We start from the raw sequence: 230,686 nt of genomic DNA, 5'->3' as shown, positions 1-230,686 counted from the left end.
TTCGTCGTGCACCTGGGCGCGCCGTCCTCGCCGATCGCCTACTACCAGCAGGTCGGCCGTGCCGGGCGCGCCACGGAGCGCGCCGAGGTCATCCTGCTGCCGGGACGCGAGGACGCCGATGTCTGGCGCTACTTCGCGTCGGTGGCGTTCCCGGCTGAATCGTTGGTGCGCAAGGTGATTCGTGAGCTCGACACCGATCGCCCGCTGTCGACGGCCGCGCTGGAACCGCTGGTCGACCTGAATCGGTCGCGGCTGGAGATGGTGCTCAAGGTGCTCGACGTGGACGGTGCCGTTCGCCGCGTGAAGGGCGGCTGGGTCGGCACCGGGGCCCCGTGGGAATACGACGAAGCGCGCTACCGCACGCTCGACGAGGCCCGCAGACGGGAACAGCAGGCGATGCTCGACTACCAGGCGACGCAGGGCTGCCGGATGGCTTTTCTGCGCGCTCAGCTCGACGATCCCGACCTCGGCGCGGACGAGCGGTGCGGCCGGTGCGACAACTGCACGGGGGAGCGGTACAGCGCCGACGTCGACGCGGCGGCCGCCGAGGACACCCGGCGGACCCTGATGCGACCCGGGGTCGAACTGTCGCCGCGCAAACAGTGGCCGACCGGCCTGGCCAAACTCGGCATCGACCTGTCCGGCCGGATCACCGACGGGCCGCAGCCGGGCCGCGTCATCGGCAGGCTGACCGATCTCGGCTGGGGTGCGCGGCTGCGCGCACTGCTCGACGGGCCGGACGGCGAGGTGCCCGACGACGTGGTGACCGCCGCGGTCAAGGTGCTCGCCGCGTGGGACTGGGCGGTCCGGCCGACCGCGGTGATGTCGCTCGATTCCGCGACGCACCCGGTGCTGATCACCTCGCTACGGTCCCGGCTGGCCGAGCTGGGCCGGCTGACCGATCTCGGTACGATGCGCTACGCCCCGGGGCGCCGTCCGGCGACGGCGGCGAACTCGGCGTACCGCGTCGCGGCGCTCAGCGGGGCGTGGTCACCACCCGAGCCGGTGCCTGCCGACGCCGGTCCGGTCCTTCTCGTCGACGACCTGGCCGACACCGGCTGGACGCTGACGATGGCCGCCCGGGTCCTGCGTGCGGCCGGCGCCGCCGAGGTGCTGCCGTTCGCACTGGCCGGCACCAGCTGACGTCAGCCCCACCGCGGCTTGCTGCCGCCGAGCTGCGCGGTGACCTCGTCGGCGGTCGTCACCACCGCGCGGGCCCGTTCGATGATCTCGCGCTCACTCAACGAGGTCCCGATGTGCATGGAGACGACCATCGCCTGCCGCCGGTAGTGGTCGTACACGGGCGCGGAGATCACGCTGATGTCATGGCGTTTCCGTGCCGACCTGTCCTCCCGCAGGGACACCCGCTCGCCGATGTCGGACACCAATTCGCCCAGCAGCGCCCGTAATTCGTCGGGCAGCGTGGCCGACATGCCGGCCATCAGGCTGTACAGCCGGCGGCCACCGGGCGTCAGCCGCTCCACCAGATAGCCATCGGCGCGACACCCGGCAATCACCCGGTCGAGTCGGTCGGAGTCGGTGCGCAGCGGGATCGTCGGTTCCCTGGCCAGCCATTCCCGCACGGCGTCGTCGTCCCACAGCACGAACATCAGCCCCACCGGCGGCGCGAACGGATAGCTCTGCCCGACCTCCACCCCGGGGCGGGCCCCCGGCGGCGCCACGATGTCCAGCAGGGTGATGCGGTCGTCGATCACGCCCGACAGCGCGGCGGTGATCCCGAACTGCGCCGACAGCCGGCGCAGTGCCTCCCGGGCGGTCGGACTGACCCGCATCGACTCCTGTGCCCGGTGGCCCAGCGTGATCAGCGAGGGCCCCAGCCGATAGGTCTTGTCGACGCCGTCACGGACGAGGTATCCGGCGTCGGCCAGCGAGGTGACGATGCCCAGGCAGGTCGGCTTGCTCAGGCCGAGTCGGCGGGCAAGCTCTGAGACCCCGAAGCGTTCGGCCGGCCGCGCGGCGAGGAAGTCCAGCACGGCGACGACGCGGTCGGTCGGGGGCGACATGCGGCGGGAGGTCTCGGCCACGGAAGCAGCATACGGTCCGGTACACATATGGAACAGTGCGGTCGAAATATTGACTAGTGCTAGAACGCGTTCTAGTTTCAGGGGCGTGTACTCCCAACCGCTGATCGATGCGATCGCCGAGGCGGAGGCCCTCGTCGCCGCCGCCCCGTTCATCGAGACCGAAGCCGACCTCCTCGAGGGTCTCCAGTATTTCGCCGGGTGCGTCGCAGCCTGCACGCACGTCGCGTTCGACTACGACCGCGACCATCCGTTCCTGCACAGCGGCACCGGCCCGTTCACCAAGATGGGTCTCGACAACCCCGACACGCTGTACTTCGGTACCCGCGTCGTGCCGGGGCACGAGTACGTCGTCACCGGACGCCGCGGCACCACCACCGATCTGAGCTTCCAGATGCTCGGCGGCGAGTACACCGACGACAACGTCCCCGACAGCGAGACAGCCTTCGACGACCGTGAACTCGACATCGCCGCCGACGGCTCGTTCGAGTGGCGGGTGGTGCCGAAGTCGCCCGCGCAGTTGGTGATTCGCGAGGTGTACAACGACTGGTCGGCGCAGCGCGGCACGCTGGCGATCGCCCGCACCGACACCGCGGGCACGGCGCCGCCACCGCTGACGACGGAGCTGATCGAGAAGCGCTACGCCGTCGCCGGAAAGCAACTGGTGCAGCGGGTCAAGACCTGGCTGCAGTTCCCGCAGTGGTTCTACAACACACTGCCGGTGAACACGATGGTCGCACCGCGGCTCACCCCGGGCGGGCTGGCCACGCAGTACTCGTCGGTCGGGCACTTCGACCTGGCGCCCGATCAGGCGATGGTCATCACGGTGCCCGTGTCGGACGCACCGTACATGGGCTTCCAGCTGGGCAGCCTCTGGTACATCTCGCTGGACTACATCAACCACCAGACGTCGTTGAACGGGACTCAGGCGCAGGCCGATCCGGACGGCAAGATCCGCATCGTCGTCTCCGATGCCAACCCCGGCGTGACCAACTGGGTGGAGACCCTCGGGCACCGCAAGGGCTATCTGCAGTTCCGCTGGCAGCGGGTGTCCCGGCAGCTGACGGAGGCCGACGGGCCGGAGGTGGCCGTGATGGGCGTTGACGAGGTCGCCGGCGCGCTGCCGTACTACCAGGACAACAAGATCTCCGATGAGGACTGGCGGGCGCGGATCGCGTTGCGCCAGCGGCTGATCGGCTACAGGATGGTGGGCTGAGATGGGCATGCTCGAGAACAAGGTCGTCGTGATCAGCGGTGTCGGACCGGCGCTCGGGACGACGCTGGCGCGCCGCTGCGCCCTGGAGGGGGCGGACCTGGTGCTGGCCGCGCGCACCGTCGAGCGGCTCGAGGGCGTCGCCACTGAGATCGACCGCATCGGCCGGCGAGCGGTGTCGGTGGGCACCGACATCACCGACGAGGCGCAGGTGACCAATCTCGTCGAGAAAAGCCTCGAGGCGTACGGCAAGGTCGACGTCCTGATCAACAACGCGTTCAAGGTGCCGTCGATGAAGCCGCTGGCCAAGACCAGCTTCGAGCACATCCGCGAGACGTTCGAGCTCACGGTGCTCGGTGCGCTGCGACTGATCCAGGGGCTGACGCCGGCGCTGGCCGAGGCCAAAGGCTCGGTGGTCAACGTGAACTCGATGGTGGTGCGGCACTCGGATCCCAAGCAAGGCGCCTACAAGATGGCCAAGTCGGCGCTGCTGGCGATGTCGCAGTCGCTGGCCAGCGAGCTGGGCACGCAGGGGATCCGAGTGAATTCTGTTCTGCCGGGCTATATCTGGGGCGGCACATTGCAGGGCTACTTCGAGCATCAGGCCGGTAAGTACGGCACCACGGTCGAGGAGATCTACAAGGCGGCTGCGGTCAACAGCGACCTCAAGCGGCTGCCCACCGAGGACGAGGTGGCCTCGGCGATCCTGTTCATGGCCAGCGACCTGTCCAGTGGGATCACCGGTCAGGCGCTCGACGTCAACTGCGGGGAGTACAAGGCGTGAGCTCCTCCCGGACCGATGTCGGCACCGTCGAGGATCTGCACGCGTCGGCGGTGAAGGCCTGCGGCCTCGACGATTTCGGCAGCGACGACGACAACTACCGGGAGGCTCTGGGCGTCCTGCTCGACTCCTACCAGCGCGACGCCGACCTCACCGAGTTCGGCAGCAAGATGCAGCGCTTCTTCGTGCGCAACGCGCTGGTGGCCCGGCTGGTGTCGGAGGCGGCGTTCAAGCAATACCCGCAGCATGTCGACGTGCCGATCGAGCGGCCGATCTTCGTCACCGGCCTGCCGCGCACCGGCACCACGGCCGTGCACCGGTTGCTCGCCGCCGATCCGCGCCACCAGGGGTTGGAGTTGTGGCTCGCGGAGTTCCCCCAGCCCCGGCCGCCGCGTGAAACCTGGTCGCAGAACCCGGTTTTCCAGCAGCTCGATGCGCAGTTCAGCAAGGCGCACGCGGAGAATCCGGACTACACGGGGCTGCACTACATGACGGCCGACGAGGTCGAGGAGTGCTGGCAGCTGCTGCGGCAGTCGCTGCACTCGGTGAGCTACGAGACGTTGGCGCATCTGCCCACGTACTCGCAATGGCTGTCCCGACAGGACTGGACGAAGCCCTATCGGCGGCACCGCAAGAACCTGCAGTTGATCGGGCTCAACGATGTCGGCAAGCGCTGGGTGCTGAAGAACCCGAGCCACCTGTTCGCCCTCGACGCGTTGTTCGCCACCTATCCGGACGCTCTGGTGATCCAGTGTCATCGACCGGCGGAGACGATCATGGCCTCGATGTGCTCGCTGGCTCAGCACACCACCGAGGGGTGGTCGAACTCGTTCGCGGGCAGCGTGATCGGCGAGGACTCGCTGGAGACCTGGTCGCGTGGGCTGCGGTTGTTCAACGCCGAACGCGCCGAGCATGATCCCGCGCAGTTCTACGACCTGGACTACTTCGCGTTGATCAAGGACCCGATCGGCGCGGTCGAGGACATCTACCGGGCGTTCGGGATCGACGTCACGCCGGATGCGCGGGCGGCCATGGCCCGCACCCACGAGGAGAGCAAGCAGGGGCCCCGGGCGCCGAAGCACACCTACTCGCTCGCGGACTACGGGCTGACCGAGGAGCAGGTCAAGGAGCAATTCGACGGACTCTGACATGTAATATACGAACTATATTACGTGTTTCAAAATACGTGCTAATCTCTTCGTGGGTGTGACGGCCTAAGCGAAGGGATCTGCAGATGACGGTGACCGACATTCCGACCGCGGTGCACGTGGGTGTCGACAAACTACCGTTCGTCGACCTGCCCGACGGCTCGAAACTCAAGGTGATCCAGGTCAAGCACGGCGAAGGCCTCTGGATCGTGGAGAACGTCTTCCGCGCCGGCTACGAGGTGCAACGCCACAAACACACCGGCCCCGTGTACGCCTACACGACGTCCGGGGCGTGGCGGTACAAGGAGTACGACGACGTCAACCGTGCCGGGTCGTTCCTCTACGAACCGGCCAATTCCGTGCACACGCTGCAGGTACTCGAGGACGACACCCACGTGTGGTTCCAGATCTACGGAGCCAACCTCAACCTCGACGAGGACGGCAACGTCGAGAGCGTCACCGACGGGACGAGCGCGCTCGCGGTCTACCTGTCGCTGTGCGAGGCAGCCGGTCATCCGCGCCCTCACGTGCTGATCGGCTGAGCCGTGACCGGCACGGACATCGCCGTGTTCGATCTCGCCGACCCGGACACGTTCCGCAACGGCGCCCCCCACGAGGCGTTGGCGGCGCTGCGGCGCACCGATCCGGTGCTCTGGCAGCCGATGCGCGGCGAGCAGGGGTTCTGGGCGGTGCTGCGGCACGCCGATGTGGTCGAGGTGGCCCGCCGCCACGACGTCTACTCGTCCAGCGAAGGCGGCGTCGTCATCGAGACGCTTCCGCCCGAGACGCTCGCCCGGATGCGCACCATGCTGCTGGCGATGGACCCGCCCCGCCACGGCCACTACCGCTCGCCGGTGTCGGTGCATTTCCGGCCGCGGATGATCGCGCTGCTCGAGCAAGGGGTCCGCGACCTGTGCCGCGCCGTCATGGCCGAGGCGCGCGAACGCGTGGACGTGGAATTCGTCCACGAGGTCGTCGCCCCGTTGCCGACGCAGGTGATCGGCGAGCTATTCGGCCTGCCGCGCAGCGACTGGGGCTACATCCAGGAACTGGCCGAGCGCATCACGTCCGCCCAGGATCCCGACCTGGCCGGTCCGGACGCGAAGGACGGTACCGGTGGCCTCGAGATGGCCTGCTATGCAGTGGAATTCGCTGCGGAGCGACGCAGGCGCGGACTCGACGACGATATGACGAGTGTGATCCTGTCGGCCGACTTCGGGGGTCAGCCCATGAGCGACGCCGACTTCGGCGGGTTCTTCGTGCAGCTGGTCACCGCCGGTAACGACACCACCAAGAGCCTTCTGTCCTCAGGACTCGTGACGCTGCTACGGCACCCGGGGCAACTCGCGGAGCTGCGCGCGGACCCGACACTGATGGCCGGCGCCGTGGAGGAGATCCTGCGCTACGACAATCCGCTGCACTACTTCCGGCGTACCGCGCTGGTCGACACGGAACTCGGCGGCACGCACATCGCCGCCGGCGACAAGGTGGCGATGTACTACACCTCGGCGAACCGGGACGAGGACGTCTACCCCGATGCGCAGACGTTCGACATTCGGCGGCGTCCCAACCCGCATGTGTCGTTCGGGATGGGAGCGCACTTCTGCCTCGGTGCCCATCTGGCCAGACTGGAGGCGCGGCTCTTCCTCCACGAGCTCCTCGAGACGTTCCCGGGCATCGAGCTCACCGACAAGCCGGTGCGGGTGCGGTCGAATCTGGTCAACTCCTACAAGCGCATCCCGGTCCGGTTGACCGCCTGAGCGGCGGGAAGGTCAGCCGTCGCCGGGGGAGGGGGCGCTGGAGTACTCCTCCAGGCAGCCCTCCGCGACGGCGTGCCGGATGCTGTCCGCCAGGCGCGGGCACGACCGCTCCCGCGCGGGATCGCCTCCGGCCGCGCGGATCTCGGCGAAGTGCGCGCACCGTGTGGTCGCCTCGGAGGTCCACTGCACCGACGTGTGCGTCGGCCCGAGCTTCTTGACGCGGACCGCGACATGGCAGAAGCGGCAGTCCACCGACGCCAGGCCCGAGGTCAGGTACCGTTCGCGATCGCGCTGCGTGCTCTCCCGCACGGCCGCGGCGCGGTCCGGATCGGCCGCGAAATCCGGTGCCTTGCGCCATGATCCGGGCGTTGCGCCGTCGGGGGCCGGATGGTGGCCGTGCTCGTGCTCCTCGTCGTCGTGCCCATGAAGCAGCAGCATCGACCGTGCGAGCCGGTCCACATCCGGGGTGTCGTTCACGTGGCCTGCTTCTCGGCTTCCCGGGCCTTGAGGTTCTCCTCGACCTCGACGTGCCACTTCTGGTTGGCCACCGTCGTGTCGACCTCCATCTCGAAGCGGTCGATCATGTCCGGCGTCACGTCGGCGACGTCGACATAGAACTGCTGGTACCAGCGGCGCATCTGGTAGACGGCACCGTCCTCCTCGACCAGGAGCGGATTGTCGATGCGGGTCTTGTGCTTCCAGATCTCGACGTCCTGCAGGAAGCCCTTGCTCACCCCGTCGGTGAACGCGTCGGCGAGCTTCTCGGTGGTCTTGTCGTCGAGGCCCTTGGGCTTTTCGACGATGACGCCCCACTGCAGGACGAACGAATCCTGGGTCACCGGGTAGTGGCAGTTGATCAGGATCGACTCGGCCTTGAAGTCGCCGTAGGTGTTGTGCAGCCAGTTGATCATGAACGACGGCCCGAAGTAGCTGGCCTCGGAATCGAGCTTGGCCTCACCGTAGGCGGTGCCCATGTCGTTGATGTCGGGCCGGCCCACGTTGTGCAGGTACTGCGAGGCGATGTGTCCCTCGAAGACGTTCTTGAAGTACGTCGGCAGCCCGAAGTGGATGTAGAAGAAGTGCGCCATGTCGGTGACGTTGTCGATGATCTCGCGGCAGTTGCTGCCCTCGATGAGCATCGTGTTCCATTTCCAGTCGGTCCACTCGCCGCTGGCCCACTCGGGGATCTCCGGGATGCGGACCTCTTCTTGCGGGGGGTTGCCCTCGTGGTCGTGCCACACGAACAGCAGCCCGCCGCGCACGTCGGTGTGCCAGGCGCGTGTGCGCGCCAACCGGGGAGTGCGCTTGGCGTAGGGGACGAGCTTGCACTTGCCGTCCCCGCCCCACCGCCAGTCGTGGAACGGGCAGGCGACCTCGTCGCCCTTGATGGTGCCCTGCGCCAGATTTCCGCCCATGTGTCGGCAGTAACCGTCCAGCACCTTGAGCTCGCCCGCCGAGTCGGCGAAGACGACGAGCATGGTGCCGAAGATCTCGATGCCGTGTGGCTGGCCGTCGAGGTAGTCCTTGACCGGCCCCAGGCAGTGCCAGCCGCGCGCGAAGCGGTCGGGCAGCGTGCCCGTGTCGATCTCACGAATGCTCGCGGTCCCCGCAGTATCGGTGCTCACCTCGGGCCTCCCCATTTCATCTCTCGAATTAGAACACGTTACAGTTTTCGGCCTCTGTCGCGCAATCCAATGGACGTTCACCTGCGGAAAATGTTGCGTATCCCACCCCGAACCACTGTCAGGCAGCGGGTACCCGCGTCGTCGCGGACCTACCGACGCAGATATAGTGCACAGCGTGTCCACTATTACGGAGATCCCGAACCGCGCGGTGGTGGCGTCGCGACGCTGGCTCGCCGTCGCCGCGGCGACGTTCGCGGTCGCATGGGGCGGCAACGAGTTCACCCCGCTGCTGGTCATGTACCGCGAGGGCGAGCGCTTCTCCGCGCTGACGGTCGACCTGCTCCTGTTCGCCTACGTGCTGGGCATCGTGCCCGCACTGCTCATCGGGGGACCGCTGTCGGACCGCTTCGGCCGCCGCCCCCTGATGCTGCCGGCTCCACTGCTGGCCGCGGCAGGCTCGCTGATCCTGGCGGCGGGCGCCCAGTCCGCGCCGGTGCTCGCCGCGGGCCGCGTGTTCAGTGGGATGGCGCTCGGCCTGGCGATGGCCGTGGGCGGGAGCTGGCTCAAGGAGCTGTCGGCACCGCCGTGGGGCGACCTAAGCTCGGGCGCCCGGCGCGCCGCCATGAGCCTGACGGCGGGCTTCGGCCTCGGCGCGGGTGCGGCGGGCGTGCTCGCCCAGTGGGGTCCGGCACCCGCGGTGCTGTCCTACGCCTGCAACGCCGCCATGGCGCTGGCGGCCGCCGCGGTGCTCACCGTCGCCCCCGAGACGCGGCAGCGCCACGCGTCCGGCCGCCCGTGGTGGACGGATCTGGCCGTCCCGGCGCCGGTGCGGCGCCGCTTCCTGCTCGTCGTGCTGCCGGTCGCGCCCTGGGTGTTCGGGGCGGCGGGCTCGGCCTACGCGGTGCTGCCCGCGCTGATGACCGACCGCGCAGGCGGCACCCCGATCGCGTTCTCGGCGTTGCTGTGCGTCGTGGCGCTGGGCGTGGGTTTCGCGGTGCAGCAGGCCGGACGGGCGATGGGCGCCGACGGACCCCGCGGGGTGGCGATCGCGCTGCTGCTGCTCGTCGCCGGGATGGGCTGCGCGGCGTGGGCGGCCGCGGCGTTGACGGTGCCCGCGGCGCTCGTCGCGGCCGCGGTGCTCGGCGCGGGATACGGGATGGCGCTGCTGGCCGGGCTGCAGGAGATCCAGCGCCTCGCCGGTCCCGACGACCTGGCCGGGATGACCGCGTTGTTCTACAGCCTCAGCTATCTGGGCTTCGGAGTGCCGGCTGCGCTGGCGTATGGCTTCGCGGCGGGGGTGGGCTACCCGGTGATGTTCGGCGTGGGCGCGGTCGTCGCGCTCGGCTGCCTGGTTGTCACGCTGACCGGGGCCCGTCGGCCCTAGGGTTGGCGGATGGCCACCCGCCGCGGACGTCCCCGCAGCGAGGCCGTGCGCAGTGCCGTACTCGCCGCCGCGGCGGACCTGGCGCGCCACGGCGGCCCGGGCGCCGCGACCATCGACGCGATCGCACGGCGCGCGGAAGTCAGCCGCACGACCATCTACAAGTGGTGGCCGTCGGCGGCAGCGATCGTGCTCGAGGGTCTGCTCGACTCGGTGCGCGAGTCGATCGTGCGCCCACCGGGAAGCACGACCGTGCAGGCGCTGATCCATCACGTCGGGGCGCTCAACGCCATCCTGGCCGACGCGACCGTCGGGCCGCTGCTGCGCAACGTGATGTCCGCCGCGGCAGGGGATCCGGCGATCCAGGCGGCGCTGCTCGAGAGGTGGATCGAGCCGCGGCGCGCGGCGGTGGTCACAGCGCTGCGCGACGCCGTCGCCGCCGGGGAACTCGACGCCGGCACCGACATCGAGGTGGTGGTCGACGCGCTGGTGTCGCCGCCCTACTACCGGCTCGTGTTCGGCATGCCGCCGCTGTCCGACGAAGCGGTCACCGCCCTGGTCGACACGGTGTGGCGCGGCTGTGTCTAGCGGTCCTGCCAGCCGGAGTGGATGTAGGTGTCGGCGAAGCGCTTCAGCGAGTCCTTCTTCTGCTCGATCGGCGCGTCGAAGCCGAGTCCGTCGAACACCCAGGGGATCACGATGTTGTCGGTGACGCCCGCTTCGGCGAGCTCACGATGGCCGTCGACGCCGAACTTGTCGATGCAGACGGCCTGGAACTCGAACGGCTGGTCGACCCGACCGTATTCGGCGCGCAGCGCGTTGATCGTGCCGATGGTCTCGGCGAGCTGCTCGCCGGTCATCATCGCGCTGGTCCATCCGTCGCCGACGCGGGCGGCGCGCTTGAGCGCGACGTCGGTGTGGCCGCCGACGTAGAACGGCACCGGTGCACTCGGAGCGGGGCTCATCTGCAGTCGATCGAAATCGTAGAACTCGCCGTGGAATTCGACCATGCCGCCGCCGAGCACCAGCTTGATCACCTCGATCATCTCGTCGACGCGCTTGCCCCGCTTGGCGTAGGGCACCCCGCACCACTCGAATTCCTCCGGCGCCCAGCCGATCCCGACACCGAAACCGAACCGGTCACCCGTCAGGTTCGCCACCGAGCCGACCTGCCGGGCCAGCAGCAGCGGATTGCGGGAGCCCAGCTTCATCACGTTGGTGTAGAAGCGCAGCGTCGAGGTCACCGCCCCCATCGCGCCCGCGGCGATCAGCGGGTCGACCCACGGGGTGTCCTCGTTCCACATCCGCGAGCCGTCGGGGGTGTACGGGTAGTCCGCCGACTGCTTCTCCATGTAGAACAGCGAGTCGGGCAGCGCGATCGAGTCGAAGCCCACCTCCTCGGCGGTGCGGGCGATCTCGAGCAGCTGGTCGATGGGTCCCATCGCCACGCTGCAGGTGTACTGCATCACGCGCCGGGCTTGTCGCTGGAGACCACCCACATCGAGTAGTACTGCGCGCCACCGCCGTACGCGTGGCCCAGGGCCTTGCGCGCACCCGGCACCTGGTGTTCGCCGCCCTTGCCCATCACCTGGATGGCCGATTCGGCGAATCGGATCATGCCTGAGGCGCCGATCGGGTTGGACGACAGCACCCCGCCCGACGGGTTGAACGGGATACGGCCGTCCATCGCCGTCTCGCCGGCCTCGGTCAGCTTCCAGCCTTCACCCTCGGGGGCGAAACCCAAGCTCTCCAGCCACATCGGCTCGTACCACGAGAACGGCACGTACACCTCTGCGACGTCGATCTCATCGATCGGACTGGTGATCCCGGCGGCCTTCCACAGCGCCGCCGCGGCGTCCCGGCTGGCCCGCGGATTGACCTGATCGCGGCCCGCGTAGGCCAGCGGTTCGGTGCGCAGCGCGGTGGCGTGGATCCACGCGACCTGGTGTCCGTCGGCGACACGGGCGTCGGCGCTGGCCTCGTCCCCGATCACCAGCGCGGCCGCGCCGTCCGAGGACGGACACGTCTCGTCGTAGCGGATCGGATCCCAGAGCATCGGGGACTCCATCACCTTCTCCAGCGTGATGTCGGGCTGATGCAAGTGCGCCAGGGGATTCCTGGTCCCGTTGAGCCGGTCCTTCACCGCGACCATCGCGCCGATGTGTGTCGGCGCGCCGGAGCGCCGGATGTAGGCGCGGATGTGCGGCGCGAAGTAGCCGCCCGCACCCGCACCGACCGGCTTGGTGAACGGCACCGGAATGCTCAGCGCCCACATGGCGTTCGACTCGGACTGCTTCTCCCACGCCATCGTCAGCACGCGGCGGTACTTGCCCGACTGCACCAGGCTGGCCGCCACGATCGCCGTCGACCCGCCCACCGAACCGGCGGTGTGCACGCGGATCAGCGGCTTGTTGGTCGCGCCGGTCGCGTCGGCCATGAACAGTTCGGGCATCATGACGCCCTCGAAGAAGTCCGGCGCCTTACCGACGACGACCGCGTCGATGTCGGCCATCGTCACGCCCGCATCGACCAGCGCGCGATCGATAGCCTCACGCACCAGGCCGTTCATCGAGACGTCTTTGCGCTTGGCGACGTAGTTGGTCTGGCCGGTCCCGAGGACGGCGGCGAGTTTCTTGGCCATCGCTATTTCCCTTCCAGAACTGCGACCAGATTCTGTTGCAGCGCAGGCCCACTCGTGGCGTGCGCCAGCACGCGCGAGGCGTTGCCCTCGAAGATGTGCCGGGCGGCGAAGCCGATCCGCTCCAGGCCGGCCGAGAACATCGGGTTGGCGGCGAGCGCGCCGCCGGACGGATTGATCCTCGTCGCATCACCCAGGCCGATGGCCTCCTTGAGGATCAGCTGCTGATGGCTGAACGGTGCGTAGAGCTCGGCGACCTCGATGGAGGAGGTGTCCCCGCCGGTGGCCGCCTGCGCCGACGCCGCCGTCGACGGCGAGGTGGTCAGGTCGCGGGCGCCGAGCACCGGCGTCTCGATGCGATGCTCGAAACCGGTGATCCAGGCGGGCCGCTCACGCAGTTCGCGGGCGCGGTCGCCGGCGGCCAGCACGATCGCCGAGGCGCCGTCGGTGATCGGTGCGATGTCGTGGCGGCGCAACGGTTCTGCGAAGTACGGACGCTCCAGCAGCTCCTCGATGCTGCCGCCCTCGATGCGGTCGACGCGAGGGGCCGCGTTCAGCGAGTCGAGTGCCACCTGGGCCATCTGTTCGGCGGTCCATGTGCCCGCGTCCAGCCCGAAGCGGGCCTGCAGCCCGGCCATGCTGACCGAGTCCGGCCACAGCGGCGCGACGGTGTACGGATCGGTCTGCAGCGCGAGCACGCGGCGCAGCGTGCCGGCGCTGGACTTACCGAAGCCGTAGACCAGCGCGGTCTCCACCTCGCCGGTCAGGATCTTGATGTAGGCTCATAGAGCGCCCAGGCGGCGTCCATCTCGACGTGCGACTCGTTGATCGGCGGCACCGCCCCGATCGAGTCGATCGCGGAGATGAACGAGAACGCCCGGCCAGCAAGGTAATCCGAGGATCCCGAGCACCAGAACCCGATGTCGGGAACCCCGATGCCCAACTCCGCGTAGATCTCGGCGAAGCACGGCATCAGCATCTCCACGCCGTTGGTGGTGCCGTCGGTGCGGCGAACGTGCGGTGCGTGCGCGAAGCCGACGACTGCTACGTCAGTCATGGTGTGGTCCCTCCTCAGAGGTGATGCTTGTAGGTGTCGTACTCGGCGTCGGGTTCGCCCGACGGCCGGAAGTACTCGATGTTGTCGATGCCCAGCCCCCACTCCTCGCGGGGCTTCCAGACGGCCTTGACGCGCATGCCCATGCGGACCTCGTTGGCGTCGATGTCGGACACCAGGTGCAGCACCGGGATGTCGGCGCCGTCGAGCAGCACGTAGGCCGCGACGTAAGGCGGCTTGATGCGCTGCCCCGCGAACGGGATGTTGATGATCGCGAACGTCGTGACGGTGCCCGTGTCGGCCAGCTCGACGAACTGGTCGAGCGTTTGACCGGTGGCCGGGTTCGCCTCGCGGGGCGGGAAGTACACCTTGCCGTCGTCGCCGGAACGGGCGCCCAGCAGCGTGCCCTTCTCCAGCGCGCGCAGGAACGCGCTCTCGGGCATCGACGCGGTGTGCAGGACTTCGAGTGAGGTCGGCACGACGAGCATCGTGACGGGGTCGAGCCCCTCGGCCGGCGGCGGCACCTCTTCGGCCTCGTCGCCGAGGGCGAAGTAGGCGATGTCGGTGATCGCGCCGACGGTCTCGTCGATCCAGTGGGCGTGCACCCGCGCGCCGGTGCTCACGGCCTCGGGACCGTCGGCCGCGACCGCGTGCAGCAGAGGGGTGTCGGCGCCGTCGAGGCGGATCAGCGCCCACGCGAACGGCCGGTCCAGCGGCTGCCCCTCCAGGGGCTCGGGCTGCCATGTCCACGACAGCACCGTGCCGACGCTGGCCACCGGTACGATCTCGGTCAATTGTTCGTAGGTGACGGGGTCGTACTCGGCCGGCGGAACGTGCACCCGGCCGTCGGATCCGCGCACCCCGACGATGCGTCGCTCGCGCAGAGCGGTGAAGAACTCGCCGAGGAGTGGTCCGACTGAACGGGTGTAGTCGAAAGCGAGCCTCAACGGCGCTGAGAGCGGCGGCTCATGCGGGTCGATCTGCACCGGACTGCTTTGGCTGGTGGTCACGGCATCGAGTAGAACAGGTTCTAAGAATGGTTTCAAGAACAGGTGCGGAGGCGACGGCATGAAGTTGGGATTGCAGCTCGGATACTGGGGCGCACAGCCGCCGGACAACCACGCCGAACTCGTCGCCGCGGCCGAGGAGGCGGGCTTCGACACGGTGTTCACCGCCGAGGCGTGGGGCTCGGACGCCTACACCCCGCTGGCGTGGTGGGGACGAGAGACCACGCGGATGCGGCTGGGCACGTCGGTCATCCAGCTCTCCGCGCGCACCCCGACCGCGTGTGCGATGGCGGCGCTGACGCTGGACCACCTGTCGGGAGGCCGGCACATCCTGGGTCTGGGCGTCTCCGGCCCGCAGGTGGTCGAGGGGTGGTACGGCGCCAAGTTCCCGAAGCCGCTCGCCCGCACCCGCGAATACGTCGACATCCTGCGCCAGGTGTGGGCCCGGCAGGCGCCGGTACACAGCGACGGACCGCACTATCCGCTGCCGCTGACCGGTGAGGGCACCACGGGTCTGGGCAAGAACCTGAAGCCGATCACGCATCCGCTGCGCGCCGACATCCCGGTCATGCTGGGCGCCGAGGGGCCGAAGAACGTCGCGCTGGCCGCCGAGATCTGCGACGGGTGGCTGCCGATCTTCTATTCGCCGCGGATCGCGGCCATGTACAACGAGTGGCTCGACGAGGGTTTCGCCCGGCCCGGGGCGCGCCGCACGCGGGAGACGTTCGAGATCTGCGCGACCGCACAGGTCGTCGTCACCGACGACCGCCCGGCGATCATGGAGCTGATGAAGCCGCACCTGGCGCTGTACATGGGCGGCATGGGCGCCGAGGACACGAACTTCCACGCCGACGTCTACCGCCGGATGGGGTACGCCGAGGTGGTCGACGACGTGACGAAGCTGTTCCGCAGTGACCGCAAGGACGAGGCGGCCAAGATCATCCCGGACGAGCTGGTGGACGACTCCGCGATCGTCGGGGATCTGGCCTACGTGCAGGAGCAGATCAAGGCGTGGGAAGCCGCCGGGGTCACGATGATGGTGGTCGGCGCCCGGTCCACCGAACAGATCCGGGATCTCGCCGCGCTGGTGTAGACAGTTCTTGCCGTCTGTCTAGAACACGTTCTAGATTGACGGTGTGACTCAACACACCATCGCCGGAACCGTGCTGACCATGCCGGTGCGCGTGCGCACCGCGCACCAGCACACCGCGATGTTCGTCGTCGACGCCGACGCCGCGCAGCGGATGATCGACTACAGCGGACTGCGGGTGTGCCGCTTCGGCCGGGGTCACCGCCGGGCGCTCGTCGTTCTCATGCTGATGCGCTACGAGGACACGGATCTCGGCCAGTACTGGGAGTACGGCACCAACGTGATGGTCAACCCGCCGGGCTCGCAGGCAGCAGGGCTCTCCGCGCTGCAGGCGGCAGGCGCGTTCGTCCACCACCTCCCCGTCGACCAGGCGTTCACCCTCGAGGCGGGCCGCACCATCTGGGGCTACCCGAAGGTGATGGCGGACTTCACCATTCGGGCGGGGCGCACGTTCGGGTTCGACGTGCACATCGACGGGCAGTTGGCGGTCGGCATGGATTTCAAGCCCGGCCTGCCCGTGCCGGCGGCGTTCACGTCGCGCCCGCAGGTGCATTCGACGTACTCGTACGCCGATGGCGTGGTCCGGGAGACGCCGGGGGAGATGCGGATGACGGGCGTGCGGTACCGGCCAGGTGGGGTGGACGTCCGCCTCGGCGACCATCCCTATGCCGCGGAGCTTGCCGCACTCGGGTTGCCGAAACGCGCCCTGGTGTCGAGTTCGGCTGCCAACGTGGACATGACATTCGGCGACGCCAAGGAGATCGTGTGACCGCCATTGCCCCCGCCAAGCCCGACGTCGACCTCGCCGACGGCAACTTCTACGCCGACGGCCGCGCGGCGCGGGAGGCCTACGCGTGGATGCGCGCCAACCAACCGGTGTTCCGGGATCGCAACGGGCTGGCGGCCGCGACGACCTATCAGGCGGTGCTCGACGCCGAGCGCAACCCCGAGTTGTTCTCCAGCACGGGCGGGATCCGACCCGACCAGCCCGGCATGCCGTACATGATCGACATGGACGACCCGTCGCACATCCTGCGCCGCAAGCTGGTGAACTCCGGGTTCACCCGCAAACGGGTGATGGACAAGGTGCCGTCGATCGAGCGGCTGTGCGACGCGCTGATCGACGGGGTGTGTGAGCGCGGAGAGGCCGACTTCGTCCGCGACATCGCGGCGCCGCTGCCGATGGCCGTCATCGGCGACATGCTCGGCGTACTGCCCGAGGAGCGCGACAAGCTGCTCGAGTGGTCCGACGACCTGGTGTGCGGGCTGTCCTCCACGGTCGACGAGCAGACGATCCAGAAGCTGATGGACACCTTCGCCGCGTACACCGCCTTCACGATGGAGGTGATCGCCGACCGTCGCGCCAACCCGACCGACGACCTGTTCTCGGTGCTGGTCAACGCCGAGGTCGAGGGCCAGAAGATGTCCGACGACGAGATCGTGTTCGAGACGCTGCTGATCCTCATCGGCGGCGACGAGACCACCCGGCACACGCTGTCGGGCGGCACCGAGCAGGTGCTGCGGCATCAGGATCAGTGGCAGCGACTGGCGGCCGATGTCGAGTTGCTGCCCGGCGCCATCGAGGAGATGCTGCGCTGGACGTCGCCGGTGAAGAACATGTGCCGCACGCTGACCGCCGACTCCGAATTCCACGGCACGTCGCTGACGGCCGGCGAGAAGATCATGCTGATGTTCGAGGCGGCCAACTTCGACGAGTCGGTGTTCGGTGACCCGCAGAACTTCCGCATCGACCGGAACCCGAACAGCCACTTGGCTTTCGGCTTCGGCACGCACTTCTGCCTGGGCAATCAGCTGGCCCGGCTCGAGCTGAAGATCATGATGACCAAGGTGCTGACCCGGCTTCCCGATCTGCGGCTGGCCGACGAGAACATGCTGCCGCTGCGCCCGGCGAACTTCGTCAGCGGCCTGGAGTCGATGCCGGTGGTGTTCACCCCGACCGCGAAGGTGCTCGGCTGATCTAGTGTGCGCACAGATCGTGCGCAGACCCGATATCGCGATCTGGACGCACACCAGAATCCTCTCTGCCTTTACCGGACCTTGACCGGCCGCTGAATACGCCCCACCAACGTGGTGAGCGTGAGTAGCCTTTCTTCGGTGGAACTGGGGGTTCTGGGCCCTCTGCACGTCCGGCAGTTCGGTCTTCCGGTCGCGATCCCGGGCGCCAAGCCACGGGCCGTCTTGACGATGCTCGGGTTGTACGGCGGTGCTGTCGTTCCCGGGGACACGCTCGTCGAACTGCTGTGGGGGATGGATCCGCCGCGCACCGCCGCGAAAGCTCTGCAAACGCACATCTCTGCGCTGCGTCGCGCGCTGGGTGACGGCTTCGTGCTCACCCAGGGGATGGGATGGACCGTCAACACGCCCGACATCGACGCGGTCCGCTACGGAACGGCCGCTGCACGGGGTCGTGAGGCGATGGCCGCCGGGGATGTCGGTCACGCGGTGGCCTGCTTCGACGAGGCGCTCAGACTGTGGCGTGGCGCGCCGGAGCTGCCCGACAGCCGGCGCGGCAGCGCGGAGCGGACCCGCTGGACCGAAGGGCACGCCGCCCTGGTCGAGGACCGCGCCGACGCGCTGCTGGCGACGGGCCGTGCCGCTGAGCTCATCGGCGAACTCGAAGCCGCGATCGCCGAGGCTCCGCTACGCGAGCGGCGGTGGGGACAGCTGATGCTGGCCCTCTACCGAGCCGGTCGGCAAGGCGAAGCACTTGCTGCGTATCAGCGGGTCCGCGCGCTGCTTGCCGACGAGTTGGGTGTCGATCCCGGACCGGAGCTCCGCCGGCTGGAGTCCAAGATCGTCGTCCAAGACGATTCGCTCGAACTGCCTGTCTACCAGAATGTTTCGTCCGTCATGCGTGCAGTCACCTTTCTGCTCACCGACATCGAGGGCTCAACGGCGGCGTGGGAACAGGATTCCGGTGCCATGGCGGTGGCGCTGGCGCGTCACGACGAGATCGTCGGGCACGTGGTCACCTCGCGCGGCGGGCGGCTCATCAAGACCCGTGGCGAAGGCGACGCGACGTTCTCGGTGTTCGACCGCCCGTCGGGGGCGGCTGCGGCCGCCGTCGAACTGCAGGAAGCCATCCGGCGCGAACCGTGGGCGCTCGCGGATCCGATGCGGATTCGGATTGCTCTGCACACCGGCGAGGTCGAGTTCCGCGACGGTGACTACTTCGGCCGCGCGGTCAACCGCGCGGCGCGGCTGCGTTCACTCGCACTGGGCGGCCAGATCCTGTGCTCGGGCGCGACGGCTGAACTGGTCATCGATTCGCTGGCCGACGACGTCGAGCTGGCCGATCTCGGCACACGGCAGCTGAAGAACCTCCCGCGTCCGGAGCGCGTATTCGAGCTGCGGCTGGACACTTCCGATGAATCCGGTTCGCACACGGTCGATGCGTCCATCGAACGGCCGGCCCTGCCCGTCGTGCTGGCCGGTTCCGGTCCGTTCGTCGGCCGGGCCGGCGAGCTGGAGCTGCTGCTCGCCGGATGGCGCACGACGCTCGATGCCGGAGCGCGGGCGGTACTGATCTCAGGCGAGCCCGGCGTCGGTAAGACGCGGTTGGCAGGGGAGTGGTCGCGGCGGGGATACGAGCAGGGCGCCGTCGTGCTGTACGGCCGGTGCGATGAGGATCTCGGCGCGCCGTATCAGCCGTTCGCCGAGGCGCTGCGATCCCTGCTGCCGCGCATGGGTTCCGAGCGACTGCGCGGGCTGCGTGGAATCGAGGCGCTGCTGCTACTGGTGCCGGATCTACCCGACATCCTGCCCGAGCTGGCGGCGCCGCCGCGCGCTGATCCTGACACCGAACGCTACGCGCTCTTCGACGCGGTGGTCGCCGTGATGGGGGCCGTGTCTGCGAGCACGCCTGTGATTCTCGTTCTCGACGATCTCCACTGGGCGGCCAAACCGACGCTCTTGCTGCTGCGGCATCTGCTCCGTTTCGGCGAGCACGCCCGCGTGCAGATCATCGGGACGTACCGCAGCACCGATCTGGATCGGTCGCACCCGCTGGCGGCGATGCTGGCCGATCTGAACCGCGACGGCATCGCCAGCAGGCTGCAGCTCGGGGGTCTCGAGCGCAACGATGTCACGGCGTACCTGGCGGCAGCCGGCTATGACGACGAGGATCTGGCCCGGGCGCTGGCCTCGGTGACCGGCGGCAATCCCTTCTTCCTCATCGAGGCGCTACGGCACGTGGACGAGAGCGGTGGTCGTTGGGATCCGAGCACTCTGCCGCAGGGCGTCCGAGAAGCCGTGACCCGCAGGCTGTCTCGTTTGACGGCTGAGACCAACAAGGCACTCGGTGCAGCGGCTGTCGTGGGCAGCCGGTTTGCCGTCGACCTGGTCGAGCGGGTGCTCGACCAGGATCTCGTCGATGCGTTCGACGAGGCGTGCAAGGCCGGCATCGTGGTCGAGGAGCCCGGTGGACGATACCGTTTCAATCACGCCCTGGTGCGGCAGTCGCTGCTCGCCGAGCTCGCGTCGGTTCGACGGATGCGGCTGCACCAGCGGATCGCAGCGGCGCTGGAATCCGAGCCGGGCGCCGACGATCTGCTGGCCGAGCTGGCCTATCACTACTTCGAGTGTGCGTGGGCCGGCAACGCCGCCAAGGCTGTCGACTACTGCCGGCGGGCCGCGGACCAGGCGATGGCGCGGCTGGCCTACGAGGGTGCGGCGAACCTCTACGACAGGGCGCTCCACGCACTCGAGGAACTCGACGACGACCTGGAGGACCGCGACCAACTGCAGGGCGAGTTGTTGATTGCGCGCTGCGAAGCGCTGCTCGCAGCGGGTGACGTCACCGCCGCCGTGGGTGCGGTCGCGCACTTGCGCAGGGCAGCAGGCGATTCCGGACGGCTCGCGGCGTGGGGCGTGTGCTTCGATGGTCAACTCTCGGCGCTCACTCATCTCGAGCGACTGGACGAGATCGAGTTGTCGGTCGGTGAGGCCGCCGGGACACTCGCCGCGTTGAACGATGCTGCAGGGGAGGCGAAGGCGCACACTGTGCGCGCCGGATGTCTCGCGCGGCTGGGCCGCATCGGAGACTGCGAGGCGGCGCTGGACCAGGCGCTGACGGCGGCGCGACGGGCACGGGATAACCGCCGCGTGAACGCGGTGCTCGCCAACGCGCCACTCGCGGCACTGTGGGGGCCGAACCCGGTGCCGCGCGCCGGCGGCCGCTGCCTGGACGTCGTCCGCCTGCTGAGGATCACGACTGGCTCTCCGATCGTGGAGGCGACATCGACACGCTGCCAGGCGGTTCTGGACGCGTTCCGCGGCCGCGCTGATGCCGGGCGGCAATTGGTCGACTCGGCGAGGCGGTCGCTGTCCGAGTTGGGCATGCGGCACGCGCTCCTGGAGGTGGAGCAATTCGCGGGGATCATCGAGCTCGTCGCCGACGAACCTGCCGCCGCAGAGCAACATCTGCGGCGGGCTTATCACGGCTTCCGTCGGATGGGCTTGGACGCCGACACGGCGGAGACCGCCGCGCTGCTGGCGCGAGCGTGCCTGGCTCTGGACAAGGATGCCGAGGCCGACGAACTGTGTTCGGAGAGTGAGCGTCTCGCCGGTCACGCGCTGAAGGCGTCGATTTCGTGGCGGACGGTGCGGGCGCAGCTGCTGGCCCGGGGTGGTGCGCACGACGCTGCACGGCAGATGGCCGAGGAGGCGGTGGCGATCGCGGGCTCCACCGACGCGCTCGTCGATCACGGTGATGCCTGCTTGGCGCTCGCCGTCGTGCTCGGAATCGCGGGTGATGCGGTGGGGTCGTGGGCGGCCGCAGACCGCGCAGCAGCGCTGTACGAGTCGAAAGGCGCTGCAGCGCTGGCGGAGAAGGCACGGAGGTTGCAGGGGGGACGAACGACAGCGGATACCCCCGCACCCAGCGAGGCGGCGGATGTCGAGCCCGAGAACGCCTGTGTGCGGGCGGGGCGACGGATCGTCGACGCCGTCGGTCGTCAGGCCTGGCTCGAGGTCGAGGCACTGATGGCCCCCGAGGTCGAGCTCGAGAGTCGCCGGACGATCGTCGGTTTCCCGCCTGTGCGCCTCTCGTTCGAGGGGTGGCAACGTGAGATGAGTCGCTATCTCGACCTGGGGCTCACCCACTTCAGGGGGATCGCCCTCGCGGCCCGAGGTGACCGACTTGCGCTTGTGAAGCTGACGATGGGTGCCGGCGAGGCGGACCCCGGCGCACCACAGGACGCGGCCCTCCAGGTGGTCGGACTCGATGACGAGGGCCGGGTCGCACTGCAGGTGTGGTTCGACGTCGAAGACCTCGAGGCCGCGCTGGTCGAACTCGACAGTCGGCACGCACGGTTCGACGGTTGCCGGCCGAGCCTGCGACTCGACAACGCGGCCAGTCGAGTCGACGCTCGATTCCAGCAATGCTTTGCGGCCCGTGATTGGGTCTCGATGGCCGAGCTCCTTGACGATGATCTGTTCGCCGACGATCGCCGGCGCACCGTGAACGCAGGAGTGCGGCGAGGGCGTGACGCGAAAGTCGCGGACATGCGGGCGACCGCGGAACTCGGTACCCAGACCGCGGCGTCGACCGTGATGGCGGTTCGTGGACAGCGGCTCGCGCTGGTGCGCATCCGCCTGGCGGGGAGAGATCAGCGACCCGAGGCGTTCCGCACCGAGATGCTCGGCGTGGTGGAAATCAATGGCGAGAATCGGATGACGGCCCGCATCCTCTTCGACCTCGATGACCGCGATGCCGCATTCGCCGAGCTCGACGCCCGCTACGCCGCCGGCGAGGCGCGCGGGCATGCAGACGCCTGGATGATCGTCGTCGAGGGCTGCGCCTTTCTGAAGATCCACGGAACCTGGCCTATCACCGCTGATTTCGTAGGCGTCGACCATCGGTCGGGCGTGACGTCCGCGCCGGAGGACATGAAGGCCTACGTGCGGGAATCGGCACGGGATACGCCCGGCATCGAGATGTACGTGGAGGCGGTCCATCGACTCGTCGATTCTGCGGCCGTCATCACCACGGTCACCACGGGGTCATCCACCCAGGGGTTCGACGCGGAGTGGCGATCGATCGGTGTGATCACCTTCGAAGGAAGGTTGATAGCGCGGACCGAGGTCTTCGATGTGGCAGACGTCGACGCGGCACTCGCACGGTTCGACGAACTCACTCGGCCACAGCGGTTGCTCGAGAACGAGGCGACCCGCTGCTACGAGCGCTTCAACGCATGCATCGTCACGGGCGATCGAGAGGGTTTGGCCGCGATCCTGGCGGACGACTTCGTCGCAGACGACGCCCGGCGCGTTGTCGGGTCGGGTCGGGTCGGTCGCGACACAGCGATCGACCACGTCCGAGTTCTCGCCGATCTTGGTGTCACCGAGGCGACTTCGACGATTCTCGCCACTCGGGGTAACCGTCTGGCGTTGATGCGTTCTCGCTTCGGGGGTCGCGACGTGCGGCCGGACGCCTTCTCCATCGAGGTGCTCCATCTCGCGGAGGTCGGTGCGGTCGATCAGATGACGGGTTTCGTGGCTTTCGACGGCGGCGATCTCGGTGCCGCGATCGCCGAACTCGACGCGAGATATCTGGCCGGTGAGGCCGCGCCGTTCGCGCACGCGTGGTCGGTGATCGCAGACGCCTACGCCGCATTCAACCGGCGTGAGGTGGCCCCGACGTCCCCGGGATGGTCGAACGTCGACCACCGTCGAGGTGCAGCGTTCGCCGCGGGCGACATGACTGCATACCTGTCGGCAGCGTGGGCCGACTCACCGGATACCAGGATCTACATCGACGCGGTCCATCGGTTGACCGGAACCGGCGCCGTCGTGACACACGCTGCGCAGGGGATGTCCAACACCGGCTTCGAGGCGCAGTGGCGGGACGTCAACATGTTGACGGTGGACGGTGATCTCATCACCCGCAGCGAGCTGTTCGACGCAGACGACCTCGACACCGCGATCGGGCGATTCGACGAGCTCAACCGAGGTACGCTGCTGCTCCGCAGTGAGACGAGCCGATGGGCGGAGCGCTTTCGGCACAGCTTCTCGGTCCGAGACTGGCAAGCCATAGGGGCGATGCTCGCCGATGGCTTCACTCTCGACGATCGCCGTCGGACGGTGAACGCCGGAATCCAGCACGGTCGCGATGCCGAGATACGTGATCTGCAGATCGCTGCGGACGTGGGGTTTGACGACTTGGCCTGGGTCGAGATAGCAACGCGCGGAAATCATCTCGCCCTGTTGCGGGTCGAATGGTTCGACTCACGACAACCCGGTGAGACATTTCGCGCTGTGTGGCTCGGCATCGCGGAGAGGGACACTGACGGGCGGCTCTCGGCACTCGTCATGTTCGATCCAGATGACTTCGACGCGGCAATCGCCGAGTTGGACATGAGATATCTGTCTGGTGAGGCTGCGCCGTTCGCGCAGACATTCTCGGCCGTCGCGCAGGGGTTCGCTGCACTGTGCAGGCGCGAGGTCCCGCCGACCACAGCACATTTCGTCGACGTCGACCATCGGTCTGGAGCGGGAATCAGATCGGGTGACCTGAAGGCATACCTGGCGGTCGCTCTGCAGGACACGAAGGACAACCGCCTGTACGTGGAGGCCGTTCACCGACTGAGTGAGGTGGGCGCGGTCATCACCCATGTGGCGAAGAGTTTCTCGCCGGAGGGGCTCGGTCTCGAGTGGCGGATCGTCGATGTGCTGACTGTCGAGGACAACCTTCTGGACCGCTGCGAGATGTTCGATGAGGACGACCTCGACACGGCGCTGGCGCGATTCGATGAACTGAGCGGCGCGACGCCGAGGCTGGACAATGCGGCGGTCCGAGGAGCGCAGCGATTCGCACGCTTTGGCGCGGAGGACTGGGATCTCCTTGCGGACACCTTCGCCGGCGATTTCACACAAGACGACCGTCGTCGCGTCGTAGGTGCGGGAATACGACACGGTCGAGCGGCCGAACTCGACGATCTTCGGGCGTTCACCGAAATCGGCCTCACGAATGTGGCCTTCACCTTCCTCGGAACGAGGGGGCAGCGGCTCGCGCTGGCGCGAAGCAGCGTCTGGGGCGGCGACGCACGACCCGTTGGGGTGCACACCGACATGTTGACGGTCACCGAGGTCGATGCCGGCGGCCGGATCTCGGCGCTCGTCATCTTCGACCCTGACGATCTCGATGCCGCCGTGTCCGAGCTCGATGCACGGTACATGGCCGGCGAAGGGGCGCCGTACGCGAACATCTGGTCACTCGTCACCCGGACATATGCCGCGTTCAACCGGCACGAGTTGTCGGAGACGACGCCGGACTGGGTCAATCTGGACCACCGCCTCGGGGTGGGTTCCGCGGCCGGTGACATGAACACCTACGTCAGCGCGATCTGGGCGGTGGCGCCCGACGTCAGCACCCGCATCGAGGCCGTGCATCGGCTCAGCTCGCGGGGAGCGGTGTTCACCCACACCGAGCGTGGAACCTCGCAGGACGGCTTCGCCGCCGAATGGCGTGAGGTCGCCCTGCTCACCTTCGACGGAGATGCGATCAATCGCTGTGAGCTCTTCGACGAGCGCGATCTGGACGCTGCCGTCGCCCTTTTCGACGACCTCGATCGTCAACACGCAGGTGAGGGCAACTCGGCCACGCGGATGAACGCCCATCTCGCTGAGGTGTTCAACCGACGGGATGAGGCGGGATATCTCGACTCGTGCGCCCCTGGCGCCCGCTTCGACGACCGGCGACGAGGCATGACGTACGAGGGGCCGATAGACGCGACGTTCGCGCACGCCCTGCTGTCGGAAGCGGCCTCCAGTTGGCGACTGGAGATCGAGACCGTCGCTATCCGCGGTGACAATCTGGCACTCGGGCGTTATGTCTTCCGCGACACGGCAGAGCCGGACCTCCCTGTGGCCATTGAAACGCTGTGTCTGGTGGAACTCGACACCGACCACCTGATGACGCGCGCCGTGCTGTTCGACGTCGACGACTCAGCCGACGCGCTCGCCGAGCTCGATGCACGGTATCGAGACGGATAGCGCAGTGCCCCTAGTGTGCGCTCAGATCGTGCGCAGACCCGATGTCGCGATCCGGACGCACACCAGCGGCTACTTCATCTGGAAGTTCGGGGCGCGCTTCTCCTTGAACGCCCGCGGGCCCTCCTTGGCGTCCTCGGAGAGGAACACCGGGATGCCGTTGGCGGTGTCGGGCTTGAAGGCCTCTTCCTCGTGCATGCCCTCGGTCTCGCGGATGGTCTTCAGGATCGCCTGCACCGCGAGCGGCCCGTTGTTGTTGATCACCTCGGCGATCTCGAGCGCCTTGTCCAGCGCGCTGCCGTCGGGCACCACGTAGCCGATCAAGCCGTAGGACAGCGCCTCCGCCGCGGTGATGTGCCGGCCGGTCAGCAGCAGATCGCACGCGATCGTGTACGGGATCTGGCGCACCAGCCGCACCGCCGAGCCGCCCATCGGGTACAGGCTCCACTTCGCCTCGGAGATGCCGAACTTCGCGCTCTCCCCGGCCACCCGGATGTCGGTGCCCTGCAGGATCTCGGTGCCGCCCGCGATCGCCGGCCCCTCGACCGCCGCGATCAACGGCTTCTTCAGCCGCCGGCCCTTGAGCAGACCGTCGATGCGCGACGGGTCATAGCTGCCGTCCTTGAAGGAATCGCCCGGCGGCTTCGCCGACGCGGCCTTGAGGTCCATGCCCGCGCAGAAGTAGCCGCCCGCGCCGGTGAGGATGCAGGTGCGGATCTCCGGATCGTTGTCGACGCGGTCCCAGGACTCGACCATGATCGAGAGCATCTCGCCGGAGAGCGCGTTGCGCGCCTCGGGCCGGTTCATCGTCACGATCAGCGTGTGTCCGCGCTGCTCAACGAGGCAATCGGGCTGCTTCTGGGGTTCGCTCACGGGTGTCCGCCTTTCCGCATCGAAGACAGCGACTTGTCTGGAAATGTAACACGTTCTAATTTAGAGCCGTGGCCCTGAACATCGCCGATCTCGCCGAGCACGCCATCGACGCCGTGCCTGACCGCGTCGCCCTGATCTCGGGCGACGAGAAGCTGACGTACGCCGAGCTCGAGGAGAAGTCGAACCGGCTGGCGCACTACCTGCTCGACCACGGCGTCAAGAAGGACGACAAGGTCGGGCTGTACTGCCGCAACCGCATCGAGATCGTCATCGCGATGCTCGGCATCGTCAAGGCCGGCGCGATCCTGGTCAACGTCAACTTCCGCTACGTCGAGGGCGAACTCAAGTACCTCTTCGACAACTCCGACATGGTCGCGCTCGTGCACGAGCGCCGCTACGCCGACCGGGTGGCGAACGTCCTCCCGGAGACTCCGAACGTGAAGACCATCCTCGTCGTCGAGGACGGCACGGACGACGACTACCAGCGGTACGGCGGTGTCGAGTTCTACGCCGCGCTCGAGGAGGGCTCCCCGGAGCGGGACTTCGGCCCGCGCAGCGAGGACGACATCTACCTGCTCTACACCGGCGGCACCACCGGTTTCCCCAAGGGCGTGATGTGGCGCCACGAGGACATCTACCGAGTCCTGTTCGGCGGCACCGACTTCGCGACCGGCGAGCCGATCGCCGACGAGTACGGCCTGGCCAAGCAGGCGGCCGAGAACGGGCCGATGGTCCGCTACCCGATACCGCCGATGATCCACGGCGCCACGCAGTCGGCCACCTGGATGGCGCTGTTCTCCGGCCAGACCACCGTGCTGGTACCGGAATTCGACGCCGACGCGGTGTGGCGCACCATCCACGAGCACAAGGTGAACCTGCTGTTCTTCACCGGCGACGCGATGGCCCGGCCGCTGCTCGACGCGTTGCTCGCCCATCAGGACGCCGGCAACGAGTACGACCTGTCGAGCCTATTCCTGCTCGCCAGCACCGCCGCGCTGTTCTCCACCAGCATCAAGGAGAAGTTCCTCGAGCTGCTGCCCAACCGCATCATCACCGACTCGATCGGCTCCTCGGAGACGGGTTTCGGCGGCACCAGCGTGGTGGCCAAGGGTGAGTCGCACACCGGCGGACCGCGGGTGACCATCGACAAGAACACCGTCGTCCTCGACGAGGACGGCAACGAGGTCGTGCCGGGCTCGGGTAAGCGCGGCATCATCGCCAAGCGCGGCCACATCCCGGTCGGCTACTTCAAAGACGAGAAGAAGACGGCCGAGACGTTCAAGACCATCAACGGCGTGCGCTACGCGATCCCCGGCGACTACGCCGAGGTCGAGGCCGACGGCACCGTGACGATGCTGGGCCGCGGTTCGGTGTCGATCAACAGCGGCGGCGAGAAGATCTACCCCGAAGAGGTGGAGGCCGCGCTCAAGGGTCACCCCGACGTGTTCGACGCGCTGGTGGTCGGCGTCCCGGATCCCCGCTTCGGTCAGCACGTGGCCGCCGTCGTCCACCCGCGCGAGGGCACCCGCCCGACGCTCGCCGACTTGGATGCGTTCGTGCGCAGCGAGATCGCGGGTTACAAGGTGCCCCGCAGCCTGTGGTTGGTCGACGAGGTGAAGCGTTCGCCCGCAGGCAAACCCGACTACCGGTGGGCCAAGGACGTGACCGAACAGCGCCCCGCCGACGAGGTGCACGAGAAGCACGCTGCGGTGAACTCATGACGGGGCGAGCGCAGCGACGGGAGAAAATGTGAGAACCGAACTGTGCGATCGCTTCGGCATCGACTACCCGATCTTCGTCTTCACCCCCTCGGAGAAGGTCGCCGCGGCCGTCACCCGCGCGGGCGGCCTGGGTGTGCTCGGTTGCGTGCGATTCAACGACGCCGACGATCTCGAGAACGTCCTGCAGTGGATGGACGCCAACACCGACGGCAAGCCGTACGGCGTGGACATCGTGATGCCGGCGAAAGTGCCCACCGAGGGCACGTCGGTCGACATCAACAAGCTCATCCCCGCCGAGCACCGTGAGTTCGTCGACAAGACGCTCGCCGACCTCGGGGTGCCGCCCCTGCCCGCCGACGAGGAGCGCTCCGAAGGCGTTCTGGGATGGCTGCATTCGGTGGCGCGCAGCCACGTCGAGGTGGCGCTCAAGCACCCGATCAAGCTCATCGCCAACGCGCTGGGCTCCCCGCCCAAGGACGTCATCGACCAGGTGCACGAGGCCGGGGTGCCCATCGCGGCACTCGCCGGTTCGGCCAAACACGCTCTGCGCCATGCCGAGAACGGCGTCGACATCGTCGTCGCCCAGGGCCACGAGGCCGGCGGACACACCGGTGAGATCGGCTCGATGGTGCTGTGGCCCGAGATCGTCGATGCCCTCGACGGCCGGACCCCGGTGCTCGCCGCGGGCGGCATCGGCACCGGCCGGCAGGTGGCGGCCGCGCTGGCCCTGGGCGCGCAAGGTGTCTGGATGGGCTCGGCGTTCCTCACCTCGGCCGAGTACGACCTCGGCGTGCGGCTCGAGTCGGGCCGCTCGGTGATCCAGGAGGCCATGCTGACGGCCACCTCCGCCGACACGGTGCGCCGGCGCATCTACACCGGCAAGCCCGCCCGACTGCTCAAGAGCCGCTGGACCGACGCCTGGGACGCCGACGGCGCCCCCGAACCGCTGCCGATGCCGCTGCAGAACATCCTCGTCAGCGAGGCCCACCAGCGGATGAGTGAATCCTCCGATCCCACCGCGGTGGCGATGCCGGTCGGGCAGATCGTCGGCCGGATGAACGAGATCCGCCCCGTCGCCGACATCATCGCGGAACTGGTCAGCGGGTTCGACGAGGCGACGAAACGTCTGGACGGCATCCGCGACGCCTGACCGGTCAGGTCGACAGGCGCCTGCGTACGTGCCGCACGTGCAGCAGCACGCTGCCGAACAGCGCCGCGGTACCGATGGCCGTCAACCACAGCCAGGCTCGCCCGGGGAGCGCCCACACCGCGGTCAAGAGGGCGAAGCCGGTGAACTGAAGTGCGGCCGCGGCGATCAGCTCGGGATACAGACGAAGCAGTGAGAACACGTAGCGCCCGGGCGGCGCGCGCAACAGCGGCATGAGCTGTTTGATCAGCAGAGAGCCGACGATACGAAGGCAGAAGACGCCCACCACCAGTCTCGTGGACGCCGACGGGTGAGCGCCGACGGCGATGACGGTCCACTCGATCAGCGCCAGCACGATGCCGAAAACGATGATGATGTCCGAAAACGCGTCGGACACAGTGGATTCAAGGTTCTGCACTGCTTCGCGGCACCGCACATCACTGGCGACGGCCCCGGCGAAATGACCTGCTGCCCCGACCGGGTCGTCGCGCAACAGGTGGAGGCGACCGAGATCGTTACGTGCCGTGGAGTGGGTGGGCTCCAGCGACAGCGCCTTCTCGAGTGCTTTCTGCGCGGTGTCCTGGTCTCTGTTCTCGACGGCGACGTGGCCGAGAACGGCCCACGCATCCGCCTCGTTCGGTGCGAGGTGGATTGCTCGCCGCGCGGCGGCATACGCCTCCTGGGAAGAGTGCCGCGAGGTGGCGCAGACAAAAGCCCGCACGTAGTGCGTGTTCCACGTGTCGGGCGCGAGGGCGACCGCTCTCCTCGCTGCGGTGGCGGCCTCGTCGGGCCGGCCCAACAAGTGCAGGGCCGTTGCGCGCAGCCGCTGCGGATACTCCCACCGAGGAGCAGCCGCCGCCGCGCGGGTGGCCAGTTCGCCGGCCTCTTGATAGCGGCTCGAGTCCAATGAGGCCCTCGCGGCAGCGCACAGAACGTCAGGGTTGTCCGGATCCTCGGCCAACGCGGCGGCGAGCATGCGCAGCGCTTCGTCGGGGCGATTGATCTCGATGAGGTGATGGGCTCGGATCAGCGCGCCTCCCACATCGTCATCGAAACTGCTGGCACTCACAGCTTCTTGACCTTCTTCAGGTACGTCCGCAGGTCGGCATAGGTGCCGTCGTCGTCGGCGAACAGCACCACGTTGCGCGCGGTCTGCAACCACTCCCCGATGGAGGGACGAACCTCGCTGAGAGCGGCGACGAGGTCCCGCATCTCGATCATGCGGACCTTGCCGCTGCGGGCGCTGTCGAGCAGTGCCCGTTCCGACGCGGTCTCGCAGACATGCGCGATATCGGCACCAGAGAAACCGTTGGTGTCCTTGGCCAACCGGGCCAGATCGATGCCCGCGACGGGACGGTGTTGCAAGTGGTAACGGAACACCGATGCCCGTGCTTCGACATCAGGCGGTTGCACCAGCAGCGTCCGGTCCAACCGACCGGGCCGACGCAGTGCGGGATCGACATCCCACGGCTGATTGGTCGCGGCCAACACGAACACACCGTCGTTGCGATGTGCCACACCGTCGAGTTCGGTCAACAGCTGGACCACGGCACCGCGCATCGCAGCGTTGTGTGTTCCGCTGCGCTTCTGGCCGAGCGCATCGATCTCGTCGAGGAAGAGCACGCAGGGCGCTTCCCGGCGCACCAGGTCGAACAGCTCTGCGATGTTGCGTTCGGAGTTGCCGACGTACATGTCGAGGACGTCCGCCAGTCCCACACTGACGAACCGCGCTCCCAACTCTCCGGCCACTGCGCGGGCGAGGAACGTCTTGCCGCAGCCCGGCGGCCCGTACATCAGCAGACCGCCGCGCAGGCTCTTGCCGTAGAGCTTGCGCAGCTCGGGGTTACGCATGGGCGCGAGAAACGCTGCTTCCAAACGGTCCTTGACGGTGTGCATCCCGCCCACATCGGCCAGGGTGACGCCCGCGTTCTCCGCCTCCCAGGCCGACACCGACTGATCCCGTCCGCCCTCATCGGCGACGAACATCGGCGAGACGATCTCGTCGAGTTCGCGGTCAGCGGCCGCCCAGTCGAAACCGCCCGCCGCAGGCTCGGCCGGCGTCACCGACCGGGCCATCAGCTGTCGCGCCTCGCCACACGTCGGATCCTGAGACAGCACCGTCGCGCATTCGGCGATGGCGTCGTCGACCGCGCCGGCAGCCAGCAACTGCTCGGCAAGGTGCAGCCGAAGGAGAGCGTCGTCGGGCGCGCGCTCGACGGCGCGTCGCAGACTCTCGATCAGCGGGTCGGTCATCGGCTCAAATTACGTGACCAGGGGCCCTGATGACATGCGATTTTCGCCGAGCCCGCCCCGTCGGCACGCAATCCTGACACAGTGCCCGAGGGCTCACTATCGCACGGACGATTCCGAGGAGCACACGTGAACGGTGCGCATTCCCTGCTGACCACCCTCGTCGGTGCGGGCGTCGACGTCTGCTTCGCCAACCCCGGCACGTCGGAGATGCACTTCGTCGCCGCGCTGGACACCGTCGGCGGCATGCGCGGGGTGCTCACGCTCTTCGAGGGCGTGGCCACCGGCGCCGCCGACGGGTACGCCCGGATCGCCGGCACGCCGGCCGCGGTCCTGCTGCACCTCGGTCCCGGGCTGGGCAACGGCCTGGCCAACCTGCACAACGCGCGCCGGGCGCACACACCGATGGTCGTCGTGGTCGGCGATCACGCCACCTATCACAAGAAGTACGACGCCCCACTGGAATCCGACATCGACGCGGTCGCGGGCTCCGTGTCGGGGTGGGTGCACCGCACGCTGCGGCCCGCCGACGTCGCGGCCGACACCGTGGCCGCCCTCGAGGCGGCCCGCCGCGGTGTGGTGTCGACGCTGATCCTGCCCGCCGACGTCTCGTGGAGCGACGGGGCCGGGACGGCCGAGCGTGAAGCCACCGGCACGGTCGGCGGCCAGCGTGACGATGGCTGCACACTCGACGGCACACTCGACGACGACGCGGTCCGCGTCGCCGCGTCGGCGCTGCGCTCCGGGGAACGCACGGTGCTGCTCATCGGCGGCGACGCGACCCACGGACCGGGACTCGCGGCCGCGGTCCGCATCGGCGAGGCCACCGGTGCGACGGTGCTCTGCGAGACGTTCCCGGCGCGGCTCGAGCGGGGTGCGGGGGTGCCCGCGGTCGAGCGGCTCGCGTACTTCGCCGAGGCCGCCGCCGAACAGCTGGCCGGGGCGCGACACCTGGTGCTGGCGGGTGCGGTGTCTCCGGTGTCGTTCTTCGCCTATCCCGGCAAGCCGAGCGATCTGGTACCCGAGGGGTGCACGGTGCACACGCTCGCGTCGCATTCCGGTGCGGCCGTGGCGCTGGAACATCTGGCCGACGAAGTGGCGCCGGGCAGCACCGCGACCGTGGCGCCCGCGGCACGGCCGGATCTGCCGACCGGTGAGCTGAACGCGTTCGCCGCGGCCACCGTGATCGGCGCACTGCTGCCCGAGCGGGCCATCGTCGTCGACGAATCCAACACTGCGGGCGTCGGTGTCGCCGCGGCGACCGCCGGCGCCCCGGCCCACGACGTGCTGACCCTGACCGGAGGCGCCATCGGCTACGGCATCCCGGCCGCGGTGGGCGCGGCGATCGCCGCCCCGGACCGCCCAGTGGTGTCGTTGCAGGCCGACGGTTCGGCGCTCTACACCCTCTCGGCGCTGTGGACGCAGGCCCGCGAGAACCTCGACGTGACGACGGTGATCTTCAACAACGGCGCCTACGACATCCTGCGGATCGAGCTGCAGCGCGTGGGTGTCGGCAGCGGTGCCCAGCCCGGCCCGAAGGCGCGCGAACTGCTCGACCTGGGTTCTCCCGCCATCGATTTCGTGCGGATCGCCGAAGGCCTCGGCGTGCCCGGCCGCCGTGTCCGCACCGCCGAGGAGCTGACGGCGGCGCTGGTCGACGCGTTCGCCGAGCCGGGCCCGCACCTGATCGACGCGATCGTGCCGTCGCTGCTGTCCTGACCCGCCTCAGGGCAGGATGATGGCCTGCTGGGTGATGGTGGTCAAACCCGCCGCGGCGATGTCGAATTCGCTCTGCGCGGCGTCGGCGTTGAACTGCACCACATAGACGCCGTCGTCGGCGGGGATCACCACCGTCGTCTGCGCCACGACCTTGGTGACGCCGTCTCGCACCCACGTGCCGTCGAGCCGGTAGCTGGGGTAGTCGTCGCGACCGCCCGGACCCTGGTCCCCGATCGGCGCCCAGCCGGTGAGGGCGGCGAGCTCGCCGGGAGCCGCGTCGATCAGCGCCTGCGGATCGGCGGCGCCGGTCAGCTTCGACATCAGCACCACGATGTTCGGTGTGTAGTCCTCGGGCCGGGGTCCCCGGTAGACGACGGCGGAATAGGCCCACTCCGGGGTGAGGGAACCCGCGTCCTCCCAGCCGTCCATCCACGGCAGGTCGACGGTCGGGGCGCCGGCGTCCCCGCGGTGGATCACGGTCTCCTGCAGGCCGTTGGCCGTGATGTAGTCGCGAATCGTCTGCGCCTTCGGCGCGGGCGCGCTCGGCTGTGCGGTGGCCGCAGGCGGCGCGCTGGAGACGGGACCCGCCGGCGCCGACGCGGACGGATCCCCTCCGGTGGGCGAGCCGCAGGAGGACACGACGAGAGCGGCCGAGGCCACCGCGACGAACCGGACGACGGCGGCTCGGATCATGGCTGGAATCCTGCCGTTCCGACATCGGCCTTGTCCAGGGAACTGGCCTTTGCAACTACTTGTTTGCTGTGTCTGGCGGCGCGGCCGCTTTGTCCGCGGCGATGCGGGCCAGGTTGTGTTCCACCTCCTGTTGCCACAGATCGAAGGCGTGGGTGGTGTCGACCTCCTGCTCGAAGCGGTCGGTCATGTCGGGCGTGACGTCGGCGGCGTCGACGTAGAACTGCTGATACCAGCGCCGGTGCTGGTACACCGGGCCGTCCTCCTCGGTCAGCAACGGATTGTCGATGCGGGTCTTGTTCTTCCAGATCTCGACGTCCTGGAGGAAGCCTTCGCCGAACGTCCGGTTCATCGCCCCCGCGAGCTTGGCGGCCTTGTCGGCGGGCAGTCCGGGCATCTCGGCGACGGCCACGCCCCACTGCAGCACGAAGGAGTGGTGTGTCACCGGGTAGTGGCAGTTGATCAGCGCCACCTCGACGGTGAACCCGGGCGCCAGGTCGTTGTGCAGCCAATTGATCATGTAGGCGGGCCCGAAGTACGTGGCCTCCGACCTCAGATGCGTTCCTTCCCAGAGCTTCTCGGGATCTGCTGTGTAGTCGGGCCGCGGTTTGGACTCCATGTACTGGCTGGCGGTGTGCCCTTCGATCACGTTCTTGAAGTACGTCGGATACGCGTGGTGGATGTAGAAGAAGTGCGCCATGTCGACGTTGTTGTCGACGATCTCGCGGCAGTGCGCGCCCTCGATGAGGATCGAACTCCACTGCCAGGGCGACCATCGGCCCTCGTCGTACCCCTCGATCGTCGGCGGGGTGAGTTCGGCCGGCGGCGTGGAACCCTCGGGGTCGTGCCAGACCAGCAGCTGGCCGTTCACCTCGGTGGTGAGCCACGCCCTGGTCCGCGCCATCCGCGGGGTCCGCTTCGCGTACGGCACCAGTGAGCATCTGCCGTCGCCGCGCCACCGCCAGTCGTGGAACGGGCACGCGATGTCGTCGCCCTTGACGGTGCCCTGGCCGAGGTTGCCACCCATATGGCGGCAGTACCCGTCGAGGACCTTGAGCGCGCCGGTGGAATCGGCGAAGACCACCAGCATGGTGCCGAAAGCGTTAAAGCTGTGCGGCTTTCCTTCCCGAAACGTCTCGGCGAGCCCGAGGCAGTGCCAGCCGCGGGCGTAGCGTGTCATCGCGGTCCCGGTGTCGATCTCACGGATCTGCTCGGTCATGGACGGGTCCTTCCTGTCATGTCCAGCACGGCCAGGTGGCTGAACACCATGCTGGTGCCGATGGGGTTGCCGCCGCCGGGGTAGGCGGTGCCGCTGGGGGCGGCCATCGTGTTGCCCGCCGCGTAGAGACCCGGGATCACCGCACCCGCGGTGTCGAGGACCCGCGCCGCGGCGTCGGTGCGCAGGCCGCCCTTGGTGCCCAGATCGGACACGCCGAACGCGGCCGCGTGGAACGGCGGGCGATCGATCGGAACCAGCGGTGAGGCCCCTCCGGAGAACGCGCGGTCATAGGCTTCGGCGCCGCGGCCGAAGTCCTCGTCGGCGCCGCTGCGCGCGAACTCGTTGAAGCGGGCCACGGTGTCCTCCAGGTTCGACGCGGGCACGCCGATCGCCGCGGCCAGGCCGGCGAGAGTGTCTGCGGTGCGCCACAATCCGGCCGACACGTAGCGCTCGGTCTCGACCATCGACACGTTCGGCGCCTTCACCGGCGGCACCACCCCCTCACGATCGTCGTAGACCATCCAGTAGGGCAGCGTCACCGCACCGTCGGCCATCGCCGCCAGCACACCCCGGCCCAGCCGGTCGTAGGCCGCCGACTCGTTGACGAACCGCCGGCCGTCGTCGTCGACGAAGATGCCGCCGGTGAACCACAGGGCGAAGGCCGACGTGCCGTCGGGATGGGTGAGGCCGGGCGACCACCAGGCCTGGTCCATCAGATCGGTGTCGGCGCCTGCGGCGATCCCGGCCAGATGCGCCAGCCCGCGATTCGACGGCGGCCCCATCGTGTCGGTGGATCGGCCCGGCACGCCGTAGTGGGATCGCATCTGGTCGTTGTGCTCGAATCCGCCCGCGGCGAGCAGCACGCCGCGGCGGGTCCGGATGGCCCGGCTGCCCTCGTCGGTCGTCACCACCGCGCCCACCACCGCGCCGTCCTCGACGACGAGGCGGGTCAGCGCGGTGTTCAGCCGCACAGCGGCGTGCGGGTGGCGGCGCAGCGCGATGAGGAAGCGGGCGATCAGCGCACGGCCGCCGACGAAGTAGTCCTCGGGCTGCGGACGGCCGAGACGATCGGTGTCGAGCGGGCCGCGGATGAGCTCGACGAGATCGGGTGCGGCGGCCGTCCGCAGCGGCTTGGCCGCGATGTGCCGCATACCGTCGGTGCGTGCCTTCGGGGCGGACCCGAAGTAGTCGGGCCAGGGCAGCAGCGAGAACTTCAGTTGCTCATCGGTTTCGAGGTAGGCGATCAGCGGCGCACCGCCGCGCACGTAGGCCTCGCGCAGCGCGGCGGGTGTGCGGTCGCCGACGACGGCGTTGTAGTACTCCAGTGCGTCGTCGAGGGTGTCGTCGACGCCGGCGCGCTGCAGCACGGGGTTGCACGGGAACCACATGCCGCCGCCGCCGGAGTAGGCGGTGGTGCCGCCGAACCTGTCCGACGCCTCGACCAGCAGGACGTCGAGGCCCTCGCGCGCCGCGGTGTACGCGCCGGTGACCCCGCCCGCACCCGACCCGGCGACCAGCACGTCGGTCTCCTCGTCCCAGTCATGGTCTTCGCGCAAGCGCTCATCCGAGTCAGACATGCGATTCCCTTCCGTGCGCCGAGAATTCGTCGTCGAGCGCCTGCCGGTCGGCGGCGCTCATCAACCGATACTCCGGCCGCCCGCGACCGGTCCAGCGGTAGACCGCCTCCGCGGTGTGCCAGCGCTGTGCCTGCAGATCGCGTTTGAGGATCTTGTTCGATCCGGTGGCCGGCAGATTGGCCGACACCCGCAGCAACCGTGGAAACCCCTTGGCGCCGAGGTCTTCCTGCTCAGCGAGGAAGGTGCCGAAGCCGGCGGCGTCGAAGGTGCGCGGATCGGCGACCTCCACGGCGGCCATCACTTGGTCTCCTGACCGCGGGTCGGGCACCCCGTACACCGCGGCGGCGATGACGTCGGGATGGCGTCGGAGTACCCGTTCGACGGTCAATGCCGAGATGTTCTCGCCGTCGACGCGGATCCAGTCACCTCGCCGGCCCGCGAAGTACAGGAATCCTTCGGTGTCGACGTAGCCGAGGTCGCCGGTCCAGTACCAGCCGTTGCGGGTCCGCTCGGCGTCGGCGGCGTCGTTGCGGTAGTAGCCCTCGAAGTCTCGCGCCGCACGCCGGTCGACGATCTCGCCGATGGCCTCGTCCGCGTTGCGGACCCGTCCGGTGGTGTCGAGAGCGGCAGGGGGACAGGGCGTCCCGGTGCCGGGGTCGACGACCACCACGTCGGGGTGGGCGGGACGGCCCAGGGCGCCGGGCGGGGCGGCCGGGTCCGGCACGGCCACCGCCCCGCCCTCGCTGGAGCCGTATCCCTCGAACAACTCGGCGCCGAACCGGCGCCGGAACTCCTTCTGGTCCTCGGGGGAGGCCTCGGTGCCGAATCCGCGTTGCAGGGTGGTGTCGGCGTCGTCGGGGGCCTCGGGGGTGGCCATCAGGTAGGCCAGTGCCTTGCCGACATAGGTGAAGAACGTGGCGCCGAAGAACCGGACGTCGGGCAGGAAGCCGGACGCCGAGAACGTCGGGGTCAGGCACACCGTCGCACCGTTGGCCAGTGCGGGCGCCCAGAGCGCCATCAGCGCGTTGCCGTGGAACAGCGGCATGCAGCAGTAGTCGACGTCGCCGCGGTGGTGCCCGAACTTGTCGGTCGCGGCGTAGGCGATCCGGGCCAGCCTGCCCTGGGTGCAGCGAACGGCCTTCGACGTGCCGGTGGTGCCGGAGGTGAACAACAGCAGCAGCAGGGTGTCCGCATCGACACCCTCCGCGGCGCCTGCTCTTCCGCGCCACTCCTCGACGCGTCGCCGGTAGTCGTCCGTGTCGACCCGCAGGATCAGGTCGTCGGCGACGCCATGATCCAGACGGTCGAGGCGCTCGGAGCCGGCGGTGTCGGTGACGATCATCGCGCAGTCGGCATGCCGGATGTCGGCGGCCAGATCCGAGGCACCGCGGGTGGGGTTCAGGCCGACGACGGTCGCGCCCGCGAGCGCGGCGCCGCCCAGCCAGAACACGAAGTCCGGCACGTTGTCGAGCAGGACGCCGATGTGAAACGGTGCGTCGTCGGATCTTCGGTGATGCAGTGAGGTCGCCAGCGTCGCGCGGGCGGCCGATTCGGCCACCACCTCGTCCCAGGACCACTGCCGCTCCCGGGTGCGCAGACCGGGATGCCGGTCGCCGCGACGGTCGAGCAGCATCGTGGCGACGTCGGTGCGCCGGGATGCGGTCACGGCCGGACGATCTCGTGCACGGGATCATCGCAGTCGGTGGCCTCGGCCGACAGCCGGCGCTTGACCACCTTGAACGTCTCGGTGCGGGGCAGCGCAGTGGCGACACGCACGAACGACGGCCACTGCTTGGGTCCGAGATCGTCCTGCTGACCAAGGAATTCGATGAACGCCGACGGATCGAAGCCCGCCGGATCGGGCAGGACCAGCGCTGCCATCACCCGGTCCCCGACAGCCTCGTCGGGAATCGGGTAGACGACGGCCTCGGTGAGGTCGGGGTAGCGCATGAGGATGCGCTCGATGGGCGCGGTCCCGAGGTTCTCGCCGTCGACCCGCATCCAATCACCGAGGCGGCCGGCGAAGTAGGCGAAACCGTTCTCGTCCCGATAGGCCAGGTCACCGCTGTGGTAGACCCCGCCCCGCATGCGGTCGGCCTCGGCGTCGGGATCCCGGTAGTAGCCGCGGAACTGGCCTGGCCCTTCGGTGTTGACCAGTTCGCCGATCACCCCGGGCGGACACTCCTCGCCGGTGTCGACGTCCAGGATCGTCACGCCGCCGACGAGCGGACCGAGCGCACCCTCGGGTGTGTCGGGCGTGCGCGCGATCGACACCCCGCCCTCGCTCGATCCGAAGCCGTCGACCACCTCGACGGCGAACCGGTGCGCGAAGCGCGTCAGATCCCGCGGCGCGCCCTCGTTGCCGTAGGCGACGCGCAGCGGGTTGTCGGTGTCGTCGGGGCGCTCGGGTGTGGCGAGGATGTAGGACAGCGGCTTGCCGACGTAGTTGGCGTAGGTGGCCCCGACGCGGCGGATGTCGGGGAAGAACTGCGAGGCGGAGAATTTGCGTCGCAGCGCGATCGAGGCGCCCGCGGCCACCGCGGGTGCCCACCCGGCCATGATCGCGTTGGAATGGAACAGCGGCATGGACAGGTAGCAGGTGTCCGAGGCGCCGAGGCCGAACCGCTGGGCCAGCATCTGCCCGGGGACGGCGACCTTCTCGTGGGTGCAGCGCACCGCCTTGGGATCCCCGCTGGTGCCCGAGGTGAAGATCAGCATGAACAGGTCGTCGGGGTCGGCGCGGCGGAACTCGACGTCGGCATCGGCGTGCGCGGCCAGTTCCTCGGCGAAGGAACAGGATTCGACGTCGATCGCCGCGATTCCGTCCACCGCGCTGGCGCGGTCGGCCAGGACCAGCTGGCAGTCCGCGTGGTCGATGTCGCGTTGTAATGCCGCCCCGCGCCGGGTGGGGTTCAGCCCGACCGGCACGACGCCCGAGAGCGCCGCGGCCACCAGCACCGCGGAGAAGAACGGCGTGTTGCCCGCCAGCACCCCGACATGGGGTGGCCGTGTCGGATCCAGGCGCGCGCGCAGCGCCGCCGCCAGCGCGGCGGCCTGCCGAATGTGGCTGCGCCAGTCCACGAACGACGGCTCCCCGGCGCCATCGATACCGTAGACGCCTCGGTCCTCGACGTCAGTCAGCGGCGCGACCAGGGCGGACACGGTCGGTGCGACGGGTGTGCCCACCGCGGCCGACTCAGGCCGGGGTGTCGGCCAGCTCGCGGCCGATGCGGAGCAGTTGCCCCGTCGCCCCGCCGAGCGCGAACTCGGTCTGCTTGGCAGCGAGGAAGTAGCGGTGCACCGGATGGTCGGTGTCGATGCCGACACCGCCGTGCACGTGCACCGTGGTGTGCGCCACCCGGTGGCCCGCCTCGGCCGCCCAGAACGCCGCACTGGCGACGTCGACGTCGGCCGGCAGATCTTCGGAGAGCCGCCACGCCGCCTGCGTGAGGGTCAGCCGCAGCCCCTTGATGTCGATGTAGCCGTCGGCCAGCCGCGAGGACACCGCCTGGAAACTGCCGATCGGCCGGTCGAACTGCTCACGCTCGCGCGCGTAGACCGCGGTGAGCTCGAGCGCCCGCTCCAACACGCCCAGCTGGTAGGCGCTGCGGCCCAGCGCGGCGCGGGTGACCAGCCAGTCCCGCACCTCGGCCCCGCCGACCCGGCGCTTGGCGGCCACCTCGACACCGTGCAGCTCCAGCGCGCCGACGCTGCCGTGTCCTGTGGTGTCCAGCGCCGTCACCGTGACACCGGGGTCCGTCGCGGCGACGACGAAAACGCCGGTACCCGAATCGGTTTCGGCCGGCACCAGGAAGGCGTCGGCGTGCGGCCCGTAGGCGACCAGGGTGCGCGTCCCGGTGAGCGTGAAGCCCGACCCGGTGGCCTGCGCACGGACCGGACCCTCACCCATCTCGCCGTCGAGCGCGATCGTGAGGATCTTCTCGCCCCCGATCGCCGGTGCCGCCCACTCCTGCTGCAGCGCCTCGGAGCCGAACGTGGCGAGCGCACCCGCGCCGAGCACCACCGATTCGAGGTAGGGCACCGCGGCCAGTTGACGGCCCAGCGCCACCAGTACCGCGACCTCCTCCAGCACCCCGAAACCGCCACCGCCCAACGACTCCGGCGACGTGGTGGACAGGATGTCGGCGTCGATCAGCTTGCTCCAGAGATCACGGTCGAACCGCCCGCCCGCGTCGGGGCCGAGGCCGTCGAGTGCGCGCTGATGCTCGGGCGTGCAGATCGACTCGGTGATGGTGCGCACCAGGCCGCCGAGATCCTCGCTGGCCTCTGTGGTCGTGAAGTCCATCCGGGACGTCTCCTTACCGGTTCACTCGGGGCAGGCCGAGCGCGACCATGCCGATGATGTCGCGCTGGATCTCGTTCGTGCCGCCGCCGAAGGTCAGGATCAAGCAGGAGCGGTGCATACGCTCGATGCGGCCGCGCAGCAGCGCACCCGGCGAGTTCGTGCGCAGCGTGGCGGCGGTGCCCAGCACCTCCATCAGCAGGCGGTAGGCCTCGGTCGCCAACTCGGTGCCGTAGACCTTGGCCGCCGACGCGTCGGCCGGTGACGGGGCCGCGTTCTCCGTCGAGGCGAGCTCCCAGTTGATGAGCTTGAGCACCTCGGCCTTGGCGTGCACCCGGGCGAGGTTGAGCTGCGCCCACTCCGAATCGATGAGCCGGTTGCCGTGCACGTCCTTGGTGTTCTGCGCCCACTCGCGAACGGCGTTGAGCGCCAGGAAGATGGGCTGTGCCGAGACCAGGGCCACCCGCTCGTGGTTGAGCTGGTTGGTGACCAGCTTCCAGCCGGCGTTCTCCTCGCCGACGAGGCTGGTCACCGGCACCCGGACGTCCTGGTAGTAGGTCGCGCTCGTGTCGACACCGGCCATGGTGTGCACCGGCGTCCACGAGAAACCCTCCGCCGTCGTCGGCACGATCAGCATTGAGATGCCGCGGTGCTTCTTGGCGTCCGGGTTGGTCCGCGCCGCCAGCCACACGTAGTCGGCGTAGGCGATCAGCGACGTCCACATCTTCTGGCCGTTGATCACGTAGTCGTCGCCGTCGCGCACCGCGGTGGTACGCAGCGAGGCGAGGTCGGTGCCGGCACCCGGCTCGGAGTACCCGATCGAGAAGTGCAGTTCCCCGGCGGCGATCTTGGGCAGGAAGAACGCCTTCTGCTCGTCGCTGCCGAAGTGCATGATCGTCGGCGCGACGCTGTTGATCGTCAGGAACGGCACCGGGACGTTGGCGATCGCCGCCTCGTCGTTGAAGATCAGCCCGTCCATCGGGGGACGCGCCTGCCCGCCGTACTCCTTCGGCCAGGACAGCGTCAGCCAGCCGTCCTTGCCCATCTGGGCGACGGTCTCGCGGTAGACGTTTCCGCGCCCCATCTCACCGTCGTTGCTCGCCAGCGCTTCGGCGCGCTCGGGCGTCATGAGCTTCGAGAAGTAGGCGCGCAGTTCGCGACGCAACTCCTCTTGTTCGGGGGTGTAGCCGATCCGCATCGCGCGTCCTCACTAGTCTGCGAGCCTGTATCCCGGTGCCATCCCGGATGCCCATGTGAACACCTCAGGTCTTCCCCGGTTGTAACACGTTCTAGTCTTGGGGTCCAGGGTGGTGCCACACTGGGTGCTCCGCGCAGCGCCCGTCAGCGAAGGACCGTCAGGAGGTTGTCATGCGAGTGGAAGTGGATCGTGACCGTTGTGAAGGCAACGCCGTCTGCGTCGGAATAGCCCCCGACCTGTTCGAGCTCGACGACGAGGACTACGCGGTGGTGAAGGCCGACCCCGTTCCCGCCGACGAGGAGGCGGTGGCCGAGCAGGCCGTCGCCGAGTGCCCGCGCGCCGCCCTGATCCGACACGACTAGAGGTATTCATAAGTTGACCGACATCGATCTGTCCGGCCGCGTCGCGGTCGTCACCGGCGCCGCCGCCGGCCTGGGCCGTGCCGAAGCCATCGGACTCGCCCGGGCCGGCGCCACCGTCGTCGTCAATGACATCGCCCCGGCACTCGACCGCTCCGACGTTCTCGACGAGATCGCCGGTGCGGGCTCGAAGGGCGTCGCCGTTGCCGGCGACATCAGTGAGCGCTCGACCGCCGACGAGCTCGTCGAGACCGCCGAGGGACTCGGCGGCCTGGGCATCGTCGTCAACAACGCCGGCATCACCCGGGATCGCATCCTGTTCAACATGACCGACGAGGAGTGGGATGCGGTCATCGCCGTGCATCTGCGCGGCCATTTCCTGCTGACCCGCAACGCGGCCACCTATTGGCGGTCCAAGGCCAAGGCCGGCGATGGCCAGGTGTACGGGCGGATCATCAACACGTCGTCGGAGGCGGGTCTGTCCGGCCCGATCGGGCAGCCCAACTACGGTGCGGCCAAGGCCGGGATCACGGCGTTGACGCTGTCGGCGGCCCGCGCGCTCGGCCGCTTCGGCGTGCGCGCCAACGCGATCGCCCCGCGCGCCCGCACCGCCATGACCGCGGGCGTGTTCGGCGACGCGCCCGAACTCGACGACGGCGCGGTGGACCCGCTGTCGCCCGAGCACGTGGTCAACCTGGTCCGATTCCTGGCCTCGCCTGCGGCCGAAGCCGTCAACGGACAGCTGTTCATCGTCTATGGTCCGACGGTGACGCTTCTCGCGGCGCCGACGGCAGAGAAACAGTTCAGTGCAGACGGCGACGAATGGGATCCGTCAGCGCTTTCAGCGACCTTGCAGAATTACTTTGCTGATCGCGATCCGGAGAAGAGTTTCTCGGCGGCGATGGGGCTCGGGGACAGAGACTGACAGTCTTGGTTGTCAGGGCTGTACACCGACTAGAACGTGTTCTAGAATGACGTGGATCACACTGGCTCTGAGCTGGGCAGACATAACAACTTGGGCCTATTTGCCGGACTTTGACACGGCGAACGTGTTCTAGTTAGTATGATCCGGCTCACGAAGAGCATCGTTGAGCACAAGGGTGGGATTCCGTCGCGGACGGCTTCGTTACATGAGTTCGCCAACGCGCACGTCGTCGGTGCCCTGGACCGAGATCGGAGCAGAGGTTGATCGAACAGCTTGCGGCGCCCGCGCGGGCCGTGGGCGGGTTCGTCGAGATGTCCTTGGACACCTTCGTCAAGACCTTCCGCCGCCCGTTCCAGTTTCGTGAGTTCCTCGACCAGACCTGGATGATCGCCCGCGTGTCGCTGGTGCCGACACTGCTGGTGGCGATCCCGTTCACGGTGCTGGTGGCGTTCACGCTCAACATCCTGCTGCGCGAGATCGGCGCGGCCGACCTGTCGGGGGCCGGCACGGCGTTCGGCACCATCACCCAGCTCGGCCCGGTGGTGACGGTGCTGGTGGTCGCCGGGGCGGGGGCCACGGCCATCTGTGCCGACCTCGGTGCGCGCACCATCCGCGAGGAGATCGACGCGATGCGGGTGCTGGGCATCGACCCCATCCAGCGTTTGGTCGTGCCTCGCGTGCTGGCGTCGACGTTCGTGGCGCTGCTGCTCAACGGTCTGGTCTGCCTGATCGGCCTGTCCGGCGGCTACGTCTTCTCGGTCTTCCTGCAGGGGGTCAATCCGGGCGCCTTCATCAACGGGCTGACCGTGCTGACCGGTCTGGGGGAGTTGGTCCTCGCCGAGATCAAGGCGCTGCTGTTCGGTGTGGTCGCCGGGCTGGTGGGCTGCTACCGCGGGCTCACGGTCAAAGGCGGCCCCAAAGGGGTCGGCAACGCGGTCAACGAGACCGTGGTCTACGCGTTCATCTGCCTGTTCGTGATCAACGTGATCATGACGGCTGTCGGGGTGCGGGTGCTGGCACGGTGAGTTACGACGTCACGCTGCGGCTGCGGCGCGCTTTCCGCGGGGTGCCGCGCATGGTGGACACCGTGGGTGAGCAGGCGCTGTTCTACGGCGAATCGGTGCGCTACATCCCCAACGCGGTCACCCGCTACCGGCGCGAGACCGTGCGGCTGATCGCCGAGATGACGATGGGCACCGGCGCGCTCGTGATGATCGGCGGGACGGTCGGTGTCGCGGCGTTCATGACGCTGGCCTCCGGCGGCGTCATCGCCGTGCAGGGCTACTCGTCGCTGGGCAACATCGGCATCGAGGCCCTCACCGGGTTCCTCTCGGCCTTCCTCAACGTGCGCATCGTCGCCCCGGTGATCGCCGGCATCGCGCTCGCGGCGACGATCGGCGCCGGCGCCACCGCCCAACTGGGCGCCATGCGGGTCGCCGAGGAGATCGACGCCGTCGAATCGATGGCCGTGCACTCGGTCTCGTATCTCGTCTCCACCCGGCTGATCGCCGGGCTGATCGCGATCGTCCCGCTCTACGCGCTGTCGGTGCTCGCGGCGTTCTTCGCCGCCCGGTTCACCACCGTCTACATCAACGGCCAGTCCGCGGGCCTCTACGACCACTACTTCAACACGTTCCTGGTGCCCAGCGATCTGCTGTGGTCGTTCCTGCAGGCCATCGTCATGTCGATCGCGGTGATGCTCGTGCACACCTATTACGGCTACAACGCCTCCGGCGGCCCGGTCGGCGTGGGCATCGCCGTGGGTCAGGCCGTGCGCACCTCGCTGATCGTCGTCGTGACGATCGTGCTGTTCATCTCCCTGGCCGTCTACGGCGCCTCGGGCAACTTCAACCTCTCCGGATAAGACAGGACATCGATGGCCAACGGTGACGCCAAGCGCAGCCACGTGAGGATCGCTGCGGCGATCCTCGCTGCGCTGGTGCTTGCCGCGGCGGTGTTCACCTACCTGTCCTATACCGCGGCGTTCACGCCCACCGACAAGGTGACGATCCTGTCGCCGCGCGCGGGCCTGGTGATGGAGACCAAGGCCAAGGTCAAGTACCGCGGCCTGCAGGTCGGCCAGGTCGAGTCGATCGAATACGCCGGGGACGACGCCAAACTGACGCTGGCCATCAACCGCGGCGACCTTCGCTACATCCCGTCCAACGCCACGGTCCGCATCGCGGGCAACACGATCTTCGGCGCCAAGTCCGTGGAGTTCCTGACCCCGTCGGATCCCGACAAGACGTCGCTGCGACCGGGGACCGAGGTGCGCGCCCAGGACGTCCAACTCGAGGTCAACACGCTGTTCCAGACCCTCAGCGACGTGCTCGGCAAGATCGACCCGGTGAACCTGAACGCCACGCTCTCCGCGCTGGCCGAGGGCCTGCGCGGCCACGGCGACGACCTGGGCGCCGGCCTGTCGGGACTGAATTACTATCTCCAGCAACTGAACCCGAAGCTGCCGACGCTGCAGGACGACTTCCGCAAGACCGCCATCGTCACCAACATCTACGGCGACGCCGCACCCGACCTGGTGAAGGTGTTCGACAACGCGCCGGCGATCAGCCGGACCGTGGTCGAGGAACAGGACAACCTCAACGCGACGCTGCTGGCCGCCACCGGCCTGGGCAACAACGCGGCGGACACGCTGGAGCCCGGTGCGAACGACTTCATCGCCGCGATCCAGCGGTTGCGGGCGCCGCTACGGGTGGCCGGCGAATACTCACCGGAGATCGGCTGCGTGCTCCAGGGCACCTCGAACGCCATCGACCGGTTCGCGCCGATCATCGGCGGCATCCGGCCCGGCCTGTTCGTCTCGTCGAACTTCCTCCCCGGCGCGCCGGCGTACACCTATCCGGAGAGCCTGCCCATCGTCAACGCCTCCGGCGGCCCGAATTGCCGTGGCCTGCCGAACGTTCCGAGCAAGCAGTACGGCGGCAGCTGGTATCGCACCCCGTTCCTCGTCACCGACAACGCCTACGTGCCGTTCCAGCCGAACACCGAGCTGCAGTTCGACGCACCGTCGACCCTGCAGTTCCTGTTCAACGGCGCATACGCCGAAAGGGACGATTTCTGATGAGCAGGCTCAACAGGGAGAACCGCATCCTGGTCAACGTCGGGGTGTTCACCGTGGTCATGCTGCTGGTGGGCGCGATGCTGGTGGTGGTGTTCGGGGAGTTCCGCTTCGGATCGGACAAGAACTACCACGCGACGTTCACCGACGCGTCGCGACTGAAGGCGGGTCAGGACGTCCGGATCGCCGGGGTGCCGGTGGGCAGCGTCAAAGACGTCACGCTCAACGACGACAACACCGTCGACGTGGCGTTCAACCTCAGCGAGCGCTATCAGCTCTACACGTCGACCCGGGCGGTGGTCCGCTACGAGAACCTGGTCGGCGACCGCTACCTGGAGATCGTGTCCGGGCCAGGCGATCTGGTGAAGGTGCCGCCCGGCGGCACGCTGACCAACACCGCGCCGGCGCTGGATCTCGACGCGCTCCTCGGCGGCCTGCGTCCGGTGTTCAAGGGTCTCGACGGGAACAAGATCAACGAGGTCAGCAACGCGATCATCGAGCTGTTGCAGGGCCAGGGCGGCGCGCTGTCTGAGATGCTCTCCAGCACCGCCGCTTTCACGCAGAACCTGTCGGCGCGTGACCAGCTGATCGGCGACGTGATCAACGACCTCAACACCGTGCTGGGCACCGTCGACGAGAAGGGCGCTCAGTTCGACGCCACCGTCGACCGCCTGCAGAAACTGCTGACCGGTCTGGCCGAGGGGCGTGACCCCATCGCCGGTGCCATCAGCCCGCTCGCCTCGGCCACCAACGACCTGACCGAGACGCTGCAGAACAGCCGGCGGCCACTGCAGGGCGTGCTCGAGAACGTCCGCCCGCTGGCGCAGCGCCTCGACGAACGCAAGGGCGACGTCAACAAGGTGATCGAGCCGCTCGCAGAGAACTACCTGCGGCTCAACGCTCTCGGCGCGTACGGATCGTTCTTCAACATCTACTACTGCTCCATCCGGATGAAGATCAACGGCCCGGCGGGTAGCGACATCCTGATCCCGTTCGGCGGACCGTCGGACCCGTCCAAGGGGAGGTGTTCCGACAATGGCTAGCCCCGAGGGCGGAAACCCGCTCCGCACAGGCATCTTCGGCATCGTGCTGGTGGCCTGCCTGGTGCTGGTCTCGTTCGGCTACAGCAACCTGCCGTTCATGCCGCAGGGCAAGCCCTATGAGGCGTTCTTCACCGATGCCGGCGGCATCTCGCCGGGCAACGACGTCAACGTCTCGGGCATCAACGTCGGCAAGGTCAAGAGCGTCGAGCTGGCGGGGGACACCGCGAAGGTGGCGTTCACCGTGGACCGCAAGATCCGCGTCGGCGACCAGTCGCTGGTGGCGATCAAGACCGACACCGTGCTCGGCGAGAAGTCGCTGGCGGTCACCCCGAAGGGCGCCGGGTCGGTGACGTCGATCCCGTTGGGCCGCACCACCACTCCGTACACGCTCAACACCGCGCTGCAGGACCTCGGACAGAACGCCAGCGAGTTGGACAAGCCACGCTTCGAGCAGGCGCTGCAGACGCTCACCGATTCACTGCGTGACGCCAAACCGCAGTTGCGCAGCGCTCTCGACGGCGTCACCAGCCTGTCGCGCAGCCTCAACAAGCGCGACGAGGCCCTCGAACAGCTGCTGACCCATGCGAAGCGGGTCTCCGACACGCTGGCCCAGCGGTCGGGTCAGGTCAATCAGCTCATCATCGACGGCAACATGCTGTTCGCCGCCCTGGACCAGCGCCGTCAGGCGCTGAGCAACCTGATCGCGGGCATCGACGACGTCTCGGCGCAACTGTCGGGCTTCGTCGCCGACAACAAGCGCGAATTCGGCCCGGCCCTGGAGAAGCTGAACCTGGTGATGGACAACCTGTTGGAGCGTCGTGACCACATCGGCGAGGCGCTCAAGCGGCTGCCGCCGTACGCCACCGCCCTCGGCGAGGTGGTCGGATCGGGCCCCGGATTCCAGATCAACCTCTACGGCCTGCCGCCCGCAACGCTGTCCGAGGTGCTGCTCGACACCTACTTCCAGCCGGGCAAACTGCCCGACAGCCTGGCCGACTACCTGCGCGGATTCATCTCCGAGCGGCTCATCATCAGGCCGAAGTCGCCATGACCGACCAGAAGTCGAACTCCGGAAAAGGCCGCGTGCTGCGCATCGCACTGGCGGTGGTCCTCGTCGCGGTGCTGGTGTCCGGCGTGTATCTGCTGTGGCCGTCGCGCACCGGGCACAAGGTCGTCGCCTACTTCTCCTCCGCGGTCGGCCTGTACTCGGGTGACGAAGTGCGCGTGATCGGCGTGCCGGTGGGCCGCATCGACTCGATCGAGCCCCGCGCCGACGACGTCAAGATCACCATGTCCATCGACGACGGGATCAAGCTGCCGGCGAACGCGCAGGCACTGATCATCTCGCCGAACCTGGTGGCGGCGCGCTTCATTCAGCTCGCGCCCGCCTACACCGGTGGCCCGGTGATGGCCGACGGCGCCGAGATCGGCCTGGACCGCACCGCCGTGCCGGTCGAGTGGGACGAGGTCAAAGAGCAGCTGACCCAGCTCAGTTCGCAGCTGGGCCCGCAGCAGAACTCGGTGCAGGGACCGCTCAAGGCGTTCGTGGACCAGGCTGCCGACACCCTCGACGGCAACGGCGATTCGTTCCGGCAGGCGATCCGCGAACTGTCCCAGACCGCGGGGCGGCTCGGCGACTCCCGCACCGATCTGTTCGGCACGGTCCGCAATCTGCAGGTGCTGGTGAACGCGCTGTCGAACAGCAACCAGCAGATCGTCCAGTTCACCAACCACGTGGCGTCGGTGTCCCAGGTGCTCGCCGACAGCTCCACCGATCTGGACAACACGCTGGGCACGCTGAACCAGGCGCTCTCCGACGTCAAGGGACTGCTGGGCGAGAACAACAAGGCGCTGATCGACCAGGTCGCCAAGCTGACCGATTTCACCAATCTGCTCACCGAGCACAGCGACGACATCGAGCAGATCCTGCACATCACCCCGAACGGCCTGGCGAACTTCTACAACATCTACAACCCCGCCCAGGGCACCGTCGGCGCCTGCTGACGCTGCCCAACTTCGCCAATCCGGTGCAGTTCATCTGCGGTGGCACCTTCGACATCGGCGCCAACCCGGACAACTACAAGCGCGCGGAGATCTGCCGTCAGCGGATGGGCCCGGTGTTCAAGCGGATCGCGATGAACTTCCCGCCGCTGCTGTTCCATCCGATCAACAGCATCACCGCGTACAAGGGTCAGATCATCTACGACACCCCGGCGACGGAGGCCAAGGCCCAGACCCCGGTGCCGTACCTGCAGTGGCAGAACGCACCCGGCACCACGCCGCCGCAGCTGGCGCCGGGCGCCGACCTCACCTCGCTGTTCCTGCCGACGGCGCCGAGTAGTGCTGCCGCGCCGCAGAGTTCGTCGCACAACGGCGGTCCCGCGGCCGCACCGGCGCCGGGCCCCGCACCCGGGCCCGCACCGGCACCGGCCGGAGGGGGTGGCTGATGCGCAACGTCGTCAAACCGGCCGTGGCTCTCGGCATGTTGACGGTGCTGGTCTCGGGCTGCGAGTTCGGCGGGCTGAACTCGCTGAACATGCCGGGCACCGCCGGTCACGGTGAGGGCGCGTTCTCCATCACCGTCGAACTGCCCGATGTCGCGACGCTGCCGCAGAACTCACCGGTCATGGTCAACGACGTGACGGTCGGCAGCGTCTCGGGCATCGACGCCGTGCAGCGCGCCGACGGCTCGTTCTACGCGGCGGTCAAACTGTCGCTCGACAAGGACGTCACTCTGCCGGCCAACGCCGTGGCCAAGGTGGCCCAGACCTCGCTGCTGGGCTCCCAGCACGTCGAGCTCGCCGCGCCGGAGGGCAAGGCCGTGGGCCGGCTGGCCCAGGGCGACAAGATCCCGCTGGACCGCACCGGCCGCTATCCGACGACCGAGGAAGTGCTGTCGTCGCTGGGCGTCGTCGTCAACAAGGGCAATCTCGGTGCGCTGCAGGACATCACCGAGGAGTTCTACAACGCCGTCGTCGACCGGCAGGGCACCTTCACCGATCTGATCCCGCGCCTGGCGGAACTGACGTCGTCGCTGGACCGCCAGACCAACGACATCATCGCCGCCGCCGAAGGGCTGGACCGGTTCGCAGGCATCCTCGCGCGCAGCAAGGACAGCCTGGGCCGCACCCTGGACACGTTGCCCGCCGCCCTCGAGGTGCTCGACCGCAACAGCGCCACCATCGTGGACACCTTCACCGCGCTGCGGAGGCTCGCCGTCGTCGGCTCGAAGATCCTGTCCGAGACGAAGGTCGACCTCGCCGAGGATCTCAAGGACTTCTTCCCGGTGATCAAGGCGCTCAACGACAACGCCGACGACTTCATCAAGGACCTCGAGTTCCTCCCGACGTTCCCGTTCCACTACCAGTACCTGCGCAAGGCGGTCCGCGGCGACTACCTCAACGTGTTCGTCACGTTCGACCTCACGCTGCGCCGCCTCGGGGAGTCGGTGTTCACCACCTCGCTCGGGCTGGACCCGAACATGAAGCGGATGGGGGAGATCATCAACCCGCCCGACTTCCTGACCGGGGCGATGGCGAACCTGTCCGGCCAGGCGGCCGATCCCTTCAAGATCCCGCCGGGCACGGCGACCCAGCACGAGGGGGCACCGTAGATGCTGGACCGGCTCTCCAGGATTCAACTCTCGATCTTCGCGGTCGTCACGGTGCTGACCGTCGGGGCGATCTCGATCTTCTACCTGCGCGTGCCCGAGGCGATCGGGCTGAACTCCTACCAGGTGACCGCGAACTTCACCGCCGCCGGCGGTCTGTACCAGAACGCCAACGTGACCTACCGCGGAGTGACCGTGGGCCAGGTCGAGTCGGTCGGTCTCAGCGACACCGGGGTCGTCGCGCACATGCGGCTCGACAGCGGAACGCCGGTGCCGGACAACGTGACCGCGACGGTCAAGAGCGTGTCCGCGGTGGGCGAGCAGTACGTCGATCTGGTCCCGCCCGCGAAGGCTGCGACGGCGACGCTGCGCAACGGCTCCGACATCCCGGTGGACCGCACGGCGATCGGCCAGGACATCGCCGGCCTGCTCAACCAGGCAGACGCGTTGGTCAGCAGCGTGGGCAACAGCCGCATCAAGGATCTGCTGCGCGAGACGTTCAAGGCCTTCAACGGATCCGGGCCCGAACTCGCGCGCCTGATCCAGTCCGCCCGGCTCCTGGTCGATGAGGCCAATGCCAACTACGGGCAGACCACCCAGCTGATCGACCAGGCGGGGCCGTTCCTCGATTCGCAGATCGCCAGCGGGGACAGCATCCGCTCGCTGGCCGACGGCCTGGCACGGTTCACCGGCGAGGTGGCCAACGCCGATCCGCAGTTGCGCACGCTGCTGCAGACCGCACCCGGGGCCGCCGGCGTCGCGAGCGACACCTTCGAGGGCATCCGGCCGAACTTCCCGATGCTCGCCGCCAACCTCGCGAACCTGGGCCGGATCGGCGTCATCTACAACAAGTCGATCGAACAGGCGCTGGTGATCTTCCCGGCCCTGCTCGCGGCACTGAACACCGTGGCCGGCGGCGTGCCGGCCGACGAGGGCGGCAAGCTGGACTTCAAGATCCACCTGAACGATCCGCCGAGCTGTTCGGTCGGGTTCATCCCGCCGACGCAGATCCGCTCACCGGCCGACACGACGCTGCGCGAACTGCCCACCGATCTGTACTGCAAGACGCCGCAGAACGATCCGGCCGTCGTGCGCGGCGCGCGTAACTACCCGTGCCAGGAGTTCCCCGGCAAGCGCGCACCGACGATCCAGCTGTGCCGCGACCCCAAGGGTTACGTTCCGGTGGGCACCAATCCCTGGCGGGGACCGCCGGTGCCGCTCGGGACGCCGATCGAGGACGGGCGCAACATCCTGCCGCCCAACAAGTTCCCGTTCATCCCGCCGCAGGTCGATCCGGATCCCGGGCCGCCCGTCGTCCAGCTGCCGCCGGGTGCCGTCCCCGGTCCGGGACCGGCCCCGCACGCCCCGTTCCCGCTGCCGGTGCCGCCCAACGAGCCGGGCCCGCTGCCGGCCCCGTGGCCGTACTTCGCGCCGCCCGACCAGGTGGTGCCGCCGTACGGCCGGACCCCACCCGGTCCGCCGGCGCCCGCGCCGGCCGCACCCGCACCGGCTGCACCCGCGCCGCCTGCGCCGGCCCCGGCACCCGCGGTGCCGACGCCGTCCGGCCCGCTGCTGCCCGCCGAGGCGGTGCCGCAGGCCGCCGCACCGGCGATGGCGAGCTACGACCGCAACGGGAAGTTCGTCGACCCCGCGGGCGGGACTGGCATCTTCGCCCCCGGAGCTGACAAACTGGCGCCCGCAGAGAACTGGGTCGACCTGATGTTGTCCCCGAAGCAGGTATAGGCAGTCCGTTTGTGGTTGAAGAAGTAGTGGGAGAAGCCGTGTCCAGGCCTGCCCGGCGCCGCGCCTCGCGTGCCGCCGGGCCGGCCAGTGCCACCGAACCCGAGAGCGTCACCGCGGTCGTCGTCGACGCCCCCACCGCGAAGGTGCGTCCGTCGATGTCGGCGGCGCCGCCACCGCGACGTCCCGCCCACCGCGGACTGGTGGCCCTGGTGTCACTGCTCACGCTGGTCGTGCTCGCCGGCGCGGTGGCCGGGGGAGTGGCCTGGATGCTCGCCACCCAGCGCACCGAGAAGGCTCAGCTGGCCCGGGACCAGCGCTTCGTCGACACCGCGTCACAGCTGGTGATCAACATGTTCAGCTACAACCAGGACGACATCGACGACAGCGTGAACCGCTTCGTCAACAGCACCAGCGGCCCGCTGCGCGACATGCTCAGCCAGGACAACAACGTCGACAACCTCAAGGCCATCTTCCGGGACACCAACGCCAGCTCGGAGGCCGTCATCAACGGCGCCGCACTGGAGAAGGTCGACAACGTCAGCGGCAACGCGGCGGTGCTGGTGTCGGCGCGGGTGACCGTCACCGACATCGACGGCACCAACAAGCCCTCGCAGCCCTACCGGATGCGGGTGATCGTGCACGAGGACGACAACGGACACATGACCGGCTATGACCTCAAGTACCCCGACGGCGGCAACTGATGGGTGATCGGGTCGCCAAGTTCGTCGCGGCGCTGGGCGTGCTGCTGGCTCTCGGGCTGGTCGCCCTGGGCGCCGTCGGCGGGCGGCTGTACTGGAGCGGCGTCGAGTTGCGGGGCGAGCAGACCGCCCGCGCAGAGCTGGCCCCCCTTGCCCAGCAACAGATTCCGAAGGTCTTCGGGTACGACTACCAGACCGTCGAGCGCAGCCTCAACGAGATCTATCCGCTGCTGACACCGACCTACCGCAGGGAATTCGAGGACCGCGCGACGAAGGACATCATCCCGCAGGCGCGCGACCGCCAGCTCGTCAGCCAGGCGAACGTCGTGGGCGTGGGAGTCCTGGAGGCGCAACGTAATTCGGCGTCAGTGATGGTCTACATGAACCGCACCGTCACCGACAAGTCGCGTCAGCCCGTCTACGACGGGAGCCGGCTGCGCGTCGACTACCAGAAGGTCGACGGCAAATGGCTGATCAACTACATCACACCGATCTAGTCGGACGTCCCGGCCAGCGCGTCCAGGAATGACCGCGCCCAGCGGTCCACGTCGTGGGCGAGCACCTGCCGGCGCAACGCCCGCATCCGCCGCCTGCCCTCTTCGGGGGCCTGCGTGAGCGCCGCCTCGATCGCGTCCTTGACGCCCTCCAGGTGATGCGGGTTGGTCAGGTAGGCCTGGCGCAATTCGGCTGCGGCGCCGGTGAATTCGCTCAGCACCAGGGCGCCGCCGAGATCGCTGCGGCACGCGACGTACTCCTTGGCCACCAGGTTCATCCCGTCCCGCAGCGGGGTCACCAGCATGACGTCGGCGGCGACGTAGAACGCGATCAGATCCTCGCGGGGGACGGGGCGGTGCAGATAGTGCAGGACGGGGTGGCCCACCTCCCCGTACTCACCGTTGATGTGCCCGACCTGGCGCTCGATGTCCTCACGCATCGCGATGTAGCTCTCCACCCGCTCGCGGCTGGGGGTGGCCAGCTGGACCAGCACCGTGTCGTTCGGGTCGACCCGGTGCTCGTCGAGCAGCTCGGAGAACGCGCGCAGCCGCACGTCGATGCCCTTGGTGTAGTCCAGCCGGTCGACACCGAGCAGGATCTTGCGCGGGTTGCCCAGCTCGGCGCGGATCTCGCGGGCCCGCTGGCGGATCTTGCGGGTGCGGGCCTGCTGGTCGAGATCGCCGGCGTCGATCGAGATCGGGAACGCGCCCACCTTGACGGTGCGGAACCCGACGTTGACCTCACCGAAGCGGGATCGCACGCCCACGCTGCCGCGTGAGGTGTTCGCGCCGACCAGGCGGCGGGCCAGGATCAGGAAGTTCTGCGCGCCGCCGGGCAGGTGGAACCCGACCAGATCGGCGCCCAGCAGACCCTCGGTGATCTCGGTGCGCCACGGCATCTGCATGAACAGTTCGACCGGCGGGAACGGGATGTGCAGGAAGAAGCCGATGGTCAGATCGGGTCGCAGCATGCGCAGCATCTTGGGCACGAGCTGCAGCTGGTAGTCCTGCACCCACACGGTGGCGCCTTCGGCGGCGGTCCGCGCGGTCGCCTCGGCGAAGCGGCGGTTGACCTCGACGTAGCGGTCCCACCACTCCCGGTGATAAATCGGCTTGACGATGACGTCGTGGTAGAGAGGCCACAGCGTGGCGTTGGAGAAACCCTCGTAGTACTCGGCGACGTCGTCGGCGGACAGCCGCACCGGCACGAGCGTCATGCCGTCCTGCTCGATCGGATCGTCGAAGCTGTCCGGGTCGTCGGCGTCCTGCGGCACGCCCGGCCAGCCGACCCAGGCGCCGCTGCGCTTACGCAGCAGCGGCTCGAGTGCGGTCACCAACCCGCCCGGGCTGCGCTTGAACTCGGTGGTGCCGTCGGGCAGGAACACCATGTCGATCGGCAGCCGGTTGGCGACGACCACGAAGTCGGCCTTCGCCGACGGTGGAGCGGACTGCGCCGCGCCCGAGCGGTCCTCGGGGCCGCTCGGGTCGGTCATCAGGCGTCGAGCTTCGCCGGTCCGATGCCGAGCATCGACAGGAAGACGCGGCACTCGTCGGCGTCGGTGGCGTAGGCGGCGACGACGCGGCGCGCCTGGCGTTCGGTGCTGTCGGCGATCGGCTCGACGTCGCCGAGCTCGGCGGGATCAGATTTGGCAGGCATGCCACAACTCTAGCCAACGGCCGGCGCAGGGCCGTTACTGTGCTCGATGTGGTCAACGCCGAGCAGGTGACGTACGAAACCCTCGACGACGGGCGGATCGCCCGGATCTGGCTGAATCGCCCCGACGCGCACAACGCGCAGTCCCGCACGCTGCTGGTGGAGCTCGACGAGGCGTTCGGCCGCGCCGAGGCCGACGACGAGGTGCGGGTGGTCATCCTGGCCGCTCGCGGGAAGAACTTCTCGGCCGGCCACGACCTGGGGTCCGAGGCTGCGCTGGCCGAGAGGGCACCCGGCCCCGGCCAGCATCCGACGTTCCGGATCAACGGCGCGACCCGGCCGGCGGTCGCCGAACGGACCTATCTGCAGGAGTGGCACTACTTCTACGAGAACACCTGCCGCTGGCGTGATCTCCGCAAGATCACCATCGCCTCGGTGCAGGGCAATGCGATCTCCGCCGCGCTGATGCTGATCTGGGCATGCGACCTGATCGTGGCCGCCGACGACGCCAGGTTCAGCGACGTCGTCGCGGTCCGGATGGGCATGCCCGGCGTCGAGTACTACGCACATCCGTGGGAGTTCGGGGCCCGCAAGGCCAAGGAACTGCTGCTCACCGGCGATTCGATCGACGCCGACGAGGCACACCGGCTGGGCATGGTGTCGAAGGTGTTTCCCCGCGCCGAGCTCGAAGACAAGACCGTGGAGTTCGCGCGGCGCATCGCCGAGCGCCCCACCATGGCCGCGCTGCTGGTCAAGGACTCGGTGAATGCCGCCAGCGATGCGATGGGCTTCGCCGAGGCGCTGCGCCACGCCTTCCACATCCACGAACTCGGGCACGCCCACTGGGCGGCGCACAACGAGAACCGGTATCCGATCGGCCTGCCGCCGGAGGTTCCGGACTGGCGCACACTGGGACCGCCAAAGCCCGCTCGCCGCGACCAGCCGTGACGTATAACTGGAACCTGTTCTAGTTAGGTCGTCGAAGGAGTCGGGCGTGCAGATCTCGTTGTCGGGTCGGACGGTGCTGGTCACCGGTGGGGGCAGTGGGATCGGCAAAGCGGTGGCCGCGGCCGTGGTGGAGGCCGGCGGCAACGCGATGCTGATGGGACGCAACGCCGACAAACTCGCGGCCGCCGCCGAGGAGATCGGCGGCTCGGTGCGGTACGAGCCCGGGGACGTCACCACCGAGGACGAGGTGGCGCGCACCGTGGCGGCCGCCGCGGCATGGACGGGCCGGCTCGACGGCGTCGTGCACTGCGCCGGCGGCAGCGAGACGATCGGGCCCATCGCCCAGCTGGACTCCGAGGCCTGGCGGCGCTCGGTCGACCTGAACATCAACGGCACCTTCTACGTGCTCAAGCACGCGTCCCGCGAGATGGTCCGCGGCGGCGGCGGATCGTTCGTCGGCATCTCCTCGATCGCGGCGAGCAACACCCACCGGTGGTTCGGCGCCTACGGCGTCTCCAAGGCCGGCCTCGACCACATGATGCAGCTGGCGGCCGACGAGCTCGGGCCGTCGCTGGTGCGGGTGAACTCGCTGCGGCCGGGCCTGATCCGCACCGACCTGGTGGCGGCGATCTTCATGTCACCGGAGGTCAGCGGGGACTACGCGGCGGCCACCCCGCTGCCCAGGCCGGGAGAGGCCGAGGACGTCGCCAACGCGGCGGTGTTCCTGCTCAGCGACGCCGCGAGCTACATCACCGGCCAGCTGATCAACGTCGACGGCGGCATGATGCTGCGCCGCGGGCCCGACTTCTCGGCGATGCTCGAACCCGTTTTCGGCGCCGACGGTCTGCGCGGGGTGGTGCCGGACTAGCTGCCTGCCGCGTCGAGCACCTCCGCGGCGCGCCGGACCGCGTTCACGATGCCCTGGTAGCCGGTGCACCGGCAGAAGTTGCCCGACAGGCCCTCGCGGATCTCGTCGTCGCTGGGGTGCGGGTTGTCGCGCAGTAGTGCGGTGATGCTCGTGACGAAACCCGGCGTGCAAAAACCACATTGGAGCCCGTGGCACTCGCGCAGCGCAGCCTGCACGGGCGAGAGCGTGCCGTCGGCGTCGGCGACGCCTTCGACGGTGGTGACCTCCTGCCCGTCGACCTGGACGGCGAAGATCAGGCAGGAGCGCACCGCCTGCCCGTCGAGCAGCACGGTGCAGGCGCCGCACGCGCCGTGCTCGCAGCCCAGGTGGGTGCCGGTCAGCCCGCACCGCTCCCGCAGATAGTCGGCCAGCGTCACCCGCGGCTCGACGGACGCGCGGTGGCGCCGGCCGTTGACCGACACCTCGACGGGGATCTCATGCACGACGGGCCTCCGTGGTCGCCTCGAGCCAGGCCCGCGCCGCCATCGTGGCGCCGACCTTCCTGCGATAGTCCGCGCTGCCCTGCAGGTCGGCAGGGATGTCCTCGAGAACCGACACCGCGAGCCGACCCACCTCCTCGGCGGTGACGTCGGTGACGGGCCGGCCGATCAGCGCGCGCTCGGCCGGGGTGCCGCGCTGCGGCGTCGAGCCCATGCCGAGCAGCCCGATGCCGCAGCGGGCGACGGTGTCGTCATCGTCGAGTTCGACGGCCACGGTGGCGCCGGCGATCGCGAAATCGCCGTGGCGACGGGCGAATTCGTGCACCGAGAAGCCGACCCGGCCGGACCACACCGGAAAGGTGACCGCGGTGAGGATCTCGTCGGCGGCCAGCGCGGTCTCCCAGAGGCCGGTGAAGAACTCGGCGGCCGGGATCCGGCGGGTGCCCCGCACCGAGGTGGCCTCGATCTCGGCGTCGAGGGTCAGCGCGACAGCGGCGTACTCGGCGGCCGGATCGGCGTGTGCGATCGCGCCGCCGAGGGTGCCCCGCGTGCGGATCTGGAAGTGACCGATGTGCGGCGTGGACAGCGTCAGCAGCGGAACCGCTTCGGCCACTTCGTCGTCCAGTCCGACCAGGGCGTGTGGTGTGCCCGCGGCGATGCGCACGGTGTCGCCGCGCCGCTCGATGTCACACAGTTCCCCGATGCGCGAGATGTCGATCAGGTTGTCGAAGTGGGTGAGTCGCATCGCGAGCATCGGCACCAGGCTCTGCCCGCCGGCGAGGATCTTCGCGTCGTCGCCGAGCTCGGCGAGCAGCGACAGCGCACCGGGGACCGTGTCGGGCCGGTGGTAGGCGAACGGGGCCGCTTTCACGACAGCAGCCGGGCCAGGGCGGCCTGCAGATCCTCGGCCAGCACCGCAGCCGGGCCTCTGCGCCTGCGGTGGCCGAGCAGGAAGCCGGCCGCACCCGAGAGGGCGGCTGCGACGAGCACCGGGGCGTAGCGTTTGGCGATCGGCGCGGCGACCACCCGCAGCAGGTCGACGGAGTCGTCCGCGGGCGCCGCGGATGTGTTTGCGGCCGGTCTGGTTCCGCCCAGCTCGGCCTCCAGGGCGCGGGCGAACTGGGCGATCAGATTCCCCGAGACGTCGGCGAGCACGCCGCGGCCGAACTGGGCGGCCTTGCCCGAGATGGCCAGGTCGGTCGCGATGGCGACGTAGGTCGACTCGCCCTCGTCCTTGAGGTGGGCGGTGACGGTGGCCGCGGCGGTGCCGTTGCCCCGGGTCTCCCGGCCCTCGGCGCGCAGCACGATGCGTCCGGCCGTCGCGTCCTTCTCCTGATAGGACGCAACCCCCTTGTAGGACACCGTGATCGGACCGACCTTGACCTTGACCGCACCGTCGAAGCTGTCACCGTCGACCGACAGCAGGGTGGCGCCGGGCAGGCACGGCGCGACGCGCTCGACGTCGGTGAACACCTCCCACACCTGAGCGGCGGGGACGGCGACCCGGAAGTCGTTGTTCAGCTCCACTGTTCGTGGTCCTTTCCTCTGCCGGCGCGTTCGATGAGGTCGACGATCGTGGCGGGGGTGGCGGGCAGGTGGGTCACCGTGACGCCGAGCGGGGCCAGCGCATCGTTGATCGCGTTGATGACCGCCGGCGGGGAGCCGATGGCCCCGCCCTCGCCGGCGCCCTTGTAGCCGCCGACACCCGGGCCGGGGATCTCGACGTGACCGAACTCGATCGGCGGGACCTCGGTGGCGGTCGGCAGCAGATAGTCGACGAAGGTGGACGCGACGGGGTTGCCCGCGTCGTCGTAGGCCAGGTTCTCCAGCAGTGCACCGCCGATGCCCTGCACGGTTCCTCCGGCCACCTGTCCCTCGACCACGTTGGGGTTGATCATCGGGCCGACGTCCTCGCTGACGATGTAGCGGGTCAGCGTGACCTGCCCGGTGTCGACGTCGACCTCGCAGGTGCACACGTGAGTCGCGTTGGCCCAGTGGATCATCGCCTGGGACGTGAACCGGGCGGTGGCCTCCAGGGTGGCCGGGACACCGCCGAGCTGCGCCGGCTCGTAGTAGGCGCGGTAGGCGATCTCGGCGAACGTCACGCCCCTGCCGGGGTCGGCGCGCAGCATGGCCCGCGAGTCGGCCAGTTCGATGTCGGTCTCGGCCGCCCCGAGCATCTGCGCGGCGATCGCGAGGATCTGGCCGCGCAGGATCGCGCCGGCTTCGTGGACGGCGCCCGCCGTCATGGGTCCGCTGCGGCTGCCCTGGGTGCCTGCGCCGTACGGGGTGACCGCGGTGTCGCCCTGGATGGTGGACACGTCGTCGATGGTGGCGCCCAACGCATCCGCGGTCAGCTGCACCACGGTCGTCTCGATGCTGTTGCCTGCCGAGCCGCCGTTGACGTAGACGTTGACCTTGCCGGTCGGCTCCATGCGCACCGTCGCGCCCTCGGTCGCGAGGTGACCGGTGGCGGCGCCGGTGGGTTCGATGTAGGCCGAGAAACCGAGCCCCAGGTAGCGGCCTTGCGCCAGCGCGTCGGCCTGCTCCTTGCGGAACCCCTCGTGGTCGAGGATCTTCACCGCCTGCTCGAACGTGTCGGCGGGCGCGCAGTTGTCGTACGGCATGCCGTTGGGGTTGACGTACGGCATCTCGTCGCCGCGCAGGATGTTGATGCGGCGCAGCTCGACCGGGTCGATGCCGATCTTGCGGGCCGCGCTGTCGAGAAGCATTTCGCGCGTCAGGGTTTCGTACTGCCACGGGCCGCGGTAGGCGTGCAGGCCGGGGGTGTTCGAGAACACCGTCTTGTAGGCGAAGCTGGCCTTGGGCACCCGGTAGGGACCGGGGAAGAACATGCCGATCGCGGCGGTGGTGAGCACCGGGTAGGGCGTGGGGTAGGCGCCGACGTCCTGGACGAAGTCGATGTCGGCGGCCAGGATCTTGCCGTCGTCGTCGAACGCCATCCGCACGGTGCCGTCGACGTGGCGGGACTGCCCGGCCGACATCAGGTTCTCGCGCCGGTCCTCGATCCACTTCAGCGCGGCCGGCACCTTGCGGGCGGCCAGCAGGATGCACATGTCCTCGCGCATCGGCACCACCTTCTGGCCGAACGCGCCGCCGGTGTCACGCATGATTACGCGCACCCCCTGGGCGGGGATGCCGAGCAGTCGGGCGGCGAACGCGCGCAACTCGTGCGGCGTCTGCGTCGAGGCCCAGACGGTGAGCTCGCCGGTGCTCGACGACCACTCGGCGACCATGCCGCGGGTCTCCATCGGCACCGGCACGTACATCTGCTGGTAGATGTGCTCCTCGACGACATGCGGTGCGGAAGCGAACAGATCCGCGTCGGGCGGCGCGCCGGCCAGGCCGCCCGCGACGTTGTCGGGGTAGGCGGCGTGCACGATCACGTCGCCGCCGACGGCGTTGCGGAAATCGGCGACGGCCGGCAGCGGGGTGTAGTCGACCTCGACGAGGTCGACGGCGTCCTCGGCGACGTAGCGGCTGTCGGCGACGACCAGCGCGACGGGATCGCCGACGAACTTCACCTCGCCCTCGGCCAGCGGCGGGCGCGGGGTGTCCGGGATGTCCTTGCCGGCGACCGCGTGCCACGCCTCCACGACGTCGGGGTTGAGGTCGGCGGCGGTGAACACGGCGTGCACGCCGGGCAGGGCCAGCGCTGCCGAGGCGTCGATGTCGTCGATCGTGGCGTGGGCGAACGGGCTGCGCACGAAGCAGGCGTGCAGCATTCCCGGGCGGGTGATGTCGTCGACGAAAGCGCCGTGACCGGTCAGAAGACGGCCGTCCTCCACCCGCGGGACGCGTCTGCCGGCATAGCGCGTGCTGACGGTGTCGACGGCGGTGTCGGTCACGGGAAATCACCCTCCTGAAGGCTCTGAGAGTGACGTTATCGCAATCGAGAGCGACATTTCCAGCATTGGTGTCTCACGACGGGTGGTGGATCCGCCCGTCGGTCTCGGCCAGCGGTCGACCGCCGCCGCCCCAGCGGCGGGCGATGATCTCCGCGGCGATCGACACCGCGGTCTCCTCCGGCGTGCGGGCGCCGAGGTCGAGTCCGATCGGGCTGGACAGGCGGCTCAGTTCGGCGTCGGTCAGACCGGCCTCCCGCAAGCGGCGCATCCGGTCGTCGTGCGTGCGCCGCGACCCCATCACCCCGACGTAGCCCACCTCGGGCAACCGCAGCGCGACCTCGAGCACCGGCACGTCGAACTTCGCGTCGTGGGTGAGCACGCAGATCGCGGTGCGGGCGTCGATCGCCCCCCGCTCGGACTCGCCGGCGAGGTACCGGTGCGGCCAGTCCACCACCACGTCCTCGGCGGCGGGAAAGCGTGGCGCGGTCGCGAACACCGGGCGGGCGTCGCACACGGTCACCCGGTGCCCGAGCAGAGCCGCCTGCGCGGCCAGCGCCGAGGCGAAGTCGATGGCGCCGAACACCAGCATCCGCGGTCGGGGAGCGTGGCTGGCGACGAAGACCTCCATGCCGGCGTCCTGCCGCTGTCCGTCGGGGCCGTAGGTCAGCACGCCGGTGCGCCCGGCCGCGAGGAACCCCCTGGCGTCGTCGGCGATCGCGTCGTCGGCGCGCGCGGAGCCGACCGACCCCTGGACCGTGTCCGCGCCGATGACGAGGCGCCGCCCCACCCACGCGCGGTCGGGATGGGCGATGACCGTGGCGACGGCCACCGCGCGGTGTGCGGCGATGTCGTCGGCGATGTCCTGCAGGTGCGGAAACGTCTGCTGCGACACGGCTTCGGTGAAGATGTCGATGGTGCCGCCGCACGTCAGGCCGACAGCGAACGCGTCGTCGTCGCTGACCCCGTAGCGCTGCAGGTCGGGGCGCCCGCTCGCCACGACGTCAGTGGCGACCTCGTACACCGCGGACTCGACGCAGCCGCCCGACACCGACCCGGCCACGCTGCCGTCGGGAGAGACCACCATCGCGGCTCCGGGCGGGCGCGGCGCCGAGCGCATTGTGCGCACCACCGTGGCCAGCCCTGCGGTGCCGCCGGTCTGCCAGACCGCCAGCAACTCGTCGAGGACGTCACGCACGAGCGCAGTGTATGCCCGCAGCCGACGTGCTTCGATGGTCACATGCGCACGATCGTCGCCGTCGCGGTGGCGGTGCTGGCCGCGCTGGTGGTGGGCTGCGCACGCGACGACGCGCCGAGTTCGATGTTCGACGATGCCGGCTACCACGTTCGCGGCGGCGCCGTGTACTTCCTGAACCCGTTTCCCGGTAAGGCTTTTCGGATCGTCAGCGCCGATCCGGCCACGTTCGAGCCGATCGACCGCACGTATGCGCGCGACCACGAGCGCGTGTACCTCGACGGTCATCCTCTCCCGGGTGCCCAAGCCGGCACGTTCGAACTCCTGGACCGGCCGGGGCTGGCCCGCGACAGTGCCCGGGTCTACCTGCGCGACCGGATCATCAGCACCGACCCGGACGGCTTCGAGTTGCTCGACGGCGGCCTGGCGCGCGACCGGACCCGCGTGTACCGGTCGGACGGATCGGTGTTGTCCGACGATCCCCGGCACTTCACGATCGTCTCCGACCGGGACGACTACCTCTACGCCAAGGACGGCCGGACGGTGTACGTCAACGGCGCCGCCATCGACGGTGCATCACCGCAGGACTTCCGGATTCTCGACGGCGCCTACTCGACCGACGGCGTCGCCGTCTTCTCCTTCGACCGGCAGATCCCCGGCGCCGACGCGCGCAGCTTCCGGACCATAAGCGGGCCGTATGCGGTTGACACGCAACAGGTTTACTGGATGGGCCGGGTCATCGACGGGGCCGACCCGACCACCTTCACCGTGCTCAACGCCAACTTCGAGTGCTCGGCCGACCGGCACCGTGCGTACTACCGGCAGACCGTCATCGCCGACGCCGACCCTGCCGGGTTCCCACCGGAACGACCGGTCACAGGCTGCTCGGAGTCGACGATCTCGTTCGGCCGCTGAGCTACACCTTGCTCAGGTCGGTGTGCATCAGCATGACGTCGTAGCTCGACCACAGCGACAGGTTCCAGTAGAGATCCGACCCCGTGCCCAGCGTCGACGGCGACCAGGGATGCAGCATCGGGGCGTAGATGCCGCCCGGTTGCTGCGTCATCAGCACCGCCGCATCGGACCACACGCCCTCGGGGGTGTCGGAGGTCCGCATGACGATGCTGTTGTTCTGATCCCCGTAGAGCACCACGTACTTGCCGAGATAGTCGTTGTACTGCACCGACATCTCGCTGACGGTGTAGCCGGGCTTGAAGGAGCCCAGGAACCCGCCGGACTTTCCGATGATCGCCGTCGCCGCCGACGGATTGCCCTTCACCCACGTGGCCGGTGTGGTGCCGAAGAAGCTGGACTTGGCGCCCTTGTAGTACTCGTACTTCGACGCGTCGAGGATGTTCTCCGGCGCGACGCGGGCGAGATACGCCGCTCCCTGGCGCCCGTTCGGAGTGCCGTACATGTAGACGTAGCCGTCATCGCCCTTGACGAACGCCGACTGCTGGAAGTTCTTGTTGCTGCTCAGGAACGAGTTGTAGCGCACGCTCTTCGGGTCGACGGTGAAGTTCTCGCCGTTGTCGTAGGAGTAGGCGATCGCCGAGTAGTTCGTGGTCCACTTGCCCGAGGAACCCCACTTCGACACCGACATGAAGCTGACGTACTGCACTGTGCCGAAGGGTGTCTGCTCGGTCACTTCGGTGGGCAGCGAGACACCCGCGGTCGGGATCAGCGTCACCGAGTTCGGCAGCCAGCCCGGCCGGTTGATGATCGGCCGCGCGTTGACCGGCCCGTCCAGCGGTGCGCCGCCGAACATGTTGCCGGTGAACCACTCTCCGTTGGGGATCGTGATGCCGTCGGACAGATCGGTGTCCGAGCTGCGGAACAGCGTGTTGTAGATGTGCCTGCCGGTCATGTTGGCGGCACTGAAGGTGTCGCCCATCGCGATGAGGACCTGGTGTTCGTTGTACGGCGTCGTGGGGTCGTCGACCATGCCGTTGTCCCACATGGTCCCGACGTCGGTGCCGTAGACGCTGAACCGGTTGAGGGTGTTGGCCAGCGTCTTGTCCCCGTAGACGTAGTTGCCCGTCACCCAGCTGACGAAGTTCGTCGACGGACTGACCTGGGGATTGAGCCACGGCGAGTACGGGGTCAGCGCTGCGGCGGCTGCCTGCTGGTCGGTGGCCGTCAGAGCGGCGGTCTCCACGCGCGGAGTGCGGGCCGCCGACAACGTCTCGAGTTCACGGCGGGCGACCGACATCAGCGCCCACAGGAACGGCGGCGCGGGGGACTGGCCCTGGCCGCCGGAGTCGGCGCGCTGGTGGGCCCAGTCGACCATGCTGCGCACGACATTGACGACAGCCTTCACCAGGGGCCGGTCGACGGGGCCGGCCTGCTGGTCGGTGCTCACCGCCGACGAGGTGACGGTGCGTGACGCGGTGCTCGGCGCGGCGGTTTCGGTGTCGGCTTTGGTATCGGTGCGCAGCGTCAGCGTGGCCGACTGCCGGGGCGGCTCGGCGGGGTCTGTCGGGGTTGCGGTGATCCGCGAAAGGCGCGTGGGGCGGGTCTCGTCCTTGGCCGCGGAGGGCGCGTCTTCGGTCACCGAGGCACCCTTCGTCGTCGTCTCCGACGACACACCGGCGGTCGCCCGCGCCGGCTTCTTCCACGACAGGCCCTGTTTGCGTTTGGTGGTCGGCGCCGGATCCTCGGCGTCGGCGTCCGATGCGTCGGCCTTGTCCGGCTTGCCGGCCTTGCCCGGCTTACCCGGCTTGTCGGTCTTGTCGGTCTTGGCCGGTGTGCTGCCGGCCGCGGCCGGGGTGTCGGTGCGCTCGGAGCCGGTCGTGCTCGCCGAGGCCGCCGGCTTCGACGCCGAGGACGTATCGGTGTCGTCGGCCACCGCATGTCCTGCGAACACCACCGAACCGATACCCAACGCGACGGCCAGGGCGCCGACACGGCCGACGTACGCTGCGGAACTCAAAAGAAACCCTCCAGAAGCGGTAAACGTCCCCCGACGTACACGTCATTCAAGCGCAACACAACAGGGGCGGCCGGCAAAAGGGAAGTTCGGCATCGGTTTCGTTTCCCGACCGTGACCGCGCAGACGGGGCGTGCAGGCGTCGGCGTGCAGTAGCCCACTACTGATTCCGTCCGGGCAGTGACGCGTCATGGTTCATGTCGAAGTGCACTGCGAGAGGACGCACGATGGGCCGGACTCCGCCGACTGTGAGGTCGCCCAGGCTGGTGCAGGGTGTCGAGTTCGCCGTGCTCCGGCACCGCGCGATGCACACCTGGACGAAGCGGCACGGGCGCGTCTTCGCCATCGACATCCCGTTCTTCGGCCGCTCCGTCGTCGTCTCCGATCCCGCGGTGGTCAGGTCGATCTGCGCCGCTGATCCGCAACGCCTGGTCAACGTCCAGCCCAACATGAGCAATCTGTTCGGCTCGGGTTCGATCTTCGCCCTGGACGGCGCCGCCCATCACGAGCGGCGCCGGGTCCTCACCCCCGCCCTGCGCGGGCACCGGCTCGCCGCCTGCGAGCAGATCATCGAGCGGGAGACGCTCCGCGAGTGCGCCACCTGGCCCGACGGTGTCGAGTTCGCGACGCTGAGGCCGATGAGCCGGATCACGCTCAACGTGATCCTGCGGATCGTCTTCGGCGACGCACCGGACGAGATCGCCGCGTTGCGCCGTCTGGTCCCACCCTTCATGCGGCTCGGGCAGCTGCTGGCGTTCGCGCCCGCGCCCCCGCCGTGGATCCGGGGCTGCACACCGTGGCGCAGGCTCGACGCCTTCCGCGCCGACTTCGACCGGATCGTGACCACCCTCGTCGACAAGGCCCGCGCCGATCCGCGGTGCGCGGAGCGCACGGACATCCTGTCTCTGCTGCTGCGAGGCGGCCGGTGCGAGGGTTCCGCGGCGCTGAGCGACGAACTGCTGACCCTCATCGGTGCGGGGTACGAAACCACTGCAGCGGCGCTCGCGTGGACGTTCGAGCGGTTGCGGCGGCACCCGGATGTCCTCGCCGATCTGGTACGGGAGGTCGACGACGGCGGCGCGGCGCTCCGACGGGCCACCGTCTTCGAGGTGCTGCGCTGCCGGACCGTGCTCGACGTGGCCGGTCGTCGCGTCGAGGGGCCGATCATCGACCTCGGTGGCTGGCAGGTTTCCCAGCACCGCACCGTGCTCATCCGCATCGCCGATCTGCACGAGGATCCCGAGAACTTCACCGACCCAGGCGCATTCGATCCGCACCGATTCCTCGGGGTCAAGCCGGCGGCTCCGACATGGCTGGCGTTCGGCGGCGGCACGCGACGGTGTCCCGGCGCGGACTTCGCGATCACCGAGATGGATGTCGCGCTGCGCACCGTCCTGCGGCACGTGCGCATCCACACCGATGACGCCGCCGACGAGAAGTCACGTTTCCACGGCGTCGCGCACGCGCCGGAGCGCGGCGGCCGCATCGTCGTCGACCATCGAACGGAGCTGTCATGGCCACCCACCTGATCCGGCCGCAGTCGGTGCGACCGCTCGACATCCGGTGCAGTGTCGCTGACGTCATCGTGGCGAACCTGGCTGTGCACGTCGTCTTCTTCTTCGAAAAGCGTTTGGAGACATCAGCACTCAGAGATTCGCTGGCCCGCGCTCTCACCGGTGTGCCGATCTTCGCCGGGCGGTTGCGCTGGGCCGGCGGCGGGTTGCGGATCCGGTGCACCGGGCAGGGTGTTCCGTTCTCCGAGGCGTCGACCGGCGTGACGATCGGCGAGGCCGTGCGTTCGGTGGCCGCGGACAGAGGAGTCTGCTTGGTCGACCCGGTGAACGCGGTGGCGGCCCGATGGGGATGGGGTCCGCTGTGCACGGTCCGGGTCACCCATCTGGCCGGAGGTGCCACCGCGATCGGGATGTCCTGGCATCACTCGGTCGGTGACCTACAGACGATGATGTTCCTGATGAACGCGTGGGCGGCTGCCGAGGCCGCCGAACCGATCACCGCGCCGCTCATCGTCGAGGACCGCGCCGCCCATCTCGCCGAGTACCTGCCCGCCGACACGGCGCGTGAGCCGGGCGTGCGCCACCTCAGTCTCGGTGAATTCGCCCGCAGCGCAGTGTATCTGGTCAAGGACGCGCGCAGGCAACGGACGCTCGGCCTCTATTTCGGCGACGAGGAGATGGGCCGCATGCGCGACGCGTACGGATCGCGGATCCGGCTGTCCGACAACGACATCGTGTGCGCTCATGTCGCTGAAGCCCTGATGAGATCGGACCCGACCGTGCTCCGACGCCGCCTCGCGATCGCGGTGAACGTCCGCCGCAGGTGCGGGCTGGATCCCCTGCTCGCCGGCAACATCCTCACCACACTGTCGGTCGAGCTGCGCAGTGGTGAGGCCGCGAGCGAGATCGCCGAGCGCATCCGCCACCACGTCGACCGGTTCGGCCAGGAGCACTGCGACCTGCGCGGCAATCAGCGAATCCTGGACAGCAGCCGCGGCTCACAGGCGGCGCGCTGCGTGTCCACCGCGTTCGAGCCCGCGCACTGGAATCCCCTCCTGTCGAACTGGAGCGGGTTCGGCCTCTACGGCATACGGCTCGGCGACGCCCATCCCTGCTTCTGCACGGCCGTGCTGAGGCCACCGGTCGCGGGGCTGGGCGCCGTGCTGGAGGGGGCAGGCGGCCGCGGCCTGATGGTCCAGATGTCCCTGCCGCCCAACGACTTCGCGGCGTTTCAGCGCGTCACGGCCGACGGGGATCTGCACCGCTTCCGCCGGACCGGCGACCAGATCCCCGCGGTGCACGTCTAGCTGTCGCGTAGCACCTCGGCCGTCTCCAGCCGGCGTGCTCGGATCACCGGATAGGCCGCGGCGGTCAGGACGAGTCCGAACACGGCGACGGTCCCGGTCCGCACGGGCAGGGCCGGCACCCCCCAGTCGATGGCGATGCCGTAGTAGACCGGTGAGCCCAGCGACCACAGATAGGTCAGACCGATACCGCCGAGCACCGCCAGGACGGCGACCAGCGAGGCGAGCAGGACCGCGTTGGCCACGATCACCAGCTGCTCCTGCACGGAGGTCGCCCCGATCGCCCGCAGCACCGCCCGCTCGCGGGTGCGCTGCACCAGCCCCAGCACGAAAACGTTCAGCACGCTCACCCCGGCGGCCGCCATCACCACATAACCGGCGATCGTGAACGGTTGCAGGAAGCGGGTGATGCCGCGGGTGGCTTCCGAGCGCCACTGCTCGTTGTCATACACGCGCAGACCGGCGTCGAGCCCGGTGAAGTCGGCACGGTGTGCGGTGGCCTCGGCGGGGGAGGAGTAGGCCACCGCGACCTGATCGCGCAGCGCGGCCCAGTCGGTGCGGGCCAACGGGGCCGATACCAGCACGATGTCGCCCACTGCGGCGTCGTTGACCATCCGCGGACGGAAGATCCCTGCGACGTCGAACGTCTTCGGACCTGCCACGGTGGGCAGCGTGACCGCGTCGCCCGGACCGACACGCAGCCGGCTCGCGGCGATCGTGCTCAGCCCGACGGCCCCGTGGGCCAGCCCCGTCCAGAAGCGCTCCGGGCCGTCCGGCCCATAGAGCGCGGTGCTGTACCAATCGCCCGGCGTGACCCCGATGACCAGCCGCGTGTCCGCGCCCGACGAGATCGTCGAGCGCCACCGCGACGACACGCTGCGGCCCTCTGCGGTCTCGGCGATCGCCCGGTAGGTGTCCTCGGCGAGCCGGCCGTCCCGCTGATCCAGTACTGACTGGGGGGAGATCAGCAGGGCGGCCGGCAGTCTGGAGGCCTTCTGCGCGGCGATCTGCTCGGTGCCGAGCACCTGCATGCTCTGCGACCCGATGGCCAGGCTGGTGGCTTCGGCGAGCAGGGCGGCCGACAGTGCGAACAACAGGGCATAGCGGCGGAAGTCCGCGCCCAGCAGACGCCCGAGCGCCGGCCGGGCAGTCGTGATCAGGGCGATCAACGGGCCGGCGGCACGCGGCGCGATCCACACCGTCGCGAGCACCACGCCGCACAACCCCACCGTCATCGCGTCGACACCGACGCGCACCGGCCACGGCCCGCGCGCGAACACCGTCGACACCGCGACGGCGCCCACCAGCAGGACGATCCCGGCGAGCAACGGCCACAACGGAATTCGACGTTCCCTCTGCATGCCACCGACACTCGCCATCGACGCCAGCGGGCCGGTGCGCATCAGCCGGGCCGCCGGTCCGGTCATCGCAAGGGTTCCGCAGACGGCACCGGCGATCGCCCCGGTGACGACCAGGGTCGGGGTGAAGTGTGCGGTGATCGTCGCGCCGGATCCGGCCAGCATCGACTGCCCGAAACGATCCACCAGGTAGGTGCCCAGCAGGAAACCGCTCGGCACCCCCAGCAGACCGCCGAGCACGCCGACCACGGCGCCCTCGCCGAGCATTCCGCCGAACAGCCCGACCGGCCCGGCGCCGATCGCGCCGACGGTGCCCATCACCGTGCGCCGGTCCTCGACCGCCAGCAGGATCGTGTTCACCGCGATGAGAATCCCGACGATGATGCCGGCCAGCGCGACCAGGTCGAGACTCTGCTTGCTGTTCTCGAACACGGCCGGCAGCTGCGGGCGGGGTGGCCCGGAGGTCGCCACCCCGGCGACGACCCGGTCGACATCGGCCGCGACGTGCGACGCATCCGCGCCCGGCACGACGAACGCGGCGGTGGCGTAGCCCGGCGCGCCGAGCAGACGCGCCGCGAGTTCGGCGCTGGGCGCGAGCAGCACGTAGCCGTCGTTGATGCCCTTCACGCGCTCGAATTCCGGGAACGTCCAGCCGAGGTGCGCCGCCCCGCGGGGTAGCCCCGGGATGCGGATCTCGTCACCCGTGCGCAGGCCCAGCCGTTCGGCGATCACGGCCGGAATCTGCAGCGGCACGCCGGGACCGGCCGCCGGCGGGTCGGTGCGGGCACGGCGCTCGCAGTCGAACGGGCCCACCAGCAGTTCGATCTGGCACGACCCGCCGAGCAGGAAGAAGCCGTGGCTGCCGGTCGCGTCGCCCGCCGGTGTCAGGTTCCCCACGACCGGGATGACCGCCTCGGCTCCGGTCACCTCCGTGCGCAGCCGCTCGACGACGCCGAACGGCAGCCGGCCTTCGACGTTCGGCGTCACCGCGATGACCTCGGCACCGGCTGCCCGCACGAGGGACGGACCGAACGCGTCGAACGGGCGGACGAGTCCGGCTTTGAGGATGAGGACCCCCAGCACCACCGTCACGCCGAGCGCGACCCCGACGACGCTGAGCAGGGTCCGGCACCAGTCTGCGGCCAGCGCGGCGAGGTGGATGCGCCGGAACGACAACCACTGCGCGCGCAGCCTGCGCGTCACGCCTGCCCCGCGACGGCGGTGACCGTGCCGGCATGCCCGTCGACCAGGTGCAGCTCGCGGGACCCGTAGCTCGCCGCTGTCCGGTCGTGGGTCACCATCACGACCGCGGTGCCGTCCTCGTCGGTCAACGCGCGCAGAAGGTCCAGCACCTCGGCCGAGGAGTGGCTGTCCAGGTTTCCGGTGGGCTCGTCGGCGAGCACCATCGACGGCCTGGCCACCAGCGCGCGCGCCACCGCCACGCGCTGCAGCTGACCACCGGAGAGTTCGGCCGGCCGGTGCCGGGCCCGGTCGGCGAGCCCGACCCGGGCCAGCAGCTCGGCGGCGCGGGCGTCGGCCCGGCGCGCGGGCACACCGTCGAGCACCAGCGGCAGGGACACGTTCTCGACGGCGGTCAGCATCGGCACCAGGTTGAAGAACTGGAACACGAAGCCCAGGTTGCGGCGACGGAAGGCGGCACGGGCCGCGACGCTCATCGACCAGACGTCCCGCCCGGCGACTGCCACCGTGCCACGGTCCGGTTCGTCCAGTCCGCCCGCGACGTGCAGCAGGGTGGACTTGCCGGCCCCCGACGGTCCGGTGACGACGACGAATTCGCCTGCGAACAAGGTGAAGTCGACGCCGACCAGCACGCGGACCTGCTCGTCGCCTCTGCGGTACGTCTTGTCGACGTTCTCGAGTCGCAGTACCGGATCCCCGCTCACGCGGGTAATGGTCACGCCGGGGTACGGCTGCGAGTGCAGTAGCGCGCTACTGCACTTCGCGCGGTGGAGCCCCCTGTCAGGATTGAACTGACGACCTACGCTTTACAAGAGCGTTGCTCTACCGCTGAGCTAAGGAGGCGTGCGGGGGTCAGCTTATCGGGTCCGGGCTCACTCCTCGACGTCAATAACCCTCTGCGTGGTCGCCGGGCGGGACGAGAAGCGGCCGCGGGGGCGCCGCCCCGGCAGCGGGATCCGATCGGCGATGTTGCTCAGCGGGTTCACCACCTGGCTGAGCACGATCACCGCCTCGCGCAGCGCCTCGATCGTCGGCTCCAGAGCCTCCAGCCCCGGCGTCAGGCGGTTCAACGTGTCGGCGACCGTCGCGAGTTGTTCGAGCGGGCCGTTGCGGGCGGTGAGCGTGTCGACGACGCCGCCCTCGGCGAACAGCCGGTCGGCCACTCCGTCCTCGGCGAGCAACCGGTCCACCAGGCCGTCCTCGGCCAGCAGCTGGTCGACCAGCCCGCCGGGCTCGATGGCGCGCATCAGGCCGCCGTCATCCTGGGTGAGCCGGTCGAGCGCGCCGCCGGGAGCGGTCAGCCGGTCCACCACGCCGCCGGGTTTGAGCAGCCGGTCCAGCGCACCGTCCGGCGCGAGGGCACGGCCCAGCGGTTGGTCCTCGTCCATCAGCCGGGCCAGCCGGTTGGCCCGTTCGACCGCGTCCTGGACACCCAGCATCGACGCGAACGACGTCGGCGTCTGACGGACTCCGTCCCGGGTCTCACCCAGCGCCCTGCGGGCGATGCCGAGACCGCCGCCGGCCACCCCGAGGCCCGCCTCGGCGACCGCGAGGCCCACCCGCATCGGGGCCAACGCGACATCGCTGAGTGATCTGCCGAGATTCATGCGCCCAGTCTAGGAACAGCGCAAGATGGAACTCACAGGAAGTGCACAGCGAGCGTGCAGCACCCTGCCAACCGCAGAGTTGAACATTGAGGGCTATGGCCATGCCTGCGCACGAACACGTCCCCGAAGCACGCGTCCTGGTGGTCGACGACGAGACCAACATCGTCGAGCTCCTCTCGGTGAGCCTGAAGTTCCAGGGCTTCGAGGTGTACACCGCATCGAACGGTCCCGCCGCCCTCGACATCGCCCGCGAGACGAGGCCGGACGCGATCATCCTCGACGTGATGATGCCCGGCATGGACGGCTTCGGGCTGCTCCGCCGGCTGCGCGCCGACGGCATCGACGCGCCCGCGCTGTTCCTCACCGCCCGCGACTCCCTGCAGGACAAGATCGCGGGGCTGACCCTCGGCGGTGATGACTACGTGACCAAGCCGTTCAGCCTCGAGGAGGTGGTGGCGAGGTTGCGGGTGATTCTGCGCCGCACCGGCGGCGGCGTGCAGGAGCCCCGCACCTCGCGGCTGACGTTCGCCGACATCGAACTCGACGAGGACACCCACGAGGTGTGGAAGGCCGGCGAGCCCGTCTCGCTGTCGCCGACGGAGTTCACGCTGCTGCGCTACTTCATCATCAACGCGGGCACGGTGCTGTCGAAGCCGAAGATCCTCGACCACGTGTGGCGGTACGACTTCGGCGGCGACGTCAACGTCGTCGAGTCCTACGTGTCGTACCTGCGCCGCAAGATCGACACCGGCGACAAGCGTCTGCTGCACACCCTGCGGGGTGTGGGGTATGTCCTTCGCGAACCGCGCTAGACGTTCGCGCCCACACCGGTGGTCACCGTTGACAATGGAGGCGTGGATCAGATCAGACGCGGCGTCCCGCTCCGAGTAGGACTGGTCGCCGCCACGCTGCTCCTGGTGGCCTGCGGGCTGCTGGCCTCCGGGATCGCGGTCACCACGATCATGCATCACAGCCTGATCAACCGCGTCGACGACACCTTGCTCGATGCGTCGCGGGGCTGGGCACAGGTTCCGCGGCAGACCCCGGCCATCCCGGCCGACCAGGGCCCGAACCCGGCCCGTCCGCCGTCGGACTACTACGTGCGCGGGATCGACCCGGACGGCCATGCGTGGGTCGCGGACAACGACCGCGATGCCGAACCCGCGCTGCCTTCGAACAACGACGTCGGACCGGGGCCGGTCACGGTCGGCAGTCTCGACGACAGCAACGTGGAGTGGCGCGCGATGACGGTGCGCGGCCCCCGCGGGGAGCTGACCACGGTCGCCATCGACCTCTCCGATGTGAAGTCGACGACGCGCGCTCTGGTCTACGCCCAGGTCGGCATCGGTGTCGCGGTGCTGATCGTGCTTGGCATCGTCGGTTACGCGGTGGTGCACCGAAGCCTGAGGCCACTGGCCGAGGTCGAGCAGACGGCCGCCGCCATCGCCTCCGGGCAGTTGGACCGCCGCGTGCCCGAACGCGATCCACGCACCGAGGTCGGCCGGCTGTCGCTGGCGCTCAACGGCATGCTCGCCCAGATCCAGCGGGCCCTCGCCTCGTCGGAGTCGTCGGCGGAGCAGGCTCGCGAGTCCGAGGACCGGATGCGCCGGTTCATCACCGACGCCAGCCACGAGTTGCGCACGCCGTTGACGACGATCCGCGGCTTCGCCGAGCTGTACCGGCAGGGCGCCGCCCGCGACGTCGAGATGCTGATGAGCCGCATCGAGAGCGAGTCCCGCCGCATGGGTCTGCTCGTCGAGGATCTGCTGCTGCTGGCCCGCCTCGACGCGCAACGTCCCCTCGAGCAGCGCCGGGTCGACCTGCTCGCGCTGGCCAGCGACGCCGTGCACGACGCGCAGTCGATCGCGCCGCGGCGTCCGATCCGCATGGAGGTCTTCGACGGGCCCGGCACCCCGGAGGTGCTCGGTGACGAGGCGCGGCTGCGGCAGGTGCTGTCCAACCTGGTCGCCAACGCGCTGCAGCACACGCCGGAAACGGCCGGGGTCACCGTCCGGGTGGGCACCGACGGCGACACCGCGGTGCTCGAGGTGTGCGACGAGGGGCCGGGCATGAGCGACGAGGACGCGCAGCGGGTGTTCGAGCGGTTCTATCGGGCCGACTCGTCACGGGCCCGTGCCAGCGGCGGCACCGGTCTGGGCCTGTCGATCGTCGACTCGCTGGTCTACGCGCACGGCGGCAAGGTCGCGGTGACCACCGCGCCGGGCCGCGGATGCCGGTTCCGGGTCAGCCTGCCCCGCATCGCCGAGGCTGCGGTGCCCGAGGAGCCGTCGGTACCGGTCAGCTGAGTTCGGCGATCGCGGCCTTGATCTTTCGCTGCGCGTCGTCGAGCGATTCCGGCGACGGGTTGTTGTCCACGTTGGCGAATCCGAAGTCCGACAGGTCGCGCGCCGGGAAGACGTGCACGTGCAGGTGCGGCACCTCGAGACCGGCGATGATGACGCCCGAGCGTTCGGTGTCGAAGGCCCTGCACACCGCCTTGCCGATCAGTTGGGCGACCTCCATGACGCGGGCGAAGACCGGGGCGTCGATGTCCTGCCAGTTGTCGATCTCCGCGCGCGGCACCACGAGGGTGTGGCCCGGCGTCATCGGCTGGATGGTCAGGAACGCCACGATGTCGTCGTCTTCGTAGACGAATCGGCCCGGCAGTTCGCCGTTGATGATCTTCGTGAACACGGTCGCCATGATCACGAGCATGCCATCCGAGACGGCTGTGGCTACGAACACATCACATGGAAGCCAATGAACTGAGCCAGCTGCTGCTGGCGTCTCCGCTGTCTGCTGTTCCGGCCGCCGTCATGGTGGTGCTGACTGCGCTGACCATGCGCTCGGTGATCAAGCGCGAGCAGGCCATGCTGCCGCAGCGCCGGCCGTCGGACGTGGCCCGCGCGTCCTACGTCGACCGCTGGCGCACCCGGCCCTGATCGGTCTCGAGACCGAACACCTGGATGGGTGCCGACTTTCCTTTCAGGACATGAAAGCCGCGGTCGGTCAGCCCGGATGGGCTGGTGGCCATGGCGTCGAGGCACTGCTTGGTGAGCAGGATGCCGTCCCCCGTGGTCTTGGTGAGTTGCTCCACGCGGGATGCGACGTTCGTCGTGTCGCCGATGACCGCGAACTCGAGATGGCCGCCTCCGCCGATGGTCCCGGCAATCACCACCCCTGAGTTGATCCCGATACCGATCCGCATCCTGCTGCCGAAGCGGTCGGCGACGAGACGCTGGATCACGAGGGCGGCGGCTACCGCGGCGTCGGCGTGATCGGCGATCTCGTTGGGAGCGCCGAACACAGCCATCAAGCCGTCGCCGAGGAATTTGTTGATGTGCCCGCCGGCATCGACGACGGCGGGCACGACGATCTCGAACAGCGCGTTCAGTCGAGCGACGGTGTCCTCGGCGGTGTTGACCTCGGCGAACGCGGTGAAGTCACGGACGTCGAGGAACATGACGCTGACCTCGCGGCGCTCGCCGGTGAATGCATCGTCGCCCTGCGCGAGGAGTCGCGCGGACAGAGCCGGATCGACGTAGTTTCCGAAAGCCGCGTGAAGTCGTTGTCGCTCAGCCAAACCCGCCTGCATGCGATTGAACGACGCCGCAAGCGCGCCCAGATCGTCGTCCTGCACCACCGGCAGCCGTTGACTGTAATTCCCCGCCGCGACGCGCTCGGTGCCCCTCGCGAGGTCGCGTATCGGTAAGAACGACTGGGAGGATGCCGCCCCGACGGTGATCGGAACCGCGAAGCCGACAGTCATCCCCGCGCCGACCAGGACGGCGAGCGCGGGTTCTGCAGCCGCCCGAAGAATGACCGCCCCCAGTATCGCGCCGGATATCGCGTTCCCGAACACGGCCGCGAGCAGCGCCATGTTCGACCAGGCGGCAAAACTCGGTCGTGAGCGGGGAAGTGAGTCACCGATTCCGCTGTCGCCACCGATGTCGATCCTGACCGGTCGCATCGCGCCCTCCAAGAAGCTGCGTGCCCCGACAAGTTGGGCTCCGGCTCCGACGGCGACACCCAGGATCGCCCACTGCGCGAGCCGTGACGCGCCGGCCCCGGCGCTTGTCCCGACAGCGATCGCGGTAGCCGCCATCGAGACACCGGTGGCCACCACTGTGCGCGTCACAGTCTGCCGAGCCCAGCTGTAGGTGGCTGTCAGTGCACGTCGACGATCGACCTCCTGGCCAGCGGCCCACCGTTCCACGACACGTATTCCGCCCAGGCCGGGCAGGATGTTGACGAACGTCATCACCGGCACGGCGATCGCCACGATCCCGGCCGCCGCGACATAGCGATCGGATTCCTCGAAAGCGACGATCGCGAACGCCGACAGAAGGAAGACCGCCACGCCGATGCCGCACGCGACCGCATAGACCACCCAGGAGTATCTCGTCGCGCAGTGCTTCCACGCCCATTGCCAGATGCGGTCCATTGGGGGAGGTTAGAGGGCTGCGCCCACCCTCATCGGCGTTTCGCGGGCCTCGGTGAGCGGTGGTCGAAGGCATCCCGGCGAATACCGCCGTGCCGCCGACACCTGAGCCGCGGTTGGCTAGCCTGGCCGCATGCTGGGTTTGATGCAGGACCGGCCGCTGCTGATCTCGTCGCTGATCGACTACGCGTCGGCCTTCCACGGCGACACCGAGATCGTGTCGCGCCTTCCGGAGGGTCACGTGCGGCGCTCGAGCTGGCGTCAGGTCGGTGAGGTGTCCAAGCAGGTCGCCAACGCGTTGACCGAATTCGGTGTCCACCAGGGCGACCGGATCGCCACACTGGCCTGGAACAGCGACCGCCACCTCGCGCTGTACTTCGGGGTCTCCGGCTCCGGTGCGGTGATGCACACCGTGAATCCGCGCCTGTTCCCGGAGCAGATCGCCTACATCATCAACCACGCCGAGGATCGAATCCTGTTCTTCGACATCACCTTTGCACCCCTTGTCAGCAGGCTCGCACCCGAGCTGGACTCGGTGGAGGCCTTCGTCGTGATGACCGACCGCGAGCACATGCCGGACGTGCCCGGCATCGCGGCGGACAAGCTGCTGTGCTGGGACGAGTTCATCGGCAGGCAGTCCACGCACTTCGACTGGCCCGAGTTCGACGAGCGCAGCGCCTCGTCGCTGTGCTACACCTCCGGCACCACCGGCAATCCGAAAGGCGTTCTCTACTCCCATCGTTCGACGATGCTGCACACGCTGATGGCGGCGGCCCGGGATGCCAACGACGTGCACAGCGGTTCGGTGATCCTGCTCGTCGTGCCGATGTTCCACGCCAACGCGTGGGGTACGCCCTACACCGCGGCGATGGTGGGCGCCACACTGGTGCTGCCCGGCCCCCACCTCGACGGCGAATCCGTCTACGAGCTGATGAAATCCGAAGGCGTGAACCAGTCGCAGGGCGTGCCGACGGTGTGGATGATGCTGTTCTCCTACCTCGACGAGCATCCCGAGATCGATCCGCACGAGTTGGGGCTGCGCATCGCCGGCACCGGCGGCGCCGCGCTCCCGTTGTCGATGATCGAACGCTTCGAGCGGGACTTCGGCGCCCAGGCCATGCAGGGCTGGGGGATGACCGAGACGTCCCCGCTGTGTGTGATCGGCCGGCTGTTACCCAAGCACGAGCGGCTCAGCGACAGCGAGAAGCACCAGATCATGCTCAAGCAGGGCCGGGGGATCTGCGGTGTGGAGCTCAAGATCGTCGACGACGACGGCAACCGGTTGCCCTGGGACGGCAAGGCATTCGGTGAGGTGTGGGTGCGCGGACCGTGGATCGCCAGCGGCTACTTCAAGGGCGAGGGCGGGGACAAGCTCGACGCCGAGGGGTTCTTCCCGACCGGCGACGTCGCGACCATCGACCCCGACGGCTATCTGCAGCTGGTCGACCGCGCCAAGGACGTCATCAAGTCCGGCGGCGAGTGGGTGAGTTCCATCGACCTGGAGAACGCGGCCACCGGGCACCCGGCGGTCGCCGAGGCCGCGGTGATCGGGGTGCCGCACCCGAAGTGGCAGGAACGGCCGCTGCTGCTGGTGGTCTTGCGCAAGGGGCAGAGCGCGACTCGCGAGGAGATCCTCGACTACCTGGCCGGCGAGGTCGCCAAGTGGTGGCTGCCCGACGACGTCGTGTTCGTCGACGAGTTGCCGCACACGGCGACGGGCAAGATCCTCAAGCTCGAGCTGCGCCGCCAGTACCGCGACCATAAGCTGCCCGGCGTCAGCTCCTGACCTGTGCCGAGACTTTCCGGGAGATCTCGTCGATGGTCCACGGCGGCGCGTCGTGGTGATCCCGGTAGGCGACGATCAACGGGGTGGGACGATCGAAGCGGCCGACGAATCCGCCTGCGGCGATGAAGATTTGGCCGGTGACGTCGGCGGCGAGATCACTGGCCAGGTAGGCGTAGATGGGCGCCGCGTACTCCGGCGGTGCGGCGTCCAGGGCGCCCTGCATGCTGACGTCGTCGAGCAGGCCGCGGCGGTTCAACGCGGCGATGTGCGCTTCGTACTCGGGCCCGGTGGACAGCCGGGTCTTCGCGCCGGGGCACACCACATTGGCGCGCACCCCGTGTTCGGCGAGTTCGGCGGCGATGGCCAGCGTCAGACCGTTGACCGCGCCCTTGCCCGCCGGATACCCGGTGCCGCCATAGTCCCCGAGGAACGCGAACGAGCTGGTGTTGACGATCGCGCCCGATCCCTGTTTCGCCATCAACGGCGCTGCGGCGCGGCAGGTCTGGAACACCGTGCCCAGATGCGCGTCGATCAGGTCCTGGAACTGCGCGGGTGTGATCGTCAGGATCGAGGAGCCGGTGGGCTCGGCGGTGCCGGCGCAGTTGACCAGGATGTCGATGCGCCCGAACTCGCGCACGCACGCGTCGATCAGCGCGTCGGCGACCGCCGGGTCCGACGGCGAACCCGCGTGCCCGACCGCACCGGCGATCCCCTGCGCCGCTTGCGCGACGGCGTCCGGGTCGCGTCCGTTGACCACGACACGGGCGCCCAGGTCGGCCAGCAGCGTGGCCACCGCCAGTCCGACGCCCCGCGTGCCGCCCACCACGACCGCGCCGCGACCGGACAGCGGTGCGCTAATCCGTGGTCCCTGCTTCGGAGAACGTCATCGCGTCCATGTTCCAGTAGCCGCGCAGGTTGGTGATCAGGCCGGCCGCGTCGACGCGGTAGGTGAACACCCCGCGAACCGTCGCGACGAAGCCGTTGGGGAACGTCGTCTCCAACACCAGGATGTAGGCGATCTCCGTCGGACTGCTGGACGGGAACGTCTCCTCGCACGTGACGCGCAGCCGGTTCGGCCCGATGTTGGCGTCGTAGAAGGCGGCGAGCGCCTCCTTGCCGCGCACCCCGGTGCCGTCGGGATTGGTGACGGCCTCACCGATCGGGTCCTCGACGACGATGTCGTCGGCCATCAGGGCGAGCCAGCCCTCCCGGTCGCCGCTCTGGACGCACGTCCACGACGCGCGGGACGCGGCGACGACGGGTGCGAGATCGAGATCTGTCATGCGCACTCCTTCAGCGACGACCTCGGCGCCGAAATTGCATTCCAGCAGGGCTTTACTCGAACTTCCGCTGCCGGAATGCAAGTTCGCGCGAAGGGTGGGGGGTTACCGGTCGGCGTCGGTGTAGCGGATCACGCCGCGGATGTTGCGGCCCTCCAGCATGTCCTTGTAGCCGTCGTTGATCTGCTCGAGCTTGTACTGCCGGGTCACCATGTCATCGAGATTGAGCCGGCCGGCCTTGTACATCGACAGCAGCTGGGGGATGTCGAAGTGCGGGTTGCCGCCGCCGAAGATGGTGCCCTGCAGGTTCTTCTGCAGCAGGGTGAGCATCGACAGGTTCAGCGTCACGTCGGAGCTGGCCATGTTCGCGACCGCGGTCACGACGCAGGTGCCGCCCTTGGCGGTGATGTTGAGGTAGTTGTCGATCTCTTCGCCCTTGAGCTCACCGGTGGTGATGATGGTCTTCGAGGCCATCCGGCCCTGGGTGACCTCGGCGACGCCCATCATCGCGCTGCCGATGTCCGGGTAGGCGTGCGTGGCGCCGAACTTGAGCGCCTGATCGCGCTTCCACTCGACCGGGTCGATGGCGAAGATGTTGCGGGCGCCCGCATTGAGCGCGCCCTGTAGCGCACCCATGCCGACGCCGCCGATGCCGGCGATCACGACGTCGTCGCCCGGGCGGACGTTCGCGCTGCGCACCGCCGAGCCGTAGCCGGTGGTCACACCGCAGCCGACCAGGCAGGCCACCTCGAACGGGATGGACGGGTCGATCTTCACGACCGAGCTCTTGTGGACGACCATGTACGGGCTGAACGTGCCGAGCAGGGTCATCGGGATGACGGGGGTGCCGTCCTTGACCGCGTGGATGCGGTGGGTGTTGTCGGACACCGCGGTGCCCTGCAGCAGCATGGCGCCGAGGTCGCAGAGGTTGCGCAGACCGGCCTGACAGGACGGGCAGGAACCACAGGACGGGATGAACGAGAGCACGACGTGGTCACCCGGCTCGAGACCTTCGACGCCGGGGCCGACCTCGGTGACGATGCCGGCACCCTCGTGGCCGCCCAGGACCGGGAAACCGGCCATCGGGATGTCGCCGGTGACCAGGTGGTGGTCGGAATGGCACATCCCGGACGCTTCCATCTGGATCTTGACCTCGTCCTTGACGGGGTCGCCGATCTCGATCTCCTCGATCGACCAGGGCTGATTGAACTCCCAGATCAGAGCGCCTTTGGTCTTCATATCTCCTGCTTTCCGACGGGTGCCTCTGTCACCACACTAGAGGCTCTAGTTAGCCACATCACACCGCCCCCAAGCAACCGCTTGGTGGTGTGATCACCAGATCGGGACGGGGGCCTCGCCGAGGGGGTAGTAGCCGGGCAGTTTCTCCCCGGCCAGCGAGCGCTCGATGCGCTTCTGCATGGTGGGGGTGAGGTCGCCCGACTCGATCAGCTTCAGGAACGCCTTCTGCACGTGGCCGAAGTCGAAGAAGTCACGCTGCCACTCGATGAGCAGCTGGTCGTTGAGCCGGAACCAGCTGCCCCCGATGCCGTAGATCTCGTCGCGGGACCCGTCGGACTTGTTCGCGATCTGCTTCCAGAACCCGACGATCTCGTTCTGCTTCTCGTCGATGAGCACCTTCTGGTACTCGTAGACCCAGTTCTCCAGGCCCTCCATCTCCAGGCCCAGGGCGACGTCCCGGATCTCGTCTTTGTTGACGCACATGACGTCTTCCTTGGGGCCGATGTTCCAGCCGTAGGTCGCGTCGTCGGTGTAGAACTCCGCCAACGGTTTCCAGTCGCCCGCCTTCTCGGCGTCCTGGTTGGCCTTCAGCCAGCGGTCGACCCAGTCTTCCAATTGCTCACGTGACGCCACTGTCAGTCCTTATCTGTGATTGAAATTGCTCGGGTGGGGCACATCTCGACGGCCCGCTCGACGTCCTCGCGGATCTCGTCGGGAGGTTCGGCATCGAGGATCTCGACGATGCCCCGCCGGGGCACCGAGAACACGTCGGGCGCTTCCAGTTCGCACATGGCGTGGCCCTGGCACAGATCGGCGTCGACCTCCACGCGGTAGCCGCCCATCGCCTCAGGCCCTCCTGCGGTAGCGCACCTTCGCCGGCCTGGCCAGCTGCACCACCATCTTGGAATGATCGTTGCGGTAGCTCTCCGGCGGCTGCGCCATCTCGAACTCGTACTCGCGCAACAGAACCGAGAAGATCGCCTTGATCTGCATCTGGGCGAACGCCGCGCCCACGCACCGGTGCTTGCCGGCGCCGAACGGGATCCACGTCCACCGGTTGATCAGGTCTTCCTGGCGCGGCTTCTCGTAGCGGTCGGGGTCGAACGCGTCCGGGTCGGGAAAGTCCTCGGGGATCCGGTTGGAGATCGCCGGCGAGGCCGCCACCATCTGCCCCTTGTGGATCGGCAGGCCGGCGACCTCGAAGTCGTCCTGGGCGACCCGCATCAGGATGATCAGCGGCGGATGCAGGCGCAGGGTCTCCTTCAGCGCGTTGTCGAGCTTCGGGATCTGGCGCAGCGCATGAAAACTCACTTCCTGGCCGTCGGCGTAGAGCTCGTCGAGCTCCTGCTGGACCTGCGCGTAGAACTCCGGGTGGCGAAGCAGTTCGATCAGCGTCCACGACGACGTGCCCGAGCTGGTGTGGTGGCCGGCGAACATCAGCGAGATGAACATGCCGGTCACCTCGTTGGCCGAGAACCGGGGATTGCCCTCCTCGTCCTTGATGGACACCAGGACGTCGAGCATGTCGCGATCGGCTTTGTCCTTGGGCGGGTTGGCGATTCGGCCGTTCATGACCTCCTGCACCAATTCGACCAGGCCGGCGCGGGCTTCGTCGCGGATCCGGAAGCTCTCGATCGGCAGGTAGGGGTCGACGTAGCACAGCGGATCGGTGCCGCGTTCGAGCAGGTGGTAGTAGTTGGCGAACCGCGAGTCGAGCTGGTTGCGGAACTTGAGGCCGATCAGACACGCCGTCGAGGTGTAGATGGTCAGTTCGGCGAAGAACTCGAGGAGGTCGATCTCGCCGGCGTCGCCCCAGTTCTCGATCATCCGCCGGACCTCGTTCTCGATGGTCGTGGCGTGGCCCTTCATCTGCTCACCGCGCAGCGCGGAGTTGTGCAGCATCTCCTTGCGGCGCTCCGGGTCGGCGTCGAACACCACGCCCTCGCCGAAGATCGGCGTCATGAACGGGTAGGCCTCGGCCTGATTGAGTTCGTCATCGCTAGACCGGAAGAAGAACTCGTTGGCCTCGGCGCCCGAGAGCATCACCACCTGCTTGTCGGCGAGCTGGAACCAGCCGACGTCTCCGCACTCCTCGCGGATGCGCGTCATCAGTCCGATCGGATCGGTGCGGAACTCCTCGAGGTGGCCGTGTTCCTCCTCGCCACCGGAGACGCGGGGGACAGTAGCGGTGGTCATGAATTCAGCGCTTCCTCGTCGACTTTGAGTTGCTGGCGTTCCTTCGTGTGCGCCAGTGGAGCTTCGGGTTGCAGTTCCATGTTCGCGATGAAGCCGCCCCGCGGCGTCTCGGCGACGAACGTGATCGCCCGGGCGAGGTCGGCGGCGCGCAGGAAGTAGTCGTGACGGGCCTGACCCCACTTGGCCCAGTCCTCGAGCGCGGGACCGATCAGCTCGGCGGGCAGGCTCCAGCCCATCGAGGTCTTCGTCGGCCCGGGATGCACGATCGACGCGCGCACGCCGGTGCCCTCGAGTTCCATCTGGTAGTTGGTGACCATGGCGACCAGCGCGGCCTTCGCCGCTCCGTAGGCGCCCATGTGCGGCCTCTGGCGCAGTGCCACATCGGATCCTACGAAAATCAGGTCGCCGCGCTGGCGTTCGATCATGCCGGGCAGCACCGCGGTGGCGACGCGGTTGGCGCCGATGAGGTGGATCTGGACCTGGGACTCGAACTGCTCGGTGCTGATCGCGTCGAGCTTGCCGAAGTAGGTGTCGCCGGCACCGGCGACGAGCACCTCGATGTCGCCGAGCTCGGAGGTGGTCTGCTCGACGCAGGCTTTCACCGAGTCGGGGTCGGTGACGTCGAGGTGCACCGCGATGGCCTCGCCCCCGTCGGCGCGGATCTGTTCGACGATCTCCTGGCACTTCTCGACCCGGCGGGCACCGAGGGCGACCGGAAAACCGTGCGCGGCGAGGTCGACGGCGGTGGCCGCGCCGATGCCGGAGGACGCTCCGGCGATCAGGGCGGGCCTGCGGTCGGGAAGGGGATCGAATCGCGGCATGCGACAGGCCTTTCAGCGCACTTTCACGTGGATGGGCAGGTGGGCGAACCCGCGGACGTTGCTCGAGTGCACGCGGACGGCGTTGGCCTCGTCCACCTCGTAGCCACGGATTCGGGTGAACAGTTCGGCTAGCGCCACCCGGGCTTCCATCCGGGCGAGGTGCGCCCCGAGACAGAAGTGCGCGCCGCTGCCGAAACTCATCAGCTTCGAGCCGATCTCGCGTCCGATGACGTAGTCGTCGGGGTCGTCGAAGACACGTTCGTCGCGGTGCGCCGAACCGGGCAGCAGCAACAGCACCTCCCCGTCGGGGATCACGGTGTCATAGAGGGTGAGCTCACCGACGACGGTGCGGGCGAGGATCTGGCTGGACGTGTCGTAGCGCAGCGTCTCCTCGACCCACAGCGGCACCCGGCTCAGGTCGTCGTACACCGGGGTGAGCTGATCCGGATTGCGGTGGCCCCAGAAGGCGGCATTGGCAAGGAGTTTGGTGGTCGTCTCGTTGCCGGCGATCACCATCAGGAACATGAAGCCCAGGATCTCGTCGTCGGTGAGGCGGTCACCGTCGATCTCGGCTTCGAGCAGCGCCGAGGTCAGATCGTCGGTGAGCGCGGCACGGCGCTCGGCCACCATGTTCTGGTAGTAGACGATCAGGTTGATCGAGGCCTCGACCGCCGCGGGCGGGACGTCGGTGACCCCTTCATCGCGGTGCATCACGCCGTCGGCCCAGGCGCGGACCTGCGCGCGATCGGCCTGCGGAACCCCCATCAGTTCGGAGATGACGTCCATCGGCAGCTTGCCGGCGAATTCGTCGACGTAGTCCACGGTTTCGCCGTCGGCGGCCTTGTCGAGCAGGGTGTCGAGGTGCGCGACGGCGATCTCGGTGACCCGGGGTTCCAGCTCGCGGATCCGGCGTGGGGTGAAGCCCTTGGAGACCAGGGTGCGCAGGCGCAGGTGGGCAGGATCGTCCATCGCCAGGAACGACATCGTCTTCGACGCGTGGGGGCCGCGGGACGCCGGGTCGAGCGACACCCCGAACTTGTTGGACAGCGTTGTGCTGTTGCGGAATCCGGTCAACACGTCCCGGTGTCGCGACAACGCCCAGAAGCCCAGATCCGGGTTGTGGTACAGCGGGGCCTCGTCGCGCAACCGCTGGTAGTACGGGTACGGATCTTCGTGGAAGTCGTAGTCGTACGGGTCGAGCAGGATCTCGCTCGTGGTCATTTCTCGTCTCCGACGATGAGGCCCACCACGTAGCTGAGGCGGTCGGCGATCTGGTGATAGGTGAACGCGCCGCTGCCCGCGTTGACCAGCGCGCCGAAGAACGTCATCTCCAGCGCGGCGAGGGTGCGGGGATCGGCATCGGGGCCGACGGCCGAGCGGATGCGCCGGTGGATCTCGCCGCCGATGCGTTCGCGCACGGCGCGCACCGCCGGATCGTTGCCGGACAGCAGGGCCGTGGTGCAGGCGGCCGCCACCTCGGGTTCGTCGGCCACCGTCAGGGCCATGCTGCGCAGCGTCTTCTCGACCCGGCTGGCGGTGCTGTCGTTGACGTCGGTGAAGTACTCCACCTGCTGCACGAGATCCAGGTAGATCTCGGCGATCAGGTGGTTCTTCGACGAGAAGTAGGTGTAGGCGGTCGCGGGTGCGACCTTCGCCCGGGCCGCCACCGCGCGCACGGTCAGTTCCGCATAGGACGATTCGCGCAGCATCTGCAGGCCGGCCTCGAGCACCTTGCGGAACGTCTCTTCCTGCCGCCGGTTGCGGCGCGCCGACCGGTCGGCCTCGGTGATCGCGGCGGCGGCATCACTGGACACATGTCCAACGTATCTGACGCCGCGCTCGGCAGGCAAGCAGTTCGGTAAAACTCCTGATGTAGACGGCAAGTCGTCGTATGAGGAGAGGTGCTCTTGCCTGTCGAGCGCGGCGCGGGCTATGGTGCGACAGACACATACCGGACAAGTGTCCAGGGACGCAGACAGGGAGGTCGGATGGGAATCCTGGCCGATCGCGAGAGCAGACTGCTCATCGACGGCACGCTCGTCGCGGGAAGCGCGGGAACCTTTCCCACGGTGAACCCGGCGACCGAGGAGACACTCGGGGTGGCCGCGGACGCGAGCGCCGAGGACATGTCCGCGGCGATCGCCGCGGCGCGCCGGGCGTTCGACGAGACCGGCTGGTCGACCGACACCGCGCTGCGGGTGCGGTGCATCCGCCAGCTGCAGCAGGCCATGCGCGACCACGTCGACGACCTGCGTGAGCTGACGATCGCCGAGGTGGGTGCGCCCCGGATGCTGACCGCCGCAGCTCAGCTCGAAGGACCGGTCGAGGATCTGAGCTTCTGCGCCGACACCGCCGAGTCGTACTCCTGGTCCACCGATCTCGGCATCGCGGCGCCGATGGGCATCAAGACGCGGCGCACTGTCGCCCGGGAGGCCATCGGTGTCGTCGGCGCCATCACGCCCTGGAACTTCCCGCACCAGATCAACCTCGCGAAGATCGGGCCGGCGCTCGCGGCGGGAAACACGCTGGTGCTCAAGCCCGCTCCGGACACCCCGTGGGCCGCGGCGATTCTCGGCGAGTTGATCACCGAGCACACCGACTTCCCGGCCGGCGTCGTCAACATCGTCACCTCCAGCGATCACGGCGTGGGTGCGCTGCTCTCACAGGATGCCCGGGTGGACATGGTGTCGTTCACCGGTTCCACCAACACCGGCCGCGCGGTGATGGCCGACAGCGCCGCGACCCTGAAGAAGGTGTTCCTCGAACTCGGCGGCAAGTCGGCGTTTCTCGTGCTCGACGACGCGGATCTCGCCGGCGCGTGTGCGATGGCGGCCTTCACCGCCTCGATGCACGCCGGGCAGGGGTGCGCCATCACGACGCGGCTCGTGGTGCCGCGCAGCCACTACGATGCCGCGGTCGAGGCCGCGGCGGCCACCATGGGCGGTCTCAAGCCCGGGGATCCGGACAAGCCGGGCACGATCTGCGGCCCGCTGATCTCGGAGCGGCAGCGCGAGCGGGTGCAGGCGTACCTCGATTCGGCCACGGCCGAGGGGGGCCGATTCGCCTGTGGCGGTGGCCGACCCGCCGACCGGGACACCGGCTACTTCATCGAGCCGACGGTGATCGCCGGGCTCGACAACACCGCCAAGGTGGCGCGCGAGGAGATCTTCGGTCCCGTATTGACGGTGATCGCGCACGACGGCGACGACGACGCCGTGCGGATCGCCAACGACTCCCCGTACGGTCTGTCCGGCACGGTGTTCTCCGGCGACGAGGAGCGCGCCGCGGGGGTCGCGGCGCGGCTGCGGGTCGGCACGGTGAACGTCAACGGCGGCGTGTGGTATTCGGCCGACATGCCGTTCGGCGGCTACAAGCAGTCCGGCATCGGCCGGGAGATGGGGCTCGCCGGTTTCGAGGAGTACCTCGAGATCAAGGCGATTGCCACGGCGGTCTGACATGCGAGCGAACTGAGGAGATGCCAGTGGGACTGTACGGAGACCAGTTCAAGGACAAGGTGGCTATCGTCACCGGCGCCGGAGGAGGCATCGGGCAGGCCTACGCCGAGGCGCTCGCCCGGGAGGGGGCGGCCGTCGTCGTCGCCGACATCAACACCGAGGGCGCCCAGAAGGTCGCCGACGGCATCACCGGTGAGGGAGGGCGCGCGCTCGCGGTGCGGGTCGACGTCTCGGACCCCGAATCGGCCAAGGAGATGGCAGCACAGACACTGTCGGAGTTCGGCGGCATCGACTACCTGGTCAACAACGCGGCGATCTTCGGCGGGATGAAGCTCGACTTCCTGGTCACCGTCGACCCCGAGTACTACCGCAAGTTCATGAGCGTCAACCTCGACGGCGCGCTGTGGTGCACCCGCGCGGTGTACCGCAAGATGGCCAAGCGCGGCGGCGGGGCGATCGTCAACCAGTCGTCCACTGCCGCATGGCTTTATGCGAACTTCTACGGTCTGGCCAAGGTCGGCGTCAACGGACTGACCCAGCAGCTCTCGCGCGAGCTCGGTGGGCAGAACATCCGGATCAACGCGATCGCACCGGGTCCCATCGACACCGAGGCCAACCGCACGACCACGCCGCAGGAGATGGTGGCCGACATCGTCAAGAACATCCCGCTGTCACGGATGGGGCAGCCGGACGATCTGGTGGGCATGTGTCTGTTCCTGCTGTCGGACCAGGCCAAGTGGATCACCGGGCAGATCTTCAACGTCGACGGCGGACAGATCATCCGCTCATGACCGCCCCCGCGCTCGGCTACATCGGCCTGGGCAACCAGGGCGCCCCGATGGCGAAACGGCTCGTCGGCTGGCCGGGCGGGCTGGTCGTGTTCGACGTGCGGGCCGAGGCGGTGACAGCGCTGGCCGAGCTCGGCGCCACGCCGGCCGACAGCGTCGCCGAGGTCGCCAAGGCGGCCGACGTGATCAGCGTGACCGTACTCACCGACGCGCAGGTACGCGACGTGGTCGGCGAACTCGCCGACCACGCGAAGCCCGGCACGGTCATCGCGATCCACTCCACGATCGAACCCGGCACCGCGGCCGAACTTGCGAAGAAGCTGCGGCCCAGGGGTATTCACGTGGTCGACGCCCCGGTCAGCGGCGGCGCCGGAGCCGCCGACAAGGGCGAGCTCGCCGTCATGGTCGGCGCCGACGACGACGCCTACGACACGGTGAAACCGGTGTTCAAGCAGTGGGCGTCGATGGTGGTGCGAGCAGGCGAACCCGGCGCGGGCACCCGGATGAAGCTGGCCCGGAACATGTTGACGTTCATCGGGTTCGCCGCGGCGTGCGAGGCCCAGCGACTGGCCGAGGCTGCCGGTATCGACCTGCAGAAGCTCGGCCGGGTGGTCCGGCACAGCGACGCGCAGAGCGGCGGTCCGGGCGCGATCATGGTGCGCGACCACACCGGTCCGCTACCGCCCGACGACTTCCTGTACGACATGTTCATCCACACCCGCGGTCTCGCCGAGAAGGACCTGCGGCTGGCGCTGGCCCTCGGTGAGGACACCGGCGTGGAACTGCCCCTGGCCGAGATCGCCCTGCAGAACCTGGCGGCCGGTCTCGGTGTGCCGAATCCGACCTCGACGCCCAAGGAGTGACACCGATGGACGAACTGCGCCGCAAGGGCCTGGACAAGATGAACGAGGTGTACGGCTGGGAGATGCCGGACATGCCGGGGGAGTACTTCGCGCTCACCGCGGACCACCTCTTCGGCACGATCTGGACGCGGCCAGGCCTGTCCATGCGCGACAAGCGCATCATGACGCTGACCGTGGTGACCGCGCTGGGTATCACCGACCTGGCCGAGATCCAGGCCAACGCCGCCCTGGCCAACGAGGAGCTCACCGAGGACGAGCTCAAGGAGATGGCCATCTTCCTGACCCACTACCTCGGCTTCCCGCTCGGCTCCAAACTCGACGGCGTGGTGACCAAGGTGGCCAAACAGCGCAAGAAGGCCGCCGAACGGGGCGGCGGGGAAGACAAGTTGGCCAATGTCAACGCGGCGCTGAACATGCACTCCGGGAGCACCCTCGATGACCAGTAGGTACTCGGCGCTGACCCGTGAGCAGCTCGCCGTGCTGGTGCCCGAGCTGCTGCTCATCGGACAGATGATCGATCGCTCCGGAATGGCTTGGTGCATCAGCAATTTCGGCCGCGAAGAGATGCTGCAGATCGCCATCGAGGAGTGGATGGGCGCGAGCCCGATCTACACCCGGCGGATGCAGAAGGCGTTGCGCTACGAGGGCACCGACGTCATCACGATCTTCAAGGGCCTGCAGCTCGACATCGGCGCCCCGCCGCAGTTCATGGATTTCCGGTACACCGTGCACGACCGCTGGCACGGTGAATTCCACCTCGACCACTGCGGCGCTCTGCTCGACGTGGAGCCGATGGGCGAGGACTACGTGCGCGGCATGTGCCACGACATCGAGGACCCGACGTTCGACGCCACCGCGGTGGCCACCAACCGCAGGGCGCAGATCAGGCCCATCCACCGACCGCCGCGGGCCCCGGCCGACCGCCACCCCCACTGTGCGTGGACGGTCGTCATCGACGAATCGCACCCCGAGGTCGCCGACCATCCGGTTCTCGAGGTGATCGCGCGCACCCGCGCCGCCCACACCGAGCTCGACCCGATCGACACCGCCGACGAGGGACAGAGCGACTACTCCGGAGACCTGCTGTCGGACTTCGACTTCGGCGCGTTCTCGCATTCGGCGCTGGTCCGGATGGCCGACGAGGTCTGCCTGCAGATGCACCTGCTCAACCTGTCGTTCGTGATCGCGGTGGGTGCCCGCGCGGGGGCGAATCGCGAACTGGCGAGCGACATCTGCACCAAGCAGCTCATCGGCGTGGCCGGCCTGGCCGCCGAGCGCATCCACCACGCGCTCGGGCTGCCCGACGGCATCGACGGCGCGATCGCGATGCTGCGGCTGCACCCGCTGCTGAATCCGGCCGCCTATGTGGACGCCGAGTTCGGTCCCGACACGGTGCGGGTGGAACGGTCGCCGGCGCACGAGGACGGCGCCTGGGTGGCGCTGGTGCATCCGGACGAGGCCCGCCCGCTGCAGGCCGCGGTCGCCGCGATCGACCCGCACCTCGACGTGGAGCTCACCGGCAGCCGCACCGACTGGACCGCGCAGGTGGTGCGACGCGACACCCCCGCGCGTGAGATGGGCGAGGTGTCGGTGGTGAAGTTCAGCGGCGGCGCGTCGTTCGAGTTCCAGCCGCGCCGCTCCCTGCCGCTGACGGTCGTCTAGCCCCGCAGAGCGCCGCCCACCCAACGCCGCAGATAGGCGCGCAGCGCCGCCCCGCGGCGCGGTGGCCGCCCGGGATCGATGACGAAGGACTGGATCACCCGCAGCAGATGCTCGGCCAGGTCGTCGAGATCGTCGTCGCCGTATCCGGCGCCCGCCCAGTCGACGTCGAGACGTCCGACCATGTCCCGCGCGAACCGCAGCGCGACATCGGAGGTGACCGACTCCACGTGCGCCGCCCCGCCCGGCACCATCAGCAGCCCGATGTACTTCTCGCGCGGCAGCCACTCCAGCGCCGTGGCAACGGCTTCGGTGACCGCGTCGGCCGGGTCGGTGATGCCGGCGACGTGCGCGGCCAGCCGTTCCAGGAAGCCGTCGACGGCATGCACCGCCGCGGCCACCAGCAGCGCCTCGGTGCTGGGGAAGTACCGGTACACCGTCTGCCGGGTGACCCCGACGGTGCGGGCCACATCGGAGATCGAGAAGTCGGCGCCGTGGTCCTCGATGGCCTTGCCCGCGGCAGCGAGGATCCGGCCGGCCGCCTCCTCGTCCGAGGCGGGCTTGGCTCCGGACCAGCCGTGGGTGCGCACGATGGCACCCTAGTCCCGATCAGTGATACGAGACCCGCAGCTCCTTCACCCCGTTGATCCACCCCGACCGCAGCCGCTGCGGTTCGGCCAGCTTCGCGATGTCGGGGATCTGCTCGGCGATCTCGTCGAACATCAGCTTGATCTCCATCCGCGCGAGGTTCGCGCCGATGCAGTAGTGCGCCCCGTTGCCGCCGAAAGCCAGGTGCGGATTGGGGTTGCGCAGGATGTCGAACTCGAAGGGGCGGTCGAACACGTCCTCGTCGAAGTTCGCGGAACTGTAGAACAACCCCACCCGCTGGCCCTCGGCGATCGTCACGCCGCCGAGCTCGACGTCGCGGGTGGCGGTGCGCTGGAAGCAGTGCACCGGTGTCGCCCACCGGATGATCTCGTCGACGGCGGTCTGCGGCCGCTCGCGTTTGAACAGCTCCCACTGGTCGGGGTTCTCCAGGAACGCGTTCATGCCGTGGGTCATCGCGTTGCGGGTGGTCTCGTTGCCGGCGACGGCGAGCAGGATGACGAAGAACGCGAACTCGACGTCGGTGATGGCCTCGCCCTCCTCTGCGTTCATGTCGGCCTGCACGAGCCGGGTGACGATGTCGTCGGCCGGACAGCGTCGCCGCTCCTCGGCCATCGCGTACGCGTAGCCCATCAACTCGGCGTTGGCGGCGACGTGATCGGTGTCGAAGTCGGGGTCGTCGGTGTTCATGATCGTGTTGGTCCAGGCGAACAACTTCTCGCGGTCGGCCTCCGGGACTCCGATCAGATCGGCGATGGCCAGCAGCGGCAGACCCATCGCGACGTCATCGACGAAATCGCCGCTGTCCTTCGCGGCGGCGGCCGCGACGATGTCCCGCGCCGCCACGGCGAGCTTTCGCTCCAGCGTCGCGATCGCCCGCGGAGTGAACAGCCGCGACACGATCTTGCGCAGCCGGGTGTGCTCCGGGGCGTCGTGGTTGATCAGCAGCGCCTTGGTCAGTTCCAGCTGATCGGAGGTCACGCCGTCGGGCAGCCGCATCACCGCACCCTTGCGGTTGGTCGACCACAGTGCGCCGTCACGCGAGATCGCCTTGATGTCGGCGTGGCGGGAGATCACCCAGTAGCCGCCGTCGCCGAAGACCGACTCCTGCTGCTGGTTCCACCACACCGGCGCCGTCCGGCGCAGCTCGGCGAACTCGGTGACCGGGATGCCGCGGAGCAGCACGTCCGGGTCGGTGAAGTCATACCCCGGGGGCAGGAGCGAAGCGACTCGGGGGGAGGTGGAGCCCGGGGGCAGGAACGGGCAGCCGGTTGCCTGCGCAGGCGTCGTGGTCATGGCGATCACTCCTGTGTGATGTGAAGCACTCTCCTCGACCATACACTCACTGAGTCAACTGTATGCCCAGATGGTCCGCGCGATGCTGTCGTCGGACGATTAGGGTGGGCACCTGTGCACGTCCTGGTGATCGGCTCCGGAGCCCGTGAACACGCGCTGCTGCTCGCGCTGCGCCGAGACCCGGAGGTCGACGCCCTCTCGGTGGCGCCGGGCAACGCGGGCACCGCGGCCCTGGCCGACCAGTACGACGTCGACGTGACGTCGGGCGAGGACGTCGTGGCGTTGGCGCGCCGGGTGGCGGCCGATCTCGTCGTCATCGGCCCCGAGGTGCCGCTGGTGCTCGGGGTCGCCGACGCGGTGCGGGCCGCCGGCATCGCCTGCTTCGGTCCGACGCGTGACGCCGCCCGTATCGAGGGCGCCAAGTCGTTCGCCAAAGACGTCATGACCGCCGCCGGGGTGCGCACCGCGACCAGCGAGATCGTCGACAACCCGGCCCATCTCGACGCCGCGCTGGACCGGTTCGGGCCGCCCGGCGGCGACCGGGCGTGGGTCGTCAAAGACGACGGACTGGCGGCGGGCAAGGGCGTGGTGGTCACCGATGACCGCAACGCGGCCCGCGCGCACGCCGCCAGCCTGCTGGAGGCCGGCCACCCGGTGCTGCTCGAATCCTTCCTCGACGGACCCGAGGTGTCGCTGTTCTGCCTCGTCGACGGCGAGACCGTGGTGCCCCTGCTGCCGGCGCAGGACTTCAAGCGGGTCGGCGACGGCGACACCGGACCCAACACCGGAGGCATGGGCGCCTACACACCGCTGCCGTGGCTGCCGGCTGACATGACCGACCGCATCGTCGACGAGATCGTCACACCCGTTGCCGCCGAACTGGTTCGGCGGGACAGTGCGTTCTCGGGTCTGCTCTATGCGGGTCTGGCGATCACCTCCAACGGGCCTGCCGTCGTCGAATTCAACTGCCGCTTCGGCGATCCGGAGACTCAGGCGGTGCTGGCGCTTCTCGATTCCCCGCTGGGCCAGCTGCTGCGCGCGACGGCCACCGGCGAGCTGGCGTCGGCACCCGCGCTGCGCTGGCGTGACGGCGCGGCCGTCACGGTCGTCGTTGCCGCGGAGAACTATCCCGGCCGGCCGCGGGTCGGCGACGTCATCCATGGCGCCGACGCCGACGGAGTCCTGCACGCCGGAACCGCCCGCCGCGACGACGGGGCGCTGGTGTCGTCAGGCGGGCGAGTGCTCTCGGTGGTCGGCACCGGTGCCGATCTGACGGCCGCGCGCGCCTCGGCCTACGCCATCCTGAACGGAATCCGGTTGCCCGGCAGTCACTTCCGCACCGACATCGGGCAGGCCGCGGCCGAAGGGCGAATCAGCCTCTAAGTCGTCAGCAGTGGCGCCATCCAGCTCAGTTCGGAACTGAGCTGCGAAGACCAGAACGCCGCGTTGTGCCCACCGGGGGAGAACCCACCGGCCGGCGGAGTCGGCAGCTGGCCGATGAACTGCCGGGTGGCCGACGCGAACGGATCGTCGTCGCCGCAGTCGACGCGCACGGGAATGCCGTTGAGCCCGGCCAGACCCCAGACGCTGTTGGCCTCGTAATCGGCGGCGCTGTCGAAGGCGCCCGGCGCGGCGGCGCCCGCCGACGTCCACAGCGCCGGGCTCACGGCGCAGATCGCCGCGGTGCGCGCGGCGCCCAGTCGGGCGCCGAGCAGAAGCGCGCCGTAACCGCCCATCGACCACCCCAGGAACCCGACGCGCGATGTGTCGAGCCCCTGCGCGGCGAGCAGCGGCAGGAACTCGTCGAGCACCATCGCCCCCGAGTCGTCACCCGACGCGCGCCGATGCCAGTAGCCGTTGCCACCGTCGACCGCGGCCAGCGCGAACGGCGGCAGACCGGCCCGCACGGCGTCGGCGAGGAACTGCTCGGCGCCCATCGACATCACCGTCTGCGCGCTGCTGTCCTTCCCGTGCAGCAGGATCACCGGCCGCAGCGGCGCCGTCTGCCCGGGCGGGCGGGCGATGATCCAGTTGGTCGGGGCGCCGCCGCGCGCCGCCGACGGGAACGATCCCGCGGCGTACGTCGGCGCGACCGCCGGGGGCGCCCCCATGGCCATCGCCCGGCTCATCGCGGACACTCCGGCTACACCTGCTGCGGTCGCGAGGCCCGCCCGGAAACCGAGCCCGAGCATCTCCCGCCGGCTGATCGTCGGCATGCGCGCCATCATGCCAGTCCCACCTGTTCCAACATCCGGGCGAATTGCCGAAAGCGCGATGCCGCAACCCTGTGACTGGCACGATGTCAAGCGTGACGGCAGCAGTCACTCCCAAGGGAGAACGTCGGCGGTATGCGCTGGTCAGCGCCGCTGCCGACCTGCTGTGCGAAGGTGGCTTCGATGCTGTCCGGCACCGCGCCGTGGCCCGGCGGGCCGGACTACCGCTGGCGTCGACGACCTACTATTTTTCTTCGCTGGATGACCTGATCGCCAAGGCCGTGGAGTACGTCGGAACGCTGGAAACCCAGGCGTTGCAGGACCGGGTGGCCACGTTGTCGCGGCGCCGGCGCGGCGCGGAGTCGACCGCCGACATCCTCGTCGATTTGCTCGTCGGGGATAGTCGCGAACGCGTGACCGAACAATTGATCTCGCGCTACGAACGTCTCATCGCCTGCGCGCGACAGCCCGGACTGCGTGACATCCAGAGCAGAATCCTCAAGCACCGCACCGATGCCGTCATCGAGGTCGTCGAGCGCTGCGGGCGATCCGTGCGCGCGGAACTGCTCACCGCGCTCGTGTGCGCGGTCGACGGCGCGGTGGTCGCGGCGCTCGTCGGCGACGGCGACGGACCGCGTGCCACGGCCCGGGCCACGTTGATCGACGTGATCGACGTGCTCGCCCCCTTCAACTAGCGACGTTTGTCTTCGACGGCCGATGGTTAACCCCCTTCCGGTGATCCTCACCGACTCCCTGGGTGCCGTGGTGGACACGGTCCTGGACCGTTCGGTGGTGCTGGGATACACGAAGATCGGTTCCCGGTTGCGCGGGCTGTGGTGGCCCGCCGACCCCGCCCCCGACGCGATGGCCGGTAAGCGGGTCGTGGTCACCGGTGCCACGGCCGGCATCGGAGCGGCGATGGCCGCGTCCTTCGCGCGACTCGGCGCCACCGTCCATCTGCTCGGGCGCGACCCGGGCAGAGTGGCCCGATCGGCGGCGACCGTGCGCGCCGGCGTCGCCGGCGCCGACGTGGTGGAGGAGGTCTGCGACGTCGCCGATCTGGCGGCCGTCCGGTCGTGGACCGCCTCCCTGTCCGCACGCGTCGACGCGCTGGACGGGCTGGTGCACAACGCGGGGGTGATGCCCAAGCAGCGGGCCGAGACCGCGCAGGGCCACGAGGTGCAGTTGGCCTGCCACGTGCTGGGCCCGCATCTGATGACCGACACCCTGTCGGGGCTGCTGCGCGCGGCCGACGAGTCGGCCGTCGTCTTCATGTCGTCCGGAGGCATGTACAGCGCGCCGGTGAAGCACTGGACTCTCGACGAACTCGAATCCCGCGACGGGCCGTACAACGGGGTGCGCGTCTACGCACGGACCAAACGCATGCAGGTGCTCCTCGCCGATGCGTGGGCGAACCGCTTGAGCGACAGCGGTATTCGGGTGTACAGCACCCACCCGGGCTGGGTGGAGACGCCGGGCGTCGCCGAGGCGCTGCCGGTCTTCCGCCGCGTGACCCGGCCGCTGCTGCGCGACGCCGCCGACGGCGCCGACACCGCCGTCTGGTTGGTGGCCACCCGTCCCGAGTCCGGTCCCGGCCACTTCTGGCACGACCGCGCCCAGCGCCCGACGACGTTCGGGTGGGAGCGGGGCGTCGACCCGCAGCGGGCCGCAGCGTTCCTCGACGAGGTTTCCGCGTTGGCCCTGCGGAGCACTGTGGAGTGATCGATGATGGGTGAGCCGAGCGACGAATAAGGGGGAGGCGTGATGGCGGAATCGTTGACCAGCCAGGAGAGCGCGGACAGACAACCCGAACTGAAGCGGGTGATGGGTCCGGGTCTGCTGCTGTTGTTCATCGTCGGCGACATCCTCGGCACCGGCGTCTACGCGCTCGTCGGCGACGTCGCCGCTGAAGTCGGTGGTGCGGCCTGGCTTCCGTTCCTCGTTGCGTTCGGTATCGCAGCCGTCACGGCCTTCAGCTACCTGGAGCTGGTGACGAAGTACCCCCAGGCCGCAGGCGCCGCGCTGTACGCGCACAAGGCTTTCGGCATCCACTTCATCACGTTCCTGGTGGCGTTCGTGGTGATGTGCTCCGGAATCACCTCGGCCTCAACGGCTTCCAGGGCATTCGCGGCGAACTTCTTCGAAGGAATCGACGTCGACGCGCCCAAGCTCGGCGTGGCGATCCTCGCACTGGCGTTCATGGCGGCGCTCGCAGCGATCAACTTCCGCGGCGTCGGGGAGAGCGTCAAGCTCAACGTCGTCCTCACCATCGTCGAGATCACCGGCCTGGTGGTGGTGATCCTCGTCGGACTGTGGGCGTTCACCGGCTCGGGCGACGTCGACTTCTCCCGCATCGTCGCGTTCGAGACGGCCAGCGACAAGAACACCTTCCTCGCCGTGACCGCCGCCACCTCCCTGGCGTTCTTCGCCATGGTCGGCTTCGAGGACTCGGTGAACATGGCCGAGGAGACCAAGGACCCCGTCAACACGTTCCCCAAGATCCTGCTGACCGGCCTGTCGATCGCCGGGGTGGTCTACGTCCTGGTGTCGATCGTCGCCGTGGCGCTGGTTCCGATCGGCACGCTGGAGGAGAGCGACACCCCGCTGGTCGAGGTGGTCAAGGCCGGCGCGCCGGGCCTGCCCATCGACACGATCCTGCCCTTCATCACCATGTTCGCGGTGTCGAACACCGCCCTGATCAACATGCTGATGGCGAGTCGCCTCATCTACGGCATGGCGCGCCAGCGGGTGCTGCCGCCGGTGCTCGGGACGGTGCACCCGACGCGCCGCTCGCCGTGGGTGGCCATCCTGTTCACCACGGTCATCGCGTTCGGGCTGATCCTCTACGTCAGCACCTTCGCCAGCAGCAACGCGATCTCCATCCTCGGCGGCACCACCAGCCTGCTGCTGCTCGCCGTGTTCGCGGTGGTCAACGTCGCGGTGCTGGTGCTGCGGCGCGATGTGCGGCAGGCCGGCGGGCACTTCAAGACGCCGACGATCATGCCGGTGATCGGGTTCGTGGCCTCGCTGTATCTGGTCACCCCGCTGTCCGGCCGGCCCGCGCAGCAGTACATCGTCGCGGGTGGCCTGGTCGCCCTCGGGGTTGTGCTGTTCTTCCTCACCCAGCTGATCAACCGTCAGCTCGGGATCCGCGACGCCCGCATCACCGACCCGACGCACCTGGGCACAGGCCCCGACGACTGACCCGGCCGGCTCTGGTGTGCGGCCAGATCGCGCACGGGACCGCGTACGCGATCTGGCCGCACACTAGGCCGGCGGACGTCCCTGGCTGAGGTGAGCAGACCTGTTCTCCAGCAACTTGATTCGATGAGCGTTGCCCGGTAGGTCGATGTAGCGCGCACCGTAGACCGCCAGCAGCGAGTCGTCGAGGCGACGGACCGCGCCGGCGGGGAAGCGGTAGTCCATCGCCGCGTTGACGGCGTCGGTGTCGACGTCCGCCAGCAGCGCGTCGACCTCGTCGATCGAGTCGACGCCCAGGTCCAGCAGCAGCCCGGCCATCCAGCCGTAGTGGTCGGTGCGGGACCAGCCGGCGTCGGGGAAGCGGTTGGCCAGATAGGTCGCCAGCACCGGCGTCGGGATGCCGGCTCCCTCGGCCGACTGCGGTGCCCTCTCGGCCGGTGTCGTGGACCGCAGCCGCTCACGGATCGCCGAGAACTCCAGGTCCGCCAGCTCGAGCAGCCCGGCGGCCAGGGTGAACCGGCGATCCAGGTCGGGGGCGTCCTCCTCCGGGATCGACCCCTTGTAGCGCACGTCGTGCTCGAACTCGGCCCACGCGTGCTGCAGGATCGTGCGCACCTGCACCGACGCCGGCTGCTGCTCGCCCTCGATACCCAGCAGCAGATGCCTGCTCGCGTAGCCCCACCGGCCCTCGCTGGCCGTCTCCACACCCATGTCGCGGTCGTCGAGCAGCCGCATCTCCTCGCCGAGCAGCCGGGCCACCGCGGCCACGTCGTCGCGCAGGTAGGTGATGACGCGCAACCCGATCTGGTCGGTGATCTCCGACAGCGGATCGGCGTACAACCGCCGTCCGTCGACATGCCGGTCGGCCTTGGCCGCGAACGACGCCACCGACTTGGTCCGCGCCGTCACGCTGAGGTAGTTGATCCCGGCGTCGTCCAGCAGTGCGGTCACCGCGGCCAGGTACCTGTCGGTGGAGGCCACGAGATGGGGACGCCGCTCGGCGTAGGTGGCGATGGCGTCGTGCACCGCCCCCGGCGTCGGCTCGGGCGGCGCGGGCTCCAGATCGGACGGCAGGGTGGGCGTGACGATGTAGCCGGTCTCGGCGTCCCCGTAGCACGTCACGCCGTCGGGCCGGCGCGCCGCGTACATCGCCACGTACGCGCACACCACCGCGTCGACCGGATCCTCGACCCGGCGCAATTCGCTTTTGCGCTCGGCCTTCTCGGCCATCGCGCGCAGCCCGATCCAGTCCTCGCAGTCGGTCACCCGCAACGACGGGTCCGCGGTGGCCAGCCCCTCGACGAGCTCCATGAGCCGAAGCAGTTCCGCGCGTAGTTGCGCGACGCCGCGGCCGGGCTTCGCCTTGTACTTCAGCGTGCGGCCCAATCGGAACAGCGCCACCGTCGCCGCGTGCGGATACACCTCCAGCGCGCGCCGGGGCGACCCCGAAAGTGGATCGATGTCGAGGTCGAGTGCCTCGGCGAGGCGGCCCGCGCGGGTTCCGTCGGCGAACTCCGGTTTCCCGGTGTTCGACGGGTGCGCGCCGGCCTGGAACCGCGCGAAGTCGGCGTTGAGCGCGCGCTCGGCGGGCCGCTGGCCGGTCGCGTTGGTGACGATGATCGGCGCGTCGATGCCGACGACGCAGTCGCCCGCCACGAAGGGGGCCACCGCGGACCGGATGCTGGCGTCGTCGGTGACCGCAGAGGCCGCCACCAGCCGTCCGCCGTCGTCGACGACGGCGACCCCGGTGGGTTTGCGCTGGCCCCAGGCCAGGTCCAGACCGACGAAATACATGGCCCCTACTGTGCCCGATAGGCTGTTGGGCCGTGAGCATCCCTAACGTCCTGGCCAGTCGCTACGCCAGCGAGGAGATGGTCGCCATCTGGTCGCCGCAGGCCAAGATCGTCGCCGAACGCCGGCTGTGGCTCGCCGTCCTGCGGGCGCAGATAGAGCTCGGCATAAAGGGCGCAGACGTCCCCGCCGGTGTGATCGACGACTACGAGCGGGTGATCGACGACGTCGACCTCGACTCGATCGCCGCGCGCGAGCGGGTGCTGCGCCACGACGTGAAGGCGCGCATCGAGGAGTTCAATGCCCTCGCCGGCCACGAGCACGTGCACAAGGGCATGACCAGCCGCGACCTGACCGAGAACGTCGAGCAGATGCAGATCCGGCGCTCGCTGCAGCTCGTGCACGCCCGCGGGGTGGCCGTCGTCGCCCGGTTGGCCGAGCGGGCTTCGCTCTACCGCGACCTGGTGATGGCCGGCCGCAGCCACAACGTCGCCGCGCAGGCCACCACCCTGGGAAAGCGGTTCGCGTCGGCGGCTGAGGAGACGCTGGTGGCGCTGCAGCGGGTCAGCGAGCTCATCGACCGGTATCCGCTGCGCGGCATCAAGGGGCCGATGGGCACCGGCCAGGACATGCTCGACCTGTTCGACGGGGACACCGGCCGGCTGGCCGAGCTCGAGACGCGGGTGGCGCAGTTCCTCGGGTTCACCGAGATCCTGACCAGCGTCGGCCAGGTGTACCCGCGCTCCCTGGACCACGACGTCGTGTCGGCGCTCGTGCAGCTCGGCGCCGGACCGTCCTCGCTGGCCCACACCATCCGGCTGATGGCCGGCCACGAACTGGTGACCGAAGGGTTCGCCCCCGGTCAGGTCGGATCGTCGGCCATGCCGCACAAGATGAACACCCGCAGCTGCGAAAGGGTCAACGGACTGCAGGTCGTGCTGCGCGGATATGCCTCCATGGCAGCCGAATTGGCAGGTGCGCAGTGGAACGAAGGTGACGTGTTCTGCTCGGTGGTGCGCCGGGTCGCGCTGCCCGACGCGTTCTTCGCCCTCGACGGACAGACCGAGACCTTCCTGACCGTCCTCGACGAGTTCGGCGCCTACCCGGCGGTTATCCAACGCGAACTCGACCGCTACCTCCCGTTCCTGGCGACGACGCGCATGCTCATCGCGGCGGTGCGCGCGGGTGTCGGCCGGGAGACCGCGCACGAGGTGATCAAGGAACACGCCGTGGCGGTGGCGCTGGCGATGCGCGAGCGCGGGGCCGAACCGGACCTGCTCGATCGGTTGGCCGCCGACCCGCGGTTGCCGCTGGACCGGGCCGCCCTCGACGCCGCGCTGGCCGACAAGCAGGTCTTCACCGGCGCCGCGGCCGATCAGGTCGATCGGGTGGTCGCCGCCGTCGACGACCTCGTCGCGCGCTATCCCGACGCCGCCGCGTACACCTCGGGCGCAATCCTGTGACGGTGACCGCGGGCACGCTGGCCGGGATCGACTTCACCGATCTCGACAACTTCGCCGCGGGGTTTCCGCACGAGCTGTTCGCGCTGCACCGCGAGCAGGCACCCGTCCACTGGCACGAACCGACCGAGAACACCCCCGACGGTGAAGGCTTCTGGTCGGTGGCGACGCACGCCGAAACCCTTGCCGTGCTGCGGGATCCGGAGACGTACTCGTCGGTGACCGGGGGTGACCGGCCGTTCGGCGGGACGCTGCTGCAGGACCTGTCCATCGCCGGTCAGCTGCTGAACATGATGGACGACCCGCGCCACGGCGCGGTGCGCCGGCTGGTGAGCTCCGGCCTGACCCCGCGCATGATCCGGCGCGTCGAGGACGACCTGCGCACCCGGGCGCGCGGTCTGCTGGATGACGTGAACCCTGCAGACCCTTTTGACTTCGTCACCGACATCGCCGCCGAAGTGCCGATGCAGATGATCTGCATTCTGCTCGGAGTGCCGGAATCAGAACGGCATTGGCTCTTCGAGGCGATCGAACCCAGCTTCGACTTCGGCGGATCGCGCCGGGCCGCGATCACCCGGCTCTCGGTCGAGGAGGCCGGCTCGCGGATGTTCGCCTACGGCCAGGAGTTGATCGCCGCGAAGAAGGCGGCGCCGAGCGACGACATGCTCTCGGTGGTGGTGAACTCCGGCGACCCGGAGCTGACCGACCTCGAGAGCTACCTGTTCTTCAACCTGCTGTTCAGCGCCGGCGCCGAGACCACCCGCAACGCCATCGCCGGCGGACTGCTGGCCCTGATCGAGAACCCTCAGGCCTACGCGGCGCTGCGCGCGGACCCCGGCCTGTTGCCGACAGCGATCGAGGAGATGGTGCGCTGGACCTCGCCGTCACCGTCCAAGCGGCGCACCGCCACCCGGCCGGCGTCGCTGGGCGGACACCGCATCGAGCCCGGGCAGAAGGTCCTGGTCTGGGAGGGCTCGGCGAACCGTGATGCGGCGGTGTTCGCCGACCCCGACCGCTTCGACATCGCGCGCAAACCCAACCCCCACCTCGGTTTCGGTCAGGGCGTGCACTACTGCCTGGGCGCCAACCTGGCCCGGCTCGAGCTGCGGGTGATCTTCGAGGAACTGCTGGGCCGGTTCTCGACGGTCCGGCTGGCCGCGCCGGTCGAGTGGACCCGCAGCAATCGGCACACCGGCATCCGCCACCTGGTGGTGGAACCCCGTGAGTGAACACCCGGAGCTGCGGATCTCCGACGCCGACCGGACTGCGGTCAGCCGGCTGCTCGAACGCGCTGTCGGACAGGGCATGCTCAGCCTCGACGAGTACACCGAGCGCGTCGACGCCGTGCTGGCCGCCCGCACCCGGCGCGACCTCGACGCGGTGATCGCCGACCTGCCGCTGAACGCCCAGCCCGCCGCGCAGCCGCAGGAGGTGCGCAGCTGGATGTCCAGCATCACCCGCCGGGGGCAGTGGACGGTGCCGCCGCGGCTGCGCCTGGTCACCCGAATGTGTTCCACCACGTTGGATTTCACCTCGGCCGTGTTGCAACACCCGGTGGTGCACATCGAGGTCGACGACTACTTCGGCTCGATCGAGCTGATCCTGCCTGACGGCGCCACCGCCGACCTCGACGGCGTCGCGAACTTTGCCGCGTCGACGACCGTCAAGGTGACGGCCAGCCCGCCGTCGCACCGGCTGCACGTGGTGGTCACCGGTCGGGTCCGATTCGGTTCGCTGACGGCCCGGCACCCGTTCGGCACGACGCTGCGCCGGTACCTCCGCTAACCCGCCCGGCGCAGGTTCGCCGCGCGGATACCCGTCGCCCGCAGTTCCAGGGCGGCCAGCCCGCGAATCGCGGTGCGGTCCTGACTGCGCCACGCCCCGACCGGGTCCGGGCTGACGGCGGCGAGTTTGGCCAGCGGCCGGTTCGCCAGCGCCCGCAGCGCCAGCAGTTCCTCGCCGGCGGCGGTCGACGCCAGCGTGATGGCGGTCCACTGGCGCCGGAAGAAGCGCACGCGCAGAAACAGCCACGGCATCATCAGCGCGAGGATCGGTGGTGCAGCCACGGCCAGGGCCAGCAGCCAGGCCAGCCACCCGGCCGTCACCCCCAGGGTCTGCCCGGCACCGGCGATCTCGCGGGCGGCGTCGCCGGCCGCGCTGAGCGGATTGGCCAGCGAGTCGCCGATCAGGGGCACGTTGTCGGCGCTGCGGCCCGCGGAGTCGAGGTTGCCCGCCACTCCGTTGGCGCCGCTCTCCACCTGATAGCCGAACTCGGCGATCGTCGCGACCGCCGAGTGCACGGCCATGCCGACGAACACCCAGACCGCCGTCCAGGCGATCACCACCAGGTCGCTGAACAGCTGGGACAGCAGCCGGCCGGGCGTTGTGGCGTAGGGGACCCACCGCGATTTCATGCGATCGATCACAGCACACAGAGCGTCTTCGGTGGACCGATAGGCTGACCCGATGCGTCCCGCTCTGTCCGACTATCAGCACGTGGCCAGCGGCAAGGTTCGCGAGATCTACCGCGTGGACGACCGGCACCTGCTGTTCGTCGCCACCGACCGCATCTCGGCCTACGACTACATCCTCGACAGCGAGATCCCCGACAAGGGCCGCATCCTGACCGCGATGAGCGTGTTCTTTTTCGACCATCTGCAGGTGCCCCACCACCTGGCCGGTGCGCCCGACGATGCCCGGATCCCCGAGGAGGTTCTCGGCCGTGCACTGGTGGTGCGGCAGCTGGACATGCTGCCGGTCGAGGCGGTGGCCCGCGGCTACCTCACGGGATCGGGGCTGATCGACTACCAGAAGACCGGCAGCGTCTGCGGGATCCCGCTGCCGCCGGGGCTGGTGGAGGCCAGCCGGTTCGCCGAGCCGCTGTTCACCCCTGCGACCAAAGCCGAGCTCGGTGAGCACGACGTCAACATCACGTTCGACGACGTCGTCGGCCTGATCGGGGCGGAGCGCGCCGAGCAGCTGAAGGAACGCACGCTGCAGACCTACAGCCGGGGCGCCGAGCACGCGTTGAGCAAGGGCATCATCGTCGCCGACACCAAGTTCGAGTTCGGTGTCGACGGATCCGGTGAACTCGTCCTCGCCGACGAGGTGTTCACCCCCGACTCGTCGCGCTACTGGCGCGCCGACGACTACACCGAGGGTGTCGTGCAGAACAGCTTCGACAAGCAGTTCGTGCGCAACTGGCTGACCGGCCCCGAGTCGGGGTGGGACCGCCACGGTGACCAGGCCCCGCCGCCGCTGCCCGCGGACATCGTCGAGGCCACCCGGGCCCGTTACATCGAAGCTTACGAACGTATTTCAGGATTGCGTTTCGACGACTGGATCGGAGGGCGGCTGTGAAGCCACCGGTGGCCAAGCGGATCGACCATCACCGGGAACACCACGGTGACGTTTTCGTCGACCCCTACGAATGGCTGCGGGAGAAGGCCAGCGCCGAGGTGATCGAGCATCTCGAGGCCGAGAACGCCTACACCGAGCACGTGACGGCCGATCTGGCGCCGTTGCGGCAGCAGATCTTCGACGAGATCAAGGCTCGCACCAAGGAGACCGACCTGTCGGTTCCGACCAGGCGCGGGGACTGGTGGTATTACGGCCGCAGCTTCGCCGGCAAGCAGTACGGGGTGCAATGCCGTTGCCCCGTCACCGATCCCGCCGACTGGACCCCGCCCCAGCTGACCGAGGACACCGACATTCCCGGTGAGCAGGTGCTGCTCGACGAGAACGTCGAGGCCGAGGGACACGACTTCTTCTCCCTCGGCGCCGCCAGCGTCAGCGTGGACGGCAACATCCTGGCCTACTCGGTGGATGTCAAGGGCGACGAGCGATACACGTTGCGCTTCAAGGACTTGCGCACCGGACAGCGCTACGACGACGAGATCGTCGGCATCGGCGCCGGGGCGACGTGGGCGGCCGACAACAAAACCGTCTACTACGTCACCGTGGACGACGCGTGGCGGCCCGACACCGTGTGGCGGCACCGGCTGGGCTCGGGACTGCCGGCCGAGAAGGTGTATCACGAACCCGATGAACGTTTCTGGGTCGCGGCGGGGCGGACCCGCAGCAACCGGTACGTGATCATCGCGGCCGGCAGCGCGGTCACCTCGGAACTGCGGTACGCCGACGCGACCGACGGCGAGGCCGAGTTCACCACGATCTGGCCGCGTCGGGAGTCGGTCGAGTACTCCGTCGAGCACGCCGTCGTGGGCGGCGAGGACCGGTTCCTCATCCTGCACAACGACGGTGCCGAGAACTTCACCCTGGTCGAGGCGCCGGTCGCCGATCCGTCGAATCACCGCACACTGATCGAGCACCGCAGCGATGTGCGGCTGGACGCGGTCGACGCCTTCGAGAACCTGTTGGTGGTCAGCTACCGCAGCGAGGCCCTGCCCCGCATCCAGCTGTGGCCGCTGCGCGACACCGGATACGGCGAGCCGCAGGACATCCGATTCGACTCCGAGCTGATGTCGGTGGGTCTGTCGGCCAATCCGAACTGGAGCGCGCCGAAACTGCGGATCGGGGCGACGTCGTTCGTGACGCCGGTGCGCATCTACGATCTCGACCTCGCCACCGGTGTGCGCACGCTGCTGCGCGAGCAGCCGGTGCTCGGCGACTACCGGCCCGAGGACTATGTCGAGCGGCGGGACTGGGCGGTGGCTGAAGACGGTGCGCGCGTGCCCATCTCGATCGTGCACCGCGTCGGGCTGGGCACACCGGCGCCGCTGCTGCTCTACGGCTACGGCGCCTACGAATCCTGCGAGGATCCCCGGTTCTCGATCGCGCGGCTCTCGCTGCTCGACCGCGGCATGGTCTACGCCGTGGCCCATGTGCGCGGCGGCGGGGAACTCGGCCGGCTCTGGTACGAGCGCGGCAAGCTGCTGGAGAAGCGGAACACGTTCACCGACTTCATCGCCGCGGGAAGCCATCTCGTCGACACTGGCGTCACCGTGCCGGAGAAGATGGTCGCCTACGGCGGCAGCGCCGGTGGCCTGCTGATGGGCGCGGTGGCCAACATCGCACCCGAGCTGTTCGCCGGGATCCTGGCCGCGGTGCCGTTCGTCGACCCCCTCACCACGATCCTCGATCCGTCGCTGCCGCTGACCGTCACCGAGTGGGACGAATGGGGTAATCCGCTGGAGGATCCCGACGTCTACCACTACATGAAGTCGTACTCGCCGTACGAGAACGTCGAGGCCAAGCGGTATCCGGCCATCCTCGCGATGACGTCGCTCAACGACACCCGTGTCTACTACGTCGAACCCGCGAAATGGATTGCCGCACTGCGCCATGTGCAGGTCGATCCCGGCAGTGACGGTGCGCGGGTGCTGCTGAAGACCGAGATGAACGCCGGGCACGGCGGGATCAGCGGACGCTACGAGCGCTGGAAGGAAGCGGCGTTCCAGTACGCGTGGCTACTGGACGTGGCCGGCGCCGGCGACGACGGCGGCAAAGCCGCTATCTAGTCGCTGTCAAGATGACCGGGCTATCATGCCCGCATGGTCAAAGCCAGCTACCACCACGGCGATCTCAAGGCGACGATCCTGGCGCAGGCCGCGGTACTGGTGGCCGAGCGCGGGGCCGACGGCGTCTCGCTGCGCGAGTTGGCCCGCACCGCAGGGGTGTCGCACGCCGCGCCGGCGCACCATTTCACCGACCGCCGCGGTCTGTTCACCGCCCTGGCCGCGCAGGGCTGGCGGTTGCTGGCCGCCGCGCTGTCCGAGGCCCGTCCCGAATTCCGTGAGGCCGCACTGGCCTACGTGCGGTTCGCGGTCGAGCACCCCGGCCACTACGCGGTGATGTTCGACCGTTCGCTCGTCGACCCCGACGACGCCGACCTCGACGCCGCCCGATCGGCTGCGGGAGCAGAACTCGCCGCAGGCGTGGGAACACTGGACGACCCACGGGCAGAAAAGGATCCGCAGGCCGCCGGGCTGGCGGCATGGTCACTGGTGCACGGCTTCGCGATGCTGTGGCTCAACGACGCGATCGACACCCACGGCGACCCGGTCCAGACCGCGCAGCGGGTGGCCCAGATGCTGTTCACCCCATGAGCGGTAGCGTCTGACCCATGACGCTCGCTGGCATCCCGCTGACCACCCTCGACGGCCGCGCCACCACGCTCGGCGAACTGGCCGACGGGGCCGCGCTGGTGGTCAACGTCGCCTCGAAATGCGGCCTCACCCCGCAGTACAGCGCGCTCGAACAGCTGGCCAGGGAGTACGGCGATCGCGGCCTGACGGTGATCGGCGTCCCCTGCAACCAGTTCATGGGGCAGGAACCGGGCAGTGCCGAGGAGATCCAGACGTTCTGCTCGACCACCTACGGGGTGACGTTCCCGCTGCTGGCCAAGACCGACGTCAACGGCCCCGACCGGCATCCGCTCTTCGCCGAGTTGACCCGAGCCGCCGACGACAGCGGCGAAGCCGGCGACGTGCAGTGGAACTTCGAGAAGTTCCTGGTGGCGCCCGGCGGCGAGGTGGTGCGGCGGTTCCGGCCGCGCACCGTGCCGGACGCCCCCGAGGTGATCTCGGCGATCGAAGAGGTCTTGGGGGGCTGACAGTTCAGCCGGGCGCGTCGTGTTGTTGTCCATCTCGACACCTGACGTTGCGACACTGCGGGTGTGGCAGGACAACTGATCGTCTCGATCTCCGGGATCAGCGACCGGACCATCGACGACGTCGCATCATTTCGGACCCAACTGCAGGACCGGGGCGTGCCTGCGTCGTTCCTGGTGGCACCGCGGATCAAGGGTGGGTACCGGCTCGACCGCGACCCCGAGACCGTCGGCTGGCTGACCGAACAGCGCGCCCAGGGTGACGCGATCGTGCTGCACGGATTCGACGAGGCCGCCACCAAGGCGCGCCGCGGGGAGTTCGCGACCCTGCCCGCACACGAGGCGAACCTGCGGCTGATGGCCGCCGACCGGATCCTCGAACATCTCGGCCTGCGCACCCGGCTGTTCGCCGCGCCCGGTTGGAACGTCTCGCAGGGTGCGCTCACCGCGTTGCCGCGCAACGGATTCCGGCTGACGGCCGGCTTGAGCGGCATCACCGACCTGGTGCGCCGGCAGACCGTCCGCACCCGGGTGCTCGGCATCGGGGAGGGATTCCTGACCGAACCCTGGTGGTGCCGCACCGTGGTGCTGTCGGCGGAGCGGACGGCCCGTCGGGACGGCATCGTCCGGGTGGCCGTGGCCGCCCGGCATCTTCGTCGGCCCGGGCCCCGGCAGGCCATGCTGGACGCCGCTGACCTGGCGCTGATGCACGGTTGCGTGCCCACCGTGTACGCCTGGCGCCACCCGGCTGCGCTGTCCGACGCCGCCTGAGGGTCCGCGCTCGCTACATTGGCCGCATGGCAGATGATGCGGACGTCATCGTGGTCGGCGCCGGCCTGGCCGGACTGGTGGCCGCGTGTGAGCTGGTCGAGCGGGGCCGTCGCGTGCTCATCGTGGATCAGGAGAACGAGGCCAACGTCGGCGGCCAGGCGTTCTGGTCCTTCGGCGGGCTGTTCTTCGTCAACAGTCCCGAGCAGCGTCGCCTCGGCATCCGCGACAGCCACGAGCTGGCCCTGCAGGACTGGCTCGGCACGGCCGGGTTCGACCGCCCCGAGGACCACTGGCCGCGGCAGTGGGCCCACGCCTACGTCGACTTCGCGGCCGGAGAGAAGCGCAGCTGGCTGCGCGACCGTGGACTGCAGATCTTCGCGATGGTCGGCTGGGCCGAACGCGGCGGCTACGACGCCCGCGGCCACGGCAACTCGGTGCCGCGCTTCCACATCACGTGGGGAACCGGGCCGGGGCTGGTCGACATCTTCGCACGTCGCCTGACCGGGCCTCTGGCGCGGTTCGCGCACCGCCACCGCGTGGACGAACTGATCGTCGAGGGCGGCGCCGTCACCGGGGTGCGCGGCGCGGTGCTGGAACCGTCAGCCGCCGTGCGGGGTGCGCCGTCGTCGCGAAACACGATCGGGGAGTTCGAGTTCCGCGCGCAGGCCGTCATCGTGGCCAGCGGCGGCATCGGCGGCAACCACGATCTGGTCCGCGCGAACTGGCCTGAGCGGATGGGGCGGGTGCCCGAGCAGCTGCTCAGCGGTGTGCCCGAGCACGTCGACGGCCGGATGCTGGGCATCTCGACGGCGGCGGGCGCCCACATGATCAACAGCGACCGGATGTGGCACTACACCGAGGGCATCACCAACTACGACCCGATCTGGCCGCGGCACGGCATCCGCATCCTGCCCGGGCCGTCGTCGCTGTGGCTCGACGCCACCGGCCGGCGGCTCCCCGCGCCGCTGTATCCGGGCTTCGACACCCTCGGCACGCTGGAGTACATCTGCCGGACCGGGCACGACTACACCTGGTTCATCCTGAACAAGCGCATCATCGACAAGGAGTTCGGGCTGTCCGGGCAGGAGCAGAACCCGGATCTGACCGGGCGCAGCATCCGCGCGGTGATCGAACGCGGCCGCAAAGGTCCCGCACCGGTGCACGCGTTCGTCGACCGGGGTGTCGACTTCGTCACCGCCGACTCGCTGCGCGACCTTGTCGCCAAGATGAACGGCGTCCCCGACGTCGAGCCGCTGGACTTCGCCGTGGTCGAGGAGGAGGTCACCGCCCGCGACCGGGAGGTGGCGAACCGGTTCACCAAGGACAGCCAGATCACCGCGATCCGCGCCGCGCGCGGCTACCTGGCCGACCGTGTCAGCCGCGTCGTCGCGCCGCATCGTCTCACCGACCCGAAGGCCGGCCCGCTGATCGCGGTGAAGCTGCACATCCTGACCCGAAAGTCGTTGGGCGGCTTGCAGACCGACCTCGATTCGCGTGCGCTGCGGGAGGACGGCACTCCGGTGGACGGGTTGTTCGCGGCCGGCGAGGCCGCGGGCTTCGGCGGGGGAGGCGTCCACGGCTACCGCTCGCTGGAGGGCACGTTCCTGGGCGGATGCGTGTTCTCCGGGCGGGCGGCCGGCCGTGCCGCGGCGCGCGACGTGGGTTAGGACGTCACCGAGGCGGCGCGCTGACCTGATACTGCTGGACGAGCCAGCCACCGTCGCCGCGGGTGAGCACCACGCCGAGCATCAGCGCGGTCACCGTGCCGTCGGGCCGGGTGAAGTCAGCGCGACCGTAACCGAGTACCACCTGCTCGGCCGGCCGGCGAACCTCCTCGATGCGGTAGTCGACCGTCAGTCCCGGCGGCTGGCCGTCGTAGTAGGCGAACACACCGTCGCGGCCGACGGTGTACGGACGCAGCCCCTGGAAGACCGCGTCCTCGGTGAACACCGCCGCCACCCGCGCCGGGTCGTGCGCGTCGATCCCGGCCTTCCACTCGTCGAGCACCGCGCGCACGATGTCGCCCTCAGTGTCCGGCACTCTGACCTCCGTCGACGTGCAGGATCTCTCCGGTGACGAATCCCGCGTTCTCCAGATACAACACCGCGGCGACGACGTCGTCGAGGGTGCCCAGGCGGCCCACCGGATGCAGCGCGGCGAGGAACGGGTGGGTGGCGGGATCGTGCATCGGGGTGTCGATCGTGCCGAGCGCGACGGCGTTCACCCGGATACCCCGCTCGGCGTACTCGATGGCCAGCGACTTGGTCGCCGCGTTGAGTCCGCCCTTGGTCAACGACGCGAGCACAGAGGGCACCTGCTTGGCGGCCCGGTCGACGAGGCTGGTCGAGATCGTCACGATGTGCCCGCCCCGCTCGGCCATGGCGGCGACGGCGGCGCGGGTGAGCTCGAAGAACCCGCGCAGATTGACTCCGGTGATCGCGTCGTAGTCGGCGTCGGTGTACTCGGTGAACGGCTTGGAGATGAAGATGCCCGCGTTGTTGACGACGGTGTCGACCCGGCCGAAGTGCTCCAGGGCGGCGTCGATCAACTCGGCTCCGACGCCGGGCTGCGCGATGTCGCCGGCCACGGTGAGGACCATCGGATCATCGCTGGGCGCGATGGTGCGGGAGTTCGCGACGACGGCGTAGCCCAGCGTGCGGTATCCGGCGACGAGCGCCGCGCCGATGCCTTGCGATGCGCCGGTGATGACGACGACGGGTGCAGTGGTGTTCATGGTCTGTGCCTTTCTGTGGGGCTGATGCACTGCTCAACACGGCGCCGACGGCGGGCATGTCCACCCGGCGGGATGAAATTCCTCGCTGGTGAGAGGACACGCCTACTACGCTGCGGGAGGTGGAGCTTCGCCAGTTGCGGTACTTCGTCGCCGTTGCCGAGGAGCTGAACTTCGCCCGTGCTGCCGAGCGGCTGCGCATCGCGGGTCCGTCGCTGTCTCAACAGATCAAGGCGCTGGAACGCGACCTGAAAGTGCAGCTGTTCGACCGGGACCGCCGCTCGGTGGCGTTGACTCCCGCCGGTGCGGCACTGGTGGCCGACGCCCGCGCACTCATCGAGCAGGCGGATGCGTTGCGCAGGCGTGCAACGGGTTTGGCGGTGTCGGACCCGGTGCGGATCGGCTGGGTGAACTGGTGTCCGACCGACTGGGTCGAACGTGCCGCCGGGGTGGCGCAACTGCGCGTGGACACCTGGGTGATGCCGTCGCACACGCAGGCCGCGCGGGTGGCCGACGGGGCCCTGGACCTGGCGATCTGCTGGGTGCAGAACGACGACCTCGCCGCGCTGTCGCTGCAGGCGCGGCTGATCGGCGTCGAGCGTCTGCATGCGCTGAGCTCCGGCGCCGACGCCTCGCCGATCGCCGCGAAAAGCCTTGTGGTGCTGGCTGATGACGACACTGCCACGTGGTCGTCGTGGAACCGCTACGCCGAGCAGTTCGCCGCCGACACCGGAGCCCGGGTGATGCGCACCGACGACGGCGGGGTCACCGGTCCCACGTTCTTCGAACACGTCCGTCGGCTGGGCCGGCCGGTGCTCGTCAATCCGCGAGGGCACCAGGACCCCGAACCGCGCGACCTGGTGCGCCGCCCGGTGGTGCACCCGACACCGCTGTGGACGTGGTCACTCGTGTGGCGGGCCGGCGAAGACCGATCTGCCGTGTGGGCGGTCATCGACGAATTCACCCGGGACAGTGCGACGTCGAGCCTGGATGAGCCGGACACGTGGCTGCCTGCCGAGGATCCACACCGCGGCGATCGCCAGCGCGGCCAGTGACACGATGAGCGCCGAGACGCCCAGCGCCGGCCGGTACCCACCACCCAGCAACGGTGCCACGAGCAACGGGCCCACGATCTGACCGACGGAGTAGCCGACGGTCAGCAGCGCCACCGCACCGCGGGTGCCCAGGAGCCGGCCCTCGGCCATCGCTAGCGTGCTCACCCCGATGAACGTGCCGCCGAACAGCAACGCGCCGAGGAGACTGGCCGCACTGCTGCCCTGGCAGGCCAGCCCGATCCCGGCGGCCTGCAGGGCCAGCGCGCCGGTGAGCACGGCGGGCCGGCCCAGCCGGCCCCCGAGCCGCGCCCACAGGCCGGCCGACGGGATGACGGCCACACCGACCACCAGCCAGACACTGTTGCCCAACGCGCCGGGGGAGTGCTGGGCCACCGCGGCCACCAGGAACGTGCCGGCGATGATGTAGCCGATGCCTTCGAGCGTGTAACCGGCGAACAGCAGCGCGAAGCGCGCCGTGCCGGCGTGGTGCACCTGGGCCCGCGCCGTCGCGGCCGTCGCCGGCACCCGCTGCGGGCGCACCCACCAGCCGGCGGCGCCCAGCATCGCGGCCAGGCCGGCGGCCACCCACCAGGCCGTACGCCAACTCTCGGTCGGCAGCGCGAGCACCGCGGCCGCCGACACCGCGATGCCGGCACCGACCCCGCCGAATCCCCAGCCGACCTTCTCCGGCAACCGTTCGAGCAGCGTGTTGACCGCGACGACGAACACGACCGCGCTGGCGAACCCGGCCGCGGTGCGCAGCGTCAGCCACGCGAACACATCGACCGTCGCCGCCATGGCGGAAAGGCTGACCACGATCCCGACCAGGGCCACCCGGCAGGCCACCGCCGACCGCGCGAGCCGCGGCGACATCGTGGTCGCCACCGCCCCGCCGAGGTAACCCACGTAGTTGGCGGTCGCGAGATGCCCGGCGACCTGCGCGGTCAGTCCGGCCTGCGCCGTCATCAACGGCAGGATCGGGGTGTACACGAACCGCCCGACGCCCATGGCGGCCGCCAACGCGGCAGCGGTGGGCAGGACCGCGCGGACCCCGGTGTGCAGATGTCGGCGCATCGCCCCATCGTGAGCGCTGCGCCCGATTCCCGGCCAGGACCGAATCACTCACAGCTGAAAGGCTTTTCCTCTCAGCGAGAGCTAGAAGTCGGTCCCGCTCTCCGGGTCGAGCACGCGGAAATCGGTGTCGGTCATCTCCGAGAGGCGGCCGTAGAAGATCGGCCGCGCGACGGGGTCGATGATCGCCTGGTGGATCGGCACCGCATGCGTCGGATTCACCGCGCGCAGATAGTCCACCGCCTCGGAGATCTTCATCCACGGCGCGGCCGCCGGGGTGGCCAACACGTGCACCGGTTCGCCGGGCGCGAACAGGGCGTCACCGGGGTGCATCAGCTTCGCGGCGTGCTCACCGTCGCCGACGAGATACGAAATGTTGTCGATGACAGGGATTTCCGGGTGGATCACGGCATGCTGCCCGCCCACCCCGCGCACCGTGAGGTGGCCGATCGACAGTTCGTCACCGACGTGCACCGCCTGCCACGGTTCGCCGAGTTGGGCTGCCGTCTGCGGATCGGCGTAGAGCGCCGCCTGGGGGTTGGCCTCCAGCAGCGCGGGAAGGCGTTCGGTGTCGGCGTGATCGGGATGCTGGTGGGTGATCAGAATCGCCGACAGGCCGGTGATGCCCTCGAAACCGTGGGAGAGGTTGCCCGGATCGAACAGCACCGTGGTGTCGCGGCCCGGGGCCGAGGAGTCGGAAAAGCTCGCCAACAGGCATGAATGGCCGAAATGTGTGAGCTGCATGCCTATATTGTGGCGCGCAGGGGGAGTGGGGGGTAGTGCAGGTGCGATGGGTGGTGACGCTGGCTCTGGCGTTGTCGGGCGTGTTCGTGGCACCCGGCGGGGCACAGGCCGTACCGGGGTTCTGCCCGCCGATCTGCGACGCGATCCCTGACTCCGCCTGGATCGAGCCCTCCTCCATCCCGCTCGCACCGGTCTACCGGTGGCCGGCCCTGGCCGGCGTCGCCGTCACTGCGCCGGCGCCGCGGTTCGAGTTCGAGTCGTGGTGCGTCACCCCCTCCTCGGCCGCCGACCCGCGCCGCTACGCCGTCGCCGCGCGCGCCGCGGTACCGAACCCGGACGGCCAGTGGAACCTGCAGGTGCAGGTCATCCACTGGCGGGGCGATACGGTCACCGGCGGCAAGGCCGCCCTCGAGACGCTGGAGAAAGCCCGGATCGCGCTGGCGACCTGTCACCTGACCGGCCCGGGGGCGTCGCCGTCGATCACCACCAGCGAGGTCGACCGCATCGCGACAGTGATCAGCGACTCCGGCAGCCGCGTGATGCGCGCATACCTGCTGGCGGACCCGGCCAGCAGCACCGTCGTCGAGGTCGTGCTGTGGACCACCCTGCCGTCGCAGGTCGAGTGGCGGGCGGTGCCCGACGCCCAGGTGCTCGACGCGATGGCCACCCCGCTGTGCACCGCCTACCTGGGCTCGTGCCGGTGACGCGACGCCGGTGTCGTCGCAGGTAGAGTGTGCGCGTGGCAAAAGTGGTGGTGCATGTCATGCCGAAGGCGGAGATCCTCGACCCCCAGGGGCAGGCGATCGTCGGCGCGCTGGGTCGGCTCGGCTTCGACGGGATCTCAGATGTGCGGCAGGGCAAGCGATTCGAGCTCGAGGTCGATGACGCTGTCGCCGATGAGAAGCTCGCCGAGATCGCCGAGTCGCTGTTGGCCAACACCGTGATCGAGGACTGGACCGTGACCCGGGAGAGCGACGCATGACCAGGGTGGGCGTGATCACATTCCCGGGCACCCTCGACGACATCGATGCCGCGCGGGCGGTCCGGCTGGCCGGCGGCGAACCCGTCAGCCTGTGGCATGCCGACGCCGACCTCAAGGGCGTCGACGCGGTGATCGTCCCCGGCGGCTTCTCCTACGGCGACTACCTGCGCTGCGGCGCCATCGCGCGCTTCGCGCCCGTGATGGGCGAAGTCGTCGCCGCGGCCGGGCGGGGCATGCCGGTGCTCGGCATCTGCAACGGCTTCCAGGTGCTGTGCGAGGCGGGACTGCTGCCCGGTGCGCTGACCCGCAACGCCGGCCTGCACTTCGTCTGCCGGGACGTGTGGCTCGAGGTGGCGTCGAACACGTCGGCCTGGACGACCCGCTACGAGCAGGGCGCTGATCTGCTGGTGCCGCTGAAATCCGGCGAGGGCCGCTACGTCGCCGCCACAGACGTGCTCGACGAATTGGAGGGCGAAGGGCGCGTCGTGTTCCGGTACCGGGACAACATCAACGGGTCGATGCGCGACATCGCGGGGATCAGCTCGGCCGACGGTCGCGTCGTCGGCCTGATGCCGCACCCCGAGCACGCCACCGAGGCGCTGACCGGACCGTCGGACGACGGGCTCGGGATCTTCTACTCGGCGCTGGACGCGATTCTGGTGTCCTGACGTCTGTCGGGGCTGCGTCATGAGCGGCAGACAGTCGTCGGTCCGCTGGCGCGAGCGGAGCGTCCTGGTGCGTGCGCTGCGTCTGTGGCGGACGCGGAACCCGCGCACGTTCCGCGACAAGGTGCGTTACAAGATGCTGCGCGATCACCGTCAGCTCGTGGTGACGTTCGCCGACAAAGCGGCAGTGCGCGACTATGTCGCTGCGGTGGTGGGTGAAAGCTACCTGCCACGCGTGTACGCCATCCTCGACGACCCGCTGGCGCTGGGCGAGGTCAGATTGCCGGACGCCTATGTGGTGAAGCCGACGCATGGAAGCGGGGCGGCGATAGTGGTCTCCGATCGCGCGTCGCGGGAGGCCCGGCTGCCGGCCGAGCACGGCAGTTGGGTGTATTCGCATGTCAGGCCTGAGGCGGCGCCGACCGCCGACGTGATCCGCATCGCCACGGGGTGGACGGCGCAGCTCTACGGCCAAGGGCCCAACCGGGAGTGGGTGTACGGGAGAATCCCCCGGCGCGTGATCGTCGAGGAACTGCTCACCGGGGGCGACGGCGCGGTCCCCGACGACTACAAGTTCTTCGTCTTCCACGGCACATGCGCCTTCATCCAGGTGGACAAGGGCCGGTTCGGTTCGCGCACGCAGGATTTCTTCACCGCAGACTGGGAGCACCTGGCTCTGCGGGGCAGCGCGACGTGCGCAGCCGTCGAGCCGGCGAAGCCCGCTCGGCTACCCGAGATGATCGACGTGGCCGAAAAGCTCAGCCGTGAAACGGATTTTGTGCGGGTCGACCTGTATGACACCGGTGAGCGGATCGTCGTCGGGGAGCTGACCAGTTTCCCCGCCGGAGGTGACAGCCCCTTCGATCCTGAGTCGTTCAACCTGGAGTTCGGACGCCCGTGGACGGTTCCCCGCCGCTACTAGCGCGGGCCGTCCCCGCGGTGTCCCACCCGCTCGGCGGTGGACGCGATTTTGGTGTCCTGACCCCCCGTCAGGCTGCGTTAGCGTCGACCTGTGCTGGTTGATCCTGACGTGTTGCGCGCCTTCGCGGGACAGGTGGACGAAGCCTCGGGGGCCATCCGGGCCGTCGATGTGGGGCGTACGGCGTCCACGGCTGCCGACGGACTCCCGGGGTCGACGACGCAGTGGGCGATGCGCATGGTCGGTGAGCACCTGGCGACACTGTCGGACGCGATTGCCGCCAACGTCACGAAGATGGGTGTGGCGGTGCGCGGTGCGGGAGACACGTTCGAGGTCGAGGACACCGCGCTGGCCGGCTCCTTCGACAAACTGTTCTGATCAGTGCTGCCGTCACGTTCGCGCCTGCAAGGCTGGCGCCCCGAGTCGTTGGCTTCAGCTGGCGAAGCGCTCGAGCATGCCGGCGAGTCTGTTTACAGCGCGGTTCGTGATCTCGACGACGGAATCGACAGGATGCCAGCGGCCGAGGCGTGGACCGGGGTATCGCACAGGGCGGCGGGCGCGATGTTCGGGCGGGCCACCGACAAGGCGTCGACGTTCAAGCACTACACCGATGCCGTCGCACATGCGCTGTCGGCCGGCGCCGGGGCGATCGGGTCGGCGCGCACCGCACTGCTCAGCCACGCAGACGACATTGACCGCGGAGAACTTTCGGTGAACGACATGTGGGTGGTGCTGATCAAGCCGGCCCGAGTGTCAGCGGAGAAAGCGGCGTCGCTGCAAGAGCAGGCCAAGTCGGAACAGGCGGAGATCAACCGCTTATTGTCGGCCCTCGGCGAGGCGGACGCGATCACAGCCCAGCATGTGCAATCGGCCGCGCAGACTTTCGGTTTCGCTATGCCGGGGCCTGACGACCCCCGCCGACTCGACCCCACCTCCGGGTTTGCAGCGCCCGGTGACGAGGTTCCCAACCCAATGACACTGAACGGACTGATGCAGCAGGGCGTGGTACGCGACAACGACATGGCGCAGACGGTGCGGGAGTCGAAGGAGTGGGAAACCGAGGATGGCCAGTACAGGAGAACGATGACGATGATGGATGGCAGCAGACACGAGATCTACGAGTGGAACGACTTGCTGCCGTGCGTCGAGGATGACTACTACGACAAGAACGGCAACGAGATCTCGAGTACCTTCTCACAGGACAAAACGCGTTACGACGGAACTCAGTTCACCTCCATCCAGTTTCCGGACGGTACGGAGGTCACGATGACGCGAACAGCAGACGGCAAGACCACCGGCGGGGTCACGACTGGCGATGGTCGCCACGGCGTGCTGCCGGATGAGTTCTTCACACACCCGGACATCACGATCGCCGGAGGGGCGCTGACCGGGTTGGAGAAGCAGGCTGAGCGGGGGATACCGATGCTCACGCCACAATCTGTCGAGAATCTCGGCAACGCGGGCAAGTACGGCGGACCGGCGCTGGGTGTTGCGACCGCACTGTATGACACCGTCACCGCGAAGACCTTTCAAGACGCATGTGTCGCCGCCATCTCCGGAACGGCTGGCATCGCTGGGGGTTATGTCGTTGGCGGCCTCGGCGCGGCAGGTATCACCGCGCTGGGGTCACCCGAGTTCGCTCCGATTGCGGCGGGTGCGGGCGACGTGGTGGGAAGTTGGACTTTCGGTTACCTCGGCGGCATCATCGGCAACGTGGTGTGCCGCTGATGAAGTCCCCGGTCATCCTTTGTGCGGCCGTCGTTTTCGGCGCGTTCGGGGTGTTCACTGCAATAGTCGCGTGTCTCCAGTTCACGAGGCTGGAGGTGCCGAGCGCAATCGTCGCCCTAGGTGCAACGCTTTTTTGTCTGGGGTTCGTCGTTCCCGCCTTCAAGACCTTTCCGGGCCGGGTGAGGCCACGGGTGCAGCCAGACAGCGAAGGAACGACCTTTCGGCCCGACCGTGGCGTCGAGATTCCCATCCAAGTGGGAATGGCCGGTGCGCTCGTGTCTTCTGTTTTGCTGCTCGTTCTCCTTCCAACGGGACGGCTCGCGATTCCGGTCCCGCCGAACATGCGGTATGCGCTTCCCTTCACGGCGTCATTCCTCGTGGCGGGTATTGCGCCGATGCTGTGGCGAAACGTCCGCCGCGGCAGCATGAGTTACCTCCGAATGACGGTCCAGGGTATGGAGTTCGCGCAGGGGTGGCGGCCGCGGGGCGCTGACTGGGCATCGGTGAAAGACATCGCATCTGAGGGGCCCAACCAGAAGGCTCAGACGCCCGGTGCCATCGTGTTCGTCCTCAACGACGGAACGGTGCTCACGTTCACGGCGAGCGCCTACACGCCCGACGGCTCGGCACTACGGGACCTGGCTCGCTACTACTGGCAGTATCCCGAGAGCCGCGACGAGCTCACCGATGATCGGGTGCGCGCGCGATTGATGGCCGCGCTGCGCTGACGCGAGCGTGCGCGAAATGTCGCGAAAGTGCGGCGTGTCGCGTGCGAACCCGCACGCTCGCGGGAGAAAAGTTACGGGCTCAGGGCGACCGAGGCCTCGGCGGTGTAGCACAGGAACGTCAGGGTCTCCTGCAGGTACAGCTGCACCGTGTCCGCGTCGTGCGAGAGATAGCCGATCGCGACGTCGGTGCCCAGCTGCAGATCGAAATCGCCGCCGCGGGTGGACAACACGAAAGCGCCGTCGATCGCCGGGGCCCAGATGATGTCACCGTCGACGAGACGGTTGATGTGCTCGAGGATCGGATAGCCGTGCGCGGTGGTCTCCGCGACACGGGTGTACACGTCGGCCGACAGAAGCACCGCGTACGGCCCGTCCACTCCTGCCAACCGCAATTCGCTCAGCGCCTGGGCGATGACGTCGGGGATCTCGCGCGGATCCTCGGGCAGCGCGAGCGCCGGGTTGGAGCTGCATTTGCGGATCCCGCCGATCGAGGCCGCGTGATAGCCCTCGAAGATCGCGCGGTCCTCGGCGAAGGCCAGCTTCCTGGCCGCCTCCTTGACCGCATCCCAGTCCGAGTCCTGCGAACCGCGTTCCACGTCGTCGATGTCGATCCGCTTGACCGTGAACGGAACTCGCAACCGCACCAGTGGCCGGGCCTCCCGCAGATGCGCGATCACCCCGTCACCCGGAGCCGCCACATCGATCAGGTGCCCGGTGCTCACCGCAGCCGTCACCGGACCGCCGGGCTCGCTGACGTCGACCACCCGGCGACCGGCGATGTGGCGCTTGAACGTTCGCGTCGCCTCCTGCTCGATCTCGGTCCACGCCTCATCGGTGATGGGCGCCAGGTCCCGGTACAGGTTGTTCATCGGGGTTGTCCTTTCAAGCTGCCGATGCCCAGCGCGCCGGTAGGGCGGGCCGGTGCCGACGGAAGGGGCGGGGGGTCTTCGAGGAAGTCCTGGATCGGGGTGAAGAACAGCGAGCCGGTGACGGCCGTCGAGAACTCGAGGATGTGGTCGGTGTTGCCGGGCGGGCGGCCGATGAACATGTTGCGCAGCATCTCCTCGGTGACCGCGGCGGCGCGCGAATAGCCGATGAAGTAGGTGCCGAATTCGCCGCGGCCGATCTCGCCGAACGGCATGTTGTGCCGCAGGATCTTCAGCTCGTTGCCGGCCTCGTCTTCGATGACATTCAGCGCCACATGGGAATTCGCGGGTTTCACCGCGTCGTCGAGCTCGATGTCGTCGAGCTTGGTGCGACCGATGACGCCCTCCTGCTCTTCGGTCGTCAACGCCTTCCACGCCGCCATGTCGTGCAGATACTTCTGCACGTGCACGTAGCACCCACCCGCGAAATCAGGGTCCTCGTCCCCGATCTGGGTGGCGCTGTCGGCCAGTGGACCGTCGGGATTCTCGGTGCCGTCGACGAAGCCCAGCAGGTCCCGGTTGTCGAAGAACTTGAAACCGTGCGTCTCGTCGACGATCGTGATCGGACCCATGGCCTCGACGATCTTGGTGGCCAGTTCGAAGCAGACGTCCATCGACTCGGCGCGGATGTGGAACAGCAGATCGCCCGGTGTGGACGGGGCGCGGTGCCGGCCGCCGTCGAGCGCGATGAAGCGGTGCAACTCGGCGGGCCGCGGTCCGGAGAAGAGCCGATCCCAGGCGTCGGACCCGATGGACGTCACCACCGACAGGTGCTTGGTGGGGTCGCGGAAGCCGATCGCGCGCACCAGACCCGAGATGTCGCCGAGCGCGTCGTGCACGTCCTGCTCGCCGCCCGCGTCGATCGTCGCGACGAGGAAGATGGCCGCCGGCGTCAGCGGCGCGAGGACCGGCTGCGGCAGGGGAGCGGGCACCGTCTGACCCTAAATCATGATCAACTCCGGTGATCGACCAAGATGGACAACCATGGCGGCTGATGCGCAGGGTCTGTGTGAGTTCATCGACGCGTCCCCGTCGCCGTTCCACGCCTGCCGCACGGCGGCGCAACGGTTGCTCGACGCCGGCTTCACCGAGGTCTCCGAGGGCGACGCATGGCACGGCGCCGGCGACTTCTTCGCCGTCCGCTCCGGCTCCCTGATCGCGTGGCGGGCCCGTGAGGACGGCCGTGCGCTGCCTTTTCGTATCGTCGGCGCCCACACCGACAGCCCCAACCTGCGGGTCAAGCAACATCCGGACCGTGCCGTGGCGGGCTGGCAGATCGTCGCGCTGCAGCCCTACGGCGGGGCGTGGCTGAACTCCTGGCTCGACCGCGACCTCGGCATCAGCGGCCGGCTCTCCATGCGCGCCGGCAACGCCCTCGACGACGTGCTGGTGCGCATCGACGATCCGGTGCTGCGGGTGCCGCAGCTGGCCATCCACCTGTCCGAGGACCGCAAGGGCGTCGAGCTGAACCCCCAGCGGCACGTCAACGCCGTGTGGGGCGTCGGCACCGGCCCCCGCTCGTTCCTGGACTTCGTCGCCGAACACGCCGGGGTGCCCGCCGACGCGGTGCTCGGCTTCGACCTGATGACCCACGACATCAACCCGTCGCGGCTCGCCGGCATCGACCGCGACCTCGTCAGCGCCCCTCGGCTGGACAATCAGGCGACCTGCTACGCCGGGCTGGAGGCGTTCCTGGCCGCCCGACCGGGGGAGCACGTGCCCGTGCTCGTGCTGTTCGACCACGAAGAGGTGGGGTCGCAGTCCGACCACGGGGCCCAGTCCGATCTGCTGCTGACCGTGCTCGAGCGCATCACGCTGGCCGCCGGAGGCGCGCGGGAGGACTTCCTGCGCCGCTGCTCGACGTCGATCGTGGCGTCGGGGGACATGGCCCACGCGACCCATCCGAACTACCCCGAGCGGCACGAACCGGGCCACCTCATCGAGGTGAACGCCGGTCCGGTGCTCAAGGTGCAGCCCAACCTGCGGTACGCGACCGACGGCCGCACCGCGGCGGCGTTCGCGCTGGCCTGCGAACAGGCCGGCGTGCCGCTGCAACGCTACGAGCACCGCGCCGACCTGCCGTGCGGGTCGACGATCGGACCGATGACCGCCGCGCGGACCGGGATCCCCACCGTCGACGTCGGCGCAGCGCAGCTGGCGATGCACTCGGCGCGTGAGGTGATGGGCGCCGCCGATGTCGCGGCGTACTCCGCCGCGCTCGCGGCATTTCTGTCACCGGCCTGACCTAACCTCGGGTGCATGTCACTCGATGTCGCGATGATCACCATCGACTGTTCGGATCCCGATGCGCTGGCCGGCTGGTGGGCCGAGGCGGTCGGTGGCGACGTGAATGCCGTCGCCCCAGGCGAATTCGTGATGCTGGCCCGGCAGTCCGGCCCGACCCTGGGCTTCCAGAAGGTGCCCGACCCGACCCCGGGGAAGAACAGGGTGCACCTGGACTTCCACACCGCCGACAAGGAGGCCGAGGTGGCGCGCCTGGTCGGCCTCGGGGCGCGCGAGACCGGGCGGCACAGTTTCGGGCCGGAGTTCGACTGGGTGGTCCTCACCGACCCGGAGGGCAACGCGTTCTGCGTCGCCGGCGGGTAGCCGCTGGCAAGATCTCCTCGTGCTGCTCTCGCTGATCGCCTTCTCGGTGGTGTTCGCCGCCTGAGCGCTGTCTGCGGGACGGTTGGAGAGACTCCGGTTGACCGCGCCGATGGTGCTGGTGCTGGCCGGTATCGCGGTCGGCTTCAGCACCTCCGACGCGCTCGCCGAATCGCTGAACAGCACCACCGCCTAGCGCGGCGCCGAACTGATCCTGGCGGTGCTGCTGTTCGTCGACGCCACCGACATCCGCGGCGGGCTGTTCGGGCGCGATCCGCGTTCGGCGCTGCGGATCCTGTTCCTCGCGCTGCCGCTGAGTCTGGCCCTGTCGGTGCTGCTGGGTTCCTGGCTGCTGCCCGACGTCTCCTGGGCGGTGCTGCTGATCATCGCGTGCGTGGTGGTGCCCACGGACTTCGCACCGGCCGAGTCGATCCTGCGCGACGAACGCATCCCCGAGAAGGTCCGCAATCTGCTGGGCGTGGAGGCCGGTTACAACGACGGCATCGTCTCGCCGGTGTTCCTCTTCGGGCTCGCGCTGGCGGGCGACCGCGGGCAGGCCGGACGGCCCCTGCACGCGCTCGGCACCGCGCTGGTGCACTCCCTGACGGCGATCGCCGTCGGCGTCACCGTCGGCGCGGTGCTCGCGACCCTGATCAACCTCGCCGAGCGGCGCGGCGCGATGACCGCGCAGAGCACCAGGATGATCTTGGTCACTGCCCCCGTCATGGCCTACGGGCTGAGCCTGGCCGTGCACGGCAACGGGTTCGTGTCGGCGTTCGTCTGCGGTATCGCGTTCCACTACCTGCGCCGCACGCCCGCGCTGCGCGCGGAGATGGAGTTGCTCGACGACATCGGCTTCCTGCTGACGGCACTGATGTGGTTCGTGTTCGGCGCGGTCTCGGTGCTGGCGCTCAGCACCGGGGTGTCCTGGTCGATCGTGGTGTTCTGCCTGCTCGCGCTCACCGTAGTCCGGGTCGTGCCGGTGTTTCTCGCGATGCTCGGGTCGCCACGGTTCACGCGGCGGGAACGCCTGCTCGTCGGATGGCTCGGCCCGCGCGGCACCGCGTCGATCGTCTTCGGTTTGCTGGCCTTCAACGTGCTGCCCGAGGGCGACGAACACACCGCACTGATCGTCATGGTGGTCGCGGTGCTGGGCAGCGTCGTCCTGCACGGCCCCGGCGCGTCCACCGCCGCGGCGCGATTGGCGCAGGCCACGAACTAGACTGTGCCGGTGACGTCCGGGCTCACCCACGAGGTCGATACGGTCGACCACGCAGCATCCACCCCAGATCAACCGCAACCCTTCCGCGAACTCGGCCTGAAGGACGACGAGTACGCGCGGATCCGCGAGATCCTCGGACGTCGGCCCACCGACGCCGAGCTCGCGATGTATTCGGTGATGTGGAGTGAGCACTGCTCCTACAAGTCGTCCAAGGTGCATCTGCGCTACTTCGGCGAGACCACCACCGAGAAGATGCGCCAGGCGATGCTCGCGGGCATCGGCGAGAACGCCGGCGTCGTCGACATCGGCGACGGCTGGGCGGCCACCTTCAAGGTGGAGTCCCACAACCACCCGTCCTACATCGAGCCCTACCAGGGCGCCGCGACCGGTGTCGGCGGCATCGTCCGCGACATCATGGCCATGGGCGCCCGCCCGGTCGCGGTGATGGACCAGCTGCGGTTCGGCGCCGCCGACGCGCCCGACACCCGCCGCGTGCTCGACGGCGTGGTGCGCGGCATCGGCGGATACGGCAACTCCCTCGGGCTGCCCAACATCGGTGGCGAGACCGTCTTCGACGCCAGCTACGCCGGCAACCCCTTGGTCAACGCGCTCTGTGTCGGCGTGCTGCGGACCGAGGACCTCAAGCTGGCGTTCGCCTCCGGCGCGGGCAACAAGATCATCCTGTTCGGCGCGCGCACCGGGCTCGACGGCATCGGCGGGGTGTCCGTACTCGCCTCGGAGACGTTCGGCGGCGACGAGAGTGGCGCGGGCCGAAAGAAACTGCCCAGCGTCCAGGTCGGTGATCCGTTCACCGAGAAGGTTCTCATCGAGTGCTGCCTGGAGCTGTACGCCAACGACCTGGTGGTGGGCATCCAGGACCTCGGCGGCGCCGGATTGTCCTGTGCCACTTCCGAACTCGCCTCCGCCGGCGACGGCGGCATGCGCGTCGAGCTCGACAGGGTGCCGCTGCGGGCGGCCAACATGACACCCGCCGAGATCCTGTCCAGCGAGTCGCAGGAGCGCATGTGCGCGGTGGTGACGCCCGACAACGTGGACGCGTTCCTCGCGGTCTGTCGCAAATGGGACGTGCTGGCCACCGTCATCGGTGAGGTCACCGACAGCGGTCGGCTCGAGATCACCTGGCACGGCGACACCGTCGTGGACGTGCCGCCGCGCACCGTCGCCCACGAGGGTCCCGTCTACGAGCGGCCCGTCGAACGCCCCGCCACCCAGGACGCGCTCAACGCCGACACCTCCGCGTCGCTGGCCCGCCCCCGCACCGGCGACGAACTGCGGGCCACGCTGCTGGCCATGCTCGGCAGCCCGCACCTGTGCAGCCGCGCGTTCATCACCGAGCAGTACGACCGCTACGTGCGCGGCAACACCGTCCTCGCCGAGAACGCCGACGGCGGTGTGCTGCGCGTGGACGAGGAGACCGGCCGGGGCATCGCGATCTCCACCGACGCGTCGGGGCGCTACACCGCGCTGGACCCGTACGCCGGCGCCCAGCTCGCGCTGGCCGAGGCGTACCGCAACGTCGCGGTCACCGGCGCCACCCCGATCGCGGTGACGAACTGCCTGAACTTCGGCTCACCCGAGGACCCCGGCGTGATGTGGCAGTTCTCCCAAGCGGTTCGCGGTCTCGCCGATGGTGCTGCCGCACTGGGCATTCCGGTCACCGGCGGGAACGTCAGCTTCTACAACCAGACGGGCACCACACCGATCCTGCCGACGCCGGTGGTGGGCATCCTCGGCGTCATCGACGACGTGAAGCGCCGCATCCCCACCGGCTTCGGCACCGAGCCCGGGGAGACGCTGATCCTGCTCGGCGACACCCGCGACGAGTTCGACGGATCCATCTGGGCGCAGGTCACCGCCGACCACCTCGGCGGATTGCCGCCGCGGGTCGACCTCGAGCGCGAGCGGCTGCTCGCCGAGGTGATGACCGCGGCCTCCCGCGACGGACTCGTCTCCGCCGCTCACGACCTGTCCGAGGGCGGACTGATCCAAGCCGCCGTCGAAGGGGCGCTCACCGGCGAAACCGGTTGCCGGATACTGCTTCCCGAGGGGAGCGATCCGTTCGTGACGCTGTTCTCCGAGTCGGCGGGCCGGGTGCTGGTCGCGGTGCCGCGCACCGAGGAGAGCCGATTCACCGCGATGTGCGAGGCGCGGGGCCTGCCTGCCACCAGGATCGGCGTCGTCGACCAGGGGCCCGAGGGCGGCGCACCCGCCGTCGAGGTGCAGGGGTTGTTCACGGTCACCCTGGAGGAGTTGCGCCGGACGTCGGAAGGTGTGCTGCCCGGGTTGTTCGGGTGACCGTCAGGTGACGGCCGAGGCACCGACCCGGCATCCGCTCTACGTCTGGGCGTGGAGCCTGCTGCGCCTCGACTTCACCGGCATGGCCTTCGGGGGGCTGTTCTTCTGCATGTCGCTGACGCCGTCGCTGCTGCCCAGGGACTGGCTGTTCCAGGGTCTGATCGGCGGCATCAACGCGGCGATCGGGTACGGCATCGGGGTGTTCCTCGCCCGGATGGCGCGCCGTTTCGTCCTCGCCGGAAGGTCATGGTGGCCACCGCCGTTGGCGGTGTCGTCGGCGCTGAAGACCCTCACCGTCGTGCTGGTGCTCACCGCGTGCGTACTGATGGTGATCCCCGCGGCCGGCTGGCAGCGTCAGGTGTCCGCGCTGATGGGCATGCAGGGCCCCAGCACGGCGAGCTATCTGCGCACGCTGGTGCTCGCCGCGGTGGTCGGCGGGGCGTGTGTGGCGGTGACGCGGGTGCTCATCGATCTGATCAAGACAATGGCGCGCTACCTGATCCGGCGCTGGCGGCTCTCCGACGAGCTGGCGCTGTTCATCGGTACGGCGATCGTGGTGGTGCTGGTGATCACGCTCGTCAACGGCGTACTGCTGCGGGGCTTCCTCGCCGGCGCCAACCGGGTGTTCCAGCCGCAGAATGCCACCACGATGGCCGGCGTCGTCCAGCCGCAGGCGCCCGAAAGGTCGGGCAGCCCCGAATCTTTCGCGCCCTGGGACACCCTGGGCTACCAGGGCCGCAGCTTCGTGGGAACCGGGCCCGACGCGGCCGAACTCACCCGGATCAACGGCAGGCCGGCCAAGGAGCCGGTCCGGGTGTATGTCGGTCTGCAGACCGCCGACACCGACGATGCCCGAATGGCGGTGCTGCTCAGTGAGCTCGAACGCAGCGGCGCCTTCGAACGCAAGGTGCTCGTCATCGCGCCGACCACCGGCACGGGATGGGTCAACCCGATCGCGGCCAGGTCGCTGGAGATGATGTACAACGGCGACACCGCGATCGTCGGGTCGCAGTACTCCTATCTGCCCAGCTGGATTTCGTTCCTCGGCGATCAGCAGAAATCGGTCGAATTCGGCCGGAAGATGATCGACGCGATCCACGACCGCTGGGCGACGTTGCCGCCCGATCGGCGCCCCCGCCTGCTCCTGTACGGCGAGAGCCTGGGATCCATGGCGGGGCAGGGCGCGTTCGACTGGCTGCCCGACATCGCCCGGATGGGCTTCTCCTCGGTGCTGTGGGTCGGGCCGCCCAACGCCAGCTCGCTGTGGCATGCGATCACGGTGCGCCGCGATCCGGGCACCCCGGAGGTCAAACCCCGCTACGACAACGGACGTACGGTGCGGTTCTCCCAGGGCAACGATGCGCAGCAGATCGCCCGCGACGCCGCACCGCCGTGGGACGGCACCAGAGTGCTCTTCCTGCAACACCCTTCGGATCCGATCGTGTGGTGGTCGCAGGACCTGCTGTTCACCAAGCCCGACTGGCTGTCCGAACCTCCCGGCCGTGATCGCACCGCCTCGATGCGGTGGTACCCGATCGTGACGTTCTGGCAGGTCGCCGCGGACATGACCAACGCGTCGTCGGTTCCGGGCGGGCACGGACACAATTACGGCGACTACATCCTCGACGGCTGGGCGGCCGTCGCGCCGCCGCCCGGATGGTCTCCGGCCGACACCGAACGCGTCCGGACGGCGCTGCAGCAGACCGAGGCCGAAGACGGAAACCAGTGAGCCCGGACCGGATTCGGGCCGTGACCCTGACCGCGGCTCTGCTCGGCTGGAGCGCGGTGGCCCCCCGCATCCCGCTGCGGTGGCATCCGCTGCCGCACGCCGTCGTCGGCACCGCCGCGGCCGTGTCGGCCCGCTCGGCGCTGGGTCTGCGTCCGCCCGAGGTGGTCCGCGGACTTCGTTGGGGGAGTGCGGCCGCCGCCGCGGTGGCCGCCACCGTCGCCGGTTCGACGAGGGTGCCGGCGGTCCGGGCCGGGATCGCGGCAGGCACACTGCCCGACTCGACGACCCGATGGATGTTGCTGCGCATACCGTTCGGGACCGTCTGGTCGGAGGAGACGACGTACCGCGCCGCGCTCGGCGCCGCGGCGGCGCGGGCCTTCGGCGCATCGGGCGGGCGGCGGTTCACCGCAGCGGTGTTCGGGCTCTCGCACGTGCCCGATGCGCGCGCCACCGGGCAGTCGATACCCGGCACGGTGCTCGTCACCGGTGCGGCCGGCTGGATCTTCGCGTGGCTGTACGACAGGTCGGGCAGCCTCGCCGCGCCGATGCTGGCGCACCTCGCCGTCAACGAGGCGGGAGCCGTTGCCGCCGTGACACTTCGGCGCTAAGGATTGATCGTCGGCTCTCCGACCTGCCGGCCCCACACGTACTCCACGAAAGCCGGTTGCCCCAGCTCCATGTGGTTGTACGGCGCGAGGCTGAAACCGGTGTCCATCACCAGGTACGGGGCGGGCCACAGGTCGCGGGTGATCTTCTGCCAGCACCCCGGCCGACCCTCCGGACCGCCCCGCGCGTTCACGCGTGGCAGGTTGTCGGGATAGACGAAGGGGTTGCCCGCTCCCATGATGGTGCCCGCCGAGCGCAGCGAGTAGCCGTTGTCGCCGCCGAGCACGCGGGCGATCTCCGGACCGACCTCGGCGTAGTTGCGGGTGGTGCAGAAGATCATGCCCCGGTAGTCGTCGAGCAGTTTCGACGTCGGCAGCAGGTCCGCGGCACCCCGCACCAGATACGGCGCGCCGCGGGTGATGACATCGGTCGCCGGGTCGGCGAACCCGAGTGCCGCCATCAGCGCGGCGTCGATGTCGCCGGAACGCGCCGACAGCGTGCGCGCGGTGGTGACCGCGGCCTCCAGTCCGTCCCACAGGTCGGCCGATGCGTCGCTGTAGACGTCGGCCAGGCGTGCCAGTGCGCCGACGTCCGAGCGCAGCTGCGGCATGCGGGGATTGAGGTCGTCGAGGATCCGGTTGCCGTCCTGCAGGGACGCCCCGAACCGGTCACCGAGCCCGTCCAGTGCGGCGGCAGTGGCGTTCAGCGTCTGGTTCAGCTTCACCGGATCCACCTGCTCGGCGATCGCGGTGACCGTCTCGAACAGCGTGTTGAACTCCGTCGTCACCGACGCCACATCGAGTTCGTCGTTCGCCGACAGATGTTGCGCGGCAGGCTTTTCCGGAGAACTCAGGGACACGTACTTGTTGCCGAACACCGTCGTGGCGCGGATCTCGGCGACCGCGTTGGCCGGGATGACGGCCAGCGCGCTCGGATCGACCTGCACGGTGAGCCGGGCCTGCGGGGTGCCGTCGGCGGTGGTCTGGTCGATGCCGGCGACCCGGCCGACCTCGACACCGTTGAACGTGACCTTCGCGCCCGGCTCGACCACCAGGCCCGCACGGTCGGAGACCAGCGTGAGCTCCGCGGACCGTCGGAAGTCGCCCCGGAACTGCAGGAAGATCAGCATGCCCGCGACGGCGACGACGACCAGGAGCAGCGCGCCCAGCAGTTTGTAGGGCGGCGCGTCCCGGGCTACAGACACTTTGAGAACCTAGATCATGGCTGTTCGCCGTACTGCCGATCCGGCAAAGACCCGCGCCGCGGTGGCGGTGCTGGCCGACTGGCTGCGCGACGAGAGCGCGCCGGCGCCGCCCCGCACCGAACTCGCCGACGCCGTCCGGGCGACGGCCAGGACCCTGGCGGCGGTGGCCCCCGGCGCCGCCGTCGAAGTGAGGGTGCCCCCGTTCGTCGCGGTGCAGTGCATCCCCGGCCCCCGACACACCCGCGGCACTCCGCCCAACGTCGTCGAGACCGACCCCCGCACCTGGCTTCTTCTGGCCACCGGACTGCTCACGGTTGCCGAGGCGGCGGCCGCCGGCACGCTGGGGCTCTCGGGCGCCCGGGCCGTCGACATCGCCTCGGCGCTACCGCTGGTGGCGCTGCCGGACTGACGTCGGGAATGGGTGCCCGGCGGCGGTCGTTGTTCTGCGCGGCCACGCGGGTGCATGATTCCGCGTTTCCCGCCCGTTCACCGTAGACTGGCCACCGTCACCCACCGCCCCTAGGGAGCAGCGAAGATCGTGACCGCCGAGCAGCCCGCGCAGCCAGAGCACGAACCTCGAGAAGAGTGCGGAGTCTTCGGAGTCTGGGCGCCCGGCGAGGAAGTGGCGAAACTCACGTACTACGGGCTGTATGCCCTACAGCACAGAGGCCAGGAAGCCGCCGGCATCGCGGTGGCCGACGGTTCGCAGGTGCTGGTGTTCAAGGATCTCGGTCTGGTCAGCCAGGTCTTCGACGAGCAGACCCTGGCCGCCATGCCGGGCCACGTCGCCGTCGGACACTGCCGCTACTCCACCACCGGTTCGACCACCTGGGAGAACGCGCAGCCGGTGTTCCGCAACACCGCCGCGGGCACCGGGGTCGCGCTGGGACACAACGGAAACCTGGTCAACACCGCCGAACTGGCCGCCCGCGCCCGTGATGAAGGGCTGATGAGCAACCGCGGAGCCGCCGCGGCCACCACCGACTCCGACATCCTGGGCGCGCTGTTGGCGCACGGTGCGGCCGATTCGTCGCTGGAGCAGGCGGCGCTGGAGTTGCTGCCGACCGTGCGCGGCGCCTTCTGCCTGACCTTCATGGACGAGAACACCCTGTACGCGGCGCGGGATCCCTACGGGGTGCGGCCGCTGTCGCTGGGCCGGCTCGACCGCGGCTGGGTGGTGGCCTCGGAGACCGCCGCGCTCGACATCGTCGGCGCCTCGTTCGTCCGCGACATCGAACCGGGCGAGCTGCTGGCCATCGACGCCGACGGGGTGCGGTCGTCGCGCTTCGCCAACCCCACGCCGAAGGGCTGTGTGTTCGAGTACGTGTACCTGGCCCGGCCCGACAGCACGATCGTCGGCCGCTCGGTGCACGCCACCCGCGTCGAGATCGGCCGCCGGCTCGCCCGCGAGAAGCCTGTCGAGGCCGACCTGGTGATCGGCGTCCCCGAATCCGGCACACCGGCCGCCGTCGGCTACGCCCAGGAGTCCGGGATTCCCTACGGCCAGGGCCTGATGAAGAACGCCTACGTCGGCCGGACGTTCATCCAGCCGTCGCAGACCATCCGTCAGCTCGGCATCCGGCTCAAGCTCAACCCGCTCAAGGAAGTCATCCGCGGCAAGCGGCTGATCGTCGTGGACGATTCGATCGTGCGCGGCAACACCCAGCGGGCGCTGATCCGGATGCTGCGCGAGGCGGGCGCGGTCGAGGTGCACGTGCGCATCGCCTCGCCACCGGTGAAATGGCCGTGTTTCTACGGCATCGACTTCGCGACGCCGGCCGAACTGATCGCCAACGCGGCGAACGCCGAGGGCACCGGGGACGAGATGCTCGACGCCGTCCGCCACGCGATCGGCGCCGACACGCTCGGCTACATCTCCCAGCACGGCATGATCGCCGCCACCGAGCAGCCCGCGACGCGGTTGTGCTCGGCGTGCTTCGACGGCGTCTACCCGATCGAACTGCCCGGCGAGACCGCGCTGGGCAAGAACGTCATCGAGCACATGTTGGCGACCGCGGCGCGCACCGGCATCCCGCTCACCGCGGACAACGACAACGCGTCCGCGCTGCGCAGACCCTGAGATCTACTGCGGCACAACTTTACTGAACCGCAGCAGATGCCTGCGGCCGCCTTTGTGCGCCGCATCCTCCTTGAGTGCGGTGACCACCGCGTCGCGGTACGGGGCCAGCCCACCCTGCGGGGGCGGGATCACCGCATCGATGTCCTGTTCGTGGCACACCGCGTCGCACTCCAAGGACTCGACCAGCGGGCGGGCCAGGCCGGACGGAATCGGCGTGACCAGCCCGACCCACAGGCTCGCGATCGTCGGCGTCAGGAACGGCAGCACGACCATCACCCGGCGGCGCAGACCCGCCACGTCGGCGTAGGTCTGCATCGCGTCGCCGTACTCCATGACGTCGGGGCCGCCGACGTCCCAGGTGCGGGACTTCGGCACCTCGGCGGTCGCCGCCTCGGCGAGGTAGTAGAGCACGTCGTCGATCGCGATCGGCTGGATCTTGTTGTGCACCCACTTCGGCGTCGTCATCACCGGCAGCCGGTCCGTGAGGTGCCGCACCATCTCGAACGACGCCGAGCCCGAACCGATCACGATCCCCGCCTGCAGGACCACCGCCTCGACCGACGACGCCATCAGGATCTCGCCGACCTCCACGCGCGAGGCCAGGTGCCGGGACAACTCCACCCCCTCGGGATGCAGGCCGCTGAGGTACACGACCCGACGCACCCCGGCCTTCTCGGCGGCCGCGGCGACGTTGCGGGCCGACCGGGCCTCCTCGGCGACGAAATCCTTCGACGTCCCCATCGAGTGCACCAGGTAGTACACGACGTCCATGCCGTCGAACGGCGCGGTCAGCGAGTCCGGTTTGGTCAGATCGCCCGGCACCACCTCGACCCGGCTGCGCCAGGGGGCGTCGTCCAACTTGGCCGGTTTGCGCGCCATCGCGCGCACGGCGTGGCCGCGGCCGAGCAACTCGGGCACCAACTGCCCACCGATGTACCCGGTCGCACCCGTCACCAGGCACTTCACTTGCTCAGCCGACACCAGCACTCCGTTCGTCGTCGACACTCGAGAGGAGTTCGGTGCCGATGCCGACGTGGATTGCCCGCAATAGGGAGCTTCAACCCGATCCGGGCAGCGGACACCCCGGATCGGCGGCGTCCACCACGAGCGGAACGTCCGCCGGATCGGCCGGGTTCAGCACCGGATTCACGTACAGCACCCACATCACCAGCGGATCCGGCCCCTCGTTGCGTCCCGCGTGCACGTACCCCGGACCGCTGCGCTCGGTGATCGTCGACCCCGCCGGATACACCCCGTCGACCGAGCAGTCCGCGGAGTAGTGGGTCAGCGTGCCGGACCGCACCACCCCGAACACGTCACCGGGATGGAAGTGCCATCCGGTGCCCCCGCCCGGGGCGATGGTGAGCAGCTTGGCGACGTAATGACTGCCGTCGGCCGTCGAATCGGACAGCGTGACCGCGTCGACCCCGACGCCGGGTGTGGCCGCCGCAACCCCCGGGGTGGCCAGCAGCGCGACGAGCGCCGGCACCGTCACGCCCCACCGCAGCATTCGTCCCATGGCCGTCAGGATCGCACAGCGATGCGCCGCACCTGGGCGTTTGCCGCACGCCGATGATCCACAATGACGTCATGGCGTTTCGCGGCTGGCCCATCGAGGCGGTGGAGTTCTACGAGGGCCTCGAGGCCGACAACTCCAAGGTCTACTGGCAGGACCACCGGGAGACCTACGAGCGGCAGGTGAAGGCGCCGATGGAGGAACTGCTGACCGAACTCGCCGACGAGTTCGGTCCCGGCACGATGTTCCGGCCCTACCGCGACGTGCGGTTCAGCGCAGACAAGAGCCCCTACAAGACCACCTGCGCCGCGCGTATCGGCGCCGGCTACGTGTCGTTCTCGGCCGAGGGGCTGTCGGCCGGCAGCGGGTTGTACATGCCCGACCCTGCGGCGCTGCAACGCTTCCGGACGGCCGTCGACGACCCGGACTCCGGGACCGAACTCGACGGCATCGTCGCCGACCTGCGCGCGGCCGGCTACCAGATCACCGCGCACGACGTGCTCAAGACCGCGCCCCGGGGATATCCCACCGACCACCCGCGCATCGAACTGCTGAGACACAAGGGCCTCGCGATGATGAAGAGCTGGCCGGTCGGCGCCTGGCTCGGCACCCGTAAAGCCAAGGATCGCGTGGTCACGACACTGCGGGCCGCCGTCCCGCTGGAACACTGGCTGGACCGTCACGTGGGCTAGGGCCATACCGGCCGGCGCGGCCGACCGGTAACCTTGGGGCCGATGACCGATCGCGCCGAACAACACGGCATTTCCTACGCGTCGGCCGGGGTCGACATCGAAGCAGGCGACCGCGCTGTCGAGCTGTTCAAACCGCTCGCCAAGAAGGCCACCCGGCCTGAGGTGCGCGGCGGCCTGGGCGGGTTCGCGGGGCTGTTCGCGCTGCGCGGCGGCTACCGCGAGCCCCTGCTGGCGTCGTCCACCGACGGTGTGGGCACCAAGCTCGCCGTCGCCCAGGCGATGGACAAGCACGACACCGTCGGCATCGACCTGGTCGCCATGGTGGTCGACGACCTCGTGGTGTGCGGTGCCGAGCCGCTGTTCCTGCAGGACTACATCGCGGTCGGGCGGACCGTGCCCGAGCGGGTCGCCGAGCTGGTCTCCGGCATCGCCGACGGCTGCGTGATGGCCGGATGCGCGCTGCTGGGCGGTGAGACGGCCGAACACCCCGGGCTGATGGCGCCCGACCACTACGACATCTCCGCGACCGGCATCGGCGTCGTCGAGGCCGACGACGTGCTGGGCCCCGACCGGGTCCGCCCCGGTGACGTGCTCATCGCGATGGCATCGACCGGTCTGCACTCCAACGGCTACTCGCTGGCCCGCCACGTGCTGCTCGAGATCGACCACATGAACCTGGCCGGCCACGTCGAGGAGTTCGGCCGCACGCTCGGCGAGGAACTGCTCGAACCCACCCGCATCTACGCCAAGGACTGCCTGGCGCTGGCCGCCGAGACCCAGGTCCGCACGTTCTGCCACGTCACCGGCGGAGGCCTGGCGGGCAATCTGGAGCGCGTCATCCCGCACGGGCTGGTCGCCCAGCTCGACCGCGGCACGTGGACCCCGGCGCCCGTCTTCGGCATGATCGCCCAGCGCGGCCGCATCGAACGGGCCGAGATGGAGAAGACGTTCAACATGGGTGTCGGGATGGTGGCCGTCGTGGCGCCGGAGGACACCGACCGCGCACTGGCCGTGCTGACTGCCCGCCACCTGAACTGCTGGACCCTGGGGAGCATCGAGAAGGGCAGCAAGGACGCGTCACGGGCAGTGCTGGTGGGCCAGCACCCGCGGTTCTAGCCGCGGAGTGCCGACCTACGGGCGGCTAAGGCCGCCAGTCGTCCTCGTCCACCCAGCGATCGTCCGACGGCCCGTCTCCGTTGAGACGGTCATCGTCGGATCCGCCGGCTAGCTCGCGCTGGAGCCGCTCGAAGTCGGTCTGCGGTGAGCTGTACTTGAGCTCACGAGCAACCTTGGTCTGCTTTGCCTTTGCCCGGCCGCGGCCCATGGGGGAACCCCCTCGCGCAATAACGGAGCGGCCTAATTGCTAGGCGGCTCCGATCTGAGTGTTCTTATTGTCCTGCCGACACTTTACCGTGCCGAACGCCGCGGCGCTGGCAGGCCCCGTTTCGCCCGTGGCTTACCGCGCGCCGCCGCGCAATCGGTCCACCGCCAGCCGGCCCGCACCGACGGCATCGGTCGTGGGCACGGTGTCGGGATCGATCGCCGCCGACACCGCCACCGTGCCCCCGGTGGTGAGCTCGGTGTCCGCAGGCAGGCCCCGCTTGAGCAGGGCCAGCGCAACCGGTCCCTCGTCGACGTGGTCGACGACAGTGCCCAGCCGGCCCACCGTGCGGCCGCCCGCCAGCAGCGGATCACCGGGGGCGGGCCGCTCGGCGTCGCCGTCGAGGTGCACCAGCACGAGCATCCGCGGCGGTTTACCGAGGTTGTGCACCCGCGCCACGGTTTCCTGGCCGCGGTAGCAGCCCTTGTCGAGATGCACGGCCGACCCGATCCAGCCCACCTCATGGGGGATCGTGCGCTCGTCGGTGTCCACGCCCAGACGCGGACGCAGCGCCGCCACCCGGTGCGCCTCGTACGCCCACACCCCGGCGCGGCGCACCCCCGCAGCCGTCAGCCGGTCCAGCCACTGCGCGGTCTGCGGACGGGGAACGACGAGGTCGACCTCCCCGGCGGAGCCGGGCAGGGTGCGTACGAAGCCGCCGTCGGGCAGCGCGACGGCCGTGCCGGGGGCCGGCAGGGCCGCGACGCCGAGGGCCTCGAGCACCGGCGTGTCGGCCAGTGCCGGCCCGAGCAGCGACAGGACGGCCAGATCGGCCGGCTCCACGACGACGTCGGCCCAGAACACCATCTTGCGCAGGAAGCCCAGCAGGGCCTCGCCGCGCCACGGCTCGGTGTCGAGGATCGTGACGCCGTCGAGCTGCGTCTGTACCCAGTGATCTTCGACTCGCCCCTGGCCGTCGAGGCTCAGATTCTCGGTGACCGCGCCGTCGGGCAGCTCGCTGACATGCTGGCTGGAGATCGTGTGCAGCCAGCTCTTGCGTTCCGACCCGGTCAGCGTCAGCACCGCCCGGTGCGAGCGGTCGACGACGACCGCGCCCTGCGCGGCAGCGCGCTGCTCGCCGAGCGGATCACCGTAATGCCAGACCGCACCGGCATCCGGGCCGTTCTCCGGGGCGGGGATCCCCGCCGAACTCACAGACATGGCTCAACTCTACGAGCCGGCCCCGAAAAGCCGGGACTACGCTAAAGCCCCATGGCGGACGGACTCAGAGTGGTGGTCTCGCTCGACGGACAGCTCCGCGATCCGCAGGCGCCGCTGGTCCACGCCGACGACCTGGCCGCCGTGCGCGGCGACGGGATCTTCGAGACGCTGCTGATCCGGCACGGCCGTCCGTGCCTGCTGGACGCGCACCTGGGTCGCCTGACGCATTCCGCGCGACTGATGGACCTGCCGGAGCCGGATCTGCCCCAGTGGCGGTCGGCCGTCCGTGTCGCCGTGGATCACTGGGTGGCCGCTGGTGGCGGAGAGGCCGCGCTGCGGCTGGTCTACAGCCGCGGCAGGGAGAGCGATCCCACCGGCACGGCGTACGCCACCATCAGCCCGCTGCCGGCCCGGGTCGCCGAGGTCCGGCGCAGCGGCGTCGCGGCGCTGACGCTGGACCGCGGCCTCGCCTCGAACGCCGACGACGGGATGCCCTGGCTGCTGGCCGGCGCGAAGACGCTGTCCTACGCCGTCAACATGGCCGCGCTGCGGCACGCCGAGCGCCACGGAGCCGGGGACGTCATCTTCGTCAGCACCGACGGCCACGTTCTGGAAGGTCCCCGGTCGACCGTCGTCATCGCCGGCACCTCCGCCGACGGCCGCCCCTGCCTGCTCACCCCGCCGCCGTGGTATCCGATCCTGCGCGGCACCACGCAGCAGGCACTGTTCGAGGTGGCGCGCAACAAGGGCTACGACTGCGACTACGAACCCCTGCGGCCCGCGGATCTTTTTGCCGCGCAAGGTGTTTGGCTGGTATCGAGCATCACCCTCGCGGCACGGGTGCACACCCTCGACGGCAATCCGCTGCCCCCTTCGCCGTTGGCCGACGAATTCGCCGCTCTGGTCGACGCGGCCATCACCAGTGATCGCTGAGAGATTAATTCCCTTGTCGCCCAGCCGTTGCGCGGGTACCTTCGCCTGTACACAGGGAAGGAGGTGGTCCGACAAATTGATTGACTTATGGACATGTGAGGTGGCTGCGAGCTAGCAGCGCCGGGGGAGCGCTTGTCGCACACCTGCGCGCGCTGGCGAATTCCCCGCAGTCACCCGGCCCCCGAGCCCCTCGGTTGAGTCCGACCAGGAACAACGGCTCGGGGGCCGCTCCATGTTCGGGGTGTGCCGGTCAGGGGTGCGCCGGCGCGTCCGGCCCGGGCGCCAACGACGAACAGGCCTGCATCGCCCCGTCCCACGTCGCCGGATCGACGCCCGGCGGCGGCCCGGAGGCAGGCCCCGGAGGGGCCGGGACCCCGTGCTGACCCAGGCAGTAGGCGAGCGATCCGTGACCGACGCTGGGCGACACCGTCGTCGTCGAGGAGGCCGGTGCATCCGCCGGAGTGGACGAACATCCCGCCACGATGCCCGCCGCGGTCAACGCCACGGCCACAGCCACGCAGCGCACTAGCCGATGAACCGAGACAGTCGGGCGGACAGGTGCGGAACCAGACCACCGTCGGCGTCGACCCGCTCCTCGACGTAGGCCAGATCCCCGCCGTCGACGATGCCGTAGAGCCTCTTGGCGCCCCCGACGAGCATGCCCGACTTGCTGCGGGCCAACGCGTCGGTGACGAGCTCCCACGACGACTGGTTGAGCGGGCGGCCGTAGAACAGTTCGATGTAGCCGGCCGAATGGGCGAGCAGCAACTCGATGGCCTGCGACTCGCCGGGATCGTTGGGATCGCTGACGAACCGCCAGAACCCCGTCTCGCGCAACGTGTGGCCGTCGAAGTCGCCGTCCTCGGTCAGCCGCCAGGACCGGGCTTCCCAGTTCAGGTAGTCGGCGCCGTCGTGGGACACCACGATCTGCTGGCCGAACCGGTAGTCGCCGTGCGACCCGCGGCCCTCACCTTCGCCCCGCCACACCCCGACCAGCGGCAGCAGCGCGAGCAGGCGGTCGTCGAGGTTCGCGCCCTCACGCAGATTCGCGGTGTCGGCAGGCACAGGCAGGTCACCGAAAGCCGGGATGTTGCGTGCGGCGGTCTGCCGGGCACGCTCGGCTGCTGCGGCGACCGCGTCGTCGCCAGAGGTCACGACTCGTCGGTGATCAGCCGGTACAGCGCGTACAGCGCGAACCACGTGATGACCACGACGGCCGCGACGAGCAGGAGTTCGTAGAACAGCACCACGGGTGCCAGTCTAACTGCCGCTCATCGCGGCGCCGACGTCAGCTGACCTTGGACTCGTACTCCGGGCAGAAGGCGCCCGTGGCGGCCCCGATGAAGTAGCCGGCCTGGTAATCCGACCAGTCGGTGACGCTGGTCAGGTCGGCCACCTCCTGCTCGAAAGAGGCGCCGTTGTCCCAGTCCTGGCACACCGCACGGCCGGTGTCGATGACCTGCTGCGTCTTCTCCGACGGCCACGTGATGCCGCCCTTGCCGATCACCGACAGGAAATCGCCCTCCGGATCGGCCATGGCCGCGGGAGCACTGACCAAGCCGACGGCGGCGAACGCCGCAGCGGCGGCGAAAGCGATGGTGATCTTCATGGTCGGGTCCTCGAAGGTGAAGGCCCACGCGGGTGCGCGGGCGGTGACCCTATCGTCGCCGACAACAGCTAATCCCGCAGCGTTTTCACAGCAAGATCAACGAACCCTCCGAGGAAGGTGCGCGCCGCCGCGCCGAGCCGAGGGCGCGGCGGCGCAGTCAGTCACGCGACCTTGACGTCGACCTCATGGATGCCGGCGCCCGACGGCGCCACCGAGGCGTCGCCGTTGCCCGCCGGAGACAGCGCACGCAGCGTCCACGTACCCGGTGCGGCAAAGAACCGGAAGTCACCGGTGGCCGACGCGACGACCTCCGCGGTGAACTCGTCGGAGCTGTCCAGCAGCCGCACGAAGGCGCCGCCGACCGCCTGACCGGAGCCGTCGACGACGCGACCGGTGATCACCGTCTCCTTCTCCAGGTCGACGCTCGCGGGCAACGTCAGTCCTTGCTTGGGTGCAGAGCACATATCAACTTCCCAACTCGATCGGGGCGCCCACCAGGGAGCCGTATTCCGTCCAACTGCCGTCGTAGTTCTTGACGTTCTTGTGTCCCAGCAGCTCCTGCAGCACGAACCAGGTGTGCGACGAGCGCTCACCGATGCGGCAGTAGGCGATGGTCTCCTTCTCGCCGTCCAGGCCGGCGTCGGCGTACAGCTTGGCCAGGTCCTCGTCGGACTTGAACGTGCCGTCCTCGTTGGCCGCCTTGCTCCACGGGACGTTGATGGCACCGGGCACGTGGCCGGGCCGCTGGCTCTGCTCCTGCGGCAGGTGCGCCGGCGCGAGGATCTTGCCGGAGAACTCGTCGGGGGAGCGGACGTCGACCAGGTTCTTCGTGCCGATCGCGGCGATGACCTCGTCGCGGAAGGCGCGGATGCTGTTGTCGGGCGCCTTGGCGGTGTAGCTGGTCTCGGGGCGGGTCACCGTGTCGGTGGACAGTGGACGCGAGTCCAGCTCCCACTTCTTGCGCCCGCCGTCGAGGAGCTTCACGTCCTCGTGGCCGTAGAGCTTGAAGTACCAGTAGGCGTACGCGGCGAACCAGTTGTTGTTGCCGCCGTAGAGAGCCACCGTGTCGTCGTTGGCGATGCCGCGCTCGGAGAGCAGCTTGGAGAACTGCTCGGCGTCGACGAAGTCGCGCTTGACCTGGTCCTGCAGGTCGGTCTTCCAGTCCAGCTTGATCGCGCCGGGGATGTGACCGGTGTCGTACGCACTGGTGTCTTCGTCGACCTCGACGAAGACGGTGTTCGGCGCGTCGAGATTGCTCTCGGCCCAGTCGGCTGTGACCAGGACGTCGGAGCGTGCCATGGAGGAGATCCTTTCGGTTACGAGTGAGACGGGTTCAGGCGGAGGAACAGGGGGTAGAGCCGGCAGCCCAGGCAGATCCCGAAAGCTGCGTTGAGGAACGCCGCGACCAGCGCGAAACCGGTGGCGACGAGACCCAGCACAAGAGGGCCGGCGGCGAAGCCGACGACGCCGAGCACGGCGAAGACGAAGCCGACGAGCTGGGCGAACTTCAGCGGCGGGACCGGTTCACGTTCGGTGACCGGACCGAGCCGGGGGGCCACCATCGAGGCGAACACCAGACCGTAGGGGTGCCGCCGGGGGCCCAGCGCGGCGCCGAGCGCGAACACCACCGCCTGGGCGCCCAGCAGCGCCGCCGCGGTCGCCGGGCTCGACGCCGACACCAGCAGCGTGACGACGAGAACCGCGGTGGTCACCCAGGCGACGAACCGCGGACCGCGCACGTCGACCTGTGCGGGTGTGGTGGTCTGTGTGGTGCTCGACATGGCTGTGCTCCTGTTGTCTGGGATGGCTGACGCGGCACGCCGAAACGGCCGCTCGCAGAGTGCGGCGCAGGATGAAAGCGCGGCTACTCAGCAGCTACAACAACAGCAACAACCCGCAACGCGGCACAGATCGACTGCGCGGCGCTTGGTGAGCACGAGCTCGACGCGGGCTGACACGGTCGACAGCTTACCCAATGACGGGGTGATCAAGCCAACAGCGGCTGCAGGGCCGACCGCAGGTCAGCGGCGGTGGGTACCCCCGACGTCCGGTACCGCTGGCGGCCGTCGGCGTCGAAGATGAACGTCGTCGGCAGCGAGAGCACCGAAAGGCGCCGCGCCGCATCCGGGTTCGCGTCCATGTCGATCTCCACGTGCGCGACGTCCGGAAGGTCGGCGCACACCTGGTCGACGACCCGGCGCACCCCCGCGCACGGTCCGCACCACACCGCGCTGAAGTGCACGACGGTCGGCCCGGTGCCGGACAGGCCCAGCTCGCTGGTGTCCACGGCCGGCGCGTCGTCGGTCGCCTTCAGCACGCCCGCGCGCAGCGTCAGCATCCGGCCGATGACATAGGCCAGGCCGAAGGCCACGATCAGCACCACGATCACGGCGATCCACGAAGAGCTCATGACAGTCTGAACTCGTCGAGGTCGACGGTTACTCCCTCGGCGATGCCCTCGATGATCACATCGGAGCCGCGCGCTCCTTCGCTCGTCGGGGCGATGCCGAACGGCAGTTTCTGGCCGGGCAGTTCGGAGGAGAACGCCGCGAGCACGGCGGGCAGCTTGTCGGCGGGAACGTCCTCGTCCGCCGTCCCGGGACCGGTCAGCACCCCGGTCGCGGTCATCTTCAGGGTGGTGCGGGCCGGCCCGACTACCGACAGATCGACGGCGATGCTCACGCGCTCGTCGATGCCCGCCTGCCGCGGGGTGCCGGTGAAGACGACCCCGCGGTTGCTCGAGATGCCGGACTCGGTGGTTCCGCCCGTCGAGTCGTTGGTCTCCCGGGTGGGGGCCTCGACGAGCAGGTCGGGAATGCCCATGAAGCGGCCCACGTGGGTGGAATCGATGATGATGCGGCTCTCTACTTTGCCCACCGGGAGCACCGCGTCGGGCGCGACCAGCCACGAGTCGCCGAGGTCCACCGAATGCAGCGTCGTCTCCAGCGACGCCTTGCCGACCACGGCGTGATCAACACCACTGGCCTTGATCTCGACCTCGTCGTAGTGCCGGTCCACCGCCTGGGCGATGAACGGAAAACCCAGGATGGCCACCGACGGGTCCCAGTTCAGGTTCGCGGCGCTGCGCACGCTTCTGGCCAGGCGATACTCGGCATAGATCGCGGCCCCGAAGTCGGCGCCGACGGCACCGAGAATCACCACGACCGTGGTCGCGACCGCACCGAGGACGAGCTTGCGCACCCGGACATTGTTGCCCACGCCGCCCGAGTGGCCCGTTCGGCGCGGCTTAAGGGCAGGTGGCACGCTATCGTTAGGAAACCATCGGTCGGGTAACGGCCACGTGTCGGGCATGAATCTGGGAAGTCACCGCGAGACAACGATGTAGCGGCGAGGTCCCGGCGAAGAATCTCCACCGCTTGCTGGAGGGCCAGTTGGATCTACTGCTACTGACTGTGGACCCGCATCCGGAATCGGTTCTGCCGTCGCTATCGCTGCTGGCGCACAATCTGCGCACGGCGCCCACCGAAGTGTCGTCCCTGCTCGAGGCCGGATCCGCGGATGTGGCCATCGTCGATGCGCGCACCGACCTGGCCGCCGCGCGGGGCCTGTGCCGGCTGCTCGGCACCACCGGGACGTCGGTGCCCGTGGTGGCCGTGGTCAACGAGGGTGGTCTCGTCGCCGTCAACACCGAGTGGGGACTGGACGAGATCCTGCTGCCCAGCACCGGGCCCGCCGAGATCGACGCCCGGTTGCGCCTGCTCATCGGCCGCCGCGGTGGCGCGGCCAACCAGGAGAACGTGGGCAAGATCAGCCTGGGCGAGCTGGTGATCGACGAGGGCACGTACACGGCGCGGCTGCGTGGGCGTCCGCTGGACCTCACCTACAAGGAATTCGAGCTGCTGAAGTACCTCGCCCAGCACGCCGGCCGCGTGTTCACCCGGGCGCAACTGCTGCAGGAGGTGTGGGGCTACGACTTCTTCGGCGGCACCCGCACCGTCGACGTCCACGTCCGGCGCCTGCGCGCCAAGCTGGGCACCGAGTACGAGTCGCTGATCGGCACGGTGCGCAACGTCGGCTACAAGGCGGTCCGTCCGGCCCGCGGCCGGCCGGCGGCCGCGGATGCCGACGACCTCGAAGACGATCCGTACGACGACGACGTCAGCGCCCTGGACGACGACGTCTCCGAGGCGCTGGGCGGCACACCCGCCGACGCGCTGCCGCGTCAGTGACGTCGGTCAGCTGGCGCGAGCAGCTGTCCGAGGCGGAACAGGGGCAGGTGCGCGACCTCATCGCCGCGGCGACGGCTGCCGACGACATCGCCCCGGTCGGCGATCAGGTGCTGCGTGAACTCGCCCACGACCGCACCCGGCACCTGCTGGCCGTCGAGGACGACGCCGTGCGGGGCTACCTCAACCTCACGCCCGCCGGCGACGACGCCCCCGCGATGGCCGAGCTGGTGGTGCACCCCGCCGCCCGTCGCCAAGGAATCGGCCGCGCGATGATCCGCGCCGGCCTGCCCGAAGGGGGACCCGACGCGCGCATCTGGGCGCACGGCAACCTCGAACCGGCCCGCGCCGCCGCGGCCGCGCTCGACCTGGTCGTCGTCCGCGAGCTGCTGCAGATGCGGCGCCCGTTGGCCGGGTTGCCCCCCACGCCGCCGGTGGCCGGGGTGCAGATCCGCACCTACGCCGGATCCGAGGACGACGCGGAGCTGCTGCGGGTCAACAACGCCGCGTTCGCCTGGCACCCCGAACAGGGCGGCTGGACCGACGCCGAGATCGCCGAGCGCCGCGCCGAGCCGTGGTTCGACCCGGCCGGCCTGTTCCTCGCCCACGACGAGCGCACCGGCGAGCTGCTCGGATTCCACTGGACCAAAACACATTCCGACTCGTTGGGGGAGGTGTACGTCGTCGGTGTCGACCCCGCTGCGCAGGGCCGCGGCCTGGGGGCGGCGCTGACGCTGACCGGTCTGCACCACCTCGCCGAGCGGCTGTCGGCCGACGGGCGCGACGCCGTCGTGATGCTCTACGTCGAGTCGGACAACACCGCGGCGGTGAAGACCTATCGACGGCTGGGTTTCGAGGTCGTCAACGTCGATGCCGCCTACGCCTTCCGTACACCGCTTCACCTGTGAAATCGCTGAACCTGTTCACCTTTCGTTCACTCACCATCCCCGGTCCGTCTACCACGGCCGCATACGTTGCCGTGTGAGTTCGGAGCCGCTCAGGCCCGACATTCGGGACAGATGAAAGTGGGATCAGTGAAGCTCAAGAGCATCGGCAAGACGTTCGGCACGACGGTCTCGGTCGCGGCGATCGCCGCGGTGACCCTCGCCGGTTGCGGAAGCGACAACAACTCGGCGTCGGGCGGCAGCAGCAGCTCCGCGGCGTCGGGCAGCAGCTCCGCCGCGGCCGCCGACTGCGGTGGCAAGAACTCGCTCACCGCCGAGGGCTCGACCGCCCAGCAGAACGCCATCGCCCTGTTCAACCAGGTCTGGGGCCAGAAGTGCCAGGGCAAGAACCTGTCCTACAACCCGACCGGATCGGGCGCCGGTCGCGAGCAGTTCATCGCCAAGAACGTCGACTTCGCCGGCTCGGACTCCGCGCTCAAGGACGCGCAGATCGCCGACGCCGCCAAGCGCTGCGGTGACAACCCGGCCTGGCACCTGCCGCTGGTCTTCGGCCCCATCGCGATGGCCTACAACCTCGAGGGCGTCGACAAGCTCGTGCTCAACGCGGACACGCTCGCCAAGATCTTCCAGGGTCAGATCACCAAGTGGAACGACCCGGCGATCGCCGCGCTGAACAGCGGCGCCACGCTGCCCGACACCGCGATCACCCCGATCTTCCGGTCGGACTCGTCGGGCACCACCGACAACTTCCAGAAGTACCTGAAGACCGCCGCGCCCGAGGCGTGGACCAAGGACACCGGCAGCGAGTTCCAGGGCGGAGCGGGTGAAGGCGCCCAGAAGTCGGCGGGCGTCACGCAGGCCGTGCAGGCCACCCCGGGCTCGATCGGCTACGTGGAGAAGGGCTTCGCCCAGCAGGCCGGTCTGCCGTTCGCGCAGATCGACACCGGCGCTGGCGCCGTCGAGTTGACCGACGACACGGCCGGCAAGGCGATCGACGCGGCGAAGTTCGCCGCCGACGGCAACGACCTGGTGCTCGACCTCAACTCGATCTACGGAACCAAGGAAGCCGGTGCGTACCCGCTGGTGCTCGCCACGTACGAGATCGTGTGCTCCGCCGGCTACGACCCCGACACCTCGGCGGCGGTCAAGTCGTTCCTGACCGTGTCGGCCAACGACGGGCAGGGCGGGCTGTCGAGCGCCGGTTACGTGCCGCTGCCCGAGAAGTTCAAGGAGCGCCTGCTGACGTCCATCCAGGCGATCAAGTAACTACCTAGTTCGCTGGCGCGGCAGCGAATTCACAGCGAGGATGGGTGCCTGACAGCCATGACGTTCAACAGTATCGAGAAGGGCTCTGACGGAACTTCTGTGACTATCCCGAATCCCGCGCAATCGGGGTCGGGTGAGGCCCTGGCCGCACCCCACCCCGAGCCGACACCGCTCTCGACCGACCCGTCGAGGTACGGCACCGTGCGCCTCGGTGATCGCATCTTCCGCGGGTTGGCCGAGGGCTCGGGCGTCCTGATCGTCGCCATCATCGCGGCGATCGGGTTCTTCCTGCTGTGGCGCGCGATTCCCGCGCTGGCGCGCAACGAGCAGAACTTCTTCCTCTACAGCGGTAACTGGATCACCACCGACACCTCCGCGATGCAGTTCGGCATCCTGGACCTTCTGCAGGTGACGGTGTTCGTGTCGGTTTTCGCGTTGCTGCTGGCGATGCCGATCGCTCTCGGCATCGCGATCTACCTGACCAACTACGCGCCCAAGCGCGTCGTGGGTCCGCTGTCGTACATGGTGGATCTGCTGGCGGCGGTGCCGTCGATCATCTACGGCGTCTGGGGGCTCTACGTCCTGGCGCCGGTGATCAGGCCACTGGCGCTGTGGCTCAACGAGACGCTGGGCGGTTGGTTGTTCCTGTTCTCCACCGGCAATGCCTCGGTCGCCGGCGGCGGCACGATCTTCACCGCCGGCATCGTGCTGGCGGTGATGATCCTGCCGATCATCACCGCGGTCACCCGTGAGGTGTTCGTGCAGACGCCGCGGGGGCAGATCGAGGCCGCGCTGGCGCTGGGCGCCACCCGCTGGGAGGTGGTGCGGACCACGGTGCTGCCCTTCGGCATGTCCGGCTACATCAGCGGCGCGATGCTCGGGCTCGGCCGCGCGCTCGGTGAGACCATCGCGCTGCTCATCATCCTGCGCGGCACACAGCAGGCGTTCGGCTGGTCACTGTTCGACGCCGGGTACACGTTCGCCAGCAAGATCGCCGCTGCCGCTTCGGAATTCAACGACCAGTACAAGGCGGGCGCCTACATCGCGGCCGGCCTGGTGCTGTTCATCCTGACCTTCGTGGTGAATTCGCTGGCCCGGGCCGCGGTCTCCGGAAAGGACCGGTCTGCATCATGACCTCCGCGACATTTGATCAACCCGTCAAGGCGCCGACGTTCCAGGGCGTGAGCGTGCGCCGCAAGGTGACCAACAACGTCGCCACCGTGCTGGTGACGCTGTCGGTGGCCATCGCGCTGGTCCCGCTGCTGTGGGTGCTCTACACCGTGGTGGCCAAGGGGTTCGGTGCGATCACGTCGAGCACCTGGTGGATGAACTCCCAAGCGGGCATGACCGCGTTCGCCGCCGGCGGCGGCGCCTACCACGCGATCGTCGGCAGCCTGCTGCAGGCGGCGGTCTGTGCGGTGATCTCCATCCCGATCGGCGTGTTCGTCGGCATCTATCTGGTCGAGTACGGCGGCGGGACACGCCTGGGCAAGGTCACGACGTTCATGGTGGACATCCTCACCGGTGTGCCGTCGATCGTCGCGGCGCTGTTCATCTACGCGCTGTGGGTCGCGACGCTGGGCTTCCAGCGGTCCGGCTTCGCCGTGTCACTTGCCCTGGTGCTGTTGATGATTCCGGTCATCGTGCGGTCCACCGAGGAGATGCTGGCGATCGTGCCGATGGATCTGCGGGAGGCCAGTTACGCCCTCGGCGTCCCGAAGTGGAAGACCATCGCCGCCATCGTGATCCCCACCGCGCTGTCGGGCATCGTCACCGGGATCCTGCTGTCGCTGGCCCGCGTGATGGGGGAGACGGCGCCGCTGCTGATCCTGGTCGGCTACTCGCAGGCCATCAACTTCGACATGTTCAGCGGCTTCATGGGATCGCTGCCCGGCATGATGTACGACCAGACCTCCGCCGGGGCCGGCGCCAACCCGATCCCCACCGACCGCATGTGGGGTGCCGCGCTGACGCTGATCATCGTGATCGCGCTGCTGAACGTCGGCGCCCGCTTCATCGCCAAATTCTTTGCCCCCAAGAAGCTTTAGTCAGTTAGAGAAGCGGAGATACCCGTGGCCAAGCGTCTCGATCTCAAAGACGTCAACATCTACTACGGCGCGTTCCACGCCGTCGCCGACGTGTCGATGGCGGTGCCGCCGCGCAGCGTCACCGCGTTCATCGGCCCGTCCGGCTGCGGCAAGTCGACGGTGCTGCGCACGCTGAACCGGATGCACGAGGTCATCCCCGGCGCCCGCGTCGAGGGCTCGGTGCTGCTCGACGGCGACGACATCTACGGTGCCGGCGTGGACCCGGTGGGTGTGCGCAAGACCATCGGCATGGTGTTCCAGCGTCCGAACCCGTTCCCCACCATGTCGATTCGCGACAACGTCGTCGCCGGCCTCAAGCTGCAGGGCGTGCGCAACAAGAAGACCCTCGACGAGGTCGCCGAGCGCTCGCTGCGCGGTGCGAATCTGTGGACCGAGGTCAAGGACCGGCTCGACAAGCCCGGCGGTGGACTGTCAGGTGGCCAGCAGCAGCGGCTGTGCATCGCCCGCGCGATCGCCGTGCAGCCCGACGTGCTGTTGATGGACGAGCCCTGTTCGGCGCTGGATCCGATCTCGACGCTGGCCATCGAGGATCTGATCGCCGAGCTGAAGCAGGATTTCACGATCGTGATCGTCACGCACAACATGCAGCAGGCGGCGCGGGTGAGCGACCAGACCGCGTTCTTCAACCTCGAGGCCACCGGCAAGCCCGGGCGGCTGATCGAGATCGACGACACCGAGAAGATCTTCTCGAACCCGACGCAGAAGGCCACCGAGGACTACATCTCCGGCCGCTTCGGCTGACGAACCATCCTCGCAACAAGTAAGCCCCCCGGAGAACATGTCCCGGGGGGCTTTCTTGATGGCGATGCGACGCTAGCGCGGAGCGGGCAGCTCCTCCTCCTCGGGGGCGTGCCCGGTGACCTGGAAGATGACCCGGCGGGCGATCTCGACGGCGTGGTCGGCGAAGCGCTCGTAGAAGCGGCCCAGCAGGGTCACGTCGACCGCCGCGGCGACCCCGTACTTCCACTCCCGATCCATCAGGACCGTGAACAGGTGCCGGTGCAGGTCGTCCATCGCATCGTCTTCCTCGCGGATCCGGGCCGCTTTCTCCGGATCGCGGGTCAGGAGCACCTCCTGGGCGCTGTGGCCGAGCTCGACCGCGACGCGCCCCATTTCGGCGAAGTAGCCGTTGACCTCTTCGGGAAGGGCGTGCTGCGGGTGCCGCCGGCGGGCGATCTTGGCGACGTGCAGCGCCAGCGCGCCCATCCGGTCCACATCGGCGACGATCTGGATCGAGCTGACGATCGCCCGCAGATCGCCGGCGACCGGAGCCTGCAGCGCCAGCAGCACGAACGCACTCTCCTCGGCGCGCACACTCATCGCGACGATCTGTTCGTGGTCGGTGATGACCTGTTCGGCCAGCGCGAGGTCGGCCTGCAGCAGGGCCTGCGTGGCGCGCTCCATGGCCACGCCCGCCAGCCCGCACATCTCGCCGAGCTGGTTGGTCAGGGCCTCGAGCTGCTCGTGGTACGCGGTTCGCATGGTCAAAAGCCTACGGGCATGGCCGGGCGATCGTCACGAGCTGTGCGGTGAACGCCAGGTGAATGCCACCTGCCCAGATGTGGACTACTCGCAGGAAGTGTCGGCGGCGTTGGTGACGGTGAGGTCTTCGGGCAGCGTGGAGGACGAGTTCTTCGACCCGCGCAGGACGTGCACCTTCACGGTGGAGCCGCTCGGGGTGGGCGCGGCGACATTGGAGAAGTCGCTGCCGAGCACCACCTGCACGACGTCGCCGAGGCCGCTGGCGCGTTCGATCGTCGGGTCGGGGAACGACGACGCCACGGTGGCCGCCGCCTCCTCGTTGCCGGGGGAGAAGAACACCGTGGTGTGCTCGAGCGGGCCGGGATAGTCGTCAGGGTCGGTGATGTTGAAGCCGTGGGCCTGCAGTGCGTCGGCCGCCGTGGAGGCCAGACCCGTCTCGGACGTGGAGTTCGACACCTGGACGGTGACGTCGCCGGGATTGGTGGCGACGGCATCGATGATCTCGCCGTCCTGCGGCGCGGGATTCTCGCCGTTCTGAGCGGGCGCAGGGTTGGCCAGCGACTCGGGTGTGCCGGGCACGGGGGTGTTGTCGGCGTTGCGTTCCTCGGGCAGCGGATCGTCGTTGATGATCGCGTCGAACAGCGCGCGCATGTCGTCGGTGCGGGGGATCTCGTTGCCGTAGTCGTCGGCGTACCCGACGGTCGGCACGGTGACGAAGGTGATCCGCCCCGCGTTGACGCCTTGGACCGATTGGCCGAGATCGACGAGGTCCTTGGTGTCCAGGTTGTCCACGTAGCTGTCGTTGATGAACATGTTGACGACGTTGTTCAGCTTCGACAGCGAGAAGAAGGTGTCCTTGGAGATCAGGGACCGCAGCAGTGAGGACAGGAACCGCTGCTGGCGCTTGATGCGGCCGTAGTCTCCGTTGGTCTCGGTGGTGACCTGGCGGGCGCGCACGTAATTGAGAGCGGTGTGCCCGTCGACGACCTGACGGCCGGCGGTGGCCAGCACGGTGCCCAGTTCGTAGTCCTCGATCGGCGTCGTGCTGCAGACCTCGACCCCGCCGAGCGCGTCGACCATCTTGCTGAAGCCGGCGAAGTCGACGGCCATGAAGCGGTTGATGTGCAGGCCGGACATCTTCTGGATGACCTTGACCAGGCATTTTGGCCCGCCGACGGCGAACGCCGAGTTCAGCTTGTATTCGGTGTAGGCCTCTTCCGGACCCCACGACTCGGTGTCCTCGTCGTAGATCGGACCGTACTGCCGCGTCTCCGGGTTCCAGACCTCGCACTTCATCGGCTCGATCTTCAGATCGCGCGGGAAGGACACGGCGACCACGCGCTTGCGGTTGGCCGGGATGTTGACCAGCATCACGGTGTCAGACCGGGCGCCGGCGGCGTCCTCGGTGGTGCCCGCGCCCATCTCGCTGTTGTCGCCGATACGGGTGTCGGTGCCGACGATCAGGAAGTTCTCGTCGCCGAACTGGGCGTTCGGGTCGAGGATGTCGCGGGAGTCGGGGTCGAGCGCGGAGACCCGGTTCAGCAGGTTGTTCTTGGCGGACTGCCACTGCCAGGCGCCGCCGGTCAGCACGAGGGCGAGGACGGCGACCAGGGCGGCGATGCCGCGACCGGCGATCATGCTGCGCCGGTGGCGTGGCTGGTACGCCACGGTGGAGGTGTCCTGCGGGCGGCCGACCGCGGCGAGGTCCGGCAGTTCGGAGGGTCGGGCATCCAGCGCGGGCAGGATTGTCGTGTCGAGCTCGTCGGCCGGATACGGCTCGGGTTCGGCGTCGGGCTCCGGGTCCGGCTCGGGTTCGGCGCGGTGCCGCTTCGGTTCGGTGGGCACCGCACCGCCGTTGATCTTGGCGATCAGGTCCGCGACGGTGACGGGACCGGTTTCCGTCGGGGCTTCGGGTGGCTCCGGCGGGTCGATGGCCCGCTCCCACGGCGCGGCGCCTGGTGCGGGCCGCTTCGATCGGGTAAGCCAGTCATGCTGGCCGTCGGAATCGCCGGACTGCGGGCGGCCGGGAGTGGCGTGATCACCGTCACTCATCGTCTACCGGCCTTCCAGCTCCCGCGGCACCACATGACGCGCGCGTACCGCAGCCGCGCACCGGCACGCAGATCGCCGAGTGCCCACTCAAAGTCTTAAAGCACTGGTCCCGGCTCCGCCACCGGAGCGGGACAGTGTGGCACTTCATCGTACTGAGACATCCTGAGAGAGAGCCAGCCGACAACAACAGTCAGCGCCTGATCGATACCCTCTCGCAACAGTCTCCAAACGGGCGGTCAGCCGCCCGAGTGCATGACGTCGGCCCCGACCGGGACCGCGCAGTCGTCCGGATCGTCGAGCCAGTTCTCGGGAAGCGACACCGAGGCCGCCGAGCCCTGCCGGCCGCGCGGGCCGTTTGCGGCTGCCGGGAACGGCACGTCGGGATCGAGCTGCTCGAGCAGGTCGTCGAGCTCGGAAATCGTCTTGACCAGGGCCAACGACCGGCGCAGATCCGCCCCGGCCGGGAAGCCGTGCAGGTACCAGGCCACGTGCTTGCGGATGTCCCGCATCCCCTTGTCCTCTCCGAAGTGCGCAGCGAGCAGCTCGCCGTGTCGACGAATGATGGACGCGACCTCACCCAGCGTGGGCGGGGTCGCCGGTGTCGCGCCGGTGAAGGCGGCGGACAGCTCGGCGAACAGCCACGGCCGTCCCAGACAGCCCCGGCCGATCACCACGCCGTCGCAGCCTGTCGCGGCCATCATGGCCAGCGCGTCACGAGCGTCGAAGATATCACCGTTTCCGAGCACCGGAATCCCGGTGACATGGGCCTTCAGTGCGCCGATCTGCTCCCAGTCGGCGGTGCCGGAGTAGCGCTGCGCGGCGGTGCGCGCGTGCAGCGCGACCGCTGCCGCGCCTTCCTCGGCGGCGATGCGCCCGGCGTCGAGGTGGGTGTGGTGCTCGTCGTCGATGCCGATGCGGAACTTGACCGTGACGGGAATGTCGGTGCCTTCGGTGGCCCGTACCGCCGCCGCGACGATCTGACCGAACAGGCGCCGCTTGTAGGGCAGTGCGGCTCCGCCGCCGCGCCGGGTCACCTTGGGCACCGGGCAGCCGAAGTTCATGTCGATGTGGTCGGCCAGGTCCTCATCGACGATCATCTTGGCCGCGGCGTACGTGTTCTCCGGGTCGACGGTGTAGAGCTGCAGCGACCGCGGTGATTCGTCGGGCGCGAACGTCGTCATGTGCATCGTCACCGGGTGGCGCTCCACCAGGGCGCGCGCGGTGACCATCTCGCACACGTACAGGCCGCTGACGGTGCCCGCACGGCTGAGCTCCAGTTCACGGCACAGCGTGCGGAAGGCGACGTTGGTCACCCCCGCCATCGGCGCGAGGACGACGGGGCTGTGAAGGTCGAACGGCCCGATCCGCAGGGACCGGGCCGATCGAGGGGTGTCTGTTACGAGGCTGATGATCCCACCAGCTGAGCCTTGGCCGCCTTCTTCTCGGCCATCTGCGCCAGCCGTGCTTCGCGGCGCTGCTTGGCGACCTCGAACTTGTCGACGGCTTCCTGGAGCTCTTCCACCAGGGCGCCGAGATCGTCGCGCATCCGCGCGCTCTCGCCGTTGAAGTCCTCGCGCTCGAAGATGCGCCACTTCTTGAGCACCGGCATCACGATGTCCTCGAGGTGGATCCGCGGGTCGTAGACACCGCCGGAGGCGATGGTGACCGCGCGACGACGGAAGTCCGGGATCGTGTAACCGGGCATCTTGAAGTTGCGCAGCACCTTGTGCAGCGACTTCATCGCCTGGTCGGGGGCGATCTCGAAGCCCGCCTCGGAGACGTCGCGGTAGAAGATCATGTGCAGGTTCTCGTCGGCCGACACGCGCTGCAGCAGCTGGTCGGCGATCGGGTCGTCGCACGCCTTGCCGGTGTTGCGATGCGAGACGCGGGTGGCGAGCTCCTGGAACGTCACGTAGATGACCGAGTCGAACAGGCTCTCGGCGAACAGTTCGATCCCGCCCTGCTGATTCTGGCCCGGGGAGAAGCCGCGGGTCATCTGCTCGACGCGCAGCATCTCCAGCTCGACCGGGTCGACGTTGCGCGTGACGACGAGGTAGTCACGCAGCGCGATGCCGTGCCGGTTCTCCTCGGCGGTCCAGCGGTTGACCCAGAAACCCCAGGGCCCGTCCATGCTGAAGTTCATCGCGATCTCGCGGTGATAGGAGGGCAGGTTGTCCTCGGTGAGGAGGTTGGTCAGCATCGCGACCCGGGCGACCTCGGACAGCTTCGACTGCTCGATGTCCCAGTCCTGGCCGCCGAGTGCGTAGTAGTTCTTGCCGTCGGACCACGGGATGAAGTCGTGCGGGTTCCAGTCCTTCTTCATCTGCATGTGCCGGTTGACCAGAGGCTCGACGACGGGCTCGAGTTCGGTCAGCAGCTGCAGATCGGTCAGGTCCTTCGCCATGACACCTCCGGTTATCTGTACCTGATGGTTGCAGTCAATATATCTGTGTAAGTCGGTGACATTCAAGTCACCGCGCCGTAGCTCACACCGCGGACGAATCAGCTCGATGCCCGGCTGAGCAGGAGCTCAGCGCAGTGATCGATGAACTGCTCGCGGGTCGCCGCGAGGCGGCCGTCGAGGTATGCGGTGAACAGAGCAGTGAGTGCCCCGATCAGGCCGGTGGCAACCATGGCCTGCCGCGTGGGGTCGGTGATGCGCGTCAGATTGCGCTGCAGCAGCTCGATGAAGTTCGGCATCCAGCGCGCCCCGGACTGGGCGAGGACGGGCTCGGCCTCGGGCGCCAGCAGCAGCACCCTGCCCCGGGCGGGGTCGTCGACCATCAACGAGACGAACCGCTCGACGGCGTCGCGCATGCTCTCCGAGCGCATCAGCGTCGACATCGCCGCGCTGCAGACCTCGTCGTAGACGGCCGCCACGTATTCGTCGCGGTCGGCGAAGCTCTCGTAGAAGTAGCGCTCGGTCAACCCGGCCGCACGGCACACCGCACGCACGGTCAGGCTCGGCCCGCCCGGGCTGCCCAGCAGGCTGATGCCCGCAGTGATCAGTTCGTCGCGGCGCAGCGCCTGACGATCCCGCAGCGGAACGCCCGACCATCGGCCGCGTCGTTGACCGGACGGCACGGTCCTCCTAAGCTCGCAGTGACAACGCCTGTAGTCAGAATCGGGGAAACTCAGCAGTGACTCAAGATACGTCCGTCTCGTGCCCGGTGACCAGCGGATCCGTCGCGGCCGGGTGCCCGGTCGCCGGCGGCTATGACGACGTGCCGGCGCCGCTCGGCCCGGAATCGCTCACCTGGAAGTACTTCGGCCAGTGGACCGGCATGCTGCAGGGGCCGTGGGCGGGGTCGATGCAGAACATGCATCCCCAGCTCGGCGCCGCGGTGCAGCAACACTCGATCTTCTTTCTCGAGCGGATGCCGCGGCTGTTCCGGTCGGTCTACCCGATCGGCGGCGTGGTGTTCGACGGTGACCGCGCGCCGAAGACCGGGGCGGAGGTCCGCGACTACCACATCGGCATCAAGGGCGTCGACGACCAGGGCCGCCGGTACAGCGCGCTGAACCCGGAGGTCTTCTACTGGGCGCACGCGACGTTCTTCAAGTCGACGCTGCTGGCCGCCGAATGGCTGGGCGGAGGACTGACCGAGGCGCAGAAGCGGCAGCTGTTCGACGAACACGTCACGTGGTACCGGATGTACGGCATGAGCATGCGGCCGGTGCCCGCGAGCTGGGAGGACTTCGAGCGGTACTGGGATCACATGTGCCGCAACGTGTTGGAGGACAACTGGGCCGCGCGCGAGGTCCTCGACCTGTCGACGATGCCCAAGCACCCGTCGCTGGACTGGATGCCCGATTGGCTGTGGCGTCTCAACGTCGCGGGGATGCAGCGGTTCTTCGACTTCACCACGGTCGGCTTGTTCGATCCGGCCGTGCGCGAGTTGATGGGCTATTCGTGGTCGCCCCGTCAGGAGCGGCTGCACAGACTGTTCGGCGCCGCGGTCCATCAGGTCACCCGGGTCCTGCCCAGACGGCTGCTGATGCACCCGCGCAAACGGTCGGCCTGGGACCGGGCGCACGGTCGGTTGCCGGCCGATTCGCCCCTGGTCGAGACGCCGGCGCGCAACCTACCCCCGGTGGAGTATCGCGACGACCCGCACTTCTACAGCCCGAAGGTCTGACTGCGCTACGTTCACAGGGTGCTGGGCAAACTCGCGGTCGCGCCGCTGATGCTGATCGTCGCGAGCCTCACGGCCGGCGGCGCTGGGGCGCAATCGGATTCCGAGGCACCCGGCCAGATGATCGTGGTGAGCGCGCCGTCGGCGAACTCGCCGGTCGGTGAGCTGACGGCCTACGAGCGGGTGGACGGACGATGGAGGTCCGTGCTCGGGCCCACTCCCGCCGATTTCGGCGAGCTCGGAGTGGGCACGCCGGCCGACGACGTGTTCCGCACGCCCGTCGGCACCTTCCCGCTGGGGCAGGCGTTCGGGCGGGAGGCCAATCCCGGCACCCGGATGCCGTACTTCGAGGCGACCGACGAGGACTGGTGGGACGAGGACGTCGACTCCCCGACGTACAACACGCACGTCCACGCCGCCGAGATCGACTCCGAGGATGCCGAGAACCTCTACGACTCCGGCGCGATCTACGACTACGCGGTGCTGATCGAGCACAACCCGGAGCGGATACCGGGGCGGTCGGCGGGGATCTTCCTGCACGTGTCCGACGGGAAGCCGACGTGGGGGTGCGTCGCCATCGGCCGCGACCAGATGCGGTCGGTCCTGCAGTGGCTCGACCCTGCGCAGCATCCGCAGATCACCATCGGGGTCGGACTGGACGGACCGCCGGCGGCGGAATGACGCCTCAGCGGGCCGCGGTGTACGCCGTCCAGGCGGCGCCGTCGAAGTAGCGCATCAGGCGCCCGTCGTCGGGGCTGACGTACCAACCCGGCTGCACCGCGGGGAAGCGGCCGAAGGTGCCGCGCGGGTCACCGGCCAGGCAGAGTCGGTGTTCGAGGTCGGCGCGGGCGCGCAGGCCGGCGTCGCGGATCGCGGCCGCGCGGCGCCGCCGCCGGATCGCGACCACCATGCCGGCTCCCACGATCACTGCCAGCGGCCAGAACCAGCCCAGCCACAGCCACCACAGGGCCACCGCTGCGGCGGTGCCGGCGAGCACGGGGTGACGACGTGGAAACGGTGGGCGGGCAGGCTGGTAGAGCATCGGGGCCGATCATACGAGCCGCGCGCGGCGGCGCGTCAGGTTTGCGATGCGGCCGCACCGGCTAGCTTGGAAGGCATGCAGGCGCCGGAAGTTCTTGGCGGTCGCTACGAACTACGGGGTGTTCTGGGCCGCGGTGGCATGGCCGAGGTCCGCGATGCCTGGGATCTCCGCCTCGGCCGTCCGGTCGCGGTCAAGTTGCTGTACCCGTCGGTCAGCACGCAACCCGACACCCGGCGCAGGTTCGCCACCGAGGCGCGCGCCGCGGCGGTGGTCAATCACCCGCACGTGGTGGCGGTGCACGACTCCGGGGTGCACCACGGCCGGCACTACATCGTGCTCGAGCGCTTGCCAGGCCAGAGCGTGGCCGACGCCCTCGCCCGCGGCGGCCCGATGCCGGCCGGGCACGTCCGCGCGATCATGCGCGACGTGCTGTCGGCGCTGGGCGCGGCGCATGCCCGCGGTGTGCTGCATCGCGACATCAAGCCGGCCAACATCCTGTTCACCCGGTTCGGCGGGGTGAAGATCGCCGACTTCGGTGTCGCGAAGAGCGCCGACACCCCGCAGACGCTCACCAACCGGGTCTTCGGGACGATGGCCTACCTGCCCGCGGACCGCATCGCCGGACGGCCCGCGATGCCGGCCGACGATCTGTACGCCCTCGGGGTGGTCGCCTACGAGGCGCTCACGGGCCGGCGGGCGTATCCGCAGGAGAGTCTCACCACGCTGGCCGACGCGATCGCCGCGGGCGCGGTGACGCCGCTGTCGGTGCTGCGGCCCGATCTGGATCCCGCGCTGGCGCTGACGGTCGAGCGGGCCATGTCGCGCGACCCGCGCTGGCGCTTCGCGAGCGCCGAGCAGATGCGTGCGTGCCTGGATCCCCCGGCCGCGACGCCGCAGCGCACCGGCGTGGCGCTGGCCGGCGCTGCGGTGCTGATGCTTCTGGTGCTCGCCGCGTTGCTTGTCGTGCTGTAGAAAACGTGTGCCCCCAGCAGGGCTCGAACCTGCGACCTGCGGATTAAAAGTCCGTAGCTCTACCAACTGAGCTATAGGGGCGTGGCGCGTGCGCCTCGAAAAGGATACTGCCGGGCTGGCCGTTTGAGGATTTGGGTGTCGGTACCCTAAGCTATCGAAGCTCCCAACAGACACGAGCGTTGTGAGTACCCCGGAGAGATTCGGCTGGCCCCCTTCGTCTAGCGGCCTAGGACGCCGCCCTTTCAAGGCGGTAGCGCGGGTTCGAATCCCGTAGGGGGTACACGCGGCGACCAGGTCGGTGGGGAGTCGCACAGTAAGGCCCTGTGGCGCAGTTGGTTAGCGCGCCGCCCTGTCACGGCGGAGGTCGCGGGTTCGAGTCCCGTCAGGGTCGCCATCACGGCGAGGCACTTGGGAACGAGTGATCGGTGCCGTCCGGCCAGGTAGCTCAGTTGGTACGAGCGTCCGCCTGAAAAGCGGAAGGTCGCCGGTTCGATCCCGGCCCTGGCCACCATCCCTTACCTGCATCGACACGGGTCTTGCACTCGATTGTCAGTTTGACTCGTCCGTTTCTTGTCCGGTCTTCGGTGCATGTGTCTCGGTCGCATGAAGTTGATCGAGGTTCGTTGCGACCTGGTCCAGCTCATCGGAGTAGAGGTCGCTGTAGATGTTCGCGGTCACCGTCGGCGTCGAGTAACTCATGGTCTTCTGGACATATCTGAGGTCGGTGCCGGACTTGCGGGCCAAGCTCGCATAGGTGTGGCGGAGATCATGGATGGTCACCGGAGCCAGGTCGGTCTTCATGAGGGCCTTTTTCCAGTGGCTGTGCCGACGTCAGTTGTTGGAGCGCAGCATCGCGCAATTGGGTGAGGTGACGGCGGGCTCGTCCGGATCCCTGCCGCCGATCCGCGTCTTGAGGATGTCGACGACGACTTGGGGGAGCGGGACAGTTCGGATGCCGGCTCGGGTCTTGGATGGCCCGATGACGATGTGGCCTTCGACTTCGGGCGCTGCCCGTCAGACATAGAGGCGACGGGCGGCCAAGTCGATGTCCTTGACCCGGAGGCCAACGAGTTCGGACCAACGCAGGCCGGTGTAGGCCAGGATGGTCACCACATCGCCCTGATCGCCACACGCCGTGGCAAGCGTCTGGACCTCCTGGGCGGTCAGGTAGCGGTGACGCTCCCGCTCGGGAATGCGGCCCGCTGAGACGCCCAGGGCCGGATTGCGGTGAATCCGACCATCCTGGTGCGCGACATCGAGAATCGACCGCAGCAGGCGCAATGTGGACACCTTCGCCCACGGTCCGACCGTCAGGCCGTCAACGAACGTCTGGACCTCGGCGCGGGTGATCTCATCGACCGGCACGTGACCAAACCGCGGTTTGATGCGCAGATCCCAGTGCTGGGTGTAGCCGCTCCACGTCTTTGGCGAGACCGCTGGCTTCTTGTAGTCCGAGAACTGCGTCCAGATCCGGCTCAGCGGTGTGCGGCCCAGACGGGGATCAAAGCGACGGGCGCCGAGCGCGGCTTCTTTATCGCGCTCGGACTTGAATGCCTTCGCCTCGCGTAGCGTCAGGAATGTCGCGGACGTTTCCACCCAGCCAGACGGGGCGTCGGGGTCGCGGATCAGGCAGCGGACTTGATAGCGGGGCTCTCCCACGGCGTTGAGGCGTTTGCGGATGCCGCGCTGTGTGTTGCCAGCCACTACCGCCGCACCTGCTTGAGCCAGGACCGGACTTCGGCCGCATCCCAGCGACGGACCCGTTCCGAGAGGGTGTAGCAGGGCGGCCCGATCTGCTCTACGGTGGTTTCGCGCAGCGCCGCCCAGCGATTGAGCGTCGCGGCGGAGACCCCAAGGAGCGCCGACACTTGAATTGCGGTCAGCAGCTCAGGAAAGCTGCCGGCTGATACGAGGGCCTTCCGGAGACCGTGAATCACCACGGCGTCACCTCGCTGCTTGGATTGCGTCGGGACCCGTTATTCACTGCGCTGCCTGCCCGACATCTCGACGTATGGGAGCGCCATCGGGCGGCGTGCTCGAACTCGGCGAGTCATTCGAGGATGGGGTTCGCCGTGAGGTTCTGGAAGAGACGGGAGTAATGGTTGCCGTCGAACGGCTTACCGGCGTCTACAAGAACTTGACCCATGGAATTGTCGCCCTGGTGTACAAATGCCAGCCGGTAGGAGGAAAAGCTCAGGCTACCGAAGAAGAGCGAGAGCTTCGTTGGATGACCAGGGAAGAAGTGCAAGCCGAGATGGTGCCAGCTTTCAGCGTGCGGGTGCTAGATGCGTTCGACACGGGAGTGCAATCGCGGACCCATGACGGAACGAACCTGATACCGAGTGCCTGACAGAGCGGCATTGGTCGGCAAGTCTGTTGGAGATCTTGTATTTGGCTTTGCAGTCCGAGCTCAACAGGTGTGAGCAACGCCGCCTAATCAGGCTCGCGAATCACCAAACTCGTCTCCGCGGTGCGTTCAGGCTCTTGGTCACGCCGCCTCTCGGGAAGTGTTCGAGTAACCGTCAGGCGTCGTCGAAGGTGTGGGAATGCTTCCCGAACTTCCGATAGACCCTTGGGAGTGAGTATTACCCGCCATACGGTGGCGGTCCAACCAGATGCGGGCGGCTGATGAGTGATCAAACCGTGTACAGAATATTCTGATCTTGCTCTGAGGGCGCCATCGGTGCCTGTCCACCCGAACAGTGCTTGGGCGTCGGGTTGCCATCCGAGTGCACCCGCGACCGCGGGATGCAGTGCCCACCAATGTAGATATGGTGCGTCAGTGAGCCTTTCGAAACCGCGGACCACGAGCTGAAATCCGTCCAGCGGTATGGGACCAGCGGATAGCGCGATCCAGATCGAACGTACTCCCACGCCTCAAGGTCGACCAATAGGTCCAGTTGGCTTGGCGGGATCCCATGAATTGTAGCGACCTCCCGCACCTCCTCAGGTGTGCCCCATTCTAGACTGCGCCACTCGCTGTACTCGGCAAGTACGTATGCATCACTGCGGTTCTCGATGGCAGTGACGTATACCGCTGCAGCGGAGGATATCTCGTCGCACCATGACGTCGTTGATGACCACTTGAGATCTGGAGGCCGCCAAGGGCCAGGGTCATCCTGCCGCAGGGCGTCTGGCTCTACGTGTAGCAGTTGAGGCGCGACCATGCCCATGCTCAGAGCAACCTCGCGTCCAAGGTCGTCAACAAAGGCGTCTCGAAGCTCGGCCAATACCTGCCCAGCTGCTCGTCGACCCACCATGTATGCCCAAGGGCGGTAGGAATGCATCTGACCCCGCCGTTTCAGCCGATTGGACATTCCCTTCACTCCGTCGTCGGTCCACCGATCACCGTGACGTCTCAAGGCCAGCTCCGATGCACGGTAGAGCACCGCCGCTGGGTCCAGATCCAAACGCTGCGCGACCACCCGCATTGCGAAGTCATATGGCGCGATGACTTGTTGTGGATCGGTCATATCCACGAATGGTGTTCCCTCTCTATTCAATTCAGGTGGTCGCCTTTTGGGTAGTTTCGGAGGTAGAAATATCTTGTACCCGATTGGCAGCTCGCGCGGGGGTGGGTCGTCGCACTCAAATCCGTTCTGCGATGCGATGATGCGAGCAAGATCCCTAAGGACTGCGTCGTTGCATACCGCAAAGCGTTGGATCTCCTCAACTATCACCCCGTTGAGCGACAATTCTCTAGTTTCGGCAGCGATGGTTTGTAGAGCCGCTTCTGCCTGCCAGTCGCTTCCGTGCATCGCGTCGTGCAGTATGGCCGAAGCGGTCACTTCATCGAAAGATAACGCCTGCAATAAAACCCGTCTTGCGCCCGTCTCGACCGCCATTGTCGGATGCCCGAGCAGGTTGCCGCACAGGAAGCCCAGCGCTGCCGACCCGGAGTCGGGTAGTGAGGAACAACTATCACCTGCGGGTGCCAGCAAGATCTCACCGCTCGTGGGGGCGTAGATATCAAGATATGCCTCAACCGTCGGCCATGCAGCAGACACAGCCTCTGCGCCCGCCGCGAGTTCCAGCAGACGCTTTGTGTCCGACGAAAAGCTGTGCCAGTAGACTCTCTCGCTTGTAATCGCCTGGGCCAGGTCCTCAGTCGCCAACCGAACAAGTTCGGGATTTCTGGTGCCAAGAGCAGCACGAAAAATCTTCTGTCGACTTCCTCCGTCGTAGTGGCGAAACCATCCGTACGCAGGTAGGCGGGACAAGCGACTCTGCAACGATTTGACCGCTACGTCGACGTCACCGAGGTCTGCGACCCTCTGCGCGAGTAACCCGATCACATCGTCTGGTGCCTGTAGCCGTTCCGATTCCTGCAGCAACGATTTAGCGACCGCGTTGGACATCGAACGTCGCAGTGTGCCAGAGCACGGGGCTGCCCACCAATGCTCCGGTAGCGACTGGGCGGCGTCTAGCTGTCTCAGATTTGCTAGTAGGGCCTGCGGAGTCATCGATTCGCCGGGGCAGGGAACTTGTTCACTTTCAACATTTTTGGCGTCACCTGCGTTTGTTGTGTCCGAGGCATCGGCCTCTTGCTGAGGCGACTGGTTTGTTGTGCTTCTTGCGAGACCTTCGGCAAGCGGGCCATCAATCGTCCAGACATCGAGCGCCGCGTCGAAGGCCTCAAGCTGATTTGGCTCATTGCGGGCTATCAGCGCAGCCCGCAAGTCGGATGATGGGTATTTGGCGATGGGAAGCAGAAGCTTCGTCGCAACCCGCACAGGCATTTCCAGTGGGCATCCCGCGTCTTGAAATGCAGCCAAGACCGCAGCCTGGATCATCTGCGCTTCTTCTATCACGCCGCTCTCACAGAGCGTCTCGCCTATCTGGACAGACTTCCTGGGGGAAACTTGCCAGACTCTCGAAATCAGCTCTTCGGCTGCGGACGCCGCTGCTTCGCGATTCACACTGGCCACGCCACGCGCTCTGGATGCGAATGTTTCTGCAGAATTAAGAAACTCGTCTTCGGATATCCTCTTCGCATGCAGTGCGTCCGTGAGCCAGGTAAGCCAATGCGCTAGTTGATGTTCGTCATCCGAGTAGCCGATCCGCACCGCTGCCGCAGTTGCATTCACGACATCCTGACGTGCTTGTTCCAAAAGACCTATCTGAGCGCTTATCTCGGCATTCTTCAGCCAGATCTCGACGAGATGACTTGGTTCAAAGACGCTGCTGCTGAGGTCCGATCTGATCTCGCTCAGCCACCCTCGAATCCAGTCGTAGCTGGCTTGATCAGTTGATGCGTACGCGGCGAGGACACGTTGGCGAAGCTCGGGCGACCAGTAGCGGCCGCGTTCCGTCGTCCATGCGTCGTCGAACTTGGCAGCCAACTTCGTAAGCTCGATCGTCCCGCCGGCCCGATGTGCCAGCGATATAAGACCTTCCATCATCTGTGGGACTGACTCACGGATCCGGTACCAGCCAGACCAATTTTGCGTTAGTTCGGAGGGAACTTCGTGAAGCCGAAGGATGGGATCGGCCATTCCAGCGATGTATGGATGGTCAGGCGAGAGTCCGAGCTTGTAGGTGAGATAGGCGGCCTGCATATCGACTAGAGCCTGAGTCGCCAACTCAAATCGCCGCCCACCTGGGTCTGACTTCGTGCTGACGGGTTCGACGTATGTATAAGGGGTGTCGCAACCCTCGCGTTGCCGAATCTGTCGGCGAAGTCGACTCAAAAGGAGGTGGCGGCGGCGATCCTTCTGGGACTCCCAAAAGTTCCGATGGATGTCACCGACCAACGGTGGCTGTTCATCCCAGGGCACGATCTGTTCCAGCATTGCATCGTTCGCGCGACCCGTCTGCACTAAAACCAGCGCTGCATCGAGACGCAGCGTTAACGGCAGTCGACCTTCTTCTGCGGTTGTCTCGTCGGTGCTAGTTCGGACCAGTGGCGCCTTACTATGAGAATCCGCCGAGCCCGGCTCACTGCGGGCTGCCCGCACGGTTTCGTCGATTTGAACGACTTCGTCAATCCACTGTGCGGCCTTCTCGTCGAACCCATCTCTGAGTGCCTCGGCAGCTCGCTCGATTCGAACGTATGCTCGCCAGTCCTCCGGCGCCTCGCTGTCGAGAATGGTGACAACGCGGGCCAAGTTAGATTCATCGCGGATTTCGAGCAGCAGGTCGAAACAGCGCATCAGGGCAGCAAGTCGACACTGAAGCGCTTGGTATTGATCATCGTCGGAAGACGCTTGCCATAACTCAGAATCGTCCTCGGAGAGTGTTTCGGCCTCGATGTGCTTAAGGGGCAGATGTCGGTCAATCTGTGCCAAGACGGTTTCGAGGCCCGATGTGCCAAATGTTGCCTCTGTCCAATTTTCTACAAGCTCTATTGCCTCGTTCGAACGTGAGTCGGTGGCGAGTATGCCGGGCAGCCCGTGTACCGCGTTGATTACGGCCGATGCAACTTCTACTTGCCCTGAAGTCGCCCACATTGCGGCATGGCGTAGTGCATCGGAAGCGGCAATCTGAAGCTTGCCACCGCGCACGACATAATCGATGGCGATCCTCGGGGGCAGGATTCGAACCATCGCCGACGCTAGTTGTTCGAAGTTGAGAACTTGTGTCCGCTGATGAAGCTCGCCCAGCAGTATGAACAGCGATACAAAGGCCTCTTTGTTGCCGGTTTTCGCTGACGCGCGTAGAGCAAGGGACGCATGGTCAATCACGTTGGGCATTGCCCGCAAATCACCGATGGCAGTACGGAGACGCTCTGGTGTCGAAATCTCCACCACTTCCTCGTACTGCTGAGCTAGGAAGCGATGTGCCATCTCTTCATCGCGATAAATTGCCCATTCGCCATCTGACTCGGCGCAGCGATCCGCGAGATGCAGATGTAGCGCACGATCGCGTTCGACTTCCGGCAACCCACCAACCTTGGCTGTCTCGTCCAGCAAGAACCGGCGGAAACTGTTGTGAATAAAGGTCCACTCGTCACCGTCGCGCCAGAAGAATGGGGTGGCTTTCGCCACGAATTTCGACACTGCAGAGGCCGAAGCCCAGGTGGCCAACCAATCGATGCGGACAGACGTTCGCAGTCGCGCCACCGATCCAAGAAGTTCCGTTACATCGGGGTCATCGTCAACCGCCTTAAAATATCCGTGGTATCGCTCATTTATGTCACCACCGAACCGAGCGGCGTCTGCCAGGATTTCTGCGAATCCCTGGCGCCTAGCCTCGCGGTCATCGGGGAATTCTTCACTGACGCGGAGGAGTTCCTGCGTCGTGTACGTTAGTGCCAATGGGTGGCCGCCGCTGGTGGCAACAACCTGATCGAGAAATTCAGTGTCGATGACGAGGTCTGCCGACGACTTCTTGACCAGATTCCTGACCTCGTTATCCGTTAGCGGTGGCACTTCCACGACGCGGTTGGCGTCTCTGCTCAGCAGTGATCGAATTGGGTCAGGCAGAATGCTCGTGGTTTGCGTCGCGAGCACAACGTAGACGCCGTCCTGAAGTGCGGCCGGCCCCGGCAACTCTTCGAGCATTGATCTATATGGGTGTTGTTCCCGGGGGACGTGGTCAAGCCCGTCGATGACGATCAGTGTGCGTTCACGGCGCGCCTTCCAGATATCAGCTGCTGTGGCCAACTGGCTTTGGAATGCGAGGCGCAGATTTTGCAGTCCAACCGGCAGGGTAGGACGTCCGACGCCTGACTCTTGTAGCGCCAGCGACAGGTCGTTGAGGAAAGCTTCTGCCTCGCCGCGACCGCTTAACGGATCCGGTGAGTTTGGGACGAAAGCGTAGTACCGAATTACCCGTCCGCGAAATGACATGTCCGATAACAGCGTCGACTTCCCGCATCCCGCAGGGCCGACGACGGCAAGATAACCACCCTCGACCTCTCCAAGTAACGTCTCGATTGCATCCTTCGCGGCTTGGTTCGTGACGTATGTTGCGGGGACTGGAAATTGGTGGCGGTGACGGTACTGAAGCCTGTCCTGCCAGCCCAATTCATCGATCAGCGCACTTCGAGTGACTTGCATCGGTCGACTGGGATCGATCACAAAGCCTTGTATGCCTTGCGCAAGATCGTTGATATCTCTCTCGCGGTTGGCGTCCGCAAGGGGCGGCACGGTCGACATCCCGAGTTCAATGTCAAGCTCGGCCAGGAACCACACGAAGTCCTCATCGGAGAGGGCAGTAGTCGCGCGCAGCGACTCCCAGGCGTCGGACCACTCCGAGTACGCCGGGAGCTGCCGAATAGCCTCGAGATCCATCGGTTGAGTGAGCAATGCGTTTCGGACCGGTCGCCAGGCCACCTCAAGAAAGGCGGCGAAATGCTTAGGGGCTGAACTTGTCGCGGACTTCAGGGGGTTGTCCGCTGCCGTGCTTACGTTGGGTGTCGCTATGTCGTTGCTGCACAGGTGAACAAGAAGCGGGCCATCCCACGTCTTTCTTATTCGCGACCATGCAGTTGCCAAGCTCGTCAGCAGTGCTGGCGATTCCCCGGCGGCGCTCATCAGATCTGCCCAACCGAACATTCCGGGATACTGCGACCACTTGACCTGTAGCGCATGGCGAATTGATCCGCTTTTGAACTGGAAGTCGTCGGCAACGCCGACCGAGGGGTCGGCGACCCGGATCCAGTCGAGTTCGCTCAGCCCGCGATAGACGATCTCCGCAGCCAAACGGTATTGACCGCTAAAGCCCACAACTGCTCTGCGCTCGCCCTCCGACGGCTCCATGCCCACCCCTTCGCGGCCGACCTTTGCTGTCTCAGCCGACCGTAGGTTACGGCAGTGAGCGAAAGGTGCAGCGACCATTATCCGCACTGTCCGTCGCGCGCCTCACAACAAAGATCGGTGGTGAATCGTCTGGGCGTAGCTATACGAGTGGCCGTGTCCGCCCCGTAGATACATGCGTAGACCACCTTGGCCTACAGCCGGCAGTCGACCCGCTGAACACGGCCTATACGACAACGCCTTATGGCAATAGGCGCCGACGTTCGTCGTGGAATCCGAACGCCTCTATTCGCAAATGTGCAAGTTTCTATGTCGGTCGTTCGTTCACCTCCATCGAGGCGCGCAATGCCGGCCGGCTCGCCACCGAGATCGATCAGGTCGGCTTCCAAATGTCGAAAGCTGAGGAGCGACGCCAGATCGTCGGCTTCAAGGACGTGCTGGGAATGCCGATCCAGCTGCCCCGAACCCTGGGGGCGGGCGGGACGACCAGCGTCATGTACGCCGCGGATCGCGTCCTCGCGATGCTGCATAGCGAACGACTCACAGGCAAGGATGCCCGGACCTAAGTGGACACTGGGGCGGGGCCGCACCCTCGGACGGCGTAAGCAAGTTCTCCATGAGATGGCCGGAAGCTGATCGATCAGGAAACTGACTGACGACGAGATGCGGTCGGAGCCCCACTTCTACTTTGGGAGCTGACTCCACCGCTCGGTGCAGTCGGGGCACTGAGGTAGACCGTCGGGCATCTGCGTGTTCACGAAGAACACACCACACATCGCCCGCATCGCGGTACCTTCCACGACACTCTCGGCGATGTGCTCGCGATGCAAGTAGTGAGCGACCCGTCCCGGTTCAGACTCTGCAAGTGCCTTGCGTCCCACCAGTTCGCCAAGCTCAGTCACCCGCGCGGACCAGTGACCGGGCTCAGCGATGTTGCTGTAGGAGTCCTTGTATCGATCCCATCCTTGTTGTGGCGGGTTAAGCGTGGTCAGCACCCTTACGGTGGCCTGCCAGAACAGCTGACTTCCTGCATGGCGTGACTCTGGAATGATGTTTACGACGATCTCGTCCGCTTCGTAGCCGTCTTCGCGCACTTCAACGACGGTGATCGCCACGGTGGCTATCGTCCCCTGCTGCGGGGCCGGATGGGGGAGTTCGAATTCCGTCTCCCCACCTCGCTGCACTTCGCGTAGCGCACGTACAAGCTCCTGTTGAATCTCGAGCTCCCATTCGGTCAGCCGCAGCGCCGCCCGCTCGCGTTTCAGGAGACGCACGTCAGCCTCTGTTGGCATCCAACGCGACGGGTCGGAGTTGTCACGCGCGACGCATTGGTAGAAGTCGTCGTGGTCGTCATGGCCGCCCTTGGCCAGCCCAGCCACGAGGACCCAGCACACGTCTAACTCGCGGTCGTGCCAGACCCCGCCTCGCCACTGGCCGGCCTTGATCTCGAGCAACGGAAGGTTGGTACTGGAGGCGATCGGACCGACGTAGTTGTCGTCTGCTGGATCATCGCCGAACGACGAAACAGCCTTAGCGAGAATGGGGTGTGGCAACTCCGACAATGGGTGCAACGACGTCAGCTCGCCCGTTTGCAAAAATCGCCGCGGGTGAGGTGACTCCCAGTCGGAACTGAGATCCTCACGCAGCAGGCGGATCGTGGGACGGGCTCTGCGGAGTGGCACCAAGCCATGATGCCGCAGCGGGGTCCGCGACGAGACTAGCTACAGCAGATCGGCGAGTTCGTCGATCGCACCTTCGCGAGTCTTGTTCTGCGAAGCGAAACGCTCGGCGAGTTCACGACGGTCACGCTGGCGGCGCTCCTCGAACACGATGAGATCACGCAACAGGATGCGGCGATCGCGGCCGACGCGGTGGGACGCAATTTCACCTTGGTCGAGGATCTTGTAGAGGTGGGTGCGACTCATTCCGAGACGCTCCGCGGCCTGGGCCGGACGGAGCACAGTCAGCGGAGAAACAGCGGCGAGGTCATTGCCGGCGCGCACGCAATCGATCACGCTTTGCAGGAGATCACGCATCTCGGGACCGACGCCGGTAGCGGCGAACTCGTCGAGCGCGTCGATCTGCTCAGCGGGGATTCCGTCGGTGTGGATGGTCTTCATGCGGCTGATCCTTTCACATCTAGATGACACAAATGCACTAGATGTCACAGATGAAACTACTCTCGGACGGGCGGAATGACAACTGAGATCCGCTATGGCGGTCGTCACGACTGCTCTCCCTGGTATTTCTGTGTCTGTGCAGCAAGACAGCGCCGAGACAAGCAACGCTATCCGCAGCGATCTGGAGCGGGTGCTTGAAATCGGCGCACGCGTCGTCGCGATGCCCGATCATCATGCCGAGCCGGATAGCGACCTTGCTGCGGACGAGGCCCGGTTCCCCGACATCTGGGCTGCGACCGTCGCCCGCCGTGGGCTGGTGTACGCCGTCGAGAACGTCGAGGCCGCCTGCACGCTCGTGCTCAATCACCCGTGGACGACACCGCAGTTCGCACTTCTACGGGCCGCCTACGAATCAGCCGGCGCCGCGGTCTGGCTGCTTGAACCGGACCACGTCGATACCCGTCTCGCTCGGCTCATCTGGCAGCACCGTGAATCATGGCGGTACTCGGCGAAGGCGCACAGCGGCACCCCGCTCGACGACGGCGGTGAGCACGAGGAACGGCAGCGGTGGTCCGACGACGCCGCTGCCAGCCTCGGTATCGACATAGCGGCCGGGCGATCCGGCGGGTTCGAGAAGCTGATCGAATCGATCGATGACCTGCCGGGTCACCCTGAGTCTCTGCTCACCGCGTGGCGGATCTGCTCCGGCGTCAGCCACGCGAGGACATGGGCGCTTAACACCGTGACTACAGAGGTGGACAGCAAGCCGCTCTACGAGCACGGTCGGATGAGCGCACGGATACCTGACACCGGCCTATTCATCACCGACCTCGGCGTCGCTCGACGGGTAGTGCAGCAGGCGTGGTGCCTGTACCGGATACGCACCGCGGCACGGCCGCATGGGATGACATTGGCGCTCGAAATTCGGGACCGCGCCGGGAACGTGGTGCAGGAAGAGCGGCAGTGAAGTCCGGCCACAGCCGGCGGTCAACCAAGCATCGCGCGTTCGCGTAGCCACTCGTCGCGCCACCGGTGAAACTCGACGGCGAACGCCGAGCAGCGTTCCAGCTCTGCAAGGACGTTGTCCCGTTGCTTCTTCGAACCGTGCTTCTCTACCGACGACGGTCCGCACAGCACGGCCATCGACTTCGGGTACACCTTCCATTTGAGTACCAGCCGCTTGCTCACGAACGTGAGCAACTCCGAGGCCACCGCGCCTGAGTTCTCCGACTCTCGTTCCGATGGGGTACGTCCGGAATGGATCACGCTGTTGCGGACGTCTACGATGTGCTCTCGCCAGCGACCCATCGGACCGTCACCGTCGACGTGCCAACTGCCTCCGAGACGGCCTGCGTACAACGACTTGACCCGTCCCGTGATCGAACTCGTGTCAGCCCATACCTTCGCGGCGTCGGCGGCCGTTTGACCTTCTTCCCAGAGCATCGCGGCCAGGGTGCTGTCGAGCATCAGCTCACACGTGACGGCAAGACTGAGGACCGATGCGCGGCGGTCACCAGCGGAGTGTTCGGCGTACGCGCGAGCGAAGTGATCACGAACGAGCGTGCTGATGCTGCCGCGAGTGAGTTGCCCAAAGATCCTGCCGGTCACAGCTGGGTCGATCGGCGTCGGCGAAGCGAGCCTTGAGGGGAGGTGGTCCAACAGAATCACGGTCTGTTTCTCATCGAAGTTGACCTGTCCGCCTTCACCGATCGCTCCGAACGTGGCGGGAACGATCGGGTTCAGTGCTCGGTAATGCAGCTCCGGGATCGGCGCCATGGAGGCTATCCGTGACGACCGCGTGGCGTCGGCGATCAGCCAGTGTGCGAGCGTCACCGGATCCAATTTCCCGTCGTGCGGTGGGGTAAGGGCGGCAGCGCGGCTCTTGACGGGGATGAAAACGACGACAGCTGAGCGTTTCCGTCGGTAGTCGTCGTTAGGCGGTGGAGCGGGCTGAGGCTGCTGCCCGGTGATGTGGGCCAGCGCGGCGCATGCCACCGCCGTGTCCTCGACGACGGGGTTGGTTCCGTCAGTCGCGACCGACCAGATCATCCAACAGCTGAGCGGCATCTGCATCCAGGCCTGGTCGAACTCGGCCGGTGTCACGCCGCGGATTCGCAGGTACTCGTCGTCGACGCCGATCGGTACCGCCTGCGGTTCCAGCGGAAGTAGGAACGGAAGCACGAACGACAACGAGACCACGCCTTCAAACCGCTCCGGGTGATCCCAGTCGGGGTGGGTCGGTTGTTCAGGTGCAGCGTCGTCGCCAGTCACGATCGCCAGCGTCGCACGGCGGGGTGACACGGTCAGCTATCGCTCGCCGGGTCGAACGCGTCCTGAACTCCTTCTGCTACAGGACATTGAACGATGTCGAGCAGTACAGCACCGTCCGCGTCACCGGGAATCCACTCGTCAAGCCCGCGGGCCGCGGCCGGGTTGAGGCTGGGTGGCTCGGTGGATTTACGGCCGACCGCTGTCGCTCTCCCGCCCTGCGGCCTGGCGGCCTCGGGCGCTCGCGACCTCCCGTCCACCGAGGCACCCGGAGAACCGGGCCTTGGTACCGGGCCATTAGGTGCAAAAGTCGAGCCGCTAATCGACGACGTCGACCCGGTGGCTGATGATGCGATGCTGGGCATCGGGGTACCTGCTCCCCGGAGCCGCCGAGTCCACCGACAACGCAATCGGCGGCACGACAGCTCCTGGTCAGGAGTGCAAACACCGTGTCCGGTTTATATCCGTTCGTCGGACGGAATGAACACGTCAGCGCAGCTCAATGCGGCGCATACGACGTGCAGACCCAGATAAACCGCAGTTCAGCGCCTATCCCGTCCGCCTGAAAAGCGGAAGGTCGCCGCGTCGATCCCGGCCCTGGCCACCATGAACATCCGCTGCGCACTGGTCTTGCACTGGATGGGGCCAATCTCATTGTGAGTTACCAAACATCTTGCAAAGCTTAGAAATATGCAATAGTCCGGCACGCGACTGAATGATTAGTTTGCGCCAATTGCTTTACGCGCAGGTGGCTCCCACGTGAGTCTATACGTCGTTCCTATTGGAGGTCTATCACGTTCGATCTTCAATCTTACTACGCTGTTACCGTCGACTTGCGCTCGATCAATTGTAAATCGATTGCCGGAGCTAAGGTAGGCCTTTTCTTCCAAAAATTCATCTTGCTGCAACAGCGCCTGCAATCCATGATGAGTCGTTTCAAGTCGCTCATCGATATCGACCGACTTCACAAATTTCTCGATCGGATACGATATATCTGTCGACGAATAATCGAGGCCTTCGGGTAATGGAATTTTTGGTCTCGGTCGGGAGCGCAGCATTTCAATGTTGCTCACTTTATGTCGCGGCACAATTACGTCGAAGGCTAAATCGACGGACTCCTCAGGTCTTAAGGGGGGGTCGAATTCTATCCTGAATGTGAGGTTGGCCTTTTGTTTATGAAAGTCATGAAAGATGCATGTCCCGCTCGCTGATCGGCTCGCGCGCTTATTTCGGATCTCTGCTCCATCGAACGGCAAATCATCGTCTGATCGACGAGTTACATTCCACGTAAAATACCGAACAGGACGTATCGCCGTGAAATGACGTTCTGCGTGGTGTATGCCTGTCCAAAAGTCGGGATTGTCGCTGGCGGTTAAGGACCAACGTGTCACATATTTGTGGTATCGGCGGTCATAGTGATAAAGCTGCACAAGCTGTTTGGTGGCTTTAACCGCTTTTCGATTCTGATTATAGGCGAATGCGGCGAGAGGCACGCCTACCAGGATACCGCTGACTGACCATGCTGGCAGTTTTGAAGCGATAGTCGCGCCAGCGGCCACCACTTCCGCTAGTGTTGCTCCAATAAGAAGAGGCTTTGTGCTGTGCTTGGCCTCGGCCAACGCAGCATCTATCTGATTGGGTTCGCGATTCTGGCGTCGATTCACCGGTCGATGCCGTAATTGTTGAAGGCGTGTGCCTCGCCATGCATCGCTTTCCCCCGCTTCGCTTTAACTGTCTGTCCCGCCCCTCTGCGGCTTGAGAGTCTCCGAAGTTATAGCAAACCTTGGCGAGTAATTCAGCCATCTATGAGCAGCCCACGCGATCACTCGGGTGCTTTGAGAGGATCCGAGAGGTAGACGAGGTCGAGGCCTTCTGTTGCAAGATATTGCGACATAGGAAACTCGTCGGTCGAGGTTAGTAGCGCTGTGGCTTGAGCTGATAACTCCCGTAAGGCCGCGTGCTGCCGCGGTTTCTTGGCATCGCTGCGCCCATGCCTCGGCAACTAGCTGCCAGCCGAGGTAGTGGGTCCATCTGAGTCGTACGAAGTCAGGCCCGACGGCGATATGGAACCGCCCGGATTCCGGCTCGGTACCGCGATGCGCAGGACCGCCTGCCCACGTTTCCGCCGGTTCGAACAGTGCGGCAGCCGCGCTGACCATGTCCGGGCTCGGGAACCGCAGCCCCAACGCGTCGACCGCACGCACATCCTCGGCCGCGTTCCCGTCGTCCCCCGATCTAGGGACATTTTCGGCACATGCAACAAGCCCGCCGGCCGGTGGAGGGTCCATGCTGGGCGCCGCGGCCCAACGTTGTCGCTCTCCCGCCCTGCGGCCTGGCTACCCGTCGGGCGCTTGCCTGGTCAGGAGTGCAGGCGCTGTGTCCGGCCTATGCCCGTTCGTCGGACAACTTGAGTGCGTTAGCCTTGCTCAATGCGGCGCATAGCACGCACAAAAGAAGTTGAAACCGCAGGTCAGTGGTTATCACGTCCGCCTGAAAAGCGGAAGGTCGCCGGTTCGATCCCGGCCCTGGCCACCATGAACATCCGTTGCGCACTCGCCCCGGTCGCCGTCGGTGTGGCGGTGGCTCTGGTTCCGATGGCTCCCCTCGCTTCGGCGCAGCCCACTCACACTCTGACCGACCTCGTCGACGCGGCCGTGCGCCGGCTCGAGGTGGCCGAGCCCGTCGCGGCCAACAAGTTCCACACCGGCGGGCCGATCGTCGATCCGGTGCGTGAGCAACAGGTGCTGGACTCCGTCGCCGGCCAGGCGCGGGAATTCCAGATCGATCCGAACTATGTGACGACCGCCTTCCGGGACCAGATCGATGCGACGGTCGGTATCGAGTACAGCCGGCTGGCGCAGTGGACGCTCGATCCCGCTGCCGCTCCGGCCGACAGTCCCGACCTCGGATCGTCGCGGGACATCATCGACGCGCTCAACCGCGAGATGGTCACGCTGATAGCCGAGGAGTGGGGCAAGCTGCACGCACCGCAGTGCGCGTCCGAGCTCGACGCCGCCAAGTCGGAGGTGGCGACCACCCGCGGGCTGGATCCGCTGTACCGGCAGGCCGTGGATCTCGCCACGCGCAACTACTGCCGCTGACATGAGCGACTTCCGCCAGCGTCTGCTCGACGCTCTGGAAGCGTCGATCGCCGAGGACGGCTACGCCAAGACGACGGTCGCCGACATCGTGCGCCGGGCCAGGACGTCGCGCCGCACGTTCTACGAGCACTTCGCCAGCCGCGACGAGTGTTTCGTCGCCCTGCTGTCGGAAGCGAACGCCGACCAGATCCAGCAGATCTACGCGGCCGTCGATCCCGGTGCGCCGTGGCAGAAGCAGGTGCGGCAGGCCATCGAGGCGTGGATCTCCTCGGCCGAGGCGCGATCGGCGTTGATGCTGAGCTGGATTCGTGACGTGCCGGCCCTCGGGGCCGCCGCCCGCGGGCTGCAGCGCGACGCCATGGAGCACTTCATCGAGATGGTCGGTGCGCTGGGCGACACCGACGAGTTCCGTTCGGCGGGAATCGGTCCCGTGTCGAGACGACGCATCATCATGTTGCTCGGCGGTCTGCGCGAACTGACCGCGATCACCGTCGAGGAGGGTGGCCGCATGAGTGACGTCACCGACGAGGCGGTCGACGCGTCGATCGCGCTGGTCGGCCGCTGGCAGTGATCCGCCCGGTCAGGCCGTCGCGGTGGCCCTGGCCCGTTCGAACAGCTCCGGGTCGTGCGCGCAGACGATCATCATGTCCGGATCGCCCCGCCGGTACAGCTCGACCAGGCGAGAGTGGTTGTCTTGCACCTGTTTTCGATCCACCGCCACCGCATTCTCGAACGCGGTGAGCGCGGGCACCCGCGGGTTCTCGTCGAGGGTTCCGCACTGGAAGAACGCGTCGCCGGCGTGCAGGATCCAGCGGTGTCCGGCGTCGACGGCGACGCACGCGTGGCCGAGGGTGTGGCCCGGCAGGGACAACAGTACGAAGCCGGGACCGATGCCGGTGAGTTCCTTGGCGGCCGCGAAGCCGCGCCACGGCTCCCCGGCGATGTCGTGCTCGACGATGTGGGGGCCGTGCGCCCACTGATCGGCCCGGAACCGGATGCGGTCGGGCGCCGCGCGGGAGCCCATCGCGGCGCGCACCTCGGTGGCGGTGACGTGCACCTGTGCGTCGGGGAAGTCGGCCAGCCCGCCGATGTGGTCGGCGTCGAAGTGGGTGGTGATGATGTGCCGGACGTCGTCTCGGCGGTACCCGAGCGCCTCGAGCTGGGTGACGGCGGCCTCGGCCGCATCGAACGACGGCCGGAAGAAGTGCCGCCGGAACCGGCCGAAGCGTGCGGGACGCCGGCAGTCCTGTGTGCCGAAGCCGGTGTCGACGAGCACGAGACCGTCGGCGGCCTCCACGAGCAGCACATGGCAGACCAGGGTGCCCGCGCCCCAGGGGCGCATCGTCCCGCAATTGAGATGGTGAACCTTCACGCCCCGTCCCCCCGGTCGTCAGCGAATCGGGTGACCCCACCCGTCGCAGTGACCCTAACCCGTTCCAGCCATCCGCGAATGGCGACGTCGCCGGGTCGGGCCGGATTCGGCCGCGACGCCGCGTCCGGGGGGTGCGGTACTTTACGCACATGGTCCGGCCTGCCCAGACGGCGCGTAGCGAGCGCACCCGGGAAGCCCTCCGGCAGGCGGCCGCGGTCCGGTTCCTCGCGCAGGGCGTAGAGGAGACATCGGCCGAACAGATCGCCGCCGATGCCGGGGTGTCGTTGCGCACCTTCTACCGACACTTCGCCTCCAAGCACGACCTGCTGTTCGCCGACTACGACGCCGGACTGCACTGGTTCCGGGCCGCCCTGTCGTCGCGCTCGCCGCACGAGTCGATCATCGAGTCCGTGCAGTCGGCGATCATGGCCTCGCCGTACGACGACTCGGCCGTCACCAAGATCGCCGCGATGCGGGCCCAGGAACTCGACCCCGGCCGCATCGTGCGGCACATCAGGCAGGTCGAGGCCGATTTCGCCGAGGCCGTGGAGGAGCACATGGCCGGGACCGACCCGCCGGCTCCCGGCACGGATGAGCGGATGCGGATCACCGTGACCGCGCGATGCATCGCGGCGGCGGTGTTCGGCGCCATGGAGGTGTGGATGCTCGGGGAGGATCGCTCGTTACCCGAGCTGGACCGGCTGTGCCGGCACGCGCTCGCTCTGCTCGAGACGGGTATCGCCGCCGAGTAGCGCACATGTTTCGTCAATATTGACAAAACATCGGAGGCCGTGTCAGCCTCAGCCGATGACGGACTTCGATGCGATCGTCGTCGGGGCTGGACACAACGGTCTGACCGCGGCCGCTCTGCTGCAGCAGGCGGGACTGCGCACGGTCTGCCTGGACGCCAAGCTCTACGCCGGTGGCATGGCCTCGACCGTGGAACTGTTCGACGGCTTCCGGTTCGAGATCGCCGGATCGGTGCAGGTGCCCACCTCGGCCGTGGTCAGTGACGCGCTCGGCCTGGATGACCTGCCCACCGTCGACCTCGACGTGATGAGCGTGCAGTTGCGGGGAGTCGGCGACGACCCCGTCATCTACTACACCGACCCGCTCAAGCTGCTCACCCATCTGAACGACGTCCACGGCGCCGACGCCGTCAACGGCATGGCCGGCCTGATGGCGTGGTGCCAGGCTCCGACCCGGGCGCTCGGCCGCTTCGACGCCGCGCGGCCGCCCAGGACGCTCGACGAGATGTTCGCCTGCGCCACCAACGAATTCGAACGCCAGGCGATCAGCGACATGTTGTTCGGCTCGGTCAGCGACGTCCTCGACCGTCATCTGCCCGATCGGGAGAAGCACGGCGCTCTGCGCGGAATGCTCGCGTTCCTGGCGGTCAACACCACCTATCGCGGGCCGCAGACGCCGGGCAGTGCGGCCGCGCTGGCCTTCGGGCTGGCGGTCCCCGACGAGAACGCCACGCTGATCAAGAAGTTCCGCGGCGGCATGGGCGCGGTGACCGAGCACCTGCTTCGGATGTTCACCGCAGCCGGCGGCGAGGTCCGGCTGCGCACCACGGTGGCCGAGATCCTCGTCGACGACGGCCGCGTCGGTGGAGTGCGACTGGAGGACGGATCGACGCTGCGCGCACCGGTGGTCGTCTCCGCTGTCGCGCCCGATCTCACCGTCAACACGCTGCTCGACCCGGGCATGGTCCCGACCGAGATCCGGGAACGGTTCTCCCACATCGACCATCGCGGCAGCTACCTGCAGATGCACTTCGCGCTCGACGGACCGCCCACGTTCGCCGAACCGTACGAGGTGCTCAACGACCCGGAATACCAGTCTGCGATCGGCCTTTTCAGCACCCCCGAGGAACTGCAGCAGCAGTGGGAGGACTCCACGCGCGGCATCGTGCCCGCGGATCCCGCGATCGCCCTGCAGATCCCGTCGGCCAACGACCCGGGCCTCGCGCCGCCGGGCAAGCACGCGGTGTCGGCGTTCTCGCTGTGGTTCCCCCTCACCGAGGACACGGCGAGCTACGGCGAGCTGAAGACCGAGATGGGCCGGCGGGTGATCGACAAGATCACCCGGCTGGCACCGAATTTCGAGAGCCTGATCCTGCGCCACACCACGTTCACGCCCAAACACATGGGCACCATGTTCGGTGCGCCCGGCGGCGACTACTGCCACGGCCTGATCCACCCCGAACAGATGGGCCCCAACCGTCCCGGGCCGAAAGGCTATGTCGATCAACCGCTTCCGGTCGACGGGCTGTACCTGGCCAGCGCGGGCTGTCACGGCGGCCCGGGTATCACCTTCATCCCGGGTTACAACGCCGCGCGGGAGGTTCTCGCCGGACGCTGAGGTGTCAGCGGTCGCGCGCCTGCAGTTGGGCCATCCAGTCGGCGGGAACCCGGCCGCGCGGGCCGGGCACCGTCTCGTCGAGTGGACGGCTCTGCGGGGCGGCGAGTTCCGGGCCGTCGTAGTAGGCGTCGGTCTGGTAGTCCCAGAACCAGTCCTCGCCCGGCTCGAAGGAGCGGATGATCGGGTGCCCCGTCGAGCGCCAGTGCGCGGAGGCGTGCCGCATCGGCGAATCGTCACAACAGCCGATGTGCCCGCACGCCGCGCAGCGTCTCAGGTGCACCCACCAGCCACCCTGGGCGTCGCACTCGGCGCAACCGGTGCCGCTCGGCGGCACTTCGGGATTGACGTCGCTGCTCACAGACGACGAGCCTACGGGCCCAGTCCCGGGATCTCGATCCGAACAGTCGGCGCCGTGCTCTATGGTCGCGCCATGGCAACCAAGGATTCGCGCGAGGTCGTGATCGAAGCAACGCCGGAACAGATCCTCGACGTCATCGCCGACGTCGAAGCGACCCCCACCTGGTCGCCGCAGTACCAGAAGGCCGAGGTCCTCGACCGCTACGACAACGGCCGGCCCAAGCAGGTCAGGATGACGGTCAAGGCCGCCGGGCTGACCGACGAACAGGTCATCGAATACACGTGGGGGGACGACTCGGTGACGTGGACGCTGATCTCGGCGAATCAGCTCAAGTCCCAGGACGCGGGCTACACGCTCACGCCCCAGGGTGACAAGACGCGGGTGAAGTTCGACATCGCGATCGACCTGTCGGTGCCGCTGCCCGGGTTCATCATCAAGCGCACGATCAAAGGTGGCGTGGAGACCGCCACCGAGGGGCTGCGCAAGCAGGTCCTCAAAGTGGTCAAGGGCGGCTGAGAACAGCTAGGAGAGCCGGTCCAGCGCGTCGGGTTCGGCGATCGTCAGCACCGCGTCGACGATGTAGGGCTCGGCCTGCAGCCTGTTCTCCAGGTCGCGCAGCGTGTCAGCGATCCGGGACTCGACCGCGTCGCCCACCAGGTCGACGCTCGCCACCAGGAACAGTTGCTTGGGCCCGACGAACACCAGCCGGATGAAGCGCACCGAGGCCACCTCCGGCAGCCGCTCGAGCAGGGCGATCGCGGCCTCGCGCAGCCGCGGGCTGGCGGGTTCGCCGACCAGGAACCGGCGGTTGCGGTCGATCAGGATGACGGCGACGACGCCCAGCAGCAGGCCGACCAGGATGGAACCGATCGCGTCCCAGATCGCCTCACCGGTGAGTTGATGCAGTCCGATGCCGAGCAGCGCCAGCACGATGCCGATCAGGGCTGCGGTGTCCTCGGCGAAGACCGCGCGGGTGGTCGGGTCGGAGGTCTCCAGCACGTGGTCGAGCAGTTCCCGGTCGTACTCGCTCGCCTCGCCGCGTAGCTGGCGGAATGCCTGGAACAGTGACGAGGCCTCGAGCACGAAGGCGACGCCGAGCACGATGTAGGCGACCAGGTAGTTCTCCGGGCCGTTCTCGCCGCGCAGGATCTCGGTGACGCCGTGCCACACCGACACCGTGCCGCCGACGACGAACAGTCCGACCGCCGCCAGCAGTGACCAGACGTAGGCCTCACGGCCGTATCCCAGCGGCCGCGCTGCGTCGGGCGGGCGCTTGCTGCGACGGTTGGCCACGATCAGAAAGCCTTGATTCGCGGTGTCGGCCCAGGAGTGGGTGGCCTCGGCGGTCATCGACGCGGACCCCGAGATCACCGCCGCAACGGTCTTGGCGATGGCGACCGCGAAATTCGCGGCCAGCGCGATGACCACCGTCAGCGTGCTCTCCCCGCCGCTGTCGGCCCCGAGGGGAGACGTCGCGTCGGGCTCAGCGCTCATGAGAGCGAACGGTACCCCGCCGACTGCCGGTGCAAACCGGCCGAAGTGGGCATTTCGGTCACCCGGGTCGGCAGGGCACCTACGCTTTCGGTGTGCGATTGGCATGGCCGCTGATCGGGCGGTCGGGGGAGATGGCATCCATCGAGACCGCGCTGTCGGCCTCGAGTGGCTCGGGTGTGCTCGTCTGCGGGCCGACCGGGGTCGGCAAGAGTCGCCTGGTCCGGGAGGCGCTGGCGCGCGCCACCGACCGTGGCTGGCAGACGCGCTGGACGGCCGGGACGTCCTCCGCGCAGGCGATCCCGCTGGGTGCGTTCACCGCGTGGGCGCCGTCGGGGGTCGGTGACACGGTCGCGTTGTTGCGCGGGGTGCTGGACGCCCTGACCGCGCCGAGCCCACCCGCGCCGGTCGTGATCGGCATCGACGACATCGACCTGTTCGACGACCTGTCGAGCTTTGTGGTGCATCAGATCGTGCAGCAGCGGCTCGCGAAGGTCGTGATCACCGTCCGCGCCGGGGACGCCATCCCGACGGCGGTCCAGGAGATTCTCAAGGCCGGGGACTTCGATCGGCTCGAGCTGGCGCCGATGAGTGCCCAGGACACGGCGGCGCTGGTGGCCGCCGCTCTGGACGGGCGCGTCGACGCCGTGACCGCGCGTCAGTTGTGGGAGCTGACCCGGGGCAACGTGTTCTATCTGCAGCACATCGTGGAGCAGTCGGTCGCCGACGGTGGCCTGGTGCTCGAGAACGGGTGCTGGCGGTGGTCGGGCGACCCCGCGGTGCCGCCGGGTCTGGCCGACCTGATCGAATCCCGGATCGGCGCGCTGCCCGAGCAGGTCGGCGACGTGGTCGACGTGCTCTCCGTCGGCGAGCCTCTCGATCTGCCTGTGCTGGCCCGGATCACCGACATGGCCGCCATCGAGGAGGCCGAGTGTCGCGGCCTGGTGACGCTCGAACCCGCGGGCGGCGCCGTCCAGGCGCGGGTCGCGCACCCGCTGTACGGCCAAGTGCGGCGACGGCGTGCGCCGCAGAGCAGGTTGCGGCGGTTGCGTGGACTCGTCGCGGCCGAACTGGCCGCCGTACCCGAATGCGACGACGTGCGCGTGGTCGTCCGGCGCGCGACGCTGGAACTGGACTCGGACAGAGCGGCGGACACGGGGCTGCTGATCAGGGCCGCTCACGGAGCGGTGTGGCTGGGTGATCTTCCGCTGGCCGACCGGATCGCTGCGGCGGCAGAGCGTGCGGGCGCCGGGCTGGAGCCGAAACTCGTTCGAGGGCATGCACTTTCGTGGCTGGGCCACGGTGAGGACGCCGACGCGATGCTGGCCGGCATCGAGACCGCGGGGTTGCCCGATCGGGACCGGGCCCGGCTCGCGTTCCTGCGCGCGAGCAACATGCTGTGGGCCCTGGCCGATCCGGTACGGGCCAAGCAGATCATCGACGCCGCCTCGGACGTCACTGCGCCGGAAGCGCGCACCTACGTCGATGGCTTCCTGACGGTCTACTGGTTCGCGATGGATCGTCCGGCAGAGGCCCTGTTGACGGCTGAGCACCTCGCGCTGCGCGACATCCCGGTGGTCGGTGCGGAATTGGCGTGGGCTCTGACCCATATCGCCGCCGATGCGGGCCACACCTCGGACGCGGTGGCCGTCGCCGAGGCCGGGTACGCCGTCGCAGCCCGCTCCCTGGATGCGCCCCACATGATCTTCAACATCGCCGACGCGCACGTGAGCGCGCTGCTGTACGCCGGCCGGGTCAGTGAGGCGCGGGATGTGGCTGACCGGATGCGGCGCCAGGCGGCCAGCCTGCCCGGCGTCGCCCCGCTGCTCGGTGCGGCCGTGGCCGGCCGGGCCGCACTCGGGGCCGGTGACCTCGACACGGCATGCCGACTTCTCGGGCAGGCGGTCGAGGGGCTGTCCGGTCCGCACCCCGTCGGCTGGGGGTACCGGTACCGGATCCCGTATGCGACCGCGCTGGCGATCCGCGGCCTGACCGATGACGCCCTCGCCGTCCTCGCCCCGCTGGCGGAGAACAGGCGCGAATTCCGGTTGCTCGACTACGAGCGCAGCCTGGCCGAGGCGTGGATCTCCGCGGGCCAGGGGGCGGTCAGTGAAGCGATCTGTGCCCTCCAGGCGACCGCGGTCCGGTGCCGGGAGGCGGGCAGATTCGCCGAAGAGGTGATGGTGCTGCAGATCGCCACGCAGTTCGGCGACCGGACCGCCGCGCCGCGGCTGGGGGAGTTGGCTTCCGTGGTCGAGGGCCCCCGCGTCGGGCTGGCCACCCGGTTCGCCGCGGCGGCCCACACCGATGACGCCGCGGAATTGGCGGTTCTCGCTGACGAATTCGAGCAGATGGGCGATCGGGTCGGCGCGGTCGACGCGGCGGCGCACGCAGCCCGTGCGTACCGGCGCCACGACCGGAAGGGCTCGGCGCTGGCGTATTCGGCGCGGGCGGACGCTTTAGCCGACGCGTGCGGCGGTGTCCGCACGGTCGCGCTGCGGCAGAGCAGTGAGAAGGTGCCGCTGACCGAACGCGAAACCGAGATCGCGATGCTGATCGGCGAAGGCCTGAGTAATCGCGCCGTTGCCGACCGGCTCACGCTGTCGCCGCGCACCGTCGAAAGCCACATCTACCGTGCGATGGCGAAGACCGGAACCACCAGCCGTGAGGAACTCGCGGCGCTGTTCCCCCGCCGGAAACGTCCGCCCCCTCAGCGATCCCAGGGAGCATGAGGCCACGATCATTACCGAGATATGAATTAGCTGGATTTCCGAGTGTGCGAGCGTGGCCATGGGGCTACGATTTGCCGCATGGCGGTCCGAGCTTCCAGTGAGACGGTGATCGACGCCCCGCCCGCGGCCATTCTCGACGCGTTGGCCGACATCGAGGCGGTCACCTCGTGGTCCTCGTTGCACAAAGAGGCCGAGGTCCTCGACCGTCATCCCGACGGCCGGCCGCACCACGTCAAAGCCACCGTCAAGATCATGGGCATGAGCGACAAGGAACTGCTCGAGTACCACTGGGGTGACGACTGGGTGGTCTGGGACGCGCAGCAGACGTCGCGGCAGCGCTGCCAGCACGGCGAGTACAACCTCACCCCGGAGGGCGAGGACAGGACCCGGGTGCGGTTCGACCTGATCCTCGACCTGGCCGCCCCGTACCCGGCATTCCTCGTCAAGCGGGCCAAACGGATGGTCCTCGACGTCGCCCTCGAGAACCTGCGCCAACGGGTGATGGCCGGCTCCCACTGAGCCGCAACCCTTAACATCGCCGTGAGTTGTTCGGCGGGAGCGGAATCCTCGCGCCCGCACGGTGGTTGCTCGCCGTATGACCACCGGAATAGTGCTGTTCGCGAGCCCCGAGGCGGGCAACGCAGTGGACGACATCGTCGACCAGGCACGCCGCGCCCATCAGCTCGGCACGCGCCACGTCTGGGTCGCCCAGCAGTTCGACCACGACGCCATCTCGCTGTCCGGCCTGATCGGCGCAGCGGTGCCCGGGCTCGGGGTGGGCACCTCGGTGGTGCCGTTCAATCCACGGCACCCGCTGACCCTGGCCTCGCAGGCGCAGACCGCCCAGGCCGCCGCGCACGGCAACTTCAGCCTCGGCCTCGGCCTCGGCGCGCACGAACCCGAGCGGATCGCGTTCGGCACGGCGTGGCCGAACACCATTGCGCGGCTGCGGGAATACCTCACGATCCTGTGCTCGATCTTCCACACCGGCGGCGTCGACTTCCACGGCGAGGAGTTCACGGCCGCGCCGGCGTGGCCCACGACGCTGGCGGGCGGTACCCCGGTGCCTGTCTACGTGGCGGCGATGGGCCCGAAGGCGCTGGCGGCCACCGGCGAACTCGCCGACGGCACCCTGCCGTATCTGGCCGGTCCCCGGACCATCGCGGAGTTCATCGAGCCGACGATCGCGCGGGCCGCCGCCGATGCCGGGCGTGGGCGACCGCGGATCATCGCCTTCGTGCCGGCGCAGGTGACGTCGGATGTCGACGCCGCCCGGGCCGCGGCCAACGAGCAGCTCGGCTTCTACGCGACCATCCCGTCGTATCAGAAGGTGATCGCCCGAGAAGGCGTCGTCACTCTGGCCGAGCTCGCCGCGATCGGCGACGAGGAGACGGTGCTGCGCTCGCTGCGGCGCTACCTGGACGCGGGTGCCACCGACGTGGTGCTCAGCCCGCTCGATCGGGACCGGCCCGACGAGAAGCTGTGGGAGCTAACCGCGTCGCTGTAGCGCCCGCAGTCTCCGGATCGCTTCGTCGAGCGTCTGCTCACGCTTGCAGAAAGCGAAGCGCACCAGATGATTCCAGTCACCGGCGTGCGATGCGCCGGGATCGCAGAACGCCGACATCGGGATGGCGGCCACCCCGACCTGTTCGATCAACTCCGAACAGAACGTCCGACTGTCGTCGTAGCCCAGGGGGCGGGGATCGGCGCACAGGAAGTAGGTGCCGACGCTGTCGTACACGTCGAAGCCGATGTCGGTCAGCGCGGCACCGAGACGGTCCCGTCGGGTCTGGAACGACGCGCACAGCGCGTCCACCCATTCGTCCTCGCTGTCCAGCGCCTGAGCCACCGCGGGCTGGAAGGGCGCGCCGCCGACGTAGCTCAGATACTGTTTGGCGGCGCGGACCCCGGCGATGAGATCGCTTGGGCCGCAGGCCCACCCGATCTTCCAGCCGGTGACGTTGAACATCTTGCCCGCGCTCGAGATCGTGATGGTGCGCTCGGCCATGCCGGGATAGTTCGCCAGCGGCATGTGGCGATGGCCGTCGAAGGTGAGGTGCTCGTAGACCTCGTCGGTGATCACGAGCAGGTTGGCCGCGACGGCGAGCTCGGCCAGCCCGCGCAACTCGGCGTCGGTGGCGACCGTGCCTGTCGGGTTGTGCGGCGAATTGACGATCAGCGCTTTGGTTTTCGGTGTCACAGCGGCCCTGAGCGCCTCGACGTCGATGGCGAACCGCCGGCCGTCCCGGCGCATCGGCACGGCGCGGCGGTGGCAGCCGGCCATGGCGATGACAGGGGAGTACGAGTCGTAGAACGGCTCGATCAGCAGTACCTCCGAGCCCGGTTCGACGAGGCCGAGCACCGATGCCGCGATCGCCTCAGTTGCGCCGACCGTCACCAGCACCTCCGTGTCGGGGTCGTAGCTGGTGCCGTAGCGGCGTCGGCGCTGAGCGGCGATCGCCTGCCGCAGGGGCTCGGTGCCCAGGCCGGGCGGGTACTGGTTCACGCCCTCGGCGATGGCGTTCTCGGCGGTCTTGAGCATCGCGGGCGGCCCGTCTTCGTCGGGGAAGCCCTGACCGAGGTTGACCGCGCCGAGCCGCGCCGCGCGGGCGGACATCTCCGCGAAGATCGTCACCGCGTAGGGCTGCAGGCGCTGGACCGTCATGGCTCGAGGCTAGTTGCCGCGACGCGGGCTGCCTGTGAGGCCATCCCTGCGAACGATTGCAGCCATGGGCGGTAGCCTGATTCACACAGCCCGCGACCGGGCCCGGGGAAGGGTGGGAGGCGCCGAGCATGCCACGACGCGTGACCATCGACGATGTCGCCCGCCTTGCAGAGGTGCACAAGGCGACGGTGTCTCGTGCGCTCAACGCCCAAACCAGAGGCCAGGTCAACGCCGAAACACTGAAGCGGGTGAAAAAGGCTGCCCGCCAGCTCGGCTACGTGCCCAACGCGATGGCCCGCGGGCTACGCACCAGCCGGTCGATGACCATCGGGGTGATCATCCCCGACCTGATGAACCCGATCTTCCCGCCGATGATCCGCGGTATCGAACGCGTTCTCCAGGCACAGGGTTACACGGTGCTCATCGCCAACACCGACTCTCACGACGACGTGGAGATCTCGGTGTTCGAGTCTCTCCTGCAGCGCCGGGTCGACGGATTCATCCTGGCGACCGGACGCCTCGACGACCAACCGGTGGTCGAGGAGGCGGCGGCCGCTGACGTGCCGGTGGTTCTGGTCAACCGCGGTTCCGGAATCGGCGGCTACCCGTTGGTCTCCGGCGACAACGCGGGGGGAATCGCGCTGGCCGTGGCGCATCTCGTCGAGCTCGGGCACCGGCACATCGTGCACGCCGCGGGTCCGCCGAATTTCTCCACCACCCGCTCACGGGCAGAAGCCTTCGAGGTGGCCGCGACGAAGGCCGGTGTCCGCCACGACACCGTCTATGCCGCGGCGCTGACGATCGAGGCGGGTTTCGATGTCGCTGACCAGCTTCTGAAGAAGGCAGGGCCGATTCCGACCGCTCTGGTCGCGGGCAACGACCTGGTGGCACTGGGGCTGATCCGCCGGTTGCGCGCCGAGGGGCTGCGGTGCCCGGAGGAGATGTCGGTGGTGGGGTTCAACGACATGCCGTTCGCCGAAGACTTCTGGCCTCCGTTGACAACGGTGCACATGCCGTTGCGTGAGATCGGCGCCGAGGCGGCGCGGCTGCTGCTGCGCGGCATCGAGGCGGGAGAACAGGACGCAGCCACGCTGACGCTGCCGGTGTCGCTCGTGGTGCGCGGTTCCACTGGACCGGCGCGGAGCTGATCGGGCAGCCGCGTGGACCATCTGAGGATCGGAGTCTTCAGCCCGTCGGTGTTGCTGGACGTCGCGCGTTCCACCGGACGCCTCGCCGACGCCGGCCTGACGGTGCACGAAACGCCGGTGCCGTCCTCGCCGGCGCAGTTCGAGTCGCTGCGGTCCGGTGCCTACGACGCGGTGTTCACCAGCCCCGACAACGCGCTCGCCTACCGATTTCTGCCGGGAAATCCCCTGGGAGAGTTACTCGATGTCGAGATCGTCGCGGGCGTGGACCGCGGGCTCGGTCTGTGTCTGTGTGCGCGCCCGGGTGTCACAGACGTTCGGGAGCTGGCCGGGGGTGTGCTGGGCGTCGATGTGCCCAACTCGGGTTTCGCCTTCGTGGCTTACGGCCTGCTCGACGAACTCGGACTGCGCCGAGAGGAGCTCAGGGTCACCGCGCTCGGATCGACGCCGAAGCGTGCGGCGGCGCTCACGGAGGGTGGCTGCGACGTCACGGTGCTCAACGCGGGCAACGAGCTGACGGCACGGGCCCGAGGTTGTCTTCCGCTGGCCGACGTCACCCGCCTGGGGCCCTATCTCGGCACCGTTGTCGCCCGGATCCGGGAGGCACCCGCCGCCGATGCGGTGGATCGCTTCGTCGCCGCACTCGCCGACACCGCACGAGTGATCCGCGCCGGTGACGGGAACGCCGCCGAGGCGGCGGCCCGGCTGCTCGGGCTGTCGCCGAAGGACGCCGTGGAGCACGTGGCGGTGTTGCGCGACCCGGCGCGTGGAGTGATCGACGACGGCAGTGTCGAAATGGCGGCCGTGAGCACACTGGTGCAGCTGCGCCGCACCTATCTGCCCGCCCCGCAACTCGAGGGAGTGATCGATCGGCTGGAGGACCTGGTACGGCCGGCCGCTCTGCGCTGAGACCGTCGAATCCTATTCGCGGACAACGTATCTGGCGCGTGCCATGGTGGAGGTGATCGCATAGATCAGCGCCACCGCGGTGGTGATGCCGAACAGCGTCCCGAAGTGTTGAGCCCCGGCGGCGGCGTTGCCGAACGCCGCACCGATGGACGCGCCGGTGAACAGCGCGATCGAGAAGAACGACATGCCGATCGGCCTGCTGTCCGCTGCCGCATCGGTCATCCACGTCTGCATCGTGGTGTGTCCCATCGCCCAGGCCAGTCCGAGCAGGATCGCCGCGGTGACCACGGCGCCCGACGAGACACCCAGGGCGACAACGGCGTAGGCGCAGACGATGGCGACACCCGCCTGCAGCATCAACACCCAGGCCGGCCAACGCCCGAGAATCAGCTTCATCAATTGGCTGACCACCACCACGGACGCGCCGAATGCGGCGGTGGCCAGCCCGGCGGTCAGCACACTTTCCCCGCTGACCTGAAGGGCCACGGCGAGATAGTTGAACACCCCGATCAGCAGCGCGCCCTCGATGAGCGTGAACGCCAGGATGCCGACCGCCCAGGGGTTGGCTGCCAGTCGGCGCAGGGACGGAATCAGTGGTTCCCTGACGTCGCCGACTGATTCCGCCAGGCGCACCAACCCTGCCGTCAGCGCCAGCGAGAACACCGCGACGCAGACGTAAACCCCGCGCCAACCCCACCATTGGGCGATAGCGCCGGCGCCCACGGTGCCCGCCGCCAGGCCGAGTGAGATCGCCGCAGCCAGGTTGGCGGTGGCCACAGCCCGCCGGCGAATGGGCAACGTGTCTCCGTAGTAGATCAGCACGGTCGTGATGGTGGCGGAGAACGCCGCACCCGCGATCGCGCGGGTGACGCCGTAGGACAGGGCGTCACAGGACAGCGCGGTGCCGACGTTGGCCACGCCGCCCAGCGCGGTCGACGCGACGAGTACCCGCACCCGCCCGTAGCGAGCGGCCAAAGTGGCCCAGAACAATTGGAAGGCGGCGTAGGAGACGGCATACACCGTGAGGGAATGGCCGACCGAATCGACGGCGGCACCCAGGTCCTCGGCGATCACGGGGACCAGTGGCGGCATCACCGAGCGGTCGATCATCGAGACGAATGCGGCGATGATCAGGATCATCAGTGGCGGATCAGGTGCGCGGCGGCCACACCGGAACCTCGCCGCGGCCCGACCGGAATCGAACCGCCTTGGACCGCACGAACTCGTGCAGGGTCTCCGCGGCGTTCTCGCGGCCGAACCCGCTGCCCTTCATCCCGCCGAACGGCGATCCGAGGAACGAGCGCCGCATGTAGTTGTTCACGAAGATCATGCCTGCGTCGAGTCGTTGGGCGGTGTGCCAGGCCGCTGCCTCGTCGCGGGTGATCATCGCGGCGGTCAGCCCGTAGCTGGTCCCGTTGGCGATGTCGACGGCCTCGTCGAGGGTCGAGTAGCGCATGATCAGCGCGATGGGCCCGAAGATCTCTTCCTGGCCCACCGTGGAATCCGGTGTCACATCGGCCAGCACGGTCGGCGGTACCCAAAAGCCGTTGGCGAGGCGTGGATCGGTCGGCACGTCGCCCTGTCCGACCAGGCGGGCACCCTCCTCGAGTGCTGTCCGCAGGTAGGCCAACACACGGTCGCGTTGCACGGCGTCCACCAGGGGACCGATGTCGGTGCGCGGATCGAGGCCGTCGCCGACCACCAGAGCGGTCGCGGCAGCGGTGAATCGCTCGAGGAACTCGTCGTACACGTCGTCGTGGACGAGGATGCGAGCGGTCGACGTGCACGCCTCGCCCTGGTTGTAGAACATGCCCTCGATCGAGACCTCAACGGCCACATCCAGATCCGCGTCGGGAAAGACGATCAGCGCGTTCTTGCCGCCCAGTTCCATGGTGGCGTAGGTCAGGTTCTGGGCCGCAGTCTCCAGCACGCGGCGGCCGGTGGCCGTCGCTCCGGTGAAGCTGATTCGCTCGACCAGAGGGTGCCCGGCAAGAGCTGCGCCGGCGGCCAGGCCCGGAACGGCGTTGAGCACCCCCGGCGGCAGGACCTCGTTGGCGATCTCGACCAGACGCAGCACTGTCAGGGGTGCTTGCTCGCCGGGCTTGATCACCACGGTGTTGCCGGTGATCAACGCCGGGGCACCCTTCTTGGCGAAGTGGATGGGCGGCCAGTTGAACGGCAGTATCGCTGCGACGACCCCGTAAGGCTCGTAGACCACCCGGGTCTCGATCGGGCCCTGGTCGATGATCTCTCCGGGGAGGCTGTCGCCCAGACCGGCGAAGTAGTCGAAACAGTTCGAGCTGAAGCTCACATCGTTGGCGAGCGCGTCCCGTCGGGGTTTGCCGTTCTCCCGGGACACCAGTTCGGCCAGTTCGTCGGCGTGAGCGCGGATGCGGTCGGCCACCTGGCGGAGATAGCTACCCCGTTGGCGTCCCGTCAGCGCCCGCCAGACGGGCAGTGCTGCGCGGGCGGACCTGACGGCCCGGTCCACCAGATCCGCATCGCCGCTCACCACGCTGGCCAGGGGCCTGCCCGTCGACGGCTCGATCACCTCGAACGTCGCGTCGTCGCCGACCGCGACGAATTCGCCATCGATGAACGCTCCCCATCGGGCGCGCGGCAGCGCACCCGGATCGTCGACGTGGGCGTAGGTGGTGGTCATCTGCACACTCCGGGATTCGGTGGAGCACGGTAGCTGCAATCGATTGCGGCTGACTATAGACGTTTCGACACCCCGTGAACAGCTCTTCGGATCGACGCGCGAAATCACCCTTGGAGCAGCACGGTTCTGCGAACCAGAGGTGTTGACACCCCCTCGTCGTCTGTGTGACGATTCACTGCAATCGATTGCATATGAGCTACGCAACACAGCGGTCCGCTTGGGGCAATCGGTCTGACAGAGAGGTTGGACATGCGAATCACCACTGCTTTTCGCGCGGTCGCGGCGGCGGCTGCGGTCGCGCTGACTGTCGCCGGCTGTTCCGCGGACAGCGGTTCGGACGATGACACCATCCGGATCGGGGCTTCCCTCCCGCTGACGGGCGAGTTCAGCCAGGGCGGCCTCGACACCCAGCACGGCTACGAGACATGGGTCGAGATGACCAACGAGGCCGGCGGCCTCTTGGGGAAGAAGGTCGAGATCGTCGTGAAAGACGACGCGACCCAACAGGAAACGGCAGTCAGCAATTACAACAACCTGATTGCTCAGGACAAGGTGAATCTCGTTCTGGGTAGCCAGTCGTCGCTGCTGAACATCCCGGCGTCGGCCATCGCCGAGAAGAACAAGATGCTCTTCGTCTGCCCGTCGTGCGGGTCTCCGGACATGTTCAACCGCGGCTTCTCCTACATCTTCTTCTCGCAGCAGGCGGTGGCCACCGACCAGGCCAAGGTGTTCGCCAACTGGATCGCCCAGCTTCCTCCTGAGCAGCGGCCCAAGACCGCGGCCTACCCCACGCTGGATGACCCGTTCGCCGGCCCCGTGGTCGAGGGCGCGGAGAAGATCCTGTCGGCCGCCGGCATCCGGACGGTCTACAAGGACCAGTACCCGGCCACCACCAAGAATTTCGACTCGGTGGTCAATGCCATGCGGGACGCGGGGGCCGAGATCGTGGTCCAGGGAGCGCAATTCGAAGACGGCGTCAACATGATTCGCTCGATGAACCGGGCCAACTATCAGCCTGCGATCCTGTACCAGAGCAGCTCGCCCACCTACGGGCAGCAGTACCTCGACGCGGTAGGCCCGGACAACGCCGAGGGCGTGTTCTTCTCGTCGAGCTACAGCCCGCTGTCGGACACCAAGCAGAACGCCGAGTTCGTCAAACGATTTCAGGAGAAGTTCGGCCAGAGCCCGCCCGAGGACGCGGCCGATGGCTTCGCCGCCGGCCAGGTGCTGGCCGCGGCGGTCAACGGAGTCGGCTCGATCGACGACCAGTCCGCCCTGGCGGACTGGTTGCACAACAACAGCGTCGACACGCTGCTCGGCACCTTGAGCTGGAACTCCGACGGCAGTCCGAAGGGCGACTTCCTGGTCGGTCAGTGGCAGGCCGGAGTGTCCCAGATCGTGCTTCCCGCCGACGTGGCGACGTCGGACAAGATCATGCGCTGGCGCGGCGGGGCCATCTGATGACCTCGCTCGTCCAGACGCTCATCCTCGGACTGCTCGTCGGGGCGCTGTACGCGCTGATGGCTTCCGGGCTGACCCTGATCTTCGGGGTCATGCGGGTGATCAACCTCGCTCACGGCGCCTTCGCCGTCCTGGCGGCCTTCCTGACCTACACGCTGTGGCACCAACTCGGTCTGGACCCGCTGTTGTCCATCCCGATCGTCATGGCGGTGATGTTCGGCTTCGGTTGGCTGGTGTACCTGCTGGTGATCCGGCACGTTCGCGGCGCGCACGTCACCATGACGGTGCTGGCGACCTTCGGCATCGCACTGATGCTCGAGGGAATCATGGGATTCATCTGGGGTAACACGTCGTCCACCGTGGTGGTGTCCTACACCGACGCGTCACTGGCTCTCGGGCCGATCTACGTACCCCAGGCCATGCTGATCGCCGCGGTGATCGCAGTCGCGGTGATGGGCGCGCTCTACCTGCTGCTCAATCACACCTGGGCGGGACGGGCCATCCGTGCCGCCTCGTCCAACGAAAGTGGCGCGTTGCTGGTGGGGGTCAGCGTCGCAACCATCGCCGCGCTCACCTTCGCCATCGGCGTGGCCACGCTGGGTGCCGGCGGGGCGATGCTGTCGACGATCTATCCCTTCCTGCCGGGCACGCACTACCAGTGGATCGCGCGACTGCTGGCGATCGTCGTGCTCGGTGGCCTCGGCAGCCTGCCGGGTGCGGTCCTGGGCGCTCTGGTGATCGGGGTCGGCGAGATGGCGGCCACGGCCTACATCGGGGCGTCCTGGCCGGTCGCCGTTCCGTTCCTCGTCATCATCGTCGTGCTCATCACCCGCCCGCAGGGCATTCTCGGTACCCGCCTCAGAGAGGACGCGGTCGCATGACCACCGCTACCACTAAGTCGGGGAGCACATCTCGACTTCTCGATCCCGCCCTGCACACGTGGTTCACGCGCGGCCTGATCGCCGTCGCGGCTCTCGTGATCCTGTTGTTCCCGCTCTCTCCCAGCATGTCCGCGCAGAACATGGTGATCATGTCCCTGGTGCTGGCCATCGGGGCCAGCGGTCTGAACATCATCACCGGCTTCACGGGCTACCTGTCACTGAGCCAGGGCGCGTTCATCGGCATCGGCGCCTACGTCGGAGCGGTACTGGCCACCCGGTTCCCCGACATCGAGCCGCTACTGTGGGCGCCGATCGCCGGCGTCATCGCCGCCGTCGTCGCGATGCTGCTCGGCTTGGTGACCTACCGTTCCCGCGGGCCCGCTTTCGTCATCATCACGGTGGCCTTCCTGTTCCTCGTGCAGTTCGTGGCCATCGAATGGGTGCCGGTCACCAACGGCTCGGCCGGACTGACCCTGCCTCTGCCGGATTGGCCCGACTCGTGGGGGAATTGGCCTTTCCATCTCGCGCTCGTCGCGCTGCTCGCGCTGTCACTGTCGCTGACGTGGTGGATCCGGCGCACGAAGTTCGGCATGGGACTGATCGCGATCCGCGAAGACGAGGGCAAGGCCGGCACCATCGGCGTCAACGCGCCCGTGTACAAGCTGCTGGCGTTCGGCCTGAGTGCGCTGTTCGTGGGCATGGCCGGTTCGGTGTATGGGTACTACCTGTCCTTCGTCGACCCGATCGGCATGTTCTCGATCATCACCAGCGCGCTGATCGTGCTCGCAGTGATCCTGGGCGGCCGCGGCACCCTGTGGGGACCGGTGTTGGGCGCGTTCATCATTCAGCCCGTCAACAACTACGCCAACCAGGCCTTCGGCGGCGGCAACGCACGCCTGGTGCTGTTCGGCGGGCTACTGGTGTTGCTGGTGATTCTGCTGCCCAAGGGCATCCTGCCGACGCTGGCGGCTTTCATCGAAAAGGCCAGAACCCGAGGCACCGTGGGGCTTTCCGGCGCGCGGCTCAATCCACTGGATCGGCCGCTGGTACGCACCGAGATCCGCAAGCCCCAGCCGACCGGCAGAACACTGCTCGAGGTCCGTGGTCTGCACAAGAGCTTCGGAGGCAACCAGGCCGTCAACGACTGCACGTTCACCGTCCCCGAGGGATCGATCACCGCGCTGATCGGGCCCAACGGATCCGGCAAGACGACCGTGTTCAACCTGATCTCGGGCACCATGACCCCGGACAAGGGCGAGATCCTGCTCGGCGGTGAACACCTCGAACGGATGTCGCCCTGGTCGCGCGCTCACCGGGGGCTGGGCCGGACCTTCCAGATCACCCGTCTGTTCCGGGAGATGACCGTGCTCGAGAACGTGGTCGCACCGCTGCGCGATTTCTCGGTGCCCCAACTCGGTCTGGGAGCAGTCAGCGGATCGGAAGCAAGCCGGGCCGAGGAGCTGCTGGAGTTCGTCGGCATGGCCGCCTACCGTGACGCCAAGGCGGGCGCGTTGTCCTACGGGCAACAGAAGCTCGTGGAACTCGCCCAGGTACTCATGCTGGATCCGAAGCTGATCCTGCTGGACGAACCCGCGGGCGGGATCAACCCGACGCTGATCGAGCGGATGGGCGACCTGATCCGCGAACTCAACTCCAAGGGCAAGACCTTCCTCCTGGTCGAGCACAACATGCCGTTCGTGGTCGGCTTGTGCGACCCGATCCGCGTTCTGGCGCGCGGGGCGGTGATCGCGCAGGGCACTCCTGAGCAGATCCAGAAGGACCCGTTGGTGCTCGACGCCTATCTGGGCGACGACTACCTGCTCGAGGCGCCGTCCAAGGGATCGACCATCCCGGTGGCAGAGAGGAACCCGGCATGATCCGACTCGAAGGGGTGGTCGCCGGATATGGCGGCGGAAACGTCCTGCAGGGTGTCGACCTGGAGGTCGGTCCCGGTGAACTGGGCTGCATCGTCGGCCCCAACGGGGCAGGCAAGTCCACGGTACTGCGAGCGGTCAGTGGCATCCTCAAGCCGAGTGCCGGCCGGATCATGCTCGACGGCAGGAACATTGCCGGCCTGAGCCCGGACGAGGTGCTCGGCTGCGGTGTCACCCAGGTGCCGCAGAGCAACGGCCTGTTCCCGACGTTGACCGTCAAAGAGAACATCCTGATGGGGGCGTATGTCATCCGCAGGCAGCGTCAGCTGGTCAAGCAGCGCTACGACGAGGTACTGGGCATGTTCCCGCTCGTGGCCGACAAAACCGGAGTGCGTTGCGGCAACCTCTCCGGTGGCCAGCGACGCATGGTGGAGTTCGCCCGCTCGCTGATGCTCGACCCCAAGCTGGTCCTGCTGGACGAGCCGTCGCTGGGTCTGGACCCCAAATCGCTCACCGTGATCGACGAAGCGGTCGCGATCATGCGCGCGAGCGGCAAAGCGGTGCTGATGGTCGAACAGAACGTCAGGTTCGGCCTTCGGATGGCCTCGAGCGGCATCGTGATGGAGAGCGGTCGTGTCCTGCTCACAGGTCCCGCCCAATCCGTGCTGTCCAATCCCGAGATCGCGGATCTCTACTTCGGTGGTGCAGTGCATGCGCCCAGCGCTTCCCATCCGCCGGCACCCCAACCCACGGCCTGACCGAACAGAAAAGGAATCTCTCAATGTCTGCCTCAACCCTGAAGATCGGCTGGATCGGCGCGGGACGGATGGGCGCCCAGCTCGTCATCCGGCTGCTCGATGCCGGCTACGACGTGACCGTGTACAACCGCACCGCGTCGAAGGCCGCCGCATTGGCCGAGAAGGGCGCCAAGGTTGTCACCCAGCCGGTCGATCTCGCCGACCGCGACCTGGTGTTCGCGATGGTGTCCTCTTCGAAGGACCTGGAACAGGTGATGCTCGGAGACGGCGGGCTCCTCACCGGCGCCCAGTCGCCACGCATCATCGCCGACTCGTCCACCGTGTCCTCCGACATCAGTGCGAGGATCCGGGAGGCCGCCAACTCCCGCGGCTGCGACTTCCTGGCCACCCCGGTCAGCGGTAACCCGAAAGTCATTGCGGCAGGGAAGCTCACGGTCGCGGTGTCCGGACCGCGCGAGGTGTTCGAGTCGATCGAGCCGGTGCTCAACGTGTTCGGTCGCAGCGTCACCTACGTCGGTGAGGGTGAGGTCGCACGGCTGGTCAAGATCGCCCACAACCTGATGCTCGGCGTCGTCACCCAGTGCCTCGCCGAGATCACGGTGCTGGTGGAGAAGGGCGGTGTCAATCGCGCCGACTTCCTGGCCTTCCTGAACGACTCGGTGATGGGGTCGACGTTCACGCAATACAAATCACCGGCGTTCGTCAATCTCGATTTCTCCCCGACGTTCACGATGGAGTTGCTGCAGAAGGACTTCGACCTCGGGCTGGAAGCCGCGTATGCACTCAAGTCGCCCATGCCGATCGCATCGGCCACCCGGCAGATCGTCGCGCAGGCGGCGGGGGCCGGTGTGGGCGTCGACGAGGACTTCGCGACGCTGTTGCTCGAGGTCGCCCGCGGGGCCGGCATCGAACTGAAGCCGGAGAACGTCAGCGTCGACGACGGCCTGACGCCGGTGCACTCGTGACGGCGCTGGTCGCCCCGCCCGTCGCTGCGCGTCCTCTGGGCGCACCCGGCCACATGGGGGTGGACTACGAAGAACGGGTCGACTTCGCGCGGTTGCGGGACTACCGGATCGCGCGGGCCAAGGCGGCACTGGAAGCCAGCGGGTGTGGCGCTTTCCTCCTGTTCGACTTCTACAACATTCGCTACACCACCCAGACCTGGATCGGTGGGGCGCTGGGCGACAAGATGATTCGGTACTGCCTGCTCACTCGGGACGCCGAACCGATCCTGTGGGACTTCGGGTCGGCGGTGCGGCACCACAAGTTGTACTCGCCGTGGCTGCCGCAGGAGAACTGGCGGGCAGGGTTCCTGGGCTTCCGGGGCGCGGTCGCCCCGGATGCGGGCCTGATGCGCGATGCGGTGACCGAGATCAAGGGCATCCTGGCCGAGGCCGGCGTGGCCGACGCCCCGGTCGGGATGGACATCGTCGAGCCGCCGTTCCTGTTCGAGATGCAGCGCCAGGGTCTGACCGTCGTCGATGCCCAGCAGCGCATGCTCGATGCGCGGGTGATCAAGTCCAACGACGAGATCATGCTGCTCAATCAGGCGGCGGCGATGGTGGACGGGGTGTATCAGGACATCGTCGACGTGCTCAAGCCCGGGGTGCGGGAGAACGAGATCGTCGCGCTGGCCAACAAGCGGCTCTACGAGATGGGGTCGGATCAGGTCGAGGCGGTGAACGCCATTTCGGGGGAGCGATGCAACCCGCACCCCCATAATTTCACCGATCGCATCATCCGGCCGGGTGATCAGGCGTTCTTCGACATCATCCACTCCTACAACGGATATCGCACCTGCTACTACCGGACATTCGGGGTGGGCAGCGCCACACAGAGTCAACGTGACGCCTACAAACAGGCCCGCGAATGGATGGACACCTCGATCGCGGCGATCCGCCCAGGCGTGGGATCCGATCAGATCGCGCGGTTACTTCCCCGGGCGGAGGATTTCGGGTTCGAGAACGAGATGGCGGCTTTCGGGCTGCAATTCGCGCACGGCCTCGGACTCGGGCTGCACGAACGCCCGATCATCTCGCGGCTGAACTCGCTGGAGAACCCGATCGAATTGCAGGCCGGCATGGTCTTCGCGATGGAGACCTACTGCCCGGCGTCGGACGGGACCTCTGCGGCACGGATCGAGGAGGAGGTCGTGGTCACCGACGACGGCCCGGTGATCCTGACCAAGTTCCCGGCTCAGGAACTGTTCGTCGCCAACGAATACTGAGTGGGCTGCGGGGCTGTTCTCAGCCCTGCAGCCGCCCCGCCACGTCCGGCGCCAGGCCGGCGAGGCTGTCGGTCCCCAGATCGCCGTGGCGCAGGTCCAATGTCTTGAGGAACTTCTGCTGCCCCATCGTCAGTGCGATGAAATACCCCAGTTCGACCAGTTCCGGTTCGGTGAAGTGGGCATGCAACTCCGCCCACACGGCGTCGTCGGCGAGGTTCGGGTCCCACGCGATGGCCTCCGCCCACTTCAGGGCCGCCTTCTCCCGATCGCCGAGAACCGTCGACTCGCGGAACTCGATCACCTCGTCGAACTCCCTCTCGGTCAGCCCTGCCTGGGTGCCCAGGTCGGAGCGCTGACCCGCGCAGTAGCCACAGTCCAGGCTCTTGGCGATGAAGACCCGGGCCAGTTCCTTCACAGAATGGTCCAGCACGCCTTCCCGGAAGGTCTGCTGCCAGGAGGCGCTGAACGTGCGGAGCACGGCCGGCACGTGGGCGCGCACGGCCTGGCTCTCCAGTCGCGGAGTGCCGAAGGTGCGGGACTGCTCGAGAATGGCGACGAGGTCAGGCTCGGTGACATCCTCCGGCCGGACATAGCTGATTCGGGGCACGGTCAGGCCTTCCAGACGGTCTTCAGGTTGCAGAACTCGCGGATGCCCGCGGCGGCCAGTTCCCGTCCGTAGCCGGAGTCCTTGATCCCGCCGAAGGGCAGTTCGGGGTAGGAGACCGTCATGCCGTTGAGGAACACCGCTCCCGCGTCGAGGTTGGCGACGAACCAATCCTGTTCGTTCTCATCACCACTCCACACCGCAGAGCTCAGCCCGAACGTCGTCTGGTTGGCGACACGTACCGCCTCCTCGCGATCGGCGACCTTGTAGACCGACGCCACCGGACCGAAGGTCTCCTCCATCACCACCCGCATGTCGTCGGTCAGGCCGGCCAGCACGGTCGGGGAGTAGAACCATCCCGGCCGGTCCGGGGCGGAGCCGCCGGCCAGCACCTGGGCGCCCTTGGCCACCGCGTCTTCGACCAGTTCGGCGACATCGGCGCGACCGGATTCGGTGGCCAGGGGTCCGACGTCGGTGGCCTCGTCCATCGGATCGCCGACGGTGAGGGCCTTCATCTTGTCGACGAAGAGATCGACAAAGGCGTCGTACACATCGGCGTGGACGATGAATCGCTTGCCGGCGATGCAGGATTGGCCGTTGTTCGAGATGCGGGCCTTCACGGCGACCGATGACGCCGCGTCGAGATCCGCGCTCGGCATCACGATGAAGGGATCGGAGCCGCCGAGTTCGAGGACGGCCTTCTTGATCTCCTGGCCGGCGGTGGACGCGACAGAGCGGCCGGCGGGTTCCGAGCCGGTGAGTGTGACGGCCTTGACGCGGCTGTCCTCGATGACTGCGGCCACCTCGCGCGAACCGATCAGCAGCGTGCGGAACGACCCGGCCGGGAAGCCCCCCTTCTCGAACAGCTCGTCGAGATAGAGCGCCGACTGCGGCACGTTGGACGCGTGCTTGAGCAATCCGGTGTTGCCGGCCATCAGGGCCGGTGCGGCGAACCGGATCACCTGCCACAGCGGGTAGTTCCACGGCATCACGGCCAGTACCACACCGAGTGGCTGCCACACCGTGCCCGCGGCGGACGCCGATACCGCTGTCGGGTCGGCGAGTTCCTCGGGCGCCAGGAACGATTCGGCGTTGTCGGCGTAGAACCGGATGTTCTTCGCGCACTTGAGCACCTCGGCGCGGGACTGCGCTATCGGTTTGCCCATCTCCAGTGTGATCATCGCGGCAGCGCGGTCCACATCGCCCTCGAGGATGTCTGCGGTGGCGTGCATCCACTGCGCGCGTTGGGCATAGCTGGTGTCGCGCAGGGTCTGGGCCGCCGCGAACGCCTGCGCGATCCGGCGCTCCACTTCGGCGCTGTCGTGCGGTTCGAACGTCTCGACGGTTTCGCCGGTCGCAGGGTTGACGGTCTCGATCGCCATGGGGGGATCCTGTTCGCTCGTACGGGTGGTTACTCGAAAACTTCGGGGTGGCGCGCCAATTGACGACGTGTGCGGCGGATGTGGCCCAGCAGGACGCGTTCGGCTTCGTCGGAGTCACGCTCGCGGATCGCGGCGACCAGCATGTGATGTTCGTCGTGCACGATGCGGTTGCTCTCGTCGTCGAGCAGCCGGGTGAAGGCCCGGCGGTAATGCTGCGTGGTGTTCCACAACCGCTCCACGGTGGGGCCGAGGAATGTCGTGTCGGCGCCGGCGTAGCTGCCGAGGTGGAATTCGCGGTCCAGCTCGAGGAAGCGCTCCACGGCGCGGGTCTGATGCATCGTCTCGGCGAGCTCGGCGAGCCGGTCGATCTGCGCCTCGGTGAGCGCGGGCAGGCTGTACCGCAGCAACAGCGGTTCGATGCGCTCGCGCACCTGGTAGAGCTCGACGCATTCGTCGAGGCTGAGCCTGGCGATCCACGCACCGGCGTTGGCGACCGTCGTGACCAGCCCCTCGGATTCCAGGATCCGCAACGCCTCTCGCACAGGCACGCGGCTGGCGCCGTACTGATTGGCCAGTTCTTCCTGTCGCAATCTGGTGCCTGGCGGGTGGACACCGTGCAGGATCGCGGTGCGCAACTCGTCGGCGACACGGGCACCCGTTACGCCGTCACGCACCTGGGGCTGGCTCATGTCAGTCCGCCGGATGATTCGGATTCCACAGCAGCACCTCGGCATCGGCCTCGTAGGCCTTGCCCTCGGGGAAGCTGACCAGTTCGAATTGCATGCCCCACGGGCTCAGAAAGTACACCCAGCGCTGACCCTCGCTGGCGTTTCGGCTCGCGGTCGGTTCTCCGAGTACCTCGATCCCTTCGGCGTGCAGATACTGCACCGCGGCATCGATGTCGTGCACGTAGAACGCGAGGTGATGCCCGCCGATATCGCTGTTGCGCGGTGGCCCCGTCTGCCCGTCGGCGGCCTCGTACTCGAACACCTCGAAGTTGGCGCCGGTGCCGCAGCGGTAGAACCGCAGTTCGCGCATCACCGTGCGCGGATGGACGTTGAGATGGTCCTTCATCCAGTCGTCGTCATGCGCGAACGGGCCGAGCGTGTAGACGTGCGTGCAGCCGAGAATGCCCACGAAGAACTCATGGGCCCGCTCCAGGTCGGGCACCGTGAAGCCGATGTGGTCGGTGCCGACCATTCCTGGCAGAGGCATCGTTGCCCGCCTTCCTGAAGTGGATCCAATAGTCCCCGAAGAATAGCTTCTACCCAGTCTGGAGAGAAGACTTCTGGCCAAAGTGGATCCAATTGAGTTACGGTGGGACCTGCATCACACCGCAACCAGGTCGATGGAGATGAGGGACATGCCAACCGAACGCCGCCTGGAGACCGGCTCGCCGTGGGTCGAGCTGAGGACCACCGCCAAGGACTGGAAAGCCGCTGACCCGGCACTGCTCGGAACGATGCTGGCCGAACTCCACCTCATCCGCGCGTTCGAGGAGACGGTCCTGGAACTCGCCGGCGAAGGGTTGGTGCACGGCCCCGCGCACTCCAGCATCGGCCAGGAGGGCGGCGCGGTTGGATCCATCGTCGGCTTGCGCTCCTCCGATGCGGTCAACGGTTCCCACCGCGGTCACCACCAATTCCTCGCCAAAGCGCTGACCCACGTTGCCGGTGGCATCATCGACCCGGCCGCACCTGTCACGCCGAAGATCCAACGGGTCCTGCAACGCACGCTCGCCGAAATTCTCGGGTTGGCGCAGGGGTTCTGCCGCGGCCGGGGCGGCTCGATGCACCTGCAGTGGTTCGAGGCGGGAGCGTTGGGCACCAACGCGATCGTCGGCGGCGGCGTGCCGATGGGCGCGGGTAATGCGTGGGCGCAGAAGCACAGTGGAACAGACGATGTGACCATCAGCTATTTCGGCGACGGCTCCAGCCAGATCGGGTCGGTACTGGAGTCGATGAACCTCGCGGCGGCCTGGAAACTGCCGTTCTGCTTCTTCATCGAGAACAATCTCTACGCGGTGTCCACCCGAGTCGACGAGATCACCGCCGACCCACGATTGTCGGTGCGAGGACAAGGGTTCGGCATCCCCGGCTGGCGGGTCGACGGGATGGATCCGCTGGCGGTTCACCTGGCCACCGAGCAGGCTGCCGCCAGGATGCGCGCCGGCGAGGGGCCGGCGGTGGTCGAAGCCGAGGTCTATCGCTTCTTCCACCAGAACGGGCCGTACCCCGGCAGCGCATTCGGATACCGCGACAAGAACGAAGAAGCCCAGTGGCGCGCCCGCGATCCACTCGACCGGACCGCCGCAGAGATGACGAAGCTCAAGCTCATCGATGACGAGGGCGTGGCCGAGTTGCGCCGGCAGTCCAAGGAAGCGATGGCGGCGGCGGTGGCGGAACTACTGGAACCGGATCCGGACTCCGCGGGAAAGCGGCGCATTCGCCCGGAGCTGTGGCCTGATCCCGGCTTCGTCAACGTCGGGGTCCGCGGTGATGCCTCCGAATTGGATTCGCTGACGGCACTCGAACCCACCGCGTACGAGGGTCCCTGGCGCAAGACCAGATTCGTCGAAGCGGTGGCCGGGGTGATGGACCGTCGGATGGCCGCCGACGAGCGCATCGTGATCTTCGGTGAGGACGTGCATCGCCTGGGTGGCGGAACCAACGGTGCGACCAAGGGATTGGCCAAGTACGGGGATGACCGCGTGGTCGGGACGCCGATCAGTGAGAACGCGTTCACCGGTCTCGGTGGTGGGCTGGCGCTCGACGGCCGGTTCCGGCCCGTCGTGGAATTCATGTATCCCGACTTCATGTGGGTGGCTGCCGACCAGGTGTTCAATCAGATCGGCAAGGCCCGCCACATGTTCGGCGGTGAGAACCCTGTCCCGATCGTGCTGCGCACCAAGGTCGCCATGGGTTCCGGCTACGGTTCCCAGCACCTGATGGACCCTGCCGGGATCTTCGCGACCAGCCCCGGCTGGCGCATCGTGGCTCCCTCCACGGCGGCCGACTACGTCGGACTGATGAACGCCGCACTGGCGCTGCAAGATCCGGTACTGGTGATCGAGCACGTGGACCTATACAGCACCGCCGATCAGGTCCCGGACGGGGATCTCGACTACATCATCCCTCCCGGCCGTGCCGCCGTCCGTCGCACCGGTGCGGAGGTGACCGTGATCAGCTATCTGTCGATGGTGGCCCACTGTGCCGAAGCCATCGAGCAGACCGGAATCGACGCCGAGTTGATCGACCTGCGCTGGCTGGACCGCGCGTCCCTCGATTGGGACACCATCGAGGCCAGCGTCAAGAAGACCAACGCGGTGCTGATCGTCGAGCAGGGCGCACGCGGAACATCGTATGGAGGATGGCTGGCCGACGAGATCCAGCGCAGGCTCTTCGACTGGCTGGACCAACCCGTGGAACGCGTTTCCGGCGGGGAGGCCTCGCCCAGCATCTCGCGGGTGCTGGAGCGAGCCGCCATTGCGCGCACCGAGGAAGTGGTCACCGGCCTGGAGAAGATTCGCGCCGGGATGGGGCAGGTGCACTGATGGCCGTCGTGAGGATGCCCGAGGTGCTGGCCAACACTGGTGAAGCCGTCATCCAGACCTGGTTGGTCGCCGTCGGACAGGAGATCAGCGTCGGGGACCCCATCGCCGAGATCGAAACGGAGAAGGCGGTTGTCGAGTACTCCGCTGAGGTGGACGGGACAGTTGCCGAGCTCTTGGCCGAGCCCGGCGTGCCGATAGCGGTAGGCGAACCTATCGCGAAGGTGACCCGGGCAGGGGAGGCGCACGAGCCGGATGACGCCGCGCCGGCACCGGCGGCGGCACCCCGCGACCCGGAATCCGCGGCACCGGTGTTGGAGGACACCGACGACCGACCGCAGAGCACGGTCACCACGATGGACGACGACCGCCAGGGCGCACCCGCGGGCAACGGGCGAAGGCTGTTCGCCACTCCGCTGGTGCGGAAACTGGCCGGCGAGAAAGGTATCGATCTGACGACCGTGGCCGGCACGGGTCCCGGAGGACGGATCGTGCGACGAGACCTGGATCGGTTAGCGACGACGCCGCCGGAGGAGACACCGACGACGTCGGCGCCCGCCCAGGGGACTTCGGCTGAGCCGGGTACCCCCTACCGCGACGTTCCGCTGAGCGGCATGCGCAGGGCGATTGCGCGTCGGCTCACCGAGAGCAAGACCACCGTTCCGCACTTCTACGTCACCGCCGACTGTCGTGTCGACGCACTCTTGGATCTGCGCCGGTCGGTCAACGCCGCGGGCACCAACAAGATCTCGGTCAACGATTTTGTGCTCAAGGCCGTGGCGGGCGCACTGGTGGAGGTGCCCGAGGCCAATGTCATCTTCACCGGCGACGCGATCCGGCAGTTCTCGGGAGTGGACATCGCGGTGGCTGTTGCGGTGGAGGGCGGCCTGCTGACACCGGTGCTGCGCGGGGTCGACAACTTGCCGCTGTCGGGGATCGCCACCCGGGTCGCTGATCTCGCCGAGCGGGCTCGCGCCGGGAAGCTCAAGCAGCAGGAGCTCGAGGGCGGCAGCTTCTCGGTCTCCAACCTCGGAATGTACGGCGTCGACGGCTTTTCGGCGATCCTCAACCCGCCCCACTCCGGCATTCTCGCTGTCGGCGCGGCCGCGCAACGCCCTGTCGTCGAAGACGGAGCGCTGACGGTCGGCTCGGTCATGACCGTCAACCTCTCGGCCGATCACCGGGTGATCGACGGATCGGTGGCGGCGCAGTGGATGTCGGCGTTCACGAGGCGAATCGAGAACCCACTCACGATCCTGATCTGAAGCTCGTCGCGACCCCTACGGCAGGAGCCCCTCGGCCAGGGTCTGACCGATCGGGAGTGCCGACGTCGCCGCCGGCGACGGTGCATTCAGCACATGGATGCTGCGGGGCGTCCTCTCCAGCAGGAAGTCGTGCACCAGCGTCCCGTCCCGACGGACAGCCTGAGCTCTGATCCCCGCTTCGCGGGGCAGAAGATCGCTCAATTGCAGTTCGGGACAGTACTTCTGGCATTCGGCGAGATATCCGCGCTTGAACAGCGAATTCTTCATCTCGTGGATTCCGGTGCGCACGTTGGCCCGCGCGACCCGCCACATCCCCGGATAACGCGCATAATCGAGCACATCGCGCACTTTCACGGCGCCTTTCCGATAGTCCTCGCGCGAAAACCCGAGAACGGCGTTGGGGCCCACGGTGATTCCGCCGTCGATAGTCGGGCTGAGGTGCACTCCGAGGAACGGCAGGGCCGGATCCGGAATCGGATAGATGAGGCGCGCGACGAGGTCCGCGCGGTACGGCGGCAGCGAGTAATACTCACCCCGGAACGGAATGATCCGCACGTCGACGTCGATACCGGCCATCGCGGCGATGCGATCAGCCTGCAGCCCCGCGCAGGCGACGAGGCGCTCTGCGCGCCAGATGCCGGCTTCGGTGTCCACGACGACCTCGGTGGCCGCTTCGTGGACATCCGTGACCGTCGTGCCGGTCACCACCTCGCCGCCGGCCGCGACAACCAGGGCCGCCAGGGTTTCGCAGACGCGCGCGTAGTCGATGATGCCTGTGGTGGACACCTCGATGGCGCCGAGCCCGCGGATGTGGGGCTCGGCGCGCCGCAGTTCGGCAGCGTCCACGAGTCGCACGTCGAGGCCGTTGACCAGGGCACGCTCGTGGAGGGCCAGCATGCGCCCGTGCTCTGTTTCGTCGGTCGCGACCAGCAGTTTGCCGGTCGTGCGAAACGGGATGCCGTGTGCCGTGGCGAAGTCCTTGGTCTCCTGGGCGCCGCGCTTGCAGAGGGTGGCTTTGAGGCTGCCGGGTTCGTAATAGATGCCCGAGTGGATGACGCCGCTGTTGTGGCCCGTCTGGTGCTGGGCCACGCCGGGCTCCTTCTCCAGAACCGCGACCGACACTCCGGGACGGCGTTGCTGGATCTTCCACGCGGTCGCGAGTCCGACGATGCCGCCGCCGATCACGATGACATCGACGCGGTGTGCTGCGGTCACGACCGCCGTCCGTCCCGTGGAGCCTTCTCGAGGTTGGGGTGGACCACACGCAGTTTGTCCGCGATGCGCGCCAGCGCTCGCAGATCGGTGGGGGAGAGCGGATCGAGCACCAGTTCCCGGACGGCGCGCACGTGAATCGGCGCGGCCTCGACCACGAGGCGATAACCGTCCTCGGTCAGATGGGCCAGCGTGTAGCGGCCGTCATCGGGGTCGGTCGAACGGGTCACCCACCCGCGCTGCTCGAAGCGTTTCACCACGTTGGACAGCCGAGACAGCGACCCGTTGGTCAGAAACGCCAACTCACTCATGCGGATTCGGCGATCCGGCGCCTCGGACAGATGGCTCAGCGTGAGGTATTCGAACAGGGTCAGATCCACGTCGCGCAACGGAGCCTCGAGCTTGCCGGGGAGAAGCAGCATGAGCGAGACCAGGCCCGTCCACGCCTCTTTCTCGTTCCCGTTCAGCCAGGTCGGATCCTTGCTCGGTGCCATCTTCGGAGCGTATCGGCCACCGGCAGGTTTTCCCTCGGAAGTGCTCGCGCGGAATAACTTCACGCATGAAGTGATTGAGTGTTATGGTCAGTTCAAGCATGAAGTAATCAACGAAAGGTCAGCCCATGTCCGATGTCGAGTTCTTCGTCACCCCCGGCTACGGCGAGATGTTCCGCGACACGCGGCACTACAGCCAGGCGGTCCGGATCGGCGACCGCGTCGAGATCTCGGGCCAGGGCGGCTGGGACGACGACCTGAACTTCCCCGAGTCCCTGGCAGACGAGATCGCCCGAGCGTTCGAGAACGTGGAACGCACGCTCGCCGCGGCGGGTGCGAGCTGGCAGGACGTCGTGCACGTGAACTCCTATCACGTGGCCAGTGCAGGCGCGGCGATCGATCCGGTGCACGCCGAGGTCATGGTCGATCAGTTGCGGACGTGGATGCCCGAGCGCATGCCGATCTGGACGGCGACCGGTGTCAGCGCGCTTGCGGCGAACGGGATGCGCGTCGAGATCCGGGTCAGCGCTGTCGTCGGCGACTGACGCGACGCATCGCCTCGGGAATGAACCGCCCCGTCGGTGCGCTTGAGTCCAGCATGACCTTCACCCTCGGCGAACAGTCCGCACTCCTGCAGCCCAGCACCGTCGGTGCAGTGAGCGTCGCCAACCGTCTCTTCATGGCGCCCCTGACCCGATCACGCGCCGACGCCGACGGCACGCCGTCGTCGCTGGCGGCGGAGTATTACGCGCAGCGCGCCGCGGCGGGGCTCATCATCAGCGAGGCGACCGCGGTCTGCGAACAGGCCAACGGCGCCTACATGAACACTCCCGGCATCTACACCGACCGGCAGCAGGACAAGTGGGCGGAGATCGCCTCGGCCGTGCACCGGGCGGGCGGAAAGATGTTCGTGCAGTTGTGGCATGTCGGACGGATGGCACACCCCGACATCAGCGGGTTCGAAGCGGTGGGGCCCTCGCCGATCGCCGCCGACCTGGTGACGCACACGCCTACGGGGAAGAAGCCGCTGCCCGTGCCGCGCGCACTGACCGTCAGTGAGATCGCCGAGATCGTCGGTCAATTCCGCTCCGCGGCCCGCCGTGCGATCGACGCCGGCATGGACGGCGTCGAAATCCATTCTGCCAACGGCTATCTGCTCCACGAGTTCCTGTCCGACGTCGTCAACCAGCGCACCGACGTCTACGGCGGCTCCCCGGAGAACCGGGCCCGCTTCGCCGCCGAGGTCGTGGAGGCCGTCGCTGACGAGATCGGCGCCGACCGCGTCGGGCTGCGGATTTCGCCCGGGAACGGCGCCGGCGACATGCACGAAATCGATCAGGTGAGCGCTTACGAGTTGCTGCTGTGCCGGATCTCCTCGCTGAAGATCGCCTATCTGCACATCGTGAGCGAGCCATCGGCGCCGGCGTTCGCGGCGCTGCGCACGCAGTGGGACGGCACGCTGGTGCTCAACACCCCGCGCACCGTCGACACCGACTTCGCGATGCTGGAGAACCTCGCCGAGTGGGGCGTGATCAGTGCGGCCGCCGTCGGGCGGGCCTTCCTCGCGAACCCGGACCTGGTGACTCGGCTGACCGCCGGCGCCGAACTCAACGAGCCTGACGTGGCGACGTTCTACGCCCCGGGGCCGGCGGGCTACATCGACTACCCCACGTTGGACGAATTGGTGACGCCCCGCTCGGCGTAGGTGTGAAGTGGTCGTGGGCGGGAAACACCTCCGCCATGGCTACCTACCGCGTGCTCAACCCCAAGGGCGACATCGTCGAAACCAAGGACATCGAGAGCGCCGAAGACGCCCACGCCTGGTTCGTCGATCAGCGTGCGGACAACTCCGAGTTGGGGTGGCGCATGGAAGTCGAGCACGACGGCGAGTGGTCGTTCTTCGACGACACCGAAGGCTCAGCCAGCTAGCACTTCTCTCCGCGAGCAGACAGGAACTCGCGTGATCTGATCCCGGATCGCGCGAGTTCGTGTCTGCTCGTCCTGGCTTCAGAGGGCGGCCCAACCAAGCGGTTGGGCGAGGCTGCTAGCATGCCGCTAGAGGAGCAGCCTCCCCGCGGGTCCCGTCATGGGACCACCGCGGCCCCCAACCTGAACAGGACCTGGAGAGCACATGTCCGAAGATGCCTTCATTTATGAGGCGATCCGCACCCCGCGCGGCAAGCAGCGCAACGGATCGCTCAACGAGATCAAGCCCGTCAACCTCGTCGTCGGCCTGATCGACGAGATCCGGTCTCGCCACCCTGACCTCGACGAGTCGCTGATCAGCGACGTCATCCTCGGTGTCGTCTCGCCCGTCGGCGACCAGGGCGGCGACATCGCCCGCACCGCCGCGCTGGTGGCGAAGCTGCCCGAGACCACCGGCGGGTTCCAGCTCAACCGGTTCTGCGCCTCGGGCCTGGAAGCGGTCAACCTGGGCGCGCAGAAGGTGCGTTCGGGCTGGGACGACCTGGTGCTGGCCGGCGGCGTGGAGTCGATGAGCCGCGTTCCGATGGGCTCCGACGGCGGCGCCTGGGCCAGTGACCCCGAGACGAACTACCGCATCGGTTTCGTGCCGCAGGGCATCGGCGCCGACCTGATCGCCACCATCGAGGGCTTCTCTCGCGACGACGTCGACGCCTACGCGCTGCGCAGCCAGCAGAAGGCGGCCGCCGCGTGGTCGGGCGGCTACTTCGCCAAGTCCGTCGTGCCGGTCAAGGACCAGAACGGCCTGGTCGTCCTCGACCATGACGAGCACATGCGCCCCGACACCACCCTCGAGGGTCTGGCCAAGCTGAAGACCGCGTTCGACGGCATCGGCGCGATGGGCGGCTTCGACGACGTGGCGCTGCAGAAGTACCACTACGTCGAAAAGATCAACCACGTCCACACGGGCGGCAACAGCTCGGGCATCGTCGACGGTGCGGCGCTGGTGCTCATCGGGAGTGAAAAGGCCGGCCAGTCGCAGGGGCTGACCCCGCGTGCCCGCATCGTCGCCACCGCGACGTCCGGTGCCGACCCCGTCATCATGCTGACCGGCCCGACGCCGGCCACCAAGAAGGTGCTCGATCGTGCCGGCCTGACCGTCGATGACATCGATCTGTTCGAGCTGAACGAGGCGTTCGCCTCGGTGGTGCTGAAGTTCCAGAAGGATCTGAACATCCCCGACGAGAAGCTCAACGTCAACGGTGGCGCCATCGCGATGGGCCACCCGCTGGGCGCCACCGGCGCCATGATCACCGGAACGATGGTCGACGAGCTCGAGCGACGCAACGCGCGGCGTGCGCTGATCACGCTGTGCATCGGCGGCGGCATGGGCGTGGCCACCATCATCGAGCGAGTCTGAGAGGCCTGAGAACCATGGCAGAGAACACCATTCAGTGGGACAAAGACGCCGACGGCATCGTCACCCTGACGCTGGACGACCCGACGGGCTCGGCCAACGTGATGAACGAGCACTACAAGGAGTCCATGCACAACGCCGTCGAACGGCTTGTGCAGGAAAAGGATTCGATCACCGGCGTGGTGATCGCCAGCGCGAAGAAGACCTTCTTCGCCGGCGGTGACCTCAAGGGCATGATGAAGGTCGGCCCGGAGAACGCCGCCGAGTCGTTCGCCGAGGTCGAGTTCATCAAGGCCGACCTGCGCACGCTGGAGACGCTCGGAGTGCCCGTCGTCGCGGCGATCAACGGCGCCGCCCTCGGCGGCGGCCTGGAGATCGCACTGGCGTGTCATCACCGCATCGCGGCCGACGTCAAGGGAGTCGTCATCGGCCTGCCTGAGGTCACCCTGGGTCTGCTGCCCGGTGGCGGCGGCGTCGCCCGCACGGTCCGGATGTTCGGCATCCAGAAGGCCTTCATGGAGATCCTGAGCCAGGGCACCCGCTTCAAGCCGGGCAAGGCCAAGGAGATCGGCTTGGTCGACGAACTGGTCGGCAGCACCGACGAATTGGTGCCCGCCGCCAAGGCGTGGATCAAGGCGAATCCCGAGGCGCACACCCAGCCGTGGGACCAGAAGGGCTACAAGATGCCCGGCGGCACCCCGTCGCACCCGGCGCTCGCGGCCATCCTGCCGTCGTTCCCCGCGCTGCTGCGCAAGCAGCTCAAGGGTGCGCCGATGCCGGCGCCGCGGGCGATCCTCGACGCCGCCGTCGAGGGTGCCCAGGTGGATTTCGACACCGCCACCAGGATCGAGAGCCGTTACTTCACCTCGCTGGTGACGGGTCAGACCGCGAAGAACATGATCCAGGCGTTCTTCCTCGACTTGCAGGCCATCAACGGCGGCGCGTCACGTCCCGACGGCATCGAGCCGGTCAAGATCAACAAGATCGGCGTCCTCGGCGCGGGCATGATGGGCGCCGGAATCGCCTACGTCTCGGCCAAGGCCGGGTATGACGTTGTGCTCAAGGATGTTTCGCAGGAAGCCGCCGACAAGGGCAAGAACTACTCGGAGAAGCTGGAAGCCAAGGCGCTCGAGCGGGGCCGCACGACGAAGGAGAAGTCCGACGCGCTGCTGGCCCGCATCACCCCGACCGCCGATCCGGCCGACCTCAAGGGTGTCGATTTCGTCGTCGAGGCCGTCTTCGAGAACCAGGAACTCAAGCACAAGGTGTTCCAGGAGATCGAGGACATCGTCGAGCCCAACGCACTGCTGGGTTCCAACACCTCCACGCTGCCGATCACGGGTCTCGCCTCCGGCGTGAAGCGCCAGGAGGACTTCATCGGCATCCACTTCTTCTCTCCGGTCGACAAGATGCCGCTGGTCGAGATCATCAAGGGCGAGAAGACCTCTGACGAGGCCCTGGCCCGGGTGTTCGACTACACGCTGGCCATCGGCAAGACACCGATCGTGGTCAACGACAGCCGCGGTTTCTTCACCAGCCGTGTCATCGGCACCTTCGTCAACGAGGCGCTGGCGATGCTGGGTGAGGGTGTCGCTCCGGCCAGCATCGAGCAGGCCGGTTCGCAGGCCGGCTACCCGGCGGCGCCGCTGCAGCTGTCCGACGAGCTCAACCTCGAGCTCATGCAGAAGATCGCGACCGAGACCCGCAAGGCGACCGAGGCCGCGGGCGGAACTTACGAGCCGCACCCGGCCGAGGGCGTCGTGAACAAGATGATCGAGATCGGCCGTCCGTCGCGCCTGAAGGGCGCGGGCTTCTACGAGTACGTCGACGGCAAGCGCGCCGGCCTGTGGGAGGGACTGGCTGACACCTTCGGGTCGGGCAAGGCAGACATCCCCTTGCAGGACATGATCGACCGGATGCTGTTCGCCGAGGCACTCGAGACCCAGAAGTGCCTGGACGAGGGCGTTCTCACCTCGACCGCCGACGCGAACATCGGCTCGATCATGGGTATCGGCTATCCGCCCTACACCGGTGGTTCGGCGCAGTTCATCGTCGGCTACCAGGGAGCCGGCGGTGTCGGCAAGGAGGCCTTCGTCGCCCGCGCCAAGGAACTGGCGGCCAAGTACGGCGAGCGGTTCACCCCGCCGTCGTCGCTGACCAGCTAGTCATCGCTCGGAATCCCCCGGAATCGCAATGGTTCCGGGGGATTCTGCGTTGTCGGGTCAGAACGAGCCCATGTCCGACGACAGCCAGTGCTGCGGTTGCATGAAGATCGCGACGTTCGCGCCGAGGTTCTCGCGGGCGAACTGAAGGTACCGTTCGGCGCCTTCGCCGCTGAGATAGCGGTGGGTCATCTCGACCAACTGCTCGTCGGTGCCGGGCTCGATCCGGCTCACCGCGCCGTCGACGGCGACGTAGCGGGTGGTGGGCTCGACGCGCTCGACCATCAACGAGAAGAATCCCTTCTCCTCGATCTGCCGGGCCTTGCGCGAGTCGACACCGGTGAGCAGCCACGGCTCGCCGCCGGGACTGTACTGGTACCAGATAGGCACGGTCAGGGGTCCGCGGGTGTCACCGGCGGACACCGACAGCGCCGCGACGTGCGGCTCGGCCAGGAAGTGCTCGCGTTCGTCTTTCGATAGGGCCATGGCCTCAGGGTAGGCGCGGGGTCCGACGTTCCCGGGCCGCTGAGTCCCGAGGTGGGGTGACGCCGTGCGCCACTCCATGAGCCGAATGGACACCGGCCAGAACGTCACGCAGAACGCAAAAGACATTGTGGCGAAACATCTTCCGGCGGCGTCTCGTGTACAGCATGTCTCGATGCTGCCCGACCGACGTCCGTCGCAACAGTGGCCCTGAGGCCACTGTTCGTTAGGATAGTGCCATGCACACCGTCGCGATCCTCGCCTATGACGGCATGACCGGTTTCGAATCAGGATTGGCCGCCGAGATCTTCGGTATGACAGAGCTGTCCCCGCTGTTCTCCGCGGGCATCGCCCGTCCGTGGTACTCGGTGCGGTTGTGCGCCGAGACGCCCGAGGTGCGACTGCTCGGCGGCGCGACGGTGCACACGTCGTACGGGCTGGAAGCGCTGGCCGATGCGGACACGGTGGTGATCCCGAGCGTGCGCGACATCGACGAACCGGTCTCCCCGGCGCTCATCGAGGCGATCCGGGCGGCGGATCGTCGGGCGGCCCGGCTGGTGTCGATCTGCTCGGGTGCGTTCGCGCTGGCCGCCGCGGGCGTCCTGGACGGCCGCGCGGCCACCACGCACTGGATCTATGCCGACGCCCTGCAGGCGCGCTATCCGGACATCACGATCGACCGCGCGCCTCTCTATGTCGACAACGGAAGGGTGCTGACCAGCGCCGGCTGCGCCGCCGGTCTGGATCTATGTCTGCACATCGTGCGATCCGATCACGGGGTCAGCGTCGCCAACGACGTGGCGCGGCGGCTGGTGATCGCCCCTCATCGCGCGGGCGGTCAGGCGCAGTACATCGAGATGCCGGTACCCGAAGCCACCGACGACGGCCGTATCGCCGCGGGAATGGCCTGGGCGCTGGAGCATCTCGACGCGCCGATCACCCTTGACGAACTGGCCGCGCAGTGTGCGATGTCGCGGCGTAGTTTCCTTCGCCAGTTCGCCAAGGCCACCGGAACCACCCCGATCCGGTGGCTCATCGAGCAACGCGTACAGGCGAGCCTGCCGCTGCTCGAGGCGTCCTCCCTCTCGATCGAACAGGTCGGCGCCCGCGTCGGTTTCGAGTCGCCGGTCACTTTTCGCTACCACTTCGTGCGACAGATGCAGACGACGCCGAGTGACTACCGGTCCTGCTTCGCCGGCCGCCCGGCACAGTGACAGGCGGCCTCGGCCTTCCACCCGGGCGGTGATCCGCGGGCCTAGAGTCGAGGTCATGCGCTTCGGACTGTTCATCCCGCAAGGCTGGCGACTCGATCTGGTCGGAATCGACCCCGGTGAGCAGTGGGGGGTGATGCGCGACCTGGCGTCCTACGCCGACGACGGCGGGATCTGGGACTCCCTGTGGGTATACGACCACTTCCACACCGTTCCCATGCCGACCAAGGAGGCAACGCACGAGGCGTGGTCGCTGATGGCTGCCTACGCCGCGACTACGTCGCGTATCAAGCTGGGGCAGATGTGTACCGCGATGAGTTACCGCAACCCGGTGTACCTGGCCAAGGTCGCCGCGACCTGCGACCTCATCTCCGGTGGTCGAATTCAGATGGGCATCGGTGGCGGTTGGTACGAACACGAGTGGCGGGCATACGGATACGGGTTTCCCTCGGCCGGCGTCCGGCTGGCCCGCCTCGACGAGGGCGTCCAGATCATGGGAGACGCGTGGCGAGAGGGCGTCGTCAGTTTCGAGGGCAAGCACTATCAGGTGGACGGGGCCATCGTCGAGCCGCGACCTCTGCAGAAGGGCGGTATCCCGCTGTGGGTCGCCGGTGGTGGTGAGAAAGTCACCCTGCGTATCGCGGCGAAGTACGCCCAGTACACCAATTTCACGTCGGAGCCGGAGGGCTTCGCCCACAAATCGCAGGTGCTCGCCGCCCATTGCCGCGACGTCGGCACCGACTTCGGGGCCATCGTTCGGTCGGCCAACATCAACGTCGTCGTGGGCTCGAGCGAGGCCGACGTCCAGGACCGCCTGAACGGTGTGCGATCGCGAATCCGGGCGCTGACGGGCGACGCGGCAGCCGACGCGATGCTGAACTCGATGAGCTCGCCGGCGGCCGGCAGTGGTACCCCTGAGCAAATCATCGAAGCATTGCAGAAGCTGCGTGACCTCGGCTGCGACTACATCATCTGCTACTTCCCGGAGGCCGCGTACGACCGCTCGGGTGTCGAAGCGTTCGAGAAAGAAATCATCCCCGCACTGAGCTGACGTCAGCGCGGTCGCGATGTGCCGCGCGACGCTCCGCAAATGGCTCCGAGGCGCGTGCCTGCGTCAAGGCCTCAGACGTGTCGCGCGGATCGACGGCAAGCCGGCATCGCGATCGATGGGCCTGCGCGACTCGCAGGCGTTCCTCAGCTACGCGCTGGTCAGCCCGCCGTGGTAGATCAAGCAACAGTGGGTGAGCGCGCAGAGATGCAGATGGTCAGCCACCTTCCTGACTGTCTGTTCGATCATGCGGTATCGGCGATGGTTCGCTGACAAGGACGGAAGTGGTCGGCAGCGCGCGCTTTCGCTCCCTTCTCACGAATAATTTTTCGCCAACGCCGATTCGTCTCCTGGCGCCTTTCCAGTGTGTGATCTGGGAACTTGCCAGCAATCTCGAACGCCACCCGACTGCCATTATTTGCGGCCGCAAATATTTGCCGCAATCCCGTGATCTTGATCACCCTTGTGACCTACCCTCTTCCTAGCTGAGCGTTCATTACCGAACTCGCGCGTGCGTTCAGCTAACCAGCATGAGTCAGATAGTTGTCGGGGGCGGCGATGGTTCTGCGATTGCTCGCGCACGCGCGAGGCGGGTTGACTTCTGTCCAGACATCGCCTGTTGCTGCTCGTGCTGCATTTCACCATGTGCGTAGAAACCCGGGGGGGACCAGCACGCAGCAAATGGAGGACCGGTATGTGTGCAACCCCCGCCCGTCATCGCGCCGCCCGCAAGGACAGCGCGTGCCCTGAACAGGATTTCTGGGCGGCCAGGCACCTGCTGGGCGGCGCCTCCACCAAACATGCGCGCAGGGTCGCGCCGAAGTACGGCCTGCCGATCGGCAGGGTGGGGGCGCTCGCTGTCTCGCTGGGGGTCGGGTTCGCGATCGCGCACGCGTCGGGCATCGCGTACGCCGACACCGAGTCATCGGCCACCTCGTCGGGGCCGAAGTCCGACAACGACACCGGCGCCGGGCCGGGAGGTGCCGACACCTCCACGCGCACGAGTTCCGATGACGCGGACTCCACCGACAGGCGCGACGCACAGACCTCCTCCAGAGGGGAGCAATCCGACACCGATCACACCGGGACAGCCGGGCACGATGACACGGACGCTGCAGACGAAGCGGGCGACCCGGACACCGGGTCCCCGGCCGACACCAGCGAGCCGTCGGAAGAGTCGGTCACCGACTCCGACGCCGAAAGCAGCGAGTCGACGGATGATTCGGTCACCGACGCCCCGGTCACCGAATCTCCCGTCGTCGAAACGCCGAGCACCGAGTCGGACGACGGGGGGCATCCAGATGTCAGCCCGTCGGTACCGACCGCACCGTCCGGTGCCCCCGATCGCGCCACGTCGGTCGGCGACGCAGCCGCGTCCGGGCCGGAGCCCGACGCGGTGTCGGAGGGCGTCTCCGCCCCGACGGACGACGACCCCGCCGAACCTGGCCTCACGGCCTCGGCTCGCGGCACGCAGGACGAGGACCCCGGGCTGAGCGATGCGCATCCGGTGCTGATGACGCTGACACCGGCACGGGCCGCGGCCGTCCCCATGGCCTCGGCGACCCCGGCAGGGGAGAACACAGAGACCGTCAACGTGATGACCGCGCTGGTATCCGGAGTCGTGTCGCCGTTCGTCGACCCGCACGCACCGGCCACCGCGCCATGGTTCGACGCGCTCCTGGCGTGGGTTCGCCGGCAGATCGTTCACACCTTCTTCAACGAGTCACCGGTCTACGGCCCGATCGACAGCCACCAGATCGTGACCGGCCAGGTGCTCGTCGATCTGCACGCCTACGACCCCAACGGCGACCCATTGAAATACACGATCGTGCAGCCGGCGCACGGCCTGGTCTTCCGGGATCCGGTGACCGGCCAGTTCGTCTACACGCCGACATCGGTCGTCACCGGAACCCCGCTGCAGGACAGCTTCAAGGTCGTCATCAGCGACGGCACGGAGCACTTGCGGGGCCCGATCGGCAGGGTGGAAGCGATCTTTCACGCACTCGCCCGGCTGATCGGCATCGCCGAGCGTGACGATGTCACCGTCACCGTGCCTGTCACCGTCACCCCGATCGTTCAACTGCCGCCCGTCGTGGTGACCACCGGCGCTGCGACCTACATCGTCGGGTCCAACCCGGTCAAGGTGCTGTCCACGGCGGTCATCACCGATCCCGACTCGCCGAAGCTGTCGTCGGCCGCCGTGACGCTCACGAACGGTCAGAGCGGCGACGTGCTCGGTTACACAGCACCGCTGGGGAATCCGGTCATCGCCCAGTGGGACGCCGCAACGAAGACATTGAGGCTCTCCGGATCAGCCACCCTTGCTCAGTACGAAGCTGCCCTGAAAGCAGTGTCCTTCTCCACGACGCAAGGTGGTGTGCCCCGCATCGCCTCGATCAGCGTCAAGGACGAGAGCGGAGTGCAAAGCCTCGTGTCGGGGCTTGCGTCCATCGTCGTACTCGCCATTCCGCCGCTCCTCGTGGTCGCTCCCTTGGCGATCGGCACAGCCGGAAGCGCGGTGCGCGTCTCGCCGATCGTGTCGATCACCGACCTCGATTCGCAGACGATGTCCTCAGCCACGGTAGCCGTGAAGGACGCAACAGTCGGAGATGTGCTCGGGTACGGTTCCCTCCCTTCAGGCATCACCGCGACCGTGGGCAGCGGATCAGTGACCTTCACCGGGCTGGCGTCCGTGGCGGCGTATCAGCAAGTGCTGCAGTCCGTGACGCTGACATCGCCCAACGTCGGCATCAAGACCGTGACGTTCACCCTGATCGACGACCAGGGGGAGACGAGCATCCCCGTGAGCACGGCAGTCACCTTCGTCGGGCTCCCCGTCGCGGCGCCACCTCTCATCGTCACAGCGCCCGTCGCGGTCGGCACGACGGGCAGTCCGGTGACGGTGTCGCCGGTGGTGGTGATCACCGACATCGATTCGACGCAGCTGTCCTCGGCGACGGTGAGTGCGTCCGGCGGATCGTTGAGCTACGGGACGCTGCCCAGCGGGGTAACGGCGACAGCGGGTGCGGGGTCGGTGACGTTCACCGGTGCGGCGTCGGTAGCGGCGTATCAACAACTGCTGCAGTCGGTCACGCTCACGAGCAGCCAGGTCGGCATCAACTCGGTTGCCTTCACCGTTACCGACAACCAGGGTGGCAGCAGCGTGCCCGCGGTGACCGTGGTGACTGCCGTGGGACTCCCTGCGGCCATCGCCCCGCTGGTGGTCGTGACACCGGTGGCGGCGGGGACGTCGGGTAGCGCGGTGACGGTGTCGCCGGTGGTGGTGATCACCGATATCGATTCGACGCAGCTGTCCTCGGCGACGGTGAGTGCGTCCGGCGGATCGTTGAGCTACGGGACGCTGCCCAGCGGGGTAACGGCGACAGCGGGTGCGGGGTCGGTGACGTTCACCGGTGCGGCGTCGGTAGCGGCGTATCAACAACTGCTGCAGTCGGTCACGCTCACGAGCAGCCAGGTCGGCATCAACTCGGTTGCCTTCACCGTTACCGACAACCAGGGTGGCAGCAGCGTGCCCGCGGTGACCGTGGTGACTGCCGTGGGACTCCCTGCGGCCATCGCCCCGCTGGTGGTCGTGACACCGGTGGCGGCGGGGACGTCGGGTAGCGCGGTGACGGTGTCGCCGGTGGTGGTGATCACCGATATCGATTCGACGCAGCTGTCCTCGGCGACGGTGAGTGCGTCGGGCGGATCACTGAGCTATGGGACGCTGCCCAGTGGGGTGACGACGACGCCGGGTGCGGGGTCGGTGACGTTCACCGGCACCGCGTCGGTGGCGGCGTATCAACAACTGCTGCAGTCGATCACGGTCACCTCGTCTTCGGCAGCGATCGAGACAGTGACGTTCACCGTCACCGATGACCAGGGTCAGAGCAGTCTTCCGGTGGCTACTGCGGTGACGGTGCTCGGGTTGCCGGTGGCGGTGCCGCCGTTGGTGGTGGTGGCGCCGGTGGCGGCGGGGACGTCGGGTAGCGCGGTGACGGTGTCGCCGGTGGTGGTGATCACCGATATCGATTCGACGCAGCTGTCCTCGGCGACCGTGAGCGCGTCGGGCGGATCGTTGAGCTATGGGACGCTGCCCAGTGGGGNTGTCGATGCGGCAGGACTCGAGGAGCTCGGCGGTGAGTTTCTCGGTGCCGCCGTTGGTGGTGGTGGCGCCGGTGGCGGCGGGGACGTCGGGTAGCGCGGTGACGGTGTCGCCGGTGGTGGTGATCACCGATATCGATTCGACGCAGCTGTCCTCGGCGACCGTGAGTGCGTCGGGCGGATCGTTGAGCTATGGGACGCTGCCCAGTGGGGTGACGACGACGCCGGGTGCGGGGTCGGTGACGTTCACCGGCGCGGCGTCGGTGGCGGCGTATCAGCAACTGCTGCAGTCGGTCACGTTGACCTCGCCCAGTGCGGGGATTGTGACGGTGTCGTTCACCGTGACCGATGACCAGGGTCAGAGCGGTCTTCCGGTGGCTACTGCGGTGACGGTGCTCGGGTTGCCCGTGGCGGCGGCGCCATTGGTAGTGACCGCGCCGGTCGCGGCCGGCACCGCTGGAAGCGCGGCCACCGTCAGTCCAGTTGTGGTGATCACCGACATCGATTCCACCCAACTCGCCTCGGCGACGGTGACTACCTCGAGCGGATCACTGAGCTATGGGGCGCTGCCCAGCGGGGTGACGGCGACGCCGGGTGCGGGGTCGGTGATGTTCACGGGCGTGACGTCGGTGGCAGCGTATCAGCAACTGCTGCAATCAATCACGTTGACCTCGCCGAGTGCGGGGATCGCGACGGTATCGTTCACTGTCACTGATGATCAGGGTCAGTCGAGTGTGCCGGCGTCCACGATTGTGACCGTGGTGGGGTTGCCGGTTGCGGCGGCACCACTCATCGTGACGGCCCCTGTGGCGGCGGGCGCGTCGGGCAGCCCGGTCACCGTCAGTCCAGTTGTGGTGATCACCGACATCGATTCCACCCAACTCTCCTCAGCGACCGTCACCACGTCAGGCGGATCGCTGAGCTATGGGACGCTGCCCAGCGGGGTGACCGCGACGCCGAACGGGAACTCGGTGACGTTCACCGGTGCCGCGTCGGTGGCGGCGTATCAGCAACTACTGCAATCGGTCACGTTGACTTCAGCTTCCCCAGCTATCGCGACGGTGTCGTTCACCCTGACCGATGACCAGGGGCAGTCGAGTGTGCCCGCGACGACGATCGTCACCGTTCTGGGGTTGCCGGTCGCTGCGGCACCACTCATCGTGACGGCCCCTGTGGCGGCAGGCACGTCGGGCAGTCCGGTCACCGTCAGTCCAGTTGTGATGATCACCGATATCGATTCGACGCAGCTGTCGTCGGCGACGGTCAGTGCGTCCGGTGGATCGCTGAGCTATGGGGGGCTGCCCAGCGGGGTGACCGCGACGCCGAGCGGGAACTCGGTGACGTTCACCGGTGCCGCGTCGGTGGCGGCGTATCAGCAACTGCTGCAATCGGTCACGTTGACCTCGCCCAGCGCGGGGATCGCGACGGTATCGTTCACTGTCACTGATGATCAGGGTCAGTCGAGTGTGCCGGCAAGCACGATCGTGACCGTGGTCGGGTTGCCGGTCGCGGCAGCGCCACTCATTGTCAGCGCACCCGTGGCGGCAGGCACGTCGGGTAGCGCGGTCACCGTCAGTCCGGTGGTGGTGATCACCGACATCGATTCCACCCAACTCGCCTCGGCGACAGTGACTACCTCGAGCGGATCACTGAGCTATGGGGGGCTGCCCAGCGGGGTGACCGCGACAGCGGGTTCCGGGTCGGTGACGTTCACCGGCACCGCGTCGGTGGCGGCGTATCAACAACTGCTGCAGTCGGTCACGTTGACTTCAGCCACCTCAGCCATCGCGACCGTGTCGTTCACCGTGACCGATGACCAGGGGCAGGTCAGCGTGCCCGCGACCACCATCGTGACCGTGGTCGGGTCGCCCGTCGCCGCTGCACCGTTGGTGGTGGTGGCGCCGGTGGCGGCCGGCCCCACTGGCGGCTCCGTGACGGTATCGCCGGTGGTGGCGATCACCGACATCGATTCCACCCAACTCGCCTCGGCGACCGTCACTACCTCGAGCGGATCACTGAGCTATGGGGCGCTGCCCAGCGGGGTGACCGCGACAGCGGGTTCCGGGTCGGTCACGTTCACCGGTGCGGCGTCGGTGGCGGCGTATCAGCAACTGCTGCAGTCGGTCACGTTGACTTCAGCCACCTCAGCCATCGCGACCGTGTCGTTCACCGTGACCGATGACCAGGGGCAGGTCAGCGTGCCCGCGACCACCATCGTGACCGTGGTCGGGTTGCCCGTCGCCGCTGCACCGTTGGTGGTGGTGGCGCCGGTGGCGGCCGGCCCCACTGGCGGCTCCGTGACGGTATCGCCGGTGGTGGCGATCACCGACATCGATTCCACCCAACTCGCCTCGGCGACCGTCACTACCTCGAGCGGATCACTGAGCTATGGGGCGCTGCCCAGCGGGGTGACCGCGACAGCGGGTTCCGGGTCGGTCACGTTCACCGGTGCGGCGTCGGTGGCGGCGTATCAGCAACTGCTGCAGTCGGTCACGTTGACTTCAGCCACCTCAGCCATCGCGACCGTGTCGTTCACCGTGACCGATGACCAGGGGCAGGTCAGCGTGCCCGCGACCACCATCGTGACCGTGGTCGGGTCGCCCGTCGCCGCTGCACCGTTGGTGGTGGTGGCGCCGGTGGCGGCCGGCCCCACTGGCGGCTCCGTGACGGTATCGCCGGTGGTGGCGATCACCGACATCGATTCCACCCAACTCGCCTCGGCGACCGTCACTACCTCGAGCGGATCACTGAGCTATGGGGCGCTGCCCAGCGGGGTGACCGCGACAGCGGGTTCCGGGTCGGTCACGTTCACCGGTGCGGCGTCGGTGGCGGCGTATCAGCAACTGCTGCAGTCGGTCACGTTGACTTCAGCCACCTCAGCCATCGCGACCGTGTCGTTCACCGTGACCGATGACCAGGGGCAGGTCAGCGTGCCCGCGACCACCATCGTGACCGTGGTCGGGTCGCCCGTCGCCGCTGCACCGTTGGTGGTGGTGGCGCCGGTGGCGGCCGGCCCCACTGGCGGCTCCGTGACGGTATCGCCGGTGGTGGCGATCACCGACATCGATTCCACCCAACTCGCCTCGGCGACCGTCACTACCTCGAGCGGATCACTGAGCTATGGGGCGCTGCCCAGCGGGGTGACCGCGACGGCGGGTTCCGGGTCGGTCACGTTCACCGGTGCGGCGTCGGTGGCGATGTATCAGCAACTGCTGCAGTCGATCACGGTCACCTCGCCCAGTGCGGGGATTGTGACGGTATCGTTCACCGTCGCCGATGATCAGGGTCAGTCGAGTGTGCCGGCGTCCACGATCGTGACCATGCTGGGGTTGCCGGTGACGGCTGCACCCTTGGTAGTGACCGCGCCGGTCGCGGCCGGCACCGCTGGAAGCGCGGTCACCGCCAGTCCAGTTGTGGCGATCACCGACATCGATTCCACCCAACTCGCCTCGGCGACCGTCACTACGTCAGCCGGATCCCTGAGCTACGGGACGCTGCCCAGCGGGGTAACGGCGACAGCGGGTTCCGGGTCGGTGACGTTCACCGGTGCGGCGTCGGTGGCGGCGTATCAGCAACTGCTGCAATCGGTCGCGTTGACTTCGCCGAGTGCGGGGATCGCGACCGTGTCCTTCACCGTCACTGATGATCAGGGGCAGTCGAGTGTGCCGGCGACGACGATTGTGACCGTGCTGGGGTTGCCGGTGGCGGCCGCACCGTTGGTGGTGGCGGCGCCGGTGGCGGCCGGCACCGCTGGTGCTGCCGTGACGGTGTCGCCCGTCGTCGCCATCACCGACATCGATTCCACCCAACTCGCCTCGGCGACCGTCACTACGTCAGGCGGATCCCTGAGCTACGGGACGCTGCCCAGCGGGGTAACGGCGACAGCGGGTTCCGGGTCGGTGACGTTTACCGGTGCGGCGTCGGTGGCGGCGTATCAGCAACTGCTGCAATCGGTCGCATTGACTTCGCCGAGTGCGGGGATCGCGACCGTGTCGTTCACCGTCACTGATGATCAGGGGCAGGCGAGTGTGCCGGCGACGACGATTGTGACCGTGCTGGGGTTGCCGGTCGCCGCTGCACCGTTGGTGGTGGCGGCGCCGGTGGCGGCCGGCACCGCTGGGAGCGCGGTCACGGTCAGTCCGGTAGTGGTGATCACTGACGTCGATTCGGCGCAGTTGTCGTCGGCGACGGTGACTACGTCGAGCGGGTCTCTGAGCTACGGGACGCTACCCGCCGGAGTTACCGCGACGCCGAGCGGGAACTCAGTGACCTTTACCGGTGGTGCGTCGATCGCTGGATATCAACAACTGCTGCAGTCGGTCACGTTGACTTCAGCTTCCCCAGCTATCGAGACGGTGTCGTTCTCGGTCACTGATGATCAGGGTCAGTCGAGTGTGCCGGCGTCCACGATCGTGACCGTAGTGGGGTTGCCGGTGGCGGCGGCACCACTCATTGTCAGCGCACCCATAGCGACAGGCACGTCGGGTAGCGCGGTCACCGTCAGTCCGGTTGTGCTGATTACCGACATTGATTCCACCCAACTCGGTTTGGCGACCGTCACTACGTCAGGCGGATCGCTGAGCTACGGGACGCTGCCCAGCGGGGTAACGGCGACAGCGGGTTCCGGGTCGGTGACGTTCACCGGTGCGGCGTCGGTGGCGGCGTATCAGCAACTGCTGCAGTCGGTTACCGTGACCTTGGCTGATGCGGGGATCGCGACCGTGTCGTTCACCGTCACTGATGATCAGGGTCAGTCGAGTGTGCCGGCGACGACGATTGTGACCGTGCTGGGGTTGCCGGTGGCGGCCGCACCGTTGGTGGTGGCGGCGCCGGTGGCGGCCGGCACCGCTGGTGCTGCCGTGACGGTGTCGCCCGTCGTCGCCATCACCGACATCGACTCCACCCAACTCGCCTCGGCAACGGTGACTACCTCGAGCGGTTCTCTGAGCTATGGGGCGCTGCCGAGTGGGGTGACGGCGACGGCGGGTTCTGGGTCGGTGACGTTCACCGGTGCCGCGTCAGTGACTGCGTACCAGCAACTGCTGCAATCGGTTACATTGACATCGGCTTCCCCAGCTATCGAGACGGTGTCGTTCTCGGTCACTGATGATCAGGGTCAGTCGAGTGTGCCGGCGTCCACGATTGTGACCGTGGTGGGGTTGCCGGTGGCGGCGGCACCACTCATTGTCAGCGCACCCATAGCGACAGGCACGTCGGGTAGCGCGGTCACCGTCAGTCCGGTTGTGCTGATTACCGACATTGATTCCACCCAACTCGGTTTGGCGACCGTCACTACGTCAGGCGGATCGCTGAGCTACGGGACGCTGCCCAGCGGGGTAACGGCGACAGCGGGTTCCGGGTCGGTGACGTTCACCGGTGCGGCGTCGGTGGCGGCGTATCAGCAACTGCTGCAGTCGGTTACCGTGACCTTGGCTGATGCGGGGATCGCGACCGTGTCGTTCACCGTCACTGATGATCAGGGTCAGTCGAGTGTGCCGGCGACGACGATTGTGACCGTGCTGGGGTTGCCGGTTACGTCGGGTAGCGCGGTCACCGTCAGTCCGGTTGTGCTGATTACCGACATTGATTCCACCCAACTCGGTTTGGCGACCGTCACTACGTCAGGCGGATTCCTGAGCTACGGGACGCTGCCCAGCGGGGTAACGGCGACAGCGGGTTCCGGGTCGGTGACGTTCAGCGGTGCCGCGTCGGTGGCGGCGTATCAGCAACTGCTGCAGTCGGTTACCGTGACCTTGGCTGATGCGGGGATCGCGACCGTGTCCTTCACCGTCACTGATGATCAGGGGCAGTCGAGTGTGCCGGCGTCCACGATTGTGACCGTGGTGGGGTTGCCGGTGGCGGCGGCACCACTCATTGTCAGCGCGCCCGTGACGGCGGGCACGTCGGGCAGCGCGGTCACGGTCAGTCCGGTGGTGGTGATCACCGATATCGATTCCACCCAACTCGCCTCGGCAACGGTAGCTACTTCGAGCGGAGCGTTGAGCTATGGGACACTACCCGGCGGTGTAACCGCGACGCCGGGTGGGAGCTCGGTGACGTTCACCGGTGCCGCGTCGGTGTCGGTGTATCAGCAACTGCTGCAATCGGTCACGTTGACCTCGCCGAGTGCGGGGATTGTGACCGTGTCGTTCATTGTCACTGATGATCAGGGTCAGTCGAGTGTGCCGGCATCCACGATCGTGACGGTGCTGGGGTTGCCGGTGGCGGCTGCACCGCTGGTGGTCACCGCGCCGGTGGCGGCCGGCACCGCTGGTGGTGCCGTGACGGTGTCGCCCGTCGTTGCCATCACCGATATCGACTCCACTCAACTCGCCTCGGCGACCGTCACTACGTCGGGCGGATCGTTGAGCTACGGGACGCTGCCCAGCGGGGTGACCGCGACGCCGAGCGGGAACTCGGTGACGTTCACCGGTGCCGCGTCGGTGTCGGTGTATCAGCAACTGCTGCAATTGGTCACGTTGACGTCGGCTTCCCCAGCTATCGCGACCGTGTCGTTCTCGGTCACTGATGATCAGGGGCAGTCGAGTGTGCCGGCGTCCACGATCGTGACCGTAGTGGGGTTGCCGGTGGCGGCAGCGCCACTCATCGTGGCGGCCCCAGCGGCGGCGGGCACGTCGGGTAGTCCGGTCACGGTCAGCCCCGCCGTGTCGATCACCGATATCGATTCCACCCAGCTGGCGTCGGCGACCGTCAGCGCGTCGGGCGGATCGTTGAGCTATGGGACGCTGCCCAGTGGAGTTAGCGCAACGGTGAGCGGAAGCTCGGTCACGTTCACGGGTGGCGCCTCAATTGCGTCCTACCAGCAGTTGCTCCAGTCCGTCACCTTCACGTCACCGGACGCGCGGATTGCTACCGTCACATTCACCGTCACCGACGACCGTGGCCAGACCAGCGTCCCGTCCACCACCGTGGTCACAGTTGTCGGTCTGGCTGTAGCGGTTCCACCATTAGTGGTTGTCGCGCCCGTCGCGGCGGGAACGGCGGGGGTTGCGGTGACCGTATCGCCCGCGGTAGTGATCACCGACATCGATTCCGACGAATTGAGTTCCGCGACAATCCATATTGAGGATCCCGCTGCTGGGGACACGCTCGGATACGGGACCCTGCCAAGCGGGGTGACAGCCACACCCGGCACTGGCTCGGTGATGTTCACGGGGTTGGCGTCGGTAACGACATATCAGCAACTGTTGCAAACGATCACCTTGACCTCATCAAGCACCGGCATCAAGACCGTCCTGTTCACGGTCACCGACGACCAGGGAGGCAGCTCAGTCCCCACCGGCACCGCCGTGACAGTCTTGGGGCTGCCACCGGCAGTCGCGCCTCTGGTGGTGACGGCGCCCATCGCGGCCGGCGTCACCGGGAGTGCAGTCGCGGTGTCGCCGGTGGTGGTGGTCACCGATCTCGACTCCGCTCAGATGTCCTCGGCGACAGTGAGTGCGTCAGGTATCGCAGGCTTGTCGCTCGGGTACGGAGCTTTGCCCGACGGAGTGACTGCCGCGCAGGGACCAGGCTCGGTTACCTTCAGCGGTGCGGCGTCGATCGCGGCCTATCAGCAGCTCTTGCAATCCGTCACGTTGACCTCGACGACCACCGGAATCGCAACACTGACATTCACGATCACCGATGAACTGGGCGAAGTCAGCTCGCCTGCCAACACGATCGTCACGGTGCTTGCTGCGCCTGCCGCCGTCGCACCACTGGTGGTGACCGCTCCGCTCGCGTCGGGGACGGCCGGTAGTTCCGTAGTCGTGTCACCGGTGGTGCTCATCACTGACATCGACTCGCCGCAGCTGGCATCGGCCACGGTGAGCGTCTCGGGTGGCGCCGGCGGAATCCTTGCGTGGGACCCGCTGCCCAACGGCGTGACCGCGACGCTCGGCGCCAACTCCGTGACCTTCACCGGAGCTGCGACGGTGGCGGCGTATCAGCAGTTGCTGCAGTCGGTTACGTTGACGGTGCCCAACGCCGCAATAGTGACAGTGTCCTTCAGCGTCACCGATGATCAGGGCCAGTCCAGTACGCCGGGGACGACGATCGTGACGTTGGTGGGGCTGCCGGTGGCAGCCGCACCGCTGGTGGTGACGGCACCGACGGCGATCGGCACCACAGGCACCGCGACGACCGTGTCACCGATCGTCGCCATCACCGATATCGACTCGACGCATATGTCCTCGGCGACAGTGACCACTGACACGCCAGGGTTCACTCTTGGCTACGGTCCTCTGCCTCAGGGCATTACGGCGACATCCGCACTGGGCTCGGTCACCTTCACCGGCGCAGCCTCTGTTGATGCGTATGAGCAGTTGCTCCAGTCGGTCACTGTGACGTCGGTCGACAGCGGGATTGCGAGCGTGTCGTTCGGAGTGACCGATGCTCAGGGCGTGAGCAGTCTACTTGCGACGACCATCGTGACGATGTTGGGTGTGGCCTTGGCCGCAGCTCCGCTGGTGGTGACAGCCCCGACTGCCGCTGGAACGAAGGGCAGCGCCATCGCCGTCAGCCCAGCAGTGGTGATCACCGATATCGATTCGACGGACCTGGCGTCGGCCACAGTCAGTGTGTCGGCCGGAGCGGGTGTCTCGCTGAACTACGGAACGCTACCCAACGGCGTGACGGCGACTCCCAGCGCGAATTCGGTGACGTTCACGGGTGTGGCATCGGTGACGGCGTATGAGCAACTGCTGCAGTCGGTCACGTTGACCTCTCCGAGTGTGGGGATTGTGTCCGTGTCGTTCACGGTCACCGATGACCAGGGTCAGGCCAGTGTTCCGTCGACCACGGTGGTGACGGTGTTGGGTCTGCCGGTTGCGGCTGCGCCGCTCGTGGTCCTGGCGCCGGTGGCTGCCGGCACGGCCGGTGGTCCGGTGACGGTGTCGCCGGTCGTCAGCATCACTGACATCGATTCCACCCAGTTGGCTTCCGCCACCGTGACCAGTTCAGGCGGATCCTTGAATTACGGTGCGCTGCCTATTGGGGTGACCGCGACAGCGGGTGCGAATTCGGTGACGTTCACGGGTGCGGCATCGGTGACGACGTATGAGCAACTGCTGCAGTCGATCACGCTGACTTCATCCGACGCGGGGATCACGACGGTGTCGTTCACGGTCACTGATGACCAGGGTCAGGCCAGTGTTCCGTCGGCCACGGTCGTCACTGTGCTTGCGTCTCCGGTGGCAGCTGCACCGCTGGTGGTCACCGCGCCTGTCGCAGCCGGTACCGCCGGCAGCGCGGTGACGGTGTCGTCCGTCGTCGTGATCACCGACATCGATTCCACCCAGTTGGCTTCCGCCACCGTGACCAGTTCAGGCGGATCCCTGAACTACGGGACGCTGCCCAGCGGGGTGACGGCGACGCCCGGTGCCAACTCGGTGACGTTTACCGGACCAGCTTCCGTGGCGGCGTATCAGCAACTGCTGCAATCAGTCACGCTCACTTCGTCGAGTACGACCATTGTGACGGTGACGTTCACAGTGGCCGACGATCAGGGGCAATCCAGCGCCCCATCTGCGACAGCGGTGACTGTTCTGGGTGTGCCGGTGGCGGTCGCGCCGTTGGTGGTGACGGCACCGACCGCAGCGGGCTCTACCGGTGGTGCAATCACCGTGAGCCCGGTAGTGGTGATCACTGATGTGGATTCGACGCAGTTGGCCTCGGCCACGGTGTCTGTCAGTGGCACGGGTGTTTTGGGGTACGGGACCTTGCCGTCGGGTGTGACGGCGACGCCTGATGCGAATTCGGTGACGTTCACTGGTGCTGCGTCGGTGGCGGCGTATGAGCAGTTGTTGCAGTCGGTCACGCTGACCTCGAGTGCTGCAGGCATCACGACCGTGACATTCACGGTGACTGACGATCAGGGCCAGGCCAGTGTGCCGGCGGCGACCGTGGTGACGGTGTTGGGTGTGCCGGTGGCGGTTGCGCCGTTGGTGGTGACGGCGCCGACTGCGGCGGGCGCGACAGGCACTCCGGTGACGGTGTCGCCGGTGGTGGTGGTCACTGATGTGGATTCGACGCAGTTGGCCTCGGCTACGGTGTCTGTCACTGGCTCGGGGGTGTTGGGCTACGGAACCTTGCCGTCGGGTGTGACTGCGACACCGGGTACAAACTCGGTGACCTTCACCGGTCCTGCGTCGGTGGCGGCGTATCAGCAGTTGCTGCAGTCGATCACTCTGACCTCCAGCACTACCGGCATCAACACAGTCACCTTCACGGTGACCGATGACCAGGGTCAGAGCAGTGTGCCGGCGACGACGGTGGTCACCGTGCTGGGTGTGCCGGTCGCGATCGCGCCGTTGGTGGTGACGGCGCCGACCGCGGCGGGCTCTACCGGTGGTGTGGTCACCGTGAGCCCGGTAGTGGTGATCACCGATGTCGATTCAACAGAGCTGGCCTCGGCCACGGTGTCTGTCGATGGCACCGGTGTTCTGGGGTATGGCACCTTGCCGTCCGGTGTGATCGCGACCGCGGGCTCTGGATCGGTGACGTTCACTGGTGCTGCGTCGGTGGCGGCGTATCAGCAGTTGCTGCAGTCGATCACGCTGGCCTCCAGTGCTGCAGGCATCACGACCGTGACGTTCACGGTGACTGACGATCAGGGCGAGAGCAGTGTGCCGGCGGCGACCGTGGTGACGGTGTTGGGTGTGCCGGTCGCGGTTGCGCCGTTGGTGGTGACGGCGCCGACCGCAGCGGGCTCTACCGGTGGTGCGGTCACCGTGAGCCCGGTGGTGGTGATCACTGATGTGGATTCGACCCAGTTGGTTTCGGCCACGGTGTCTGTCACCGGCACCGGTGTTCTGGGGTATGGCGCCCTGCCGTCCGGAGTGACTGCAACACCGGGTACGAACTCGGTGACCTTCACCGGTGCTGCGTCGGTGGCGGCGTATCAACAGCTGCTGCAGTCGATCACACTGACCTCAAGCAGCACCGGCATCAACACCGTCACGTTCACCGTGACTGACGATCAGGGCCAAGCCAGTGTCCCGGCGACGACGGCGGTCACGGTCTTGGGTGTGCCGGTCGCGTTGGCGCCGCTGGTCGTGACGGCCCCGACCGCAACGGGCACGGCAGGCACCCCGGTGACCGTGAGCCTGGTCGTCGTGATCACCGATGTGGACTCGACGCAGTTGGCCTCGGCCACGGTGACTGTCGATGGCGCGGGGGTATTGGACTACGGCACCTTGCCGTCCGGTGTGATCGCGACCGCGGGCGCTGGATCGGTGACGTTCACTGGTGCTGCCTCGGTGGCTGCGTACGAGCAGCTGTTGCAGTCGATCACACTGACCTCCAGCAGCACCGGCATCAACACCGTCACGTTCACCGTGACTGACGATCAGGGCCAAACCAGTGTCCCGGCGACGACGGCCGTCACCGTGCTGGGTGTGCCGGTCGCGATCGCGCCGCTGGTCGTGACAACCCCGACCGCAACGGGCACGACAGGCACCCCGGTGACCGTGAGCCCGGTCGTCGTGATCACCGATGTGGACTCGACGCAGTTGGCCTCGGCCACGGTGACTGTCGATGGCGCGGGGGTATTGGACTACGGCACCCTGCCGTCCGGTGTGATCGCGACCGCGGGCGCTGGATCGGTGACGTTCACTGGTGCTGCCTCGGTGGCGGCGTATCAGCAGCTGTTGCAGTCGATCACGCTCACCTCGAGTGCTGCAGGCATCACGACCGTGACGTTCACGGTGACCGATGATCAGGGCCAAACCAGTGTGCCGGCGGCGACGGCCGTCACCGTGCTGGGTGTGCCGGTCGCGATCGCGCCGCTGGTCGTGACAACCCCGACCGCAACGGGCACGACAGGCACCCCGGTGACCGTGAGCCCGGTCGTCGTGATCACCGATGTGGACTCGACGCAGTTGGCCTCGGCCACGGTGACTGTCGATGGCGCGGGGGTATTGGACTACGGCACCCTGCCGTCCGGTGTGATCGCGACCGCGGGCGCTGGATCGGTGACGTTCACTGGTGCTGCCTCGGTGGCGGCGTATCAGCAGCTGTTGCAGTCGATCACGCTCACCTCGAGTGCTGCAGGCATCACGACCGTGACGTTCACGGTGACCGATGATCAGGGCCAAACCAGTGTGCCGGCGGCGACGGCCGTCACCGTGCTGGGTGTGCCGGTCGCGATCGCGCCGCTGGTCGTGACAACCCCGACCGCAACGGGCACGACAGGCACCCCGGTGACCGTGAGCCCGGTCGTCGTGATCACCGATGT

Annotated in this window: 197 protein-coding genes, 5 tRNA genes and 6 pseudogenes (1 of these 208 running past the window's edge); 115 read left to right on the top strand and 93 right to left on the bottom strand. The window is 68.0% G+C overall.

All coding sequences use genetic code 11. The features are described from left to right. Positions 1–1,143: the 3' portion of a RecQ family ATP-dependent DNA helicase gene (locus tag MCHLDSM_RS34215; protein WP_048474222.1), read on the top strand. Its footprint begins 939 nt before the window's first position; 1,143 of the gene's 2,082 nt are visible here — the last part of the coding sequence; the start codon falls outside the window, past its left edge; the stop codon is at positions 1,141–1,143. A 2-nt stretch (positions 1,144–1,145) separates the two neighbouring features. Here MCHLDSM_RS34215 and MCHLDSM_RS34210 read toward each other — a convergent pair whose 3' ends face one another. Next, positions 1,146–2,072: an IclR family transcriptional regulator gene (locus MCHLDSM_RS34210; RefSeq protein WP_048474070.1), complete on the bottom strand. Its 927-nt coding sequence runs from the start codon at positions 2,070–2,072 to the stop codon at positions 1,146–1,148. A gap of 58 nt (positions 2,073–2,130) precedes the next feature. Between MCHLDSM_RS34210 and MCHLDSM_RS34205 the strand changes: the two genes are divergently transcribed. The 5 genes from MCHLDSM_RS34205 to MCHLDSM_RS34185 all read left to right on the top strand — a co-directional run bounded on the left by MCHLDSM_RS34205 (position 2,131) and on the right by MCHLDSM_RS34185 (position 6,944). Beyond that, a complete protein-coding gene (locus MCHLDSM_RS34205; RefSeq protein ID WP_048474069.1) occupies positions 2,131–3,258 on the top strand; it encodes a hypothetical protein in 1,128 nt (375 codons plus the stop codon). Position 3,259: 1 nt separating this feature from the next. Further along, positions 3,260–4,039: an SDR family oxidoreductase gene (locus tag MCHLDSM_RS34200; protein ID WP_048474068.1), complete on the top strand. Its 780-nt coding sequence runs from the start codon at positions 3,260–3,262 to the stop codon at positions 4,037–4,039. Continuing rightward, on the top strand, positions 4,036–5,184 hold the full coding sequence (locus MCHLDSM_RS34195; protein WP_048474067.1) for a sulfotransferase family protein: 1,149 nt from the start codon (positions 4,036–4,038) through the stop codon (positions 5,182–5,184). The genes MCHLDSM_RS34200 and MCHLDSM_RS34195 overlap by 4 nt, the downstream gene beginning before the upstream one ends. An 86-nt stretch (positions 5,185–5,270) precedes the next feature. Next, a complete protein-coding gene (locus MCHLDSM_RS34190) occupies positions 5,271–5,726 on the top strand; it encodes a 2,4'-dihydroxyacetophenone dioxygenase family protein (protein ID WP_048474066.1) in 456 nt (151 codons plus the stop codon). 3 nt (positions 5,727–5,729) lie between these two features. Continuing rightward, the gene (locus MCHLDSM_RS34185; protein WP_201780416.1) at positions 5,730–6,944 is read left to right on the top strand and encodes a cytochrome P450; all 1,215 of its coding nucleotides are present in this window, start codon (positions 5,730–5,732) and stop codon (positions 6,942–6,944) included. 12 nt (positions 6,945–6,956) lie between these two features. Here MCHLDSM_RS34185 and MCHLDSM_RS34180 read toward each other — a convergent pair whose 3' ends face one another. Further along, positions 6,957–7,421: a hypothetical protein gene (locus MCHLDSM_RS34180; RefSeq protein WP_048418506.1), complete on the bottom strand. Its 465-nt coding sequence runs from the start codon at positions 7,419–7,421 to the stop codon at positions 6,957–6,959. After that, positions 7,418–8,584, bottom strand: a complete 1,167-nt coding sequence (locus MCHLDSM_RS34175) for a 3-ketosteroid-9-alpha-monooxygenase, oxygenase component (protein WP_407661871.1) — start codon at positions 8,582–8,584, stop codon at positions 7,418–7,420. The genes MCHLDSM_RS34180 and MCHLDSM_RS34175 overlap by 4 nt, the downstream gene beginning before the upstream one ends. Before the next feature lie 160 nt (positions 8,585–8,744). Between MCHLDSM_RS34175 and MCHLDSM_RS34170 the strand changes: the two genes are divergently transcribed. Both MCHLDSM_RS34170 and MCHLDSM_RS34165 read left to right on the top strand, forming a co-directional pair. Continuing rightward, on the top strand, positions 8,745–9,953 hold the full coding sequence (locus tag MCHLDSM_RS34170) for an MFS transporter (RefSeq protein WP_048474220.1): 1,209 nt from the start codon (positions 8,745–8,747) through the stop codon (positions 9,951–9,953). A 9-nt stretch (positions 9,954–9,962) separates the two neighbouring features. Continuing rightward, positions 9,963–10,538, top strand: a complete 576-nt coding sequence (locus MCHLDSM_RS34165; RefSeq protein WP_048474064.1) for a TetR/AcrR family transcriptional regulator — start codon at positions 9,963–9,965, stop codon at positions 10,536–10,538. On the opposite strand, the gene MCHLDSM_RS34160 is transcribed toward MCHLDSM_RS34165, so the two are convergent. From MCHLDSM_RS34160 to MCHLDSM_RS34145, 4 genes and pseudogenes are all read right to left on the bottom strand, one after another. Then, positions 10,535–11,416 (bottom strand): TIGR03619 family F420-dependent LLM class oxidoreductase, encoded by an 882-nt coding sequence (locus MCHLDSM_RS34160; protein WP_048474063.1) that lies wholly within the window; start codon positions 11,414–11,416, stop codon positions 10,535–10,537. The two genes, MCHLDSM_RS34165 and MCHLDSM_RS34160, sit on opposite strands and share 4 nt — an antisense overlap. Further along, positions 11,416–12,591 carry a thiolase family protein gene (locus tag MCHLDSM_RS34155; protein WP_048474062.1) on the bottom strand — a complete coding sequence of 392 codons (1,176 nt, stop codon included), beginning with the start codon at positions 12,589–12,591 and terminating at the stop codon, positions 11,416–11,418. Before MCHLDSM_RS34155 ends, MCHLDSM_RS34160 begins: the two co-directional genes overlap by 1 nt. A 2-nt stretch (positions 12,592–12,593) precedes the next feature. Further along, positions 12,594–13,645, bottom strand: a pseudogene (locus MCHLDSM_RS34150) (thiolase domain-containing protein). 14 nt (positions 13,646–13,659) lie between these two features. After that, positions 13,660–14,652: a Zn-ribbon domain-containing OB-fold protein gene (locus MCHLDSM_RS34145; protein WP_048474061.1), complete on the bottom strand. Its 993-nt coding sequence runs from the start codon at positions 14,650–14,652 to the stop codon at positions 13,660–13,662. A gap of 58 nt (positions 14,653–14,710) precedes the next feature. Here MCHLDSM_RS34145 and MCHLDSM_RS34140 point away from each other — a divergent pair, with 58 nt between their 5' ends. The 4 genes from MCHLDSM_RS34140 to MCHLDSM_RS34125 all read left to right on the top strand — a co-directional run bounded on the left by MCHLDSM_RS34140 (position 14,711) and on the right by MCHLDSM_RS34125 (position 25,753). After that, positions 14,711–15,742, top strand: coding sequence for an LLM class F420-dependent oxidoreductase (locus MCHLDSM_RS34140; protein WP_048474060.1), 1,032 nt, complete (start codon positions 14,711–14,713; stop codon positions 15,740–15,742). A gap of 43 nt (positions 15,743–15,785) precedes the next feature. Beyond that, positions 15,786–16,508: an acetoacetate decarboxylase family protein gene (locus tag MCHLDSM_RS34135; RefSeq protein WP_048474059.1), complete on the top strand. Its 723-nt coding sequence runs from the start codon at positions 15,786–15,788 to the stop codon at positions 16,506–16,508. Positions 16,509–16,513: 5 nt separating this feature from the next. Further along, positions 16,514–17,716 carry a cytochrome P450 gene (locus tag MCHLDSM_RS34130; RefSeq protein ID WP_407661872.1) on the top strand — a complete coding sequence of 401 codons (1,203 nt, stop codon included), beginning with the start codon at positions 16,514–16,516 and terminating at the stop codon, positions 17,714–17,716. A gap of 138 nt (positions 17,717–17,854) precedes the next feature. Further along, positions 17,855–25,753 carry an ATP-binding protein gene (locus MCHLDSM_RS34125; RefSeq protein WP_063840664.1) on the top strand — a complete coding sequence of 2,633 codons (7,899 nt, stop codon included), beginning with the start codon at positions 17,855–17,857 and terminating at the stop codon, positions 25,751–25,753. A gap of 69 nt (positions 25,754–25,822) precedes the next feature. Here the strand turns inward: MCHLDSM_RS34125 and MCHLDSM_RS34120 are convergent, their stop codons facing one another. Beyond that, entirely contained in the window at positions 25,823–26,623 is an 801-nt protein-coding gene (locus MCHLDSM_RS34120; RefSeq protein ID WP_048418496.1) for a crotonase/enoyl-CoA hydratase family protein, read from the bottom strand. Positions 26,624–26,691: 68 nt separating this feature from the next. On the opposite strand from MCHLDSM_RS34120, the gene MCHLDSM_RS34115 reads away from it, so the two are divergent. Together MCHLDSM_RS34115 and MCHLDSM_RS34110 are read left to right on the top strand one after the other, a co-directional pair. Then, complete coding sequence (locus MCHLDSM_RS34115; protein WP_048474057.1) at positions 26,692–28,344, top strand: medium/long-chain-fatty-acid--CoA/3-oxocholest-4-en-26-oate--CoA ligase; 1,653 nt, start codon at positions 26,692–26,694, stop codon at positions 28,342–28,344. Between the two features lie 28 nt (positions 28,345–28,372). Continuing rightward, entirely contained in the window at positions 28,373–29,494 is a 1,122-nt protein-coding gene (locus tag MCHLDSM_RS34110; protein ID WP_048474056.1) for an NAD(P)H-dependent flavin oxidoreductase, read from the top strand. A gap of 4 nt (positions 29,495–29,498) precedes the next feature. Here the strand turns inward: MCHLDSM_RS34110 and MCHLDSM_RS34105 are convergent, their stop codons facing one another. Both MCHLDSM_RS34105 and MCHLDSM_RS34100 read right to left on the bottom strand, forming a co-directional pair. Next, positions 29,499–30,560: a tetratricopeptide repeat protein gene (locus MCHLDSM_RS34105; RefSeq protein ID WP_048474055.1), complete on the bottom strand. Its 1,062-nt coding sequence runs from the start codon at positions 30,558–30,560 to the stop codon at positions 29,499–29,501. Next, positions 30,557–31,744 (bottom strand): tetratricopeptide repeat protein, encoded by a 1,188-nt coding sequence (locus MCHLDSM_RS34100; protein WP_048474054.1) that lies wholly within the window; start codon positions 31,742–31,744, stop codon positions 30,557–30,559. The genes MCHLDSM_RS34105 and MCHLDSM_RS34100 overlap by 4 nt, the downstream gene beginning before the upstream one ends. Before the next feature lie 126 nt (positions 31,745–31,870). On the opposite strand from MCHLDSM_RS34100, the gene MCHLDSM_RS34095 reads away from it, so the two are divergent. Continuing rightward, positions 31,871–33,460, top strand: a complete 1,590-nt coding sequence (locus MCHLDSM_RS34095; RefSeq protein WP_048474053.1) for an acetolactate synthase large subunit — start codon at positions 31,871–31,873, stop codon at positions 33,458–33,460. Positions 33,461–33,466: 6 nt separating this feature from the next. Here the strand turns inward: MCHLDSM_RS34095 and MCHLDSM_RS34090 are convergent, their stop codons facing one another. From MCHLDSM_RS34090 to MCHLDSM_RS34060, 7 genes are read right to left on the bottom strand one after another with little or no spacing between them, the layout of a single operon-like run. Next, a complete protein-coding gene (locus tag MCHLDSM_RS34090) occupies positions 33,467–34,153 on the bottom strand; it encodes an LpqN/LpqT family lipoprotein (RefSeq protein WP_048474052.1) in 687 nt (228 codons plus the stop codon). A 55-nt stretch (positions 34,154–34,208) separates the two neighbouring features. Beyond that, complete coding sequence (locus MCHLDSM_RS34085; protein WP_048474051.1) at positions 34,209–35,369, bottom strand: 3-ketosteroid-9-alpha-monooxygenase, oxygenase component; 1,161 nt, start codon at positions 35,367–35,369, stop codon at positions 34,209–34,211. Continuing rightward, a complete protein-coding gene (locus MCHLDSM_RS34080; protein WP_048474050.1) occupies positions 35,366–36,946 on the bottom strand; it encodes an FAD-binding protein in 1,581 nt (526 codons plus the stop codon). The genes MCHLDSM_RS34085 and MCHLDSM_RS34080 overlap by 4 nt, the downstream gene beginning before the upstream one ends. Then, positions 36,939–38,579, bottom strand: coding sequence for a steroid-22-oyl-CoA synthetase (gene casI, locus MCHLDSM_RS34075; RefSeq protein WP_218002887.1), 1,641 nt, complete (start codon positions 38,577–38,579; stop codon positions 36,939–36,941). Before casI ends, MCHLDSM_RS34080 begins: the two co-directional genes overlap by 8 nt. A gap of 29 nt (positions 38,580–38,608) precedes the next feature. Next, a complete protein-coding gene (gene fadD17, locus MCHLDSM_RS34070) occupies positions 38,609–40,132 on the bottom strand; it encodes a long-chain-fatty-acid--CoA ligase FadD17 (protein WP_048474048.1) in 1,524 nt (507 codons plus the stop codon). Between the two features lie 10 nt (positions 40,133–40,142). Then, positions 40,143–41,252 carry an acyl-CoA dehydrogenase family protein gene (locus MCHLDSM_RS34065; protein WP_048474047.1) on the bottom strand — a complete coding sequence of 370 codons (1,110 nt, stop codon included), beginning with the start codon at positions 41,250–41,252 and terminating at the stop codon, positions 40,143–40,145. Positions 41,253–41,265: 13 nt separating this feature from the next. Next, the gene (locus MCHLDSM_RS34060) at positions 41,266–42,447 is read right to left on the bottom strand and encodes an acyl-CoA dehydrogenase family protein (RefSeq protein ID WP_048474046.1); all 1,182 of its coding nucleotides are present in this window, start codon (positions 42,445–42,447) and stop codon (positions 41,266–41,268) included. A 170-nt stretch (positions 42,448–42,617) separates the two neighbouring features. Between MCHLDSM_RS34060 and MCHLDSM_RS34055 the strand changes: the two genes are divergently transcribed. From MCHLDSM_RS34055 to MCHLDSM_RS34000, 12 genes and pseudogenes are all read left to right on the top strand, one after another. Then, complete coding sequence (locus MCHLDSM_RS34055; RefSeq protein ID WP_048418485.1) at positions 42,618–42,809, top strand: ferredoxin; 192 nt, start codon at positions 42,618–42,620, stop codon at positions 42,807–42,809. 13 nt (positions 42,810–42,822) lie between these two features. After that, a complete protein-coding gene (locus MCHLDSM_RS34050; protein ID WP_174545724.1) occupies positions 42,823–43,731 on the top strand; it encodes a 3-oxoacyl-ACP reductase in 909 nt (302 codons plus the stop codon). A 260-nt stretch (positions 43,732–43,991) separates the two neighbouring features. Continuing rightward, positions 43,992–44,756 (top strand): MlaE family ABC transporter permease, encoded by a 765-nt coding sequence (locus MCHLDSM_RS34045; RefSeq protein ID WP_048474044.1) that lies wholly within the window; start codon positions 43,992–43,994, stop codon positions 44,754–44,756. Beyond that, the gene (locus MCHLDSM_RS34040; protein ID WP_048474043.1) at positions 44,753–45,595 is read left to right on the top strand and encodes an MlaE family ABC transporter permease; all 843 of its coding nucleotides are present in this window, start codon (positions 44,753–44,755) and stop codon (positions 45,593–45,595) included. Before MCHLDSM_RS34045 ends, MCHLDSM_RS34040 begins: the two co-directional genes overlap by 4 nt. A 12-nt stretch (positions 45,596–45,607) precedes the next feature. After that, positions 45,608–46,810, top strand: coding sequence for an MCE family protein (locus tag MCHLDSM_RS34035; protein ID WP_048474042.1), 1,203 nt, complete (start codon positions 45,608–45,610; stop codon positions 46,808–46,810). Then, a complete protein-coding gene (locus tag MCHLDSM_RS34030; RefSeq protein WP_048474041.1) occupies positions 46,810–47,850 on the top strand; it encodes an MCE family protein in 1,041 nt (346 codons plus the stop codon). The genes MCHLDSM_RS34035 and MCHLDSM_RS34030 overlap by 1 nt, the downstream gene beginning before the upstream one ends. Then, a complete protein-coding gene (locus MCHLDSM_RS34025) occupies positions 47,843–48,901 on the top strand; it encodes a virulence factor Mce family protein (RefSeq protein ID WP_048474040.1) in 1,059 nt (352 codons plus the stop codon). The genes MCHLDSM_RS34030 and MCHLDSM_RS34025 overlap by 8 nt, the downstream gene beginning before the upstream one ends. Next, positions 48,898–50,297: pseudogene (locus tag MCHLDSM_RS34020) on the top strand (MCE family protein). Before MCHLDSM_RS34025 ends, MCHLDSM_RS34020 begins: the two are co-directional and overlap by 4 nt. Continuing rightward, complete coding sequence (locus MCHLDSM_RS34015; protein WP_048418477.1) at positions 50,297–51,463, top strand: MCE family protein; 1,167 nt, start codon at positions 50,297–50,299, stop codon at positions 51,461–51,463. Before MCHLDSM_RS34020 ends, MCHLDSM_RS34015 begins: the two are co-directional and overlap by 1 nt. Next, positions 51,464–53,203: an MCE family protein gene (locus MCHLDSM_RS34010; RefSeq protein WP_048474039.1), complete on the top strand. Its 1,740-nt coding sequence runs from the start codon at positions 51,464–51,466 to the stop codon at positions 53,201–53,203. A 26-nt stretch (positions 53,204–53,229) separates the two neighbouring features. Further along, on the top strand, positions 53,230–53,904 hold the full coding sequence (locus MCHLDSM_RS34005; protein WP_048474038.1) for an Rv1363c family protein: 675 nt from the start codon (positions 53,230–53,232) through the stop codon (positions 53,902–53,904). After that, positions 53,904–54,398 carry a mammalian cell entry protein gene (locus MCHLDSM_RS34000; protein WP_048474037.1) on the top strand — a complete coding sequence of 165 codons (495 nt, stop codon included), beginning with the start codon at positions 53,904–53,906 and terminating at the stop codon, positions 54,396–54,398. The genes MCHLDSM_RS34005 and MCHLDSM_RS34000 overlap by 1 nt, the downstream gene beginning before the upstream one ends. Here the strand turns inward: MCHLDSM_RS34000 and MCHLDSM_RS33995 are convergent. Further along, positions 54,395–55,888, bottom strand: a complete 1,494-nt coding sequence (locus MCHLDSM_RS33995) for an alpha,alpha-trehalose-phosphate synthase (UDP-forming) (RefSeq protein ID WP_048474036.1) — start codon at positions 55,886–55,888, stop codon at positions 54,395–54,397. The two genes, MCHLDSM_RS34000 and MCHLDSM_RS33995, sit on opposite strands and share 4 nt — an antisense overlap. Continuing rightward, entirely contained in the window at positions 55,888–56,052 is a 165-nt protein-coding gene (locus tag MCHLDSM_RS38700) for a hypothetical protein (RefSeq protein WP_162260429.1), read from the bottom strand. Before MCHLDSM_RS38700 ends, MCHLDSM_RS33995 begins: the two co-directional genes overlap by 1 nt. A 48-nt stretch (positions 56,053–56,100) precedes the next feature. Between MCHLDSM_RS38700 and MCHLDSM_RS33990 the strand changes: the two genes are divergently transcribed. Next, positions 56,101–56,997, top strand: coding sequence for an enoyl-CoA hydratase (locus MCHLDSM_RS33990; protein ID WP_048474218.1), 897 nt, complete (start codon positions 56,101–56,103; stop codon positions 56,995–56,997). 46 nt (positions 56,998–57,043) lie between these two features. After that, positions 57,044–57,865, top strand: coding sequence for an SDR family oxidoreductase (locus MCHLDSM_RS33985; protein ID WP_048474035.1), 822 nt, complete (start codon positions 57,044–57,046; stop codon positions 57,863–57,865). On the opposite strand, the gene MCHLDSM_RS33980 is transcribed toward MCHLDSM_RS33985, so the two are convergent. The 5 genes from MCHLDSM_RS33980 to MCHLDSM_RS33960 form a co-directional block, all read right to left on the bottom strand. Then, the gene (locus MCHLDSM_RS33980; RefSeq protein WP_048417130.1) at positions 57,862–58,347 is read right to left on the bottom strand and encodes a (2Fe-2S)-binding protein; all 486 of its coding nucleotides are present in this window, start codon (positions 58,345–58,347) and stop codon (positions 57,862–57,864) included. The genes MCHLDSM_RS33985 and MCHLDSM_RS33980 overlap by 4 nt on opposite strands. Next, the gene (locus tag MCHLDSM_RS33975; protein ID WP_048474034.1) at positions 58,340–59,215 is read right to left on the bottom strand and encodes an FAD binding domain-containing protein; all 876 of its coding nucleotides are present in this window, start codon (positions 59,213–59,215) and stop codon (positions 58,340–58,342) included. Before MCHLDSM_RS33975 ends, MCHLDSM_RS33980 begins: the two co-directional genes overlap by 8 nt. Then, on the bottom strand, positions 59,212–59,871 hold the full coding sequence (locus MCHLDSM_RS33970; RefSeq protein WP_048474033.1) for an SRPBCC family protein: 660 nt from the start codon (positions 59,869–59,871) through the stop codon (positions 59,212–59,214). Before MCHLDSM_RS33970 ends, MCHLDSM_RS33975 begins: the two co-directional genes overlap by 4 nt. Next, a complete protein-coding gene (locus MCHLDSM_RS33965) occupies positions 59,862–62,213 on the bottom strand; it encodes a xanthine dehydrogenase family protein molybdopterin-binding subunit (protein WP_048474032.1) in 2,352 nt (783 codons plus the stop codon). The genes MCHLDSM_RS33970 and MCHLDSM_RS33965 overlap by 10 nt, the downstream gene beginning before the upstream one ends. Positions 62,214–62,286: 73 nt before the next feature. Next, positions 62,287–63,408 (bottom strand): XdhC family protein, encoded by a 1,122-nt coding sequence (locus tag MCHLDSM_RS33960; RefSeq protein WP_048474217.1) that lies wholly within the window; start codon positions 63,406–63,408, stop codon positions 62,287–62,289. 42 nt (positions 63,409–63,450) lie between these two features. On the opposite strand from MCHLDSM_RS33960, the gene MCHLDSM_RS33955 reads away from it, so the two are divergent. Then, positions 63,451–64,320 (top strand): DKNYY domain-containing protein, encoded by an 870-nt coding sequence (locus tag MCHLDSM_RS33955; protein ID WP_048474031.1) that lies wholly within the window; start codon positions 63,451–63,453, stop codon positions 64,318–64,320. A gap of 1 nt (position 64,321) precedes the next feature. Here MCHLDSM_RS33955 and MCHLDSM_RS33950 read toward each other — a convergent pair whose 3' ends face one another. Beyond that, a complete protein-coding gene (locus MCHLDSM_RS33950) occupies positions 64,322–66,337 on the bottom strand; it encodes a glycoside hydrolase family 183 protein (protein ID WP_048474030.1) in 2,016 nt (671 codons plus the stop codon). A 194-nt stretch (positions 66,338–66,531) separates the two neighbouring features. Here MCHLDSM_RS33950 and MCHLDSM_RS33945 point away from each other — a divergent pair, with 194 nt between their 5' ends. Continuing rightward, a complete protein-coding gene (locus MCHLDSM_RS33945) occupies positions 66,532–67,863 on the top strand; it encodes a cytochrome P450 (RefSeq protein WP_048474029.1) in 1,332 nt (443 codons plus the stop codon). Continuing rightward, positions 67,848–69,155 (top strand): acyltransferase, encoded by a 1,308-nt coding sequence (locus tag MCHLDSM_RS33940; protein WP_048474028.1) that lies wholly within the window; start codon positions 67,848–67,850, stop codon positions 69,153–69,155. Before MCHLDSM_RS33945 ends, MCHLDSM_RS33940 begins: the two co-directional genes overlap by 16 nt. Here MCHLDSM_RS33940 and MCHLDSM_RS33935 read toward each other — a convergent pair. From MCHLDSM_RS33935 to MCHLDSM_RS33920, 4 genes are all read right to left on the bottom strand, one after another. Beyond that, on the bottom strand, positions 69,152–71,713 hold the full coding sequence (locus MCHLDSM_RS33935) for an ABC transporter permease (RefSeq protein ID WP_048474027.1): 2,562 nt from the start codon (positions 71,711–71,713) through the stop codon (positions 69,152–69,154). The genes MCHLDSM_RS33940 and MCHLDSM_RS33935 overlap by 4 nt on opposite strands. Further along, positions 71,710–72,414: an ABC transporter ATP-binding protein gene (locus MCHLDSM_RS33930; RefSeq protein WP_048474026.1), complete on the bottom strand. Its 705-nt coding sequence runs from the start codon at positions 72,412–72,414 to the stop codon at positions 71,710–71,712. The genes MCHLDSM_RS33935 and MCHLDSM_RS33930 overlap by 4 nt, the downstream gene beginning before the upstream one ends. 64 nt (positions 72,415–72,478) lie before the next feature. Continuing rightward, positions 72,479–72,553: transfer RNA gene (locus MCHLDSM_RS33925), tRNA-Thr, on the bottom strand. Between the two features lie 29 nt (positions 72,554–72,582). Continuing rightward, on the bottom strand, positions 72,583–73,317 hold the full coding sequence (locus MCHLDSM_RS33920) for a hypothetical protein (RefSeq protein WP_048474025.1): 735 nt from the start codon (positions 73,315–73,317) through the stop codon (positions 72,583–72,585). Between the two features lie 95 nt (positions 73,318–73,412). On the opposite strand from MCHLDSM_RS33920, the gene MCHLDSM_RS33915 reads away from it, so the two are divergent. Together MCHLDSM_RS33915 and MCHLDSM_RS33910 are read left to right on the top strand one after the other, a co-directional pair. Continuing rightward, the gene (locus MCHLDSM_RS33915; RefSeq protein WP_048474024.1) at positions 73,413–74,129 is read left to right on the top strand and encodes a response regulator transcription factor; all 717 of its coding nucleotides are present in this window, start codon (positions 73,413–73,415) and stop codon (positions 74,127–74,129) included. A gap of 42 nt (positions 74,130–74,171) precedes the next feature. Then, a complete protein-coding gene (locus MCHLDSM_RS33910; protein WP_048474023.1) occupies positions 74,172–75,623 on the top strand; it encodes a sensor histidine kinase in 1,452 nt (483 codons plus the stop codon). Here the strand turns inward: MCHLDSM_RS33910 and MCHLDSM_RS33905 are convergent. After that, the gene (locus tag MCHLDSM_RS33905; protein ID WP_048474216.1) at positions 75,616–76,020 is read right to left on the bottom strand and encodes an HIT family protein; all 405 of its coding nucleotides are present in this window, start codon (positions 76,018–76,020) and stop codon (positions 75,616–75,618) included. The two genes, MCHLDSM_RS33910 and MCHLDSM_RS33905, sit on opposite strands and share 8 nt — an antisense overlap. Positions 76,021–76,067: 47 nt before the next feature. On the opposite strand from MCHLDSM_RS33905, the gene MCHLDSM_RS33900 reads away from it, so the two are divergent. After that, a complete protein-coding gene (locus MCHLDSM_RS33900) occupies positions 76,068–76,259 on the top strand; it encodes a hypothetical protein (RefSeq protein WP_048474022.1) in 192 nt (63 codons plus the stop codon). Here the strand turns inward: MCHLDSM_RS33900 and MCHLDSM_RS33895 are convergent. Further along, a complete protein-coding gene (locus MCHLDSM_RS33895) occupies positions 76,229–77,761 on the bottom strand; it encodes an adenylate/guanylate cyclase domain-containing protein (RefSeq protein ID WP_048474021.1) in 1,533 nt (510 codons plus the stop codon). The two genes, MCHLDSM_RS33900 and MCHLDSM_RS33895, sit on opposite strands and share 31 nt — an antisense overlap. A gap of 130 nt (positions 77,762–77,891) precedes the next feature. On the opposite strand from MCHLDSM_RS33895, the gene MCHLDSM_RS33890 reads away from it, so the two are divergent. Beyond that, positions 77,892–79,544 (top strand): long-chain-fatty-acid--CoA ligase, encoded by a 1,653-nt coding sequence (locus MCHLDSM_RS33890; RefSeq protein ID WP_048474020.1) that lies wholly within the window; start codon positions 77,892–77,894, stop codon positions 79,542–79,544. Here MCHLDSM_RS33890 and MCHLDSM_RS33885 read toward each other — a convergent pair. The 9 genes from MCHLDSM_RS33885 to MCHLDSM_RS33845 all read right to left on the bottom strand — a co-directional run bounded on the left by MCHLDSM_RS33885 (position 79,534) and on the right by MCHLDSM_RS33845 (position 86,894). Further along, entirely contained in the window at positions 79,534–80,370 is an 837-nt protein-coding gene (locus MCHLDSM_RS33885) for an SDR family NAD(P)-dependent oxidoreductase (protein ID WP_234714270.1), read from the bottom strand. The two genes, MCHLDSM_RS33890 and MCHLDSM_RS33885, sit on opposite strands and share 11 nt — an antisense overlap. A gap of 28 nt (positions 80,371–80,398) precedes the next feature. Beyond that, positions 80,399–80,827: a nuclear transport factor 2 family protein gene (locus tag MCHLDSM_RS33880; protein ID WP_048474018.1), complete on the bottom strand. Its 429-nt coding sequence runs from the start codon at positions 80,825–80,827 to the stop codon at positions 80,399–80,401. A gap of 102 nt (positions 80,828–80,929) precedes the next feature. Continuing rightward, complete coding sequence (locus tag MCHLDSM_RS33875; RefSeq protein ID WP_048417146.1) at positions 80,930–82,063, bottom strand: NDMA-dependent alcohol dehydrogenase; 1,134 nt, start codon at positions 82,061–82,063, stop codon at positions 80,930–80,932. Positions 82,064–82,156: 93 nt separating this feature from the next. Next, complete coding sequence (locus MCHLDSM_RS33870; protein ID WP_048474017.1) at positions 82,157–82,696, bottom strand: nuclear transport factor 2-like protein; 540 nt, start codon at positions 82,694–82,696, stop codon at positions 82,157–82,159. A 2-nt stretch (positions 82,697–82,698) separates the two neighbouring features. Next, the gene (locus MCHLDSM_RS33865; protein WP_048474016.1) at positions 82,699–82,905 is read right to left on the bottom strand and encodes a ferredoxin; all 207 of its coding nucleotides are present in this window, start codon (positions 82,903–82,905) and stop codon (positions 82,699–82,701) included. 4 nt (positions 82,906–82,909) lie between these two features. Beyond that, positions 82,910–84,259, bottom strand: coding sequence for a lanosterol 14-alpha demethylase (locus MCHLDSM_RS33860; protein WP_048474015.1), 1,350 nt, complete (start codon positions 84,257–84,259; stop codon positions 82,910–82,912). After that, the gene (locus MCHLDSM_RS33855; RefSeq protein WP_048474014.1) at positions 84,256–85,080 is read right to left on the bottom strand and encodes an SDR family oxidoreductase; all 825 of its coding nucleotides are present in this window, start codon (positions 85,078–85,080) and stop codon (positions 84,256–84,258) included. The genes MCHLDSM_RS33860 and MCHLDSM_RS33855 overlap by 4 nt, the downstream gene beginning before the upstream one ends. A 12-nt stretch (positions 85,081–85,092) precedes the next feature. Continuing rightward, the gene (locus MCHLDSM_RS33850) at positions 85,093–86,301 is read right to left on the bottom strand and encodes a cytochrome P450 (protein ID WP_048474013.1); all 1,209 of its coding nucleotides are present in this window, start codon (positions 86,299–86,301) and stop codon (positions 85,093–85,095) included. Then, positions 86,298–86,894: a TetR family transcriptional regulator gene (locus MCHLDSM_RS33845; RefSeq protein ID WP_048474012.1), complete on the bottom strand. Its 597-nt coding sequence runs from the start codon at positions 86,892–86,894 to the stop codon at positions 86,298–86,300. Before MCHLDSM_RS33845 ends, MCHLDSM_RS33850 begins: the two co-directional genes overlap by 4 nt. A 174-nt stretch (positions 86,895–87,068) precedes the next feature. Between MCHLDSM_RS33845 and MCHLDSM_RS33840 the strand changes: the two genes are divergently transcribed. From MCHLDSM_RS33840 to MCHLDSM_RS33820, 5 genes are read left to right on the top strand one after another with little or no spacing between them, the layout of a single operon-like run. Then, on the top strand, positions 87,069–88,535 hold the full coding sequence (locus tag MCHLDSM_RS33840) for an aldehyde dehydrogenase (protein WP_048474011.1): 1,467 nt from the start codon (positions 87,069–87,071) through the stop codon (positions 88,533–88,535). Positions 88,536–88,561: 26 nt separating this feature from the next. After that, a complete protein-coding gene (locus MCHLDSM_RS33835) occupies positions 88,562–89,326 on the top strand; it encodes an SDR family oxidoreductase (RefSeq protein WP_048474010.1) in 765 nt (254 codons plus the stop codon). Next, a complete protein-coding gene (locus tag MCHLDSM_RS33830; protein ID WP_048474009.1) occupies positions 89,323–90,186 on the top strand; it encodes an NAD(P)-dependent oxidoreductase in 864 nt (287 codons plus the stop codon). Before MCHLDSM_RS33835 ends, MCHLDSM_RS33830 begins: the two co-directional genes overlap by 4 nt. Positions 90,187–90,191: 5 nt before the next feature. Further along, positions 90,192–90,632 (top strand): carboxymuconolactone decarboxylase family protein, encoded by a 441-nt coding sequence (locus tag MCHLDSM_RS33825; protein WP_048474008.1) that lies wholly within the window; start codon positions 90,192–90,194, stop codon positions 90,630–90,632. Beyond that, on the top strand, positions 90,622–91,848 hold the full coding sequence (locus MCHLDSM_RS33820) for a hypothetical protein (RefSeq protein ID WP_048474007.1): 1,227 nt from the start codon (positions 90,622–90,624) through the stop codon (positions 91,846–91,848). The genes MCHLDSM_RS33825 and MCHLDSM_RS33820 overlap by 11 nt, the downstream gene beginning before the upstream one ends. Here the strand turns inward: MCHLDSM_RS33820 and MCHLDSM_RS33815 are convergent. Continuing rightward, a complete protein-coding gene (locus MCHLDSM_RS33815; RefSeq protein WP_048474006.1) occupies positions 91,845–92,435 on the bottom strand; it encodes a TetR/AcrR family transcriptional regulator in 591 nt (196 codons plus the stop codon). The two genes, MCHLDSM_RS33820 and MCHLDSM_RS33815, sit on opposite strands and share 4 nt — an antisense overlap. Positions 92,436–92,454: 19 nt before the next feature. Then, the gene (locus MCHLDSM_RS33810) at positions 92,455–93,747 is read right to left on the bottom strand and encodes a cytochrome P450 (protein WP_082169207.1); all 1,293 of its coding nucleotides are present in this window, start codon (positions 93,745–93,747) and stop codon (positions 92,455–92,457) included. Between the two features lie 114 nt (positions 93,748–93,861). Here MCHLDSM_RS33810 and purD point away from each other — a divergent pair, with 114 nt between their 5' ends. Continuing rightward, a complete protein-coding gene (gene purD, locus MCHLDSM_RS33805; RefSeq protein ID WP_048474005.1) occupies positions 93,862–95,130 on the top strand; it encodes a phosphoribosylamine--glycine ligase in 1,269 nt (422 codons plus the stop codon). Here purD and MCHLDSM_RS33800 read toward each other — a convergent pair. Next, on the bottom strand, positions 95,127–95,972 hold the full coding sequence (locus MCHLDSM_RS33800; RefSeq protein ID WP_280513794.1) for an alpha/beta hydrolase: 846 nt from the start codon (positions 95,970–95,972) through the stop codon (positions 95,127–95,129). The two genes, purD and MCHLDSM_RS33800, sit on opposite strands and share 4 nt — an antisense overlap. 74 nt (positions 95,973–96,046) lie before the next feature. Here MCHLDSM_RS33800 and MCHLDSM_RS33795 point away from each other — a divergent pair, with 74 nt between their 5' ends. The 3 genes from MCHLDSM_RS33795 to MCHLDSM_RS33785 are packed head-to-tail and all read left to right on the top strand — an operon-like array spanning position 96,047 to position 99,164. Continuing rightward, the gene (locus MCHLDSM_RS33795; protein ID WP_048474004.1) at positions 96,047–96,655 is read left to right on the top strand and encodes a TetR/AcrR family transcriptional regulator; all 609 of its coding nucleotides are present in this window, start codon (positions 96,047–96,049) and stop codon (positions 96,653–96,655) included. Between the two features lie 40 nt (positions 96,656–96,695). Next, positions 96,696–97,682 carry an SDR family NAD(P)-dependent oxidoreductase gene (locus MCHLDSM_RS33790; protein WP_048474003.1) on the top strand — a complete coding sequence of 329 codons (987 nt, stop codon included), beginning with the start codon at positions 96,696–96,698 and terminating at the stop codon, positions 97,680–97,682. Between the two features lie 42 nt (positions 97,683–97,724). Further along, on the top strand, positions 97,725–99,164 hold the full coding sequence (locus tag MCHLDSM_RS33785; RefSeq protein ID WP_048474213.1) for an APC family permease: 1,440 nt from the start codon (positions 97,725–97,727) through the stop codon (positions 99,162–99,164). Between the two features lie 63 nt (positions 99,165–99,227). Here MCHLDSM_RS33785 and relZ read toward each other — a convergent pair whose 3' ends face one another. Continuing rightward, positions 99,228–100,955, bottom strand: coding sequence for a bifunctional ribonuclease/(p)ppGpp synthase (relZ, locus tag MCHLDSM_RS33780; RefSeq protein ID WP_048474002.1), 1,728 nt, complete (start codon positions 100,953–100,955; stop codon positions 99,228–99,230). 32 nt (positions 100,956–100,987) lie between these two features. Between relZ and purB the strand changes: the two genes are divergently transcribed. The 3 genes from purB to MCHLDSM_RS33765 are packed head-to-tail and all read left to right on the top strand — an operon-like array spanning position 100,988 to position 104,197. Further along, positions 100,988–102,415: an adenylosuccinate lyase gene (gene purB / locus MCHLDSM_RS33775; RefSeq protein ID WP_048474001.1), complete on the top strand. Its 1,428-nt coding sequence runs from the start codon at positions 100,988–100,990 to the stop codon at positions 102,413–102,415. Then, on the top strand, positions 102,412–103,641 hold the full coding sequence (locus MCHLDSM_RS33770) for a cytochrome P450 (RefSeq protein WP_048474000.1): 1,230 nt from the start codon (positions 102,412–102,414) through the stop codon (positions 103,639–103,641). The genes purB and MCHLDSM_RS33770 overlap by 4 nt, the downstream gene beginning before the upstream one ends. Continuing rightward, positions 103,634–104,197, top strand: coding sequence for a DUF1707 SHOCT-like domain-containing protein (locus MCHLDSM_RS33765; RefSeq protein ID WP_048473999.1), 564 nt, complete (start codon positions 103,634–103,636; stop codon positions 104,195–104,197). Before MCHLDSM_RS33770 ends, MCHLDSM_RS33765 begins: the two co-directional genes overlap by 8 nt. Here the strand turns inward: MCHLDSM_RS33765 and MCHLDSM_RS33760 are convergent. Beyond that, positions 104,194–104,826 carry a hypothetical protein gene (locus tag MCHLDSM_RS33760; protein WP_048473998.1) on the bottom strand — a complete coding sequence of 211 codons (633 nt, stop codon included), beginning with the start codon at positions 104,824–104,826 and terminating at the stop codon, positions 104,194–104,196. The genes MCHLDSM_RS33765 and MCHLDSM_RS33760 overlap by 4 nt on opposite strands. 52 nt (positions 104,827–104,878) lie before the next feature. Between MCHLDSM_RS33760 and MCHLDSM_RS33755 the strand changes: the two genes are divergently transcribed. The 6 genes from MCHLDSM_RS33755 (at position 104,879) to MCHLDSM_RS33730 (ending at position 111,421) form a co-directional block, all read left to right on the top strand. Further along, on the top strand, positions 104,879–105,772 hold the full coding sequence (locus MCHLDSM_RS33755; RefSeq protein WP_048473997.1) for a phosphoribosylaminoimidazolesuccinocarboxamide synthase: 894 nt from the start codon (positions 104,879–104,881) through the stop codon (positions 105,770–105,772). Continuing rightward, positions 105,769–107,892: a S9 family peptidase gene (locus MCHLDSM_RS33750; protein WP_048473996.1), complete on the top strand. Its 2,124-nt coding sequence runs from the start codon at positions 105,769–105,771 to the stop codon at positions 107,890–107,892. Before MCHLDSM_RS33755 ends, MCHLDSM_RS33750 begins: the two co-directional genes overlap by 4 nt. A 33-nt stretch (positions 107,893–107,925) precedes the next feature. After that, positions 107,926–108,480 (top strand): TetR/AcrR family transcriptional regulator, encoded by a 555-nt coding sequence (locus MCHLDSM_RS33745; protein ID WP_048473995.1) that lies wholly within the window; start codon positions 107,926–107,928, stop codon positions 108,478–108,480. A gap of 17 nt (positions 108,481–108,497) precedes the next feature. After that, complete coding sequence (locus tag MCHLDSM_RS33740; protein ID WP_048473994.1) at positions 108,498–108,986, top strand: glutathione peroxidase; 489 nt, start codon at positions 108,498–108,500, stop codon at positions 108,984–108,986. A 63-nt stretch (positions 108,987–109,049) separates the two neighbouring features. After that, entirely contained in the window at positions 109,050–109,754 is a 705-nt protein-coding gene (locus MCHLDSM_RS33735) for a DUF2334 domain-containing protein (protein WP_048473993.1), read from the top strand. A 26-nt stretch (positions 109,755–109,780) separates the two neighbouring features. Further along, positions 109,781–111,421, top strand: coding sequence for an FAD-binding dehydrogenase (locus MCHLDSM_RS33730; RefSeq protein ID WP_048473992.1), 1,641 nt, complete (start codon positions 109,781–109,783; stop codon positions 111,419–111,421). Positions 111,422–111,425: 4 nt separating this feature from the next. Here MCHLDSM_RS33730 and MCHLDSM_RS33725 read toward each other — a convergent pair whose 3' ends face one another. Both MCHLDSM_RS33725 and MCHLDSM_RS33720 read right to left on the bottom strand, forming a co-directional pair. Further along, the gene (locus MCHLDSM_RS33725) at positions 111,426–111,794 is read right to left on the bottom strand and encodes an SgcJ/EcaC family oxidoreductase (protein WP_048473991.1); all 369 of its coding nucleotides are present in this window, start codon (positions 111,792–111,794) and stop codon (positions 111,426–111,428) included. Continuing rightward, positions 111,781–112,488 carry an SDR family NAD(P)-dependent oxidoreductase gene (locus tag MCHLDSM_RS33720; RefSeq protein ID WP_048473990.1) on the bottom strand — a complete coding sequence of 236 codons (708 nt, stop codon included), beginning with the start codon at positions 112,486–112,488 and terminating at the stop codon, positions 111,781–111,783. Before MCHLDSM_RS33720 ends, MCHLDSM_RS33725 begins: the two co-directional genes overlap by 14 nt. A 119-nt stretch (positions 112,489–112,607) precedes the next feature. Between MCHLDSM_RS33720 and MCHLDSM_RS36785 the strand changes: the two genes are divergently transcribed. Continuing rightward, positions 112,608–113,540 (top strand): LysR family transcriptional regulator, encoded by a 933-nt coding sequence (locus MCHLDSM_RS36785; protein ID WP_082169183.1) that lies wholly within the window; start codon positions 112,608–112,610, stop codon positions 113,538–113,540. A gap of 42 nt (positions 113,541–113,582) precedes the next feature. On the opposite strand, the pseudogene MCHLDSM_RS33710 reads toward MCHLDSM_RS36785, so the two are convergent. Together MCHLDSM_RS33710 and MCHLDSM_RS33705 are read right to left on the bottom strand one after the other, a co-directional pair. Next, a pseudogene (locus MCHLDSM_RS33710) lies at positions 113,583–114,548 on the bottom strand (YbfB/YjiJ family MFS transporter); the annotation flags it as partial. Between the two features lie 147 nt (positions 114,549–114,695). Then, positions 114,696–115,355 (bottom strand): MBL fold metallo-hydrolase, encoded by a 660-nt coding sequence (locus MCHLDSM_RS33705; RefSeq protein ID WP_048473988.1) that lies wholly within the window; start codon positions 115,353–115,355, stop codon positions 114,696–114,698. 41 nt (positions 115,356–115,396) lie between these two features. Between MCHLDSM_RS33705 and MCHLDSM_RS33700 the strand changes: the two genes are divergently transcribed. The 7 genes from MCHLDSM_RS33700 (at position 115,397) to MCHLDSM_RS33670 (ending at position 120,377) form a co-directional block, all read left to right on the top strand. Continuing rightward, complete coding sequence (locus tag MCHLDSM_RS33700) at positions 115,397–116,059, top strand: hypothetical protein (protein ID WP_048474211.1); 663 nt, start codon at positions 115,397–115,399, stop codon at positions 116,057–116,059. Between the two features lie 35 nt (positions 116,060–116,094). Next, positions 116,095–116,337 (top strand): phosphoribosylformylglycinamidine synthase subunit PurS, encoded by a 243-nt coding sequence (purS, locus tag MCHLDSM_RS33695; protein WP_048420954.1) that lies wholly within the window; start codon positions 116,095–116,097, stop codon positions 116,335–116,337. After that, positions 116,334–117,005, top strand: coding sequence for a phosphoribosylformylglycinamidine synthase subunit PurQ (gene purQ, locus MCHLDSM_RS33690; RefSeq protein WP_048473987.1), 672 nt, complete (start codon positions 116,334–116,336; stop codon positions 117,003–117,005). Before purS ends, purQ begins: the two co-directional genes overlap by 4 nt. A 19-nt stretch (positions 117,006–117,024) precedes the next feature. Then, entirely contained in the window at positions 117,025–117,924 is a 900-nt protein-coding gene (locus MCHLDSM_RS33685; protein ID WP_082169182.1) for an ATP-grasp fold amidoligase family protein, read from the top strand. A 90-nt stretch (positions 117,925–118,014) separates the two neighbouring features. Beyond that, positions 118,015–118,299 carry a type VII secretion target gene (locus MCHLDSM_RS33680; RefSeq protein ID WP_048473986.1) on the top strand — a complete coding sequence of 95 codons (285 nt, stop codon included), beginning with the start codon at positions 118,015–118,017 and terminating at the stop codon, positions 118,297–118,299. Positions 118,300–118,302: 3 nt separating this feature from the next. Beyond that, positions 118,303–119,649, top strand: coding sequence for a hypothetical protein (locus MCHLDSM_RS33675; protein WP_048473985.1), 1,347 nt, complete (start codon positions 118,303–118,305; stop codon positions 119,647–119,649). Then, positions 119,649–120,377: a hypothetical protein gene (locus tag MCHLDSM_RS33670; RefSeq protein WP_131722724.1), complete on the top strand. Its 729-nt coding sequence runs from the start codon at positions 119,649–119,651 to the stop codon at positions 120,375–120,377. Before MCHLDSM_RS33675 ends, MCHLDSM_RS33670 begins: the two co-directional genes overlap by 1 nt. Before the next feature lie 71 nt (positions 120,378–120,448). Here MCHLDSM_RS33670 and MCHLDSM_RS33665 read toward each other — a convergent pair whose 3' ends face one another. After that, positions 120,449–121,246, bottom strand: a complete 798-nt coding sequence (locus MCHLDSM_RS33665) for a family 1 encapsulin nanocompartment shell protein (protein ID WP_048473983.1) — start codon at positions 121,244–121,246, stop codon at positions 120,449–120,451. After that, positions 121,243–122,235, bottom strand: a complete 993-nt coding sequence (locus MCHLDSM_RS33660) for a Dyp-type peroxidase (RefSeq protein ID WP_048473982.1) — start codon at positions 122,233–122,235, stop codon at positions 121,243–121,245. Before MCHLDSM_RS33660 ends, MCHLDSM_RS33665 begins: the two co-directional genes overlap by 4 nt. Before the next feature lie 52 nt (positions 122,236–122,287). Between MCHLDSM_RS33660 and MCHLDSM_RS33655 the strand changes: the two genes are divergently transcribed. From MCHLDSM_RS33655 to MCHLDSM_RS33630, 6 genes are all read left to right on the top strand, one after another. Next, positions 122,288–123,547, top strand: a complete 1,260-nt coding sequence (locus tag MCHLDSM_RS33655) for a M18 family aminopeptidase (RefSeq protein ID WP_048473981.1) — start codon at positions 122,288–122,290, stop codon at positions 123,545–123,547. Between the two features lie 15 nt (positions 123,548–123,562). Further along, positions 123,563–123,910 (top strand): VOC family protein, encoded by a 348-nt coding sequence (locus tag MCHLDSM_RS33650; protein ID WP_048420928.1) that lies wholly within the window; start codon positions 123,563–123,565, stop codon positions 123,908–123,910. A gap of 217 nt (positions 123,911–124,127) precedes the next feature. After that, positions 124,128–125,129 (top strand): cation:proton antiporter domain-containing protein, encoded by a 1,002-nt coding sequence (locus MCHLDSM_RS33645; RefSeq protein ID WP_407661870.1) that lies wholly within the window; start codon positions 124,128–124,130, stop codon positions 125,127–125,129. A 9-nt stretch (positions 125,130–125,138) separates the two neighbouring features. Then, on the top strand, positions 125,139–127,445 hold the full coding sequence (gene purL / locus MCHLDSM_RS33640; protein ID WP_048474209.1) for a phosphoribosylformylglycinamidine synthase subunit PurL: 2,307 nt from the start codon (positions 125,139–125,141) through the stop codon (positions 127,443–127,445). A gap of 7 nt (positions 127,446–127,452) precedes the next feature. Beyond that, positions 127,453–129,174 carry an alpha/beta hydrolase gene (locus tag MCHLDSM_RS33635; RefSeq protein ID WP_082169181.1) on the top strand — a complete coding sequence of 574 codons (1,722 nt, stop codon included), beginning with the start codon at positions 127,453–127,455 and terminating at the stop codon, positions 129,172–129,174. A 20-nt stretch (positions 129,175–129,194) separates the two neighbouring features. Then, positions 129,195–129,782, top strand: coding sequence for an Rv0804 family intramembrane glutamic endopeptidase (locus MCHLDSM_RS33630; RefSeq protein ID WP_234714269.1), 588 nt, complete (start codon positions 129,195–129,197; stop codon positions 129,780–129,782). Here MCHLDSM_RS33630 and MCHLDSM_RS33625 read toward each other — a convergent pair. Next, entirely contained in the window at positions 129,779–130,984 is a 1,206-nt protein-coding gene (locus tag MCHLDSM_RS33625) for an MCE family protein (protein ID WP_048473980.1), read from the bottom strand. The two genes, MCHLDSM_RS33630 and MCHLDSM_RS33625, sit on opposite strands and share 4 nt — an antisense overlap. A 16-nt stretch (positions 130,985–131,000) precedes the next feature. Between MCHLDSM_RS33625 and MCHLDSM_RS33620 the strand changes: the two genes are divergently transcribed. Both MCHLDSM_RS33620 and purF read left to right on the top strand, forming a co-directional pair. Then, the gene (locus tag MCHLDSM_RS33620; RefSeq protein WP_048473979.1) at positions 131,001–131,393 is read left to right on the top strand and encodes a sterol carrier family protein; all 393 of its coding nucleotides are present in this window, start codon (positions 131,001–131,003) and stop codon (positions 131,391–131,393) included. A gap of 129 nt (positions 131,394–131,522) precedes the next feature. Then, positions 131,523–133,064 (top strand): amidophosphoribosyltransferase, encoded by a 1,542-nt coding sequence (gene purF, locus MCHLDSM_RS33615; protein ID WP_048473978.1) that lies wholly within the window; start codon positions 131,523–131,525, stop codon positions 133,062–133,064. A 3-nt stretch (positions 133,065–133,067) separates the two neighbouring features. Here purF and MCHLDSM_RS33610 read toward each other — a convergent pair whose 3' ends face one another. Both MCHLDSM_RS33610 and MCHLDSM_RS33605 read right to left on the bottom strand, forming a co-directional pair. Further along, positions 133,068–134,045, bottom strand: a complete 978-nt coding sequence (locus tag MCHLDSM_RS33610) for an NAD(P)H-binding protein (protein WP_048474206.1) — start codon at positions 134,043–134,045, stop codon at positions 133,068–133,070. Between the two features lie 76 nt (positions 134,046–134,121). Further along, complete coding sequence (locus MCHLDSM_RS33605) at positions 134,122–134,583, bottom strand: cupin domain-containing protein (protein WP_048473977.1); 462 nt, start codon at positions 134,581–134,583, stop codon at positions 134,122–134,124. 71 nt (positions 134,584–134,654) lie between these two features. Here MCHLDSM_RS33605 and MCHLDSM_RS33600 point away from each other — a divergent pair, with 71 nt between their 5' ends. Together MCHLDSM_RS33600 and purM are read left to right on the top strand one after the other, a co-directional pair. After that, complete coding sequence (locus tag MCHLDSM_RS33600; RefSeq protein WP_048474205.1) at positions 134,655–135,272, top strand: DUF2461 domain-containing protein; 618 nt, start codon at positions 134,655–134,657, stop codon at positions 135,270–135,272. 42 nt (positions 135,273–135,314) lie between these two features. Then, positions 135,315–136,388, top strand: coding sequence for a phosphoribosylformylglycinamidine cyclo-ligase (purM, locus tag MCHLDSM_RS33595; RefSeq protein WP_048420922.1), 1,074 nt, complete (start codon positions 135,315–135,317; stop codon positions 136,386–136,388). A 25-nt stretch (positions 136,389–136,413) separates the two neighbouring features. Here purM and MCHLDSM_RS33590 read toward each other — a convergent pair whose 3' ends face one another. Both MCHLDSM_RS33590 and ygfZ read right to left on the bottom strand, forming a co-directional pair. Further along, positions 136,414–136,596: a DUF3073 domain-containing protein gene (locus tag MCHLDSM_RS33590; protein ID WP_048420921.1), complete on the bottom strand. Its 183-nt coding sequence runs from the start codon at positions 136,594–136,596 to the stop codon at positions 136,414–136,416. Between the two features lie 132 nt (positions 136,597–136,728). Then, on the bottom strand, positions 136,729–137,814 hold the full coding sequence (ygfZ, locus tag MCHLDSM_RS33585) for a CAF17-like 4Fe-4S cluster assembly/insertion protein YgfZ (protein WP_048473976.1): 1,086 nt from the start codon (positions 137,812–137,814) through the stop codon (positions 136,729–136,731). A gap of 51 nt (positions 137,815–137,865) precedes the next feature. Here ygfZ and MCHLDSM_RS33580 point away from each other — a divergent pair, with 51 nt between their 5' ends. Then, the gene (locus tag MCHLDSM_RS33580; RefSeq protein ID WP_048473975.1) at positions 137,866–138,747 is read left to right on the top strand and encodes an aminodeoxychorismate lyase; all 882 of its coding nucleotides are present in this window, start codon (positions 137,866–137,868) and stop codon (positions 138,745–138,747) included. Positions 138,748–138,997: 250 nt separating this feature from the next. Here the strand turns inward: MCHLDSM_RS33580 and MCHLDSM_RS36780 are convergent, their stop codons facing one another. From MCHLDSM_RS36780 to lmeA, 9 genes are all read right to left on the bottom strand, one after another. Continuing rightward, on the bottom strand, positions 138,998–139,264 hold the full coding sequence (locus tag MCHLDSM_RS36780) for a hypothetical protein (RefSeq protein WP_407661869.1): 267 nt from the start codon (positions 139,262–139,264) through the stop codon (positions 138,998–139,000). 8 nt (positions 139,265–139,272) lie between these two features. Then, positions 139,273–139,902 (bottom strand): heme-binding beta-barrel domain-containing protein, encoded by a 630-nt coding sequence (locus MCHLDSM_RS33575; protein WP_048473974.1) that lies wholly within the window; start codon positions 139,900–139,902, stop codon positions 139,273–139,275. A gap of 133 nt (positions 139,903–140,035) precedes the next feature. Continuing rightward, on the bottom strand, positions 140,036–140,356 hold the full coding sequence (locus tag MCHLDSM_RS33565) for a DUF732 domain-containing protein (protein ID WP_048473973.1): 321 nt from the start codon (positions 140,354–140,356) through the stop codon (positions 140,036–140,038). 161 nt (positions 140,357–140,517) lie between these two features. Further along, a complete protein-coding gene (locus MCHLDSM_RS33560) occupies positions 140,518–140,820 on the bottom strand; it encodes a DUF1416 domain-containing protein (RefSeq protein WP_024448701.1) in 303 nt (100 codons plus the stop codon). A 1-nt stretch (position 140,821) separates the two neighbouring features. Then, the gene (locus MCHLDSM_RS33555; protein WP_048473972.1) at positions 140,822–141,655 is read right to left on the bottom strand and encodes a sulfurtransferase; all 834 of its coding nucleotides are present in this window, start codon (positions 141,653–141,655) and stop codon (positions 140,822–140,824) included. 17 nt (positions 141,656–141,672) lie between these two features. Next, positions 141,673–142,137, bottom strand: a complete 465-nt coding sequence (locus MCHLDSM_RS33550; RefSeq protein ID WP_048473971.1) for a DUF4395 domain-containing protein — start codon at positions 142,135–142,137, stop codon at positions 141,673–141,675. A gap of 87 nt (positions 142,138–142,224) precedes the next feature. After that, the gene (locus MCHLDSM_RS40605) at positions 142,225–142,314 is read right to left on the bottom strand and encodes an Ms5788A family Cys-rich leader peptide (protein ID WP_407661868.1); all 90 of its coding nucleotides are present in this window, start codon (positions 142,312–142,314) and stop codon (positions 142,225–142,227) included. A gap of 29 nt (positions 142,315–142,343) precedes the next feature. Further along, the gene (locus MCHLDSM_RS33545; protein ID WP_048473970.1) at positions 142,344–142,766 is read right to left on the bottom strand and encodes a thioredoxin family protein; all 423 of its coding nucleotides are present in this window, start codon (positions 142,764–142,766) and stop codon (positions 142,344–142,346) included. Beyond that, positions 142,763–143,575, bottom strand: coding sequence for a mannan chain length control protein LmeA (lmeA, locus tag MCHLDSM_RS33540; protein ID WP_048473969.1), 813 nt, complete (start codon positions 143,573–143,575; stop codon positions 142,763–142,765). Before lmeA ends, MCHLDSM_RS33545 begins: the two co-directional genes overlap by 4 nt. Positions 143,576–143,748: 173 nt before the next feature. Here lmeA and MCHLDSM_RS33535 point away from each other — a divergent pair, with 173 nt between their 5' ends. From MCHLDSM_RS33535 to pstB, 6 genes are all read left to right on the top strand, one after another. Beyond that, entirely contained in the window at positions 143,749–144,546 is a 798-nt protein-coding gene (locus tag MCHLDSM_RS33535; RefSeq protein ID WP_048474204.1) for a winged helix-turn-helix transcriptional regulator, read from the top strand. Further along, positions 144,543–145,451 carry a mycothiol synthase gene (gene mshD / locus MCHLDSM_RS33530; RefSeq protein WP_048473968.1) on the top strand — a complete coding sequence of 303 codons (909 nt, stop codon included), beginning with the start codon at positions 144,543–144,545 and terminating at the stop codon, positions 145,449–145,451. The genes MCHLDSM_RS33535 and mshD overlap by 4 nt, the downstream gene beginning before the upstream one ends. Positions 145,452–145,577: 126 nt before the next feature. Further along, a complete protein-coding gene (gene pstS / locus MCHLDSM_RS33525) occupies positions 145,578–146,714 on the top strand; it encodes a phosphate ABC transporter substrate-binding protein PstS (protein WP_048473967.1) in 1,137 nt (378 codons plus the stop codon). Positions 146,715–146,771: 57 nt separating this feature from the next. After that, a complete protein-coding gene (pstC, locus tag MCHLDSM_RS33520; RefSeq protein ID WP_048473966.1) occupies positions 146,772–147,848 on the top strand; it encodes a phosphate ABC transporter permease subunit PstC in 1,077 nt (358 codons plus the stop codon). Beyond that, on the top strand, positions 147,845–148,762 hold the full coding sequence (pstA, locus tag MCHLDSM_RS33515; RefSeq protein ID WP_048473965.1) for a phosphate ABC transporter permease PstA: 918 nt from the start codon (positions 147,845–147,847) through the stop codon (positions 148,760–148,762). The genes pstC and pstA overlap by 4 nt, the downstream gene beginning before the upstream one ends. A 24-nt stretch (positions 148,763–148,786) precedes the next feature. After that, complete coding sequence (gene pstB, locus MCHLDSM_RS33510; RefSeq protein WP_048473964.1) at positions 148,787–149,563, top strand: phosphate ABC transporter ATP-binding protein PstB; 777 nt, start codon at positions 148,787–148,789, stop codon at positions 149,561–149,563. Between the two features lie 72 nt (positions 149,564–149,635). Here pstB and phoU read toward each other — a convergent pair whose 3' ends face one another. From phoU to MCHLDSM_RS33485, 5 genes are all read right to left on the bottom strand, one after another. Further along, a complete protein-coding gene (phoU, locus tag MCHLDSM_RS33505) occupies positions 149,636–150,304 on the bottom strand; it encodes a phosphate signaling complex protein PhoU (RefSeq protein WP_048473963.1) in 669 nt (222 codons plus the stop codon). 84 nt (positions 150,305–150,388) lie between these two features. Beyond that, positions 150,389–152,356, bottom strand: a complete 1,968-nt coding sequence (locus MCHLDSM_RS33500; RefSeq protein WP_048473962.1) for an LCP family glycopolymer transferase — start codon at positions 152,354–152,356, stop codon at positions 150,389–150,391. 236 nt (positions 152,357–152,592) lie between these two features. Next, positions 152,593–153,726, bottom strand: coding sequence for a tRNA dihydrouridine synthase DusB (gene dusB / locus MCHLDSM_RS33495; RefSeq protein ID WP_082169204.1), 1,134 nt, complete (start codon positions 153,724–153,726; stop codon positions 152,593–152,595). A gap of 26 nt (positions 153,727–153,752) precedes the next feature. Continuing rightward, positions 153,753–154,760: an acyl-ACP desaturase gene (locus MCHLDSM_RS33490; protein WP_048420904.1), complete on the bottom strand. Its 1,008-nt coding sequence runs from the start codon at positions 154,758–154,760 to the stop codon at positions 153,753–153,755. A 98-nt stretch (positions 154,761–154,858) separates the two neighbouring features. Next, on the bottom strand, positions 154,859–155,440 hold the full coding sequence (locus tag MCHLDSM_RS33485) for a TetR/AcrR family transcriptional regulator (protein ID WP_048420903.1): 582 nt from the start codon (positions 155,438–155,440) through the stop codon (positions 154,859–154,861). 56 nt (positions 155,441–155,496) lie between these two features. Between MCHLDSM_RS33485 and MCHLDSM_RS33480 the strand changes: the two genes are divergently transcribed. Together MCHLDSM_RS33480 and MCHLDSM_RS33475 are read left to right on the top strand one after the other, a co-directional pair. Next, positions 155,497–156,495, top strand: a complete 999-nt coding sequence (locus tag MCHLDSM_RS33480) for an oxygenase MpaB family protein (RefSeq protein WP_048473960.1) — start codon at positions 155,497–155,499, stop codon at positions 156,493–156,495. Between the two features lie 18 nt (positions 156,496–156,513). Then, positions 156,514–157,173, top strand: coding sequence for a L,D-transpeptidase family protein (locus MCHLDSM_RS33475; protein ID WP_082169178.1), 660 nt, complete (start codon positions 156,514–156,516; stop codon positions 157,171–157,173). Between the two features lie 4 nt (positions 157,174–157,177). On the opposite strand, the gene MCHLDSM_RS33470 is transcribed toward MCHLDSM_RS33475, so the two are convergent. Beyond that, the gene (locus tag MCHLDSM_RS33470) at positions 157,178–157,534 is read right to left on the bottom strand and encodes a DUF2510 domain-containing protein (RefSeq protein WP_048473959.1); all 357 of its coding nucleotides are present in this window, start codon (positions 157,532–157,534) and stop codon (positions 157,178–157,180) included. Between the two features lie 75 nt (positions 157,535–157,609). Between MCHLDSM_RS33470 and MCHLDSM_RS33465 the strand changes: the two genes are divergently transcribed. Further along, a complete protein-coding gene (locus tag MCHLDSM_RS33465) occupies positions 157,610–158,506 on the top strand; it encodes a serine/threonine-protein kinase (protein ID WP_048473958.1) in 897 nt (298 codons plus the stop codon). An 8-nt stretch (positions 158,507–158,514) separates the two neighbouring features. Here MCHLDSM_RS33465 and MCHLDSM_RS33460 read toward each other — a convergent pair. Next, positions 158,515–158,587 (bottom strand) — tRNA-Lys (locus MCHLDSM_RS33460). 126 nt (positions 158,588–158,713) lie between these two features. Between MCHLDSM_RS33460 and MCHLDSM_RS33455 the strand changes: the two genes are divergently transcribed. The 3 genes from MCHLDSM_RS33455 (at position 158,714) to MCHLDSM_RS33445 (ending at position 159,017) form a co-directional block, all read left to right on the top strand. Beyond that, positions 158,714–158,786, top strand: a tRNA-Glu gene (locus tag MCHLDSM_RS33455). 37 nt (positions 158,787–158,823) lie between these two features. After that, positions 158,824–158,900 (top strand) — tRNA-Asp (locus tag MCHLDSM_RS33450). 40 nt (positions 158,901–158,940) lie between these two features. Beyond that, a tRNA-Phe gene (locus MCHLDSM_RS33445) sits at positions 158,941–159,017 on the top strand. A gap of 38 nt (positions 159,018–159,055) precedes the next feature. Here the strand turns inward: MCHLDSM_RS33445 and MCHLDSM_RS33440 are convergent. After that, positions 159,056–160,210, bottom strand: a pseudogene (locus tag MCHLDSM_RS33440) (tyrosine-type recombinase/integrase). Further along, positions 160,210–160,446, bottom strand: a complete 237-nt coding sequence (locus tag MCHLDSM_RS33435) for a helix-turn-helix transcriptional regulator (RefSeq protein ID WP_048473957.1) — start codon at positions 160,444–160,446, stop codon at positions 160,210–160,212. The pseudogene MCHLDSM_RS33440 and the gene MCHLDSM_RS33435 overlap by 1 nt, the downstream one beginning before the upstream one ends. Positions 160,447–160,532: 86 nt before the next feature. On the opposite strand from MCHLDSM_RS33435, the pseudogene MCHLDSM_RS33430 reads away from it, so the two are divergent. Continuing rightward, positions 160,533–160,856, top strand: a pseudogene (locus MCHLDSM_RS33430) (NUDIX hydrolase); the annotation flags it as partial. Between the two features lie 286 nt (positions 160,857–161,142). Here the strand turns inward: MCHLDSM_RS33430 and MCHLDSM_RS37950 are convergent. Continuing rightward, complete coding sequence (locus MCHLDSM_RS37950) at positions 161,143–167,208, bottom strand: ATP-binding protein (RefSeq protein WP_131722723.1); 6,066 nt, start codon at positions 167,206–167,208, stop codon at positions 161,143–161,145. 65 nt (positions 167,209–167,273) lie between these two features. Here MCHLDSM_RS37950 and MCHLDSM_RS37945 point away from each other — a divergent pair, with 65 nt between their 5' ends. Further along, on the top strand, positions 167,274–167,771 hold the full coding sequence (locus MCHLDSM_RS37945) for a hypothetical protein (protein ID WP_131722722.1): 498 nt from the start codon (positions 167,274–167,276) through the stop codon (positions 167,769–167,771). A gap of 117 nt (positions 167,772–167,888) precedes the next feature. Here MCHLDSM_RS37945 and MCHLDSM_RS33420 read toward each other — a convergent pair whose 3' ends face one another. Together MCHLDSM_RS33420 and MCHLDSM_RS33415 are read right to left on the bottom strand one after the other, a co-directional pair. Further along, positions 167,889–168,887 carry a DUF3039 domain-containing protein gene (locus tag MCHLDSM_RS33420; protein ID WP_131722721.1) on the bottom strand — a complete coding sequence of 333 codons (999 nt, stop codon included), beginning with the start codon at positions 168,885–168,887 and terminating at the stop codon, positions 167,889–167,891. A 39-nt stretch (positions 168,888–168,926) separates the two neighbouring features. Continuing rightward, on the bottom strand, positions 168,927–169,325 hold the full coding sequence (locus tag MCHLDSM_RS33415; RefSeq protein WP_053083157.1) for a helix-turn-helix domain-containing protein: 399 nt from the start codon (positions 169,323–169,325) through the stop codon (positions 168,927–168,929). Positions 169,326–169,419: 94 nt separating this feature from the next. On the opposite strand from MCHLDSM_RS33415, the gene MCHLDSM_RS33410 reads away from it, so the two are divergent. Next, positions 169,420–170,292 (top strand): hypothetical protein, encoded by an 873-nt coding sequence (locus MCHLDSM_RS33410; protein ID WP_048473954.1) that lies wholly within the window; start codon positions 169,420–169,422, stop codon positions 170,290–170,292. Positions 170,293–170,312: 20 nt separating this feature from the next. On the opposite strand, the gene MCHLDSM_RS33405 is transcribed toward MCHLDSM_RS33410, so the two are convergent. Then, entirely contained in the window at positions 170,313–171,596 is a 1,284-nt protein-coding gene (locus MCHLDSM_RS33405) for a hypothetical protein (RefSeq protein ID WP_131722720.1), read from the bottom strand. A gap of 716 nt (positions 171,597–172,312) precedes the next feature. Next, on the bottom strand, positions 172,313–173,257 hold the full coding sequence (locus MCHLDSM_RS37940) for a TMEM165/GDT1 family protein (protein ID WP_131722719.1): 945 nt from the start codon (positions 173,255–173,257) through the stop codon (positions 172,313–172,315). Between the two features lie 870 nt (positions 173,258–174,127). On the opposite strand from MCHLDSM_RS37940, the gene MCHLDSM_RS33400 reads away from it, so the two are divergent. Further along, positions 174,128–174,694, top strand: coding sequence for a chorismate mutase (locus tag MCHLDSM_RS33400; RefSeq protein WP_082169175.1), 567 nt, complete (start codon positions 174,128–174,130; stop codon positions 174,692–174,694). Between the two features lies 1 nt (position 174,695). Next, positions 174,696–175,265: a TetR/AcrR family transcriptional regulator gene (locus tag MCHLDSM_RS33395; protein WP_048473952.1), complete on the top strand. Its 570-nt coding sequence runs from the start codon at positions 174,696–174,698 to the stop codon at positions 175,263–175,265. 9 nt (positions 175,266–175,274) lie between these two features. Here MCHLDSM_RS33395 and MCHLDSM_RS33390 read toward each other — a convergent pair whose 3' ends face one another. After that, positions 175,275–176,066 (bottom strand): MBL fold metallo-hydrolase, encoded by a 792-nt coding sequence (locus MCHLDSM_RS33390; RefSeq protein WP_048473951.1) that lies wholly within the window; start codon positions 176,064–176,066, stop codon positions 175,275–175,277. 149 nt (positions 176,067–176,215) lie between these two features. On the opposite strand from MCHLDSM_RS33390, the gene MCHLDSM_RS33385 reads away from it, so the two are divergent. Both MCHLDSM_RS33385 and MCHLDSM_RS33380 read left to right on the top strand, forming a co-directional pair. After that, entirely contained in the window at positions 176,216–176,818 is a 603-nt protein-coding gene (locus tag MCHLDSM_RS33385; RefSeq protein WP_048473950.1) for a TetR/AcrR family transcriptional regulator, read from the top strand. Between the two features lie 55 nt (positions 176,819–176,873). After that, on the top strand, positions 176,874–178,433 hold the full coding sequence (locus MCHLDSM_RS33380) for a phytoene desaturase family protein (protein ID WP_048473949.1): 1,560 nt from the start codon (positions 176,874–176,876) through the stop codon (positions 178,431–178,433). Between the two features lie 4 nt (positions 178,434–178,437). Here the strand turns inward: MCHLDSM_RS33380 and MCHLDSM_RS33375 are convergent, their stop codons facing one another. Continuing rightward, positions 178,438–178,791 carry a UBP-type zinc finger domain-containing protein gene (locus MCHLDSM_RS33375; RefSeq protein ID WP_048473948.1) on the bottom strand — a complete coding sequence of 118 codons (354 nt, stop codon included), beginning with the start codon at positions 178,789–178,791 and terminating at the stop codon, positions 178,438–178,440. 72 nt (positions 178,792–178,863) lie between these two features. On the opposite strand from MCHLDSM_RS33375, the gene MCHLDSM_RS33370 reads away from it, so the two are divergent. After that, on the top strand, positions 178,864–179,307 hold the full coding sequence (locus MCHLDSM_RS33370; RefSeq protein WP_048473947.1) for an SRPBCC family protein: 444 nt from the start codon (positions 178,864–178,866) through the stop codon (positions 179,305–179,307). Positions 179,308–179,313: 6 nt separating this feature from the next. Here the strand turns inward: MCHLDSM_RS33370 and MCHLDSM_RS33365 are convergent, their stop codons facing one another. Beyond that, a complete protein-coding gene (locus tag MCHLDSM_RS33365) occupies positions 179,314–180,285 on the bottom strand; it encodes a cation diffusion facilitator family transporter (RefSeq protein WP_048473946.1) in 972 nt (323 codons plus the stop codon). Between the two features lie 92 nt (positions 180,286–180,377). Between MCHLDSM_RS33365 and MCHLDSM_RS33360 the strand changes: the two genes are divergently transcribed. The 3 genes from MCHLDSM_RS33360 (at position 180,378) to MCHLDSM_RS33350 (ending at position 184,521) form a co-directional block, all read left to right on the top strand. After that, entirely contained in the window at positions 180,378–183,014 is a 2,637-nt protein-coding gene (locus tag MCHLDSM_RS33360; protein ID WP_048473945.1) for a helix-turn-helix transcriptional regulator, read from the top strand. Between the two features lie 78 nt (positions 183,015–183,092). Further along, positions 183,093–183,533, top strand: coding sequence for an SRPBCC family protein (locus tag MCHLDSM_RS33355; protein ID WP_048473944.1), 441 nt, complete (start codon positions 183,093–183,095; stop codon positions 183,531–183,533). Positions 183,534–183,609: 76 nt separating this feature from the next. After that, on the top strand, positions 183,610–184,521 hold the full coding sequence (locus MCHLDSM_RS33350) for a TIGR03564 family F420-dependent LLM class oxidoreductase (RefSeq protein ID WP_048473943.1): 912 nt from the start codon (positions 183,610–183,612) through the stop codon (positions 184,519–184,521). On the opposite strand, the gene MCHLDSM_RS33345 is transcribed toward MCHLDSM_RS33350, so the two are convergent. Then, positions 184,504–185,679, bottom strand: coding sequence for a pyridoxal phosphate-dependent aminotransferase (locus tag MCHLDSM_RS33345; protein ID WP_048473942.1), 1,176 nt, complete (start codon positions 185,677–185,679; stop codon positions 184,504–184,506). The two genes, MCHLDSM_RS33350 and MCHLDSM_RS33345, sit on opposite strands and share 18 nt — an antisense overlap. Before the next feature lie 140 nt (positions 185,680–185,819). On the opposite strand from MCHLDSM_RS33345, the gene MCHLDSM_RS33340 reads away from it, so the two are divergent. Beyond that, positions 185,820–186,827, top strand: coding sequence for a LacI family DNA-binding transcriptional regulator (locus MCHLDSM_RS33340; protein WP_053083156.1), 1,008 nt, complete (start codon positions 185,820–185,822; stop codon positions 186,825–186,827). 12 nt (positions 186,828–186,839) lie between these two features. Beyond that, the gene (locus tag MCHLDSM_RS33335) at positions 186,840–187,733 is read left to right on the top strand and encodes an ABC transporter substrate-binding protein (RefSeq protein ID WP_048473940.1); all 894 of its coding nucleotides are present in this window, start codon (positions 186,840–186,842) and stop codon (positions 187,731–187,733) included. Positions 187,734–187,745: 12 nt separating this feature from the next. Here the strand turns inward: MCHLDSM_RS33335 and MCHLDSM_RS33330 are convergent, their stop codons facing one another. Together MCHLDSM_RS33330 and MCHLDSM_RS33325 are read right to left on the bottom strand one after the other, a co-directional pair. Further along, positions 187,746–188,873 carry an MFS transporter gene (locus tag MCHLDSM_RS33330; protein ID WP_048473939.1) on the bottom strand — a complete coding sequence of 376 codons (1,128 nt, stop codon included), beginning with the start codon at positions 188,871–188,873 and terminating at the stop codon, positions 187,746–187,748. A gap of 10 nt (positions 188,874–188,883) precedes the next feature. Next, positions 188,884–190,395: an aldehyde dehydrogenase family protein gene (locus tag MCHLDSM_RS33325; RefSeq protein WP_082169203.1), complete on the bottom strand. Its 1,512-nt coding sequence runs from the start codon at positions 190,393–190,395 to the stop codon at positions 188,884–188,886. Positions 190,396–190,644: 249 nt separating this feature from the next. Between MCHLDSM_RS33325 and MCHLDSM_RS33320 the strand changes: the two genes are divergently transcribed. The 6 genes from MCHLDSM_RS33320 to MCHLDSM_RS33295 are packed head-to-tail and all read left to right on the top strand — an operon-like array spanning position 190,645 to position 197,596. Further along, entirely contained in the window at positions 190,645–191,856 is a 1,212-nt protein-coding gene (locus tag MCHLDSM_RS33320; RefSeq protein WP_048473938.1) for an amino acid ABC transporter substrate-binding protein, read from the top strand. Further along, on the top strand, positions 191,856–192,737 hold the full coding sequence (locus tag MCHLDSM_RS33315) for a branched-chain amino acid ABC transporter permease (protein WP_048420883.1): 882 nt from the start codon (positions 191,856–191,858) through the stop codon (positions 192,735–192,737). Before MCHLDSM_RS33320 ends, MCHLDSM_RS33315 begins: the two co-directional genes overlap by 1 nt. Next, the gene (locus MCHLDSM_RS33310; RefSeq protein WP_082169174.1) at positions 192,734–194,614 is read left to right on the top strand and encodes a branched-chain amino acid ABC transporter ATP-binding protein/permease; all 1,881 of its coding nucleotides are present in this window, start codon (positions 192,734–192,736) and stop codon (positions 194,612–194,614) included. Before MCHLDSM_RS33315 ends, MCHLDSM_RS33310 begins: the two co-directional genes overlap by 4 nt. Beyond that, positions 194,611–195,369 carry an ABC transporter ATP-binding protein gene (locus tag MCHLDSM_RS33305; RefSeq protein WP_048473937.1) on the top strand — a complete coding sequence of 253 codons (759 nt, stop codon included), beginning with the start codon at positions 194,611–194,613 and terminating at the stop codon, positions 195,367–195,369. Before MCHLDSM_RS33310 ends, MCHLDSM_RS33305 begins: the two co-directional genes overlap by 4 nt. 23 nt (positions 195,370–195,392) lie before the next feature. Continuing rightward, entirely contained in the window at positions 195,393–196,334 is a 942-nt protein-coding gene (locus MCHLDSM_RS33300) for an NAD(P)-dependent oxidoreductase (RefSeq protein ID WP_048473936.1), read from the top strand. Next, a complete protein-coding gene (locus MCHLDSM_RS33295) occupies positions 196,331–197,596 on the top strand; it encodes a M24 family metallopeptidase (RefSeq protein ID WP_048473935.1) in 1,266 nt (421 codons plus the stop codon). Before MCHLDSM_RS33300 ends, MCHLDSM_RS33295 begins: the two co-directional genes overlap by 4 nt. A 19-nt stretch (positions 197,597–197,615) precedes the next feature. Here MCHLDSM_RS33295 and MCHLDSM_RS33290 read toward each other — a convergent pair whose 3' ends face one another. From MCHLDSM_RS33290 to MCHLDSM_RS33275, 4 genes are read right to left on the bottom strand one after another with little or no spacing between them, the layout of a single operon-like run. Continuing rightward, positions 197,616–198,203, bottom strand: coding sequence for a carboxymuconolactone decarboxylase family protein (locus MCHLDSM_RS33290; protein WP_053083155.1), 588 nt, complete (start codon positions 198,201–198,203; stop codon positions 197,616–197,618). Positions 198,204–198,205: 2 nt separating this feature from the next. Next, positions 198,206–199,582, bottom strand: a complete 1,377-nt coding sequence (locus MCHLDSM_RS33285) for an NADP-dependent succinic semialdehyde dehydrogenase (RefSeq protein WP_048473934.1) — start codon at positions 199,580–199,582, stop codon at positions 198,206–198,208. Positions 199,583–199,611: 29 nt separating this feature from the next. After that, positions 199,612–200,271 carry a GntR family transcriptional regulator gene (locus tag MCHLDSM_RS33280; RefSeq protein ID WP_048473933.1) on the bottom strand — a complete coding sequence of 220 codons (660 nt, stop codon included), beginning with the start codon at positions 200,269–200,271 and terminating at the stop codon, positions 199,612–199,614. Between the two features lies 1 nt (position 200,272). Next, complete coding sequence (locus tag MCHLDSM_RS33275; protein ID WP_048473932.1) at positions 200,273–200,797, bottom strand: VOC family protein; 525 nt, start codon at positions 200,795–200,797, stop codon at positions 200,273–200,275. 148 nt (positions 200,798–200,945) lie between these two features. On the opposite strand from MCHLDSM_RS33275, the gene MCHLDSM_RS33270 reads away from it, so the two are divergent. Both MCHLDSM_RS33270 and MCHLDSM_RS33265 read left to right on the top strand, forming a co-directional pair. Beyond that, entirely contained in the window at positions 200,946–203,135 is a 2,190-nt protein-coding gene (locus MCHLDSM_RS33270; protein ID WP_048473931.1) for an alpha-ketoacid dehydrogenase subunit alpha/beta, read from the top strand. Then, on the top strand, positions 203,135–204,397 hold the full coding sequence (locus tag MCHLDSM_RS33265) for a dihydrolipoamide acetyltransferase family protein (protein ID WP_053083154.1): 1,263 nt from the start codon (positions 203,135–203,137) through the stop codon (positions 204,395–204,397). Before MCHLDSM_RS33270 ends, MCHLDSM_RS33265 begins: the two co-directional genes overlap by 1 nt. A gap of 15 nt (positions 204,398–204,412) precedes the next feature. Here the strand turns inward: MCHLDSM_RS33265 and lhgO are convergent, their stop codons facing one another. Further along, entirely contained in the window at positions 204,413–205,582 is a 1,170-nt protein-coding gene (gene lhgO, locus MCHLDSM_RS33260; protein WP_234714268.1) for an L-2-hydroxyglutarate dehydrogenase, read from the bottom strand. A gap of 26 nt (positions 205,583–205,608) precedes the next feature. Next, positions 205,609–206,103 (bottom strand): MarR family winged helix-turn-helix transcriptional regulator, encoded by a 495-nt coding sequence (locus tag MCHLDSM_RS33255; RefSeq protein ID WP_048473929.1) that lies wholly within the window; start codon positions 206,101–206,103, stop codon positions 205,609–205,611. A gap of 125 nt (positions 206,104–206,228) precedes the next feature. On the opposite strand from MCHLDSM_RS33255, the gene MCHLDSM_RS33250 reads away from it, so the two are divergent. The 5 genes from MCHLDSM_RS33250 to MCHLDSM_RS33230 all read left to right on the top strand — a co-directional run bounded on the left by MCHLDSM_RS33250 (position 206,229) and on the right by MCHLDSM_RS33230 (position 211,605). Then, positions 206,229–206,645: a Rid family hydrolase gene (locus MCHLDSM_RS33250; protein ID WP_048473928.1), complete on the top strand. Its 417-nt coding sequence runs from the start codon at positions 206,229–206,231 to the stop codon at positions 206,643–206,645. A 53-nt stretch (positions 206,646–206,698) separates the two neighbouring features. Continuing rightward, positions 206,699–207,805, top strand: coding sequence for an alkene reductase (locus MCHLDSM_RS33245; RefSeq protein WP_048474195.1), 1,107 nt, complete (start codon positions 206,699–206,701; stop codon positions 207,803–207,805). Between the two features lie 35 nt (positions 207,806–207,840). Continuing rightward, positions 207,841–208,029 carry a hypothetical protein gene (locus MCHLDSM_RS33240; RefSeq protein WP_048474194.1) on the top strand — a complete coding sequence of 63 codons (189 nt, stop codon included), beginning with the start codon at positions 207,841–207,843 and terminating at the stop codon, positions 208,027–208,029. A 202-nt stretch (positions 208,030–208,231) separates the two neighbouring features. Beyond that, entirely contained in the window at positions 208,232–209,443 is a 1,212-nt protein-coding gene (locus MCHLDSM_RS33235) for an acetyl-CoA C-acetyltransferase (RefSeq protein ID WP_048420872.1), read from the top strand. Between the two features lie 14 nt (positions 209,444–209,457). Next, complete coding sequence (locus MCHLDSM_RS33230) at positions 209,458–211,605, top strand: 3-hydroxyacyl-CoA dehydrogenase NAD-binding domain-containing protein (RefSeq protein WP_048473927.1); 2,148 nt, start codon at positions 209,458–209,460, stop codon at positions 211,603–211,605. A gap of 57 nt (positions 211,606–211,662) precedes the next feature. On the opposite strand, the gene MCHLDSM_RS33225 is transcribed toward MCHLDSM_RS33230, so the two are convergent. Continuing rightward, positions 211,663–212,088 (bottom strand): pyridoxamine 5'-phosphate oxidase family protein, encoded by a 426-nt coding sequence (locus tag MCHLDSM_RS33225; RefSeq protein ID WP_048473926.1) that lies wholly within the window; start codon positions 212,086–212,088, stop codon positions 211,663–211,665. A gap of 236 nt (positions 212,089–212,324) precedes the next feature. Here MCHLDSM_RS33225 and MCHLDSM_RS33220 point away from each other — a divergent pair, with 236 nt between their 5' ends. Together MCHLDSM_RS33220 and MCHLDSM_RS33215 are read left to right on the top strand one after the other, a co-directional pair. Next, positions 212,325–213,299 (top strand): helix-turn-helix domain-containing protein, encoded by a 975-nt coding sequence (locus MCHLDSM_RS33220; RefSeq protein WP_048473925.1) that lies wholly within the window; start codon positions 212,325–212,327, stop codon positions 213,297–213,299. A gap of 55 nt (positions 213,300–213,354) precedes the next feature. Further along, the gene (locus MCHLDSM_RS33215; RefSeq protein WP_048473924.1) at positions 213,355–214,347 is read left to right on the top strand and encodes an LLM class F420-dependent oxidoreductase; all 993 of its coding nucleotides are present in this window, start codon (positions 213,355–213,357) and stop codon (positions 214,345–214,347) included. A 242-nt stretch (positions 214,348–214,589) separates the two neighbouring features. On the opposite strand, the gene MCHLDSM_RS37935 is transcribed toward MCHLDSM_RS33215, so the two are convergent. Beyond that, the gene (locus MCHLDSM_RS37935) at positions 214,590–214,805 is read right to left on the bottom strand and encodes a hypothetical protein (protein ID WP_131722718.1); all 216 of its coding nucleotides are present in this window, start codon (positions 214,803–214,805) and stop codon (positions 214,590–214,592) included. Positions 214,806–214,987: 182 nt separating this feature from the next. Here MCHLDSM_RS37935 and MCHLDSM_RS40600 point away from each other — a divergent pair. Next, positions 214,988–218,450 (top strand): annotated as a pseudogene (locus MCHLDSM_RS40600) (Ig-like domain-containing protein); the annotation flags it as partial. A gap of 114 nt (positions 218,451–218,564) precedes the next feature. Beyond that, on the top strand, positions 218,565–230,686 hold a 12,122-nt coding region (locus MCHLDSM_RS38695), incomplete at its 3' end, for a beta strand repeat-containing protein (protein WP_412178268.1).

It is taken from the genome of Mycolicibacterium chlorophenolicum (assembly GCF_001044235.1).
Classification (GTDB): domain Bacteria; phylum Actinomycetota; class Actinomycetes; order Mycobacteriales; family Mycobacteriaceae; genus Mycobacterium; species Mycobacterium chlorophenolicum.
The sequence above is the reverse complement of the archived record's forward strand: the minus strand, read 5'-3'. Positions and strand labels throughout refer to the sequence as shown.

Bases quoted from the DNA above. Each gene is read 5' to 3' on its own strand.
- MCHLDSM_RS33400 (WP_082169175.1), top strand. From the start codon at position 174,128: ATGAACATCCGTTGCGCACTCGCCCCGGTCGCCGTCGGTGTGGCGGTG.
- MCHLDSM_RS34165 (WP_048474064.1), top strand. From the start codon at position 9,963: ATGGCCACCCGCCGCGGACGTCCCCGCAGCGAGGCCGTGCGCAGTGCC.
- MCHLDSM_RS33955 (WP_048474031.1), top strand. From the start codon at position 63,451: ATGCGCACGATCGTCGCCGTCGCGGTGGCGGTGCTGGCCGCGCTGGTG.
- phoU (WP_048473963.1), bottom strand. From the start codon at position 150,304: ATGCGAACCGCGTACCACGAGCAGCTCGAGGCCCTGACCAACCAGCTC.
- MCHLDSM_RS33470 (WP_048473959.1), bottom strand. From the start codon at position 157,534: ATGCTCTACCAGCCTGCCCGCCCACCGTTTCCACGTCGTCACCCCGTG.
- MCHLDSM_RS34055 (WP_048418485.1), top strand. From the start codon at position 42,618: ATGCGAGTGGAAGTGGATCGTGACCGTTGTGAAGGCAACGCCGTCTGC.
- MCHLDSM_RS33330 (WP_048473939.1), bottom strand. From the start codon at position 188,873: ATGATCCTGATCATCGCCGCATTCGTCTCGATGATCGACCGCTCGGTG.
- MCHLDSM_RS33550 (WP_048473971.1), bottom strand. From the start codon at position 142,137: ATGTCGAGCACCACACAGACCACCACACCCGCACAGGTCGACGTGCGC.
- MCHLDSM_RS33285 (WP_048473934.1), bottom strand. From the start codon at position 199,582: ATGGCGATCGAGACCGTCAACCCTGCGACCGGCGAAACCGTCGAGACG.
- MCHLDSM_RS33830 (WP_048474009.1), top strand. From the start codon at position 89,323: ATGACCGCCCCCGCGCTCGGCTACATCGGCCTGGGCAACCAGGGCGCC.
- MCHLDSM_RS33300 (WP_048473936.1), top strand. From the start codon at position 195,393: ATGTCTGCCTCAACCCTGAAGATCGGCTGGATCGGCGCGGGACGGATG.
- MCHLDSM_RS33220 (WP_048473925.1), top strand. From the start codon at position 212,325: ATGCACACCGTCGCGATCCTCGCCTATGACGGCATGACCGGTTTCGAA.
- MCHLDSM_RS34155 (WP_048474062.1), bottom strand. From the start codon at position 12,591: ATGGCCAAGAAACTCGCCGCCGTCCTCGGGACCGGCCAGACCAACTAC.
- MCHLDSM_RS34090 (WP_048474052.1), bottom strand. From the start codon at position 34,153: ATGATCCGAGCCGCCGTCGTCCGGTTCGTCGCGGTGGCCTCGGCCGCT.
- MCHLDSM_RS33235 (WP_048420872.1), top strand. From the start codon at position 208,232: ATGTCCGAAGATGCCTTCATTTATGAGGCGATCCGCACCCCGCGCGGC.
- MCHLDSM_RS33310 (WP_082169174.1), top strand. From the start codon at position 192,734: ATGACCACCGCTACCACTAAGTCGGGGAGCACATCTCGACTTCTCGAT.
- MCHLDSM_RS34160 (WP_048474063.1), bottom strand. From the start codon at position 11,416: ATGCAGTACACCTGCAGCGTGGCGATGGGACCCATCGACCAGCTGCTC.
- MCHLDSM_RS33560 (WP_024448701.1), bottom strand. From the start codon at position 140,820: ATGTGCTCTGCACCCAAGCAAGGACTGACGTTGCCCGCGAGCGTCGAC.
- MCHLDSM_RS33720 (WP_048473990.1), bottom strand. From the start codon at position 112,488: ATGAACACCACTGCACCCGTCGTCGTCATCACCGGCGCATCGCAAGGC.
- MCHLDSM_RS33415 (WP_053083157.1), bottom strand. From the start codon at position 169,325: ATGAAGACCATCCACACCGACGGAATCCCCGCTGAGCAGATCGACGCG.
- MCHLDSM_RS33490 (WP_048420904.1), bottom strand. From the start codon at position 154,760: ATGGCGAAGGACCTGACCGATCTGCAGCTGCTGACCGAACTCGAGCCC.
- MCHLDSM_RS33280 (WP_048473933.1), bottom strand. From the start codon at position 200,271: ATGAGCCAGCCCCAGGTGCGTGACGGCGTAACGGGTGCCCGTGTCGCC.
- MCHLDSM_RS33240 (WP_048474194.1), top strand. From the start codon at position 207,841: ATGGCTACCTACCGCGTGCTCAACCCCAAGGGCGACATCGTCGAAACC.
- MCHLDSM_RS33545 (WP_048473970.1), bottom strand. From the start codon at position 142,766: ATGAGCTCTTCGTGGATCGCCGTGATCGTGGTGCTGATCGTGGCCTTC.
- MCHLDSM_RS33785 (WP_048474213.1), top strand. From the start codon at position 97,725: ATGGCGGAATCGTTGACCAGCCAGGAGAGCGCGGACAGACAACCCGAA.
- MCHLDSM_RS34025 (WP_048474040.1), top strand. From the start codon at position 47,843: ATGGCTAGCCCCGAGGGCGGAAACCCGCTCCGCACAGGCATCTTCGGC.
- MCHLDSM_RS33665 (WP_048473983.1), bottom strand. From the start codon at position 121,246: ATGAACAACCTGTACCGGGACCTGGCGCCCATCACCGATGAGGCGTGG.
- MCHLDSM_RS33995 (WP_048474036.1), bottom strand. From the start codon at position 55,888: ATGACCGACCCGAGCGGCCCCGAGGACCGCTCGGGCGCGGCGCAGTCC.
- MCHLDSM_RS34015 (WP_048418477.1), top strand. From the start codon at position 50,297: ATGCGCAACGTCGTCAAACCGGCCGTGGCTCTCGGCATGTTGACGGTG.
- MCHLDSM_RS33755 (WP_048473997.1), top strand. From the start codon at position 104,879: ATGCGTCCCGCTCTGTCCGACTATCAGCACGTGGCCAGCGGCAAGGTT.
- MCHLDSM_RS33275 (WP_048473932.1), bottom strand. From the start codon at position 200,797: ATGCCTCTGCCAGGAATGGTCGGCACCGACCACATCGGCTTCACGGTG.
- MCHLDSM_RS33255 (WP_048473929.1), bottom strand. From the start codon at position 206,103: ATGGCACCGAGCAAGGATCCGACCTGGCTGAACGGGAACGAGAAAGAG.
- MCHLDSM_RS34190 (WP_048474066.1), top strand. From the start codon at position 5,271: ATGACGGTGACCGACATTCCGACCGCGGTGCACGTGGGTGTCGACAAA.
- MCHLDSM_RS33705 (WP_048473988.1), bottom strand. From the start codon at position 115,355: ATGCAGCTCACACATTTCGGCCATTCATGCCTGTTGGCGAGCTTTTCC.
- MCHLDSM_RS34010 (WP_048474039.1), top strand. From the start codon at position 51,464: ATGCTGGACCGGCTCTCCAGGATTCAACTCTCGATCTTCGCGGTCGTC.
- MCHLDSM_RS33820 (WP_048474007.1), top strand. From the start codon at position 90,622: ATGACCAGTAGGTACTCGGCGCTGACCCGTGAGCAGCTCGCCGTGCTG.
- MCHLDSM_RS33860 (WP_048474015.1), bottom strand. From the start codon at position 84,259: ATGACCACCGCTACTGTCCCCCGCGTCTCCGGTGGCGAGGAGGAACAC.
- purQ (WP_048473987.1), top strand. From the start codon at position 116,334: ATGACCAGGGTGGGCGTGATCACATTCCCGGGCACCCTCGACGACATC.
- MCHLDSM_RS33345 (WP_048473942.1), bottom strand. From the start codon at position 185,679: ATGACGGTCCAGCGCCTGCAGCCCTACGCGGTGACGATCTTCGCGGAG.
- MCHLDSM_RS34100 (WP_048474054.1), bottom strand. From the start codon at position 31,744: ATGACCGACCCGCTGATCGAGAGTCTGCGACGCGCCGTCGAGCGCGCG.
- MCHLDSM_RS33250 (WP_048473928.1), top strand. From the start codon at position 206,229: ATGTCCGATGTCGAGTTCTTCGTCACCCCCGGCTACGGCGAGATGTTC.
- MCHLDSM_RS34030 (WP_048474041.1), top strand. From the start codon at position 46,810: ATGAGCAGGCTCAACAGGGAGAACCGCATCCTGGTCAACGTCGGGGTG.
- MCHLDSM_RS33410 (WP_048473954.1), top strand. From the start codon at position 169,420: ATGGCGGTCGTCACGACTGCTCTCCCTGGTATTTCTGTGTCTGTGCAG.
- MCHLDSM_RS34175 (WP_407661871.1), bottom strand. From the start codon at position 8,584: ATGGGGAGGCCCGAGGTGAGCACCGATACTGCGGGGACCGCGAGCATT.
- MCHLDSM_RS33740 (WP_048473994.1), top strand. From the start codon at position 108,498: ATGACGCTCGCTGGCATCCCGCTGACCACCCTCGACGGCCGCGCCACC.
- MCHLDSM_RS33905 (WP_048474216.1), bottom strand. From the start codon at position 76,020: ATGGCGACCGTGTTCACGAAGATCATCAACGGCGAACTGCCGGGCCGA.
- MCHLDSM_RS34035 (WP_048474042.1), top strand. From the start codon at position 45,608: ATGGCCAACGGTGACGCCAAGCGCAGCCACGTGAGGATCGCTGCGGCG.
- MCHLDSM_RS33600 (WP_048474205.1), top strand. From the start codon at position 134,655: ATGGCGTTTCGCGGCTGGCCCATCGAGGCGGTGGAGTTCTACGAGGGC.
- MCHLDSM_RS34060 (WP_048474046.1), bottom strand. From the start codon at position 42,447: ATGCGGATCGGCTACACCCCCGAACAAGAGGAGTTGCGTCGCGAACTG.
- MCHLDSM_RS34085 (WP_048474051.1), bottom strand. From the start codon at position 35,369: ATGACCGAGCAGATCCGTGAGATCGACACCGGGACCGCGATGACACGC.
- MCHLDSM_RS33940 (WP_048474028.1), top strand. From the start codon at position 67,848: ATGGCCACCCACCTGATCCGGCCGCAGTCGGTGCGACCGCTCGACATC.
- MCHLDSM_RS33605 (WP_048473977.1), bottom strand. From the start codon at position 134,583: ATGGGACGAATGCTGCGGTGGGGCGTGACGGTGCCGGCGCTCGTCGCG.
- MCHLDSM_RS33915 (WP_048474024.1), top strand. From the start codon at position 73,413: ATGGCCATGCCTGCGCACGAACACGTCCCCGAAGCACGCGTCCTGGTG.
- relZ (WP_048474002.1), bottom strand. From the start codon at position 100,955: ATGTATTTCGTCGGTCTGGACCTGGCCTGGGGCCAGCGCAAACCCACC.
- MCHLDSM_RS33855 (WP_048474014.1), bottom strand. From the start codon at position 85,080: ATGCCGCGATTCGATCCCCTTCCCGACCGCAGGCCCGCCCTGATCGCC.
- MCHLDSM_RS33795 (WP_048474004.1), top strand. From the start codon at position 96,047: ATGTCAAGCGTGACGGCAGCAGTCACTCCCAAGGGAGAACGTCGGCGG.
- MCHLDSM_RS33745 (WP_048473995.1), top strand. From the start codon at position 107,926: ATGGTCAAAGCCAGCTACCACCACGGCGATCTCAAGGCGACGATCCTG.
- MCHLDSM_RS33565 (WP_048473973.1), bottom strand. From the start codon at position 140,356: ATGAAGATCACCATCGCTTTCGCCGCCGCTGCGGCGTTCGCCGCCGTC.
- MCHLDSM_RS33580 (WP_048473975.1), top strand. From the start codon at position 137,866: ATGGCGGACGGACTCAGAGTGGTGGTCTCGCTCGACGGACAGCTCCGC.
- MCHLDSM_RS34080 (WP_048474050.1), bottom strand. From the start codon at position 36,946: ATGTCTGACTCGGATGAGCGCTTGCGCGAAGACCATGACTGGGACGAG.
- MCHLDSM_RS33825 (WP_048474008.1), top strand. From the start codon at position 90,192: ATGGACGAACTGCGCCGCAAGGGCCTGGACAAGATGAACGAGGTGTAC.
- MCHLDSM_RS37950 (WP_131722723.1), bottom strand. From the start codon at position 167,208: ATGGAGCCGTCGGAGGGCGAGCGCAGAGCAGTTGTGGGCTTTAGCGGT.
- MCHLDSM_RS33365 (WP_048473946.1), bottom strand. From the start codon at position 180,285: ATGAGCGCTGAGCCCGACGCGACGTCTCCCCTCGGGGCCGACAGCGGC.
- MCHLDSM_RS33465 (WP_048473958.1), top strand. From the start codon at position 157,610: ATGCAGGCGCCGGAAGTTCTTGGCGGTCGCTACGAACTACGGGGTGTT.
- purM (WP_048420922.1), top strand. From the start codon at position 135,315: ATGACCGATCGCGCCGAACAACACGGCATTTCCTACGCGTCGGCCGGG.
- MCHLDSM_RS33800 (WP_280513794.1), bottom strand. From the start codon at position 95,972: ATGGCGCGCATGCCGACGATCAGCCGGCGGGAGATGCTCGGGCTCGGT.
- MCHLDSM_RS33670 (WP_131722724.1), top strand. From the start codon at position 119,649: ATGAAGTCCCCGGTCATCCTTTGTGCGGCCGTCGTTTTCGGCGCGTTC.
- MCHLDSM_RS33655 (WP_048473981.1), top strand. From the start codon at position 122,288: ATGGCGGCTGATGCGCAGGGTCTGTGTGAGTTCATCGACGCGTCCCCG.
- MCHLDSM_RS33305 (WP_048473937.1), top strand. From the start codon at position 194,611: ATGATCCGACTCGAAGGGGTGGTCGCCGGATATGGCGGCGGAAACGTC.
- MCHLDSM_RS33865 (WP_048474016.1), bottom strand. From the start codon at position 82,905: ATGGGCGGCTACCGCGTGGAGGTCGACGCCGATCTGTGCCAGGGCCAC.
- MCHLDSM_RS33320 (WP_048473938.1), top strand. From the start codon at position 190,645: ATGCGAATCACCACTGCTTTTCGCGCGGTCGCGGCGGCGGCTGCGGTC.
- MCHLDSM_RS34140 (WP_048474060.1), top strand. From the start codon at position 14,711: ATGAAGTTGGGATTGCAGCTCGGATACTGGGGCGCACAGCCGCCGGAC.
- pstA (WP_048473965.1), top strand. From the start codon at position 147,845: ATGACCTCCGCGACATTTGATCAACCCGTCAAGGCGCCGACGTTCCAG.
- MCHLDSM_RS33270 (WP_048473931.1), top strand. From the start codon at position 200,946: ATGCCAACCGAACGCCGCCTGGAGACCGGCTCGCCGTGGGTCGAGCTG.
- MCHLDSM_RS34000 (WP_048474037.1), top strand. From the start codon at position 53,904: ATGGGTGATCGGGTCGCCAAGTTCGTCGCGGCGCTGGGCGTGCTGCTG.
- MCHLDSM_RS33620 (WP_048473979.1), top strand. From the start codon at position 131,001: ATGGCTGTTCGCCGTACTGCCGATCCGGCAAAGACCCGCGCCGCGGTG.
- MCHLDSM_RS33920 (WP_048474025.1), bottom strand. From the start codon at position 73,317: ATGAATCTCGGCAGATCACTCAGCGATGTCGCGTTGGCCCCGATGCGG.
- MCHLDSM_RS33685 (WP_082169182.1), top strand. From the start codon at position 117,025: ATGAGCGGCAGACAGTCGTCGGTCCGCTGGCGCGAGCGGAGCGTCCTG.
- MCHLDSM_RS33370 (WP_048473947.1), top strand. From the start codon at position 178,864: ATGGCAACCAAGGATTCGCGCGAGGTCGTGATCGAAGCAACGCCGGAA.
- MCHLDSM_RS33880 (WP_048474018.1), bottom strand. From the start codon at position 80,827: ATGACAGATCTCGATCTCGCACCCGTCGTCGCCGCGTCCCGCGCGTCG.
- MCHLDSM_RS34065 (WP_048474047.1), bottom strand. From the start codon at position 41,252: ATGGACTTCACGACCACAGAGGCCAGCGAGGATCTCGGCGGCCTGGTG.
- MCHLDSM_RS33350 (WP_048473943.1), top strand. From the start codon at position 183,610: ATGACCACCGGAATAGTGCTGTTCGCGAGCCCCGAGGCGGGCAACGCA.
- MCHLDSM_RS34210 (WP_048474070.1), bottom strand. From the start codon at position 2,072: ATGTGTACCGGACCGTATGCTGCTTCCGTGGCCGAGACCTCCCGCCGC.
- MCHLDSM_RS33810 (WP_082169207.1), bottom strand. From the start codon at position 93,747: ATGACCACGACGCCTGCGCAGGCAACCGGCTGCCCGTTCCTGCCCCCG.
- MCHLDSM_RS33555 (WP_048473972.1), bottom strand. From the start codon at position 141,655: ATGGCACGCTCCGACGTCCTGGTCACAGCCGACTGGGCCGAGAGCAAT.
- MCHLDSM_RS33230 (WP_048473927.1), top strand. From the start codon at position 209,458: ATGGCAGAGAACACCATTCAGTGGGACAAAGACGCCGACGGCATCGTC.
- MCHLDSM_RS38700 (WP_162260429.1), bottom strand. From the start codon at position 56,052: ATGCCTGCCAAATCTGATCCCGCCGAGCTCGGCGACGTCGAGCCGATC.
- MCHLDSM_RS33380 (WP_048473949.1), top strand. From the start codon at position 176,874: ATGACGGACTTCGATGCGATCGTCGTCGGGGCTGGACACAACGGTCTG.
- MCHLDSM_RS33225 (WP_048473926.1), bottom strand. From the start codon at position 212,088: ATGGCCCTATCGAAAGACGAACGCGAGCACTTCCTGGCCGAGCCGCAC.
- MCHLDSM_RS33500 (WP_048473962.1), bottom strand. From the start codon at position 152,356: ATGAGTGACGGTGATCACGCCACTCCCGGCCGCCCGCAGTCCGGCGAT.
- MCHLDSM_RS33840 (WP_048474011.1), top strand. From the start codon at position 87,069: ATGGGAATCCTGGCCGATCGCGAGAGCAGACTGCTCATCGACGGCACG.
- MCHLDSM_RS34200 (WP_048474068.1), top strand. From the start codon at position 3,260: ATGGGCATGCTCGAGAACAAGGTCGTCGTGATCAGCGGTGTCGGACCG.
- MCHLDSM_RS33265 (WP_053083154.1), top strand. From the start codon at position 203,135: ATGGCCGTCGTGAGGATGCCCGAGGTGCTGGCCAACACTGGTGAAGCC.
- MCHLDSM_RS33245 (WP_048474195.1), top strand. From the start codon at position 206,699: ATGACCTTCACCCTCGGCGAACAGTCCGCACTCCTGCAGCCCAGCACC.
- MCHLDSM_RS33325 (WP_082169203.1), bottom strand. From the start codon at position 190,395: ATGACCACCACCTACGCCCACGTCGACGATCCGGGTGCGCTGCCGCGC.
- MCHLDSM_RS33945 (WP_048474029.1), top strand. From the start codon at position 66,532: ATGTCGAAGTGCACTGCGAGAGGACGCACGATGGGCCGGACTCCGCCG.
- pstC (WP_048473966.1), top strand. From the start codon at position 146,772: ATGACGTTCAACAGTATCGAGAAGGGCTCTGACGGAACTTCTGTGACT.
- MCHLDSM_RS33730 (WP_048473992.1), top strand. From the start codon at position 109,781: ATGGCAGATGATGCGGACGTCATCGTGGTCGGCGCCGGCCTGGCCGGA.
- ygfZ (WP_048473976.1), bottom strand. From the start codon at position 137,814: ATGTCTGTGAGTTCGGCGGGGATCCCCGCCCCGGAGAACGGCCCGGAT.
- MCHLDSM_RS33590 (WP_048420921.1), bottom strand. From the start codon at position 136,596: ATGGGCCGCGGCCGGGCAAAGGCAAAGCAGACCAAGGTTGCTCGTGAG.
- casI (WP_218002887.1), bottom strand. From the start codon at position 38,579: ATGCTGCTCGACCGTCGCGGCGACCGGCATCCCGGTCTGCGCACCCGG.
- MCHLDSM_RS33395 (WP_048473952.1), top strand. From the start codon at position 174,696: ATGAGCGACTTCCGCCAGCGTCTGCTCGACGCTCTGGAAGCGTCGATC.
- MCHLDSM_RS33760 (WP_048473998.1), bottom strand. From the start codon at position 104,826: ATGAAATCGCGGTGGGTCCCCTACGCCACAACGCCCGGCCGGCTGCTG.
- MCHLDSM_RS33890 (WP_048474020.1), top strand. From the start codon at position 77,892: ATGCTGGGTTTGATGCAGGACCGGCCGCTGCTGATCTCGTCGCTGATC.
- MCHLDSM_RS33850 (WP_048474013.1), bottom strand. From the start codon at position 86,301: ATGACCACGAGCGAGATCCTGCTCGACCCGTACGACTACGACTTCCAC.
- MCHLDSM_RS33315 (WP_048420883.1), top strand. From the start codon at position 191,856: ATGACCTCGCTCGTCCAGACGCTCATCCTCGGACTGCTCGTCGGGGCG.
- MCHLDSM_RS33650 (WP_048420928.1), top strand. From the start codon at position 123,563: ATGTCACTCGATGTCGCGATGATCACCATCGACTGTTCGGATCCCGAT.
- MCHLDSM_RS33385 (WP_048473950.1), top strand. From the start codon at position 176,216: ATGGTCCGGCCTGCCCAGACGGCGCGTAGCGAGCGCACCCGGGAAGCC.
- MCHLDSM_RS33895 (WP_048474021.1), bottom strand. From the start codon at position 77,761: ATGGACCGCATCTGGCAATGGGCGTGGAAGCACTGCGCGACGAGATAC.
- MCHLDSM_RS33215 (WP_048473924.1), top strand. From the start codon at position 213,355: ATGCGCTTCGGACTGTTCATCCCGCAAGGCTGGCGACTCGATCTGGTC.
- MCHLDSM_RS33355 (WP_048473944.1), top strand. From the start codon at position 183,093: ATGGCGGTCCGAGCTTCCAGTGAGACGGTGATCGACGCCCCGCCCGCG.
- MCHLDSM_RS33900 (WP_048474022.1), top strand. From the start codon at position 76,068: ATGGAAGCCAATGAACTGAGCCAGCTGCTGCTGGCGTCTCCGCTGTCT.
- MCHLDSM_RS33875 (WP_048417146.1), bottom strand. From the start codon at position 82,063: ATGAAGACCAAAGGCGCTCTGATCTGGGAGTTCAATCAGCCCTGGTCG.